Below are 230,686 nucleotides of genomic sequence, written 5' to 3'. Positions count from 1 at the left end.
AACGCCGCCGACCTCAGCCGCATGAACCCTGGCGGCTACGTCGCCGAGTGCTCGCTCGCTGCCGCCCGTGCCGACGACCCCACCGCAGCCGTCGCCGACTACCGCGCCATGGTGAAGGCACTGATGGCCGCCAACCGGCAGCTCGGCGGCATCGGCAACAACCTCAACCAGCTCACCTGGCACCTCAACAAGGACGGCGCCTGGCCCCACCCCGACACCGTCCAACGGCTCCTGGACCGGGTCGAGGCGTCCATCGCCGAGTTGGACACCGCCGTCGCCCGGGTCACAGAGGCACGGTGAGCCGGTGATACCGAAGATCATCCTCGGCACGGGCCCAGACGCCACGCGCCGCACAATCCGCTACCTCTTCGGCAAAGGCCGGGCCAACGAGCACACCGATCCGCACCTGGTGGCCTCCTGGAACGACTTCGCCCCCGACCCCGGCCGCAGCACCCACCGCGACCCGAAGGACGTGGAGGACCAGCTCACCGCACAGCTCAACCAGCCCGTGAAGATGCTGGGCGACAAGGCACCCAAGCACACCGTGTGGCACTGCCCCGTCCGCGCCTCCCCCGAAGACCCAATCCTCACCGACACCCAGTGGGCCGACATCGCCCGCCGGATCGTGGCCGCCGCCGGCATCGCCCCCGAAGGAGACGACGAAGCCTGCCGCTGGGTCGCCGTCCGCCACGCCGACGACCACATCCACATCGCCGCCACCCTCGTACGCCAAGACGGCAAACGCCCCAACCGCGACCACGACCAGCGCGCCGTCCAGCGCGAGGCCCGCCAGATCGAAGTCAACTACGGGCTGAGGCGGTTGAAGCCGGGTGACGGCACCGCTGCCAAGCGCACCACCAGCAAGGAGCACTTCAAGGCCAAGCGCCTGGGCCACGACGCCGCCGCCCGCGACGTCCTGCGCCTGCGGGTGCGCCGCGCGGTGGCCGCCGCGGCCGACGAGGCGGAGTTCTTCGCCCTGCTGGAGGCGACGGACGTGACCGTGCGCCTCAAGCTCGGCCCTTCCGGCGACGCGCTCGGCTGCAACTTCGCCCTGCCCGGCGACACCAATGACAAGGGCGAGCCGGTGTTCTACGCGGGCTCGACTCTCTCCCCCGACCTGTCCTTGCCCCAGATCCGCAAACGCCTCGCCGCCACCAGCCCCGAACCGGTCACTGCCCTGCCGGGCAATCCGTGGCATCAGGCCACCGCCGCCACCGAACGCATCCCCAGCCACCTAGCCGGCAGTGACGACACAGTGGCCCAGGGCCAGCTGGAAGCACTCGGTGGAGCACTGGACCTGCTACCGGTCACCGCACCGGCGGCGGTGAAGGCCGACCTCGAACAGGCCGCCGCTGCCTTCGAGCGCGCCACCCGCTCCCGCATAACCGGCGATCGCGACAGCGCCCGCGTCCTGCGCCGCAGCATGCAGACGATCTGGCGCGACCGGCCCCAGGACAGGGACGGCGCCGGGTTCGCCATGCTCCTGGACACCATGCTCACGGCGGTGGCCGTTGCGGTGCACTGGCACCGCACCCGCCAACACGCCCAGCAGGAAGCCGCAGCCAAGCAGGCCCTCGTCCACCTGCAGTCTGCGTACGAGCAGACCGCCGAGCCGGTCCTGACCGTCCTCGCGCACCGCGCCCCCAGCCTCCCAACGAAACACCGTCTCGCCCACCACCTCCAGCAGGTGGTACCCGAGCACGCCGGGCGCATCCTGAACGACCCCGCCCGGGAGGCACTCGCCACCGTGCTCGCCGAGGCAGAAGCTACTGGGCACAACGCAGCCACCGTCCTCGACCAGGCACTGGGCCAGCGCACGCTGGATGACGCTCGCAACCCCGCCCGTGCACTGACCTGGCGCGTCCGCCGCCTCGGTGAACGCCACGCCCCCAGCCCACGGGCGCAGGCCGCCAAGGCTCGCAGCGTTACGCAAGGCCCCATTGTTCCGGCTCCGGCCCACACCGCGGCGGCAATTCGATCGTCGCAGCCATCCCAAGGACGGCGGCGCTGATCACGATGGGGCAGACACTCGGGGAGTAAGCAATTCCAGCGCCTCTTCCCAACGGAAACGGTCGGCCCCGCCGCCGGCCTTCGGCAGGTGCGGCTCATACGAGCCGATCAGGACGCCCATCCCACGTAGCCGCTCCAGACTCTGCCGGTACGCGGGGTGGGCGTCCAGGACCGAGTTCACGTACGGCAAGACGGCGGTGGGGATGCCGAAGCCGTACGCCTCGCACAGGATGCCCACCGCAAGGGTGTCGGAGATCCCAGCTGCCCACTTGTTGATCGTATTGAAGGTGGCCGGGGCGACCGCGATGGCGTCGGCGGGCGGCAGCGGACGCGGGTCTCCGGCCGAGCGCCATGCCGGACGGATGGGGCAGCCGGTCTGGGCCGCCAAGGCGTCGGCGTCGACGAAGCCGAGGCCCTGCGGGGTGGCGATGACGCCTACGTCCCAGTTCGCCTCCTGGGCAGCCGTGATCAGCTTGCCGACATCGCCAGCGATTCCGGCTGCGCAGACGACGATGTACAGGAAGGGCTTCTTGGTCTGCTGGTCAGGCTGATCGGTCACGCGGGGACTCCAAGCTGTCGGCAGAAGTGATGCGGTTCTGGACTCTGCACGGCTGATGTCCTCTCCCGCTCGTCGCGAAGGAAGACATCAGGCTTTCCCGTGCCGCCCTTCAGGCCGTACGCAGGAGACAGCGTGGGGCGGGGTGGCTAGCTGGCGAGAGCGGCGTCCAGGTATTCCTGCACCGGCCCGAACAGGCCGTACGGGACGTACTCGGGGATCTGGTCATGCGCAACCCAGGCAAGCTCGGCCAGTTCCTCGGTGTCCGCGACGTGCGCGGTTCCGCTGACCACGTCGCAGGCCGTGTAGGACATCAGCCGGCCCGTTGCCGGGTGGACACGCTCGCCCAGCAGCTTGACGGAGGAGACGTCCAGGCCGGTCTCCTCTTTGGCCTCCCGCACAGCGGCGTCCTCGCGGGTTTCGCCGGGCTCGACTTCGCCGGCCGGGAACTGCCAGGAGAGCTTCCCCTCACTGACCCGGCGCCGGACCATCAGAACGCGTCCCTCGTGAACGATGATGGCCGCTGCAATGCCGGGTCGCTCATCGGCTGTCTGCTGCGTCATGTCTGCTCCTCCAGGACGGCAAGCACGGGTGGGAAGATCGTATCGACGGGGATGAAACGGGTCACCGCGTTTCTGGGAACCCACATCACGTCGATGTTCTCGACGGCATCGGAGTTGGTGGCCTGGCCCGCGAGGTACTCGCACAGGAAGTATTCGCACAGGACGCCGGTCACCGGGTGAAGCCGGTTTCCGAGATGCTGCCGGATCGCGCAGTGCACGCCGGTCTCATCCAGCGTTTCCCGCACGGTCGCGGTCTCGGCCTTGGCGCCCGGTTTGATCACGCCTGCCGGGAACTGCCAGCTGAGGCCCGTTGCGTCATCGTCTCGCCGGCAGACCAGCAGCACCTCGCTCTCACGTATGACCACGGCGATCGCAACGCGCAGGGCTTGCGCACCCACTGCGCTCGGCGCGGACGACCCTCGTTCACCGGAGACCAGGAGCGTGAACCGCTGTCGTGCCGTTGCCGGAGCCTTCTCGTGGACGGTATCGAGGAGCTGTTGCATCTCCTTGCGCGGCACTACAGCTGGGTCAGCGTGCCAGGCCGCCACGGTCCGTACCGCGATGCCCAGCCGGGCCGCGAACTGTTCATTGGTGAGGCGCAGAGCCGACTGCAGCAGGCAGGCGTGGCGGCCGCTCCAGACTTCGATCACATCCACAGTCCACCCTCCTCCTTCGCCCCGCTCTCAGTGCAGGAGCTCACGCACTGAAGGTGCACTCCGGCTGCACTGGCGCTTCATGGCCGCCCCGTGGGTGACTCGGAAGAATGATGGTCGCCAGGGCGGAATGAGCCGCAGGAGACCCCCTGAGCGGCCAACCCGCCTGTGCGCAAAAGCGCCGGTCGACCAAAAGGAGAGTCTAGGCGAGGACCCCCAACAAGTAGGCGTGCCATCGCACTTGGCTGAAATAGGCCCTTGTTTTCAGCCCTATCGTGTCGCCTTCCGCTGTCCGCCATCCGAGCGAAGGTCCGAGCGTCCGGACGAGCAAGTAAGCGCCGGTAACCTCAGCTACCTGATGGCTGACCTGCCGTCAATCTCCATGCTGACAAACCGAAAGGGACCCCATGGCTGAGGATCAGGCAAACCCGGTTGAGCGCACGCTCGTCCTGCTCAAGCCCGATGCGCTCGTGCGTGGCCTGGCGGGAAGGATCATCACCCGGTTCGAGGAAGCCGCGCTGAAGATCGTCGGCACCAAGATGAAGTGGATGGACGAGGAGTTCACCCGGCGGCACTACTTCGATCTGGAGGAGCGGCTGGGATCGGACGTCTACCGCGTCACGTCGACGTTCATGCAGCAGGGGCCGGTCATCGCACTGGTGCTGGAAGGGTTCGACGCCATCGCCACGGTGCGGAAGATCGTCGGCAGCACGTACCCGAACCAGGCGCCGGCGGGAACGGTGCGGGGCGACTTCTCGCACTACAGCGCCGCGGGCAGCATCGCCTCGGGCAAGGCCGTGGCCAACCTCGTGCACGCCTCCGGCAACAAGGAGGAAGCGCAGCAGGAGCTTGAGCTGTGGTTCGACAAGGACGAGCTGCACGACTACAAGACCCTCGCGGAGCTCTACACCTACTAGCGGCGGGTTACGGCGTCACCGCGGGGGCGCCGATGCGTTGAGCACCATCAGTGCACGACCGAACTTCTGAGGGGAAACGATGACCATCCAGACCCGCCTGGCCTCCGCCGATGAGCTGGAGTCCGTCTTCCAGCGCGAACTGACGACAGACCGGTGGGCCGCCACCGAGACCGCGTACGTCCTGGCGGTACGCCACCGCGACCTGGGGGACCGGCCCAAGTCCCGTGAGTGGGTGCAGCAGTGCCTGCGACTCCTGGAGGGCTTCCCCAGCGACACCGAGGAGCAGGTGGCCACCAGCCGCACCTCGGTGGGGGGCGTCCAGCTCCCGACCTACCTGCACGAGGGCGTGGTCCGGGAACGCTTCGGCGACCTGGACTGACCAGTGATCCATCCGGCGGGGTGGTGAGCCGGGCCGAGTGACGGCCGCACCGCCCCGCCCCTGACCCACAACCGCAGAAGCAGCAGCCGCCCGAACCGGCTACCCATCCCCCTGGCGCCGGTCCGGATGGCTCCGTCATGCCTGATTCAGGAGGCGATACGCCCATGCCCATCGAGATCGAGATGCGTGCCCGCTTCAGCAGAGAGGCCCGTGACCAGCTCGTCGACCGTCTGAAGAGGGACGGCGAAGACCTGGGGCCCGACGACAAGCACATCTACTTCTACGTGCTGCCGGACCAGTTGCTGAAGGTCACCGACAACACGGCTGCCGGCACCGCCAAGATCACCCTCAAGGGAAGCAAGATCGGGCAGGGCGCCGCATTCGCGGAGACCGAGTTCGCCATCGCCCCGGCCGACGTGGATGCCGCGGTGAAGGTGTTCAACGCTCTCGGGTTCGAGGGAGCGATGCACGAGGCGTCCAATCTTCGGCACAACTTCCGCTTCGGCGGTGTCGAGATCGCGGTCAAGTGGAGCGAGGCATGGGGTTACCACGCCGAATTCGAGGTCCTGCTGGACGACGACGCCCCCGACGCCGCGCGTGCCGAGGCAGCCGCCAAGATCACGGACGTCGCCGACGAGCTGGGTGTCGCCCTGATGACCGAGCAGGAACTGGCTGAGTTCACCGCCGCCTTCGAAGCCGCTGAGAAGGAACGCAAGGAGCGCGAGCGGCAGGCCGCGCCCATCCGATAGGAGCACGTCACCGCGGAGACCACCAGGGGGTGGGCACTGATGAGCACGACCCCAGCGACCGCAAGCCTGATCGACCTTGCTGCCCGCGGGCAGCTGCCGCTCCACCAGTACATGGACTGGGCCACCATCGACTGGATCGCCACCAACCGGCCTGACCTCCAGCCCTCACCGCAACCGGCCCTTCGGCCGCTGTCGCAGTACCTCCTGCGACGGGCCGCACTGCCGCGCGGCTGGCTGGCCGAGCCCCGGCTGTACGACTCGATCCACGGCGTCCGGCACGCCATGCGTACCGCAACACTGGCCGCCGTCCTCGCCGAGGCGCACGGCTTGGACGACGCCGACACCACCACCGTCATCGTGGCCGCTGCCGTCCACGACTGCCAGCGCCATCACGACAAGGACGACCGGGGGCACGGGGAACGCGCGGCGATCTGGCTCGCCGCCAACGCGGACACGGTCTGGGGCCGCTTCGACCTCACGGCCACACCGCGTCGCGTCACACGGGCCGCCACCACCATCCGGCTGCACGACGTGCCGTACAGCGCGTTCAGCCCCGACGACCAGGCCGACTACCTGCGGAGCCAGGTCATCTGCGACGTGGTGAAGGCCGCCGACGCCCTGGACCGCTACCGCCTGCCGAAGACCAGGTGGTGGCCGAACGCCCAGCACATCAAAGAACCCGCCTTCGACACCTTCCACAGCCTCGCCTTCGACCTCGTGAGCATCTCCGAGAAGGCCCACCTGGCCGGCGCGCACAGCCCGGCAGCCGTCCTGTACGCGCTTGCGGAGAAGGAGCTGGCGTAACCATGGACTTCCTCGACGCCTACCATCTCTGGGCCGACGCCCACGCCTTCTACGACACCGCCCTCATCCCCAGCCCCGCCGACACAAACGATCCGCTGGCCCAGCAGTCGGCAATCTGGGACGAGCGACTGGCCGCCACACCGAACGGGCGCCTGCTGCAGCAGAACTCCCTCTTCGACGCCCTCAACGGCAACGGCACACTGCACCTCCTCCACGTCACCCACGCACTGGAGCAGATCAACGAGCAAGGGGTCCTCTACCCGTCCGGGGGCTGCCTCGTCGGCAGCATCTACTGCGCCCCGCTCACGGCTACGGACCGGGGCCTGCGGATGCACAACCTGGCCGCGTATGTCCTGACCAGGGAAGCGCCGGCCTTCCTGGCCAAGCTCGGCGTCACCGACCGCGTACCCACCCCGCTGATCTTCGAGATCAACACCCCGCCGCAGGCGTACCAAGGGCTGGCGGGAGTGGACTATCTGCGCCTCGGCCTCATCCACCTGCGGATCTACTGCCACCTCGAATACCTGCTGAGCAAGAGCGAGCGGCACCGCTTACGCGAGACCGTCGTGGCCAGGGTGAAGAACTCCGCCGCCTTCCTCGCCACCGCAGCGGCCGTGGCTTACCGAGGTACGCGCATCGCCGCCAGGCCCTTCCTCGGCCTGCTCGACGAGACCATCCCCCGCCTGCCGATCCTGGGCTACCTCTACTTCGAGGCACTGGCGGAGTACCTGATGCTCCATTCAGCCTCACAGCACACGCGACGCCTGGCCGACATCGGAGAGCTGAACAACTGGCTGTACAAGGAGATGCTCTTCGCCTCCTACCCGAACATGGCGGGCAAGTTCGACCTCGCGAGGTTCCGCCCCCGGCCCAGCCAGCTGGCCGACCTCATCCACCAGGTCGACCCGACCATCGAGATCAACCACGCGGCCGACTACCTGGTCGAACGCATCAGCCACCTCATCGCAGCCCGGCTCTTCGCTCCTGGAGAGGCCCCGGAAGCCCGGCACCACACACGCTGGGAATTCGACGCCCTCTCCACCCAGCTTGGCCCTCTCCTGGGCCACCTCATCCACCGGGAACTGCGCACCTTCGGCCGCTACCCCGACTTCTACTTCTACTTCGACCAGTACAAGGCCCTGCAAGCCTGGAACTACTGGAACCACATGGACATCGTCGCCCCGTTCAACGGCACGATGCCCAAAGGCGAGATCGGGATCAACCCCGCCTACCCCAACCTCGACTACCGCGTCTGGCGCGCCGAACAGGACGACGCCGGCCACCTCCACCCGGCCGAGCAGCTCTCCCTGACCATCGCCCCGCGGCTGGTGGACATCAAGTACACCCTCATGCGCAACAACCAGTGGACCGCCCCGGCGCCCAGCGCCGCGTAACCACCCCTGCCCTCATCAGCAGCTTCTCTGCTGCCTCTTCTTCCAAGGAGCCTCGCCATGAGTTACTTCGGCATGCCCTCCGTCGACCTCCTCGGGGAGCAGATCGACGCCCTGCTGAGCGCCCCCTCCACCACCCACGGCCTTGCCCGAGCACTCCGCACAGCGGCCTGGGAGATCGGACTCCACCGCTACCATCACGCCAGCCAGCGAGCCTGGCCTGACAGCCGCATCGACCAGAAGCCCTCCAAGGTCCAGATCGGCGGTGGAACCCACCGCATCGAGGGGTTCTTCAACGTCGACGCCGTCCCGCCGGCCGACCTGCTCTGGGATGTCCGCGAAGGCATCCCCCTGCCCGACGACACCGTCGAGCTGATCTTCTCCGAGCACTTCCTGGAGCACATCGACTACCCCCGCTCCGTCAAAAACTACGTCCAGGAAGCCCACCGCGTACTCGCAGCAGGCGGCCGGATCATCACTGGCGTCCCCGACGCCGCCTTCGCCCTCAGCCAGTACCCCGGGCCGCTGGACCCCGCCGACGAGATGGTCGAGCGCTGGTACGCCAAGCGCGACTGCCGCAACGACATCAACACCCGGCTCGACCTCGTCAACCTCGTCTTCCGTGACCAAGACGACGACCCCAAGTACACCCCACATCTCTGGGCCTACGACTACGAGAAGCTCGTCCAGCTCTTCACCGAAGCAGGCTTCGCCACCGTAGAGCCGTGGACCTTCGACCCCAAGATCGCCAATCCGAAGCGTCGCTGGGGCAGCGTCTATGTCATCGCCACGAAGTAGCGATCTCCGCCGACGCCGACTGGCCAGGTAGCGGCCACAAGCGGCTCTCTATGCCCAGGGACTGCCATACAGACATCCAACAGCGCCTGGCACCCACTCATGCTCAGCCATCCCCCTGAGGGAGGCATCCCCCATGAATCAGGCCCACCAAACGATCAGCGATCTCACCCTTGCGGCCACGCCCAACGCCGCCTCCTGGGCCCGGCGACACACCGTCGACGTCCTGCGCCGATGGCAGCTCGGGAGCGACGTTGTCGAGACAGTTCGGCTCCTCGCCTCCGAACTGACGACTAACGCCGTCCGGCACGCTAGCCCGGCGCAAGAAGTCGCTCCCTCAAGCTCGTACGAGGTCAGAACGATCTCTCTCAGGCTCCGCCTGACAGGACCGAGCGTGCTCATCCTGGTCAGCGACTGCGACCCTCGCCCACCATCACGCCGCTCGGCGGACAGCAACGCAACGTGCGGACGGGGACTGCTCCTGACAGAAGCCATGGCCAGCCGCTGGGGCTACTCCCACCCGCCCCGGCACGGCGGAAAAGTAGTCTGGGCTGAGGTATCAACCCAGCATGGCGGACTCGGTGAACGCCCAGCGAGCGCACCACCGCCCGGACGACTACTGGAAAGGCACCCGCTGAGATGACCGCGGCTGCTGGAAACGCGATCTACTCGGTCAGGTGCGGCGTAGACGCTCGACTTCTGCCCGGAGGGTGGCGTTCTCCGCCTCCAGCTCCGCCTTTGTGCGGCGATCAGCGGGAACAGGGCGTGACGCCGTGTTCCGAGGCATGACCTGCGGCGCTGCCGGCGGTTCGGCCACTGGCCCGATCACCTCAAAGGCCACGATCACCGCAGGACTCTTGCCGCACTCGGAGCAACAAACGTCCGTGGCCCTCCCGTCAGGGCGACTCTCGCGGCGCAGTCCCTTGACCTCCTGAATATGGCCGCAGTAGAGACGCACTCGCCACCTCATGTACTCCCATGGAGGTGGCACCGTGCAGCTCTCAAAGAGCTCCTGAACCTGCCGGATCTTCTCCTCAGACCAGCGAGGCGCCTTAGCAAGCTGCTTCTCCACCCATGCGGCTATGTCCTCGGCCTCCTGTTGACGGCGGTGATCAGCTCGCGTCAGTTGATACTCCCCCAGGGGCTGCCCAAGGCTTTCGTACTCGATCGTCATCCCGGCACGCTAGGCATGCTGGGGCGCCCTGGGTGACGCGTCGCCCTGCTATCACTCGGACGAGAACTTGGGGGATCCACCGGGGTCCCGTTCCCTCGGTTGGCCTCCCCATGCTGGTGCAGCGAAACGGAGGTCAGCAAACAACGCCGCTGGCGTTGGTGCGGCAGGTGACCAGCTTCTGGCGACGGGAACGGAGAGAAGGGCGCCGATGACCACGACATCCGCCGTGTTCATGGCCCTATCCTTCCCAGGGAGGGCCCGCCTTGGCGGCCGTTCCGCGGGTTCGATTCCCGTCGCCCGATCCATGTAACAACCCCAGGTCAGCCACCTGGGGTTGTTTTGTGACCCATCTGATTTCGGCCCGTATGAACGCAGCGGCTCGGGGGCCGCTGCCCGTCTCAATGCTCTGTCGCGCCCCCTACATGAGGCAGTGACCACATCGTTCCCATGCGACACGTGCTGCGTTGCCGTGCGTCGCTTGGAGCGGGTTTTCACGGCTGATCCCCTCCCAGACCCCTTCATCTGGCTCCACCACCCATCCCCAGCCCGCCTCTCGGTGGCTCTTGTCGGGATGGTGGTTGCACTTGCCGGGGAGATGCGCCACGCCGTGGGGAGATACCAGGATCATGGCGTACCGCGGCGGTGCCGTTCTAGGGCGAACTCCCAATTCCTTTCCAGTAGTTGCGGCGTTGATAGACCTCGAAGCATCCATGGCACAGATCCTTCCAGCAAGCTCCGACAGTCATGACAGCACTCCTGTACGTCTCGTCAGCTGCCAGGCGGTGAGGATCCGACGAGGCGCCGTCCCTGACCGCTTAAATCCGCCATACTCCGAGAGGAAACGAGCAGACACCGGGGAAGGTCATGTCTCAAGAGGCCAGAAGCAGGAGATGGCTCACTGCCATCACGCGAGGCAGCTTGTCCGTTCCCGCCCGCCAAGCCCTACTCGACCGACAGATCCTTCCCGACGATGCTGTCTTCGACTACGGATGCGGGCGCGGGGAAGATGTTCGCGCACTGCGGCACCTGGGGTGTGACGCCGCCGGCTGGGATCCCTTCTACGAGCCCGATGTGCAACTGAAGCCAGCCACGGTGGTGCTTCTCACCTACGTCCTAAACGTCATCGAAGACCCTGTCGAACGGCGGCGCACCCTCCAGAGCGCCTGGGACCTCGCAGGGAAGGTGTTGATCGCTTCCGCACGCCTGTCCTGGGAAAGATCGAAGGTCAACGGTCAAGAGTTCGGGGACGGTCTGCTGACCCGGCGCAAGACATTCCAACACTTGTATGGGGCCAACGAGCTTCGGATCTACGTTGAAGAGATCACTGGTGTCCGGGCCGTCTCCGCCGGGCCAGGGATCATCTATGCATTCAAGGCCGACAGCGACCGGCTGAGCTATCTCGCACGCCGCATCATCGCCGATGACGAGTGGCTGGCTTCGAGCGACACCGCTACCGCAGTAGCCGCGCTCATCGACCACGTGGAGCGACGCGGGCGCCCTCCGCGCCTGGAAGAAACGCCCCGGCTCACAGCCCAACTACTGGCGCACCTGAGCCAGGCGGAGGTACGCCGCCTTGCACGCGAGTCCGCCGACCCAGCCAAGGTGAGTGAGGGGGCCAAACGCACCACTCTCAACACGCTGCTGTTCCTTGCAGTTGAACTCTTCAACGGGCGCGGCCCGTTCACGAGTCTGCCGCTAACTGTGCAGCTGGACATTCGGGCGTTCTTCTCGTCATACAAGGAGGCGTGCCAACGAGCCGACCGGCTGCTGCTCAAGCTGCGGGACGACGCCTACATCCGCGGAGCTATGAGCGCCTCCACCGTTGGCAAGCTGACCCCGACCGCGCTTTACGTGCACCGCAGAGCGGTGGATCGAATGCCGACCGTACTGCGCTTGTACGAGCACTGTGCATCGATTGCAGCCGGCCGACCGCAGGCGTGGACCGTTGTCAAACTCTGCCACCGGGGCCGTGCGGTTAGCTGGTTGGACTACCCAGAGTTCGACCGTGACCCCCATCCGCGTCTGCTGACGTCCTACCAGGTGGATTTGGGGACCTTCGAGACCTCCCATCATTCGTACGGAGGTCGTAGCAATCGGCCGCTGCTGCACCGCAAGCATGAGTTCCTGCACCCCGACGACCCGGATGCGCCGAAGTACCAGCGCCTGACAGAGGCAGAGGTCAAGGCTGGCTTGTATGCATACCCACACCTGATTGGCACCGAGGCCGGCTGGGAGAGCGAGCTCGCTCGGTGCCAGCGAACCCTCCACGGGCACCGACTCGTCCGAACTCGCGACTAGGCCCTGGCCCACTCAGACCCGCGGCCGGAGCTTCCCGACTCCGTTGGCCAGCTCCGCGACGTCCAGGCCATCTGCTTGTTCGGGATACCAGGAAAACCGCAGCCCGTTCCTCGCCACCGCGTCAGGCAGGTCCATTGCGGTGAGTACGTGGCTCGGCGTGTAGGAGGCGCTAGTGCACGCAGAGCCCGTCGCGACCGCAACCAGCTCCTTGAGCGTGACGAGAAACGCTTCAGAATCCACGTCCTCGAATGAGACGTTAACGATGTGCGGAACAACGTGATCCTGGTCACCATTCAGGTGGAAGCGCTCTGATGCCAACCCTTCGAGGAGCCGCGCGCGCAGTTCCAGTGCGGCAGCCTTCCACTGGGCATGCTCCCTTTCAAAGACCTTCGCGGCCTCGGCCAAGCCCATGATCAAGGGCACGGGCAGGGTGCCGGGCCGCAGGCCGCGCTCCTGGCCGCCGCCGAACATGATCGGCTCCAAGGGAGGCCGCTCGTCGTCCATGCTTTCTCGACGTCGAGTAACCAGAGCCCCTACGCCTTTGGGCGCGCCGATCTTGTGACCACTGATGCTGATCATGTCGATCGGGGCGGTCAGATCGGCAGGGACCTTGCTGTACCCCTGAGCTGCATCCACGTGCAAGTAAGTCGGAGTGGATAGTAGCTCGCGCGCGAGATCGACAACGGGCTGGATGACCCCGGTCTCGTTGTTCACGTGCATCAGTGACACCAGCAGGGTGTCCGGTCGCAACCGCTCCAACACAGCCTCGACCGCGACCCGGCCCGAGGGGCCGGGCTTGAGGAAGTCCACTTCGAAACCCCGGCGGGCTAGGTACTCCAGGGGCTCAAGCACCGCCTTGTGCTCGATAGCGGAAGTGATGATGTGGCGCCGGCCGGTCCGCTCGCCGTAGGCAGCGAGCCCAAGCAGAGCGATGTTGTTGCTCTCCGTAGCGCCACTAGTGAAGATCAACTCATCGGGCTCCGCTCCAACGGTCCCCGCCAGGTAGTCGCGGGCACGTTCAACCGCGCGCTTGGCGCGGAGACCGTACTCGTGGCGGCTACCGGCGTTCCCGAACTCGGCCGTCATCCAGTGCAGGACAACATCGGCCACTCTCTGGTCCACGCGCGTCGTCGCCGCCGCGTCGAGGTACGTCACCATCGAACCCAACCACCTTCGAGCGTGATTCCCACGTGCTGTGTACGTCATTTACCTGACGTACGATAGCGTGTGCAGGTGGGATCTTCTGTCGCTCCTCAACCTGCCGAATCGCCGACGTCTGCCGGTTTTGAGTACGTATTTCCGGCTATCCGCGGTATCCAGGCAGGACGCGAGTTCTACGTGTCCATGTGCCCACTCCGCCTCATCCCCAAGATCTTCCTCTTCGATGAGGACGAGCTGGCCCCTGAGGTACGCGCTCAGCGGACTTTGAACAAGGGGCGACTGCCGGCGCTGACCCGCTACATCATCGACAACCCCACCGACTACGTCTTCAGTGCGCTAACGGCCTCTGTCGATGGCGACATCCGCTTCGGGGGCATTGCAGACAGTGGCGTGGGCATGCGCGCCGGCCAGATCCGCATCTCGATGGCTGCCCGGTTCCTCATCAACGACGGCCAGCACCGACGCGCCGCGATCGAGCAGGCGCTCAAGGAGAACCCCGACCTCGGCGAGGAGACGATAGCCGTGGTGTTCTTTCACGACGCCGGCCTTGCTCGCTGCCAGCAGATGTTCGCCGACTTGAACCGGCATGCCGTGAGACCACCCCGCTCCATCGGTGTGCTGTACGACCACCGTGACGATCTGTCCACCACGGTGCGGCTGCTGGCCATGCGTGCCCCGATGTTCAAGGGGCACGTGGACATGGAGAACAGCACCTTGTCAAAGCGCTCCCGTAAGCTGTTCACTCTGAGCTCCCTCTACTACGCCACGCAGTCTCTGCTGCAGGACCTAAAAATCAGCAAGCAACAGTCCCAGGAGCTGGCCGAGGCGTACTGGAGCGCGATCGACGCACTGATCCCAGAGTGGGACATGGTGCGACGGCGTGAGATGTCGGCATCAGAGATGCGCAGCGACTTCCTGCACAGCCACGGCATCGCCTTGCATGCACTGGGACGCGTCGGCAACACGTTGCTGCGAAAGTCCCTGGCGCCACGGAGCTGGGCTCTAACCCTCAATCGCCTGTCCACTGTGGACTGGACGCGTTCCAACACGGAGTGGGAAGGGCGAGCCCTTGTCGGCGGGCGGGTCTCCAAGAGCCGACAGAACTTGACCTTGACCGTGAACTACGTGCGTAAGCACCTCAAGCTAGAGCTGAGCGCCGAGGAACAGCGCGTGGAAGATGCCTATCTGCGAGGAGAGTCATGAGCACCCCCAACTCGACGAGGACCTTCCAAGACAGGCCCTTGGCAGAGGTCGTCGAAGAGCTGACGGAGGAAATTCGCGAACTCTATGTCGCGGATGAAGTGCCCTGGGTCATCGGGTACAGCGGCGGGAAAGACTCCACTGCAGTGCTCCAACTGGTATGGCTCGCGCTCAAGGGTCTGCCCACCGACCAGCGCACCAAGCCAGTCCACGTGATCAGCACGGACACCCTGGTGGAGAACCCTGTCGTCTCCGCCTGGGTCGGGCAATCCCTGGACACCATGCGTGCCGCCGCGCAGGAACAGCAGCTTCCGGTCGAGTCACACAAGCTGACCCCGGACGTCAAAGACACATTCTGGGTCAGCTTGATCGGCAAGGGCTACCCCGCGCCCCGGCCGAAGTTCCGCTGGTGCACAGAGCGGTTGAAGATTAAGCCGTCTAACGCCTTCATCCGACGAGTTGTGCGACGTCACGGGGAGACCATCCTCGTGCTGGGCATCCGCAAGGCCGAAAGCCAGGCCCGGGCTCGGGCGATGGCCCGGCACGAGAAGCGTCGCGTTCGCGACCGCCTTTCACCCAATGGAAAGCTCCCCAATTCCCTGGTCTACAGCCCGATTGAGGACTGGTCGACCGAGGAGGTGTGGGCGTTCTTGATGCAGTACCCCAACCCGTGGGGTCACGACAACAAAGACCTGCTGACGATGTATCAGGGCGCATCTGATGATTCAGAATGCCCGCTGGTTGTTGACGACACCACACCCTCATGCGGCGACAGCCGGTTCGGCTGCTGGACGTGCACGCTGGTCGAGCAGGACAAGTCGATGACTGCCATGATTCGCAATGACGACGAGAAGGAGTGGATGCGGCCGCTGCTCAGGCTCCGCAACGAGCTCGACGACGTCAATAACGAGAGCCAGACACGCGACTTCCGCCGGATGAACGGCAATGTCCAACTGCTCGGCGACGGCGACCGAACCATTCCTGGACCGTACAAGCAGTCCGCTCGCGAGGACTGGCTGCGCAAGCTGCTCAGCGCGCAGAACAAGGTCCGCAACCACAAGAAAGCCCCGGAGCACGTGCGCGGCATCGAACTGATCTCGATGAAGGAGTTGCACGAGATCCGCCGGATCTGGGTGTTCGACAAGCACGAAGTTGAGGACTCCGTGCCGCGGATCTACGAAGAGGTGACCGGCGAGACGTTCCCCGGCTTGCCCCTGGACGAGCAGCTCGTGCTGGGCGCGGAGGAGATCGGTCTACTCAAGGAAGCATGTGAGGACGATCCGATCCACTTCTCCATGACGCGTGAACTCCTCGCGGTCGAGCGGCAGTACCGGACGATGTCCCGACGCGCCGGCCTGTTCGAGTCGTTGGAGAAAGCAATCAAGAAGGGCTACTACGAGGACGCGGACGACGCGCTGCATTTCGCTAAGAAGCTGAAGGCATTGCGCGAGAGTGACCCGACCCAGCTGTCGCTGAACGAAGAGACCACCACCGATGCACCTGCATAGCCTGACACTCCAAGACTTCGGCGCCTACCAAGGTCGGCAGCACCTCGACCTTCGGGTCAAGCCCAAACGTCCGATCATCTTGATCGGCGGCCTGAACGGCTGCGGCAAGACGACGCTGCTCGACGCGATCCAGCTCGTGCTGTACGGCCCTAGGGCCCGTTGCAGCGGGCGAGGCAATCGCGCGTACGACACATATTTGCGCGAAAGCATCAACCGCGCAGCCGACTCCGCCAAGGGGTCTGCGCTACAACTGGAATTTTCGATCACCGTAGAGGGCCGCAGCCGCACCTACGAGGTCGACCGAACCTGGGCCCTCATCGGTAAGAACGTGAGGGAGAACCTGGCCGTCACCATCGACGGCCGGTATGACGCCACGATCAGCGAGAACTGGGCAGAGCACGTCGAGGAAATCCTGCCCCTAGAGGTTGCCTCGCTCTTCTTCTTCGACGGTGAGAAAGTCGAGCAGCTGGCCGACCCCGAGCGGGCAGCCGGCGTAATCGAAGCCGCCGTCCATTCGCTTCTCGGCGTCAGGGCTGTCGAACAGCTGCGCACCGACCTCCTCGTCCTTCAGCGCCGGCAGAGGCTGTCGTCAGAGGACCGGGGGGCCCTTGAGCAGCTCCACGACCTGAAGGCTCAGAAGCAGGCAGCCTCCCAGGAGGCGTCCGCCCGAGAGACGGAACTGGATCAGGCCAATGAGCGCCACACCGAGGCCGAGGCAGAACTCAAGAAGATAGAGCGACAATTCAAGCGCGCAGGTGGGCATCTGTTCGAGGAGCGCCTCGCGCTCGAGGCGGCCAAGGTAGCTGCTGCGGATCGCCTGGCGCAGACACAGAAGTCCCTGCGCGGTCTGGCTGAAGGCGCGTTCCCTCTGGCACTGCTCCGTGATCAACTCGCCACGCTGATGGAACAGGCCGTACAGGAGCAGGAGGCACACGAAGCGCGACAGGTCGTCGGCATCCTCGAATCACGAGATGCATGGCTGATTGATCAGCTGGCCGACAGCGTGCCCACTGCAGCCCGCACCGCGTTGAAGAAGAAACTGACGGTCGAGAGGAAGAAGCGCACCGCGGCAGCCGACCTCAGCTTGGATCTGGGCCTACCGCACAACCTCATCCGGAAACTGTCTACGCTGGATGAGGTTCTGCGAGCTGACGAGGCTCGCGCTGCCGAACTCCTGGAAGCCGCCGACAAGGGTGCGCACGAGCTGCAGCAGGCTGAACGTCAACTGGCCGCCGTCCCGGACGAACGCAAGATCAAAAACCTTATCGACAAGCGTCAGGCGGCCAGGGATGAAGTGACCATCGCCCGTGCCGCCGTCGAACAGGCCACCCAACTGCTCGCAGAAGCCGAGGCCCGCCAGGCGCGGCTTGAGGCCGACTTCGAGCGCACACGCGAGAAGCAGGCCCTGCCACTAGTCCGCGAGGAGGAGCTCAAGCGAGTCGCCACCTACGCAGAGAAGGCTCGCGCGACCCTGGAACGCTTCGGCTCCGCTCTCCTGCGCAAGCACATCAGCAGCCTGCAGGTAGCTGTCCTGATCAGCTTCCAGACTCTGATGCGCAAGAGCGGGCTGATCAAGAGCCTGCGGATCGATACTGACAAGTTCACCATCGCTCTGACCGACCAGGACAGGGATCCCGTCGACCCCGCCCGGCTCAGCGCCGGAGAGCGTCAGCTCTTGGCCGTCTCCCTCCTATGGGGGCTGGCCAAGGTGGCCGGCAACCGACTCCCCACCGTCATCGACACCCCTCTCGGGCGCCTGGACAGCCTCCACCGCGAACATCTCGTTGATCGGTACTTCCCTTACGCCGGCCGGCAGGTCCTTCTGCTGTCGACAGACGAGGAGATTGACGAGAACCTCTTGAACCGGCTGCGGCCCTCCATCGCCCAGAGCTACGTCCTCGCGCACGACGACACCACGTTCACCACCCGCGTCGGCAAGGGCTACTGGTGGACCGAGGGAGCCCTCCATGTCGTCTGAGATCACTATCCGGCTTTCCCAGGCCGCCAAAGACCAGCTTGCCTGGCTCAAGCGCCACACTGGGCTGACCCAGTGGAACGAACTGTGCCGCTGGGGGCTCGCGCTGTCTCTACGTGACCCGTCGACACCGCTCGTGCGGGACATCACCACCGACTCGAACGTGGAGATCTCCTGGAGGACTTTCGCCGGACCACACGGCGATGTCTACCTGTCGCTCCTCAAGCAGCGGTGCGCGAAGGACGGCGAGGAACCCACGGACGCCGCTATAAGCAAGACCCTGCTGATCCACCTGCACCGCGGTATTGGCTACCTCGCCGGCCGCCAGGATCTGCGCTCCATCCAGGACCTCATCACCATCACCACCGAGTAGCCACGCCCCGTTGAAGCCCGCTTCCCCCAGCACTGGGGAGGCGGGCTTTGCCGTACCCGTGGCACTAGGAGCTGTCGGGCCATCAAAAATGTTTCCTCTTAGGCGCAACAACTCTCCCTGCCACCCGACCTCTATAGGTAGGGGACCAAGGCCCCCTCAACGACGCGGACTTCACTCAAACACTCCCGACCTGTCAGCCCCTGGCAGTACGCTGGACCAACAACCACATAACACCGTTTCACTTTTCGGACGTGTGCCACCGCATGGGGCCCACCACCAGACACCCGGAGCGAAACAGCATGATCAGCTACCCCGTCGCCGGGGCGGTCAACGCGCTGCAGAAGCAGGCGCTGGCCAGCAGTGACACCTACGAGCTCGACCGCATCGACCGTGCGCTCGACGAGCTCCTGCGCAACCCGACGGACGCCTCTACTCCAGCCCCTTACCGCACGAAGTCGGCCATGGGGCATGCTTACGAAGTGCTCGAGCGCCGCCGAGCCATTGCCCAGTTCATCCCGCTCGACCCTGACCGCGTCAACTGCGGGCAGCCCGATTCCAGCCTTCTGGCCGTCGAAATTCTCGCGTGGGTCAACACCGAACCGAACCTCACCCACGCAGAGCGGATACTGCTCAACGACCTCGCGGGCGGCCACGACGCCGTGTCCTTAGCCGACCGACAAGCGGTGCCGCTGCTGCGCATGCGTGAGCGCGTCAGCCGGGCCCGGCGCCGCGCGCGGGCCCTGTGGCAGGCCGCGGAGGCGGTGGCGTGACCCCCATCCCCGTAAGGCTCAGTCCGACCCTCGTGCGTACCCTCATACCGCCGCAGCGGATCGGCACCTACGTCCTGTACGCAGAGGATGGTCGCCCTACCTACGTCGGCCGGAGCGACACGGACATCCGTCGACGGCTCTTACGGCACTGCTCAGACCGCCGTGCCGACTACTTCACCTACGACGTACACCACAGTGCCACCAGCGCATACATGGTCGAGTGCGCGCTGTTCCACCTGCTCGCCCTTGACGCTTCTAATCGAATCCACCCGGCACGGCCAGAGGGTCATCCCATCCCCTGCGCCTTCTGCCTACCCCAGCAGCAGGCCGCCCGCCGAGACCGCATCCATGCCGCCCACGAGCACGTGCGGCCCGCCACGACGAAGGACCGACGATGACTACACCCATGTTCCTAGCCCCACACGACCAGCGCGCCGATCTCATTCAGGTCGACCGCGCACTGGACTCCATGCGGGATGCCGGCTTCGATCTGACCGCGGCCATCGGTGAGCCGCTGGACAACTCCATCGAGGCCGAGGCCACCCTGATGCGCGTGCGGACGGTCTTCGGCCGCGGCAAAAAGACGATCGACAGGATCCTCATTGCCGACAACGGCGTCGGCATCGAGCCCACGAAGATGCACCACGTGCTCTCGATGGGGTACAGCAGCCGCTACGGCGAGCGAAAGGGGCTGGGACGTTTCGGTGTCGGACTCAAACTCGCCGGGCTCAGCCTCGGTGAGCGCATCGACATCTACAGCCGACAGACTGGCAGCACGAAGCTCTACCACAGCTACATCGACCTACAGGAGATCCGCGAGGGGAAGCAGCACTACATCACCACCGACGAGGTTCAGGAGTGGCCCGCCGAGGCGGCCAAGCTGATGACCAGCCGTGACGAGACGCCGTTCGCATCCGGCACACTCGTCGTGTTCGGCAAGATCGACCGTCTTTCCAGCGGCGGGACCTACGGCACCTCCCTGGAGCAGAAGATTGCCGAGCTCCGCAAGTTCATCGCACGCGCCTTCCGGACCTACATCGACACCGGCAGGACCTTCGAGCTGGACGGCAAGCTCACCACGCTGCATGATCCGCTGTTCCTGCGCGACAACCCGAGGATCATCTCGCGCTACAAGCCACTCGACCCTCGCGGTGAACTGGTCGAAGAGACTGATCTGAAGATCGACGGCCACAACGTGCACGTTGCCGTCGCCATCGTGCCCCGCGAATTCCGTCCCTACTCGGGTGCAGGCGGTAGCACGGACCACAAGGGTCACGACATCTCCGAGTTCCAGATCAACGAGGACAACACTGCCAAAATCAGCATCCTGCGCAACGGTCGGGAGATCTACTACGACATCGTTCCACGGCTGCTCGAAGGTGGACGCAGCGACAAGGTCTTGCGCTACGTTGCAATCGAGGTGAGCTTCCCGGCGGAGCTGGACGAGTACTTCCAGGTCCGCAACGTCAAGCGCGGGACTGAGCCGGTCAGCAAGCTCCGCAGCGAGCTTCGCGAATGGCTGAAGGCACCCGTTAAGCAGGCCCTCAAGAAGGTTCGCGCGGACTGGAAGGAGACCGAGAAGCGCAAGCGTCTCGAGGACGGTGAGCACACCGAGACGATGGACACCGCAGCTCGGGTCTTTCCGAAATTCCCGAGAGGCATTGCCGGCCGTGGCGCGACCCCCGAAGACGAAGAGAAGGTTGTCGAGCAGGCTGTGGTCGATCTCGGTCTGGACCACGAAGAGGATGCCGAGAAGATCGAGCGGATCCGCGAGCAGATCCGTACCAAGCCCATCACCCTCATGGGCGGTTCGTGGCCCGGCAAGGAACTACTGGTCATTGACCATCTGAACGGCAAGGCCGCCGTCAAGTTCAACCTCCGACATGCTCTGTTCGAGCAGGTCTATCTGCCCCTTAAAAAGCTCGCCGATGAGGGCACACAGAACCTGGACCCCGAGGAGATCATCGATCTTGCACGGCGGGCGCAGACCGCCGTCGACCACTTGCTCATCGCCTACGCCCACGCAGAGGCCATGTACCCAGACCCCGAGCGGCTCGACGACCTCCGGACCTACTGGGGCATGTTCACCGAGGCGCTTCTGCGGGAGGCGTTCAGGGACCAGTAGGCGAGCCTCAGGCGGGGTGTTCGGCACCCACCCCGCCCAACGGCCCCCGGGGGCCTTCATCTGCGGCACCCAAACGACGTCCCTTGCTCTCAAGCGTCAAGGCATCCAGCTCGTCTTGCGCCGTGCATCACCAGCATCCGCCGCCATGCGGTAGAACCGATTGAGAGGCATCACCAAGAATGTTTGGCTCAGGTTCCAAGCTCACGTTCCGCGACTTCGTCCAGGGAACCTGGGGGAGCTTCGACACTCCGGCTGGGCGAGTCGACTACATCATGACAAAGGCGAGGCTAGGTGGAGAGGCCGACGCGCCGGAGCGGCAGCTCACCAAGAGCCTTGCGCCCGTTCGCGAGGTCATGGACCCCGTGGATCTGGACTTCAACCAGCTGCTGCAGCGCGACCTCGATGACCACCGGGTCGCGGGCAAGCTGATTCCGTATCTGTTCAAGCAGCAGATGACAGGGCCAGCGTTCTTTCCTCCGATCGTTGCCGTGCTGCTGCCCTTCCAGGCCAAGAGGCCGACCACCTTCCCGGCACTTGGGGCACCAATCCCGGTGGACCACGATGATGCGCCCTGGCGGGAGGAACAAGCTGGCAATGCGTTCCGCATCCACCGCCTTCTCGGGGCAGACGGCAACCTGCACCCCGCGAACCTGGGCAAGCTGTGGTGGAACGACTCCGAGTCGAGTCTGGTTGTTCTCGATGGCCAGCATCGTGCTATGGGGTTGCTGGCTGTGGAACGCACTCTGTCCCGCTCGTGGCAGGGCGCCGGAAAGCAGTTCCGGCCCTTCTACGAGCAGCAGGTCGAGCAGCTGCTGCGAGACCACCAGGTCACCGAGGCTGACCTGGCGAAGATCGAAGTCCCCGTCACAGTGTGCTGGTTCCCGGAGGAAACTGGCGAGTCATCACGTCCGCACGAGGCCGCCCGCAAGCTCTTCGTCGACGTCAACAAGGAAGCCCGGCCACCGAGCGAGTCTCGAATCATTCTGCTGTCAGACGGCGAGCTGTCCAACGTACTCACTCGGAGTCTCTTGAGCGCCTTGCGTGGCCGGGCCGAGAGCCTGCTGCCGCTATACGCGGTGGAGTACGACAACCCCGAGATCAACGGCAGTCGCCCGGCACGCTGGTCCGTGATGACGAACATTCACCTGTTCAAGATGGTCGTCAAGCGGTGCATTTTCGGCCCGCCCAAGTACCTGACCAACCTGGCGCAACCGTTCGGTGGTCGGGAGAAACTGGAGGACCGCGACAGCTTCATGCGCGAGCAGCTCGACCTCGTCAGCCTGCTGCCGCCCGAGTTCAGCGACGTCGGACGCCACTACACCGTGGAAGGCATCGGAGAGACGGAATTTCCGTTGGGCCGCGCAGAGGAGCTGGTTGGCCGGTTCATGGACTCGTGGGGGACAGCCTTTTTGACCCTTCTGTCCAAGACGGAACCCTATAGGGCGCATGCCGCCGGCCTCGCCACCTTCAAGGACAGCTGGGATACCACCCATAACCACTCTGCACTCGCGTATGACGCCCTCTTCGGCGGTGTGGGAATCTACTGGACCCTGCGCGACAGCTACGACGAGTACCAACGGCGGCGCGCCGAAGGAACGGGTCACATGCCGGTGAAGACGGATGTCATCCGGGCTTGGGAGGCATTGAAGGAGAAGGAAGCTGACTTCGAGGAGCACCGTGCCCGCGCCTACCTCAACGCAACGACCCCCCTCACCATCAAGCAGTCGAAGGCCGCGTTCGCAGTCTTCAACACTCACGCCTGCCAGCTCGGCATGATCATGACCCTTGCCTCTCTGTGGGAAATGCGCAAGAACCAGCCGGGTGGAGCCGAGCTCAAAGACCTACCCGCCTTCGCAGCGTCCCTCGTTGACGCTTGGAACGCGTTCTTCGAGCTGGACCGCCGGAAGGCTCACGATCGCCGGCACGCCTTCAGCAAGGAGGCAAGCAAGTCGATCAACCAGATTGTTAACATGGACACGCCGAACGCGGTGTACTTCCGGTATTTCTGGCTGCAGGCACTCGCCACCCCGTCGGCGTGGCAACACATCGCCCCGTGGCTGATCGACCGCACGGCGTTCGACAAGGGCTTGGGCCAGTCTCGCCGCCTCTACCTCGACCTGTGCACCAAGCAGCAGTCGAACGCGCTCAAGGTCAGTGAGCCCACGCTTGGGCCGGGTGCAAGGGAGGAAAAGGCAACAGAGCTGGCCACCAGCGCGCTCAAAAAGGCCCTTCGCACCTGGTTCGGGGGCTCAGACGAGGAGTTCGAAGCGTGGCGATCCTCCCATCCTGGCCGGCCCGTTCAATCTGAGCTGGATTTGGATGACGCGTCGAGCGCAGAGCAGGACCCCGATCGCGAGTAACCATCGAGGCAGTCGGCCCAGGCTGGGACGCTCCGATGTGCCGAGGGTGGCAGCACAAGCAGCCCCCAGCCCGGCTGCCACCCGTAATCCTTCGACCAAAATAGCCACGCCAGCCCCAGCAGGACGACTGGATGGAATCCATCCGCCGCCCCAGATTGGGGCTAGGGCCAAGACGCCGCATCTCGAAGCTTGACCAGGCTCCCGGCTCGAACCTCCCACATCTCTTTGAACGGCGCGCAATGAGCTAGCACATCAGCACCGTCACGCTTCAACTCGTGAGACCGAGTCCTACCGAGAAACATGCGGCTGGGACGCGCCACCCGGTCTGCAGGGGGTGATTTTGCATATCGAGCAAACCCCATATGCAATAGAAACGGGCAACCGTTGATCGAGTCCGTAGCGGCGAATCTCGCGCATTCAATATGCATAGGAGGGTCAAGCGTCAAGCGGCTCCGCATGACCACCGGACCGCCGATCACTGCTCGCCAATACCCAAGTAGTTCACCGCACAAGCCGCAGAGCCCGTCACGGATGCACTCCAGACGTGTGGCGCCGTCAACCTCAGTGAAATCTGGCCGCCCGTCAGGGCGGATTACTGTGACATATGTGATTGGGTAACCTCGGTGGTCACGAGGTCGCCCAGCAAGCCTCGACGGCAGCGAGGCATGCAACCTCTGGGAAATTGGGTCATCTGAGCCCACCGCCTGAACTCCAATGCGCTTGATTTGCTTTGTCCCGCTCGATTTCCGGCGAGACCGCTTATACGCCGACAATGTCTGGGGCGAGAGATATTCCCGCACAACGTCTCACATAGAAGATAACCAGGATTTTCGCCGACATATTTAGGTTGCCATGGCGTCCGACGAGATATCCACTCATGCACGTCTGCTGTGAGCGATCGGCCGTCGGTACCCAGCCGTACTCCAACGGCGGAAACTTGAGCGACAGGCCCCTAGGATGAGCCGCGTTTCCATGCCGTTCATTCTCTTTACAGCCCCAGCTGAAACTCCGGCACTGTTCCGGTTGGAGGAGGACGAGGCGGCGTGACCACGCGAAGCAACCATCGCTCGAATGACTGCGGCGGCCTGGGAGCCATTTGGGGAGCTGACGGATGACCGTGCAACCCTCCAGCGCAACGACATGATGGACGGCAAGCGTCAAACGAATGCGCGGGTCGCGATAGTCCATGAACGTGACGAAGTTGTGCGCAGGCGGGCCGCCCGTGACGGAGCGGTTGAGATGTCCGGCACCTACCTCGCCCACACGCCCTCAAGACGCTATGCTCCGGCCAGGCGACCACGCTCGCCGTTACGTCGGACCTGGGTTCCTCCCGCAGCTACCCAGGGTTGAGGGCGCAAAGTGCCGTAGTGCGCGCGTGATTGAAAACTGTCGTTCCTCCTAATGGGGCGCAGTGGGCGGGAGCACTGAGGCACGCCCACCGGGAGCCGGACATGACGCTCGACAGGGACATCGTTAAACTCGCACGCCGCATCCAGCACGAGTCCAGTGAAGTCATCCCCTTCCAGCAGGCACGGTTGACCGCCGCGCGCGAGTTGGGCGGACTGTCTGTCCACACTATGGCGCCCGAGGAGCGGATCCCTCTCCGCGTCCAGTACACCGGGGAAAGCGAAGCCGCCGCCGAATCCGCGATCAGCAGCGACACCCACGGGCTGGGCCTAGACCACTGCTCGGACGACCAGCGCGCCTTCCGGGCCCTACTAGCGCTCGCGCTTTTCAACGGCAACGTGTACACCGGTCCGACGGCGAGGTGGAACTACTCGGTTGTCGCCTCGTACGACCCGGTGATGTCGCCCCGCAGGGACCAGTTGGTGATAGTGGCGGAGCGCGCCCCGGAGAACGTGGCCACCCGGCTGCTAGCCACCCAGGGGGCCGGCTCACGCGGCGTCCCTGGACTACGGCACGAGGTCACATACACGTGCCATGGGCAGCGCTCCGTCTGTCTACGCCATCTGCCCACCGGTGCACTGCTGACCATCACCGGTGACCCAGCCGGATGCCGGCGCGGCAACAGGCGCAGCCTCGTGCCCCGGCACCCCTATGTCACGCTGGACAACGACCTCACCGCGCACGAGCGCCGCGCACTGGCAGCCATCCCCCCGATCTCAGGGGAAGCGACCACTCTGCTGGCAGGTCTCGTTTCTCGCTACAACCTGGTTGACCGGTGTGGCCGCTGGGCGACCAGTCTGTCCTGGGACCCTCTGGAGCGCCCCGGAGTTGAACGCCGGAAGGAGCCGGAAGTGATTCGGCACGGTCCCGTACGTCGGCTCTGGGGCGCCGGCGACTCATGGGAGTGCCGCTGGACCGGCTATCCCGAACCCGGCGACCTGGCTCTGGCACTGACCCACCGGGAGGCCGGGGTCAAGGGCGCGAGATTTACCCGCCGCGATGACACCTACCGGGTGGTGCTGGGCACCGCCTCACTCGACCTGTGCGACGGGAAGGGCTGATCCATGCCGTTCCTCACCGACCACCCGGGGGCCGCGCCCGTGCTGGTGGCTGCCGTTGTCCTCGGAGCCCTCCGCTTCATGTTGCCGAAGGATTCTCGCCATCGCCTGGAGCTGTGGAAGGCAGTCCTCGAACACCGACGTCAGCGTTGGCAGGTGACGGAGCGCCGCCGCAAGATTGGAAGGTCCGGCAAGACGGGCCAAGCGGATCTTCCTGCTGAAGCGGAGCGAGGCGGCGGTCACCGATCAGCTCGGCGAGGGCGAGTACGGGACTGAGGCCCGGGAATGAGGCCGACGCCGCGGGGAGCCATCTGGGAGCCGACCCGCTCTCCAAACCCTCCCGAAACCACCCGAGGCCCACCGAGCCCAACGCCCTGACCTGTGGAAAAGCCAAACAGGCAGGTCTCGATCTTGCCCGACCCTCATTCGGGACGAAGAGGTCGTGGGTTCAAATCCCGCCACCCCGACTGAAGGAACACAGGTCAGAGCCACCTACGGATTTCCGTAGGTGGCTCTCCTGCGTGATGCGTGACCAACTGCGTGGTCGGCGCCGCGGGTTCACCTTGAAGGTGCCGTCCATGGCGACCGCTCCCCGCTGCATCACGGGGCGGGCCTGCTTCCGGCAGACCTCCTCGGCAACCGCCGTCCCGGAGTGCCCGACCGGACGGGAGGCCTCTGCGAAGGGGACGCCGCCGTCCAGCAGCGGCGAGACGAAGCTGTGGCGTAGCTCACGTGGTGTCCGTTCTCAGGCGTTCACCCCCTCGGCTTCGTTGATCGCTCGGCGGAGTTGATCGCTCGGCGGAAGGTCCGCCGCACCGTGCTGAGTGTCTTCGCCTTCTGGGCACGCCACTTGTCCACGTCCCCGCGCTCGGGCCCCGGAGCTTCCGAGCACCGAGCGGCGGGATCACGTGTATCCCGCCGAGGATCGTGCAGTTGTCGGGCGCGCCCTTTGCCCCTGCCGGCCGGCCCGCACCTCGACCCATCCGTCATCGCGCTCTCCACCGTCCGGACGGTTTTCCTACGACATCCGCGTCGCGTCGGCGCGCGGCGCTGGGTTGCCGCCCGCCTGTCGTTCGGCCGTGGTTCGGATCCATCCGGGCCGGCCCCGGGTCCCGAGATCTGGAACCATTGGTTTCGATACTCGCAGTTCCGTATGATGTACCCATGTCTGCGCGCACACAAGCCGGAAACCGGGGCGGCCGCCCCCGGGACAGCCGCGTCGATGACGCCATCGCGTCCGCCGTTCGAGAGCTGCTGGCCGAGGTGGGGTACGCACGGCTCACGACGGCCGCGGTCGCGGCGCGGGCCGGGGTGGGCAAGGCGGCGATCTACCGGCGCCACGCCGGCAAACAAGAAATGATCTTTGACGTACTCGTGCCCGGCCAGTTCCTGGCCGTGGCACCCGACCGCGGATCGCTCCGTGCCGACCTGGCCGCCGTGCTCGCCGAAGTCGCGGACAGCATGGCCGCTCCGCCGCCAGGCACGATTCCCGGCCTGCTGGCCGACGTCCAGGCCGACCCCGCACTACGCAAACGGTTCGACGCGAAATACCTCGCCGCCCAGCGCCGCACCCTCACGGAGGTCCTGGACCGCGCGGCCGCGCGCGGCGAGCTCACGGCCCGCCCCGGCCCGGCCGCCCTCAACGCCCTGCTGGTCGGCCCCGTCTTCGCCTGGCTGTTCCTGCTGTCCGAATCCCCCGACCAACTCCCCGCCCTGACCTCTCTACTTCTCGACGCGGCACTTGCCCTCATCGGAGCCGGAGACCCCGGCGCCCAGGACGGTTCCGGCAGCGAGATCGTGACGTAAGTCAGCGTGATGCCGAGCGAGCGCAGCAAGCTACGTCACCGCAGGCCGGCGACATGGCCAACGCCAAGCGACCGTCATCGGGCGCGGGGGCGAAGGGAACGGCCAACCCGGCGACGGACACCGCAGTAGCCGCCTCGCGCTCGCCGGTGTCGGCCGGTTCGCCCTGTTCGGCCGGTCCGGTGCGTCAGAACTGAGCGTTTCCGATCGTGGCGAACCAGTCGCGGATACGGATCTGATCCGATGTCACCGCGCGCGCCAGCATCAGCAAGATGCGCGCCTTGTTCGGCGCGAGATCGCCGGCGCTGATGACATCCACCTGCTTCGACTGCACGCGCATGGCGCCCGCGCCGTAGCCGTTGGCCGCCACGAATGTGACGTCGCGCTCGGCCGCCCGGGCCGCCGCGAGCTGCCGCGGTGAGGGCACTCCGGCGAACACGATGCCGCTGGCGCCCGCATGCACGCTCGCGGTGATGGCCTCGCCGCCCGCGTCCACGTACGACCCCGCGATCTCTATCCGGGGCAGGCCGTCCCGTGGGATCGCTGCCAGGTCGAACGGCGTTCGCACGCCCGCCTCGGGACGTGCGGGGACACGCTGGAGGCGGATCTCCTTCTCGTCCACGGTACCGAGCGCGCCGTATTCGGAGGTGCTGAAGGTGTGCAGCCGAAGGGTGTCGGTCTTGGTGGCGTCGCGCGCCGGCAGTATCTGGTCGTTCAGCAGGACCGTGGTCCCGAGCCGGCGGGTCCGCCCGCTCGCGGCGAGCCGGACGGCGTTGTAGAGATTGGGCGGGCCGTCGCTCCCCAGCACCGTCCACGGACGCATCGCACCGGTGAGGACCACGGGCTTGCCGCTGCGGACGGTCAGGTCGAGGAAGTACGCGAGTTCGGTGAGGGCGGCGGTTCCACTGCAGATCACCACCGCGTCCGCGTGCCGCAGGGACGCGTCCACGCGCCGGGAGAGGTCGTAGTAGTCGAGGATCGTGTACTCCCCGGAACTCTTGGATCCGAATTCCTCGCTTCCGACGTCCGCGATCTCATCGATCTCCGGCCGTAATGCGTTCACTAATTCGGCGACCGGAATCCGGCCCGGCTCATATGTCTCGAATCCGGTCCGCCCTTCGGAGACCCCGGAAATGGTTCCCCCCATTCCGATGACGACGACATTCATTCTCGCGCTGAACACAGGATGCATCTGGATAACCTCAACGACTCGGCCGATCGGGACACTTTCCTTTGACCCTAGGCCGCCGCAATGGCCGCATGAATGCCGGAAGGGCTCTTTACCACTTCCTGACCTTGATTCGCGGAGGTGGGAGTTGTTCCGTTCGCATTACCCTGCTCATCGCCGGACAGCGGAACTTTCCTTTCTTCGGGAAGCAACCCCGGGTACGCCGGCAACGGCCTCGCACCATGGGCAGGGACGCGCCGCGGTGACCCGCCCAGGAACGCGGGTTCGGCTACGGCAGGACGGCACCGTCCTGCACGCTCGTGCCGGTTCGCGCGATGCTCAGAGAGGGCTGGGGAGTGCTGCCTCGACGAGGTCCGCGGCTTGGCGGGTGCCGCCCTCGTGGGCCAAGTGCTGCTGGAGCCGGGAGACATGGCGTGGGACGTCCGGATCGTTGAGGAGGGAGAGCACCGCCTCCCGCAGGTTTCGCGGTGTGGCCCGGTCCTTGGGCAGGTAGCGGGCGACGCCCAGCGCAGCGAGCATTTCCGCGTTGGCGAATTGATCGACTGCCTGGGGGACGGCCACCATCGGCACACCACAGGCCAGGCCCTCCTGCGCGCTGCTCGCGCCCGCGTGTGTGATGAAGGCGTCGGCCTGTTCCAGGATCGCCAGCTGGGGGACCCAGGTGCGCACCTCGATGTTGTCGGGGACCTCGCCGAGTTCGGTGGGGTCGAGGCCGGCGCCGATCTGCAGTACGACGTGCCATCCCGGCAGGTCACCGAAGGCGGCGGCACATGCGCGGTAGAAGTCGGGGGCCTTGGTGAAGACCGTGCCGAGTGATATCAGGACCACCTTCTCCGCACCGGCCGGGCGCGACCAGTCGCCGCGGCGGCTGCGGTCGGCCCGGCAGGGGCCGGTGAAGGTGTAGACAGCACTGTCGACCCGGTCGGCGTGCGGCTGCAGGACCTTCGAGAGCAGCGCGATACAGCGCTCGGGGCGGCGGGCGATGCGGCCCGGTCCGATCGCGGTGCCGTTGTTGGCGAGCCAGGCGTGTGCCTGCCGGCCCCCGGGTTCCGACGCCGCCACGCCGTGGCCCGGTGGCCCCGACAGCTCGGCTGCCATGTCGTCCTCGTAGCCCTCCCAGGCGACCGCGTGCGGGGAGAGCTGGATGGCCGGGATCCTCCAGCGGTCGGCGAGGGCCCGTGCGGCGTAGGCCATCGGGTCGTACAGGATCAGGTCGGGGCGGTCGTCCTGGTAGGCCTTGAGCAGCTGTGGAAGCGCCCGGCCTGCGTCGGCGAGGAAGAGTCGGAGGTGGTCGATCAGTTCGCCTCCCCAGGCATCCCGGTCCTCGCTCGTGGGCAGCGTGGACGTGATGATTCTGGGTTCGGCGCCGGTGGCGGCGACGGTGTCGGCGAAGGACTCGGCGATGGCATAGGTGACCCGGTGCCCACGGCGGACGAGTTCACGGATCAGTTCGAGGCTCGGATTGACATGACCGTGGGCCGCGACGCTGAACATGGCGATATGGGCGGCGGGCCGGGTCCCGGGGAGCGAAGAGTTCATGGCATGAAGGGGGGAGGGTCGAGGGGCGGATGGGGGGCCTGCCGGCGCGGGGGCCGCATGCTGAATTCAGTGGTGGCGGAGCCGGTTTCGGAGGTCCGTGCAGGTGTCGTAGGAGGGCAGCAGTCCCTGCCGGTGCACCTCGGCGAAGGCGGGGGCCTGGGCGTCCTTCGGAGACAGCAAGGGGGTGATGCCGGTGGGCCAGCCGATGGCGAGGTCCGGGTCCAGTGGGTGAATGCCGTGTTCGCGCTCGGGGGCGTACCCCTCGGAGCACAGGTAGACGACGGTGGCCTCATCGGTGAGGGCGATGAAGGCATGGCCCAGTCCCTCGGAGAGATAGACGGCACGGTTGTTGGTGTCGTCGAGGCGTGCCGTCTCCCACTGCCGGAATGTCGGGGAGCCCGTCCGGACATCGACGACGACATCGAGAATGGCGCCGCGCACACACGTGATGTATTTCGCCTGTCCCGGAGGGGATTCCGCGAAATGGATGCCGCGCAGGGCGCCGTGGCGGGATACGGAGAGATTGGCCTGGGCGAGGGGGAGTTCCTGTCCGGTAGCCGTGCGGAATGCGTCTTTCCTGAACCACTCGTGAAAGCTTCCCCGGTCGTCGGCGAAGACTTCGGGTTCGTGGATCCAGGCGCCTTCTATGGACAGCGGTCGCATGTAATCTCGGCTTCCTCGCGCATGGTCTCGGATGTCTCTGCCGGAGCTGCTGGTCCTCCGGCCGGTCCTGCGGGTTCTTCTGCCGGACGGTGCCGCATCGCGGGAAGTGCCTCGGCCAGTGCCGCGTGCCAGTGCCTGAGTGGTGCCATGCCTGCCGCGTGCCAGCGGCCGTGGCCGAGCACGCTGTAGGCAGGCCGGGGCGCCGGGCGGGCGTAGCGGTCGCTGGTGAGGGGGCGCACCCGCTCGGGATCCGCGCCGAGCAGACGGAAGATCTCCCGGCAGAAGGCGAACCACGTGGTCGCACCGCCGTTGCTGCCGTGGTACACCCCCGCCGGAGCGGTGCCGGCGAGCGCGCCCCGCCCCAACTGGACCAGCTGCGCGGCGAGATCGGCCGTCCAGGTCGGCTGGCCCCACTGGTCGTCGACCACCTCAAGGGTTTCCCGCTCGCGCTCCAGCCCGAGCACGGTGCCCACGAAACTGTTTCCGCCCGCCCCGTAGAGCCAGGACGTTCGCACGACATAGCCGGTGTCCGGCAGCGTGTGCAGCACTGCCTGCTCACCCGCCAGCTTGGTGCGGCCGTATGCGCTGCGGGGGCCGGTCGGGGCGTGCTCCGGGTACGGCTCGCGGGCGCGGCCGTCGAATACGTAGTCCGTCGATGGCTGCAGCAGGACACTCCCCGACGCGCGGCACGCCTCGGCCAGCAGGCGTGCGCCGGTCCCGTTGACCGCGAGAGCCTGGGCCTCGTGGTCCTCAGCGGCGTCGACCGCGGTCCATGCGGCGCAGTTGATCACCACGGCGGGCGGACGGCCGGTGAAGGCCGCCTGCACGGCCTTTCGGTCGGTGATGTCCAGGTCACCGCGACCGGCGGCGACCGCGGTGATGCCGGCACCGGCCAGGTGGCCGAGGAGGGCCCGGGCAAGCAGGCCCTGGGCGCCGGTCACCAGCCAGGGCCGCGCTTCGTGTGCCGTCACAGTGCCGCTCGCGCCTTCAAGGGCTCCCACCAGGCGCGGTTGTCGCGGTACCACTGCACGGTCTCGGCGAGTCCCTTGTCGAAGGGGACACGCGGGGTGTAGCCCAGCTCTTCGCTGATCTTGGTGCAGTCGACGGAGTAGCGGCGGTCATGGCCCTTGCGGTCCGCCACCTGCTGCACAGAGGTGTCCCAGTCCGCGCCCAGTTCCCTGAGCAGCATCTCGGTGAGCTCCCTGTTGGACAGCTCGGTACCGCCACCGATGTTGTAGATCTCCCCGGCCCGGCCCCGGGTGCGCACCAGCTCGATGCCCTGTACGTGATCGTCGATGTGCAGCCAGTCCCGGATGTGGGAGCCGTCGCCGTAGAGCGGGATCCGCTTGCCGTCGAGCAGGTGGGTGATGAAGAGCGGGATGGCCTTTTCGGGGAAGTGGTGGTGCCCGTAGTTGTTCGAACAGCGGGTGACGCGCACGTCCAGGCCATGGGTGTGGTGGTAGGAGAGCGCCACCAGGTCCCCGGCCGCCTTGGCCGAGGAGTACGGCGAGCTGGGGCGCAGCGGGTGGGTCTCGGGCCAGGAACCCTGGTCGATCGAGCCGTACACCTCGTCGGTGGAGATCTGGACGAAGGTGCTGATCCCGGCCGAGTGGGCGGCGTTCACGAGGGTGTGGGTGCCGAGGACGTTCGTGCGGATGAATTCGTCGCCGCCGTCGATCGAGCGGTCCACGTGCGACTCCGCGGCGAAGTGCACCACCTGGTCGTGTTCCGCCATCAGCTCGCGCACGGTGGCGGCGTCGCAGATGTCGCCTTTGCGAAAGGTGAAGTGCGGATGCCCGCGTACCTCGTCGAGGTTGGCGGGGCTGCCCGCGTAGGTGAGCTTGTCGAGCACGGTGACGGACACGTCGCCGGGCCCCTGCGGGCCGAGCAGCGTGCGTACGTAGTGGGAGCCGATGAAGCCGGCTCCCCCTGTCACGAGTATCCGGGTCGCCATGAGGAATTCGCACCTTGCTGTGATCGCCGGCACGGGCCGGTGTGCTGGTGGGCTGGGTTTACGGGGTGGCTGGGGCACGGGGTACGACAATCGCGGCGAGCAGCAGGTGGCGGTTGGCGAGCCAGTTCCCTTGAAGCATCGTCGGGACCTCGCCGTCGGCCCCCTCCGGCACGGCCCGGAGCACGCGCACGCGGAACGTGCCCGCCCCGGTGCCGCCGTCCGGGGCGATGCTGATCGAGGCCTCGTGGAAGCCCAGCCATGCGCGGGTCAGAGGTGACCACACCTTGTAGACGGCCTCCTTGGCGCAGAACAGCAGTCGGTCCCAGCACATGCTGCCGTTCAGCCGCCGCAGCACACGCTGCTGCTCCTGCTCTCCCGGCAGTGCGATGCGGTCCAACATGCCCTCGGGCAGCGCCTGATGGGGCTCGGCGTCGATGCCCACGCCCCGCACCTGGTCGCTACGGGCCAGGGCGGCGGCGCGGTAGCCCCGGCAGTGCGTCATGCTGCCGACGATGCCGTGGGGCCACTGCGGAGCGCCCGCGGGCCCCGGCAGCAAAGGAGCCGGCGGAACGCCGATGCGCAGTGCCGCGCGCCGGGCGCAGTGCCGCACGGTGGTGAACTCGCGGCGGCGGACGTCGGACATGGTGGCCGTCAGCCTGCTCTCCTCGGGGAACAATTCGGCGGCCGGTTCGTCGCCGTAGGACTCCGCCGCCGCGACGCAGTCCGGCAGTATCCGCGCGATCACGCCGTCAGTCCTGACACGGCGCGAGGGCTTCGACCTGCTCGACAGGGTCACCGTCGTCGGTGGGCAGCAAGGCGATCACGGGGGTGTCGAGCCCGTTGGCCGTGTAGGCACGGATCCGTGCGCGGCATTCCTCCGGGCTGCCGTGCACCACCAGTTCGTCGACCACCTCGTCCGGAACGGCCATGCCCGCGCGCCAGCGGTCGCCCGCGTCCCAGGCCCGGTGCATCGCGGCGAGTGGTTCGGTACGGCCGAGCCAGTCCTGGAACGCCCGGTACGCAGGCACGGTGAGGTAGCTGCTGATCATCATCCGGCCCAGACGGCGGGCTTTTCTGGCATCGTCGGTGAGGCACACGAAGACCGGGGCGACGAGTTCGGTCCCGGGGCCGATCTCGGCCCTGACCTTCGGTACATCGGCGGGGGCCAGCCAGTTGGTGATGGCACCGTCCGCCTCGGTGGCGGCGAGCCGCAGCATACGGGGGCGCAGCGCGGCCAGCAGGAGGGGCGGGGGCGAAGCCGGCGGCCGCTCCAGCCGGAAGCCGCGGACCGAGAAGGTCGGGTACTGCGCGTTCACCACCTTCCCCTCGAAGGCGGTGCGCAGGAACCGCAGGGTGTCGCGGGTACGCGCGTAGGGGCGGGTGTGTTCCATGGCGTTCCAGTCCCGTACGACGCCGGGGGAGGAAGCGCCGATGCCCAGCGCGAACCGGCCGGGCGCGCAGTCGGCGGCGGCCGCGGCGGTCATCGCCAGAAGGGCCGGACCGCGGGTGAACACCGGAGCGATGGCGGTGCCCAGCCGCAGGCCGGACGACCACTGCGAGGCCAGCACCAGGGGTGAGAACGCGTCGGTGCCCGAGGTCTCGGCCGTCCACACGTCGGTGTAGCCGAGGCCGGGAAGCCGCTCGACAAGCTCGCGGTGCGCCGGCAGGGGCACGCCGGTCAGCGGGAGGGTGATCCCCCATCGGGTCATCGCGTTGGTCTCCAGTCCTCTGCGGTATCCACAACGAAGCGGGCGCCCTGGGCGGGCCGGGCCGGGGCGCCCGCTGTGTCCGTCAGCCGGCGTCGGCCTGCAGGGCGTGCGCATGGCTGCGGAACAGCTCGGCGGCCGCCCGCACCTCGGCCGCCATCGGCCGGTCGGCCTCCAGCGCCGGGGAGATGTGGGCCAGTTGCGCCCACACGCCGACGGGCTCCGGAGCGTCCTCGGTCATCACCGCCAGCTGGGCCGCGCCCAGGGCGAGCGAACCCACGGCGAGCCAGCCCAGGTCCAGGGCCTCGCCGACGCCGTTCGCGCCGTTGAGCGCCATCGGTACGTGGTCCTGGTTCCACCCGTTGGTCGGCAGCGTCGTCAGCGACGCCGGGGTGACCAGCTGCCGGATCCGCGAGATGAAGGAGGTGGCGCTGATCTGCACCCCGGCCAGTCCGCAGCCGCGGCCGGCCCGGGGCGTGAGCATGATCGGCAGGTCGCCGTTGGTGGTGGGATTGACCACCAGGCCGAGCTGCCGTTCCGCCAGATATGCGGCCATGTGCAGGGCGAGCCCGGTCTGCTCCGAGGCGAAACCGACCGGCATGGCGTGGAAGTTGCCGGCGTGCAGCACCCGGCCCTCGTGGGTGAGGGGGTTGTCGGTGACGCCGTTCGCCTCGCGGAGCAGGATCTCTCCGGCCATGGTGAGCTGGTCCAGCACGGCGCCCAGGACCTGCGGGGCGCAGCGCAGGCTGTAGGGCTCCTGCAGCGGCCGGCGCTCGTCCCGCCGGTGGTCCTCGGACAGGTCCTGCCGGATCCAGCGTGCCACGAGCAGCTGTCCCGCCTGGTTCCGCGCCTGGCCGACCCCTTCGTCGTAGTGCTCGGCGTTGCCGCCGAGCAGCGCCGTCAGCCGGGCGGTGAGCGTCGCGACGGCTCGTACGAGCCGGACGGCGGAGCGCTGGTTGAGGATGGCGACGGCGAGGCTGACGCCGGTTCCGTTGACGAAGGCCAGCGCCTCGCGGACCGGCCATTCCAGCGGTTCGGTGCCCAGATCTGCGAGGGCCTGGGAAGCCGGACGCGGGGACCACTGGCCCTGCGCGTCGCGCACCCACGCCTCGCCGTAGCCCGCACACGCCAGCGCCACATGCGCCAGCGGCTGCAGATCGCCGCTCGCGCTGACCGTGCCGTCCCGCGGGATCACCGGGGTGAAGCCGGCGTTCCACAGATCGGCCAGGCGCTGCCAGAAGCCCGGGGAGACGGCGGAGAAGCCCTTGCGCATGCTGTTGAGCCGGAGCCAGAAGACCAGCCGTGAGGCCTCGGGGCCGAGCGGTCGGCCCTGTGCGGTGCCCAGGTGGGAGATGAGCGAACTTCCCTGCTCCATCTCGGAGGTGGAGGAGTACGTCACCAGCGGCCCGAAGCCCTGCGTCAGCCCGTACACGGGCTTGCCTTCGGCCAGATACGTGTCGACGGTGGCGCCGCTCTCGCGCATGCGGGCCACGTCCGCGTCGGCGAGCGGGCCGAGCTTCGCGGTCCAGGAGGCGGCTTCGACTATGGCATCGAGGCTGGGCATGTCCGTGGTGCCGCCGTCAGCCGTCGTGGGGGTTCGTGTCACGTTGCTATCCCTGAGTCGGTGTGTGAGGTCGAAAGGTGCTGCAACTTGCCCGTCGCGGACCGGCTGAGGCGGGGCACCACGTGCACCCTCCGGGGGCGGACGCCCAGGATTGCGCGCACCGGAGCCAGATCGACGCCGTCCGGCCCGGTCCCGGGCCGGGGCACGACGTAGAGGTCGATGTGCTCGCCGATCATGGGGGCGTCGACGGCCAGGAGTCCCAGGTCCGCGCAGTCGAGCGTGGCGCGCAGCAGGTGCTCCGCCTCGTCGAGGTTGATCCGCCGCCCGTTCACCTTCACGAGGCGGCCGATGCGGCCGAGGAGCCGGAAGGTGCGCTCGTCCAGCGGTTCCACGAGATCTCCCGTACGCCACTGCTGCGGCACCGGCTCGCCGGGGCGGTGGGCCAGGCGCGGACTGCGGATCACCAGCGGTACCGCCGTACCGTCCTCGGCACCGTCACCGTCGGCATCGGCAGCGGCGAGACGGACGTCCGGGAAGAGGGTCCACGCGGGCGGCTCGCCCTCGCGCCAGCGGCGCATGGCGATGCCGCCGGTCTCCGTCGAGCCGAGCAGCTCCACGATGGCCGCGCGCCGGGGACCGGCCGCTTCGAGGAAGGCCCCCGCATCGGCCGGGAGCATCGCGCTGCTGTACAGCACGGTCAGGTGCTCGAAGGAGCGGACCCAGTCCATGTGCCGCAGCAGGAGGGAGAAGATCCACGGCGTGGCGACGACGACGATCCGGCGCTGCCCGGTATCCGGCATCGCGCCGATGTAGTCGGGCCGGTACCAGACCGGGACGCCGAGCCGGGCGGGCAGCAGCAGGGTGGCCAGCGTGCCGTACACGTGGACCGGCGGGGCGAAGGAGACCACCGCCCCCGGCTCGTCCTGCCGGACGAAGTCGGCGAGCATGCCTGCCTCCCGCCAGGCGTTGTCGCGGCTGTGCTGCCAGCGGCGGGCCGGGCCGGTGCTCCCCGAGGTGTCGAAGCCCAGGGCGGGCGGCAGGGCGCCGAGCACCAGCTCGTCGGCACCCGCTGCGGTGTCCCAGCGCACGCACCAGGCGCGGTCGGTGATCTCCGCCGCGCCGACCGCCGGTGACAGCAGCTGCTCCGGGGTCAGCTCTTGGTAACCCACTCAAACTCCCTGCGGGGACATCATCAGGCGGCCAACTGGGCGACCTGTATGAGGTACTGGCCGTATTCCGAGTTCTGCATCCGCGTGCCGAGGCGGTGGCAGCTCTCCGCGTCGATGTACCCCATGCGCAGCGCGATTTCCTCTACGCAGGCCACCCGGACGCCCTGCCGCGTCTCGATGACGTGGACGTACTGGCTGGCCGCCAGCAGCGAATCGTGGGTGCCCGCGTCGAGCCAGGTGAAGCCGCGTCCCAACCGGATGAGCCGGGCCCGGCCCTGCTTCAGATAGGCCAGGTTGACGTCCGTGATCTCCAGTTCGCCGCGCACCGAGGGGGTGAGCTGCCGGGCGATCTCCACCGCGTCCGGGGAGTAGAAGTACAGACCGGTGATGGCGTTGCTGGAACGCGGGTTGACCGGCTTCTCCTCCAGCGAGACCAGGTTTCCCTCGGCATCGGTCTCGCCGATCCCGTAGCGCTCGGGGTCGGAGACCGGATACCCGAAGAGCGCACAGCCGTCCAGACCGTCACGGGCCGCCCGCAGAATCCTGGGGAATCCGGCGCCGTGGAAGACATTGTCACCGAGGATCAGCGCGAAGGGGTCGTTGCCGATGTGCTTCTCGCCGATGATGAGTGCTTCCGCGATGCCCCGGGGGGCCTGCTGCTCGGCATAGGTGATGGTGAGCCCCAGGTGCGAACCGTCCCCCAGCAGCGACTGCAGCGCGGGAATGCTGGACGGCGTCGAGATCACCAATATTTCCCGGATTCCGGCCAGCATCAGGACGGACAGCGGGTGATAGACCAAGGGCTTGTCATAGACCGCGAGCAGCTGCTTGGACGTCGCCAGGGTGGAGGGATACAGCCGAGTTCCGCTGCCACCGGCCAGTACAATTCCCTTCAACACTCTCCCCATTCATCAAGGCCGGTGCCGCCGGAAATGGCGATCACAGGACGTGTACGTCGGGCACGTAGAGAATCCACTTTCCCCCGGCGTCACGGAATTCCTGTTCCTTCTCCATGATTTCCTGCGCGTGATTCCAGGCGAAGAGCAGGGCGTAGTCCGGGTACGCGGTGGAGAACGCCTCCGGCGCCTTGACGGGAATGTGGGTACCCGGGCTGAGCCGGCCCTGCTTGGCGGGGGTGGTGTCGCAGATGAACGGGACGAGGTCGGGCCCGATGCCGCAGAGGTTCGTCACCGTGGCGCTCTTGGCCGTCGCGCCGTAGCCGGCCACCGTCTTGCCCTCGTCGCGCAGCTGCCCGAGCAGCGCCGTCAGGTCCTCGCGGATCTTCTGGACGCTCTCGCCGAATTCCCGCAGGGTGACCAGGTCGGCGAGCTTGCGCCGCTCCTCCTCGGCGACCAGCTCGGCCACCGCCCCGGACGGCTTGCGCTGCCCGGCGGGGGCCAGGGTGTAGCGCACCTCGCCGCCGTGCACGGTGAGCCGTTCGACGTCCACCAGCTCCAGCCCGTTGCGCCGTGCCATCTCCTGCACGGACCGCGCGGTGAAGAAGTAGAAGTGCTCGTCGTAGATCTGGTCGAACGAGGTGCGCTCGACGATGTCGCCGAGGTAGGGGTCCTCGAAGACGAACACGCCGGACGGCTTGAGCAGCGTGCGCACGCCGGTCAGGATCGAGCTCATGTACGGGATGTGGCACAGGGTGTTGGCGGCGTAAATGACATCCGCCCGACCGTCCGCGGCAACGATCTCCTGTGCCGTGGACTCCTCGAAGAACGACTTGCGGACCCGTATGCCCTTGGTCGCGGCGACGTCCGCCACGCCGCCGGACGGCTCGACGCCCAGGTGCCGCACACCGTTGTCGGCGATCGCCTTGAGCATCACGCCGTCGTTGCAGCCCAGTTCGACGACGAACGGGTCGTCCGCGGTGAGCTCGGTGGACAGCAGCCGCTTGGCGAGATTTTCGAAGTGCTCCCGCATATAGGCCGAACCGGAGGAGTGATACGGGTACTCCTCATGGAACATACGGTCCCGCGGGACCTCTTCCACCAGCTGCACCATGGTGCAGGACTCGCACACGCCGACGGCCAGCCGGAAGAAGAACTCCTTGGCGAGATCCGCATCCGGGGCGAGGAATGCGTCCGACAGAGGCTGGCGGCCGAAGTCGAAGAATTCCTGTACCGGAGCGGCACAGATACGGCATTGGAACTTGCTCGACATACATGCTCCTGGAAGGCCGACCGACGGCCAAATACTGGAATACGGACACTTCGGCGTGAGCACCGGGCACCGTTCGAAGCGGTTCTCGGCGAGTCTGCCCCAGAAACCGGCGCCGGCGGAAGAGTTCGGAATGTCCACTGTCTCGCTGGCGGGACAGAAACCGCCGCCGCCCCATGACTTTCCGGCGGCCCCGGACGCGCCCGCACGCCCTTTGCAATTTCCCTCTGTTCCGCCGGATCGGCAGTGATTAGCCTTGCCGCGTCCCAGTACATCTGTGCGGACCGCAAGAGGCGTCCCGCGGAAATCGCGGGCATCCGCCAAGAAATCCTGTGCAAGGCCACCGCCGGCCGCGCCGGCGGCCCCCTCGCGCGGCTTCAGCGATAAGGCATGTGACGATGACAGAGACAAGCTCTCCCCCTGCCCTGACCGACACGGCAGTGGTGCTCACCGACCCGCAGCGCGAAGAGGTTGCCCTCCTGGCCGGGGAACTCGGCCGTGTGGCGTCCGGTGTGGTGGACAGCGCCGAATGGCTCGCAGCGGCCCGTGACGTCTCTGTGCGGTTGCCCCGTCGTCTGCGGTCAGCGGCACGGGAGTTCCGGCACCACGCCGGGCCCGACGGCGTACTGCTGGTCCGCAACCTGCCCGTCCCCGAAGGACTGCCCGCCACCCCCACCAGGCCGGGGTCCGTGCAACGGACCGCGTCCCCGGCCGCGGCGGCGATGGCCGCGGTGATGCTCCAGCTCGGTGAGGTGATCGCTTATCGGAGCGAGAAGTCCGGCGCCCTGGTCCAGGACGTCGTGCCGGTGCCGGGCCGGGAGCGGCAGCAGAGCAACGCCGGCTCGGTGCGCCTGCAGCTGCACACCGAGAACGCCTTCCACCACCACCGCCCCGACTACGTGGGCCTGTTGTGTGTACGCGAGGACCCGACGGGCGACGCCAGGCTGTGCACCGCGTCCATCCGCCGGGCGCTGCCGATGCTGTCGCGGGACGCCAGGCAGGTGTTGTCCGAGCAGCGTTTCATGACCGAGCCGCCGCCGTCGTTCGGCGGTTCCGGGAGCGTTCCCCCTCCGGTCCATTCGATCCTGCGGGGCGCCCCCGAAGACCCTGATGTGCTGGTCGATTTCGCGAGTACCCACCCGCTCGACGACGGGGCCCGGCGGGCCATGGAGGAGCTGCGCACCGCTTTCGGGCGGGCCACCCACGCCCTCGCCCTCTCCGTGGGCGATCTGGCCGTGGTCGACAACCGCCTCACCGTGCACGGACGGACGTCCTTCGCTCCCCGGTACGACGGCACCGATCGCTGGCTGCACCGGGTCTACGCCGTTGCGGACCACCGCCGCTCCCGAGCCGGCCGGCCGGGCGGGGGAAGCGTCCTGGACTGACCGCCCCGCTCCGCCACGGGCCTCGCCGGCGTCAAGGGACCGGCGAGGCCCGTGGGCTGTCGTCGCCGCGCGGCGGAGGGGGGCATCCAGCGCGGCTTCGACGTCCTTGTCATCCCGTACGCCTCCCTGCCCCGAACAGCGCCCGGACCGGGTGGCGGACGGGACCCGGACCCCTCCCCCTCAGGCGCCTTCCGTGGTGGGGAGGGGTTTCGCTGGGGTGTCGAGGGCGGCGGCCAGTTCCGTGATCGTCGGGTGGCGCAGGGCGGTCCCCGGGTCCAGGGCGAGTCCGGCCGCCCGGACGGCGGACAGCACATGCAGGACCAGGAGCGAGTCACCGCCCAGATCGCGGAAGTGGTCGTGGACGCCGACCCGGTCGACGCCGAGCACCTGCTGCCACACCTCGGCGAGTTGGCGTTCGGTGTCGGTACGGGGCGCCACGTACACGGCCCGTACGGCCGTCGCCTCCCGGTGCGTCCCGGCATCGGCGGCAGCGGCCCCGCGGTCGTACTTGCCGTGCGCCGTCAGGGGCAGGGCGTCGACGATCCGGTACGCCGCGGGGATCTGCGGCGCGGGCAGCACCCGCCGGAGTCGTGACCGGAGTGCGGACGGCTGCGGTGCCGCTCCCTCGGCGGGCACGACCCAGGCGGTGAGCCGGTGCCCGCCCGCGGCGTCGGGTACCGCATCGACGAGCACTTCGCGCAGCCGCGGGTCGCCGAGGAGCGCCGCCTCCACCTCCGCCGGGTCGACGCGGTGGCCGCGGACCTTGAGCCGGCGGTCGGCCCGCCCGGCGAACTCCAGCTCTCCGCCGGCCCCGAGCCGGGCGAGGTCTCCGGTGCGGTACAGGCGGGCGCCCGGCGCACCGTACGGGTCGGGCACGAAATGCGCCGCCGTCAGGCCGGGGCGTGCCGTATAGCCCCGGGCAAGCCCCGGCCCGCCGATGTACACCTCGCCGACGATGCCGTCGGGCACCGGCTCCAGGTCGTCGTCCAGCAGCCGCAGCACGGTCCCCGGAAGGGCCTTGCCCAGCGGCACCAGGGGCCGCCCCAGAGGGCCGGTCACACGGTATGCCGCGGCGGCCACGGTCGCCTCGGCCGGCCCGTACTCCGCCGCCAGCCGCATCCGGCCGCCGGCCGCGGCGACCCGGGACGCGATGCGCTCGGCCTGTCCGGCCGGGTAGGCGTCGCCCGCACAGATCAGCAGTTCCGCCAGGCCGGCCAGCTCGTTGTCGCCGAGCTGTTCCTCCAGCAGGGCGAGGTGTCCCGGCGTCATGCCGACGAAGGTGTACGGGGCCCAGCCGGCCAGCAACTTCGCGAACTGATGCGGCTCGAACCCCTGCGGCAGCATGTACACCGTCCGGCCGGTCATCAGGGGGGCGAACAGCGCGGGGACTCCCAGGTCGGTACCGATCGAGGTGAAGAACGGGGCTCCTCGGCCCGCCGCGCCCGTGGTGTAGCTGCCGACCGCCCAGCGCAGGTAGTGGGCGAGGGCCCGGTGGCCGACCGCCACGCCCTTGGGTGCCCCGGTGGAACCCGAGGTGTGCAGGACGTAGGCGAGGCGGTCCGGATCGAGCACGCGGGCGGGCGGGCCGGGCACAGCCGCCTGCCGGGCGCGGCACTCGTCCGGGTCGTCCACGACCAGACGCGGGACGGCCGGGACCCGGGCGGCGTGGGTCTTCTGGGTCACGACGAGGCGGCAGCCGGCTTGGGCGAACAGCGTGCGCAGCCGGGCGTCCGGAGCGGACGGATCGCACGGTACATACGCCGCCCCCGCCTTCCAGATGGCGAGCAGCGTGACGAGGAGATCCGGCCCGCGGTCGAGGAGTACCCCGACGCACGCCTCCGCACCGGCTCCGGTCTCCCGCAGCCGCCAGGCCAGCAGGTTCGCGCGGGTGTCGAGTTCGGCGTAGGTCAGCTCGGTGTCCGTGGTGACGAGGGCGGTGGCCTTCGGGGTGCGGGCGGCCTGTGCCTCGAAGGCGAGGAGGGTGTCCTCGAACGGCGCCGGAGTGCCCTCGGCCCCCGCCTCGCCGTCCGGGTGGGCGGGCAGGCACAGCCCGAGCTCCCCCTCCTCCGGGTACCCGCCCCGCACCTCGCCGTCCGGTCCACCCGCGGCCATGTCCGCGAGCACCGCGAGGTAGAGCCGGGCCAGCCGGTCGGCGCGGTCCCGGCGCAGCGTCCGGGTGTCCGAGGCGATGGTGAGGTGGCCGCGCACCGGGGTTCCGACGACGACGGGGAACTCGTTGGGGCTGTCGTCGCGGGTGGCCGCGGTGTCGACGAGGCCGGTGTCCACCTGGTGGAAGTCGAGGTAGTGGAAGAGCACGTCGATCAGGTGGGGGTCTCCTTCGGGCCGGCGCATCGCCGGCATCGGGAACCGCCGGTGAGGCCAGAGCCCGACTTCGGCGGCGAAGACCTGCTGGGCCAGCTCTCCCCAGGTCCTGGCGCCGCGCTCGTAGGGGAACGGCACGGAGTTCAGGTACATGCCGGAGACCCGCTCCGCGCCGCGCACCTCGGGCCGGGCGTCGGCGACCATGCCGCCGCGGAAGGACCGCTGCCGGGTGAGCAGGCTCAGCACCTTGCTGTGGGCCGCGTGCAGCACGCTCTTGTACGGCACGCCGGTCTGTGACGCCAGCGCCCGCAGTCCGGGCTCCAGGTCGTGCAGCGGCAGGTCGATGCGGTACCGCTCGGCCGGCACCTGACGGCCGCCGGACCAGCCCGCCGGAATCTCGAACTTCTCGTATCCGTCCAGGAGTTCGCGCCAATAGGCCCGGTCTCCCCCGTCGGCGAGCGAGCGCAGCTCGGCCGCGATGAAGTCGGCGTAGCGGACGGCGGGTGCCGGCGGGGCGGGGGCGGGCCGGTGCCCGTCGCGGATGCGCTGATAGGCACGGAGCATCTCCATCAGCTGGGAGTGGTAGCTCCACCCCTCGATGACCGGGTGGCATTCGGTGATCGACAGCCACCAGCTCTCGTCGTCCAGCAGGTGCGTGGCCATCCGCATCAGCGGAGCCCGGGTGATGTCGAAGAGCTGCCCGCGGTCGCGGCGGGCGAAGTCCACCAGGGCCGGCCATCGCTCGTCCCGCGGGCGGTGCCGCAGGTCGTGGTGCACGTACGGCATGGTGCCGTGGGCGTGCACGATCTGCAGCGGCTGTGCGTAGCCGGTGAGCGCGAACGAGGTCCGCATCACCTCGTGCCGGGCCACGATCAGGTCTGCGGCGGCGCGGAAGGCCGCGGGGTCGAAGGGCCGCTCGTCACGGATCCGGAAGGAGGTGATGTTGTGGTAACGGTGGTCGCCGCTGTCCCCGAACATCTCGACGAACATCCCGGCCTGTGTGCGGGACACGGGGTAGGCGTCGACGGCGTCGGCGGGGAGTGCCCCCCGGTCCTCGTCCGCCATGAGGGCGAAGGGGGCGACCGGCTCCGCCCCCTGCTCCGCGGCCACCAGGCCGCTCTGCAGCGCCGCGCAGAGCCGCGCCACGGTGCGGTGTTCGAAGATGTCGCGCACCGCCACCGTCCGCCCGGCCTCCCGCAGCGCGCCCGCCAGCGCGACCGCGCGCAGCGAGTCGCCGCCGAGGTCGAAGAAGTTGTCGTGCACGCCGATCCTCTCCAGGCCCAGGACCTCGGACCAGATGGTGGCCATGGCGTGTTCCGCGTCGTCGCGCGGCGCGACATGCTCCCCGACAGCGGTGGCGGCACGCTCCGGCGCGGGCAGAGCGGTGCGGTCGAGCTTGCCGTTGGCGGTCAGCGGCAGGGCGTCGAGGGTGACGAACGCCGACGGCACCATGTACTCGGGCAGTCGTGTGCCCAGGAGTTCGCGGAGCCGGGCCGGCGCGAGCGCGGGGTCTTCGGTGCCGGGAGCGCGCACGAGGTAGGCGACCAGGCGCTTGTCGCCCGGCGTGTCCTCGCGGACCAGGGCGACGGCCTCGGCCACGGCCGGGTCCTCGGTCAGCACGGCCTCGATCTCGCCCGGCTCGATGCGGTAGCCGCGCAGCTTGACCTGGTGGTCGGCGCGGGAGACGAAGTCGAGGTTGCCGTCGGGCAGCACACGGGCGAGGTCGCCGGTGCGGTACAGGCGGGCCCCGGGCGGGCCGTAGGGGTCGGGAAGGAAGCGCTCCGCGGTCAGGCCGGGGCGGCCCACGTAGCCGCGGGCCAGACCGATGCCGCCGACGCACACCTCGCCGACGCTGCCGACCGGCAACGGCCGCAGGTCCTGGTCCAGGACGCGCATGGTGGTGTTGGGGATGGCGCGGCCGATGGAGACCAGCTCGGTGTCCTGGGGGCCGTCGATGAAGTAGGCGGAGTTGCCCACGGTGATCTCGGTGGGCCCGTACTCGGCGGCGAGCCGGGTACCGCCGGCTGCCGGCTGCCGCAGCCAGCGGTTGGCGAGCCGCCCGGTGAAGGCGTCACCGGCGGCGATCACCAGCCCGGCCAGGCCCGCGCGCTCCTCCTCCGACAGCTGCTGGGTGAGCAGGTCGAGATGGCCCGGCGTCAGCTTCACGAACGCGTAGGGAGCACCCTCGGTCAGCAGCCGGCCCAGCTCCGTGATGTCGAAGTCCTGATCGAGCAGGTGCACCGGCTGTCCGGTCATCAGCGGGGTGAACAGGTCCGGCACACCGAGGTCGAAGGCGACGGAGGAGAACAGCGGGGCCCCGCCCGTCCCGGCACCGGCATACGCATCGACGGTCCAGCCCACGTAGTTGGCGAGCCCGCGGTGGGTGATCTGCACCCCCTTGGGGCGGCCCGTGGAGCCTGAGGTGTAGATGACGTAGGCGAGGTGGTCGAGGTGGTGGCCGCCGGCGGGTGGTGCGAGCGGCGCGGGCGGGCAGCCGTCGAGGAGCCGGCGCTCGGCGTCGTCATCGATCACCACGGTCCGGGCCGCCGTGCCCGCCAGCCGTCCGGCATGACGGCGTTCGGTGACGACGAGCCGGCTCCCGGTGTCGGAGAGCATGAACGCCATCCGCTCGTCGGGGTATCCGGGATCGAGCGGCACATAGGCGGCACCCGCCCGCCAGATGCCCAGGAGGGCGGCCACCATCTCGGGGCCACGGTCCAGCAGCACGCCGACGGTGTCCTCCGGCCCGGCTCCGAGCGCACGCAGCCGGTGGCCCATGCGGTTCGCGAGCGCGTCCAGTTCGCCGTACGACAGGTGGCGCCCGCCGTGGACGACGGCGGTCGCCCCGGGGGTGGCCGCGGCCCGGCGGTCAATGGTCTCCGGTACGGAGCACAGCGCCGAGGCGTCGAGCGGGGTACGGGTGCCCAGGGGCTCGCCGGGGCCGTCCAGCAGCAGGGCTCGCTCCTGCACGTCGAAGATGTCCAGCTCGGACACCGGCGTGGCGGGCGAGGCCGCGGCCGAGCCGAGCAGCCGGCTGTAGTGGCCGGTGATGCGCCGGGCGGTCGCGGCGTCGAAGAGGGCGGTGGCGTACTCCAGCGAACCCTCGATGGAGCCGTCCGGCTGCTCTTCGAGGTGGACGGTGAGGTCGAAACGGGCGGTGTGGCCGGGCACCCGGGCCTCGGTCGTCGTGACGCCCGGCAGGTCGAGGGGTTCGGCGGGGTCCGCCCGTGTCAGGTCGAACATCACCTGGAACACCGGGGTGGCGGACAGGTCACGCTCCGGCTCCAGCATGTCGGCCACCCGGTCGAAGGGCGCGGACCGGTGGTCGAAGGCGGCCAGCACCGTTTCCCGGTTCCGCTCCAGCAGCCGGAGGAAGGGGATGTCACCGTCCCAATGGGCCCTGAGGACCAGGCTGTTGAAGGCGTAGCCGATCATGCCGGCGAGCTCGGGCCGGGTGCGCTCCGATACGGCGGTACCGACGGCGACATCGCGCACGCCGGTGTGGCGGGACAGCAGCACCTGGAATGCGGTGAGCAACACCATGAACGAAGAGGCACCGCACTCGGTGGCGACGGTGCGCAGCCGCCCGGCGACCTCGGCCGGCACGGTGAAGTGCTCCAGGGCGCCCTCCCAGGACCGCACGGCGGGCCGCGGCCGGTCGGTGGGCAGGTCCAGGGAGCCCAGTCCGGACAGCTGGTGTTGCCACCAGTCGAGTGCGCGGCGGACCTCTGGGCTGTCCTGGCGCTCGTTGAGCCAGGCGGCATAGTCGGCGTACTGCACCGGCTCCGTCGCCGGCGCGGGAGCGCGGCCCCGGCTCTGCGCGCGGTAGAGCTCGGACAGCTCCGTGAACAGCAGGGGGCGGGAAGCGGCGTCGCAGGCGATGTGGTGGAGCACGACGACCAGCAGATGGTCGTCGGCGGCGAAGCGGACCAGGCGCACCCGCAGCGGCGCCTGTGTGGCGAGGTCGAAGGGCGCCCGCGCCTCCTCCTCGGTGAACTGCCGGGCCGCCGCGGCGCGTGCGGCCTTGGCGAGTCCGCTGCGGTCGGACTCGGCGAAGTCCACCGGGCCCGGGGCGTCGATGATCTGCCGGGGCTCGGTGCCGACGAGCAGGTAGCGGGTGCGCAGGATCTCGTGGCGCTCCGCGAGCAGGTCGAATGACCGGCGCAGCATGTCCGGGTCCAGCGGCCCGCGCAGCCGGTAGGCCACCGGCAGCAGGTACTCGGGGCTTTCCGGGGCGAGCTGGTGCAGGAACCACAGCTGACGCTGGCCGGCGGAGAGCGCGAGCGGCTCGCCGCGGGGGACGCGCCGGATGCCCCGGCGGGCCCGGGGAGCGGTACCGGAAAGGCGGCGGCGCAGCAGCTCCTCGCGCAGGGCCGCGTCCGAGGCGGCATCCGCACGGGTCTGGGAAGGTTCGGTCATGGGTGGTACTCCCTGTGTGCGGCGGCCAGTTCGGCATCGCTGAGCGACGCGATCTCGGCACGTACCGCCTCCTCGACGGCCTCGGCGAGCGCGGCGACGGTGGGCCGGTCGAAGAGGGTGCGCAGCGGAAGCGTCACGTCGTACTCCTCCTGGATCCGGGCGATGACCCGGGCGGCGCGGATCGAGTCCCCGCCCAGCCGGAAGAAGCCGTGCCGGGCCCCGATGCGCGGGGCGCGCCCGTCGGGCCCGGTCAGCACCGAGCGCCAGATCTCGGCGAGGGCTTCCTCGAGGAGGCCTTCGGGGGCCGTGTACGGCTCGTCGTCGGCCACGGTGGTCAGGTCGGGGGCGGGCAGCGCGGCGAAGTCGATCTTGTGGTGCCGGGTCAGCGGCAGAGCGTCAAGGGGGACGACGAGGGTGGGCAGCATGTAGTCGGGCAGGCGCCGCGCACAGTGCTCCAGCAGCTCGCCCCGGGGCGGGAGCCGGTCGCCGGACGGGACTCCGTACGCGACCAGCCGGGCCTCGTCCCCGGTGCCGTGGACGACGACCACCGCCTCGGCGACGCCGGGGTGCTCGGCCAGCACCGCCCGCACCTCGCCGGTTTCCACCCGCCGGCCGCGGATCTTGACCTGGCCGTCGGCGCGCCCGGCGAAGTCCAGGATGCCGTCGGGGAGCATCCGGGCCAGGTCGCCGGTGCGGTACAGCCGGGCGCCCGGCGGCCCGTAAGGGTCGGGCACGAACCGCTCGGCCGTCAGGCCCGGGCGCCCCGCATATCCCCGGGCCAGCCCCGGCCCGCCGATGCACAGCTCTCCGACCGTGCCCGGGAGCACGGGGCGCAGCAGCGGATCCAGGACGCGTGCGCTGACGTGCGGGTAGGGCCGTCCGAGGGGGACCGCCGTCGCGGTCCGGGGGACCTCCCAACGGGTCGCGGCGATGGTGGTCTCGGTGGGGCCGTACTCGTTCACGAACCGTTTCAGACGACGGGCCAGGGTGCGGGCGAGCTCCGGCGGACAGGGCTCACCGCCGGTCTGCCCGGTCAGCGGCCGCTCGCCGAGCCCGCTGTCCACAAGCAGCTGCCACTGTGGGGGCACCGCCTGGAGGTGGGTGACGCCGGTACGGTCGATCAGCTCCACCAGCGCCTTGTAGTCCTCGCTCTCCTCCTCGCGGGCCAGGACCACCCGGCCCCCCGCGATCAGCGGCATCAGCAGTTCGGTGAGGGAGATGTCGAAGGTGGCCGGGGCGAGCGCGAGCCAGGCGTCATCCGGGCCCCGGCCGAAGTCCAGGTGGTCGCGGGAGGCACGCAGAAGACGCAGCAGCGACCGGTGCTCGACGGCCACGCCCTTGGGGCGGCCGGTGGATCCGGAGGTGTAGATGACGTACGCGAGCCGGGCCGGCGCGAGGCGGGCGGCCGCAGGGCGGTGTGCCGGGGCCGCCGGGTGCCCGGGACCGTCGACGGCGAGCGAGGCGCCCCCGTGGCAGGGGGCCAGGCGGGCACGGCCCGACTCGTCCGAGACCAGGACCAGGGCCCGCGAATCGGCGAGGATGTGGGACAGGCGCTCGTCGGGCAGGGCCCGGTCCAAGGGCACATAGGCGGCTCCGGTCTGCCAGATGCCCAGCAGACAGGCCACGAGGTCGGGGGTGCGCGGCAGCATCACGGCGACCGCGGTCTCCGGGCCGGCCCCCAGGGCGAGCAGCCGGTGCGCGAACCACTCGGCACGGTCCTGCAGCCTGGCGTAGGACCACTGTTCCTCACCGCAGACCACGGCGGTGGCGCCGGGCGTACGGCGCACCGACTCCGCAAACGCGGCGTGGACACAGCCGTCGGGCTCGTCCCCGGACACCGGGCCGGCCGCACCGAGCGCCAGCAGGCGGGCCCGTTCCGCGTCGGGCAGCAGCTCGGCATCACCCAGCGGCATCGAGGGGTCCGCGACGAAAGACTCCAGGAGCCGGATCCAGCAGGCGGCCAGACGGTCCACGGTGGCCGGATTGAACAGCGCCGTCGCGTACTCGACCATGCCCAGCAGGCTTCCGTCGGCCCGCCGGTGCACCACGAAGGTCAGGTCGGTACGGGCGGACCGCCAGGCCGCAGCGAACGCTTCCAGGTCGGCTCCGGAGAGGGCGGTGCCGGTGCGTCCTTCCTCGTGGAAGTCGAACATCACCTGGTACAGCGGGGTACGGGACAGATCGCGCTCCGGCTGCAGTTCACTCACCAGTCGGCCGAAGGGCAGCTCCTGATGGGCGAGGGCGTCCAGTACGGTCTCGCGCACCGAGGCGAGCGCGTCGCGGACGGCGCGGCCGGCGTCCGGGCGGCAGCGCAGGACGAGGGTATTGAGGAAGTAGCCGGCCGTCTGGGCCACTTCGGGCCGGTTCCGTCCGGCGACGGGCATGCCGAGGGTGAAGTCCGCTCGGCCGCTGAGCCGGGCCAGCAAGGCGACGAAGCCGGTCAGCAGCGTCTGGTGGAGGGTGGCGCCCGTGTCCCGGCCCAGCGCGGCGAGGCGGGCGGTCAGGGCGGCGGGCACCACGAAGGTCCGCAGGGCCCCGCGCCCGTCGCGCTCCGCGGGGCGCGGGCGGTCCGCGGGCAGCTCCAGCGGCGTGGCCCCGCTCAACTCCCGCTTCCAGTAGCCGAGTGCGCCGTCGGCTTCCGTGGCGCCGTCCGCCTCGCGGCGGCGCTGCCAGACGGCGTGGTCCGCGTACTGCACGGCGACCTCCGGCAGACCGGCCCGTCCCCCGGTATGCACCCCCTCGCCCAGGGCACACAGATCGCGTTCCAGGAGAACCGAGGACCAGCCGTCGCATGCGATGTGGTGGATGCCGAGCAGCAGCACCTGGCCGCCGTCGGCAGTGCGCACCAACAGCGCCCGCCACACCGGACCGCGCTCCAGGTCGAAGCCGCCGCCCAGTTCCCGCGCGGCGAGGTCGCGCAGGGCGGCGGCGTCCGCGGCCTCGGCGACGCGCAGCTCCACGGCCCGGCCGGGGGGCTCCACGACCTGGACGGGTTCGGTGCCGCGCAGCGCGTAGTGGGTGCGGAGGATTTCGTGGCGCTCCGCCAGCTGCTGCAGTGCGGCCTTGACGGTCCGTTCGCTCCAGTCGCCGGGGAGGCGCATCCACACCAGGTCGGCCCACTCGGGGCTGCCGGGGCGCATCCGCTCCAGCAGCCACAGCCCCTGCTGCCCGCCCGACAGTGGCAGCGCGTCCCCGCGGGGGACCGGGACCACCGCGTCCTGCCCGGTGGCAGCGGACTCCCGGCCCTGCGCTCCGTCCGCGTCGTACGGCCCGTCCGGGTCCCCGAGGAGGGCCGCCTGGGCCGTCACCGTGGAGGCGGAGAACAGGTCGCGCAACGCGATCCGCCGCCCGGATGCGGCGGAGAGCCGGACGGCGAGGCGGCCCAGGTGCAGCGAGGAGCCGCCGGCCCGGAAGAAGTCGTCGTGTGCGCCGATGGTCTCGGCGGGGAGGTCCAGGGTCAGCGCCCACGTCCGGGCGACGACGCGCTCGGCGGGCGTGCGCGGCGGCACATGGGGCAGGTCGCTGCCGACGCCCGGGCCGGGGTCGGGCAGCGCGGCACGGTCGGTCTTACCGCTGGCGGTCCGGGGGAAGGCGGCGACGGGTACGAAGACGGCGGGCACCATGGGGCCCGGCAGCGTGCGGCCGGCGAACTCCCGCAGCTCACCCGGGGACGGTGCGGCGGCGCCGTGTGGCTGCACCCAGGCCACGAGCCGGCGGCCACCGTCGCGATCCGGCACCGCGTCGACGACGACGGCGTCCACGTCCGGGTGGGCGATGAGCACGGACTCGACCTCGCCGGGCTCGATCCGTACGCCGTTGACCTTGACCTGCTGGTCCAGGCGCCCCAGGTACTCCAGTTCGCCCGTGGCGGACCTGCGCACGCGGTCACCGGTGCGGTACAGCCGGGCTCCAGGCGGACCGAAGGGGTCCGGGACGAAGCGCTCCGCGGTCAGACCGGGGCGGCCGAGGTAGCCGGTGGCGACCCCCACGCCGCCGGCATGGAGCTCTCCGGCGCTGCCCGTCAAAACGGGGCGGCCCTGTGGGTCAAGGACCAGCGCGCGCAGGCCCTCGAGGGGCCGCCCGATGGGCACCGGGCCGGACGTCTGGGCGGGGTCGAAGCGGTGCTCGGTGATGTCCACGGAGCATTCGGTGGGCCCGTAGGTGTTCCAGATCTCCACCTGCGGTACCCGCTCCAGCAACTGGTGGCACAGCTCCGCGTGCAGCGGCTCACCGGCGCTGAAGACCAGCCGCAGGGCGGTGCAGCCGTCCCAGCCCGGCGCGTTCACCAGCGCACGCAGCACCGAGGGCACGGCCTGCAGGACCGTGATACGGCCGGTGGCCACCGCATCGAGCATCAGCGCGGGGTCGCGCTCGGCGCCCAGCGGCGCGAGGACGACCGTGCCCCCGCTGACCAGTGGCGCGAACAGCTCCAGCCCGGCCGCGTCGAAGCCGATGGTGGTCTTCTGCAGCACCCGGTCGGCGGGCCCGAATCCGTGCGGGGACGCCAGCCTGCGCACGCGGTTGGCGATCCCGCCGTGCGGCACCACCACCCCTTTGGGACGCCCGGTGGATCCGGAGGTGTAGAGGACATAGGCCGGACGCCGGGCGGCCTCCGCCCTCCCGCCGGGGATCTTCGGCGCGGTCTCCTCGTGGGACCCCGGGGCAGCCGTCCCCTCAACCGCCGTGTCGTCCGCACCGTGCGCGGCGCCCGGTGCCGGACCGGCCGGCTCGTCGAGCACCAGCAGGCGGGTGGCGCCGAGAGGCGGGAGCGCCGCGATGGCGGCCCGCTCGGTCAGGACGAGAGGGGCCCGGGTGTCGGTGAGCGCCCAGGACAGTCGCTCGGCCGGGTGGTCCGGGTCCATCGGCACGTAGGCGGCGCCGGCCTTCCACGTTGCCAGCAGGGCGACGACCAGGTCGGGGCCACGGCGCAGGCACACCCCGACGAGGCTCTGCGGACCGATGCCGAGCGCGACCAGCCGGTGCGCCAGCCGGTTGGCCTGCCGGTCCAGCGCACCGTAGGTGAGGCCGGCCCGGCCGGCGGGCCCGCCGTCGACCGCGAGCGCGTCGGGCGTGGCCGCGGCCTGCGCGGCGATCAGCTCGGGCAACAGCGGGAACGGGCCCGGCGAGTCCGGTGTGCTGCGTTCCGCGAGCGCCCCCTCCGCAGGCGAAAGAGCCGACGGCGTCCGGTCGTTCACAGATGCTCCTTCGACAAAGTCGCCTCGGGGCGGAATGGGGGAGGTGCCGCAAGGGCGGTTCAGTCGGCGGCGGAACGTTCCATCCGGCGGCGCAGGCTCAGCGGGCGCATATCGGTCCACACCGTGTCGATGTAGCTCAGGCACTCCGCACGGCTGCCTTCGGTCCCGTCGGCGTACCAGCCGTCCGGCAGCGGGCGGTCGGCCCACCAGATCGAGTACTGTTCCTCGTCGTTGCGGACCACGCGGTAGGTGCGGTCACTGCTGTGGTCGTCCATGCGGCGTTCCCAGGGTCGGGGGCGGGGACGGTCGGATGACCGCTGCTCAGTCGGAGTTGACGATGCGTCGCACGTTCGCCTCGAACTCGGCGGAGGTGCCGTTGCGGTGCGCGACCTCGGCGATGTGCTCCGCGATCTCGCGGAACGTCCGGCCCTCGAACCCCTCGAGCTCTTCCAGCACCTTCATCCCCAGCTCGTTCTCCAGGTCGAGCAGGACCTGGACCATCGAGAAGGAATCCAGGTCACGCAGCTCTTCCGGCTCGGGGACATCGGGCTGCTCGGCGCAAATGGTAGCGGCCGTCCGCCGGATCACCTCGGTGAATTCATCGATGAGAGACGGGGCGCTTTCCGTGACCGTTCCGTTGTCCACCATAATTCCTCGCTCGCTCGTCCGCCGCTCGCGCACCAATGAATTCCTCCGGCATCGGAGGTCACGTGTCGGGCGGAATGAAATTTCTGTCGATGATCGACCCCGAACGTAGTCCGGGGCTCATCGCAGGGTCAATGACACGGCCTCCGATTCCACGCCGGCCGTCTCGCCGGCGAGACAGTCGCACGGCCCTGGAACCCACCGGGCACCGCCTCTGGTGAGCGCGTTTCCGGCTCACCTCCTTGACCCGCGGTCTCGCCCCTGCCTACCGTCCTGTAATTCCGACACCGTGAGCATCCGGATATACCCGGCCCGCCGCATTGCCTACAGCATTCCCGGCGTTATAGAAATCAAAGGGATTCGCGACGGATAATCGCCCTGCGGGCAGCCACGGCAAGAGAGGCAGGTGGCCGATGCTTTTTCCACACACCGAAACCAGGCGGGTCGCACTGCGTCCGGCCGGTGCCGAGGACGCCGTTACGGCCTACCAGATCCTCTTCCAGCTGGGGAGCGCCGGACTCCCCGTCCTGGACGCCTTCGTCAAGACCTTCGGAGAAGGACTGTCGGCGTGCTTCCTGGTCCACCGGAAAGACACGGACGAGGTCGTCGGGCTGAGTACGATCTCCCCGCTCACCCCGGCAGGCCACGTCCGTATCGAGGTGCACCTCGCCGGGGCGGAAAACCATGAACTCACCGGTGATGTCCACGCGTTGACCGCCAATTTCGCCTTCGCGATGTGGCGCACCCGCAAGGTGTACATCCACCGCACGTCATCGGACATCAGCGCCATCGGCTGGGGCGACGCGCCCGCTGCCGTGATCCGCGCCGAGGCGGTGCTGCCCGACCACACGTATTTCCACGGCAGGTTGTGGGACGTCCACATCTTCGCCATCCACCGTGAGGACTGGAACCCGCACGGTGTGGCTCTTCTCAAGCAGATCGTCTGAAACGGCCGGACGTCGGTCTGCCCCCCACGGCCAACTCTTCAATCCTGACGCCAATCCTGTTGGAGGTGACGTGCCGCGATGACCCAGCATGTGTGGGGTTACTTGCCGGAGTACGAGAAGGAACGCGCGGACATTCTCGACGCGGTGGACACGGTGTTCAGCTCCGGACAGCTGGTGCTGGGGAAGAGCGTCCGCGGCTTCGAGCAGGAGTTCGCCGCGTACCACGAGGTCGCCCACTGCGTCGGCGTGGACAACGGCACCAATGCCATCGTGCTCGGCCTGCGTGCCCTGGGCATCGGCCCCGGGGACGAGGTGATCACGGTCTCGAACACCGCGGCACCCACCGTGGTGGCGATCAACGCCGTCGGCGCCACACCGGTGTTCGTCGACATCCACCCGGACACCTACCTGATGGACGTGGGCCAGGTGGCCGCCGCCATCACCCCGCGCACCCGCTGCCTGCTCCCGGTGCACCTGTATGGCCAGTGTGTCGACATGGCACCGCTGCAGGAACTGGCCGACAAGCACGGCCTGCTCGTCCTGGAGGACTGCGCGCAGGCACACGGCGCCCGCCACCACGGCCGCATCGCCGGATCGATGGGCAACGCCGCGGCGTTCTCCTTCTACCCGACCAAGGTGCTCGGAGCCTACGGTGATGCCGGCGCCACGGTGACCGACGACGCCGCCGTGGACGCCCGCCTGCGGCGGCTGCGCTTCTACGGCATGGAGGACCGCTACTACGTCGTCGAGACACCCGGCTACAACAGCCGGCTCGACGAGGTGCAGGCGGAGATCCTGCGCACCAAGCTTCCCCGCCTCAACGACTACATCGCCCGCCGCAGAGCCATCGCGGACAGGTACGCGGAAGCCTTCAACGGCACCGGTCTCCTCACCCCCCGGACCGCTCCGGGCAACGAGCACGTCTACTACGTCTACGTGGTGCGCCATCCGCAACGCGACCGGATCATCGAAGGCCTCAAGGCCCACGACATCGCGCTGAACATCAGCTACCCCTGGCCGGTGCACACCCAGAAGGGATTCGACCACCTCGGCTACGGCAAGGACGACCTGCCGGTCACCACCCGCCTGGCCGAAGAGATCTTCTCCCTTCCCATGTACCCGTCCCTGTCCGACGCGGAGCAGGAGCGGGTCATCGATGCGGTGTCCGACGTCCTGGGAAGGCTCTGACCGAGGTGAGCCTCATGTCCACCGCCGAGTTCCACGCCTGGTGGGCCGAGCGCCGCCAGGCCGGCGGGTTCTCGGTGGAGCGCATCCCCTTCGACGCCCTGGACTCCTGGGAGTTCGATCCGCTGACCGGCAACCTCGGTCATGCGAGCGGGCGGTTCTTCACGGTCGAAGGGCTACAGGTCCGCGACGGCGGCAACGGCGGTGCGGAGATCTGGTCGCAGCCGGTCATCAACCAGCCGGAGATCGGCATCCTCGGCATCCTCGTCAAGGAGTTCGACGGCGTCCTGCACTGCCTGATGCAGGCCAAGATGGAGCCGGGGAACGCCAATACGATCCAGCTTTCGCCGACGGTACAGGCGACGCGGAGCAACTACATGAAGGTGCACCGCGGCGCCGGCACCCGGTATCTGGAGCACTTCACCGGGCCGCACCGCGGCCAGGTGCTCGTGGACGTACTGCAGTCGGAGCAGGGCGCCTGGTTCTGGCGCAAGCGCAACCGGAACATGGTGGTGCTCGCGACCGGTGACGTGCCGCTGCACGAGAACTTCTGCTGGCTCTCCATGGCCCAGATCCGCGAGCTGACCATGGTGGACAACCTGGTCAACATGGACGCCCGCACCGTGCTGTCGTGTATGCCGTTCATGCTCCCCGACGAGGCCGAGACGCCGAGCGGCGACGCGTTCCACGACGCACTGGTGCGCTCGTACCAGTACCAGGCGGCGAAGGAGAGCCGGTCCGCGCTGGAGACCGCGGGCGGGATCCTGAGCTGGTTCACCGAGGCGAAGACCCGCTGCGACTGGACCGCCCGTCTGGTGCCGCTGACCGACGTCGCCGGCTGGAAGCGCGACGACTGGGAGGTCACCGACGAGGGGGCCGAGAACTTCCGCATCATCGCGGTCCGGGTCGCGGCCGGGACCCGGGAGGTCACCCGCTGGACGCAGCCGCTGCTCTACCCGCGCGGGGAGGGACGCGCCGTGTTCATCGCCCGCCCGGTCGGCGGAGTGCTCCATCTGCTGGTGCGGGCCCGGCCCGAGTACGGGCTGATGGACCAGGTGGAGATGGCGCCGACGGTGCATCTGCACCCGGGACAGGGCCTCGACGGCATACCGGAGCCCTTCCTGCGCGACGCGCTGCTGCCCGGCGGCGCCACGACGCGGTACGACCAGGTGCTCTCGGAGGAGGGCGGGCGGTTCCACCATGCACTGACGCGTTATCAAATCCTTGAGGTGGGCGAGGAGTTCCCGCTCGAAACGCCGCCCCATCTCTGCTGGATGACGGCACGGCAGCTGACCGACCTGCTCCGCCACGGTCACTACCTCAACATCGAGGCCCGCTCCCTGCTCACGTGCCTGCTCAGCCTGTGCTGAGCGGGCACCGGGCGGGCGTCTGTACATGTGCGATTCTCTGAGACTGGTGGGCCATGTTTGATGCGGCACGAGTTACCGAAATGTCAATCAAAGGGGCTTATCGCCTGGTCCCTAACAAGATCCCGGATATCCGCGGCTCCTTCTTCGAGGCCTTCCGGGGCGGGATTCTCACGGAGATCATCGGCTATCCGTTCACCGTCGGGCAGGCGAACTACTCCCTCAGCCGCCGGAACACGATGCGCGGCATCCACAGCACCTCCCTCCCGCCCGGCCAGGCCAAGCTGGTCACCTGTGTGCGCGGCGCGGTGCTGGATGTCGCGGTGGACCTGAGGGTGGGCTCACCCACCTTCGGGATGTACGACATGACGCCACAGGACGAGGAGTCCGGCACCGCCGTGTACATGGCCGACGGGATCGGCCATGCGTTCCTGGCCCTCACCGACGACGCCTGCATGAACTACCTGTGCTCGGAGGCGTACGTCCCCGGAACGATGATCGAGGTCAATCCCCTGGACCCCGACATCGGCATTCCCTGGGGGATCGAGGAACCGCCGATCATGTCGGAGAAGGACGCCGCGGCGCCCACGCTGGCCGAGGCGGTGTCCCAAGGGCTGCTCCCCACCTACGAGGAGTGCCTGGCCCACTACCAGGCGCTGGGAAAGCGCTCGGCCGAGGGCTGACGCCCTCCTGGGTGGCACAGGTGACCGGTCACATTTCTTCTCCTCCCATGCTGAGCGGAGTTCTTCCACATGTTTAAGAGCACGAGTGACAGACTGCGCATCGGGATCATGGGATGTGCGGATATCGCCTGGCGGCGGACCCTCCCGGCCATGGAGGGCAACCGCGCCGTGCAGGTCACGGCCATCGCCAGCCGGGACGAACGGTCCGCGGCGAAGTTCACCGACCGGTTCGGCGGTGTGCCGATCGAAGGCTACGACGTGTTGCTCGGCCGCGATGACGTCGATGCCGTCTACATCCCGCTTCCCGGCCTGCTCCACGCCGAATGGGTCGCCCGGGCCCTCGACGCGGGCAAGCACGTGCTGGTCGAGAAGCCGCTGACGGCCGGCTACGAGGACACCGGCCGGCTGATCGACCAGGCGCGCTCCCGCGGTCTGGTGCTGCTGGAGAACTACATGTTCCTCTATCACTCCCAGCACACCGTGGTGCGCAAGGCCCTGGCCGAGGACGTCATCGGTGAACTGCGCGGTTTCTCCAGCGCGTTCACCATCCCGCCGAAGCCGGTGGGCGACATCCGCTATCAGCGCGATGTCGGCGGCGGGGCCTTCCTGGACTTCGGGGGCTATCCGGTACGGGCGGCACAGTATTTCCTCGGCGGCGACCTGAAGGTCGTCGGCGCGGTGTTCCGGCACCACCGGAGCCGGGGCGTGGTGATGTCGGGCAGTGTGCTGCTGAGCACGCCGGAGGGGGTCCCCGCCCGGCTGACGTTCGGCATGGAGCACTCGTACCGCAACACCTACAGCCTGTCGGGCAGCACCGGTCGCATCATCCTCGACCGGGCCTTCACACCGCCGGAGACGTACCAGCCCGTGATGCGGGTCGAACGCCAGGACCACCATGAGCAGTTCGTCCTGCCGGCCGACCACCAGTTCGCGAACGTCATCGACACCTTTGTGGATGCCGTTCTCGGTGACCGCGGCATACGGGAGCAGCAGGAGGGCTCCCTCCGGCAGGCGGCGCTGATCGAGGAGATCCGGAAGAACGCGCTCCTGGTGGAGGTCTGAAGCGCGCACCGGGACCGGCCCGTTCCCGGCCGTCGTCGCGGCCGTCGTCGCGGGCCGGCCGCCCCGCACCGCACCGGAACGGCAGCCCGGCACGTCAAAGCCCCCGTTCACCAAGACCCGGACGTCCTACGCGGTGGCCGGCCGTTCCCCCTCGGACAAAGGGGTTCCCCGGCCGCCGTGAGGGTGCCCCTGACGGTGGTGCGGCCCGCTTCAGCTCCCGGTGAGCGGGTGCGGCAGGTCGCCGGGTCCGAACAGGTCGGGCCGGGTCCAGCCGTCGAGGTCGTACTCCGACATGCACTGGTCCGCAAACCCCTTCAGGGCTTCGGCCTGGCCCCGTGCCTGATAGCTCAGCAGGGTCTGCACGCGAATTCCTTCGTGGTCGCCACCGTAATTCCGCTCGTACAGCTCGTGGCGGCCGGCGAATTCCGTACCGACCGCGTCCCACAGCAGCTTGAGGAGCTTGACCCGGTCGATGGCCTCGACTCCCCGCGAGCCCCGAAGATAGCGGTCCAGGTAGGGGCGGACGTCCGGGTTCTTCCAGTCGCTCGAATGCGAGTTGAGATAGATCAGGCCGCTGCCAAGGGTCTGCTGGATGATTTCCCGGATCCGCGGATATCCGATGCCCATGAACGTCCGGTAGGCCAGACCGTAGTTGAGGTTCGGCTGCACGGCGCCGCCGCGCCACTCGGTCGGCGACTTCGCCATCGCGTCGGACATGCCCCAGAACATGTCGCGCCAGTTGAGGACCTCACCGATCTGCGCCTGTACGCCGCGGAAGCCCGACGTTCCGGTCACCTCGACGGCCTTCAGCAGACATCCCGCGATGAAGTCGAGCTTGACCGCGAGCCGGGTGCAGCCATGGAACGTGAACCGCTCCAGGAAGCCGGACCTGGACGCGAACGCGTTGGCCGAGGCCGCGTCGTACATGAACACGTTCTCCCACGGCACCAGCACCCGGTCGAGGACCATGATCGAGTCGTTCTCGTCCAGCCGGCTCGACAGCGGGTAGTCGAAGGGACTGCCCAGCACCGCAGCGTGCATCTCGTAGGAGGTGCGGCAGAGCAGCTTGAGACCGGGCGTGCCCATCGGCACCGTGAACATGGCCCCGAAACGCTTGTCCCGCAACGGCAGGCCCATGTGGGCGATGAGGTTGGCGTTCGTGAGGGCGGAAGCGGTCGCCACGACCTTGGCACCCGACACCACCAGCCCCGCGTCGTTCTCCTCCTCGACATGGACGCAGACATCGGCGGTGCGGTCGGCCGGCCGGTCGCGGTCGACGGGCGGATGGACGATCGCGTGGTTGAAATAGAGCACCCGCTCCTGCGCCTCCCGGTACCAGCGCAACGCATTGTCGCGGTACGGCCCGTAGAAGTCCGCGTTCGCCTCGAGAGTGCCGAAGAACGCCGCCTTGTAATCCGGAGTGCGGCCCATCCAGCCGTACACCAGCCGCTGCCAGGCGACGATGGCATCACGTGCGGCCACCAGATCCGCGGAACTCCTGGCGGTCTTGAAGAAGGGGTGGGTGAAGCCCCCGTTCCCGGTGTCCGTCGGCACGCTCAGCACGCCCCGGGACTCCGACTCGTGCAGCGCGTCGTACAACTGTGCGATGGACCGGGCACTGTTACGGAACGCCGGATGCGTGGTGACGTCCTGGACGCGTTCACCGTGGATGTAGACCTCGCGCCCGTCCCGCAGGGACTCCAGATATTCCGCACCGGTCATCGGGCGGACACCGTTGAGCGCATCCGTATTCGTACCTGACGCTGTCGTCAATTCGGTCTTCTCTCGCAGAAACGGGTCACCGGCCGAAAGCAGCTGCATCGGTGGCGTGGAATGGGGAGCGCCCCGGAATCCGTGCGGAGTTCCGGAAAGGTCCGGCCGTCGACAGAACACCTGGCGCGGCGCATCACCGGATACCATCGGCCGGGAACCGGGGCGGAACGGCCTGCCGGACCTGCTCCAGGAAAGGGTGCTCCTGTCCCGCCGGCGAGACCTGGCCAAACGTTTCGGTGCTTTCCCCTGACCCGTCCGAGACGAAAGTCTCCAACAGTCCGACCAAGGTATCGTCCACCGTCCGTCCCGGCCTCGGGAAGAGATCACGCGGGTAAAGTCCCGGACGTGCTCGACACCTTGCCCGCTCCCGCGCCCGCCCGGCGGAGTCCACGCGACTGGACCGTGGACACCGCCCTCTTCCTGCTTGCGGTGGCCTACGGTGTCGCGACCGCGAAGAGCAGGGGGGCGGCGGCCCCCGAGCCGGGGCTGAACTGGATGTACCTGGAGCAGATAGCCGGTGCCCTCGGTTCTGCCCTGCTGTGGCTGCGCCGGCGCAAACCGGTGGAGGTCGCCTCGGTGCTGATCGCCCTCTCCGTGGTGTTCGAGATGGTCGCGGGCGCCATGCTCGTCGCGCTGTTCTCCGTCGCCGTCCGCTGCTTACCGCGGACCACCGCGATCCTCTACGCGGCGAGCCTGCTGCCCGTCATCTCCGATGTCTTCACACGCCCCGACACCGGCCTGTCGGCGTTCCACTTCTTCGTCTTCGGAACCATCGTCCAGGGGGCCGCGGTCGGGTGGGGTCTGTTCATCCACCACCGGCGGCAACTCCTCCGACAAGTGGCGGCCGAGGCCCGGCTGCGGGCCGAACAGGCCCAGATGCGGGCCAGGGAAGAGGTCGCACGGGAGATGCACGATGTGCTCGGCCACCGGCTGTCGCTGCTGAGCCTGCACGCCGGGGCACTGGAGTACCGTCCCGACGCCCCCAGCGAGGACGTCGCCCGGGCGGCGGGGGTGATCCGGCAGAGCGCGCACCAGGCGCTGCAGGACCTGCGCGAGGTCCTGACCGTACTGCGGGCCCCGGCCGGTGAACTGCCCCAGCCCACCCTGGCCGATGTGCACCGGCTCGTGGCGGAGTCGTGTACCGCCGGGATGCAGGTGCGGCTGCTCAAGGACATTCCGGAGGCCGTTCCCGACCTGATAGGCCGGACGGTCTACCGGGTGGTCCAGGAAGCGCTCACCAATGTCCGTAAGCACGCCGCCGGGGCCGCCGTGTCCGTCCAGGTGACCGGGAAGGCGGGCGAGCAACTCACTGTCCAGGTGTCCAATGCCGCCACCGGCGCCCGGCCCGCGCAACCGCCGGGTACACCCCCGGGGCAGGGGCTGGCAGGCCTCGCCGAACGAGTGGCGCTCGCCGGCGGACGGCTGGAGTACGGACCGACCGGGGAAGGGGGCTGGGAGATCGGAGCACGGCTGCCCTGGTCATAGGGCGGCCGGCTCTCCCAGGGCGGGTCCGGACGAGCTTTCCGATGTCAAGAGGTGCCCACACGCGGCGTGGGTCGAACAATGAGTGGAAGTGATCTAGCTGTGCCGAAAGAGATGAATCCGAAGGCGGCCGAGACCACGAAGGTCTCCGAGCCGCTGTGGGGCCAAGTGCTCGTCTGTGTCGTTTTCGGGCTGATCGGCGCCGGACTCTGCTGGCTGCTCAAGCTGCTCGCGAAGTGGCTGGTGACCCTGCCCTGGGCACCCATGCAGGGCCCGGCCAAGCTCCTGACCGCGATCCCCGAACCCGGGCTCACCATCGGGGCGGTGGCCGTCGGTGGCTTCATCGGCCTGGTCGGGGGCGCGCTCATCAAGTTCGGTGAGCTGTCGGTCAGTGTGTCCGACAGCAGGGTGCTGCTCACCCGCAAGGGAGAGTCGCGGGAGATCCCGAGCGCGGACATCTCCCTGGTGTTCCGCGCCGGCAAGCAGCTCGTCCTGCTCGGCCACCACACCGAGGAGCTGGCCCGGGAGGACTGCGACCAGGACCGCCGCCGCCTCGCCGAGGCATTCACCGCGCACGGCTACTCCTGGGCCGACGAGGACCCGCACGAGAAGGAGTTCCAGGTCTGGGTGCCGGAGAGCCCCAAGCTGTCCCCGCAGGTGCACGCGTTGCTCAAGGCCCGCGACCAGTTCCTGAAGAAGCCGGGATCGTCAGACCAACTGCGAGAACTGCGGGATGAGTTGAGGCAGCTGGACGTGGTGGTGCGCGACAAGGACAAGCGGCAGTACTGGCGTACGCTGCAGCGCTGACCGTGGGACCGCCGGTGTTCAGGGGGCCGGACAGCCGGCCCCCTCGGCCCTCCCACCCCGCGGGCCGGCCGCCGGGCCGGTCACAGTGCGCCGGCCGGCACCCGCTCCGTCAGCTCCTGGACCAGGCTGTTGGCATGCGGTACGGCGACCAGCTCCTCGCGCAGGTCGTGCGCACGGCGCCGGAAGGCCTCGTCCTCCAGGAGACGGAGCAGGCTCTCGCGGACGGTGGGCCCGGTGGCCCTCGTCGCATGCGTGGTGAGGCCGGCACCGTGCGCAGCCAGACGCGCCGACAGCAGCGGCTGGTCCACGTCCCAGGGCAGGGCGAGCTGGGGAACTCCGTAGAGCGCCGCGGTGGTGAGGGTTCCCACTCCGGCGTGGTGGATGACCGCCGCGCAGGTCGGCAGCAGCGCCTGCATCGGCACGTACGGCACCAGCCGGGCATTGTCCGGAATCCGCTTCAGTCGCTGCCGGACGGCGTCGCTGACGGTCGCCACCAGCTCGATGTCCAGGTCGCCGACGGCGTCGAGGATGTCCTGGACGTCAACGGGGTAGGCGAGATCGTGATCACTCACGGTCAGGCCCAGGGTCAGGGCCACCCGGGGGCGCCGCGGCGGCTCCCACAGCCAGCGCGGCACGACCGCCGGTCCGCCGTACGGAGTGAAGCGCAGCGGCCGGTAGTCCAGATCCGGGGCGTGCACCTGCAGGGACGGTGGCAGCAGGTCGATGCTGAACTGGCCGGTGACCATGTCCTCGGTGAACTCCCCGCCGTACTTGCGGGCGTAGCCGCCCAGCCACTCGGCGAGCGGGTCGTCGCTTTCCCGGTGCGGCTGACCGGAGTTGAGCCGTAGAAAGTGGTGCCGGGTGATCCCGTAGACATCCGCGCCGATCAGCATGCGGGCGTGGGCGGCGCCGACGGCCTTGGCCGCGATCGCGCCCGCGAAGGTCAGCGGTTCCCAGATGACCAGATCGGGCCGCCAGTGCCGGGCGTACTCGGCGAGCGCACCGGCCAGCGGCGCATTGGTCATCTTGTGCGCGGCCTCGATCCGGACCCGGTACCCCTCGCGCAGGGATTCCAGGCTGATGTCCTCGGGCCTGCGCTCCACGGCGTCGTACGGCTCGGCCAGCCCCGGTCTCAGCCGTGCCCCTGCGCCCTTGAGCCGGCCGAAGACCTGCCACAGGTCGCGGTCACTGCCGACCGGCACCGCGGTGAGTCCCGCCTGGGTGATGGCCTCGGTCATCTTCGGCTGGCAGGCCACCCGCACCTCGTGGCCGGCGGTGCGCAGCGCCCAGGCGAGCGGGGCCATGAGCAGGAAGTGGGTGCGTTCGGGATAGCACGTGAACAGAATGCGCATGGGGTGTCTTTCGATCAGCGGGGGCCGGACGCCGAAAACGGCTGTCAGCGGCGGCGGTGCAACAGGTGGCGGCGGTGCACGGGTGACGGCGGTGTGCGTCAGCCGGTGCGGTGCCGGGCGGTGAGCTCTTCCAGGCGGGGAACGAGCGCGTTGGGGGTGGGCAGAGCCAGCAGCTCGTCACGCAGGTCCCCCGCGCGGGCGCCGAATTCCGGCTCGTCGAGCAGCCGCAGCACCTGTTCCCGGATGGCCTGCCCGGTGGCCTTTCCGTGTGGCAGCTCCAGGCCGGCGCCGTGCTCGGTGAGCTTGCGCGCGAGCAGGGGCTCGTCGAAGCTGAACGGGATCGACAGCTGAGGTACCCCGTGCCGGGCAACGGTCCCGAGCGTGCCGGGGCCCGCGTGGTGGATGACGACCGCGCAGGTGGGCGCCAGTGCGTGCAGGGGCACGAACGGAAGCAGCCGGGCGTTGGCGGGGACGCTTGTCAGCTTGGCCTTCTCGGCGTCGGCGATGGTGGCGACGACCTCGATGTCGAGATCGGCCAGCGCATCGAGGACATCCTGGGTGTGGATGGTGTAGCCGTCGAAGAGATCGGTTGCCGTGAGCCCCATGGTCAGCGCCACGCGGGGCTTCGTGGGCTCGGCCCATAGCCATTTCGCCACACTCGACGGCCCGTTGTGAGCGACGAACTGCATCCGCAGATAGTCCAGGCCGTCAGCTTCGAGCTGGAGGCACCGGGGGAACTGGTCGATGGTGAAGTGCCCGGTGACCATGTCCTCGGTGAACTCCCCGCCGTACTTGCGGGCGTAGCCACCCAGCCAGTTGGCGAGATGGTCGGTGCGGTGCCCTTCCGGACGCTGCGCCCGCAGGCGAAGGAAGTGTGCGCGGGCCACGCCGAAGACATCGGCGCCGAAGAGCAGGCGGGCGTGGGCGGCGCCGGTGGCCTTGGCCGCGATCGGGCCGGCACAGGTGAGCGGGTCCCAGATGACCAGGTCCGGCTGCCAGTGCCGGGCGAACTCCACCAGTCCGGCGACCATCGGGAAGTTCTCCGGCTTGTGGCCCTTCTCGACCGCGTCGTAGTAGCCGTTGAGCAGGTGCTCCCACGTCGCCTTCGAAGGGTCCTCGGCGACATCCCAGGGAGCGTGCAGCCCGGCGCGCGCCGCTGCCAGCTCCTCGGGGTTCATCCGTGCCATGCGGAACACATCGCTGTCGCGGCCGACGGGGACTGCGGTGAGCCCGGCCTGGGTGACGGTGGGCACGAACGAGGGCTGGACGGCGAACCGCACCTCGTGGCCGGCGGTGCGCAGCGCCCAGGCCAGCGGCACCATGCTCAGAAAGATCGTCTTTTCCGGGATGACGGTGAACAGGACTCGCATGGCTGCTGCTTTCCGTGGGGTCAGGCGGTGGTGCCGCGGTGCCGGGCGGTGAGTTCTTCGAGGCGGGGGACGAGCTGGTTGGGGGTGGGCAGCGCAAGGGTCTCGTCGCGCAGGGCGGTGGCACGGCTGCGGAAATGCGGCTCGCCCAGCAGACGCTGCACGGCGGTGCGCACGGCCCCGCCGGTCGCTTCGGTCGTGTGGAGATCGAGACCGGCACCGTGCTCGGTGAGCTTGCGCGCCAGAATCGGCTGATCCCAGTGGTAATGCAGGGACAGATGAGGCACGGGATGACGGGCGACCGTGGCGAGAGTGGCCGCACCCGCGTGATGGATGAACGCACTGCACGTGGGCGCGAGATGGTGGAGGGGAACGTAGGGGACCAGGCGGGCGTTGTCCGGGATGCGCCGCAGCTTGGCCTTCTCGGCGTCGGCGATGGTGGCCACCAGCTCGATATCGAGATCGGCCAGCGAATCCAGCACCTCCTGGGTGGGGATGGTGTAACCGCTGTAGACATCCGTCGCGCTCAGCCCCATGGTGAGCGCCACCCGCGGCTTCTCCGGCTGCTTCCACAGCCACTTCGCCACCGTGGCCGGCCCGCCGTACGGGATGAACTGCATGCGCTCGTAGTGCAGCCCGCACGCCTCGGTCTGCAGACTCCCGGGAAACTGGTCGATGGTGAAATGCCCGGTGACCATGTCCTCGGTGAACTCCCCGCCGTACTTGCGCGCATAGCCCCCCAGCCACTGAGCAAGCGGATCCGACCGCCGCCCCTCCGGCTGCTGCGCCTTGAGACGCAGGAACCGCTCCCGCGGCACGCCGAAGACGTCGACTCCGAAGAGCAGCCGGGCATGCGCCGCGCCGACGGCCTTGGCCGCGATCGGGGCGGCAAGGGTCAGCGGATCCCAGATCACCAGGTCCGGCTTCCAGTGCAGCGCGAACTCCACCAGATCCGCGATCATCGGGAAGTTGTCCTCCCGCAGGGACCCCGAGACCAGGTCATAGCCTTCGAGCATGCTTTCCCAGGTCGCCGTCGACGGGTCCTGCACGACGTTCCAGGGCGTGGGCAGGCCGACACGTGACGCGGCGATCAGCTCAGGGTCGACCAGTTCCAGCAGCCGGAAGGGGTTCTGGCGGCGTCCGACGGGGACGGCGGTGAGCCCGGCCTGGGTGATGGTGGGAGCGAACGAGGGCTGGCCGGCGAAGCGGACCTCGTGCCCCGCGGTACGCAGCGCCCAGGCCAGCGGCACCATGTACTGGAAGATGCTCTTGTGCGGGTTGGCCGCGAACAGCACACGCATGGGTCAGCCTCACTGGGGTCGGGGGGAACGGAACTCGGCGGTGAGCTCCACGAGCCGGGGCACCAGCTCGTTGGGCGTCGGCAAGGCGTGCAACTCGTCGCGCAGGACCGTCGCCCGGTCCCGGAAAACGGGTTCGCCGAGCAGCCGCAGCGCCGCCTCACGCACCGCCGGTACGGTCGCCCGATCGGCCTCGATCGCGATGCTGCCGCCCTGTTCCGCGGCCCGGCGGCCGAGTACGGGCGCATCGAAGTCCCAGGGCAACAACAGTTGCGGCACGGGATGCTGCGCCATCGTCAGCAGGGTCCCGAAGCCGGCGTGGTGAATGGCCAGACTGCAGGTCGGGGCCAGGGCGTGCATCGGCACATACGGCACCAGCCTGGCGTTGGCGGGCACCCGGGCGAGCTTTTGCTGCTCGTCCTCGGCGACGGTCGCGACGATCTCCAGGTCGAGATCGGCCAGCGAGTCCAGGACGCCCTGGACGTCGACCGCGTAACCGGCACCGTGGTCGGTCGAGCTGACGCCCATGGTCAGGGCCACCCGAGGCCGCTCGGGCGCGGTCCACAGCCACGTCGGCAGCACCGCCGGTCCACCGTAGGGGACGAACCGCATGGGCAGAGTGGGCAGTTCGCTCTCCAGCCGGAGGGACGCCGGGAGCTGGTCGATGGTGAAGTGCCCGGTGACCATGTCCTCGGTGAACTCCCCGCCGTACATGCGGGCATAGCCGCCCAGCCATTCACCGAGCGGATCCGTCCGCCCGCCCGGCGGCTGCTCGTCGCGCAGACGCCGGAAGTGCTCGCGGGTGCTGCCGAAGACATCGACGCTCCACAGCAACCGTCCGTGCGCGGCGCCGCACGCCTTCGCGGCGATCGGCGCCGCCATCGCCAGCGGCTCCCACAGGATGAGATCCGGCCGCCACGAACGGGCGAAACGGACCAGGTCGGCGATCATGGGGAAGCTCGCCGGCTTGTGCCACAGGTCCACGATCTCCGCATAGCCCTCGCTGAGACGGCTCCACTCGGCCCGGGACGGGTCGTGTGCCACGTCGTACGGTGTGGGCAGCCCGAACTCCGGCCGGTACGACCAGTCAGGAAGGGTGTGCATCTGGCGGCGCAGCAGCTCCCACAGGTCGTAGTCCCGGCCGACCGGTACGGCGGTGAGCCCCGCCTGTGTGATCACGTCCGCGAACCACGGGGTGCAGGCGACCCGCACCTCGTGCCCCGCGGTGCGCAGTGCCCACGCCAACGGCAGCATGGGCAGCACATGTGCCTTCTCGGGGTTGGCGACGAACAGGACGCGCACGGCTCACGCTCCGATCGGCCCGGCGAGGGCGCCGGCCCGGGCCTTGTTCCCGGCCGCGAACCGCTCCAGCCTGCCCACCAGGTCGTTGGGGGCGGGCATGGCGAGCATGCGGTCGCGCAGCTCGGCTGCGCCCCGCCGGAATCCCGGATCACCGAGCAGTTTCAGCAGACCGGCACGGACGTCCGCGCCGGTGGTCTCCTTCGGGTTCAGCATCAGCCCGGCACCGATCGCGCTGACGCCGGTGGCCAGCGCCGGGCCGTCGTTGTCCCAGGGCAGCGTCAGCTGGGGCAGTCCGCGCAGCGCCGTGGTGGCGAGGGTGCCGAAACCGGCATGGTGGATGACCGCGTCACAGGTGGCGGCGAGCGCGTCCAGCGGCAGGAAGGACGCCACCTTGGTGTTGGCCGGAATCCGCTCCAGCTTGCGCTGCTCGGCTTCCGCGATCGTGGCGACCAGCTCGATGTCCAGGTCGCCGAGCGCGTCGAGCACATCCTGCACGCCGACGGCGTACTCACCGCCGTGGCCGGTGGTGCTCAGTCCCAGGGTGAGCGCCACCCGCGGCTTGTCCGGCGGGTGGCTCAGCCAGGTGGGGACGACCGCGGCGCCGCCATAGGGCACGTACCGGAGCGGCTGGTACTCGACGCCGCCGGCGCGGTGCTGGAGGCATTCCGGGACCAGATCGATGGTGAGCTGCCCGGTGACCATGTCCTCGCCGAACTCGGTGCCGTACCGGCGGGCGTAGCCGCCCAGCCATGCGGCCATGGGGTCGGTGCGCCCGCTCTCCGGCTGCTGTGCCCGCAGGCGCAGGAAGTGTTCGCGGGCCACCCCGTACATGTCGGTGCCGAAGAGCAGGCGGGCGTGCGCGGCGCCGGTGGCCCTGGCCGCGATCGCGCCGGCGTAGGTGAGCGGTTCCCAGATGACCAGGTCCGGCTGCCAGTGCCGGGCGAACTCCACCAGGTCGTTGATCATCGGTACATTGCTGGTCTTGTGCCAGCGCTCGACCTGCGTCGCGTACCCCTGGCTGAGGTATTCCCAGGTGATGTCCTCGTGCGCCCTGCCGGTCACGTCGTACGGCAGCGGCATCCCGCCCTTGTCGGCCTGGCCGAGCCAGCTGGGATCCCTGGAGAGGATCTGCCACAGGTCCCGGTCGCGGCCGACGGGTACGGCGGTGAGCCCGGCCTGGGTGATGACCTCGGTGAACTTCGGCTGACTCGCAAAGCGGACTTCGTGGCCGGCAGTACGCAGCGCCCAGGCCAAAGGAGCCATCAGGAGGAAGTGGGTCCGCTCCGGATAGGCGGTGAACAGGACTCGCATGGCTGCTGCTTTCCGTGGGGTCAGGCGGTGGTGCCGCGGTGCCGGGCGGTGAGTTCTTCGAGGCGGGGGACGAGCTGGTTGGGGGTGGGCAGCGCAAGGGTCTCGTCGCGCAGGGCGGTGGCACGGCTGCGGAAGTGCGGCTCGCCCAGCAGACGCTGCACGGCGGTGCGCACGGCCCCGCCGGTCGCTTCGGTCGTGTGGAGAGCGAGTCCGGCACCGTGCTCGGTGAGCTTGCGCGCCAGAATCGGCTGATCCCAGTGGTAATGCAGGGACAGATGAGGCACGGGATGGCGGGCGACCGTGGCGAGAGTGGCCGCACCCGCGTGATGGATGAACGCACTGCACGTGGGCGCGAGATGGTGGAGGGGAACGTAGGGGACCAGGCGGGCGTTGTCCGGGATGCGCCGCAGCTTGGCCTTCTCGGCGTCGGCGATGGTGGCCACCAGCTCGATATCGAGATCGGCCAGCGAATCCAGCACCTCCTGGGTGGGGATGGTGTAACCGCTGTAGACATCCGTCGCGCTCAGCCCCATGGTGAGCGCCACCCGCGGCTTCTCCGGCTGCTTCCACAGCCACTTCGCCACCGTGGCCGGCCCGCCGTACGGGATGAACTGCATGCGCTCGTAGTGCAGCCCGCACGCCTCGGTCTGCAGACTCCCGGGAAACTGGTCGATGGTGAAATGCCCGGTGACCATGTCCTCGGTGAACTCCCCGCCGTACTTGCGCGCATAGCCCCCCAGCCACTGAGCAAGCGGATCCGACCGCCGCCCCTCCGGCTGCTGCGCCTTGAGACGCAGGAACTGCCGGCGGACACCGCCATGGATGTCGATGCCGAAGAGCAGACGGGCGTGGGCGGCGCCGACGGCCTTGGCCGCGATCGGGGCGGCAAGGGTCAGCGGATCCCAGATCACCAGGTCCGGCTTCCAGTGCAGCGCGAACTCCACCAGATCGGCGATCATCGGGAAGGCCGCCTGGCGGTGCCGGTCGGCGACCGCGTGCGCCATTCCGGTGGCCAGATAGTCCCAGGTGTCCTTCTCCGGTTCGGTGAACGCGTCGTAGGGCTCCTCGATGCCGGCCCGGCCCTGGTCGAACCCGTTCCCGGTCGCGCGTGCCGCCCACAGCTTGGCGTGGTCACGTCCGACGGGGACGGCGGTGAGCCCGGCCTGGGTGATGGTGGGGGCGAACGAGGGCTGGCTGGCGAAGCGGACCTCGTGCCCCGCGGTACGCAGCGCCCAGGCCAGCGGCACCATGTACTGGAAGATGCTCTTGTGCGGGTTGGCCGCGAACAGCACACGCATGGGTCAGCCTCACTGGGGTCGGGGGGAACGGAACTCGGCGGTGAGCTCCACGAGCCGGGGCACCAGCTCGTTGGGCGTCGGCAGGGCCAGGAACTGGGCGTTCAGGTCCGTGGCCGCCTGCCGGAAGGCCGGTTCGCGCAGGATGCGAAGCAGGCTCTCCCGTACCAGCGGGCCGGTGGCCCGGTCGGCGCGGACGGGCAGGACGGCACCCTGCGCGGCCGCGCGCCGGGCCAGTTCCGGTTCATCGAAGTCCCACGGCACGGCGACCTGGGGAAGAGGGTTGAGGGTCGTGGTCAGGAAGGTGCCGGGACCCGCGTGGTTGATCACCGCGCTGCAGGTGGGCAGGAGGGCGTGCAGCGGCACATACGACACGACCCGGACGTTGTCGGGAATCCGCGGCAGCTTGCGCTGCTCGTCCTCGGCGAGGGTGGCGACGACCTCGATGTCGAGATCGGCCAGTGAATCGAGGATGTCCCCGACATCGGCGATGTAGCCCGCGAAGCGACTGGTGGCGGCGATGCCCAGGGTGAGGGCGACCCGGGGCTTCTCCGGCTTCTTCCACAGCCACCCGGGGACGACCGCGGGGCCGCCGTAGGGCACGTACCGCATGGGCACGTACCGCACGTCCGCCGTCATCCGCATCGAGGGCGGGAACTGGTCAATGCTGAAGTGGCCGGTGGCCAGATCCTCGGTGTACTCACCGCCGTACTTGCGGGCATAGGCACCCAGCCAGTCGGCGAGCGGATCGCTCTGCTCCTCCGGCGACTGCTGTGCCTTGAGGTGCAGGAAGCGGCTGCGGGTCAGCCCGAGAACGTCGATGCTCCACAGCAGCCGGGCGTGGGCGGCGCCGGTGGCCTTGGCCGCGATCGCGCCGGCGTAGGTGAGCGGTTCCCAGATGACCAGGTCCGGCTGCCAGTGCCGGGCGAACTCCACCAGGTCGGCGGTCATCGGAAAGTTGTCGGTCCTGTGCCAGTGGCGGACGACGTGTGCGTAACCCGCCTTCATCGTCTGCCAGTCGAGGTCCTGCGGTGCCTGTTCGGCGGCGCTGTACGGGGCGGGCAGGCCCTTGCGCTCCGCCTCCATCCGCTCCGGATTCAGCTGCGGCAGGCGCCAGATGGGGCGGTCGGTGCCCACGGGGACGGCGGTGAGCCCGGACTGCGTGATGACCTCGGCGAACTTCGGCGGGGCGGCGACGCGGACTTCGTGGCCCGCCGTGCGCAGTGCCCACGCCAGTGGCACCATCTGCTGGAAGAGAGACTTGTCCGGGGTGGTGGTGAACAGTATTCGCATCGTGTCCCTATGAGTTGCATTCAGGCGGTGACGGCGCGGTGCCGGCGGGCGACGGCGCCGGCGATCCGGCCCAGCCCCTCGTGAAGAGGCACACGCGGCGCCCAGCCGGTGACGTTCCGGAACTCCGGTGACCGGAGTACGAAGTCGAGTTGGTCCGTGGGCATCGCGTGCTGGGCAGGCGTGCTGTCCACCACGGGTACGGGCGGCCGGCCCGTCTGCCGGGACACCGTCCGGGCGATGGCCGCGAACAGCTCCGCCACACTGGTCTGTTCACCCGTACCGATCTCCCACGCCCGCCCGGCGACCGCGTCCAGCGCGTCGAGGGCCGCGGTGAAGGCGCGGGCCGCGTCGTCGATGCCCAGCAGGTCGCGCTTGGCCGTGCCGCCGTGCCACATCGTGAGCGGCTGCCCCTCGACGGCCCGCCGTGTCATGGTCGCCACCACGCCCCGGTCGAGGTCGACCGGATCCGTGCCCAGGCTGTAGAGGGTGGGCAGGCGCAGGGTGCTGCCGCGGACCAGCCCCTCGGCGGTGGCGTCGGCGATCGCCTGTTCCGCGGCCAGCTTGTGCCGGTCGTAAGCGGTCAGCAGCTCGTGTGGCTGGGTACCGCTCGCGGCCAGGGCGGCCGGCACCCGGGCGGACTGGGAGAGCGAGCCGGCGAAGAGCAGGGCGGGCCGCCGGGCCGGACGCTGGGCGCGGATCGCGTCGATGACCTCGTGCACCAGGCCGAGGTTGACGCGCTCCGCCAGGGTGTCGCCGTCGGAGACCCGCCAGGTGCCCGAGCCGGAGATGTGCGCGACGAGGTGGATCACCACATCGGATCCCGCGACCGCCTCGGCGACCGCCCCGGGCTCGGTGAGGTCCGCACGGCGCTCCTCGATCACCGCGGTGGGTCGCGGCGGGACCGCCACCGGGCGCCGGCCGACGAGCCGGAGACGGACGGGCCGGCTCGCGAGCTCCCTGCTGATGGCCGTGCCCAGCAGGCCCGAGGCACCGAGGACGGTGATGAGTTGTCCGGTTCCCTGACCTGGCACTGGTTCTCCTCAAATCCCGTTGTGGTTCGTGGCGGGCGGGCAGGCCGCGGACGGCAGGTTCGGGTCCGCGCGCCAGCTCAGCCGCGGCCCGAGGACGTCGCCGAGTGCGCCGTCGACATGCCGCTCCCACTCGCTGCGTACGGTCTGGAACGTGTGCAGGTCCCAGTGCCGCCCGCGGAAGTAGAGATAGTCGCGGAGCACTCCGGTGGCCGCGCTTTTCTCGGAATTCAGTCCGACGCTGCCGAATGTGGCCTCGGTGGTCTGGGCAATCACCTTATCGACGTCGAACATGGCGAAGGCATAGTTGATCGTCAAATAGATCGCCTCGGATCCCACACCGAGCCGGGCGCGTTGGGGGTCCAGATAGACGCCGGCGCTGACATGCCCGGCGGGGTCGAGAGCATGCAACGTACTGAATCCCAGCAGTTCTCCGTCGCCGCGCCGGGTGACGAGAAAAGCGGCATCACACTTGGCCAGGTCACGATTCTTCGACCGGGCGGTGGGACTGACGTTTTCTATTCCGGTCCGCAGCATCGTACGGATGAGCTCCGAGTGATGCCGGGTGGATGCCGGACGGAATGCAAGGCGGCGGGACGTGATGTGCGGAAAGAGCACGGTAGTCGTCCAATCGGTCGGTGGATGAGCCTTACGGGGGCAACGTTCAGGCGCCGCCCGCCCTCTCGTCCCCCGGGCCGGCGCTCTCGCGCACGCCCGTCGCTTCCCGTATGTCCGTCCGGCTCGGGTACTCCGCCCGGACGCTGTCCCAGCACATCTCCCCCACCGTCGCCGGCAGGCTCTCCAGCCGGCTCAGGTCGGCGTCCGTGAGCCGCAGTTCCGCCGCGGCCACGTTCTCCTCCAGCCAGCGCAGGTGCCGGGTCCCCGGGATCGGGACGACACCCGGGCCCTGCGCAAGCACCCAGGCGATGGCCACCTGGGACGCCGTGGCGCCGTCATGGCGGGCGGCGACCTCGCGCAGGCCGTCGAGGATGACCCCGTTGGAGCGCATGGCCTCCGCCCGGAATCGCGGGTCGCGGACCCGGGAATCGCCCGTGTGCAGCCGCTCGTGGGACACCTTGCCCGTGAGGAAGCCGCGTCCGATGGGGGCGAAGGCGAGGAAGCCGACACCGTTGCGCCGGCACCACGGCAGGATGTCCCGTTTGCTCTGCGGCGCCCAGACCGACAGCTCGTACTGCACCGTCGTGATCGGGAAGATGGCGTGTATCTGGTCGAGTTCTTCGCAGGTGGCGTGCGAGATCCCCAGGGCCCGGACCTTCCCCTCGGTGACCAGTTCACCGAGGGCGCCCCAGGTCTCCGCGAGCGGGACAGCGGGGTCCACGCGGTGCAGCTGGTACAGGTCGATGGTGTCGGTCCGCAGCCGCCGCAGCGACGCCTCGCAAGCCCGGCGCAGATGCTCCGGGCGGCCGTCACGGACGAATCTGCCGTCCGGCTGCGCGATCAGCCCGCACTTGGTCGCGATGTTCGCCTCGTGTCCGTGGTGTTCGAGCGCGCGGCCGAGCAGTTCCTCATTGGTGAAGGGCCCGTACACATCAGCCGTGTCGAAGAGATTGACGCCGAGGTCCAGGGACCGGTGTATGACCCGGGTGGATTCTTCGTCGTCCCGCTGACCGGACCCGTAGCCATAGGACATTGAACTGCAACCCAGGCCGAGCGCACTCACAGAAAAACCGTCGGCCAGTTTGGTCTCCCACATCTATATGTACTCCAAAATGTCCGGCGCCGACGATTCATGGGCTGCCGGAAAAGGCCACAACGACCTTTCCCGCGGCGCACATCGGAATTTGTCCGGGGGCAGAGCGCCGCTTGAGATCATTCCTCATCGAGTCGGCGGTCCGGGAGCCGTCGCGGCGCACTAATTTCCGCCTTCTCGTCGGGCGCGGACTGCAGAAACTCGGCGATCAGCTCAGGGACGGATTCGCCGGCGAACGTCATGAACTGCTCGACCCTCATATCGGGGGCCTGATAGAAGCGCAGCCCCGCCGCGGTCGGCACGCCCACGCTCACCAGGCCCAGCCATCGCTGCACCAGCGACTGGCGGACCTTCAGGCCCAGAACGGCCTCCCGCTGGAGGGCGGCGGTCTGCCGCCGCGACAGGCCGTGCCGCATGACGAGGTACTGGCCGACGAAGGTGTGTCCCAGCGCGCGAAAGGCGATCAGCGCCAGCCCGGCGGTGACCGGAAACGCCCACAGGGGGATCACCCAGATCCATGCCGGCACCGCCCGGGTGGCTCCCAGCCAGGCCAGCAGCCCCGCGGTCACGGCACAGAACGCCGCCGCCCACAACAGCCGCCGGTAGAGCGCCGCGGACGGGTGGCGGCGCAGCGGTGCCTCCAGCGGCCGGACGTCGCCGGGAAGAACCAGGGCCGCCACCCGCCGGGCCTCGCCGACGGGCCCGCGCGGCAGGATGGAGCTGGCGGGTTCGCTGGAAAGCGACCAGTTGGCGAGCCCGGTGGAGATGACGGTCGTCTCGGTGAGCCGGATCCAACGCCAGAACAACGGCTCGCTGAGGTGGACGCCCCGCAGCCGCCGGTCGTCGCGGTGCACCTCCCGGGTCGACAACAGGCCCTGCCGGGTGACCAGTTCGGTGCCGTCCTCCTTGACCCTCCGGACGAGCCGGAAGTGCCAGTTCTCCTTGATGAAACCGCTCGTCAGGGTGCCGGTCCCGAGAACGGCCGCGATCACGACCCACAGCAGGTAGGTGCCCGGGCCCTCAGGGACCAACCGGCCGATCACCCGGTCCAGCGCGCCGATCAGGTCGACGGTGAACAGATCCAGCAGCGAATCCAGGCTCCACAGCATCAGACCACCGACGAGCACCCCCCAGATGTTGATGGCGTTGTAGAAGATCCAGAACCAGCGCACCTGCGAGATCAGGGTCTCCTGGGCCGCGGCGCCCTGTGCCTCGGCCTCGGCCTCGGCGTCCGCCTTGCCGCGCATCAGCTCGCGGCGCAGCGCCTCGGCCATCTCCTTGGAGACCGCGTCGAGTTTGAGGGCGGGCCGGGTCCTGCCGGAGCTGATGAGGACGACGCGCAGTCCCGCGACCCGGTGCCGCAGCTTCGCCTTGTGGTCGACCGCGCGGATGCGTTCCCGGGGAATCTGGCGGTAGACCCGCATGACACGGCCCGTTTTGATCTCGACCAGGTCCGCGGTGACCCGGTACCGGGTACGCAGCCAGCGCACGACGTCGGAGACGCTGATGAACACGCCGAACCCGGTCGCGACCATCGCCGGCCACAGATCCGGCATACGCCGCCCGGCGCCGAAGATGAGCATCGACAGGCCGGTCGGCAGGAGGGACAGCAGGAGCCGCACCAGATTGACCCAGATCAGCCGCCCGTTCAGGCGCTCCCAGGGCACGTCGTGGTCGGCCGGCTGCTGCCCGCAGGCGTCGTGCTCCACGGCGTCCAGGGAGGTCATGTCGCGTCTCCCGGCGTGGCCTGGGTGATCGCGGTGAGCTCCGCGGCGGTGCGCGCCACGACCTCGGCGTCAAGGCCGACGATCTTGATGTGGCCTTCCATCGAGGCGGTGACCACCCGCAGCGTGGCCAGACCGAGCCACTGCTGCACCGGCCCGCGGGCCACATCGACGCTCTGAATACGAGAGATGGGGACGATCCGCCATTCCCGTACCAGCCAGCCCTTGAGCTCGTAGACCGCGTGGTCGGTGCTCTCCCAGCGGTGGACGTGATACCGCCAACGCGGCATGACTGCCCCGGTCACCACATGGCCGATCGCCATGACGAGGAGGACCGGACCGACCCAGGGCCGGGACTCCGGCCACAGCCCATACGTCATTCCCAGTGCACCGAGAACGATGACCATGGACAGGACGACACGAATCGTCCACCACCAAATGGCCCGTCGTTCGACACGATTGCGGGGCGGGCGGATATGGGGCCGGTCGGTGCCAGTCGCCAGCGCCAAATGCGGCACCTCTTCTCCAGTCATGCCGCTATGTTGCACCGCCCCTCTCCGACACCACGAGGATCCGGACAGGAATACGGCCCGCTCAGCCGCTGGCGGTGGGCACAGAAGTCGCGGCGTCGTCGAGGACCGCCGTTATCCAGGTCAGCAAATCCTCACCCGTGCGGAGGGCGGCGGCCTGCCAGCGTTCCCGCTGGCAGTCGTCGGGCTTCATCTTCAGCTGCGTGGCACGCGCACTTCCGGCTATTCCCTTCCGCGCCCGCATCTGACGTCGCAGTTCATTCCGTGACCAGCGGTTTTCCTGCGCCCGCGCCAGCCATGGGCCGCGCTCCTCCGGAGCGAGCCCGGCGACCTCGGCATGGTGCTGGAAACTCAAGTCGCCGTACCGCTCATGGGGTTCGAACCGGCGGGCGACCCATGCGTAGTTCCGCAGTGTCTGGTAGTCGAGGGAAGTCTCCGTGATGGCGCGCTTATAGCGGTTGGGAAATTCGGACTGACCGTAGAGGAGCCAGTCCCCGAGCCACCAGGAAGAGGAGCTGGAAATCGCCTGGATCTGCTGGCCCAGACTGCACCAGTCCGCAAGGGACAGCCCGCGCGGGATACGGAGATTATTTCTTCTCCGCATTGCCTGACCAGGTGCGGCCGACGGATCGGATTGCGGGCGACCGTCGACCGAGCTCACCGAATGATTCCGGGCACCGTCAACCACTGCCCCACCGCCTTTCGTTGCGTTACAACCCGTACGGCACCGGAGACTTCCACACCTTTCTTGATGGGGCCTAGACAACGTCTAAACGGCCCAATGGCGGCGGTAAGCGGCTACTCGACCTCCCGGGCGGATCCCGCTTCCGTCCCGCCGGCGGGACAGCGGGCCCCGGCCGGGCGAAGGGCATCTCGGCCGTTCTCCACACCACTCATAACGCGCCAGATTCCGCCGCGGTTGCCCAGCCGTGCGGCCGGAGCAAGTTGACGTTCCGCTATGATCATTTTTTGAAGCAAGTACGCGTCGATTAGGGGGAACGATGCTTGCCTCTCCAACCGTTGCACTTCTTGGTCCCGTTCTGGCGTTACGAGATGGCCGTCAATTGGAGCTCGGTTCGCCGACTCAGCGGACGATCTTCGCGGTGCTCGCCGCCCGCGCGAACCGCCCCGTCAGCCGGGACGAACTGGTGGACGCAATCTGGGGCGACGGCGCCCCGGCCACTGCTCTGAACAGTGTGTACACCTATATCGCGCGGTTGCGGAACTCCTTGGAGCCCGACCGTGCCCGCGGCATGCGCTCCGAGGTCCTGGTCTCCGACACCTTCGGCTACATGCTGCGTGTCGCGCCCGACGGGGTGGACGTCCAGCAGTTCGCCACCGCCCTCGCCACCGCACGGCGACTGCGGGCCGAAAACGCCGTGGGGGACGCGGTCAGGGAACTGGAAGCCGGGCTGGCGCTGTGGCGCGGCAGTCCCTACGGCGGCGCGGTCGGCCCGTTCGCGCAGGCGGAACGCGCCCGGCTGTCGGAGGCACGCCTGCTGGCGCTGGAGGACGGCGCCGAGATGACGCTGGAGCTCGGGCGGCCCGCCGCGCTGGCCGGTGAACTGGCCGCGCTCGTCCATGATCATCCCCTGCGCGAGCGGCTGCGCTACGTCCTGATGCGCTGTTACGTCGAACTCGGCCGGCACGCCGACGCCATCAGGGAGTACCACAGCCTGCGGGGCAGACTGATCGAGGAAGAAGGAATCGAGCCGGGCAGCCATCTGCAGCAGTTGTACGAGAAGGTGCTGCGCGGCGAGCGGTCCACCGCACGGCTGCTGCCGCAGAAATCCGCCGTCCCGCCGTCCGGCAGCGGTGAACCGTCTCGAACCGTAGCCCAACTCATGCGCGACGTACCAGGGTTCACCGGCCGCACCGCGGAGCTGGAGCAGTTGCACACCTTCGCGACGGCGGCCGAGGAAGCCGGCGAGCCCGCGCTCCTCTTGATCACCGGCGGTCCCGGAGCGGGAAAGACGGCACTGGCCACACGGTTCGCACACTCGCTTGCCCACAAGTACCCAGACGGTCAGCTGCATGTCGATCTGCACGCCCACTCCGACAGGCCGGTCCACAAGACGATCGATGGTGCGCTCGGTCACCTGGCCGCGACCATGGGCGAACCGGCGCGCTTCGAGCGGGTCGACGCGCAGGCGTCGTACCGGAGCCTGCTCGCGGACCGCCGGCTGCTCATCCTCCTGGACAACGTTGCCTGCGCCGGGCAGGTCAGAGCCCTGCTCCCCGGCACCCCCTCGTGCCTGGTCATCGTCACCAGCCGCAATGGGCTGCCCGGACTGATCGCCCGGGATGGTGCGCGGCGGATCGTGCTGGACGGCATGGGCGAGGAGGCCGCCCTCGAACTGTTCGGCCGGATAGCGGGTGAGACGTTCGTGGCGCGGCACCGCCGCGCGGTGACGAAGCTCGTCGCCGCCTGCGACGGGCTCCCGCTGGCGCTGCGCATCGCCGCGACACGCATCAAGGTCGCGCCGTCCCCGGCCGAGGCCCTCGCGAGCTTCGACGACCGGAACGCGGTCGATTTCCTGCAGCTGTCCGGTGACAGCGAGGCCTCGCTGTACACCGTCATCGACTGGTCGTACGCCGCGCTGCCGCCCAAGGCCGCCCAGATGCTCCTGGCGCTGGGCCGTCAGAACGACCGGATGGTCACACAGCCCAGGGCCGCCGCACTGAGCGGCATGGACACATCGAGCTGCTGGAGGGCGCTGCACGCCCTTGCCGATGCGAGTCTCGTACGGGAGGTGGCACCGGGCCACTTCCGGCTGGACGGGCTAATTCTCGCGTATGCGCAACGGCTGGCCGCGGCGCGGATCCCGGGACAGCGTCAGCCTTCCGACCGCTCCGAGCGATTAGCCACGATCACCAAGATCGAGCCGACCACCGACAGCGACAGGTTGCAGATGACCTCGTAGCCCTGCAGCGGTTCCATGTGCGGTATCACGTAATGATTGACGAAGTTGAGCACCGGACTCAGAAATGGCTGCGTGGCCAGCTGGTCGACGGTACCGCTGATGCCGGCGACCACCAGGAAGAGCCCGAGGAACTGAACAACCTTTGCCATGGCGCCACGCTATGAGGCCGTGGTCGCCGGCCGGATCGGTCACTCGTACTCTTCGCGCCGACCGGAGTCTTGCCGTTCGGTGGCCGGGGAAGACCAAAGTACTGCTGCGCGGCGACTTCGGTGCCGCGCTCCGCGCCGCCGATTCCCTTTGTCCACAGGCCGGTTCAGCATCAGAAGCCGTCAGGCGCCACCGGCTACTCTGGCCGTATGACCACAGCCGAGCCCACCACGATCGACGTGCTGATTGCCGACGACGATCCACTCGTCCGCGCCGGGCTGTCGGTGATGCTGGGCGGGTCCCCCGACCTGCGCGTGGTCGCCGAGGCCGGTGACGGCGCCGAGGCGGTCAGCCTGGCCCGGCAGCACCGCCTCGACGTGGTCCTCATGGACATCCGGATGCCGGTCATGGACGGGCTGGCGGCCACGGAAGCACTGCGGGCCATGAGCAACGCACCAGAAGTCCTCGTCCTGACGACGTTCGACGCCGACGAGTACGTACTGCGCGCACTGCGTGCCGGAGCGGCGGGGTTCGCACTGAAGGACACTCCGCCGCCGGAGATCGTCTCGGCCATTCACCGGGTGGCCCAGGGCCAGCCGGTGCTCTCACCGGCCGTCACCCAGCGGCTGATCGACCGGGTTCTGTCCACGCAGGACCCCACGGGGCGCCGCGGGGAGGCCCGGGACCGGCTGGCACTGCTCAACGAACGGGAGCGCGCGGTCGCTCTCGGCATCGGCCACGGCAAGTCCAACGCGCAGATCGGCGCGGCGCTCTACCTCGGGGTCTCCACGGTCAAGACCCATGTCTCCAGCATCCTGACCAAACTCGGCCTCAACAACCGGGTGCAGGTTGCCCTGTTGGTGCACGACGCCGGGGAGCTGGAGGGCCGGAGTTGAGCCCGCCCTGACCGCCGGGCCGGGCTTCTGGTGGGTGCCGGGTGCCCGTCAGGAGGGGGTGCCAGCCGGGCCGTTGACCGGCGTCGCCCCAGGAGCCGGCGTCCCTCTCGTCAATGGCCGAATAGCGCCCTCCCGGCATTCGCACGCTCGGCAAAGAAGTTAAAGAAAGAGTATAGACAAGGTACACTCTCCCCTGGCTAGAGTTCTTGCATCGTCGTCAACTGACCTACACGACGGAGGCATTAGGCTATGGGGGAAATCAATGCAAGCACGCATGCACGGGAGGTACATCCTGCGCTGCCCAAACTCAGCGAGAAGCTGTCCAAAGCCGTTGATAAGACCATTGCACGACGCACCACCCTTGAATTGACGTCCGGTATATCGCTGGACGACTGGCAGAAAATCGGCAAGCAGCTCTTCGTCGCCGCCGACTCCTCGGCCTGGTGGCTGGGTGACTGGCTCATCTACGGACGGACCATGTATCCGGACCGTTACCAGCGCGCGATCGAGGAGACTCACCTTGATTACCAAACGCTGCGCAATTACGCCTGGGTCGCCCGGCGCTTCGCACCGCCGCGCAGGCGCCCCGCGCTGAGCTTCCAGCACCACGCGGAACTGGCGAGCCTTCCGGAGAACGAGCAGGAGTACTGGCTGGACCGGGCAGAACGGCTCAGCTGGTCGAGGAACTTTCTGCGCAGCCGCGTCAAGGCAGCCCGCCAGGCCGGCGAGCAGACCGAGCAGCACGCCATCAGCATGCGTGTCGAAGTGAACGTCTCCCGGGACCGCCGCCAGCGCTGGATCCAGGCCGCCGACGACGCGGACCAGGATCTGCAGAGCTGGGCCATGTCGATGCTCGACCATGCGGCTGCCGCGGTCCTCATGGGATAGCGCACCACGGACCACGCCGGGCGCCGGCGCTCCGAGGGGTGCGAGGCCACCCCGGTGCCGATGCGCCGGGCCCCACACCCCAAGTCCGCCCTGCACAAAGCCCAGGTCACACTCGTGACCTGGGCTTTTCCCATTCTGTGCCGCGCCGGCGGGCCGGCCCGGACACCGGCTCCAAGACTGCGGGAGCCCGTGAACCGGGCATACCGGCCGGGCCCTTGAGGAGCGGAGATCCCGGTCCGCCGCAGAAACAGCGCCGCGCCATTCGTCACCGGTCCCTCCCCTCGTGGGGACCGGTGCCGAATGGCGCAGGCGGGGGCGGTCCGCACCGGGTGGCGCGGAGCGTGCGTGCCGGGCCCCGGGGGCACCGTGCGAGCGGTCCGCAGGGACCGGCTCCACGGGTTCCCCGGGCTCATGAGCCGAGACCGTCACATGGCTCGTGAGTCCGGCAGCAGGTGGCCGGGAACAGGCATCAAGAAGTGCTTCTCCGGGCTGAGCCGGTGGCTTGCCGGGGTGGGGCACCTCTTGATGCGCCGTCGGGAAGTGATCCTGCCAGGTGAGGTTCCTCCTGAGGAGGTTCCGGTCTCGGGCCGCCGTCTTCGCCGCAGGTCAGGCGGCTAAGGTGAGTTTTCCGGTCCGGACGTCCAGATGCGGGGGAAGGAAAGGGGGAGGCCGTGAGTTCCGATGCGGGAGCACGCGCAGCCTTCGCGGAACGCCTCGCGCTGCTGTACAAGGAGGCCGGCAACCCTCCGCTCAAAAAGGTGGCCGAGGCGGTCGTCCGCCTGCAGCGGGTCGACGAACGAGGGCGGCCCGTGCGGGTGTCCGTGCAGCGGATCAGTGACTGGCGGCGGGCCAAGAACGTGCCCGCGCAGTTCCCCGCGCTCGCCGCGGTGCTGCACATCCTGATACCCCAGGCACGGCGCCAGCGGCCCACTCCGGTGTCCGCGGGCCTGTACGACGCGGCCGAGTGGCAGCGCCTGTGGGAGCGCGCGGTCGGCGACCGCGCCTCGGCGGCCGAGGAAGAGGAGGGGCGCCCCGCGGCCGAGGCCCCGGCCGTACCCGGCGTGTGCCCGTACCGGGGGCTGGCCTCGTACCGTCCCGAAGACGCCCGGTGGTTCTTCGGCCGGGAGCGGTACACGGACGCCCTCGTCGCCCAGCTCCGCGCAGCGGAGAAGACGGGTGGCCTGGTCATGCTCGTGGGCGCCTCGGGGGCCGGAAAGTCCTCCCTGCTGAACGCCGGCCTGGTGCCCGCACTGCGCAACGGCGCGCTGGGCGACGGGAAAAGCCAGGAGGGGGAGACCCAGGGCGGGAAGGCACAGGACGGGAAGGCGCAGGAAAGGAAGGTCCTGCAGCTGGTGCCGGGTGGCGATCCGCTCGGGGAGCTGACCTCCCGGATACCCGAGCTGGCGGCCGTCCTGGCCGCCGCGGGAGAGTCGGCGGCGCAGGAACCCGGCACGGTGCACTTCGCGTGTGCGGTGCGGGAGGCCGTCGGGGCCTGGGCGGGGCGGGAGGCGTCCGCCACCGCGCGTCCGGTCGTCATCGTGGACCAGTTCGAGGAGGCGTTCACCCTCTGCGCCGACGAGGCGGACCGGCGCACCTTCCTCCAGCTCCTCCACGCCGCCTGCACCCACGGCGATCCGGACGCCCCGGCCCCCGTGCGCGTCATCCTCGGCATTCGCGCCGACTTCTACGACCGGTGTCTCGGGTATCCCGAACTGGCCGATGCGCTGCAGCACCGGCACATGGTGCTCGGCCCGCTGACCACTGCGGAGCTGCGCGAAGCGGTGACCGGCCCGGCCAAGGCCGTGGGCCTGGAACTCGAACCGGGGCTGGCGGAGCTGGTCGTCCGGGAGGTGAGCGCCGACGGCCCCGGCGGGACGCATGACGCGGGGGTGCTGCCCCTCCTCTCCCACGCCCTGCTCGCCACCTGGCAGCGGCGGAAGGCGGGAAAGCTGACGCTGGCCGGCTACCGCGCGGCGGGCGGCATCCAGGGAGCGGTGGCGGCGACCGCCGAGCGGGCCTGGTCCGGCCTCGACCCGACGGCACGCACGGCCGCGCGGCTGCTCCTGCTCAGGCTGGTCCGGCTGGGCGAGGACACTCAGGCCACCCGTCGGCGGGGGACCCGGCGTCAGCTGGCGGACGAGTCCGCCGACCCCCACAAGACCGAGGAATCGCTCGAAGCGCTGGTGCACGCCCGGCTGGTGACACTCGACGCGGAGGCCGTGGAGATCACCCATGAAGCGCTGCTCCACGCCTGGCCACGCCTGCGCGACTGGATCGACGAGGACCGGGCCGGCAACCTGCTGCGCCAGCGGCTGGAGGAGGACGGCAGGGCCTGGGAGGACGCTCACCGTGACGCCTCGCTGCTCTACCGGGGTTCGCGGCTGGAACAGGCCCGCACCTGGGCGCAGTCCGCCGGTGACACCTTTCTGACCCGGAGCGCGGTGGAATTCCTGGCCGCTTCGGTCAGGCTGCGCAAGCGCACGGCCTGGATCAGCCGCGGTGCGGTGTCGGCTCTGGCCGTCCTGGCGGTCATGGCCATCGGTTCGGCGTTGGTCGCCTGGCAGCAGCGGGACGACGCCGTGTTCGCGCAGGTGCTCGCCGAAGCCGACCGCGTCCAGTTGACGGATCCGTCGTTGTCCGCGCAGCTCGACCTGGTGGCACACCACCTGCGACCGCACGACGACGGCACGAACAACCGGTTGCTCTCGACGGTGAACGCGCCACTGGCCACGCCGCTCCTCGGCCACACCGGCGCCGTCTACCTCACCACGTTCAGCCCGAACGGGCGGGTCCTGGCCACCGCGAGCTACGACCACACCGTTCGGCTGTGGGACGTGGCGGACCCGACGCACCCCAGGCCCCTGGGCAAGCCCCTCACCGGACACACGAGCTGGGTGAGCACCGCCGTCTTCAGCCCGGACGGACACACCCTGGCCAGCGCTTCGGACGACGGCACGGTCCGGCTCTGGGACGTGCGCGACCCCCGTCACCCGCACCCGATCGGTACGCCCCTGACCGGCCACGACGGCACCCTCTTCCTGCTCGCCTTCAGCCCGGACGGACGCACGCTGGCGGCCGCCGACGAAGAACACACGGTCCGCCTGTGGGCCGTGGACGACGTGCGCCGGCCGAGGCGGCTCGGTGTCCTGACCGGCCACACCGCCGCCGTGCGCTCCGTGGCGTTCAGCCCCGACGGGCGGACGCTGGCGGCCGGTGGCGACGACGACACGATCAGGCTGTGGGACATGGCCGACCGGCGGCGTCCCCGGCCGCTCGGCAGGCCACTGACCGGCCACAAGGGCACGGTGCACTCCCTGGCCTTCAGCCCGGACGGCCGCACTCTCGCCAGCGGCAGCGACGACGACACCATCCGGCTCTGGAACGCGGCCACTCCACGTCACACCACACCGCTCGGCTCGCCGCTCACCGGCCACACCGGCCCCGTGTGGTCCGTGGCCTTCAGCCCCGACGGGACCGTGCTCGTCGCCGGCAGCACGGACAGAACGGCGAGCATGTGGAACGTCAGCAATCCGGCATACCCCTCGCAGATCGGCCAGCCCCTCGCCGGCAGCAGTGACGAGATGTACGCCGTGGGCTTCAGCCCGGACGGCCGAAGCCTCGCCACCGGCAGCGGCGACAACACGGTCCGCCTGTGGTCGATGCCGCCGACGGACATGATCGGCCGCACGGGAGCGTTCCGCCCGGACGGGCAGGTGCTGGCAACGACCGCGGACGACGAACGGGTCCGGCTGTGGAGCGTGCGGGCTCCACACCGGACCGCGTTGCTGGGCAAACCCTTCAAGCCAGGGGAGGGTGACACGCGGTCGATGGAGTTCTCCCCCGACGGCCGCATCCTCGCGGTGCGGACCGGACGCCGCACGCTGCGTCTGTGGAACGTGACCGACCCGAAGCGGCCCGTCCCCTACGGGCCGCCCGTCACGCTGCGGACACGGTACGTGGACTCGCTGACCTTCAGCCCGGACGGGCACACGCTGGCAACTGCCTACGACGACCGCACCATTGCGCTGTGGAACGTCAGCGACCCGTCCCGCCTTCATCCACTCGGCCGCGTGCTCTCCGGCCACAAGGGCTACGTCAACTCCCTCGTCGTCAGCCCGGACGGCCGCACTCTCGCCAGCGGCAGCGCCGACGGCACCATACGGCTCTGGGACATGACCGACCCTCGCCATGCCACCCCGCTCGGCGCACCTCTCAGGGGACACCTGGGCCCCGTCAACAAACTCGCCTACAGCCCGGACGGCCATACCCTGGCCAGCGGCAGCGACGACAGTACGGTCCGGCTCTGGAACGTCTCCGACCCCCGCGAAGCCACCCGGCTCGCCACCCTCACGGGCCACACCGAAGCGATCACGTCGCTGACGTTCAGCCAGGACGGCCGCACCCTGGCGAGCGGCGGGGACGACGACATGGTCCGGCTCTGGAACGTCGCCCGCCCTTCCAGGGCCACTCCCATCGGGGAGTCGATCAGCCCCCACGCCAAGACGGGCAATTTCCTGGCTTTCCGCCCCAAGAGCCACATGCTCGGAGTGTCGAGCGGCGCCGATACGGTCCGGCTGTGGGATCTGGACACCGATGCGGCAGTGCGCCGCATCTGCTCAACCACCCGGGGCGTTCTGACCCCGGAGAGGTGGCAGGAGTACCTGCCCCGTCTCTCGTACGCGCCCCCGTGCAACGAGTAACCGGGCATCACGGCCCCCAGCCCGCCCGCTGCTTCCCTTCCGGGCAGCGGGCGGGAAGCCTCCGGCCCGCCCGGGGCCCCCGTGGGTTCCGCTCCCGCGGCGGACCGGGGAACGTGATCCCGATCACAACCCCGCATTGTGTCAGGGTAGTTTGCTCCACCACGCAAGCAGCCTTGTTAACCTTGGCGACAGTCCGACCGCTGGTGCATCCCCCGTCGCCAGCGGTCGGACATTTTCCTGTCCGGTGTGAGACGCGGACGGCCCCTCCCTCCTTCTTCGTACCTCCCCGACGCCCCTGAGCCGGGTTCGCCGTGGTCGCCGTGGCGGCCCCCGGAAAGAGCCGCCGGCCGCGCGCGGGCCTCGGCCATCTGGACGCTTCCGGCACGTCAACGGCTCGTGATGAGTCATAAAGTGGCGCCGTCGGGACGGCCGGCCCGACCGGGCGCCGAGCGACGGAACGGTGAGCAGGCATGGCAGTGGCGTACGAGCGGATCGCGGGCCAGCTCCGGCAGGCCGTCCGGGCAGGCCGGTGGAAGCCCGGCGACCGGCTGCCCCCGGAGGCGGAGCTCGCCGAGGAGTTCGGGCGGAGCGTGCCGGCGGTCCGGGTCGCTCTCCGGTTCCTGTGCGAGGAAGGCCTCATCGAGAATCAGCACGGGCGCGGCAACGTCGTCCGGCGCCCGCGCATCGTTGCCGCGCGCACGAACCTCAGCCACCAGTGGGAGAAGAGCCGGGCGCGCGAGCCGCTGGAGGAACGGGCCCGGACCGGCGGCACCGAGCGGGACACCGGTCTGCACCCCGATGACCTGGTGTTTCAGGCGTCATACCGCGAGACCGAGGCGGACGAGGACCTGGCGCGGGCCTTCGACCTGCCACAAGGCACTCCGCTCCTCGAACGCCGCTACCGGACGCGGCACGCGGCCGAGAGCGCGCCCTTCAGCCTGATGACCTCGTACCTCGTCCGCGACATGATCGCGAAGAACCCCGACCTGCTGGACGAGACCAAGGAGCCCTGGCCGGGCGGGTCACAGGCCCAGCTCTACACCCTCGGGATCGAGCTGGGCCGCGTCGAGGAACGCGTCACCGCCCGGCCGCCGGCCCCCGAAGAGGCGGCGGAGCTGGAAATGCCGCCCGGGACGTCGGTGCTCGTCCTCCGGAAGACCTCGATCGACGTCAACGACCGGATCGTGGGCGTCTCCGACGTCATCCTGCCCGGTGACCGTACGGAGATGCTGTTCGTCACGCCCCTGGAAAGGTGGTGAGTGCCGGCCGGCCTTCCCGGCGGCGGCCCCGGGCCGGCCAGGACCGCCTTCCCGTCAGTCCCGGTCGAACGCGAGGTCCAGCATCCGGATGGCGTTCCCCCTGAGGATCTTGTACGTCACCTCCGCCGACAGCCCCGCCACGTGCTCGGCGGCCACGTCCTTCGTATGCGGCCAGGTCGAGTCGACGTGCGGGTAGTCGGTCTCGAAGGTCGCGTTGTCGACCCCCACCGTCTCGATCGCCTCGATGCCGTGCCGGTCGCGGAAGAAGCAGCAGAAGACCTGCCGGTAGTAGTACGACGACGGCGGCTCGGGGATCAGGTCCTTGACCCCGCCCCACGCCCGGTGCTCCTCCCAGACGTCGTCGGCGCGCTCCAGGGCGTAGGGGATCCACCCCATCTGGCCCTCGCTGTACGCCAGCTTCAGCCGGGGGAACTTCACGAGGACGCCGCTGAACAGGAAGTCCATCATCGAGGCCATCGCGTTGTTGAAGCTCAGGGAGGCCTGCACGGCGGGCGGTGCGTCCGGTGAGGCGGCCGGCATCTGCGACGACGAGCCGATGTGCATGTTCACGACGGTCCCGGTCTCCTCGCACGCGGCGAAGAACGGATCCCAGTACCCGGAGTGGATGGACGGCAGCCCCAGGTAGGTGGGGATCTCGCTGAAGGTCACCGCCCGCACCCCGCGGGCGGCGTTGCGCCGGATCTCGGCGACGGCCAGCTCGACGTCCCACAGCGGGATCAGGCACAGCGGGATCAGCCGCCCGCCGCTGTCCCCGCACCACTCCTCCACCATCCAGTCGTTGTACGCCCGGACGCAGGCGAGGCCGACCTCCTTGTCACCGGCCTCGGCGAAGGTCTGCCCGCAAAAGCGCGGGAACGTCGGGAAGCAGAGCGACGCCTCGACATGGTTGACGTCCATGTCCGCCAGCCGTGCCTTCGGGTCCCAGCACCCGCGCCGCATCTGCTCCCGGGTGATGCCGTCCAGCGTCATCTCGTCGCGGGAGAATCCCACGGCGGCGATGATGCGCTTGTACGGGAAGATCAGGCCCTCGTACTCCCACCAGTCGGTGAGCTGGCCTTCCGGGTCCGTGGTGAACCGGTACTTCCCGCCGACGTACTCCAGCCCGCCGATGCCGGCGGTGAAGGGCTTCGGCCCCTTGTCCTGGTACTTCTTCGGAAGCCAGGTCTCGAAGAGGTGCGCGGGCTCGATCACGTGATCGTCCACGCTGATGACCCTGGGAAGCTCCGCCGTGCCGCTCTCGTTGCTGCTCACGCTGTACCCCCAACTGCCCGCCGGTGGGTCACGCCGGACCAATACCTGACGACCCATCAGTTTCGAGGTTATGGGCTCCCCCGTACGACGACAAGGCGGGGCCGCAAACTCCACCCCTTGCGCGACGCCACGACATCCGTTGAACTGACACACCGTCAGTTCAGTGGATGAGCAGCGAGGGGACAGCATGCAGACGATCTGGCTCAGCGGTGCCGAGTGGTTCGCCGTCCTCCGTATCGGCCTCGGGCTGTGGTGGCTCGAGAGCTGGCGCCACAAGGACAAGAAGACCTGGTTCACCGGTGGCGGCATCACCTGGGCGGCCGGCATCGCGGCCGAGCACCGGTGGTCCGCGGTCCGTACGGGCTTCGACCGCTGGGTGAAGCCCCGCCCCCGGCCGATGGCGTACCTCGTCGCCTACGCGGAGCTGGCCCTCGGCCTCGGGCTCGTCGCGGGCTTCCTGACGCCGATAGCCCTGGTCTGCGGAGCGGTGCTCAACCTGATCTACCTCGTGCTGATGATCCACGACTGGGCGGAGCAGGGGCAGAACCTGATGATGGCCCTGATCTCCCTCACGGGACTGCTCGCCATGAGCTGGCAGTGCTGGTCGCTCGACGGCGTGCTGGGCCTGTTCCACTAGGGCCTGGCGGCGCGGCGGACCCCGGCGGGAACGGTGGGCCGCGGAGCGGCGCCCGGAGCGCACGGGCCCCCGGTCGTTCAGCTCCCCGGGCGTGGGGTGGCCCGGGAGGCTGATCGGCCGTAGGCCCGTGCGCGGCGGGTCAGCCCTTCTCCCCGACCGTCACCGGCCGGTCGTCGTTCAGCTCGGTGAAGAGTTCCTTCGCCTTCGCCTCGTTCCACTGCACGGCGCTGCCCTTGGGGGTGCGGAGGTTGAGGTTCGACACGGGGACGTTGAGCCGCTTGCCGTCGCCCGCCGTGACGCCCTTCATCGCCTTGAACAGCGAGGTGAGGTTGGTCAGGCCGGTGTCCTCGTCCACGATGAGCGTGCCGAGGCCCGCGCTCATGGTCGGGTAGACCTTGGCCGGGTCGAGCAGGATGTCGGGCTCGGCGGCCTTGCGGGCGAGGGCGGCCAGGAACTTCTGCTGGTTCTGGCTCCGGCCGAGGTCGCCCTGAGCCTCCTGGTGGCGCTGGCGGACGAAGGCCAGTGCCGTACGGCCGTCGAGGGTCTGACAGCCCTTCTTGAGGTTCGCGCCCGACTTCTTGTCCCTGACAGCGCGGTCCAGGCAGATCGGGACGCCGCCGATGGCGTCGACGATGCCCACGAAACCGGCGAACCCGATCTCCGTGTAGTGGTCGATGTGCACGCCCGTGTTGCGCTCGATGGTCTGGACGAGCAGATCGGGGCCGCCGAACGAGAACGCCGCGTTGAGCTTGTTCTTCGCCGCACGGTAGTGCTTGCCGGTGTCGGGGCGGATGTACGGCGGGATGGTCACCCACGAGTCGCGCGGCAGGCTCACCATCGTGGTGCCGTGGGCGCCGGTGTGCAGCAGGATCATCGAGTCGGTGCGGCGGCCCGCGTCGGCCGAACCGCCGGTGTGCAGGTCCTTCTTGGCCCGGTCGGAGAGGCCCACCCGGCTGTCGGAGCCCACGATCAGGTAGTTGGTCCCCTTGCCCTCCGGCATCCGGTCCGCGATCTTGCTCAGATCGACCTCGCGGTTGAGCTGGGTGTCGGCCCAGACGTAGCTGCCCAGGGAGCCGCTGAGCAGGACAGTCACCAACAGGATCGCCGTCCGCCTGATCCGGCGGCGGCGCGGTGAGCGCCGGGCGGCGCGCCGCCCGCGGCCCGCACGCCCGCCTTCGGGGCCCGAGCGCCCTGCGCCGGGGCCCACCCGGCCGGGCCGGACCGCACGCCCGTCGTTCCCGCCGGGTGCGTCGGAGCGCACCGGGGGCGTCGGCGCCGGTACGGGCGCCCGGACGCCGGGCAGCGGACTGTTCATGGGCCTTGCCGGGTCCATCTGGGGCCAGTGCATCTGAGGCGGAGGCCCCGGAGAGGGGTGCGTCTGGGGCGGGAGCTCCTGGGTCGGGTGCGTCTGGGGCAAAGACCCCTGGGGCGGGTGCGTCTGAGGCAAAGGGCCCTGGGGCGGATACATCTGGGGCGGCTGCATCTGGGGCGGGTACATCTGGGGCGGCTGCTCCTCCGGGGGCCACACCTGCCCGGGGCCGGGGTACGTCGTCTCCGTTTCGCCGCCTCGCCAGGTTTCGGGCGGCCTGTCCAGCCAGTCATTCATGCGCGGAAGTCTCCAATGTCATGTCCTCTTCACCAAGGAGGGCGCGGATCTGCACAAGCGAGCGGGAGGGTGCGGGACCGGGCCGGCGGCCGGCCGTGGGCCGGTGCCCGGGGCGTCCGCACGGCACACGGCCGTACGGACGCCCCTCAGGGCCCGTTACGGGGTCATCTCGACGTCAGGCCCTCGTACGCGACCGTTTGGCCGATCTGCTGGGCCGCGGTGCCGGAGCGTTGCATGCGCTGCCACTTCAGGCGGGTGCCGAGCAGGAAGGCCACCACGGACTGGATGACCACCAGATACATCAGCTGCCGGTAGACGAAGAGCTGGAAGGGCATCGCCCACAGCGACTTCACCGGCTCCCGGTCGAGCTTCAACGCATAAGCGCAACAGGCCAGTTGCAGCCCTAGGAAGCCGAACCACACGGTGGCCGCGAGCACCGGGCCGCGGAACAGCGCCGCGTACAGCGCGAAGACGTCGACGACCGGCGCGAGCAGCGGCAGGGCGACCTGGAAGAGCGCGAGGTAGCTCAGCCCGCGCCGTCCGAACCGCCCCGCCGGGCCCACTTCGATGACGGCCCGGCGGTGCTTCCACATCGCCTGGATCGTGCCGTAGCACCAGCGGTAGCGCTGCCGCCACAGCTGCCGCAGCGAGGTGGGCACCTCGGTCCAGGCGATCGCGGACTCCTCGTAGACCACCCGCCAGCCCGCCTGCCACAGGGCCATCGTCAGGTCGGTGTCCTCGGCGAGGGTGTCCTCGCTGACGCCGCCCACGCCCATCAGCGCATCCCGGCGGAAGGCCCCGATGGCTCCGGGGACCGTCGGCATGCACTCCAGCACCTCGAACATCCGCCGGTCGAGGTTGAACCCGAAGACGTACTCCAGGTGCTGCCACTGGCCCAGCAGCCGGCCGCGGTTGCCGACCTTGGTGTTGCCGCTGACCGCCCCCACCGCCGGGTGGGCGAGCGGCTGGATCAGCCGGTAGACGGCATCCGGCTCGAAGACCGTGTCGGCGTCGACCATGACCACGATCTCGTACCGGGCATGCGCCAGGCCGGTGTTGAGGGCTGCCGCCTTGCCCGCGTTGTACTGGCGGATCACCTCCACGCGGGGGTCTCCGATCCGGACGGCGATCTCCGCCGTGTCGTCCGTCGACCCGTCGTCGATCACGATGACCTGCATCTCCACGTAGGTGGAGGCGAGCAGCGAACGGACGGTGGACTCGATGCCCGCCTCTTCGTTGAAGGCGGGCACCAGCACCGTCACCGGACCGGCGACCTCCCGTAGCCAGGGGGAGCCTGGACGGAAGCGGGTCAGCCGCCGGACGTGCGTCCGGGCGAAGACGACGAGGGACGCCAGCCGCAGCACGCCCAGGGTGCCGGCGATGCCCAGCACCCAGGTCATGCCGTGCACGAAGGCGTAGCCGGCGACCTTGACCCAGACCAGGGCCTTGCCCAGCCCCTGTTCGGTGCCGGAGACCGTCTTCTCGGCCGGGGCCAGCTTGGCCCCGGCCGTCACGGTGGTGAACCTGTCGACGTTCCGGTTGGCGAGCAGCCGCTCGGTGTCCTTGTAGGCGGTCTCGTTCTGGCTGAACTGCCGGACGAGGCCCTGCGCCGGCTTGCGGTACCACCGGTCGGCGGCGACCAGTGTGTAGCCCTCCGCGCCGGCCTTCTTGGCGGCCTTCCACTCCGCGCCGCACATGGTGTCCGCCGAGGTGGTCTGCGGCAGCCGCAGCAGCCTGGTGTGGATGCCCACCGTGCCGGCCAGCGCCTTCTGCGTGAGCGAGAGCTCCATCCGGGCACGCAGGGGCGAGGCCTCGCCCATGACCGCGCCGGTGTAGGTGTTCGAGCCGATCTCATGGCCCTCGTCCCTGATCCGCCGTACCAGGTCCGGGTGTTGGGCGGCCTGGGCGCCGTACAGGAAGAAGGTGGCGTGGACATGGTGCTTGCGCAGCAGGTCGAGCAGCCGCGGCGTCCACACCGGGTCGGGTCCGCCGTCGTAGGTGAGCGCCACCGTACGGGCCGGCATCGCGGCGGTCTTCACGGTGCCGCCGCGAAGATCCACCACCGGGCCGCCCTTCTCCACCGCCGGCGGTACGGGCTGGGTGCAGTCGCTGCGGACCTTGGCGGCATCCACCTCATGGGTGGTCCAGCCCTCGAGGAACAGGGCACCGAACACCAGGGGGAGCACAAGGCTCAGCAGCAGCCAATGGCCGCGCGGGTCCCGGGACTGGGCATGCCTGCCCCGGTTGCTCCGGCCCCTCACGTCGCGACCGGAACGGTATCGGGCGCGGCCGGAAGGGTCTTGGGCGCGGCCGGAATGGTCTTGGGCGCGGCCGGGGTGAGGTGTCTTGAGAAGGGGGCGGTGGTGGGGGTGTGGGGGAGTGTGGGGGTGTGGGGGTGTGGGGGACTGTGGGGGGTGGTGCGAAATGTGGGGGTCATGGGGGGTGTGGGGGTGGGGGATGTGGGGGTAGTGCAGGCGCTGCGGGTGCCGGCGGTGCCCGTCGGGGCGACCGCCGTGACGGGAAGGGGAAACGGCGCAAGGCCCTCGGAGGCCGAGGCCTTGGCCGATCTGCCCGTCACGGTCACTCGCCCGGTCGGAACCCGCCCGTCGCCGGCGGCAGACGCCCGCAGGGGAGCGCATCCGTCGGCGGCGGCCGGGTTCCGCACAGCCTTTCCCTGCCAGTCCGAAGCGTCGGCACATGGCTGAGAAACGGGTATATTTTGCCGTTTTGAGTTCCCGCTGGCCTCACACATGGTCGGCGAGTGTACTCACCAGTCACCCTCAGCAGTGGAGAACTTCGCACATCTCTCGCCACCTTGACAGGGCCGCACCCCACCGCCCGCACTCCCGCACCCCGCGCGCATATGACCAGGTCACGGCCGGTCTCGCGCACACCACGCGCGGCCTGGTGCACTGCGCCGCACAGCGTCGAGCCACCCCGTTTTGAGAGTGTTCTAACACCTGACGCCGACTCACCCGGCACACGCACGTAGGTCCGTCCGGCCAACTCCTGGCCGGAATAGCCCTTATCCCACCGTTCCGAAGGATCTAGCGTTGACTCCGTGACCAGATATGAAATCTGGTCACGGAGTCAGAGGGGGACTGACCGTGGACCGGGTGGAGCGTCGTGCACGCATCCTCGACGTGGCCGGGGACCTGCTCCTCGCCTGGGGCTACGACCGGGTGACGATCGATGAGATCGCCCGGCGCGCCAAGGTCGGCAAGGGCACGGTCTACCTCCACTGGAAGACCAAGGACGCGCTGTTCCTGGCAGTCGTCCTGCGAAGCCAGTTCCGCAACCATCACCGGCAGGTGGAACGCATGCGCGCCGATCCGCTGGAGATCCTGCCGAGCCGGATGCTGCGCGGGCTCTTCTGCGACTTCCTGAATGATCCGGTGCTGCGGGCCGTATACACCGACGACGCCGACGTCCTCGGCCGGCTCAACGAGACCGCGAAGAAGGAACTCACCGAGCTGATAGCCGAAGGCGACCGGATGCTGTGCCGCCATCTCGAAGTGCTGCGCGGGTACGGCCTGGTGCACGACGACCTCGAGGTGCACCACCAGCAGTATGCCCTGATGGCCATGGCCACCGGCTTCTTCACGGGCGAGGCCCTGCTTGCCGGCCGGTCCCCGGTCACCCCGGAGGTACGCGCCGACATACTCGCCCGCACGGTCCGCGGCGCGCTGGAGACCCCCGGCGGGCAGAAGGCCGCGGCCGCGGCGGCGCCGGAAATCATCGCGCTCTACGAACAGTTCGGGGAACTCACCCTGCGCGAGATCCGCCGGCAGGTACGCGACTGACCCGGCCGGTCCGGCCGATCCGCCTGCCACGGCGGCGCGGCCGACGCCGGACCGACTCCCCCACCGACCTCCCAGACCGACTCCCGACCCGGAGGAGAACGAAAGATGTCGGCATTACCCACCTCACCGTTCGCTGCACACGTCGGGAAACACCCGGGCGAGCCGAATGTGATGGACCCGGCGCTGCTCACCGACCCGTTCGCCGGCTACGGCGCGCTGCGCGAGCAGGGCCCGGTCGTACGCGGCCGCTTCATGGATGACTCACCCGTCTGGCTGGTGACGCGGTTCGAGGAGGTCCGCCAAGTCCTGCGCGACCAGCGGTTCGTGAACAACCCGGCGGCGCCCGCCCTGGGCCACGCGGCCGAGGACAACCCGCTCACCAGGCTGACGGACATGCTGGGCCTCCCCGAGCACCTCCGCCCCTACCTGCGCGGATCGATCCTCAATTACGACGCCCCCGATCACACCCGGCTGCGCCGCCTGGTGTCACGGGCCTTCACGGCCCGCAAGATCACCGACCTGCGTCCCCGGGTCGAGCAGATCGCCGACGCACTGCTGGCCCGGCTGCCCGAGCACGCCGAGGACGGCGTCGTCGACCTCATCCAGCACTTCGCCTACCCGCTGCCGATCACCGTCATCTGCGAACTGGTCGGCATACCCGAAGCGGACCGCCCGCAGTGGCGGAAATGGGGTGCCGACCTCATCTCGATGGAGCCGGACCGGCTCGGCACCTCGTTCCCGCCGATGATCGAGCACATCCACCAGATGGTCCGGGAGCGGCGCGGCGCGCTCACCGACGATCTGCTCAGCGAGCTGATCCGTACCCATGACGACGACGGCGGCCGGCTCAGCGACGTCGAGATGGTCACCATGATCCTCACGCTCGTCCTCGCCGGTCACGAGACCACCGCTCACCTCATCAGCAACGGCACGGCGGCGCTGCTCACCCACCCCGACCAGCTGCGCCTGCTCCAGGGCGACCCGGCCCTGCTCCCCCGTGCGGTCCACGAGCTGATGCGCTGGTGCGGGCCGGTGCAGATGACCCAGCTGCGCTACGCCGCGACCGACGTCGACCTGGCCGGCACCACGATCCGCCGGGGCGACGCGGTCCAACTCATCCTGGTGTCGGCGAACTTCGACCCCCGCCACTACACCGACCCCGACCGGCTCGACCTGACCCGCCACCCCGCGGGCCATGCAGAGAACCATGTGGGCTTCGGCCATGGGGCGCACTACTGCCTGGGCGCCACACTCGCCAAGCAGGAGGGCGAGGTCGCCTTCGGCAAACTGCTCGCGCACTACCCGAAGATGGCGCTGGGCATCGCACCGGAACGCCTGGAGCGGACACCCCTGCCGGGCAACTGGCGGCTGACCGCGCTGCCGGTGCGGTTGGGGTGAGCACCGCTCTCGCGGCAGGCCGCCCGGACGGTCTGCCGCGGGGGCCCGGGGCTTTCAGCGGATACGGCTCGCCTTCAGCGAGTACATGAGGGGGACGCGGGGCCGGTCGCCGGGGAACCGGTGATAGCCGTCGTCGTCACGTCGCAGTGCGGCGAAGCGCTGGAACATCGTCATGTCGTGTTCGTGCAGGAAGTCGATGCGCAGGCCGGCGCCGGCCAGGGCCGAGACGACCTCGCCGAGCGGGTGCTGCCATTCGACGCTGCGGTGGTGGACCGTCGGTGCGCCGAAATCCGCGTACGTACCGGGGGTCTCGTCCACCCATGCGTCGCGGCTGAAGTAGTCGTGGACGAGGCGCGATCCGGTCTCGTCGTCCAGGGCGTCGCACAGCGGGTGGAATTCGGCGAGGTAGAGGAAGCCGCCGGGAGCGACGAGACAGGCGGCGGTGTCGGCCCAGCGCTCCAGGTCCGGAAGCCAGTTGAGGGCGCCGATGCCGGTGTAGACGATGTCGTACGCGGTGTCGGGGACGGCTTCGGCGGCGTCATAGACGTCGGCGGCGACGAACGCGGCGCGGTCCGGGCCGTAGCCGAGCTCGGCGGCCAGCTCACGGGCGGTGTCGATGGCGGGTTCGGAGAAGTCCAGGCCGACGACCCGAGCCGCACCGCGATGCGCCCAGGAGAGGGTGTCCTGGCCGAAATGGCACTGGAGGTGAAGGAGGGACCGTCCGGTGACGTCCCCGACCTCCGCAACCTCGAAATCACGGAGCACGTCGCGCGCCCTGCGAAATCCTTCCTGGTCGTAAAAATCGCTCACGGTGTGGAGGGCGACGCGCTCGTCCCACATCGCGCGGTTGGCCTCCCACCAGTCGTCGGGACCGGTGTGTCTTCGCATACAGCGAAGTTATCCACAGGCTTGTGGCCCTCGCCAACGGATTTCCTGCGCCGGGCGCAGAATGGGCCCATGACTGACGAGACGACCGCAGACCCAGGCCCCGCCACCGCTCCGAACCCTTCGCACTCTTCACACACGTCAACGGCCGATAGCCACCACACGGCCGTGACGGGACCGGCCTCGGCCGACCCGGCAGCGGTGACGGGCGGTGCGACGAAGAACTCGGGTGGCCCGGCGGATACCCGCGGCGCGGAGGCCGCGATGCCGGACTGGGAGAAGCGCTTCCGCGCGCCGCGGATCGGGCTGCCGGACTGGGCCGAGGACGCCCCGGACCGCTCCCTGTTCGTCTCGAACGCCACCGGCACCTTCGAGCTGTACGCCTGGGACCGGGCGACCGGCAGCCAGCGGCAGGCCACGGACCGGCCGAACGGCACGACGGACGGCACGCTGTCGCCGGACGGCGAGTGGATCTGGTGGTTCTCGGACACCGACGGGGACGAGTTCGGCGTCTGGATGCGGCAGCCGTTCGCCGGCGGCCCGGATGAGCCGGCCACCCCGGGGCTCGCCGCCTCGTATCCGGGAGGGCTGGCGATCGGCCGGGACGGCACGGCGGTCATCGGGTGCTCCACGGACGAGGAGGGTTCGACGGTCCACGTCGTACGGCCGGGTGAGGCGCCGGTGGAGATCTACCGGCACCGCGAGTCGGCGGGCGTCGGCGACCTCTCGCACGACGGCTCGCTGATCGCCCTCGAGCACACCGAGCACGGCGATGCGATGCACTCCGCGATCCGCGTCGTACGGCCCGACGGGTCCACGGTCGCTGAGCTGGACGACACCAAGGGCGGGACCGAGGAGCTGGGCCTGTCGGTGATGGGTTTCGCGCCGGTGGACGGGGACGCCCGGCTGCTGGTGGGGCACCAGCGGCGAGGCCGCTGGGAGCCGATGATCTGGGATCCGCTGACGGGGAAGGAGACGGCCCTGGAGATAGACCTGCCCGGGGACGTGGGTGCCGACTGGTATCCCGACGGGTCGGCGCTGCTGGTGGAGCACGAGTACCAGGCACGGAGCGAGCTGTGGCGCTACGAGCTGGGCCGGCCGGGCGGCACCGGTGCTCCGGCCGGTGCCGCGGACGCGGCTGCCGCGCCCGGTGGTCCTCGGCTGACGCGGGTCGAGACCCCGGCCGGCTCGGTCTCGGGTGCGACGGCGCGGCCGGACGGCACGGTGGAGTTCCTGTGGTCGTCGGCGGCACAGCCCCCGGAGGTGCGGTCGACGAGCGGCAAGGTCGTGCTGGACCCGCCCGGCAGGAAGGCGCCCGGTTCGGTGCCAGTGCGGGACGTATGGGTGGAGGGACCGGGGGGCCGGATCCACGCGCTGGTGCAGCAGCCGGCCGGTGAGGGCCCCTTCCCGACGGTCTTCGACATTCACGGCGGCCCGACCTGGCACGACAGCGACGCCTTCGCCTCGTCCCCCGCTGCCTGGGTGGACCACGGCTTCGCGGTCGTCCGCGTCAATTACCGCGGCTCGACCGGCTACGGCCGCGCCTGGACGGATGCGCTCAAGCATCGCGTCGGGCTGATCGAACTGGAGGACATCGCCGCGGTGCGCGAGTGGGCGGTCTCATCCGGCCTGGCGGATCCGGAGCGGCTGGTCCTGTCGGGCGGCTCCTGGGGCGGCTACCTGACCCTGCTGGGACTCGGCACCCAGCCGGAGGCCTGGGCGGTGGGCCTGGCGGCGGTCCCGGTCGCGGACTACGTCACGGCGTACAACGACGAGATGGAAGCGCTCAAGGCGATGGACCGGACCCTGCTGGGCGGCACCCCCGAGGAGGTCCCGGAACGCTTCGAGGCGTCGTCGCCGCTGACCTATGTGGACGCGGTGCGGGCACCGGTCTACATCTCCGCGGGCGTCAACGACCCGCGCTGCCCGATCCAGCAGGTGGAGAACTACGTCCAGCGGCTGGCGGACCGCGGCCATCCGCACGAGGTCTACCGCTACGACGCCGGCCACGGCTCCCTGGTCGTGGAGGAGCGCATCAAGCAGGTCCGCCTGGAACTCGACTTCGCCCAGCGGTATGTGATCGAGAAGAACTAGAGACGGAAGAGGAGGCGGAGAGGGGCGAGCGGCACCGGGGGCGTCCCGCGGGGGCCGGGCTCCGGGGGTGTTCCCGGGCTCGGGCGGGGCGGGCCCGGTCAGGCAGTGGCGTGATGTGCCAGCGCCGCATGGGGATCGGCGCCCTCGCTGGTGTGATCGGTGTGCACGGTCGCGGCGGTGAGCCGGGGGACGGCGTGGATCAGGGCGTGTTCTGCGGCGACGGCGAGGGCATGCGCCTGCACCACGGTGAGACGGGAGTCCACGACGATGTCGGCCTCGGCCCGCAGGGTATGGCCGATCCAGCGCATCCGGACCTGGCCGATGCCGCGGACGCCGTCCACCGTGCGCAGAGCCGTCTCGGCGGCGTCGACGAGTACGGGGTCGACGCAGTCCATCAGCCGCCGGTAGACCTCCCTGGCGGCGTCGCGCAGCACCATGAGGATGGCGGCGGTGATCAGCAGACCGATGAGCGGGTCGGCCACCCGCCAGCCGAGGGCCGCGCCGCCCGCGCCGAAGAGGACGGCGAGGGAGGTGAAGCCGTCGGTACGGGCGTGCAGGCCGTCGGCCACCAGCGCGGCCGACCCGATCTTGCGCCCGGTACGGATGCGGTAGCGGGCCACCCATTCGTTGCCGATGAACCCGACCACGGCGGCCGCTGCCACCGCCCACAGGTGGGTGATGTCGCGGGGGTTCAGCAGCCGGTCCACGGCCTCGTAGGCGGCCAGCGCCGAGGAGACGGCGATCGTCAGCACGATGGCGATACCCGCAAGGTCCTCGGCCCGGCCGTAGCCGTAGGTGTAGCGGCGGTTCGCGGCCCGGCGCCCGAGGACGAAGGCGATGCCCAGCGGAACGGCGGTCAGGGCGTCGGCAGCGTTGTGGATGGTGTCGCCGAGCAGTGCCACCGACCCCGACAGCACCACGACCACCAGCTGGATCGCGCTGGTCAGGCCCAGGATGCCGAGCGAGAGCCAGAGAGTGCGCAGGCCCTGGCGGGAGGTCTCCATCGCGGTGTCGATCTTGTCCATCGCGTCATGGCTGTGCGGGGTGACGAGGTGGACGACCCGATGCCGGATCCGTGACCAACGGCCGGAACCGTGGTGGTCATGACGATCACGGTGAACGTGGTGGCCATGGTGACCCTGGCGGTCACGGTGCTCCTGGCGTTCATGGTGGCCGGGTTGGCCGTGACCGGAGGGATGGGGGTGGTGGCCCTGGGCCTCATGGGCGTGAGGGGGGTGAGGGGGGCGCTGAGGGTGACGGGCGTGATCATGACCATGCGGGTGGGTGCTCTTGCCTGCCATATGGCCTACCGTGGCACGCCGATCCGATTGCGGCTACTGCCGTGATACAGCCTCTGACCAGGTGCAACACGGTCGCAGTAGCGGGGTCCCGGCGGCCGGCTTCAGGCCCGCGGGGCCGGGGCCGCCGCACCCTCGCCGGCGCCCCGCTCCTCGCCCTGAGCCGCGCCCCCCTCCGGCGCCGGACCTCGCCCTGGGGCTCCCCCCAGCACCGGGTCCTCCTCCGCCACGATTCCCAGCGCCGCATCCCTGGCGGCTTCGGCGTCACGGCGGAAGAGCCGGAACCACATGAAGACGACAAAGCCGGCGAAGACGAACCACTCGCCGGTGTAGCCGAGGTTCTGGAAGGCCTTGAGGTCCAGGCCGCTGCCCTCGGCGGCGGCCGGGGGGACGGCGCGCAGCGGCGCCTGGGTGTCGGTGAGGGTGATCCAGGCGTCGTAGACCTCGTACGGCACGATGTTGACCAGCGATGCCGCGCTGATCATGCCGAGCTGTCCCTGTGGCAGCCCGCCGCCGGCCTGCACACCGTCGGTGCCCTGGTTCTCGGAGGCCTGCAGCGCGCCGGTGACCGTCACCTCGCCCTTGGGCGGCGCGGGCACCTTGGCCGTGTCGGCCTTCGAACCGGCGTCGCCGGGCAGCCAGCCCCGTACGACCGGCAGCGCCTTGCCGCCGTCCGTACGCAGCAGATCGAGGACGTAGAAGCCCTGCTGCCGGCCGTGCTTGTCCTTCAAGGTGCGGTCCGGTACGAGCAGTTGGTGCCCGGTGTCGTAGTGCCCGCGGGCGCTGGCTTGCCGTCCGGAGGTGACCGTGTCGACGGGCAGCAGACCGCCCAGCGGACGGGCCGCCTCGGTCTTGGCCCGGGCGGAGCGGTCCTCCTGCTGCTGATGGGTGTTGACGCGGTCCTCGAAGCGGCTCAGCTGCCAGCTGCCCATGAAAAGGCACAGCGGAATCGCCAGTACGGCGAACACATTGATTCCCCACCACCGCGGGGTCAGCAGGAACCGGTACACACCACCACGGTACGGGGCCCGTGCGACGGGGCCGCACCGCCCCCTCCGGCCTCCTCCGGCCATGCCCCTGCCGCCGCCCCCTACGGCGCGGCCAGCGCCTCGGTGCGGTACACCGTTCCGGCGCAGGCGTCCGTGACCTTGGCGTCGGCCGCGGAGGGTTCGCCGGCCTCCGGCGTATGGGTGAGAACGATTCCACCGGACGCGCTGCCGCCCCCGGATCCCTCGTCGCCGCCCGCCTGGCCGCCACCGCTGCCGCTGCCGCCACCGCTGTCGCCCGCCGCCGTGGCCCCGGCGTCCGGCGACTGCCCCGGGTCCTTGGAGGGCGCGGGGGTGGGCGAGGGGCCGGGATTGACGCATCCGGTGGTGCCGCCGCCGGACTGCGGGATCCAGGCGAACTTGACCTCGTACGCCTGCCCCGGCTTGAGAACCAGCTGGTCAGGGGTGGTGGCCGGGTCGGGAAGGCCGGTGGCCTCATCACCCGAGGTGTGGTCGACGACATGGATGTGGTCAGGGTTGGTGGAGCCGTGTGCGACCAGCCCGACGGTGCCGCCGCCCTCGACGGAGCATGCGGCGCCGGAGGTGTTGACCACCCGGAACGTGCCGTAGATGCGGCCCGTGGAGTCCGCGGGACCGACGGTGCTGCTGCCGTTGCCGAGCTGGTTGCGCCCGCAGGCCGGCGAGGTGACGTCCATGGTCTCGTCCGGGCCGGGGGTGCCGGCACCCGCCCCGGGGCCCGCGCCGTTCTTCCCCCTGGCCTGGCCATCGCCCTGCGGCGCGCCGCCGCCCGGCGTCTCGCCGCCCTGCCGGCTCGGCCGCGGGCCGGCCTGCTCGGTGCCTTCGCCGTGTGCGCCGCCGGTACCGCCCTGGGCGTACTGGTTGCTTGCCGCCTTGGCGGCCCGTTCCTCGGAGCCGTCGGCGAGGTTCACCACGTGGACCATGGCGGGGATGGACGTCCCGCCGAGGAGCAGCGCGGCGGCCGCGCCCAGGACGGCATGGCGACGGCGCTGACGGCGGGCGGGCACCGCGCGGCGCAGCTGTTCCAGCGCGTCGGGCGCGGGTTCGAGGCCGCCGACGCTGGACTGCAGCAGCCGCCTCAGGTCGTCCTCGCCACCGAAGCCGCCGAAGCCGCCGGTGGGGTGGCTGCGGCCGTGGCCGTCGCCCGTGCCGCCGCCGAAGGCGGTGCCGGTGTGCTCCTCGCTGTCGCTGCCATACGTATGACCGTCGGGCCCCTCACCGGCGTCCGCTCGGGCCAGGGCACCGAGCGGGCCCCCTGCCGTGCCCACGGGTGCTCCCCCGGCGCGCGCCGTCGCGTCGTCCGTAGTTGCGGCTACGTCGTCCGCACCGGCAGCTGCCTGCTCCGCGACACCGATGTCATCGCCGTCGCCGGAATTTTGGCCGGATTTCGCGCCTCGCCACGCCGTTTCGCCCCGCCGAAGGCCCGCGCGCAGCTCGTCCCCCGGGCGGCCCGCCCCCGGCTCCTCGCCCGGATGACCGGCTCCCCGTTCGCCTCCGGGATGCCCCTGCGCCTCGCGCGCCGCGTACAGCTCACGTACCGGGCCGAGCGACCGGCCCGACGCAACCGGTCCGAGCGGCCGGCCCGACGCGGCCGGGTACCCCTGGCGGGCCGCGCCGGACGGGCCACACGAGTCGAACGGGTCGTACCGGCCACGCGTCGTGCCACTCATGCGGGAGCCTCCATCGCGACGCGGAGCGCCGCGATGCCCCGCGACCCGTAGGCCTTGACGGAACCGAGCGATATGCCCAGCGTCTGGGCCACCTGCGCCTCGGTCATATCGGCGAAGTAGCGCAGCACCAGCACCTCACGCTGCCGGCGCTGCAGACCGCGCATCGCCTGGATCAGCTGGTCCCGCTCCAGCAGGTCGTAGGCGCCCTCCTCGGCGCTCGCCATGTCGGGCATCGGCTTGGAGAGCAGCTTGAGACCGAGGATGCGGCGGCGCAGCGCGGAGCGCGAGAGGTTGACGACCGTCTGCCGCAGATAGGCGAGGGTCTTCTCGGGCTCGCGCACGCGTCCACGCGCGGAGTGCACGCGGATGAAGGCTTCCTGGACGACGTCCTCGCAGGAGGCGGTGTCGTCGAGGAGCAGCGCGGCGAGACCGAGCAGGGAGCGGTAGTGCGCGCGGTAGGTCTCGGTGAGGTGGTCGACTGTGGTGCCCGCTGCCATCGCGTCGTCAGTGTCCCCACGCTGCGGAGGAATCTGCGCGGGACGCGTGGTGGTGGGCCAGGGAGCGATCACTGGCATGCCCCCGGACGCAAGGGACCGCGGCGGGCGCACTGTCGCGCCCGCAGCCCCCGCCGGGGCGATGGTGAATCCGAGTACCTCTGCCACGCTTGTTGGACACGCTTCCCCCTATAAGGGTTGTACGCGCAAGGCACCGCTTTTGACGATGCATCAAATGCCCTCATGCGCACCAGCTCTTCCTGAATGCCCTCATTGCCCGACGCGAATTCCCCGATACCGCGGCCTCACCCTGCGACCCGCGGACATCCCGGGCCACCCCTGCGGGCGGCCACAAAGACGCTCCCCGCCCAACTGCCGGTTGCAGTCTGGCGGGGAGCGAATGGCCGAACAGGCCGTCAGTCCAGATCAAGAGGTTCGGACCGGTAATCCGCTCACAGAATCTTCACACGCTCCACGAAGTATCCCCCAGGCGGTGGGCACACGACGCCCGATCCCGCCAACTCGGCTCCCCACCACGGCCGGAGCCCGCACCGGTATCCCGCCGCAACCTTAAAGGTCCGGCCCCCTCAAGGGACCGGACCCACCACCGCACCCCCACGGGGGTCCGCCCTACCCCTAAGGGCATCAGGCTCTCCCCTCAGGGGCATCCCGCTCTATCCCCGAAGCTCCCGCGCCACCAGCTCCCCCACCTGCGCCGTGTTCAGGGCAGCTCCCTTGCGCAGATTGTCCCCGCACACGAACAGCTCCAGCGCCCGCGGATCATCCATGGAGCGCCGCACCCGTCCGACCCAGGTCGGATCCGTACCGACGACATCGGCAGGGGTCGGGTACTCGTCCTCGGCCGGGTCGTCGCTGAGGACGACCCCGGGGGCGGCGGCCAGGATCTCGTGCGCACCGCCGACCGAGACCTCGTTCTCGAACCGGGCGTGCACGGTCAGGGAGTGGGTGGTGATCACCGGCACCCGTACACAGGTGGCGGTGACCGGCAGATCCGGCAGCCCCAGGATCTTGCGGGACTCGTTACGGATCTTGAGTTCTTCGGAGGACCAGCCGTCCTCCCGGAGCGTGCCGGCCCAGGGCACGACATTGAGGGCGATCGGCGCCGGGAACGGCCCCAGCGTGTCCCCGACGGCCCGGCGCACATCGCCGGGCGTGGTGCCCAGCTCCGTACCGGTCACCGCGGACAGCTGAGCGCGCAAGGTGTCGACGCCGGCCTTGCCCGTCCCGGAAACGGCCTGGTACGAGGAGACGATCAGCTCGCTCAACCCGTACTCGGCATGCAGCGCCCCCAGCGCGACGATCATCGAGAGCGTCGTGCAGTTCGGGTTGGCGATGATGCCGCGCGGACGCACCCGCGCCGTGTGCGCATTGACCTCGGGCACGACCAGCGGCACGTCCGGGTCCATCCGGAACGCGCCGGAGTTGTCCACGACCACCGCGCCCTTGGACACCGCGACCGGTGCCCACTGCGCGGAGACCTCGTCGGGGACGTCGAACATCGCGACATCGATGCCGTCGAAGGCCTCCTCGCTCAGCGCGACGACCTCGACCTGTTCACCTCGCACGGTCAGCTTGCGGCCGGCCGAGCGGGGAGACGCGATCAGCCGGATCTCGCCCCAGATGTCGGCCCGCTCGGACAGGATGCCGAGCAGGACCGAGCCGACGGCGCCGGTGGCGCCGACGACGGCGAGATGCGGCTTGGCGGCCTTACGGGCGTCCGCCCACGCCGTATCGGCGAGGGACGGACGGCCCGCCTCGGCCGGAATCATCGGCCGGTGCCGCCATAGACCACGGCCTCGTCACTGTCGGTGTCGAGACCGAAGGCGGTGTGCACGGCCCGTACAGCCTCGTTGACGTCATCGGCACGGGTGACAACCGAGATACGGATCTCGGAGGTCGAGATGAGCTCGATGTTCACGCCCGCGTTCGACAGCGCCTCGAAGAACGTCGCCGTGACCCCGGGGTTGGTCTTCATCCCCGCGCCGACCAGCGAGATCTTCGCGATCTGGTCGTCGTAACGCAGCGAGTCGAAGCCCACCGCCGCACGGGTCCGCTCCAGGGCAGCGACGGCCTTGCGGCCCTCGGCCTTGGGCAGCGTGAAGGAGATGTCGGTCAGACCGGTCGACGCGGCGGAGACGTTCTGCACCACCATGTCGATGTTGACCTCGGAGTCCGCGATCGCACGGAAGATGCGCGCGGCCTCGCCCGGCTTGTCCGGGACTCCGACGACCGTGACCTTCGCCTCGGAGGTGTCATGTGCGACGCCCGAGATGATTGCCTGCTCCATCGGCTGGTCCCCTTGCGGTTCGTTGCTGACCCATGTGCCCTTCAGCCCCGAGAACGAGGAGCGGACGTGGATCGGGATGTTGTAACGGCGTGCGTACTCGACGCAGCGGTGCAGCAGCACCTTGGATCCGGAGCTGGCCAGCTCCAGCATGTCCTCGAAGGAGATCCAGTCGATCTTCCGGGCCTTCTTCACGACCCGGGGGTCGGCGGTGAAGACACCGTCCACATCGGTGTAGATCTCACAGACATCGGCGTCCAGGGCGGCCGCCAGCGCGACGGCGGTCGTGTCCGACCCACCGCGCCCCAGCGTCGTGATGTCCTTCTTGTCCTGGGACACACCCTGGAATCCGGCGACGATGGCGATATTGCCCTCGTCGACGGAGGTCTTGATGCGGCCCGGCGTGACGTCGATGATCCGTGCCTTGTTGTGCACGGAATCGGTGATGACGCCTGCCTGGCTACCGGTGAAGGACTGCGCCTCGTGACCGAGGTTTTTGATCGCCATCGCCAGCAGGGCCATGGAGATCCGCTCTCCGGCGGTCAGCAGCATGTCGAACTCGCGCCCCGACGGGATCGGGGACACTTCCTGCGCGAGATCGATCAGCTCGTCCGTCGTGTCGCCCATCGCCGAAACCACCACGACAACCTGGTTGCCGTTCTTCTTGGCTTCGACGACTCGCTTGGCAACGCGCTTGATGCCCTCGGCATCCGCAACGGATGAGCCGCCGTACTTCTGCACGACAAGGCCCACGTGCGCTCCTCGCAACTGTCTCATCGGGAGTTTCCTCCCGGACCCCCGGAAATGGGGGTACTGCGGTCGGCTCAGTCTAACGAGCAAGCGGAATCCGCCCTGCTGATACCACATCGTGAGACATGCGACTCACTGGTTGATCACGGATTTTCACCGTGATCACCTGTCCCGTGAGTTCTCACGTCCCGAGGCGGCTCCACAAGGCGCACCGTCGCGCCCGCTCGGCGAGCACATGCCCGCTTCTGGGCAGTACACACGAAAACGTAACCCAGGTCACAAGCTCCGGCCACGGCGAAGAGACCCACGGGGCGGACGCCCCCGGCTCACATTCCCCGCAGCCCCAGTGGCCCCGCGATCTCCGCCACCATGACCTTTCCGGCCTCCTCGGCGAGCCGTTCCTCGTCGCCGGTGACGCCGCTGTCGGTGTCCAGGCCGTCCAGCTCGACCAGCGGCTGGTCGAGGCGTACGTGGGCGACCAGCGACTGCAGCGCGCGCAGGGCGGCCGAGGCGGTCGGGCCCCAGTTGGACAGGTAGGAGAACTGCCACCACCACAGGGCCTCGCTGACCCGGCCCGCCCGGTAGTGCGCCAGGCCGTGCCGCAGGTCGGTGATGATGTCGGCCAGGTCGTCGGAGATCCGGCTGGCGACCGGCTCGCTACGCGGCACATACGGATCGAAGACCTCGGAGTAGACGTCCACCGGGTCGAGCAGGGCGGCGAAGCGCTCGCGCAGCTCGTCGACGTCCGGCTCCGGGCCGGTGTCCGGCTCGTACCGTTCGTCGGGAACGAAGTCCTCGTGGGCGCCCAGACGGCCGCCGGTGAGCAGCAGCTGGGAGATCTCCAGCAGCAGGAAGGGCACCGCGCTGTCCGGTTCGTCACCCTTGGCGACCTCCGTCACCGCGACGATGAAACTCTCGACCGAGTCGGAGATCGATACGGCGAAGTCGTCCGGGTCCTGTGTCGCGTTGTGCAGCGTGGCATCAGACATCGAGAAGTCTCCTCCCTTCGAAGGCCCGCCCGAGCGTGACCTCGTCCGCGTACTCCAGATCGCCTCCGACCGGCAGACCGCTCGCCAGCCGCGTCACTCTCAGGCCCATGGGTTTGATCATGCGGGCCAGATACGTGGCCGTGGCCTCGCCCTCGAGATTCGGGTCGGTGGCCAGAATCAGCTCGGTGACGGTGCCGTCCGCGAGCCTGGCCAGCAGTTCCCTGATCCGGAGGTCGTCGGGTCCCACGCCCTCGATCGGGCTGATCGCACCCCCGAGGACGTGGTAGCGACCGCGGAACTCACGCGTCCGCTCGATCGCCACGACGTCCTTGGGCTCCTCCACGACGCAGATGACCGCCGGATCACGCCTCGGGTCCAGGCAGACCCGGCACTGCTCCTCCTGCGCCACATTGCCGCAGGTGCCGCAGAACCGGACCTTCGCCTTGACCTCCATCAGCGCATTCGCGAGCCGGCGGACATCGGTGGGCTCGGCCTGAAGAATGTGGAAGGCGATCCGCTGCGCGCTCTTGGGACCGACGCCGGGCAGCCTGCCCAACTCATCGATCAGGTCCTGGACCACGCCTTCGTACACGGAACGTCTTCTTTCTCTTCTGCCGTGATGCGTACGCTAGTTGGCTACTCCTCAGAAGGGGAGACCCGGGATTCCGCCACCGCCCAGACCCTGGGCGAGCGGACCGAGCTTCTGCTGCTGGAGCTGCTGGGCACTGGCGTTGGCATCGCGGACCGCGGCCAGCACGAGGTCGGCGATCGTCTCGGCCGTCTCCTCGGCGGAGTCGGTGTCGACCGCCTTGGGGTCGATGACCAGGCCCGTGAGTTCACCGGAGCCGGTCACCGTGACCTTGACCAGGCCGCCGCCCGCGGAACCCTCGACGGGTGTCTCCGCGAGCTCCTGCTGGGCGGCCGCGAGGTCCTGCTGCATCTTCTGGGCCTGCTGAAGCAGCTGCTGCATATTGGGCTGACCACCGGGGATCACGACGTGACTCCTGCCATACGACAACGTTTGTGCGGTAGCCCGAGCCTACGTGTTTCACGGGCCCCGCGCCCTACGCCGTAGGGAGGAGCACGGGTGTACGCCTGGTGTACGCCCGCTTACCCGTTCTCCGGCCCCGCACCCCGGACTTGCCCGCGCACCGCCGCGCTGCCTACGCGGTGCCGCCGAGCCGGCTACGCACCGTGGAAGCCCCCTCCCGTTGGGCCTTCCCGCTCATCCACTCGCTGCCGCTACACGACCACTCGCTGCTACAAAACCGCTCGTTGTTACGTGACCACTTGCTGCTGCTGCACGCCCACGTGTTGTTGCACTCTTCCCCCACTCGACTACTCGTTGTTGAACTCTTCCACCACGGTCGCGCCGAGTTCGCGGACGATCAGGTCGTGTCCGCTGAGCGCGGAGTCGACGAGGTCGGGATCGTCCTCGGCCGGCATGTCGTACTCGATCGATGTCGGCGGGGGCTCCGGCGGCACGTAGGAGGCCTCCGCCCGGGGCGCCGGCTGCCCGCCGCCCGCGGACGCCGACGGGGAGACGGCCTCCCGCGCCATCCGCGCGCCCTGGCTGCCGCCGGCGCTGCCGCTGCCACCACCGGCCGCGCCGCCGCCCTGCCCGTGCTGCCCGTACTGGCTCCCGGACGACGGGGGCGACGACGGGCCGCCCTGCTGGGGCGGGGACTGCTGTCCGCCCTGCTCGGACGCGGCGGTCGCCCCACCGCCGAAGCCGCCGCCCCCTCCGCCGCCGAAGCCGCCACCGCCACTACGGGGAGCGCCGCCGGCCGGCGGGTTGGCCCCGCCCGACGGGTCGACGATCGCCTCGACCCGCCACTGCACCTGGAACCGCTCGGCCAGTACGTCCTTGAGGACGTCCTCGCTGCCGCCGTTGGCGAAGCTGTCGCGGGCGCCGGCATTGGGGAAGCCGATCTGGAGCGTCGTGCCGTCGAAGCCGGAGACCTGGGCGTTCTGGCTCAGCAGGATCCACGTGAAACGCCGGCGGTCCTTCACCGCCTCCAGGATGTCCGGCCACATCTGCCGCACCTGAGCGGCACCCTGCGCCGCCCCCGGAGCGGCCCCGGTCTGGGGCTGCTGGGATACGGGCGGCGCGGGCGGGCCGGCCACCGGCTCGGGCGAAGGTGAGGGTGCGGGCGCGGGTGAAGGCGCGGGCGCGGGCGACCCGCCCTGCGGCGCCTGGCCCCCCTGCCCCGGCGCCACGGCCGTGGGCCACCCACCGGGCTGCCGCCCGCCACCGGGACCATTGCCGCCCCCACTGGCTCCGCCGCCTCCATTGGCTCCGCCGCCATGGGTTGCGCCGCCGCCAGGGCCCCGGCCCGTGCTCCCGGGCCAGGCTCCGGGGCGCGCTGCCGCGCCGTCACGGCCACCGCCCTGCGCCTCGGCCTGCGGAGCGGACGCCGGGCCGCCCTGCGGGGCCGCCCCGCCACCGCTGTCACCCCACTGCTGCTCTCCGCCGGACACTGCGGGGGCGGCCGGAGCCGGCGCGGACGGAGCCGGAGTAGGGGGAGCCCCCGCAGGGCCCGCCGTACCGCCGTTCGCCGCGCCCCGCACCGCGGCACGCGCGGCGGCCGGCCCGGACGGTGCGGCCGGTCCGGACGGCCCGGTCGCCGGCATCGCCGGATGAGCCTCCGGCCCCGGTACATATCCGGCCGCGGGCCCACCACCGGACGCCACCACGGGCGCCGGCCCGGCCCCGGGGCCTCCCCCGGCGCCCGCACCGCCGCTCATGCCACCGGCCCCGCCGCCGCCCAGCAGCGCCGCACCGGCGCCACGCTCCAGGCGGTCGAGCCGCGCCTGCACCGACCGCTCGTCGTCGTACGCCGCGGGCAGCAGCACCCGCGCACAGATCAATTCCAGCTGCAGCCGCGGCGAGGTCGCCCCGCGCATCTCCGTCAGACCCGTATTGACCAGATCGGCGGCCCGGCTCAGCTCGGCCGCCCCGAAGACGGACGCCTGCGCCGTCATCCGCTCCACCACATCCACGGGGGCGTCGATCAGCCCCTTCTCCCCCGCGTCCGGCACCGCCGCCAGGATCACCAGGTCCCGCAGCCGCTCCAGCAGGTCCGCGACGAAACGCCGCGGGTCGTTGCCGCCCTCGATGACCCGGTCCACGACCTCGAAGGCCGCTGCGCCGTCCCCCGCGGCGAACGCCTCCACGATCGAATCCAGCAGCGAGCCGTCGGTGTACCCCAGCAATGCCGTCGCCATGGCATACGTCACACCGTCCGCACCGGCGCCGGCGAGCAGCTGGTCCATCACGGACATCGAGTCACGCACCGACCCGGCCCCGGCGCGCACCACCAGCGGCAGCACCCCGTCCTCGACCGGGATCTCCTCCCGACCGCACACCTCGCCCAGGTACTCCCGCAGGGTCCCCGGCGGCACCAGCCGGAACGGGTAGTGGTGCGTACGCGAGCGGATCGTCCCGATGACCTTCTCGGGCTCGGTCGTCGCGAAGATGAACTTCAGATGCTCCGGCGGCTCCTCGACGACCTTCAGCAGGGCGTTGAAGCCCGCCGAGGTCACCATGTGCGCCTCATCGATGATGTAGATCTTGTACCGGCTGCTGGCCGGCCCGAAGAACGCCTTCTCCCGCAGCTCACGGGCGTCGTCCACGCCACCGTGCGACGCCGCGTCGATCTCGATCACATCGATCGAGCCCCGGCCGTTCCTGGCCAGGTCCTGACAGGACTGGCACGTCCCGCAGGGCGTGGGAGTGGGACCTTCCTCACAGTTGAGGCAGCGCGCCAGGATCCGCGCACTGGTCGTCTTGCCACAACCTCGCGGCCCACTGAACAAATAAGCGTGATTGACCCGGTTGTTCCGCAGTGCCTGCTGCAGCGGATCGGTCACGTGCTCTTGCCCGATGACCTCGGCGAAGGTCTCGGGGCGGTAGCGGCGGTACAGCGCAAGGGACGACACGCATACGACGATATCGGGCCGCACTGACAACCGACGGGCCCCGTAAACGCAAGCGCCCCCCACGCACCCGCCAGAGCCGACCTACCCTTGCTGCCTTCCGGCCCTGGGGGAGTTCAGTCAGATAGCGCCACGTGAGGGGCTGCGCACCACAGTAGCGGATCCCCCGCCCGGGAAACGAACCCACACCCCACCCCGGACCCGCTCCCCTCCCCCTCCGACCCCCTCCCCACGATCATGGTCGCGAGCACTCCCCAACGTCTTGTATTGTTTGCGGCGGAGGATTCGCCTAGTGGCCTAGGGCGCACGCTTGGAAAGCGTGTTGGGGGCAACCCCTCACGAGTTCGAATCTCGTATCCTCCGCCAGTGCCTCACCGGGCACAACGTCGAAGGGCCCCACCGCTTGCGGTGGGGCCCTTCGCGGTTCTGCGTCTCGGCTCTCCGCCCTGGTCCCTGTCTCCCCGATCGAGAGTCATTCCTGCTCCTGCTCGAAAACGTGAAGCGCGGTAGTCGACGTCCGTGCGCAGCGTGGCCGATCGAATCGAGGAGTACCGGGCCCCTGGGCGGCAGCTCAGCCGGCCGGCGCCGCCATCTGCCGGCTGCGGCCTGCCACTGGATCACGTACGGGATGGCGGAGCCGAGTGCGGCATCGGCGTCGGCTCCGCTTCCAGCCGCGCTCGCCGGCACGCCGTCGGCCAGGGCCGCATTCCGCAATGGTCGTGCCCGGATTTGGTCATGTCCGGATCCGGGTGGGTCCATGGAGTTAAAAGGCATGCCAATTGCGCACTCCGAACTCGTTAAGGTCCTTTTCAGTGACTGCTTCCCGACGTACCACTGAAGCCTTGTGTGTACGCGAACAGGGGGAAGCAGGATGAGCGGGCAGTTCGGTGTCGATCCCACGGTGCTGACGGAACTGGCGGGCACATTCGACCGGGAAGCGAAGGGCCTGGCCGTCCCGATCCATACGTTCACGGCGACGGCGTCGGAGGTCGGAGAGGCATTCGGCATCCTCGGTGCCTGTGACGGCGCCACGGAGAAGTATCAGAAGCTGCTGAGCAGCACCGTCAAGGCGCTGGGGCACCTTCCCGACGTACTCAAGAGCGACGCTGACCGGCTGCGGATCAACGCCTCCCGCTATCAGGACGCGGACCAGGCCGCCATCGGCCACCTGCGGTCCGTGCCCCGGTACCAGGGGGCCTGAGGTGAGCGTCAACAGCTGGATCGACGGCAAGGTCCTTGAGATCCTTCAGGCATTCGGTGTAGATCTTCCCGGAGGCAACGGCGACACGCTCCGTTCGATCGCCCGTGGTTGGGACTCCATGGGCACCGAACTGACCGGGGCCGTACGGGTCCTCGACCGCGCCGTCGCGGGTGTCGACAAGCAGGGCTGGCACGGTGCGGCCCACGATGCCTTCGAGAAGCACTGGCAGGACCAGAAGAAGACCCTCACCGACGCCGCGAAAAATTTCCACCGTGTCGCCGACGGGTTGCGGAACTTCGCCGATGAGATCGACAAAATCAATGAAGAGATCATCGATATCTGCGTCCAGATCGCCGAGATGGAAGTGCTCGGTGCCGCACTGTCCGCCTTCACCGGATTCCTCTCCGACCTCGTCGCCAATACGGCCGTTGCCGCGAAGGTCGCCAAGATCGTGGACCTGGTCAAGCTGTTCACCTCGGCGGCCGAGAAGGTGGCGGCCCTGCTGGAGCGCTTCGCCGGGCTCAGCGCCGAGACCGCGGCGACGCTGGAGAAGATGCTCTCCACGGTGGCCCGGCTCAGCGCCAGGTTCGCCACGAAGACCGGGGAGGGCTTCGCGACGAACTTCGTCGCCGACTCGGCCAGCTCGATGCTGAACCAGGCGGTCACCGGACAGCGGGTGACGGTCGGGGACGACCTCGTAGGCGGCAGCCGAGCCGCGCTCGGGACGGCGCTGTTCGCCGGAGGCAGCGCGACGCTGGCGGACGCCGCGGGCGCGACCGGGGTGGCCGGCCGGATGCTGAGAGGGGACGGCCTGCTCGGCACCACCGTGAACGGCGCGGCCGGCAATGTGGCAGGCGGGCTCACGGCGGACGTCTGGTCCGGCAAGGACGGGTCGACCAGCGCATGGGACGCGGGGACGAATGCCCTCACCGGTGGGCTCGGAAACGCCCAGAATCACGGTGTCCACCACGCTCTGGAGCAGCACGGGAGTCTCGGCGGCGAAAACCTCAGCGACCGGGGCAAGCTCGCCGACAGCACGTTCAGGAACGTGGTGGACACGGGCTTGAACACGGGTGTCTACGGGGCGGGTTCCGGCATCGAGTCGGATGCCCAGAGCCTGGTCGAGGACGAGAAGAAGATGGCCAAGGGCGAATGAGAGCTGTCGGCGACGTGACACTTGCGGCCGTCTGGCACCCGGATCCGCACCACCCCATTACCTGGGCCATGTTCTTCGGGGCGCTCATCGTGGTGGCCGGGAGCGCGATGGTCCTCATCGGTGTGTTCGCGGCGGTCGACACCTGGCGCAAGGCCGGACGGCCGCGTGGCGATTCCCTGCGCGGGGTGCTCCTGGGCGGGGGCTGCTGTCTGGTGGCGGGTCTTGCGGTCGCCGCCTTCGGTGTCTGGCTGTACTGACCGTCTTCGAGAAGTCCGGAGCCGGGAGCCGGGAAGATTACTGTGCCGAGGCGGCGGGTGGGGGGACTGATTCGCCCGCTTCCTCGTGCTGGACGGCGGCGTCCACCGCCTCGGGGGGCATGGCCATGCGTACGGCGGTGTAGAAGATGGCGAGGCTGAAGACGATCACGATGACCAGGTCCCACCAGTCGGGGAGCGCGCGGGTGCCGCCGTAGCGGCCGTAGTGGCCGATGAGGATCATGCCGCCGAGCCAGGGCCACACCCAGGCGGCCGATTGTGCGCGCAGTCCGCTGCGTTCGGCGGCGGGGATGCCGCGGCGGGTGAGCGCCAGGACGATGAAGCCGAGCAGGGCCGCGATACCGAGCTTCCAGTCCGCCTCGTAGCCGGACCAGTAGAAGATCAGGTTGGCGAAGACGAAGCCGGCGGGGGCCAGTACGGGCCCGGCAGGGAGCCGGTAGGGGCGGTTCCGGCCGCCGTCCTGTACGCGGAGGGCGTGCAGGGCCACCGGGGCGAAGGCATACATGATCGCCGCCGCCGAAGTGACCACGCTCACCAGCGCCTGCCAGCTGGGGAACGGCAGGAACGCGATCTCGCCGACCACGAAGGCGAGGAGGATCGAGACGACGGGCACCCGGCTGCGCCCGACCTGGGTGAGGGGCCGGGGCAGGACCCGCTCGCGTCCCATGGCGTAGGACAGCCGCGCGGCGCCGGCCATGTAGACCAGGCCGGTGCCCGCCGGGGAGATGACGGCGTCGACGTAGAGGATGGTCGCCAGCCAGCCGGCCCCGACGACGGTGGCGAGCGTGGCGTAGGGGCCGAAGTTGCCCTTGCCCACGGGGTTGTCCCAGCCGTGGGTCACGGCGTCCGGGTTCAGGGCGGCGATGAAGGCGATCTGCAGCAGGAGGTAGAGCGCGGTACCGACCGCCATGGCCACGATCACCGCGCGGGAGACGTCGCGCTGCGGGTCGCGCGCCTCACCGGCCAGCTGGATGGCCTGTTCGAAGCCCAGCAGCGCGAACACCACACCGGCGGGCAGGGCGGCGAAGACCCCGTGCGCGCCGTGCGGGGCGAAGCCGCCGCCCGCGGTGAAGTTCGAGCCGTGGAAGGACAGGGTCATCAAGACCACTACGGTCAGCAGCGGTACGGCCGTCTTCACCACCGCGGTGACTGAGTTGATCCCGGACAGCAGGCGTACGCCGAGGACGTTGATGAGCGTGAAGATCAGCATGAAGACGCTGGCGATCAGCACGCCGGCCGCGGTGAGGGTGCCGTTGGGGTGCAGGACGTGGACCCGGTCGTGGACCCAGCCGATGCGGTCCAGGTACGAGAGCGTGGCCTCGACCTCGATCGGTGAGATCAGAACCGAGCGCAGCCAGGACATCCAGCCCGCGGTGAAGCCGACCAGGGGGCCGAAGGCGAAGAAGGGGAACCGGGCGGTGCCGCCCGCGATCGGGTAGGTGGCGCCCAGTTCCGCGTGGGCCAGCGCGAGCACGGCGAGCATCGTGGACGCGAGCACCCAGGAGATCAGTGATGCCGGTCCGGCGATGACGGCGGTGGTCAGGGCGCCGAGCAGCCAGCCGGAGCCGATGATCGATCCCAGGGAGATGAACATCAGCCCCCAGAACCCGACCGCCCGGTGGAGGTGATGGGTTCCGGTGGCGCTCTCACTCCCCGCTGCGGATGGCCTGGTCACGCGCGCTCCTGGTTCACGGGACCATCTTGGTCCCGGTAGGCGGACCAGGTGGGTATACGCGTTGCGTGTCGGCGTTCGCACCGAGAGTGAGTGGGTGGGTGCGTGGGTGGCGGTGGCCGTGTCGACGGGCGTGGCCCCGGCCGTGACGCTTCCGGCGGTGCCCAGGCGCCGGTTGCCGCCGGTGGCCGGTGGCTAGTGGCTGCCCGACGGGCGGGCGACGGGGTGTGAGGAGCCGTTGCGGGGTGGTGGGTGGGCGTGGAAGAGGGTGGCGTACAGGCCGTGGTCGGCGAGGAGCTGGGTGTGCTGCCCCGACTCCACCAGGCGTCCCTCGTCCAGGACCAGGATGCGGTCGGCGTCCGTGGCGAGGTCCAGGTCGTGGGTGATCACGAGGGTGGTGCGGCCTTCGGCGAGGCGCCGCAGCGGGCCGAGGATGCGCTGGGTGGCCAGGGCGTCCAGGCCGGTGGTGGGCTCGTCGAGGATGAGCACGGGGGCGTTGCGCAGCATGGCGCGGGCGATCGCGATGCGCTGCAGCTGGCCGCCGGAGAGCCGGGAGGTGCCGGGGGCGATGACGGTGTCGTAGCCGTCGGGGAGGGCGGAGATGAACCCGTCGGCGTCGGCGGCCCGGGCGGCGTCGACGACGTCGTGGTGCGTCACGTCGTCGCGTCCGCAGGCGATGTTCTCTTCCACCGTGTCGTGCAGGACGAGGGTGTCCTGGGGCAGCAGGGTGATGTTCCGGCGGAGCCGGTCGAGCGGCAGCCGGTTCACGGGGATGCCGTCCAGCCGGACGCTGCCGGTGTCCGGGTCGTAGAACCTCAGCAGCAGGGCGGCCAGGGTCGACTTGCCCGCGCCGCTGGGGCCCGTGATCACCACCAGTTCCCCGGGTACCGCGGTGAAGGAGAAGTCGCGGAGTACGTCCTCCTTGCCGCCGGGGTAGCGGAAGCCGACCCGGCACACCTCCACCGCGCCGACGGCGCGCGCCGGTGCCGGCACGACAACCGCGGGGTCGGGGTCGGTGACGGAGGGTGGGGCGTCGAGGATTTCCAGCAGGCGCTCGGCGCCGGCGGTCGCTTCGGTGACCGTCAGACCTAGCTGGCCGATGTCGCGGATCGGCGGGTAGAGGTAGCCGACGAATGCGGCGAACGCCAGGAGCTGCCCCAGCGACATCCGTCCCGCGGATATCTCCCACGCGCCCAGGCCGATGATCGCCAGGACACAGAGCGTTTCCAGGACCTCGACCAGCTGCCCGTACAGCGCGTTGAGCCGGGCGCTGGTCACCGAGGCCCGCAGCCAGCTGCGCGCCTCGCGGCGGAGCCGTTCCTGTTCGTCCCGCTGCCGGTTGTAGGCCTGGGTGAGGACGACGTTGACCAGCCCTTCCTCGACCACCGAGGTGATGGCGCCGTCCGCCGCCCGTTCCCGGCGGGACACCTCCTTGACCCGGCCGGTGAAGCGGGTGGTGGCGAGCCAGAACAGCGGGGCCAGGGCGAAGGTGGCGAGCGCCAGGTCCCAGCGCAGCAAGAGCGCGGCTCCGGCGTAGAAGATGATGCCGAACACGGCGGTGGCCACCTGGACGAGGCCGGAGACCACGAGTTGTTCGATGGCGTCGACATCGCCGGTCAGCCGCTCGACCAGGTCGCCGCGGCGGTTGCGCTGGAAGAAGTGCGGCGGCAGCGTCTGGAGATGGGCGAAGATGCGGGCGCGTAGCCGCATCACGAAGCGTTCCGCCGTCCAGGCCGCGAGTGAGCCGCCGAGGTACCCGACGATCGCGCCGGCGACGGCGACGCCGAGCCACAGCCCGGCAGGTTGCCAGAAGGCGCTGACCGAGCCCTTCTGCAGGGCGTTGTCGGTGAGTTCGGCGAAGAGCAGGATGGCCACGGTCTCCGCGAGCGCGGCGACGATGGCACTCAGGATGACCAGGGCGATCCAGCGCCGGTCGCCCCGGGTCAGCGGCCAGAAGCGCCGTACCGCTTCCTTGAAGCCCACCCGTCTGGTGCGGATGGAGGTGTCCGCGACGAGCGCGCGGAACACCCGGTCCATGGCGGGGTCCGGGTCCGGGTGCGACCGGGCCCGCGCACCGCTGACGGGTTCGCTGGTCTTGGTGGAGGAGGTGGATGGGGTGGATTGGGTGGAGTGGTCGCCGGCATCGTGCGGCAGTGCCGAATTCTCCTCAACGGGCCCTGATTCCGCGCCTCGTCGGGGCGATGCTGCGGGGCGCTCTCCGCGCCGGCGTGAGCTACGCAGGTTCATGATCGCTACGTCATCTCGTCGCTGGTGGGGTAGTTGAGCGGAACCACGAGGCACCGCCCCCTAAAATGACGAGGCAAACTCGCGCCTTACGCGAGCCTGCCTCGAACTCAGAGGTGTGCGTCAGTAGCGGTAGCCGAAGTAACCGCGCCCGCGGCCCCGGCGGAACCGCCTGCGGCGCCTGCGGCGGTCGTGGTCGTGGTCGTGCCAGTCGTCATGGTCGCGACGCCTTCTGGGGAAGACCTTGCGGAAGCTCATACTCGCCTCCTCCTTGGGTTTTCTCGTTGTCGGACCGTTACCGGCTCCGACAACTCCCAAGCTACGACGCGCAACTGTCTCCAACAAGGCGAAATGCGTGAAAATTCAGACATAAGCCGATTTTCTTATTAAACGTGGCTGAGGGTGGCGAGGGATCACTCTCCGGATGCCATGCGTCGGGACGGAAGCGGCGCGCAGACGGCGACACCGGCGGGGTAGTGGCGGGCGGCGGTGGGCGGTGACGGGGCAGCGACAGGCAGCGGCGACGAAGGGATCAGAGGCGGTCCGGGGCGACGGGTGAGAGCCGGTAGGCGTCGCCCTCGGCGATGACGCGGCCTGCCGTGGGCGGCGGGAAGTGGCTGCCCAGGAGCAGGGTGTCGGTACCGGCGAGCGAGGCGAGGAGGCTGCGGCGGGTCCTGGCGGCCTGTGCGGGGTCGACGTCCGCGCAGCTGCAGATGTCCGGGCGCGGCAGCTGGACCGGGTGGTGGATGCAGTCGCCGGTGATCAGGGCCGTCCGCCCGGCGCTGCGCAGCTCCACGGCGAACTGGCCGGGCGTGTGTCCGGGGGTGGGCAGGAGGCGGACGCCGGGAGCGACCGTGGCGCCTTCGCCGGGCACCTCGACCAGGTCGAGCAGCCCGGCATCGCGGACCGGGTGGACGGAGTCCCGGAACATCTGGCGGCGCGCGTCGTCCAGGTCCTGGCCCGACCAGTGGTCCCACTCCGTACGTGCCGTCAGATAGCGGGCGCGGGGGAAGGTGGGGACCCAATCACCCCTGTCGGCACGGGTGTTCCAGCCGACGTGATCGGTGTGCAGATGGGTGAGGAGGACCAGGTCCACCGCATCCGGGGCGAAGCCGGCCGCCGTCAGACGCGGGAGGTAGTCACTGTCCAGATGGTCCCAGGCGGGGTTGGTCCGGGCTTTGCCGTTGCCGATTCCGGTGTCGACGAGCAGGCGCAGCCCCTGCGTCTCTATCGCGAAACTGTGCGTGGCCAGGCGGAGGGTGCCGTCGTGGTCGGTGAAATCCTGCTGCAGCCACGGCGCTTGAGCCACTACGTCCGGGGTGGCGTCGGGCAGCAGCCACCGACCGGTCGGTGCGGGGAGCGCGGTCTCGTCGATGCGGCGGACGGTGATCTCGCCCACCGTCCAGGCGGGGGCCGCGTCACTGACGGCAGGCATGAGGTGTCCTCTCCCGAACCAAAGGCAATTCCTTTGCGTTAAGTCCACGCTATCGCGGCCGCGGCGCTAACGCAAACAGATTGCTTTTATGTGGACCCGTGCGGCTCCGAGCCCTTAAGGTGGAGCCATGAGCCCCAGGCCGATGACCCGCCCCGGGGGACGCAGTGCCCGCGTCCAGGAATCGGTGCACGCAGCCGTGCGCGCCCTCGAAGCCGAAGAGGGCCGTGCGGCGCTGACGGTCCCCCTCGTCGCCGCTCGCGCCGGGGTCACGCCGTCGACGATCTACCGCCGGTGGGGAGACCTCCAGGAGCTGCTGTCCGACGTGGCCGTCGAGCGCCTGCGCCCGGAGGCGCCGCCCGCCGATCACGGAGCGCTGCGCACGGACCTGGAGGCATGGGCCGAACAATTCCTGGAGGAGATGGCCTCGCCCCCGGGACGGGCCTACCTCCGCGACGCGCTCGCCGGCGATCCGGACGGCAGCCATGCGGGCCAGTGCTCGGCCTACGCCGCCGAGCAGGTGGACGTCATCCTCGCCCGCGCCGCCGAGCGCGGCGAGCCGGCCCCGGACACCGAACTCGTGATGGACCACATCGTCGCCCCCATGATGTACCGGCTGGTCTTCCGGCCGGGCCCGACCGACGCGGCGTATGCGCGCGGCCTCGTGGAGGCCACCCTCTCCGGGCTGATGCCACGGCACTGACCCCGTTTCGTCGTGCCCGGGCTCCGGTGAGGCACGGGGCGCCCGCCGTGCCGCACCCGAGGGCACGGCCCATGAGCCCCGCGTGAGGCCTTCGCCCACACGTCACGCTCCGCGGCGCGGAAGGGATCAGCCAGCGCATGCCGCTCGCCGAAGCCCTGTCCCCGGCCATGCTGCTGGTGGTGCTGGTGTGTGCCGTGAGGCGGCCGTTCCGCACCACGAGGTCAACGGGGTGCCACCACGGACGCGGGGGCTCCCCTGCCTAGGCGGCCCGGCTACCGGTGGTTGGGGGCATGGGGCCGGGCCCGGTGGCCCGTAGCCCCTCGATGAGCAGACGCAGTCCGAAGGTGAAGTGGGCAGCGAAGTCTGGGCTGGTGAACACCGGGAGCACGGGGGCGAGATGGGGGTACTGCGCCGACGTCACCGCGGCGCGCAGCCGGTCGGGGTCCGCCGGGCCGTCGCCTGCGATCTGGAGGGCGGCCTGCTCCTCCAGGGTGTGGCCGAGGGTGAAGTGGACGACCGCGAGGGCGGCGCGGGCGGCGTCGTCGGGGGCGAAGTCCGCTTCCCGCAGCACACCGATGAGGGTGTCGGCGAAGCCGAGGGTGTGGCTGCCGGTGGAGTGCGTACCGGCGTAGACGCGGGCCCCGTCCCGGCGGCCGAGGAGCGCCGCGCGCATCCGGTGGGCCAGTTCGCCCAGGCACTCGCTCCAGTCCGCCGACGGGAGCGGCCGTTCGAGGCAGTCGGCCAGCAGCGCTTCGGCCATGGCGGTCAGCAGCTCGTGCTTGGTCGCGAAGTAGCGGTACAGCGCACCGGCCCGTACGTCCATGGCCTCGGCCAGCCGCCGCATGGTGAGTGCGTCGAGCCCGACCTCGTCCAGCAGTGCCAGGGCGACTTCGACGGTGCGCGCCTGGTCGAGTTTCGGGGGGCGGCCCCGGGGCGTGACAGCGGCACGGGCGGCGGGCGAGCTGGGGGTTGACGCGGCACTCATGGGCCTCACTATAGTGAACATCGTTCACGTGAACACTGTTCACTAAATTTGGGCACCTCGACCGGAGGTCAGTCATGCATGCCGCCAGGGATCTCGCCGCCCGTACCCACGCCGACACCGACACCGACACCGACACCGATGTGATCGTGGTGGGTGCGGGGCCGACCGGGCTGCTGCTCGGTGCCGAACTGGCGCTGGGCGGCGTACGGGTGCAGATCCTCGAACGGCGGGCCACGGCACAGCGGGATTCGCGGGCACTGACACTGCATCCGCGCAGTATCGAGCTGATGGACCAACGGGGCCTGGTGGAACGGTTCCTGGCCCATGGGCGCCGGGTGCCGGGGTGGCACTTCGCGGGGCTGGGCACCCGGCTGGACTTCAGCGCGCTGGACACCCGGCACGGCTACACCCTGTTCCTCGCCCAGGCCCGCACCGAACAGCTGCTGGCGGAGCGCGCGAGCGAACTCGACGTGCCGGTCCGGCGCGGGTACGAGGTGGTCGGACTGCGTCGGAGCGGCGGTGGCAACGGTGCGGGCGGCGGCGGCAAGGCTGCAGGCGGTCGCAACGGTGCGAGCGGCGGAGCCCGCGGAGGCGGAGGCGGGGAACCGGACAAGGCCGGCGTGGAGGTGGACGAGAACGGCGTGGAGGTGGACGTCCGCGCCCCCGACGGGGCCCTGGAGACCGTACGCGCACGGTATGTGGTCGGGTGCGACGGCGGGCGGAGCGTGGTGCGGCGGGCCGCCGGGATCGGGTTTCCCGGCACCGACGAGACGCTGAGCGGAGCGCTGGGGGACTTCGCGACCGTCGACCCGGCAGCCCTCGACCGCGCGCGGGCCCATGGCGTACTGGCCGTACCGCTGGAGCCGGAACCCCTGGCCGGGCCCGGCCCCGAGGGCGGGCGGGAGGGAGGCGGCGCCACCCGGATCGTCCTCCTGGATCCCCAGCGGATGCGGACCCCGTCCGCCGCACCCCTGACCCTCGACGAGTTCCGGGCCTCCCTGCGACGGATCTGCGGAACCGACTGCGGGGTGGCGCGGCCCCGCTGGCTGTCGCGGTTCGGCAACGCCACCCGCCTCGCGTCCTCTTACCGTGCCGGGCGCGTCCTGCTGGCCGGCGATGCCGCCCATATCCACTTCCCGGCGGCCGGCCAGGGTCTCAACACCGGGCTCCAGGACGCGATGAACCTGGGCTGGAAGCTCGCGGCCGAGATCAACGGCTGGGCCCCGCCCGGCCTGCTCGACAGCTACCACGCCGAGCGGCACCCGGTCGGACAGGCGGTCACGGAGAACACCGAGGTCCAGACGCTGCTGGCGGAGCTGACGCTGCTCCCGCCGTATCAGCGGCCGGCCGCCTCACTGCGTGGGCTGCTGACCGAACTCCTGGGCATCGAGGAGGTCAACCGCCGCCTGGCCGGACGGATTTCCGCGCTCGACACCGCTTATCCCCCCGCCGGCACGGACGCCGACCCGCTGGCGGGACGACGAATGCCTGACATCGCGCTGACGGCGACCGGCACGGAGGCGCTACACCTCTACGCACTCCTCCCGCACGGCCGGTTCGTCCTGCTCGACCTCGCGGGGGACCCGGAGATACGGCAGTCCGTCGCGACCGCTTGGGGCAAGCGGGTGACCGCACTCAGCGTCACCGAGCACGAATCCCGCACCGACCTGGACGGGGTGCGCGAGATCCTGGTCCGCCCCGACGGCCATATCGCCTGGGCCACCCGCAGCACGGACGTACAGACCCGCCGCACCGACCGCTTCCGCGCGCTGACCAGCTGGGCCGGCCGCCCCGTGGGGAGCTGAGCGGGGTGCCGTCAGCCGGCGAACCCCGGGGAGACGAGGCCGGGGCGGACGAGACCGGACTGGACGAGTCCGGGGTGGATAAGGCCAGGGTGGATACGGCCGGGGTGGACGAAGCCGGGGTACACGGGGCTTCCCGGGTGGAGGGGGCTCCCTTGAATGACGGTGCTGCCCGGGTGGAGGGGGCTCCCCGGGTTGAGGGGGCTCCCCTGACGCAGGGAGTTCCCCGGACGTACGGAGCTTCCCGGATTCCCCGGGCGCGACCGGTGCTCGGTGTTCACCCGGTGTGCAGGGTTCACCCGGTGCGGAGGGCTCACTCGGTGCCCGGCATTCACTGAGTGCCCGGCGTTCACCCGGTGCTTGGCACTCGCCGGGTGCCCCGCGTTCATGCGACGCTTGTCGCTCACCGGGTGCCCGGGGTTCACCCGGTGCTTGGCGCTCATCGGATGCGCGGCATTCACCGGATCCACGGGACGCTCCGTGTCGGCAGGCTGGTCCGCGCTGTCGGAGTTCCCGGGGCCGTCGGAGGTGCCGGAGTCGTCGGCGTTGCCGGGCCCATCCGAGTCCCCTGGGCCATCCGAGTTCCCCGGACCGTCCGAGTTTCCGGGGCCGTCCGAGTTTCCAGGACCGTCCGCATCCTCCGGGCCGCCCGACGACGCCGGGCCGTCCGAGTCGCCCGGGCCATCCGAACGCCCCACTTCATCCGCGCGCCCCGGGTCATCCGAATGCCCCGGGTCATCCGAACGCGCCTGGCCGTCCGAGTCGCCCGGGTCATCCGCACGCGTGGTATCCCGGTCCTCCGGATACCGCGGGCCGTTCGCGCTCAGCCGCAGGCTCCCGAACCGTGCGTTGAGCCAGGATCCGGCGCGCACCGTGGTCACCACGGAGCCGGTGCAGTCGCGACCGTTGTAGAGGACCAGGTCGGTGGGGGTGTCGTTGTCCACCTCGCCGTAGCCTTCGCCCACTCCGTAGCAGTGGTCGTCGCCGGGGTCCTCGATCCGGTACATCCGGTTGCCCTGCCGGATGTGGTACGTGATGACGCCGGAGACGGCCTCGGCATCGGTGGGGCCGAACGCGGCGGACGCCCCCGTGAAGGCCACAGCGCCAAGCAAAGCGATCATGCGTCGCACAGTCGGAACTCCTCGTCAGCCATGGGCAGCGGTCCGGCCCTCGGTCACACCCGTCCGGGATTTCGCCATGTGGGGTTCCCGATGACATATCGGGATATTCACCTCGGACGGGATATTCACCAGCCAGCAGGAGCCCGCGGCGGGCATTGCGGGTCCTTGGGGCCGCTGTTCGAGGGACGGCAACGGACGCCGCCCGGCGTCCGTGACCGGCGTCCGTGGCCGCCGTCCGTGGCCGGTGTCCGTGGGCCGGTGTCCGTGGGCCGGTGTCCGTGCTGTGGCCGACCTCCGGGGGGCCGGTCCGCCCGGACCAGCCGGCCCCGTCCAGACCGCCCGGTCCGCCCGGTCCACCCGGTCCACCCGGCCCCCCGGTCTGCCTACCCCACCCCCGCGACCGACGCCCTGAAGAGCCGGGCCGCCGACATCCCCAGCCCGGTCGGCGCCGCCAGCCTCCCCGGCGATCCCATGGGATGACGCAGCTCGGCCTCGGTGTAGCGCAGGCAGCCCCGGTGCCAGGTGAGGATGCCGGCCAGCCAGTTCTCCAGCTCGTGGACGTAGCCGTCGAGGGCCTTGCGGGCCTCGGGCGAGAGGTCGAAGTCATCGCAGACGACCGGGAGTTCATGGGCCGCGACATGCTGGAACTCGCGCATACGCGAGGTCATGAGGTCATTGATGATGTGCAGCGCGGTCGGGTAGTCGCAGTCGAAGAAGTTCTGGACGACCAGGATGCCGTTGTGGATCTCGCCCTCGTACTCGATCTCCTTCTGGTAGGAGAAGACATCGTTCAGCAGACAGGCGTAGTCGGCCGCGGCGTTCTGCAGGGAGCACAGGGTGCGGGTGCGGTAGATCTCCGGCGGGATCTGCCGGTCGTGGCCGATGCGGCTCAGGCTCATGGTGAGGTCGGAACCGAAGGTCGCACGGCGCATCTCGATGTAGTCGACGGGGTCGGGGATGCGGTGGTGGAGCTGGTTGTCGAGCTCCCAGAGCCAGCTGGCCGTCATCGCGTCGACGGCTGCACGGAACACCCGGCGCGCCTCGGGGGCCATCGGCCCCGCCGTACGTGTCCACAGGTCGGCCAGCCCGCGTTCCATCGCGTTGACCGGCTCGGGCACGGCGGCCGACGCGTCGAGCGGCATCAAGGCCGACAGCCGCTCGGTGCACACCTTGGCCGAGGCGATGTCGCGGGTCCGGCCGAAGACCTGGGGGTAGTAGTCGTCGGCGTAGGTGCCCCAGGCCAGCCAGGCGGCGTCCAGGTCCAGTTGTTCCGGAGTGGCGTCCGGGTGGAGGCCGGCCGCGCACAGCGCCAGGTCGTAGCGGACCATGGCGGGCTCGTCCCAGATGTCGGACAACGGCACCCCGGGCTGCGGGCCGAGGATACCCATCCGGTGCGCCCATGCGACGACGCGGCGGCGGGCGCCCTCCAGATGCGGGCTGAGGGTGGTGGTGAAGGGCATGTAGAGGTCGGGGATGCGCGAGGGGCCGACCTTCTGGTGCGGGACATGGGTGGAGCTGCGCAGACGGCGCGCACCGGCCGCGGCCGACGCCGTCCTCAGGTCCGCCGCCGAGGTGCCGAATCCGCCCGGGGAGAAGGGCGACCAGGGGCGCGAGGTGCCGGCCGCGGAGCCACCTCCGTTCATATAGCGGCTGGAGCGCATATGCCATTCGTGGCCGCCCGACTGCCAGTCCTGGAGCCCCTTGGCGTACGCCAGCACATCCGCGCAGGACCGGGGGTCCAGCCCCTCTTCCAGGAAGAGCGCGGGGAGTTCGGTGACCACGGTGTTCTCGAACTGCTGCAGCCGCGAGGTGATCAGGTCGTTGACGGCGTCCGCGGCCTCCTGGGTGGTGCAGTTCAAGAAGGTCTCCAGCACCAGGACGCCATTGCTCAGCTCGCCCTCCTCCTCCGTCTCCCGCTGGTAGGAGAAGAGGTCGTTGCGCAGATGCACCCCGTCGGAGAAGGAGTCGCGCAGCACCCGCAGCGGACGGGTGCCCGCGACGGCCGCGGGCACCTCGGCGCCGGTCGCATACTCCACCAGGCCCGCCGACCAGGGCGCGCCACCGACCTTGCGGCGCATCTCGATGTATTCGACGGGGTTGGGCACCCGGTGAATGTTGATGTTGGACAGTTCCCACAGCGACTCATTGAGCAGATGCTCGGTGCTCTCGGCGAACCGCTTCCGCCACGCCATGGACATGTGCGGCACCGTGCGCGCCCACAGATCGGCGAGCCCCGCCTCGACGGGGTTGGCCGGTTCGGGAACGGCCGCGGTCAGCTCCATCGGCATGAAGGCGGGCAGCCGGTCGAGGTACTTCTTGCCGCCCTCCCGGTCGAGCGTCCGCTTGAACTTCTCCAGGAAGTGGTCGTCGAAGAAGAAGACCCAGACGTACCAGTCGGTCACCAGTGAGAGCGCGTCCGCGTCGCAGTCCGGGTGGGTGTAGGAACACAGCAGGGCATAGTCGTGGGCGTCGAGATCCTTCTCCTCCCAGATGTTCGAGCCCTCCAGCATCCCCATGTCGCGGGCCCACTTCTTGGAGTGCGTACGCGCCGTCTCCAGATGCGGGTTCAGCCGCGCCGGGTAGGGCGTATAGAAGTCAGGCAGTTCGAATGGCTGTGTCACCGTTGCCGGCCTCTCCCCATACGTACGGAAGGAAGGCGCGGGGAACCACGCCCTCCGGACGGAGCAGCGCTACCCCAGGGGTCAACGCGTTAGGCCTTACGGAGGAAGAGCTTCCGCCACCGGTTCACTTCGGTTCGGTGCCCTCCGAACGGGGGTTACTTCTCGCCGACTTCTGCCACTTTCCTTTCACCGGCGCCGCTTTCACCGGCGCCGCTTTCACCGGCGCTGTTTTCACCGACGCCGCTTTCGTGGGTGCCTGGTGCGTAGGCGCCTCGTTCGTCGGCGCCTCGTTCGTCGGCGTCGGGGCGCCGGCCCCTTGCGGCCGTGCGCAGGGCGAGCTGTGCCAGCGCCTCCGGGGCGCCGGCCTGGCCGCGAATGCCGGGGAAGGCATTGATGTCCACGATGAGGGGCGCGCCACCGCCGGCGTCCAGAACGTCCACCCCGTAGACGTCCAGACCGAAGACCTCGCCGGCCCGGAGCGCGGCGCCGGTCCAGCTCTCGGGCAGCTCACCGACCGGCAGCGGCAACGTCGGCCCACGGCCGTCCGGGGACAGCTCCGACCGGCGCAATCCGGCGAAGAGCTGCCCGTCGACCACCCACAGCTTGTGGTCCCAGCCGCTGTTCGCGGTGAACTCCTGGACCACCACCGGCTCATCGGGCCAGTCGGTCGCCAGCTCCCGCAGTCGTACGGCGCCGTCGGCACGGGCCACGAGGTCATGGCGCCGGCTGAACCGGCTCTTGATCACCAGGGGCCCGTCCGGTTCGCCGGCCGCGACCAGCTCCCCGACCGTGGCCACTGCGGCGGTACCGGCGAACGGCAGCCCGGCCGCGCGAGCCACCGCCGCCATCTCGACCCGGTCCTGGCATCGCGCGGTCGCCGCCGCGGAGTTGAGCACCGGGACACCGTGCTCCTCCAGGAGGGCGGCGAGCGCCAGCGCCCGGGGCGTACGTGCCTTGAGGAGATAGACATCGGCGAGCGACGACAGAGCGGGCGAGGCAGCGAGGACCGGATCCGGGCCCTGCCCCTCGCCGCCCGGATCCAGCCATACGACCTGGTGCTCCGGGGTCAGCAGCTCGGTGACCGCGGCCAGCAGCGGATGTCCGGGATCCCCGGTGACCAGCCCGATCCTCACCGGCCACCACCGATCGAGGCCGCGGGCCGGCTGGGGCGGGGCACGGGCGGAGCGGTGAACGGGGGCGTCGCGGGGGCCGCACCCGGCCTCGCCACGGCACCCGGCTTCACCTCGGCAGGTCCCGGCGTCGCCGGCCCGGCCCCCTGCCCCGCCCTCCCATGACGGGCGAGGTCCAGGATCGCGGCGGACACCCGGGCGACCGCGTCCGGTACCTGACGGAAGCTCGGGAAGTCATTGATGTCCACGACCACCGGGCCGTCCGGCCCGAGCAGAATGTCGACCCCGTACAGATCGAGGCCGAACACCGTGCCGATCTCGGCGGTGATCCGGGCGATGTCGGGGGTGAGCGGTACCTGACGTTCGCGTACGGCATGCGCGGGATGCAGCGGAGAACACCGCTCGGTCGCGTACAGCTCACCCGCGACGCTGTACACCTTCAGATCCGTACCGGAGTTGGGCACATAGGGCTGGGCGATAAGCAGTCCCCCGCCCGGCGCGCCCACGTCCCCGGCGCCGGCCGTCTCCACGGGATCCAGCAGCCGGTCCGGCGTCGCCACCAGCCGCACGGCACGCCCGGAACTGCCGTCAGCGGGCTTCACCACGAGAGGGAACTCCACCTCGGGGATCTCCGCGAACTCCTCCGGGCGGGCCGCCGCATACGTCACCGGGACGGGCAGCCCGCTGCGGCGGGCGATCACCGCGGCCAGCGCCTTGTCCCGTACGCCGCGGATCGCCCGGACATCGTTCACCGTCGTCAGCCCGACGGAGGCGGCGGCTTCCAGCAGCGTCAGCCCCGGACCGCCGGAGACGGTCTTGAGGACCCAGGCGTCATGGCTGCCGGCCTCGATCGCCTCGGATATGGGGATGAGCGAGCGGCCGGGCCACACCACGTCCACCTGGTGTCCCCAGGAGCCGAGTTGGCGGATGACGTCCAACGGCATGCCGTCGTGGCGGTACTGCTCCTCCACCAGGAAGCAGAGTCTCATCGGGGCACCCTCATCATCGCCGCACGTCCGTCCACCGTCCGTCCGGCAGAACCATGACGTACCAGGATCCCATGCGGATTCCGGCAAGGACCGCGGACCCACGCACCCGGCTCCGGCCCGCATTCCGACGAGGCGGCACCACCTCGAACGCCAACCCGGCTCGTACGGCCCCCTCCTGGCCCGCTCCGCCCCGTAGCCCGCCCTCTCATCTCACCCGCCTGTCCGCTCCCCCTCGCCCGCCTGTCCACCCTCCCGCCTCCCCGCCCCGCCCCCCGCTACCGTGAGGCGACCACGACGGAGAGGACCGGCACGGACCGGTTCGGACCAGCGCGGACTGAACGCACCAGCACGATTCGGGAGCCCCAGTGACCACCAAAGCCGCGCCCTTCGACGACCTCGACCGCAAGATTGTTGCGGCGTTGATCGACAACGGCCGGGCGAGCTTTGCGGAGATCGGTGCGGCGATCGGGCTGTCGTCCACCGCGGTGAAGCGGCGGGTGGACCGGATGCGGGAGAACAACGTGATCACGGGGTTCACCGCTACCGTCCGGCCGGCCGCCCTGGGCTGGCTGACCGAGGCGTATGTCGAGGTGTACTGCGACGGCGCGGCGCCGCCCCGGCGGCTTGCGGAGGTGGTGCGCAACCATCCGGAGATCGCCGCGGCGATGACCGTGACCGGTGGCGCCGATGCGCTGCTGCACGTACGGGCCAAGGATGTCGAGCACTTCGAGGGGGTGCTCGAACGGATCAGGGCCGAGCCGTTCATCCGCAAGACGATCAGTTACATGGTGCTGTCCCACCTCCTGCCGGACAGCCCGGAGGCGGGCGCCAGCCAGTCCCCGGGCGGCTCCACGCCCTGACGGGGGGCGGGCGCGGGGCCGGGGCGCGGGGGCAGCGCGGGGCCGGCACGGGGGCGGACGCATACGGAGCAGGTACGCGCGCTAAGCGACGTGCGCATGAATCCGGCTTCCGCCCCCATGACCACGCAGGATTCCTGCGCTGATGAGCAGCATTTGTTTCTTGTGACCCGAATCCGTCGCTCCTTACCGTGGAAGTACTCGGGGTGACCCTCGGTGACGTCCGGTCGCCCCGCATTGCCACGCAGCGCCCCGCAAGCCCCGTAAGAAGCGAAGGGAACGTCCCGTGCCGAAGAGTCGTGTGTCGCGCCCCCGGCGCTATCTGGTCTGCGAGCCCAGACACTTCGATGTGCGTTACGCGATCAATCCGTGGATGAGTGCGGACATCCCGGTGGACACCGCCCTCGCGGGGCGCCAGTGGGAGGCGCTGATGAGCGCCTACCGCGACCACGGGCACACGGTGGAGACCGTGCCCCCGGTGGCCACGCTGCCCGACATGGTGTTCGCGGCGAATTCCGCGCTCGTCGTGGGCGGCCGGGTCTTCGGCTCGTCCTTCCATGCGCCGCAGCGGCGGCCGGAGTCCGTGGAGTACGAGACCTGGTTCAAGGCGGCCGGGTACGACGTCTACCGGCCCGAGTCGCCGTGCGAGGGCGAGGGCGATCTCATCCCGGCCGGACGCTACATCCTGGCGGGTACGGGCTTTCGCACCACGCCGGCCGCGCATCGCGAGGTCCAGGAGTTCTTCGGCGTACCGACCATCGGCCTGCAGCTGGTGGACCCGTACTTCTACCACCTGGACACCGCGCTGTTCGTCCTGGAGGAGACGGCGGAGACGGGCGAGGCGCATGTCGCCTACTACCCCGGGGCGTTCTCGACCGGCAGCCGTGAAGTGCTGCGCCGGCTCTTCCCCGATGCGGTGCTCGCCACCCGGGACGACGCCCTCGCCTTCGGCCTCAACTCCGTCTCCGACGGCCGCCATGTCTTCGTCGCCCCGCAGGCGACCGGCCTGATCGACCAGCTCAGCGCGCACGGTTATGTCCCCGTCCCCGTCGACCTCTCGGAGTTCCACAAGGCCGGCGGCGGCATCAAGTGCTGCACACAGGAGATTCGCTGATGACCGCTCCCACCCGTACCGCCCGCGTGCACGCTCCCCGTTCGTCCGCGGAGCTGATCCAGGCCGAGGGCCCGGTCCTCGCGCACAATTACCACCCGCTGCCCGTGGTGGTCGCGCGCGCCGAAGGGGTCTGGGTCGAGGACGTCGAGGGACGCCGCTACCTCGACATGCTGGCCGGCTACTCGGCGCTCAACTTCGGCCACCGCCACCCGGCCCTGATCGAGGCCGCGCACCGCCAGCTCGACCAACTCACCCTCACCTCCCGCGCGTTCCACAACGACCGGCTCGCCGGTTTCGCCGAAGGCCTCGCCGAGCTGACCGGGCAGGACATGGTCCTGCCGATGAACACCGGCGCCGAGGCGGTGGAGAGCGGCATCAAGGTCGCGCGCAAGTGGGCGTACGACGTCAAGGGCGTCCCGGCGGACCGGGCGACGATCGTGGTGGCCGGCGGCAACTTCCACGGCCGGACGACCACCATCGTCGGCTTCTCCGACGACGACACGGCCCGCGTCGGCTTCGGGCCCTTCGCCCCCGGCTTCCGCACCGTCCCCTACAACGATCTCGCCGCGCTCGAAGCGGCCGTGGACGAGACGACGGCCGCCGTGCTGATCGAGCCCATCCAGGGCGAGGCGGGCGTCGTGATCCCCGACGACGGCTATCTCACCGGCGTACGCGACCTGACCCGGCGGGCCGGGTGCCTGTTCATCGCCGACGAGATCCAGTCCGGGCTGGGCCGCACGGGCACCACGCTGGCCGTCGAGCACGAGTCCGTGGTGCCGGACGTACTGCTGCTCGGCAAGGCGCTGGGCGGCGGCATCGTCCCGGTCTCCGCGGTCGTCGCCCGCCGCGACGTGCTCGGTGTGCTGGGCCCCGGCCAGCACGGTTCGACCTTCGGCGGCAACCCCCTGTCGGCGGCGGTCGGTTCGGCCGTCGTCGAGCTGCTTGCCACCGGAGAGTTCCAGCGCCGCGCCGCCGAACTGGGCGACCGGCTGCGCAGCGGTCTGGCCGCGCTGACCGGCAAGGGCGTGACCGGCTTCCGCGCCCGCGGCCTGTGGGCCGGGGTCGACATCGACCCCGCGCTCGGCACCGGCCGGGAGATCAGCGAACGCCTGCTCAAGGAAGGCGTCCTGGTCAAGGACACCCATGGCTCGACGATCCGGCTGGCCCCGCCGCTGACCATCACCGGTGAGGAACTGGACGCCGCGCTGGGGAGCCTGGAGCGGGCGCTGGCCTGACCCCCGTCGGAAGGCCGACGCGGCCGCAGCTCGGGTGAGCTGCGGCCGCGTCGTGTCCGCGTGGTGCCCCGGAAGGAGCCGTGCCCTCCAGAGGGAGCCGCCGTCTCCTGGAACCGGAGGGAGCCGTCGTCCCCTTAGGCCGTCGTCCCCTTAGAAGGAGCCGTTGCGGTTGATCATCTCCAGGCAGGCCTTGTGCGAGCTGCCCTGGAAACGGACACAGAGCGTGCTGCCGCTCGGCTGCAGCCCCGGGACGGTGTGGCCGACGATCTGGCCACCGGACCGCCTCGCCTTGAAGGAGTAGCTGCTCCCGCCGTCCGTGGTGGTGAGGTAGACGGTCGCGGACTGCCGGCTCTTGGACGGGTTGGTCCAGGAGGCGGTGACAGTGCCGGGGTTGGGCGTCCCGTCCCTGCCGTCGGTCTTGATGCAGATCTGCGGCCCCGACCAGTCGTGGGTGCAGGAGGATGCGGCGGCGTGCGCGGCCGGGGTGGTGGCAACGGCGCTCAGCGCGATCGTTCCGGCGACGGTCAGCCCACGGAGCAGCTTCGAACGGGTCATGTGTGGGGGGAATCCTCTCCTCGATGTACCGGCAGAAGACACAACGGCCCCGCCACGAATGGGGCGTGGCAGGGACCGCGGTCGCATGGTTGATCTTAGTCGGATTCCTCGAACTCACGTGCCGTCAGAGGGGTTACCCACCGCGGCTGTGACGAGATCAGTACGGGTCGCGGCGCCGGGCCGGGCCGCCCTGACCCCGCCCTGACCCCGCCCTGACCCCAACCGGACAGCGCCGGCCGGGGACCGCTACCCCGGGCGGCTTCCGCCGGCTTCCGGTGGTCGCAGCGCCCACCCCACCCCTCCACGCTAACCACTCAACAGCAAGTGACCGGTTGACCCCTCGCGGCCTAACCCCTAAAGTTGATTTGAATGGTTATAGCGACGGGGTCGAAGCCGTCCTCGTCGCCGTCCGCCACCGCACATGCGCCCCGCGCACCTCTCCCAACCTCCCGGAGGCTCACGCCATGACCGCCATCGTTCTCGTCCACGGCCTGTGGGCCGACGGCTCCGCCTGGAGCGAGACCCTCACCGCACTGCGTGCACTGGGTCATGAGCCGGTCGCCGTCCAACTCCCCGTGGAATCAATGGAAGGCGACATCGCCGCCGTACGCCGGGTCCTGTCCACCGTCGACGGGCCGGTACTCCTGGTGGGCTGGTCCTACGGCGGTGCTGTGATCACCAACGCGGCCCTTGGCCAGGACCACGTCAAGGCCCTGGCCTATATCGCCGCTTTCGCCCCCGACCAGGGCGAGTCGGTCAGGGACATCGTGCAGCGCCACCCCGGCAGCGCGCTCCCCGAGCACCTCAGGGTCACCGACGACGGGTACTCGTACATCGACCGGCCGGCATACGGGGAGGTCGTGGCCGCCGACGCCCCCGCCGAACGCACCACGCTCGCCGCGGCCGTACAGAAGTTCCCGCGTCTGGGCATCGACGCCGCCCCGTCCGGCACCCCGGCCTGGCGCGAGAAGCCCTCGCACTACCTGGTCGCCACGCAGGACCGCGCACTGCCCGCCGCCACCCAGCGCGAACTGGCCGACCGCATGGGCGCGCAGACCACCGAATGGGACACCGGCCACGGCCCCATGTACGCCCACCCCCAGGACCTGGCCGACTACCTGCACACCCTCGCCAAGGGCCTGTGACACGCCCCGGCCCGTGACACGCCCCGCCCCGCGACACGCCCCGTCCCGTTCCGTGAAACGGTCAACAGGGAGCCGCGCCCTCCCGCACACACGGCACACCCTCCGGCCCCCGCACGGGACGGCCGGCGGCAGCCCCTCGCCGAACGGCGCTCAGGCCTCGCGCGCCTTCGCGTAGTGACGGGAAGCCTTCGCGCGGTTGCCGCAGGCCGCCATCGAGCACCAGCGGCGGGTACCGTTCCGCGAGGTGTCGAAGAAGTGCAGGATGCATGCCTCGTGCGCGCAGCCGCGGATCCGGTCCGGGGCAGTGCGCAGCAGATCCAGGTAGTCACGGGCCGCCATCCAGGCCGCACCCCAGGAAGGATTCTCGAACTCCGCCACCTCGCCGGGGCCCTCGGGAGTCAGGGTGGCGCGGATCCGGCCATGGTCGAGTACGGCGTTGACACCCTCGATACCGGCCGTGCCGCCGGGGGCGCCGACGGCGGCGGCGAGGGCCTCGCGGGCGGACAGGACATGCTCCAGTGCGGCGGCGTCCGCGGGAAAGCGGCGGTCGAGACCGTTGCTCGCGAGCCAGATGTGCAGCCCTTCGGGGCCGGTGAGCAGATCCTGGCGTACGCCGTCGGCCATCCAGCGGGTGTTCAGCAGATCCAGCGAGACGGGCTCACCGGTCAGGGGACGGGGGTCGAGTGCGGTCATCCCTGCCTCCTTCTGACGTCCGTGTCCCCGTGGGGCTAACCACTCAAGAGTACGTAATAGGTTGCCTGCCACCTCACTAACCATTAACGTTAATTTTACCAGTTAGATCGGCGGATCGATCGATCCGCCGGAGAGGGGTCTGCCATGACGGCGACCAGCACACTCCGGCCCGGCCACGTCGGCCTGAACGTCACCGACCTCAAGCGCTCACTCGCCTTCTACGGGGAGGTGCTCGGATTCGACGTGCTCGGCGAGGGCCACGATGACGGCCGGCGCTTCGCCTTCCTGGGGCAGCACGGACAACTCACGCTCACGCTGTGGCAGCAGGCGGACGGCGCCTACGCCCCGGGCCTGGCCGGGCTGCACCACCTGGCGTGGGAGGCCGGGACGGTCGACGAGGTGAAGGCGTTCGAGGCCCGGCTCCGCGAGCGGGGCCTCGACTTCGCGTACGACGGCTTCGTCGCCCACGGCGAGGGCACCCCCTCCGGCGGGATCTTCTTCCACGATCCGGACGGCACGCGGCTGGAAATCTGCGTACCCTCCGGCGCGGAAGGCGCGCCCACCCCGGTGGCGGCTGCACCGGCCTGCGGATTCTTCTGAGGAGCTGAGGACCGTGGATGATCCGTACCACGAGGGCTCGCGCGCCGTGCAGGACCGGCTCGGCGTACGCGCCGTGGCCGATCACATCGGCCGCTCCATCGGGCCGGGCATCCGCGAGGTGGCCGCGGCCTTCCTCGGACTGCAGCCGATGCTGGTGATCGGTGCGGCGGACGAGGCCGGCCGGATGTGGAGCTCGCTGCTCACCGGCACCCCCGGATTCGTGCGGGCCACGGGCCCCCGATCGATCGCGGTCACGGGCGGCCCCCCGGCGGGCGACCCGCTCACCGCGGCCCTCGCGACCGAGGGAACCGACGTCGGCACGATCGCCCTCGACCCCCGCACCCGCCGGCGTATGCGCCTCAACGGCACGGCCGCGCCGACGGCCCGCGGGTTCGTGGTGGCTGCCGAGCAGGTTTTCGCCAACTGCCCGAAGCACCTGCAGCGGCGGACGCTCCTGGCACCGGTCCCCGCCCAAGCCGGTGCCGTGCGGCGGGGCCGGGAACTCACCCCCGATCAGCAGCGCTTCGTCCGCGCCGCCGACACCTTCTTCATCGCCACCGCGGCCGCCGACGGCACCGACGCCAGCCACCGCGGCGGCAACCCCGGATTCGTCCGGGTGACCTCGCCGAACGAACTCTGCTGGCAGGACTACCCGGGCAACGCGATGTTCCTGACCCTGGGCAATCTCGAAGGCGATCCCCGCGCCGGCCTGCTGTTCGTCGACTGGAGCACCGGCGGCACGCTCCAGCTCACCGGCACCGCGACCACCGTATTCGGCGCGGCCGGCCGCACCCTGCGCTTCACGGTGACCGAAACCGTGGAGACCCCGCACGCCAGCCCGCTGCGCTGGTCCACACCCGAGTACTCGCCCGCCAACCCACCCGTGCGGGACAGCGTATGAACCTCCCGGGTGCCGCCTCACCCCGCGCCCCGGGTTCACCCCCACAGCCAAGAGAAGGAGCCCGCCATGGCGCCACGCCCACCGTTCCCGCCGTTCGACGAGCCGAGCGCGCTGCAGAAGGTCCAGGCGGCCGAGGACGCCTGGAACACCCGCGATCCGGAGCGCGTCGCCCTCGCCTACACCGAGGACTCCATCTGGCGGAACCGGGACACCTTCCTCACCGGCCGCGACGAGATCATCGCGTTCCTGCACCAGAAGTGGGCCCGCGAACTGGACTACGCCCTGCGCAAGGAGCTCTGGTCCTACAGCGGCAACCGCATCGCGGTGCGCTTCCAGTACGAGTCCCATGACGCGGCCGGCCAGTGGTGGCGCAGCTACGGCAACGAGCTGTGGGAGTTCGACGAGGAAGGCCTGATGCGTCGCCGGGAGGCCGGCATCCACGACGTCGCGATCACCGGCGACGAACGCCGCATCTTCGGCCCCCGCCCGGAGGAGGAGAAGGGGCGGCCTCTTCCCTTCCGCTGATCAGCGGGAGACTCCCCGGCCTCACCCGCCCGTCAGCGCCTCCCCCAGGACGGCCACGCCCTCCGTGATCTCGCCCGGTGTACGGGCGGCATAGCCGAGGACCAGGCCCGGAGCGGCGGGGAGCCGGCGGTGCCAGGACAGCGGCTGGACCTTGACGCCCCGGGCGAGGGCCGCCGCAGCCAGGTCCGTATCGGAGCCGCGGCAGACGCCCGGCGCCAAGGTGATCGTCAGATGCAGGCCGGCCGCCGCGCCGTGCACGGTCGCCCCCGGCAGCTGGGTCCGGATCGCCGCGATCATGGCGTCCCGGCGCTGCCGGTGGCGCCGGCGCAGCAGTCGCAACCTGCGTTCCAGCTCGCCCGATTCCATCAGCCGGGCCAGTACCAGCTGCGGCAGTGCCGCATTGCCGAGGTCCGCGAACCGTTTGGCGTCGACCAGCGCGGTGCGGTACCGCGGCGGCGCCAGCACCCAGCCCACCCGCAGGGCGGGCGCGAGCAGCTTGGAGATGCTGCCGGCGTAGCAGACCTGATCGGCGAGGAGTGAGCGCAGCGCGGGGGCCGGCACACGGTCGTAGCGGTGCTCGGCGTCGTAGTCGTCCTCGACGATCAGGCCGCCGTCGGCCGCCCAGCGCATCAGCTCGCGGCGCCGACCGCCGTCGAGCACCACCCCGGTCGGGAACTGGTGCGCCGGCGTGAGCAGGACGGCCCGCGCACCGCTCGCCCGCAGCGCGTCGACCCGTATCCCGAACTCGTCGACCGGCACCGGCGGCGTCGCCTGCCGCCAGTGGCGCAGATGCTGTTGCGCCCCGAGGGACCCGGGGTCCTCCACCGCGATCTCCCGGATTCCGTCACGGTGCAGCACCTGGGCGATCAGGCCGAGGGCCTGCGCGGTACCGGAAACGATCAGCACGTCGTCCGGGTCCGCCCTGATCCCGCGGTTACGGGCCAGCCAGTTGGCGACGGCCACCCGTAGTGCGGGCGTGCCGCGGGGGTCCCCGTAGCCGAGTTCGGCGGACGCAAGACCGGCGAGCACCGCGCGTTCGGCGCGGAGCCAGGACGTGCGGGGGAAGGCGGACAGGTCGGGTACACCGGGCGAGAGATCGATCCGCGCGGGCGCGGAGCGCAGCTCGTCGAAGACCTCCGGGCCGGGCGGAGCGGCGAACGGCGTGACGGCCCGGTCCCGGTGCACGGAGGGTGCCGCTCCCGTGACACGCACCGGGGAGCTCGCCGCGGTCCCCGCCGTGGCCGTCACGGGCGCGGCGACGACCACGGTCCCGCCCCTCCTCCGCCCGGCAAGCTGTCCGTCCTCGGTCAGCCGCTGATACGCCTCGGTGATCACACCCCGCGACACCCGCAGCTCAGCGGCGAGTACCCGGGTGGCGGGCAGTCTGCTCCCGACCGGCAGCCGGCCGTCCGCGATCGCGCGCCGCAACTCCCTGGCGAGCCAGTCCGACCGCCGGCCCGCGGGCGCTTCCGCGATGTTCAGCTGCAGGAAGTCGGAGGAGCCCGAGGACCGCGAGGAGCCCGAGGGGGCCGAAGAAACCGGAGGAGTCGGCGGGCCAGGGGGAGCCGGAGGAGTTATGGACCTGTCAGCGGGCCGTTCTTTGGACCTGTGCACCGGGCCATTGTCCCGGCACGGTGAAGCCATGAACAGGAAAACGGCGTACGTCCACGGCTACTTGCCCCGCGAAGCCCGGCGCCTCTGCGACCAGGCGGACACTCTGGCCCCCTTGCTGCACGCCGGAACGGCGTACCCCGCCGGCAGCCGGGTCCTGGAGGTCGGCTGCGGGGTGGGTGCGCAGACCGTACATCTGGCCAGGAACAGTCCGCGGGCGCGCCTCGTCGCGGTTGACCGTTCCGAGGAGTCGCTGGCCCAGGCCCGCGCCTACCTGAGGGAGCAAGAGCCCGACGCCGACGTGACGTGGCGGGCCGCCGACCTGCTGCATCTCCCCTTCAAAGAGGCCGAGTTCGACCACGTCTTCGCCTGCTTCGTGCTGGAGCACCTGTGGGAGCCCGACAAGGCGCTGGCCGCGCTGCGCCGGCTCCTGCGCCCCGGCGGGACATTCACCGTGATCGAGGGCGACCACGGCTCGGTGGTCTTCCATCCGGACAGCCTGCACGCCCATGAGGTGATCGGCCATCAGGTACGCCTGCAGGCCGCGGCCGGCGGAAACGCACTGCTGGGACGGGAGTTGCAGCCACTGCTCAGCGGCGCCGGATTCGAGAACGTGGTCATCCGTCCGCGTACGGTCTACGCCGACCGGACCCGGCCCGCCCTGGTGGACGGATTCACCCGGAACACCTTCATCGCCATGATCGAAGCGGTCCGGAACGATGCCCTGGGCATCGGCCTGACCACCACCGCCGACTGGGACCGGGGGATCACCGATCTGCGACGGGCCGCCGAAGACGACGGGACCTTCCACTACACCTTTTTCAAGGCCGTGGCCGTCAATCCGATGTCGTAGGGGTCGTAGGGACGGATTCTTCGTGGCACGGACCGGGCGCGATCGTGCGCACCGGCCCCGCACCCACGCGCTCGACCACCGCGCCGAACCGTCCGACATCCTCGCCGCCCTCGGCGCATTGCCCCCGGCGCGCTGAATTCCGCCCTTCCTTTGCAGATGTCTTAACGGGAAATTGACTGCCGTGGCGCGTTGCGCCAACTCGCCGACAACCCCCCATAGGCCACCGCCTGCCGGAGCGCTATGGTCGGCTTTCCAGGAACGTAACGGGGGAGGGCAGCCGCGGATGGCACAGGACGATGCCGTGATCGGCTGTACGGGAGTGCTGCTGATCGGCACGCGCGGGGCTGCCGGTCCCGGTGAGGTCCTGGTACGGATCAGAGGCGGTAGCGAGGCCTTTCTCGCCTGGTCCGCCGAGCCCCTTCCGGTAGGGGCGACCGTGCTCGTGATCGAGTCGCGTGGCAGTCGTCAGGTCGACGTCATGGAGTGGGCCGATCCGTTGGACGCGTTGTCCGGCAATGCCGGCGACGCCGGTTGAGGAGAATGAGGATGTTCGGTTACCGCGTTCCTGCCCCCGATCAAGCCATGCTGATCTCGGGAGGCAGGCGTGGACAGGGGGGCGCGCCATTCCGAGTGGTGACCGGGCACGGAAAGTTCGTGCTGCCGGTTTTCCGCAAGGTCCGCTTTCTGACGCTGGCGATGTGTGAGGCGGAGGTCGCCGAGACCTGTGTGACCCGGCAGGGCATCGCGCTGACGGTACGCGCCGTCATCGCGTTCAAGGTCGGCAACGACACCGAGAGCGTGGTCAACGCCGGTCAGCGGTTCCTGTCCGACCAGGACCAGATGTCGGTACTGACCGGCCGGATCTTCGCCGGCCATCTGCGCTCCATCATCGGTTCGATGACGGTCGAGGAGATCGTCACCGAGCGGCAGAAGCTGGCCACCGAGGTCCTGGAGACGTCCAAGACCGAGATGGCGAAGATCGGTCTGATCGTCGACTCGTTGCAGATCCAGTCGATCGACGACGGCGACACCGGCTATATCGAGGCGATGTCCGCCCCGCACAAGGCGGCCATCCAGCGGCAGGCGCAGATCGCCCAGGCCCAGGCCACCCAGGCTTCGGTCGAGGCGCAGCAGGAGGCCGCGCGTAATCAGGCCGAATACTCCCGGCAGACCGCCGTGGTCCAGGCCGAGTACTCCGCCGAGGTGGACCGCGCCCAGGCCCGCGCCGCGCAGGCCGGTCCGCTCGCGCAGGCCCATGCACAGCAAGAAGTCCTCGCCGCACAGACCGAACTCGCCGAGCGCGCGGCGCAGCTGCGTCAGCAGGAGCTGGTGGCCGAGGTCGTCAAGCCCGCCGAGGCGGAGGCCGAGCGCATCCGGCTGCTGGCCATGGCCGAGGCGGAGCGGATGAAGATCCAGGCCGAGGCCGCCGCGTCGCACGACCGGGTGGCCCTGGACCGGATGCTGATCGACCAGCTCCCGCAGATCGTCAAGGAGGCCTCCGCGGGCCTGGCCAACGCCAATGTCAATGTCCTCAACGGCACCGACGGCCTGGGCGAGATCGCCGCGGGCCTGGTCGGCCAGGGCCTGACCATCCTCGACTCGGTCCGCCGCAACCTCGGCACCCCCGAGGGCCAGGACGGTAAGACCGACAAGAACGGCGGCACCGCCGCACAGCAGGGCCACAACGGCCGGGTCGAAATCGAGTAGAGCCCGGACAGGGAACGCGTAGAGCCCGCGCAGGGAGCGAGTAGCGGCTGCGCGCGAGGTGGGACTCGGGGCCCAGGGGACAACCTCTGGGCCCCGGCCCACTCACCTCCCCGGCCCACTCACCTCCCCGCCCCGCTCACACCCCCGCCCTCGCGGCCGGTCTTCCGCTGCGTGCTTGTGACGGGCGTGGGCCACCAGATGGTTGAGCACGGCGACGGTGGTGGCGATGTCGGCGTCGTCGAAGCCGGCGAGCGCGTCGTGCAGACCGGCCTGGCTGGTGTGCTGGAGGCGGCCCAGGACGGCCTTGCCGTGGGGCGTGATCGCCACCTGCCGGGCGCGGCGGTCAAGGGAGTCCGGGGTCCGTTCGACCAGGTCCTGGGACTCCAACTGGCTGATCTGGCGGGTGACATGAGGCGGCTCGACCATCAGCAGTGCGGCCAGATCGCCGACCCGGCTGACCCCGCCGCTGTCCTCCAGGGCCATCAGCAGCCACAGGTCGGAGCGCGCCGCCGTGACTCCCGCCTCGGCCGCCTGGCGTTCGTGTGCCCGGGAACGGGTGAGCAGGTAGGACAGCGTGGCCAGCACTCTTTGCAGTGCGGCGATGGGGTCCTGGTCTCTTCCGGGGTCCGGCATGCAGGCACTTTAGCTGCCCTTGGGGTGCCCGGATCCGCCCTGTGGCAGGTCGCTCCGGGCGCGCGCGTCCGCTCGGATTGAGCCAACCTCGGGGGCGCCTTGATCACCCCTTCCCTCCCCCGTTCGCGGTGAGTTAACGTGTGAACAACTTACTTGCTTAAGTTAGGTAACTAGAGGTGACCCAGCCCTCGGTGACCGTGATCCCCGCTGGTCACGGTGGCTGCCGAGGTGGTCACCGAGTTTGCAGAGCCCGTCAAGGAAAAGCGCTACCCGCACCGTTCGCCACGGCAGTGCCGTGTCCCGATCGTGGAAGGACCAGCCGCATGACGACTGCAGAACGCACCGAGGCGGAGCACGACACCGGCCCGGGTGCAGGCCTCGCCCCCCTTGCCGTCCCGGCCGCGCGGGCCGAAGGCTGCCCCTTCGATCCCGCGCCCGGCGTCGAACGGGCCCGCCGGGAGGAACCGGTCACCCGGGCCACGCTCTGGGACGGCTCCACCTGTTGGCTGGTGACCCGGCATCAGGACGTACGGGCGGTGCTGGGCGACCCGCGGTTCAGCGCCGACGCGACCCGGCCCGGCTTCCCCTTCCTCACCGCGGGCGGCCGGGAACTCGCCGCCGTCAAACCGACCTTCATCCGCCAGGACGACCCCGAGCACGCACGGCTGCGCCGGATGCTCACCGCCGAGTTCATGGTGAAGAAGGTGGGGGCGATGCGCCCCGAGGTGCAGCGCCTCGCCGATGACCTGCTCGACCGGATGACCGCGGGGCGCAACTCGGCGGATCTGGTGGCCGAATTCGCGCTGCCGCTGCCGTCCCTGGTGATCTGCCTGCTGCTCGGCGTCCCGTATGACGACCACGAGTTCTTCCAGGAACGCAGCCGCCTGCTGCTCAGCCTCCGGTCGACGGCCGAGGAGGTGCGTGCCGCACAGGAGGACCTGCGGCACTATCTGACCCGGCTCGCCGAGTCCAAGCGACGCGAGCCGGACGACGGCATCGTCAGCCGGCTGGTCGCCCGCGGCGAGCTCGACGACGAGGAAGTCTCCTCCATGGGGCGGCTGTTGCTGATCGCGGGCCATGAGACCACCGCCAACATGACCGCACTGTCCACCCTCGCCCTGCTGCGCAACCCCGGCCAGCTGAAGCGGCTGCGCGCGGACCCCTCGCTGATCAAGGGGGCCGTCGAGGAGCTGCTGCGCTATCTGACGATCGTCCACAACGGTCTCCCGCGGGTCGCCACCGAGGACGTCACGCTCGGCGGCCGCACCATCCGGGCCGGCGAGGGCGTGCTGTGCACCCTCAACTCCGCCAACCGTGACGACGACGTCTTCCCGGGGGGCGACGCACTCGACGTCGGACGCGATGCCCGGCGTCATATCGCCTTCGGCTTCGGCGTCCACCAGTGCCTGGGCCAGCCGCTCGCCCGGGTGGAACTGCAGATCGCCGTCGAAACGCTGCTGCGCCGCCTGCCGGACCTGCGGCTCGCCGTCCCCTTCGAGGACATCCGGTTCCGTCACGACATGGGGATCTACGGGGTCCACGCCCTGCCGGTCGCGTGGTGAGCCCGGCCCGCCCCTCTCGTCCGGCCCGCTCCTCTCGTCCGGCCCGTCCATCTCGTTCGTCTCGTCCATCCCGTCCAGCCCGTCCGCCCGCGGCCCTCAGCAGCCCGGCGGCCCATCGTGGGGAGAACCATGCGCGTACACATTGACCAGGAGAAGTGCTGCGGCGCCGGAAGCTGTGTGCTGTCCGCGCCGGAGGTGTTCGACCAGCGCGAGGAGGACGGCATCGTCGTCCTCCTCGATGCCGAACCGCCGGCCGGGCTCCACGACGCCGTCCATGAGGCGGTGGCCATCTGCCCGGCCGCGGCGATCTCGGTCGAGCAGGCGGACCGGGCGGGGCGGGTCTAGACGACAGACCTGCTGCGGGGCCCCCGGACCGGCATCCTGCGCGCCGCCCGGCGGGCCTTCGCCCTGCGTCCGTACGCCGAGGTCACGCTGCGCGGTATCGCGGCCGACGCGGGGGTGAGCGCCTCACTGATCGTCAAGCGGTTCGGCAGCAAGGAGCAGCTCTTCGCCGCCGTGGCCGACTTCGGCCCGGCGGCCGACGCGCTGTTCGGCGCACCGCTCCCGGAACTCGGCCGGCACATGGTGCACACCGTCGTCGGCCAACGCCGCGCCCAGGCACGAGCCGGCCTACGGCTGGGGCACCAAACCGTCCTCGACCAGCCCGGCCAGCACCGCCTCGCCCAGCGCCTGCACCGCGGACTGCGGCCGCACCATCACCGTGAACTCCTTGATCCGGCCCGCCTCGTCGAACTGCAGCAGATCGATGCCGTGGATCTGCTTGCCGTTCACGGTGGCCCGGAAGACCAGGACCGTCGAGTCAGCGGAGCCGCCGTCCGGCCCCGCCGCCGTCTGGGCGCTGCCGTCGAGCTCGCCGACGTAACGGAAGTCCTGGAACGTACGCAGCAGCACCCCGAAGAGCCCGAGCACCATCGGCCGCCCCTCGAAGGGCGTGAACTTCACCGGGCTGTACAGGCGCACGTCCTCGGTGAACAGCTCCTCCACCCCGTCGAGATCCGCTGCCTCCACCGCCGCCTTGAAGCGGTTCGCCGTCGTCCCCATCGCTCGTCCTCCTCGCCCCGGCCGGGCACACGACCCGGCCGCCCCGGTGCCTCATAGTCGCGACTATGATTAGTCATATTCTTGAGTATGGGAAGGGGTAGCGGCCCGACATGGCTCTCAAGCACGCGGTGCTGGCGGCACTGCTGGACGGCGAGTACAGCGGCTACCAACTGGCCAAGGCCTTCGATGCCGGCGTCGCCAACTTCTGGCACGCGCTGCCGCAGCAGCTCTATACGGAGCTGGCCAAGCTGGAGGCGCAGGGCCTGATCGCCGGCCGCCAGGTGGTCCAGGAGACCCGGCCCAACAAACGGCTCTTCCACGTCACCGACGAGGGCCTGGCCGAGCTGGAGCGGTTTGCCGCGGCCGCGTCCAAACCGTCGTTCATCCGTGACGATCTGCTGGTCAAGGTGCAGGCCGTGGACCGGATCGACGCCGCGCCGGTGATCGAGCAGCTGGCGGAGCGGGCCCGGCTCGCCGCCGCCAAGGCCGAGATCTTCGACCAGCTGCTGACCCGGCTGCGCGGTGGCAGGGACGAGGCGGAATTCCTGGCCGGCGGCGACCGGATCGGCCCGTATCTGACCTGCCTGCGCGGCCTGGGCTTCGAACGGGAGACCCACGCGTGGTGCGAGCGGATCGCCGGCGTACTGCGGGAGCGGAGCGAGGCACGGCCGCGCCCGTAGGAAACCGTTCCCCAGAACTCCTTCGTGTGACTACGGACATCAGCCGGCGCGCACCCGGGAAACAGACATTCCACAAGAAAAGGAATGGAAGGACATATCCCTATGCGTCTTCGCCACACCGTCGCCACCGCCGTCGGCGCCCTCGCGCTCGCCCTGGCGCTGCCCACCGCCTCGGCCGGCGCGGCCACCGGCCCCTTCACCTACGTGCACACCGACTCGACCGGCACCCCGCACGTGGGCCTGCTCGCCGACCCGCCCAGCCGGGCGTGCCTCGCCCTCCCCGAGGTGACCGACCCCACCGTCCAGCCCGCCCACACCCCGAAGAACTACACCTCGTCCGTCGCCACGGTCTTCACGGGCTCCGACTGCACCGGCGACCACTTCAGCCTCCGGCCGAACGGCGGTCACGCCTCCGAGCAGCTGAAGGTCCGTTCGGTGGTCTTCTCCTGATCTGACGCCACCGCCTGATCCGGCGCCACCGCCTGATCCGGCACCACCGCCTGATCCGGCACCACCGCCTGATCCGGCGCCACCGCCCGATCTGACGTCACCACCTGATCCGACGCCAGCATCCGGAGCGCTTCGGCCGTCCGCGACCCCGGTTCGGCGTGGTAGGTGATCACCTGCTGGTCGGGGTCGGCGGGCAGGGTCAGGGTCTCGTACGCCAGGGTCAGCCGGCCGGCCCGCGGATGGCACAGGACCTTGCTGCCGAACCCCTTGTCCTGCACGTCGTGGGCGGCCCACAACTGCCGGAATTCCGCGCTCCCGAGCGAGAGCCGGCCGATCAGCGAGGCCATCTCGGGGTCGTCCGGATAACGGCCGGCATCGCGCCGCAGAAAGCCGACCACAGCGGCGGCCTTGGCGTCCCAGTCCTCGTAGAGCTCGCGTGCGGCCGGATCCAGGAACACCTGCCAGGCCAGGTTGCGGCGCTCGGGCGGCAGCGCGGCGAAGTCGCCGAGCAGGGCGCAGGCGAGCCGGTTCCAGCCGATGATGTCCAGCCGCCGGCCGATGACGTAGGCGGGGACGCGCTCCATCGTGTCGATCAGCTGCTGCAGCGCGGGGCGCACCCGTTGCGCACGGGCGGCCGGGCGGATGCGGCGGGAGACCGGGCGGGCGAGATGGGTGAGGTGATCGCGCTCGGCGGCGGTCAGCCGCAGGGCGGTGGCGATGGCGTCCAGTACGGCGGACGAGACATTGCGGCCACGGCCCTGTTCGAGGCGGATGTAGTACGCCACACTCACCCCGGCGAGCTGCGCCAGCTCCTCCCGGCGCAGCCCCGGCACCCGGCGCCGCCCGCCGTACTCCGGCAGCCCGACGTCCTGCGGCCGCAGCCGGGCACGCCGGGAACGCAGGAACTCACCCAATTCCGTTCGCGGGTCCATGACCGCTGTCGGCGGCCGCGGACCGGACCGGAGGGGGGTTCCGTCAGTACTAGGCACGGCATGCATACGTTCAAGAGTGCACTGGTTACGGCAAACGGAACGCCGCATTCTCGGTGGCATGACCCACACCTCCGTCTTCGCGTACGCCGCACCCGCCCCGAAAGCACCGCTGGAGCGGATCACCATTCCGCGCCGCGAGCTGGGTGCCCACGACATCCTGATCGACATCAAGTACGCCGGTATCTGCCACTCCGACATCCACACCGTGCGCGCCGAATGGGGCGACGGCGGAGCCTTCCCGATCGTCCCCGGCCATGAGATCGCCGGTGTGGTCGCCGAGGTCGGCGCCGAGGTCACCCGTTACCAGGCGGGCGACCGGGTCGGCGTCGGCTGCTTCGTCGACTCCTGCCGGGAGTGCGAGAACTGCCGGGCCGGCCTGCAGCAGTACTGCACCGGTGAGCTCGGCAACGTCGGCACGTACAACGCGACCGGCCGGGACGGCGAGACCACCCACGGCGGCTACTCCACCCACCTCGTCGTCGACGAGAACTACGCCCTGCGCATCCCGGAGAGCATCCCGCTGAACGCCGCGGCGCCGCTGCTGTGCGCCGGCATCACCCTCTACTCGCCGCTCGCCCACTGGCAGGCCGGACCCGGCAAGAAGGTCGCCATCGTCGGCCTGGGCGGCCTCGGCCACATGGGCGTGAAGATCGCGCACGCGATGGGCGCCGAGGTCACCGTGCTGAGCCAGTCGCTGCGCAAGAAGGACGACGGCCTGCGGCTGGGCGCCGACCACTACCACGCGACCTCCGACCCGGCCACGTTCGAGGAGCTGGCCGGCACCTTCGACCTCATCGTCAACACCGTCTCCGCCAACCTGGACCTGAACGCCTACCTCGGACTGCTGCGCACCGACGGCACCCTGGTCCAGCTCGGCGCCCCCGAAAACCCGCTGCCCGTCGCGCCGTTCGCCCTGCTCACGCGGCGCCGCTCGATCGCCGGCTCGCTGATCGGCGGCATCCCGGAGACGCAGGAAATGCTCGACTTCTGCGGTGAGCACGGGCTGACTGCAGACATCGAGGTGATCAGCGCCGAGCAGATCAACGAAGCGTACGAGCGGGTCCTGGCAAGCGATGTCCGCTACCGCTTCGTGATAGACACCTCGACGATCTGAGCCATCGGATCCCATCGGATCCCATCGGATCCCATCGGATCCACCTGATCCGCCTGATCCGCCTGATCCACGAGCGCCTTCCGCCCGGTTCCGGGCGGAGGCGCGCACGCCCGGGACGGTCTGCCGAAGGCCGCCCCGGGCGTGCGCATGTGGTGACTCCCCAGCCCGGGGAGTCTGACGAGACGACCCACTCCAAGTCCCGCCGACTCGCGAAGGCGTACCGGCTCGGACTGATCGGCTCGAAGGGCTGAGGGCCACGGAGGCCCAGAGGTGCACGGAAGCGGGCCCCGGCGAAGATTTTCCGCACCGCCCGGCAACCCCCGTCCCCGCCGCACGTCGTCACGGGTGAGGGCGCCCTCAGGCGCCGTCCCGTCGACGAACGTGGAGCAGCCGACCGTGAAGTCCGTGAAGTCCGTGAAGTCCAGCCGTACCTCCCGCACGTCCCGCACGTCCGCCGGTTTCCGGCCGTACGCCGCCCCGCTCCGGCCCCGCTCCCGTCCGCGCGGTGCGGTAGGCGCCGGGCTGGTCGCGGCGCTCACGCTGGCCGCGCTGTCCGTGGCCGGTACCGCACAGGCCGACGACCGGGCACCGCAGCCGCGCCCGCACACCGGCTCCGCGGCCCAGGCACCCACCCCGCGACCGGCCGACGGCAGGACCCGGCCCACACCCGCACCGGCCACCAGCGCCTCTCCGTCGCCCAGCGCCCCGACCGGGGTCCCCGCCACGCCCCGCCCCTCCGCCTCACCCAGCCACCCGGCCCCGCGGCCGAGCAGCGCCGATCCCCGCCCCAGCGCCTCCCCGGCCTCGCCCGGCACCCGCGGCGACGGCCCCGGCTCCTCCGCCCGCCCGGCCCCCGTCCCCGCCAAGGGCTCCGGGAGCGAGAAGGAACTCGCCCGCACCGGAGCCTCCGCCACGACCTCCATGGCGCTCGGCGGCACCGCCGCGGCCCTGATCGCCGTGGGTGGCGGCGCCGTCTACGCGGTCCGCCGCCGGCGCGGCTGAGCCACCGCGAAAAGCCGCCCGCCGCACCCCGAGGAACGATGGAGCACTCCGCCGGCCCGCAGTACGCCCCGGTACGGTTCGCCCTGCCGGGGCCCCGGCCTGCCCTGTGGCGGTGGCTGCTGCGCACCGCCCGCCCGGCGGCCGCCCGCCGCGAAGCACCGCGCCCCGGCCACCCGGCCCGCTCTCCCGCGTACGGCCAACCGGCGGATTTCGAGGCCTGGTTGCCGGACGAGGCCGCCCCCGCACCCCCCGAGCCCCGGCCGACGATCAGCGAGCTCTACCACGCCCACCGGCTGACCATGGTCCGGCTGGCCGTCCTGCTCGTCGACGACCGCGCCACCGCCGAGGACGTCGTCCAGGACGCGTTCGCCGCGCTCTACAAGCGGCACGGCGAACAGCTCGGCGAGGTCGACAACGCGCTCGCCTATCTGCGTACCGCGGTCGTCAACGCCGCCCGCTCGGTGCTGCGGCGCCGACGCACCGCACGCGGCTACACCCCGCCGTACGAGGCGGATGCGCCGTCCGCCGAGGAGCGGATCGTGCTGGACGAGGAGCACCGGGAGGTGTTCGCCGCGCTGAGCGGGCTGACCGCCCGCCGCCGGGAGGTGCTGGTCCTGCGCTACTGGGGCGATCTGACAGAGGCACAGATCGCGGCGACGCTGGGCATCAGCCGCGGCGCGGTGAAGTCGATCGCCAGCCGCGCGCTGAACTCGCTGGAGAAGATCTTGAAGGAGCGGTCATGAACGGCCCCGGCACACGTACCGGTGGCACGGGTGGCGGGCCCGGTGATGCCGCGGGTGGCAACGGCGGCTGGGGCGCCGGCGGTACGGGCCCCGGCTCCGACGGCGCCGCGTCCGGGCGTCCCGTGGAAGACCGGCTGCGCGGGGCCTTCGCCGCGCGCGCCGAGAGCATCGCCCTGAGGGACCTGCGGCCGGCCGCGCCCCCGGGCCCGCACACCCACCGCGGCCGGCTGCCCGGTCCCGTGCGGCCGTGGCTGCGCCGTTTCGGACTGCCGCTGGCCGCGGCCGCCGCGACCGCCGCCGTCGTGATCGGCTTTCTGACCACCGTCCCCGGCGCCCCGGACCAGCCCCTGCCCGCGACCCCGCCGAGCCCCGTCGGCCCGGCACCGTCCCCGTCGGCCCGTACGGGACCGTCCCCCGCCCCGTCCCCGAGCCACCCGTCGCGGGTACCGCCCCGTACGGCCGGCCCCTCCCGCTCGGGAGTGCCCAGCGGGATTCCGGTCCCGCCGCGGCGCCCTTCCCGTTCGGGCACCCCCAGCCCCCGGCCCCCGGCAGAGCCGGGCGGCGGCCCCTCGGGGACCACCGTGGCGCCTTCCACAGCCCCGTCGGCCACCCCCTCCCCACGGGACGGCACCCGCGCAGCCCCCGGCAAAGGCGGCACCTCCTCGGCACCGCCACCCGGTTGAGAGCCCCGCGAACGGGCTTCCACGGGCGGTGATGCGCATGCAGTGGTCCGCGGGCAGCGGGCAACGTCCCGACCGCCCGACACCCCCACAGACAAAGGGGGCCGAAACCCATGGCCTCCGTTAGCCGTGCGTTAGCGGATCGCCAGCACCCGCGCCGAAGGTCGTGTACACGCCACCGTCCCGGGGGAGCTCCCAATGCCGTTCACCGCCACCACCTGCCGGGCCACCACTTGCCGGGCCGCTGCCGCAGGTCTCCTCGTCGCCGCCGCGCTGACCCTGACCGCCGGCTGCCACGGCGCCCCCGGCAAGGGAGGCGAGGGCTCCGTCACGGCCGTCTCGCCGGCCCCGGCCCCGCCCCTCCCGGACGGCGGCAGTCCACCCACGGGCCGGGGCGGCCGGGTCGCCTGCACCCCCGAAATGCTCAGATTCCACGCCGGCGCACTGCCGCGACGGGACCGCCGCATGCTGCTGACGGTCACCAACTTCTCCCGCCGAACCTGCGACTTCGCCGCCCAGCGCTACCCGCTGCTGCGGTTCGGCAACGACCGGCAGCCCGCCCTTCCCGCGATCGGGGCGAGCCGGCCGCGCGCAGCGGTCTCCCTGGCGCCCAACGACACGGCGTACGCCACGATCATCACCTCCGCCGCCGGCGGACCGGGCGGCGCAGGCCACCGTGGCCGGAAAATCGCCCAGTTCGGCGTCGCGCTGGCCGCCCGCACCACCCCCACCCAGGTCGGCCTGGACGGCCGCACGCCCGTCCATGTCGACCCGCGCACCGCCAGGGTCACCTACTGGCAGCCCTGCCTGGAGGCCGCCCGGAAGTGGTGACGGCCCGGGTGAGGACCGCGGCGAACAGGGGAGAGCCCTGCCCCGCCCGGGACACGCCGCGCGGGTAGCCCGTTCGGGTCACATCCAGCCATATCCTCCGACCCACCCCTCCCCAATGATCCAAATTTGCCGCCAATGATCCTTTTGCATTGCTGCGGCATGGCTGCGCCCGGTGCCGCTCGCCCGGTAGGCTTTCCGTGTGATCTTCAAGCGCATCGGAAACGGTCGGCCGTACCCGGACCACGGCCGGGAGAGCACCCGCCAGTGGGCGGACGTCGCCCCGCGCCCGGTACGCCTCGACCAGTTGGTGACGACCAAGCAGCAGCTCGATCTCGAAACGCTGCTCGCCGAGGACTCGACGTTCTACGGCGACCTCTTCGCGCACGTCGTGAAGTGGGAGGGCGACCTCTACCTGGAGGACGGGCTGCACCGCGCGGTACGCGCGGCCCTTCAGCAGCGCCAGGTGCTGCACGCCCGCGTGCTCGAACTGGGCTGACGCACCACCTCCCCCACCGGCCGGCCAACTGACCGGAAAACCCCCTTTACCGCTCGGCACCACCCAACCCACCCTGTCCGAATTGACCCTTTTGGGTTGGCTCTCGCACGACGCGTTGATCATCTAGTAGGCACGGCGTGCCTACCGCACTACGCTGCGCCCATGAGCATGCTGACGCCCCCAGGGATGGGCGGTAAGAAGTACCGCATCACGGGCGACAGGTATCCGCGGATGCGCCGTCCCCGCCACCGTCGCCGGATCGCCCTCACCGTCGTCGCCACGGCCTGCGCCCTCGGTCTGGCCGGCTGGGGGACCCTGCAGCTCATCGACGTCTTCGGGGGCCGCGGCACAGCCCAGGCCTCCCAGGACACAGCGCACTGCCGCGACCACGGCAAGACGGACACCGCGCAGGCCAGGACCGCCGCGCGGAAACTGCCCGCGCCCGGCTCGCTGACCGTCAACGTCTTCAACGCCACCCCGCGCTCCGGCCTCGCCAAGCGCACCGCCGACGAGCTCCACAAGCGCGGCTTCAAAATCGGCGAGGTGGGCAACGCCCCCGCCGCCTACGACAAGAAGGTCAAGGGCCCCGGAATACTGCTCGGCCCCGGGGCGGCCGACGGCCCGCTGAAGGTTCTGGCCACCCAGCTCACCGGAGCTCAGCAGAAGACCGACGGCCGCAAGGGCACCGACCTCGACCTGATCATCGGTGACGCCTTCAAGGACCTGACCACCCGGCAGAACGCCGCGAAGTCCCTGGCCCTGCTGACCCACCCGTCCCCGGCCCCCGCCACCGACGCCAAGTGCTGACCTGCCGCACGCGCACGGGCTCCGCACCAACCCGTGGTGCGGAGCCCGGCCGATGATCAGGCAGGAAGGACGTGGCTCGGTCAGCCGGCCGTGCCGTACATCCGGTCCCCCGCGTCGCCGAGGCCCGGCACGATGTAGCGGTCCTCGTTCAGCCGCTCGTCGACCGCCGCGGTGACCACCGTCACCGGCGCGCCGGCCAGCTCCTTCTCCATGACCGCGACGCCCTCCGGCGCGGCCAGCAGGCAGATCGTGGTGACGTCGTCCGCGCCGCGCTTGATCAGCTCGCGGATCGCCGCGACCAGCGTGCCGCCCGTGGCGAGCATCGGGTCGACGACGTACACCTGACGGCCCGAGAGGTCATCGGGCATCCGCGTGGCGTACGTGTGCGCCTCGTACGTCTCCTCGTTGCGGACCATGCCCATGAAGCCGACCTCGGCGGTGGGCAGCAGCCGCACCATGCCGTCCAGCATGCCCAGACCGGCGCGCAGGATCGGGACGACCAGGGGGCGCGGGTGCGACAGCCGCACACCGGTGGTCGCCGTCACCGGTGTCTCGATGCCGACCTGCTCGGTGCGCACATCACGGGTGGCTTCGTAGGCGAGCAGGGTGACCAGCTCGTCGGCGAGCCGCCGGAAGGTGGGGGAGTCGGTGCGCTTGTCGCGCAGCGTGGTGAGTTTGTGCGCCACCAGCGGGTGGTCGACGACGTGGATCCGCATGACATCGACACTAACCGAGCCGGAAGGCCGCAGCGCCCGCCGTGCAGCACCCGACCGCCGCGCACGGCATCGGAGTGTGGTCGGCATCAAACCACCGAAAGGAGGGAAAGTGGGCACGTACGCCCGATCGGCCGTCCTGCCGTCGGGCGAAGTCCTCGCCCGAGGTGGTGTGCGCGTGCCCGACCACAAGCGGACCGATGACCCGACCGAAAACGCCGTCCTCGGCACCGAGGGCGCGGCCCCGGACGCCGGGGCGGCGGCGGCGCGCCGACGGCGCCGCGCACAATTTCTGTGGGAACTGCACGAGGCCAAGGAGCTGCGGAACCGTGTCCAGCCGCGTCGCGCACGGGCCGAACGGATGCGCCAGGCCCTGCGGATGCGCACATTCCGCTGGTAGCGGAGCCCATTCCGCTGGTAGCGAACCACCTCCTCGCCCCCGCCCGTACTGCGGCACGTGAGCGACATCTCGCACAACCTCCGCACGACGCAGCGTCGAAGACCCCGCGCGAACGCGTTGTTTCTGCCACGATTCCGAAAGGGGCGGGACCAACGGCGTGCAGCGCCGCCCCGCCCGACCCGGCACGCCTATGACCAGTGGGAGAGTCACGGTGTACTTCGCCGCACTGCTCGCGCGCACCGAAGACGGGTGGGAAGCGAGCGACACGGAGCTCGACGATGTGGAGACGCTGACCGATCTGGCCGATCTGGCCCGAGAGGCGGCGGTCGACGACGACACGGTGGTGGCCTTCATCGAGCAGGAGGACGTCTGGTTCGGCGTCGTCCGGGTGGACGGCGAGGACGACCCGCGGGTCTTTCTCTCCAACGCCGCCGCTGCCGCCAGAAGCTCGTACGGCGCGATGCTGGCCGACGAGCTGCTCGGCCGTGAGGAGGAGGATGCGGCCGACGACCTCGACAGCCTCGACCTGGACGGCACGGAGGACGGCGAACCCGAACCGGACAACGACGTGGAGAACGACGACCCCCTGGAGGCGGTGAACGGCACGGACGGCCCGCCGCACGGCCCGCTCGGCGACGCCGGCCTGCTGGCCGACCTGGGCATCGGCGAGAAGGAGCTGCTGGCCCTCGACGGCGACGCACTGGGCACCATCGCCGACGCACTGGGCTGCACGGAGGTCCTTGAAGCCGTGCGCTGAGCCGGCCCCGGCCGGCTCGCACCCCGGGGCCCGGCGGCCCCGCCCCGGTCACGTCCCCGACACTGGGGGCATGACCGTCCCCCCATCCGCCTCTCACTCCTCCCCCGCCCCCGACCCGCTGCGCGATCCGTGGATCGCACCGATGCGGCAGGCGCTGGCCGAGGCCGCCCGCGCCCCCGGGACCGGCGATGTCCCGGTGGGCGCCGTTGTGCTGTCCGCGGACGGCACGGTCCTGGGTACCGGCCACAACGAGCGGGAGGCCACCGGCGATCCGACCGCCCATGCCGAGATCCTGGCGCTGCGGGCAGCGGCCCGGACCCTGCGGGAGCAGGCATCGCGCCCGGGGGCCCTCCGGACGGACCTCGCGCGCGGTGCCGCCGCGGAGGCCGGCGGGCGACGGGCGGGCGAGTGGCGGCTGACGGACTGCACGCTCGTCGTCACCCTGGAACCGTGCACGATGTGCGCCGGCGCGATCGTGCTCTCCCGGGTCGACCGCGTGGTCTACGGCGCCCGCGACGCCAAGGCCGGTGCGGCCGGCTCCCTCTGGGACGTCGTCCGTGACCGGCGTCTCAACCACCGTCCCGAGGTCATCACCGGCGTCCTCGAAGCCGATTGCGCGGCTCTGCTGACCGACTTCTTCCGCGACCGCTGACCGGCGTGCGGCCCCGCGCCGGCCCCTCTCCGTATCCGATTTCGGCGCACGGCCCCTCTTGGGCTAAGCTCTCTCTCGGTAGCGTGTCCGAGCGGCCGAAGGAGCGCGCCTCGAAAGCGCGTGAGGGGGCAACTCCTCCGTGGGTTCAAATCCCACCGCTACCGCTCAGAGGACGAGGGCCCCGATCTTTACGGATCGGGGCCCTCGTCGTGTCCGGGGCCCGGCCCGCGGCGGGCGTGGCGCCCCTCACGACGGTCCGGCCCACGGCGAGGGCGGCGACGCCGGTTACTTCTTCACGGCCAAGGCGACGCCCAGCATGCGGGCGAACACCCCGACCATGGTCACGTCGTCCTGGTGCAGATCCCCCGGCCGCAGACCGTCGACGGCCAGAACTCCGAAGGATTCATCTCCGGCCGTCACCGCACAGGCGATATAGGTCTTGTAGCTGTCGCTGTCGGGCTTTAAGGCATCGGGTAAGAGGTCCACATTTTCCACGAACGTGCTGGTGCCGTCGTCGAGCAGCTTCAAGAGTTCCTTGCCTCGGAGGTCCGTCTCCCGGAATGTCGTCACGGGTGCCACATTCCGGCCCGACCAGAGACTGTTACGGCATTTCACCTCGCGCTGTCCGGCCGGCGTACCGGGAACCTGCTCCAGAAAACAGGCCCGTACATCCTGAGGGCCGATCAGTGAAGCGGTGAGCGAGACGATGGCCTGCTTGGTCTGCTGTTGCAGTGCATTTCGTTCAGCCTTTGTCGGACTCGAAACAATCTGACCGAGGTTGGACGCAAGGGGGACGAGCACATCTTCGAAAGCCCGCCGCTGATTCTTCGTCGCCGCCTTCGCGGCTTCGTTTGCCGTCGTGACCCGACGGCTGGCCAGCCAGACCGTGGCCACCGTGGCCACGCTCCCGACCCCTGTGATCACCCAGAACAGCCACGTGGCCATGTCCAGCCCGATGACCATCTGAGCCACATACGCCAGGACCGCCAGCGCACCGGCGGAAAACGCACCCCACCCCATATGCAACCCCTCCCCTGTCCCCAACCCCAGGCTGCTTGCGCTGTCACGCACGATACACACAGAGTAGTCTCATCGGGCGAAATTCGTTTATCTCAGGGTTGATTCGGGTACTCCTGAGCTAGTGTGTGATGCCGGATAAGGGCGATGTGCTCGACGTACCGTGGGTGCACGTCGGGAGGGGGCCGCTCATGATCGCAAGGCGAGTGGCCAGTGGTAGTGATCCCGCTGTGAAACGGATCGGCAGCTCACGGCGGGCGTTCACCTCGGGGGTTAGGGACGGAACTTATGCCCGACCGCCGCGACAAACGCACACGCGACGCAGAATCCTGGGGGGATTCAGTCATGAGTACGACTGCAGGTGTCTGGAACGGCGTGGCCTTAGAAACAGACCCGCGCATCGGGGAGTTTCAAGCAGATCCCGCTGCGTATATGGAGCAGCGCGCCGGAGCCTGGCGTTCAGGTGACCTGGCGCAGGAACAGGCCCGCATCCTCAAGCAGAAGAACCAGTCCCTTCGGCTGACGTTGAAGACATTTCTGGGTCTTCTCCGCGGCAAGTGACGCAGCCAGGGCTGTAATCGGCAGGCACCGCGGTCCGCCAGAGCCGTAGTCGGTCAGGCTGTGGCCGGCCGGAGCGGAATTCCTGCAGCGCCGGAACGCCGACGGCCCGCGGCACGGCGAACACAGCACAAAGCGGCGCGCCCGCCGGAACGGACGCGCCGCGAGGCCTCGTCGGCCCGTGGGGAGACACCCCCTAGTCGTTGCGCCGGTTGCGCGCCGCGCGGCGGAAGAAGCGCACGATCAGCCAGATCACCAGGATCATGACGACGAGGAAGAGGACGAACAGCACGATCAGGAAGATGCCGAGCTTCTTGAAGAAGCCGCCCTTCTTCTTCGCCTTCGACTTCCACTTCGACGTCTTGGACTTCTTGGACTTGAAGACCGTCTTGAGCGGGGCCGAGTGGTGCGCGCTGTGGTGGCGGTAGACAGCTGCTTGCGCGGGCGCGGCGGCGAGCCGGGAGGCATCGGCACTCCGGCCCGGGGCGCTCGCGGTGGCCACCGCCCGGGTGCCGTCCACCGCGTCGCGGCCCGCCGCCGTGGCCGGTGCGACGGCCGCGGCCAGCAGGCCGGCCAGCAGCGCCAGCACGACGGCCGGCCGCCGCGCCAGGGACGACCGGGGAGCCGGCCGGGCTGTCGCACAGGACGAATCGGGCTCGCGCGGTACGGAGTTCATGGGCATTCTTCGTTTCCCCCTCGGATCGAGCGTTCAGCCATTATGGGCGGTGACGGGCACCCCGGCGGAGGTCTCGACCTCCATAAGAGAGGCGCTGTGCCGCTCCTCGTCGAAGGCCGCGCGCCCGCCGCGCAGCCCGAAGAGCCGCTTGGTGAGCAGGATGTAGAGCACCGCCAGGATGTTGATCACCAGCGTCGCGATCTTGAGCCAGCTGACCTTCTCGGTGAGCTCGTAGATCTCCAGCGGCAGGAAGGCCGCCGTCGCCACCACCGTCAGATACTCCGCCCACCGCTTGGCGCGCCAGAGGCCGACGCCCTCGACGATCTCCACCAGGGCGTACGCCAGCAGCAGCGCGGCCACCAGCATCAAGGTGGAGTGACGGTAGCCGAAGGTCTTCTGGATGGTGCCGACGACCGGCGACTGGTCCAGGTCGTAGTGGAAGTGCCGGGCCACCGGGCGGAGCACGGCGATGTACTCGTCGAAGAACCGGCGGACGGCGTCCTTGCGGTTGCTGAACTGCCATACGCCGATCGCGGCCAGCACGATGAACACACCGCGCACCGCACGCTCGACGGCCAGGAACCGCAGGATGAACAGATCGCGCAGGACCTTGCCCCGCGGGACCAGCGGGGCATCGGCGGCCGGGCCGGAGCCGCGCGGGTCGCCGAGGGCGAAGTCGCCGCAGCGCAGACAGCGCCAGGCCTCGCCGAGCGCGGTATCCGCGCGCAGCTTGTTCCGGAGGCGTTCCTCGTGCGGGAGGTAGGTGACGTGCCCGCGGCGCGCGCAGGTACGCCGGTCCCAGTCGATCTTCATCGTTGGAGCCTGTGTTCCTTTCGTCGTTCCACACGGCCGCACGCCGCGGCTCGCGGCGCACTGCCGCGCTCCGTTGTGTCGCGTACATGATGCATGGCGTATGCCGCGTGCCGACCAGGCGCTCCGAGCCGTATGACGTCCGCGGGGTCCGGGTCGTACGAGGTGGGAGACGCGGGGGCCGCGCACGCGGTTGCAGACGTACGACGGAGCCCCGCCGCCGTGCCGTGTCCTGGGACCCCCCGTGGCATCCAGGGGCGGCTCGGAGGCGGGGCTCCTGTCCGGGTGGCAACGGTGTAAGGGACAACCGCTCCCCCGGTGCGGGCCGGACCCCGAGCCCGCGCCGCCGTCACGGGGACGGTGAGGGCGCGGACCCCGCAGCGAGGTCCCGGTCCCGGGCCCGTGGATTCCTGCCGTATCCACCGGGCCACCTCACTCATGGTGCCGTGGGGGACCTGTCCCAACAGGCAGGCAAAAGCCCTCCCTTGGTAGGCCTTTGGTCCATAAAGTCCGGATCAGTACCGCAGTGCGGGGGTGCGGCCGGCGGGCGGTTACGAAGGACTCGCGGGCTCGACTCCCGCGATCGAACACCTGTGGTTACACTCGCCCGACTGCCGGGAAGTGCAGGTACTGCCGTAGGGGACTGCGTAGGGGAGACGGGACTGATGGCGCAGGCGAAGAAGATCGCGTTGTACATGGTCATCGTCTTCGTGCTGTACACGATCATCACCTCCCCTCAGCGGGCCGCCGAAATGGTGCAGATAGGCTTCGAGGGCATCTCGTCCGCCGCCCAGGGCGTCGGCGAGTTCATGACGCAGCTGATCAAATAGGGGCCGCCCGGACCGGCTGCGCCCCGCCCGCCGTACGGAGGCCCCAGTGATCCGCCACCTGGTCCTGTTCAAGCTCAATGAAGGTGTCTCTCGCGACGAGGAGCGGGTGCAGGCCGGCATCCGCGCCTTCGAGGCGCTGGAGGGCCAGATTCCGGAACTGACGTTCTGGGAGTACGGCTGGAACATCACCGACCGCCCGATCGCCTACGACTTCGCGGTCAACTCCGCCGTGGCCGACACGGACGCCCTCAAGCGCTACCTGGAGCATCCGGCCCACCAGGCGGCCGCCGCGCAGTGGCGCGAATTCGCCACCTGGGTGATCGCCGACTACGAATTCTGAGCCCCGGCACCCCCGCGCCTCACCTCGCCGAGCCCCCCGCCCCCGCCGGGCGGGGGGCTTCGCCGTACCCCCGGGCGCCCACCGCCGCCCACCGGCCTCCCGGCCGCCCCGCGCCCACCCCAACTCTCTGTTCAACACGGCATTATGGGGTGCTTGCACACAGTGCACATGTCTTGTGATGCTATGACCGCTTTTGCCGGATACATGCACTGTGAAGGGTGGCGTGACCGTGACGGCCCGTACTGCGCCCAAGGCTCCATCCCGCGAGAGCCGAAGCGCGGACACGCGGGCGCTCACGCAGGTGCTGTTCGCGGAGTTGACGGACCTCGAGCCCGGCACCCCCGAGCACACCCGGGTCCGGGCCGCACTGATCGAAGCCAACCTGCCGCTGGTCCGCTATGCCGCGGCACGCTTCCGCAGCCGTAATGAGCCGATGGAGGACGTCATCCAGGTCGGCACCATCGGCCTGATCAACGCCATCGACCGATTCGATCCGGACCGGGGCGTCCAGTTCCCCACCTTCGCCATGCCCACCGTTGTCGGCGAGATCAAACGCTACTTTCGAGACAATGTCCGCACGGTCCATGTACCGCGCCGCCTCCACGAGCTCTGGGTGCAGGTCAACGGCGCGACCGAGGATCTGACGGTGCTGCACGGCCGCTCCCCCACCACCGCCGAGATCGCCGAACGGCTCAAGATCGGCGAGGACGAGGTGCTGGCCTGCCTGGAGGCCGGCCGCTCGTATCACGCCACCTCGCTGGAGGCCGCCCAGGAGGGCGACGGCCTGCCCGGCCTGCTGGACCGCCTCGGCTACGAGGATCCGGAGCTGGCCGGCGTCGAGCACCGCGACCTCGTACGGCACCTTCTCGTCCAGCTGCCCGAGCGCGAGCAGCGGATCCTTCTGCTGCGTTACTACAGCAATCTGACGCAGTCACAGATCAGTGCGGAGCTGGGGGTGTCGCAGATGCATGTCTCGCGGCTACTGTCGCGGAGCTTCGCCCGACTGCGATCCGCAAACAGGATCGACGCGTAGCCGGGACGAGCGACCCGATCCTGCACAGATATGTCGACAAGGCGCTACAGCGTGTTGCCGACATGTGACATTCTGCAGGAACCGCGTTTGCCGTAGCGCTGCCTCCGGTATTCAGGTGGAGGTATCACTCCTCGGTCCGCCCCGGCCCGAGGACGCCACAGCGACCCGACCGCGACCTCAAGGGGGTGGCATGTCCGTAGAACTGGGCAGCTCGAAGGTGCTTTCCGCGATTCCCGCGCCCGCACCACACGTGCATGACGACGACGCCATCAATACCCGCACGCTCTCCCGCTCCCTGTTCCTGCGGCTGGCCTCGCTCGACAAGGACTGCGCGGAACGCACCTACGTCCGTGACACGCTCATCGAGCTGAACCTCCCGCTCGTCCGCTATGCGGCCGCTCGATTCCGCAGTCGCAACGAGCCGATGGAGGACATCGTCCAGGTCGGCACCATCGGCCTGATCAAGGCGATCGACCGTTTCGACTGCGAACGCGGCGTGGAATTCCCGACGTTCGCGATGCCGACCGTGGTCGGTGAGATCAAGCGCTTCTTCCGTGACACGTCGTGGTCGGTGCGCGTCCCGCGCCGGCTCCAGGAGCTCCGGCTCGCCCTCACCAAGGCCAGCGACGAGCTCTCCCAGAAGCTGGACCGCTCCCCGACCGTCCCCGAACTGGCGCTGTGCCTGGGGGTGTCGGAGGAGGACGTCGTCGACGGCCTGGCCGTCGGCAATGCGTACACCGCCTCCTCGCTCGACTCCCCCTCTCCCGAGGACGACGGCGGCGAGGGCTCCCTCGCGGACCGCCTCGGCTACGAGGACTCCGCCCTGGAAGGCGTGGAGTACCGCGAATCGCTCAAGCCTCTGCTGGCCAAACTCCCGGCCCGCGAGCGCCAGATCATCATGCTGCGCTTCTTCGCCAACATGACGCAGTCCCAGATCGGCGAGGAGGTCGGCATCTCCCAGATGCACGTCTCCCGGCTGCTCACCCGCACCCTGGCGCAGCTGCGCGAGGGCCTGATCTCCGACTGAGGAACGGTCCGCCGAGGGGCCGCACAGCGCTTGGTGCCGCTCGGCGGACAGTTGCAAAGACGCAGGGAGGAAGAGCGGGGGCGTGGCGCGAGGTGCGCCCGCCCGGCCGCGAGAGAGCCAGGGTCCGGCCGGACAACGGCCGTGCGACCGGCCTCTGTACACCTGACGTACCGTCAGCAACACTGTGCCGATGCGACGGACGACGACTGTGGCCGCCGCCTCGGCGGCCGTGCTGTGTCTGGGTTCCCTGCTCACCGGCTGCGGAAGCGCGGCCGATCAGGGCTATGCCGCGGTGGGTGCGGCAGGCCCCTCCGACGACCGTGCGCCGAGCCGGGCCGTACCGCCTGAGGACGGTGTCGAGCTGACTCCGCTGGACGGCGACGGAGGCCGCGCGGACGGTGACGGCCACGGAGGCGACCGCGGTGGCGGAGACGGCGGCAGTGACAGCGCCAACGGCGGACAGGCTCGTCCCGGGCGGACCGCGCCGGAGTCCCCCGTCGGAGCGGGCGAGGGCGACGAGGCCGGCGGCACAGGAGCCCCGGGCAGCCCTGGCGCATCCGACGACCCTTCCGGCTCTTCCGCATCCCCCTCCGGTGCACACGACAGCCACAGCGGCCACGGCAGTCACAGCGGCGGCGCGACGCCCCCGGCCTCACCGGGCGCACCCAACTCCACCGGCCACCCCGGAGGTTCCACCCCGCCGCACGGCTCCCCGGCCCCCCAGCCCCCTTCCCCCACCATCCCAGCCGGTCCAGGGGCTCCCGCCGGCCTCCTGATCGGCAAGCCCGCGCTCGCCGGCACGGACGTCCGCTGGTGCCAGAAGGTCACCGTGGACTTCCTCAACAACGGCGACCGGCCCGTCACCGCCGGCCGCGTCGTCTTCGGCACCCACGTCATCGGCGCCCTCGGCATCGACTGGGCCACCCTCACCTCCACCCACCCCCTTCCGCTGCCGCTCGCCGTGGGCAGGAGGCAGACCGGTACCTGGCGGGTGTGTGTGGACGGCTGGCGGGTGCCGCTGGGGATGCACCTCGACACCAAGGACGTCACCTTCAGGTGGAAGTGAGGGCGGTCCGGGTGGACGCGGGAGCCGGTTCAGGTGGACGTGCGGGCCGGCTCTCAGGACTGGCCGAAAATCGCCCCTGACGGGCGCCACGGGGAGACCTTCCCGAAGGGCGATGAGTTCCGACCGGTGGGACCGTCTGAAGAGGCACAGACGCAGCCACCGGCAGCGCCCCGTCCCAGGAGAGAAGACATGCCCCAGATCACCCCCAACCTCTGGTTCGACACCCAGGGCAAGGAAGCCGCGGAGTTCTACTGCTCGGTGTTCCCGAACTCGAAGATCAAGAACGTCACCTATTACAACGCGGCAGGTCCGCGCCCTGCGGGGACCGTATTGACGGTCGAGTTCGAGCTCGACGGCCAGCAGTACACCGCGATCAACGGCGGCCCCGAGTTCACCTTCAACGAGGCGGTCTCCCTGATGATCGTCTGCGCCGGCCAGGACGAGATCGACTATTACTGGACCAAGCTCTCCGAAGGCGGCGAGGAGGGCCCCTGCGGCTGGCTGAAGGACAAGTACGGCCTGTCCTGGCAGGTCGCGCCCGGCGGCATGGCGGAGTTGCTGAACGACCCGGACCAGGAGCGCGCGGCCCGCGCCATGAAGGCCATGCTCGGCATGAAGAAGATCGATGTCGCCGCCCTCCAGGCGGCGGCGGATCAGGCGTAGGCCGGGCGCCAGGCGTAGGCCGGGCGCCAGACGTAAGCCGGGCGCGAGGCGCAAGCCGGGCGCGAGGCGCAAGCCGGGCGCGAGGCGCAAGCCGGGCGCGAGGCGCCGGTGAGACGCCATGAGGGCCCCGGGCGGCCCGCGCCTCAGGACCGGCTGCGGTTGCGCCCCGTCCGTAGCGGTCGCGGTACGGGGCGACGGTTCACGCCCACCTCGCGCAGCGCCCGCGCGGCGGTGTGCACGGCGGTGGGCGACGCCTCGGCGAAGACCGCCTCATGGGCGTCGGCGTTGGCGCACACGGCGCGCTCGGCGGTGCGCACCCCGTCCGGTGTCAGCCGGATCATGGTGCTGCGGCCGTCGTCCGGCGAGGGCTCGCGGAGCACGAGTCCGCGGCCGGCGAGGTGGTTGACGACGTTGCTGATGCCGCCGGAGGACAGCAGCAGCGCGCGGACCAGCTCGTTCGGCTTCATGCGGTAGGGCTCACCGGACCTCCGCAGGGCGACCAGGATGTCGAATTCGGCGACGGTCAGGCCGAGGCCGGGGAGCACTTCGCGGGTGGCCGCGTCCAGGGCGCCGGCGAGCTGCACTATCCGCTTCGACAGCTCCGTCGTCGGGCGGAGCGCATCCGGCAGCTCGGTGCGCCAGGCGCTCAGCAGCGCATCGACGGGGTCGGGGGCGGGGCCTGGTCCGGATGCCGCGGTCACCTCGACAGGATAGTTGATCACCATCGTGATAGCTTTCAATAAAGCTTTCTTCCGAACGTGTAGAGGGAGATGTGCCATGGGAATCGAGCGCCACCACGCGCCGCGCCTGCTCCTGCGCGGCGGCCTGGTCATCGACACCGCCCCCCACCCCGTCGTCCGCCCGCACACCGACGTCCTGGTCGAAGAGGGCCGGATCGCCGCCGTCGGTCCCGATCTGCCGCTCGATGACACCGATACCGGCCTGGAGGTGATCGACGCCCGCACGATGGTCGTGCTGCCCGGCTTCGTCGACACCCACCGGCACCTGTGGCAGGGGGTGCTGCGGTCCGCCGCGGTCGACGAGAGCCTCGACCACTACCTCCACCGGATTCTCGGTGACCTCGGCGCCCGTTGCACGCCCGCCGAGGTGTACACCGGCAATCTCCTCGGCGCGCTGGAATGCCTGGACTCCGGGGTCACCACCGTCCAGGACTTCTCCCACGTCCAGCACACGCCGGAGCACACCGCCGCCGCCGTCGAGGCGCTGACGGAAGCGGGTATCCGTGCGGTCTTCGGCTACGGGTATCCCGTCTTCGACGAGGCCGCCCGGCAGGCCGACTGGGTGCGCAAGGCCCGCACCGACCACTTTCCCTCGCACGAGGCGCTGGTCACGATGGCCCTGGCCCCGGTCGGCCCGTCCTTCACTCCCCCGGAGGCCGTGCGGGAGGACTGGCTGCTCGCCCGCGAGCTGGCGCTGCCGCTCGCCGTCCATGTACAGGCCGGCCCGGTGGCCCAGCGGCCGATCGCCGCCCTTCAGGAACAGGGTCTGCTCACCGCCGGCACCCTGTACGTGCACGGCAACTCGCTGCCCGACTCCGAGCTGCGGCTGATCGCCGAGTCCGGCGGGGCGGTGGCGATCACGCCGGCGATCGAGGCCTCGATGCGGTTCGGCGCGCCGATGGCGGGCCGGCTGCGGCGGGCGGGCATCACCACGGGGCTGGGCGCTGACGCGGTCACCTCAGCGCCGGGCGATATGTTCTCGCAGATGCGCGCCGCCTTGATGAGCAGTCACTTCGACGGCGACACCGCTTCCGGAACGTCCACGATCAAGGCGGCCGATGTGCTGCGCATGGCCACCGCGGAAGGGGCCGCGGCCCTCGGCCTGGGCGACGAGGTGGGATCGCTGGAGATCGGCAAGCGCGCCGACCTCATCCTGCTGCGCGCCGATGCGCTCAACCTCGCCCCGGTGACGCACGATCCGATCGGCGCGGTGGTGACCGCCGCGCACCCCGGGAACGTCGACACGGTCCTGGTGGACGGGCGCCCGGTCAAGCGCAACGGGAGGCTGCTGTACGCGGACCTCGGCGGCGTACTGGCCGAGGCCCACCGCGCCGCCGAACGCCTCGGGGCGTCGAGCTCTTAGACCTTGTTAGACCGCAGGGCTCGGCTTCGCCATGCCAACGACCTCGGAGAGTAGGTGCACGTCGACAATGCCGTCGGGAGGCCATCTGCACTCTGTCCCGCGGCAGTTACGAAGCTGGGCCCGAGCAGCGCAGTCCTCCACGGTTGCTCATCGTTCGGCGTCCCCTTGCGGATCACTGTCGCTCTCCTCGGTTCCGTACTCCGCGCGGAGCTGTGCGACCCGCTTGTCCTCCGTTCCGCGCCGCGCCACCAGGCCGGAGATCAGCGCGGCGCACCCACCGACGACGAGTGCTGTTGCCGCTACCAACACGGCGCGGAGTACAGTCGACAGCTGGTAGTGCGCCGACAGCTTCCATGCGATGTACGCGCTGCCGCTCAGAGCGCAAACGCCCCACACGACGGCGACGCAACCATTTGCCTGCCGTTCTGTGTGCTTTTCCGCAACTTCGGGCCCGAAGATGTACTTGCCGGCAGGGGCAGGAGGTTCAGTCATGCTAACTGCTCACCACTCGTACTCGTCGTTCCAGGGCGGTAGTGGCTACCGACCCCACTGCCCGTTGTGCTCAGGGACAGAACGATCGACCTACCCAACTCCTCGGCTCACACACCCACATAGGACAACGCCTTAGCGGCCCGCCTCAGCGCCGGTGGGCCACAGTCGGCGCCGGTCAGTGCCGGTCAGTGCCGGTCAGTGCCAGGAACTACTGTCACGCGCATGGTCGATCACGATGCCCTCAGTGCCACCCGCGAGGCCTACGACGCCGCAGCCCCCACCTATGCCCAGTTGTTCCGCGACTCGCTGCGGGACAGCCCCCTGGACCGTGCGATGCTGGGCGCCTTCGCCGAGGCCGTACGTACGAGTGGGGACGGTCAGGTCGCGGACCTGGGGTGCGGGCCCGGCTATGTCACTGCCTATCTGGACGAGCTGGGACCGACGGCGTTCGGTGTGGATACCTCTCCCGCGATGATCAAGTTGGCTCGCCAGGCCTATCCGGACCTGCGGTTCGACGTGGGCTCGATGGCCGCGTTGCACATCGCTGACGGTGTGCTGGGCGGCGTACTCTCCCGTTGGTCCATCATCCACACCCCGCCGCAAGAACTCCCCGCCGTCCTGGCGGAGTTCCACCGTGTGCTGGCGCCTGGCGGCCACCTCCTGCTCGGCTTTTGGGCGAGCGAGGATCCGTCCCACCCGACGCAGGTCTTCGATCACGCGGTCGCGCCGGCCTACCGGTGGTCGCCCGATCACCTTGCCGCGATGCTGCGCACGTCCGGCCTGGCCGAGGTGGCCAGGATGGTTCGCGAGCCCCAGCCCACCGACCGGCGGCAGTTCCAGGAGGTTCACCTGCTCGCCCGCAAGGTCTAGGTGTTCTGTCCGGGGAGGTTGTGGACGGTGAGGCAGGGGCCGTCCGGCCGTGTGGCGCGTGGGTCATGCGGCCGACGGGCCGGGAGAAGGATCTGCCGACGGGCCAGGAGAAGGACCCCAGAATGACGTGCCGTGGACGGTGCCGAAGGACCGTACGGCACACCCCATGCGGTCGACGGCGGCGAGGACCGCGCGGCGGGCCGCTTCGCTGTCGGCGGGCGGGAACGCGACACGGAGTTGGTGCCCGTAGGCCGTCTCGTACGTCAGTTGCCAGCCGGTGTCGGTGACGACGAAGTGGTCTTGCCGCCTGCCGTCGTACTCGTAGCCGCCCCGGTCCGCGGTAGGAGCGAGCGCGTCGCGCAGGATCCGTAGGCGCTCGGCGTAGGGAAGGCCCCCTCCCCCTTCCTCTGCTTCCTCCGGTTCCTCCAGCCGGACGTAGACGTGATCGCGTTCGATCGCCGCATCGAACCAGGGGGCGGCTTCCCTCTCGTGGTGCAGGAGTTCGGAGCTGAGGCGGCCGCTGATCCACCCGTCGAGGAATGCGGCGGCCCCGCAGTCGAATCGCTCGTAGTCGCTGTCGCGTGACCAGATCACCACCGGCCAGGACTCGGGCGGCCCCTCGGTCAGCCAGCACACTTGTGCCGAGTCATCGGTTATTGCCCAGGTGAGCAGTCCGCCCGGTTCCGGGAAGAAGGGGTACGGATACTCCTCGGGCCAGCTTTCGCGCAGCGGGCCGAAGTCCTCCACCAGGTCCGCTTCGAGCCGGACCGGGTTGTCGTCGCCGAACGGGGTGCACAGACACAGCGCACCCCAGAAGTCACCGCGCCCGTAGGTCTCGACCAGCCTTTTGTAGTCGTCCGGCAGCCGGGTGCCCAGGGCCCGCTCCGCATCGGCCCATTCGCCGCGCCCGTTGACCGCTTCGGCGGGCGGCGGCACCCGCTCGATGATGCGGGCGAGCGGGCTGTGCTCATCGATCATGGACACACCATAGAACCGGCGCCCGGAAAGAACGGCCCATTCGCCGCGCTCTCTCTGCTCGCCGCGTTCACCTCGCTCGGTCTGGTCAATCCGCCCGGTTTCCTCCGGAACCGCCTGCCCGGCACCCCTCCCGCACAGACCCGTACGCCCTCTCCTACGGTGTGCAGGCAGGCGCACTGGTCATGCACAGGACCAATGCGGAGGAAGTGAAAACGGAACGGGGGACCCGTGGGTGACATACGGGTGGACACGGCGAAGGTCCGCAGCACCGGCGACGACATGAAGGCCTAGCGGGTGCGTATGGTCCGCCCGCATCCGGATGGGTACTGATGACTGACACTTCAACCGCTGCCCGGCATTCCCCCCTCCTGGTCACGCTGTTCGCGCTGCTCGGCCTGGGCGGCCTCACTGCCTACGGCAAGGCTGACGACGCACATGTCGCCGCGGAGTGGGCCCACTGCGGGGACCTTCCGCTGACCTGGCAGATCTACCTGAGTGCTTACGGTGCACTGGCCTGCGGGGTACTCACACTCGCGCTGTTCTGGTGGGTCGCCAGGCGCGCCGGGCAACGCGATACCTGGGTGGGCCACAACTGGTCGGGCAAGCTTGCGATTGGTGCCCTCGTCCTCGATGTCCTGCTGGTAACTCTGCAGCTCTTCGTGGTCTGGTCGTTGTACCAGCCGTCACCCAGTGGGCCCATCAGCTGCGTCTAGCGGGGCGTCGCCCAGGAACACGCAGGGCAGGGCGACGGCGGCCCGGCATGCCGCCGGAAGCTGCGAGGGCGCGTCAGGCGCCCGGTTGCCGCTGCGTCACGAACGAGCCCATACCGGGTGTGGTGACGATGAGCCCTTCTTCTCGGAGGGCGGCGGTGACCTTGCGAATGGTCACGCGGGCGACGCCGAACTCCTGCTCCATCCGCACCTCGGAGATGAGGTGGCGTGGTGGGTAAGTGCCGTCCGCGATCCGCGCTCGGATCACGTCGGCAATCTGCTTCCACTTGGGCCACGTCGGGTCGAACTCCACGGCGTCAGGAGCCGTCGGAGGAGCGGGCCGCCGCTTTGAGGATTTCGGCGGCGTTCCGCGAGACGAACGAGCCCATGCCGGATTCGGTGTAGATCAGGCCCTCGGAACGCAGTCCGCGGTGCACCTTCTGGCCCGTGGTCGTGGCGATGCCGAACTCCTCCAGCATCTCGACGACTGACGGGACACGGGTGCCGGGCTGGTAGGTGCCGTCTGCGATGCGCTGGCGGATCACGTCGGCGACCTGCCGCCATCGAGGCCGGTCCGGGGCAAATTCGATCACCTGAACAAGGTAGGCACGCCACACCATGCCAGGCGAGATGTACTAAGGTGTGCCAAGGGGTACCAGGGTGCACTAGGCTTGATGTCGCAGAGCCCCGGCGGGTGCGCCAACACCCCCGAGGCACGGCCAACGCTGTCCAAGGAGCGTCGACATGCAGAACCCTATGCGCCGCCTGCTCGCCCGGTTAGAGAGGCGGCGGGTTCACCCTGCCCCCACCGTCACGTACCGGCCACGGCAGCCACAGCAACCATCGCGCCCGCCCCGCACCCTCCGCCGCCGCCCCGAATCCCCCCTCGACGGCGAGGCCGGCCTCCTCGTACGCCCCTACCTCCTCGCGCATGAGCGCCAAGAGGTGCGGCGTGAGCGGACGTTCCTGTGCGCGATGGCGGTCGCCTCATGAGCGGTGGGATGCGGCTGCTGCCCTGGAGTGGGCCGGACGGGAAGCGCTGTTACCTCTCCAGCGACGAGGGCGGCGGGTATCTGTCAGAGCTCGCCGACGACATGGAGGAGGCTCAACTCGGCACCGGCGAGGAGCTATTGCGGCATACGGCCGAGCTGCTGAGCGGACCGGCTGAGGCGACCGCCGGGGAGCTGCGGTTCTGTGTCCACAGGCTGTGTGAAGCGTTGCGGGATGCGCTGCGGGTCGCCGAGAGCAGGGGCGGGCGGGTGACGTAACCGGGGCGGACGGGCCAAGGAGCGGAAAGATCAAGGGCCCGGCATCGTGATGCCGGGCCCTTACGCGCAAAAGACAGCCGCACGCGCAAGGGCGGCTGCGAAGGGACTCGTCAGGACAGCGCCAGCCACGCCGCGCCCGCGACGACCAGGATCGCGACGATCACGCCGACGATGACGCCCACGCGGGGGCCGGCGGACTGCTGCGGGGCGGGGGCGCGGCGGCTGCCGGTCTGCGGGGTGCCGCCCTCGTCCACGAAGGCCCGGAACATCTGCGTGCTGCCGGCCGGGTCGTAGTTGCCGCCGGCCTGGTTCTGCGGGTTGGTCGCCATGGGGAAGGACCCTAGCGAACCGGGGGCCGGGGGGCACCCCTGGGGCGCATATGAGGCGTCCGGGAAGGCGCCTACGGAGCGGGGTCGGGACGGGTACGGGGCGTGGGCGGGGGTGCGGGCGGGTCGTCTGGGGGTGTCCCGCTACCGACCGGTATCGGCCGGGAGGCCTCGCCCGGCCGCCGACCTGCATCTTTGCGCGTCACGTCACTCGGATTGACCGACGCCCGACGCAGACTTTTCGTTCCCTTTACTTCAACCCTGGACGATTTCGTTTGCCTTCAGCAACCAACTTGATTATGGTTGCCCCAAGCAACAAAAGATCGTGGATGCATGCGATGTGCGAGGGATGGTGGAGGAGCCCGTGGCCGCCCACAGTCAGTACGAGGAACTGGCCAGGCAACTCAGCGCCATCGGTGCCGTCAAGCGCGAAATGGGGCGGATGCTGCCCCAGGAGTGCCCGCCTGCTTCGGCCGGGGTGCTCACCCTTCTCGACCGGCACGGCGAGATGCGGATGAGCCAGCTCGCCGAGCTGCTGGCCATCGATATGTCGGTGACCAGCCGGCATGTCGCCCATGCCGCCGAGCGCGGCTGGATCGAGCGGAAGCCCGATCCGGCGGACAAGCGGTCGCGGCTGCTGCGCCTGACGCCGAGCGGCACCGAGCTCCTGGAGGAGCTCGCCGAGCGCTACACCGCAACGCTCGCCCGGTACCTGGACGACTGGACCGACACCGACGTCGGACACCTCACCGAACTGCTCGCCAGGCTCCGTACGAGCTTCGGCGACTGCCGCCCCAGGGCGCATCACGACTCCACCACCCGTACACCCGCAGGATGAAAAGGAACCACATGGCTACGACCACACCAGCCGGTGTGCGGGGCGGCCACGCCAGGCACGGAGGCGGACACCACGCCTCCGACGGAGCCCCTATGACACACCGTCAGATCATGGAGGCGCTGTCCGGGCTGCTGCTCGGCATGTTCGTCGCCATTCTGTCGTCGACGATCGTCTCCAACGCGCTGCCCGAGATCATTCATGACCTCGACGGCGGACAGAGCGCCTACACCTGGGTCGTCACCGCCTCACTGCTGGCGATGACCGCGACCACCCCGCTGTGGGGCAAGCTCTCCGACCTGTTCAGCAAGAAGCTGCTGGTGCAGTTCGCGCTGGTCATCTACGTCGCGGGCTCGGTCGTCGCGGGTCTGTCGCAGAACACCGGGATGCTGATCGCCTGCCGCGTGGTGCAGGGCATAGGCGTGGGCGGTCTGTCCGCCCTGGCCCAGATCGTGATGGCCGCGATGATCTCGCCGCGCGAGCGCGGCCGGTACAGCGGCTACCTCGGCGCGACCTTCGCCGTCGCCACCGTCGGCGGCCCGCTGCTCGGCGGCGTCATCACCGACACCGACTGGCTCGGCTGGCGCTGGTGCTTCTACGTCGGTGTGCCGTTCGCGGTCATCGCGCTGATCGTGCTGCAGAAGACCCTGAAGCTGCCCGTCGTCAAGCGCGAGGGCGTCAAGGTCGACTGGGCGGGCGCCTTCTTCATCAGCGCGGCGGTCTCGCTGCTGCTGGTGTGGGTGACGCTGGCCGGTGACAAGTACGACTGGATGTCGTGGCAGACCGCCGCGATGGTCGGCGGCGCGGTCGTGCTCGGCGCGGTCTTCGTCTTCGTCGAGACCAAGGCCAAGGAGCCGATCATCCCGTTGCGGCTGTTCCGCAACAAGACGATCACCCTGGCGTCGGTGGCCTCGCTGTTCGTCGGTGTCGCGATGTTCTCCGGCACCGTCTTCTTCAGCCAGTACTTCCAGCTGGCGCGCGACAAGTCGCCGACGATGTCCGGCGTCATGACGATCCCGATGATCGGCGGCCTGTTCATCTCGTCGACCGTCTCGGGCCAGATCATCACCAGGACCGGCCGCTGGAAGGCCTGGCTGGTCGCCGGCGGCGCGCTGGTGACCGCGGGGCTCGGGCTGCTGGGCACCATCCGCTACGACACCGAGTACTGGCACATCGCGATCTTCATGGCCCTGATGGGCCTGGGCATCGGCATGATGATGCAGAACCTGGTGCTCGCCACGCAGAACCAGGTGGACCCCGAAGACCTCGGCTCCGCCTCGTCCGTCGTGACCTTCTTCCGCTCGCTCGGCGGTGCGGTGGGCGTCTCGGCGCTCGGTGCGGTGCTCGCCAACCGCGTCACCCACTACGTCAAGGACGGTCTGGCCGAGCTCGGCCCCAAGGGCGCGAAGGCCGCCGCGCACGCCGCCGGCAACAGCGGCGGCGGCATCCCCGACCTGGACTCCCTCCCGGCGCCGCTGCGCACCGTCATGGAGAGCGCCTACGGTCACGGTGTCGGCGATGTGTTCCTCTACGCGGCGCCCTGCGCGCTGCTCGCCTTCCTCTTCACCCTGTTCATCAAGGAGGTCGCGTTGAAGACGCGTGGCGGACTGTCCCAGAGCGCGGAGAGCGCCCAGGCCGCGGGCACCCCGTCGGCCACTCCGGCGGCCGTCCCGGCGGCGGATGCCGACGTCCCGGACCTCGCCGTCGCCGCCGCGGCGCCCGGCGAGGAGCGGGAACCCGCTTTGGTGGGTGCCCCGTCGGTGGCCCCCGACGACGACCTGCACACGCCCTCCTGGGCGCAGCCGGCCGCGGCCACCGCGGCCCAGCCGCTGGCGGCGTACGCCTCGGCCGGCGGCGGTGACGCCCTCCCGACCGGCTCCGCGGTCCACGGCTTCGTCCGCAACGCGGAGGGCCACCCCGTACCGCGCTCCGCGGTGACGCTGATCTCGCTCAGCGGGCGTCAGCTGGGCCGCGCGGTCGCCCAGGCCAACGGCTCGTATGCGCTCGACGCCCCCGGCGCCGGCTCGTACGTGCTGATCGCCGCGGCCGACGGCCACCAGCCGCAGGCGTCCACCGTCGTCGTCGGCGACCAGCCCTACGGCTACGACATCCTGCTCAGCGGCACCAGCGGCCTCGGCGGCCTGGTCCGCAGCGCGGCCACCGGCCTGCCGGTCGAGGGCGCGATGGTCGTCGTCACCGACGTCCGCGGCGAGGTGCTGGCCACCGGAGCGACCGGCGCCGAGGGCTACTTCGCCTTCGACGAGCTGGCGCCCGGGACCTTCACCGTCGCCGTGAACGCCCCGGGCCACCGCCCGGCCGCGCTGCCGGTCGAGATCGGCGGCCAGGGCACGACCCGGATCGAGATCGAGCTGCTGTCCGGCGCGCGGGTGCAGGGCATCGTGCGGGCCGGCGGTCCGGACGGCTCCCGGCCGCTGCCCGACGCACGGGTCACGCTGGTGGACGCGGCGGGCAATGTCGTGGCCACCTCGACGACCGGGGAGGACGGCGCCTACGCCTTCACCGACCTGGACGCCGGCGACTACACGGTCATCGCGAGCGGCTACCCGCCGGTCGCCACCGGCCTTGCGGTCGGTGCCGGCGGAGTCGACGGCTACGACGTCGAGCTCGCACACCCCGAGGGCTGAAGCACCCCGGGCCCGGGGATTTCCCCGGGAGCAATACCCCGGGCCGGGGCGCGCGTTGAGCGGAGGCGCGTCCCGGACCGGACCCCGGGGCTCCGGCGGCGGCGCTGCGCACAGGCAGGGGACGGCCTGCACGCCGCCGTCCGGAGCCCGACACTCCCCCACGTTCCCGGCGTCGCCGGAGCGGAGGGACCCCGACCAGGCAGGAAACAGGAGAGGCAATGACTTCGACGGGCGCGGGAGCTGCGGGCCTGAGGGCTCAGATCCGCACACGCGACGGCTGGGCGGTCCAGCACGCCGTACTGACCGTCACCGATATGACGGGCGCGCAGGTGCTGCGCGCGGCGGCGGACGACGAGGGCGCCATCCGCAGCGCACAGCCGCTGCCCGCCGGTCCGTACACGGTCATCGTGACGGCCGTCGGCTATGCACCGGTCGCCTCCAGCGCGATCGTGACCGCGAGCGGCCGGATGGACGTCGGCAACGTCGTCCTGGCGCGGCAGGGCGGGGCCGAGCTGCCGCCGCCCGGCGTCTGGACCATCGACCCGATGCACTCGACGGTGGCCGCGGTCGCCCAGCACCTGGGGATCTCCAGCGTGCACGGCCGGTTCACCGAGTTCAGCGGCCAGATCGAGATCGCCGAGGACCTTGCCGCCTCGCGGGTCGAGGCCGCCATCAAGGCCACGTCCATCGACACCGGCAACGGGATGCGCGACGGGCACCTGCGCTCCGAAGACTTCCTGAACGTCGAGGAGTTCCCGGAGATCACCTACCGCAGCTCGGGCCTGGCACCGGCGGGTCCGGACCGCTGGACGGTGCACGGCGAGCTGTCGCTGCACGGTGTCGTCCGCCCGGTGGACCTCGACCTGAGCTACCTCGGCACCGGTCCCGACCCCTGGGGCGGGGTGCGCGCCGCCTTCCGCGCCACCGCGGAGCTGCGTCGCGAGGACTTCAAGATGAACTACAACCAGGTCGTCGCGGCCGGCATCGCGGCGATCGGCACCACCCTGAAGGTCGAACTGGACATCCAGGCGGTGCAGGGGGAGAGCCTGCCGATGGGGTGAGGGCCCGGGGCGTGGCGTGCGGTCCCGGGCGTGGCGTGCGGACCCGGAGCGTGGCGGGCGGACCCGGAGCGTGGCGTGCGGACCCGGGGCGGTCGTAAACCACTTCTCCCGTCGGTCGTGGTGGGCGAGACTCGCCGGGACAGCGGGCAACGACTGCGCCGGCCGGCTCACCCGCCGCACCGGCGCCCACGGGAGGAGAGTCATGGCGAGACCCGAGGTCGGGGCGGCTTTACGCCGCTGTGCGCACTGCAGCGGATATGAGTACAGCGGTGCGCCCGGCTGTACCGCCTGCGGCGAGCTGGTGGACCGCATCGTGGAAGACGAATGGTCCGCCTTTCTGCACCGGTGGGACGCCGGCAAGGACCAGGAGGCCACGCTCGCCGAGATGGTGGCGACGGAACCCGACCGTCACGACTGGCGGGTGGTGGATGCCGCGCTCGACAGACTGGTCTGCTCCGCATGCGGCGACCGGCTCAGCCGCGGCCCCGTCAGCTGCTCCGCCTGCGACCTGGCTCACGGATTCCGCTATGCCGCGATCGAGACGGACCGGCCGGGTGTCCCGGCGGGCAACGAGCACGCCGTCCGGGTCAGTGTCTCGGTCGTGCGCCGGCCGCAGGGCGTTTCCGGCAATGAACTCCTTGTCCGGCGTCTGGGACTACCGGTGCTCCTGGTGGGTGTCCTGCCGACCACCGAAGAGGCTCAGCGGATGAGCGCCCTGGTCAAGAGCTATTCCGGGACGGCGAAGCCCTCCCTCGTGGAGCAGCTTCTCGAGGAAACGCTCTTGCGCCACCGCGGCGGGAGCCGCCCTTCGACCGGCTGATACGTCGTCACGAAGTCGGCGACGGCACGGGGGAGGCCGGCGGTGACGCAGCCCGCCGTGCCCGCCGCCCCGCCCTGTGCCCACGTACCTCACGCGCCAGGCGGAGCCCCCGAAGGCCGGTCCCGCATCGCCTCGATCCCCGCGATCTGGAGATCGAGGGCGAAGGCGAAGTCCCGGTTCAGCATGTCCACGGCGCTGTGGCCCTGGCGGAGGTGGTCGGCCCGGGTGGCGGGCTCCAGCAGCCCGGCGAACTCCGGCCGGTCGGTGAGCGCGGCGACGACCTGCTCGAAGTAGTCGTCGAGGCTCATGCCCACGGCCCGGCAGCGGGCCTCGTGCATGGCCCGGATCGTCGAGAAGCCGTAGACGAAGTGGAAGAGGGACGCCAGCGCGCCGGACATGCGGTCCGCGGACAGGCCGCTGCGGCGCATCACCCGCTGGGTGGCGTGGGCGAAGGCCGTCGCATGCGGGCCGATGTTGAGGAACTCGCCCAGCAGCCGGGCCGCCCAGGGGTGGCCCAGCAGCATGTCGCGGTAGCCGACGGCGAGCGTGCGCAGCTGGTCGCGCCAGTCGGCACCGGAGTCCGACGGGTCGGGCAGGGTCATCTCGCCGACCACCGCGTCGACGGCCAGTTCCAGCAGGTCGTCCTTGGTGTCGACGTACCAGTAGACGGACATCGCGGTGACGCCGAGCTCGGCGGCGAGCCTGCGCATCGAGAACTTCGACAGGCCGTCGGCGTCCAGCAGCCGGACCGTCGCCCCGACGATCTTGTCGAGGTCGAGTGCGGCCGGCTGCTCCGCCTTCCGTTTGAGCGGGGGCCGTTCGGTCAGCCAGACACTGTTCGGCCGCTTTCCGGTGCGGTCGTCCGTCGCTGCCATGGCGCCCCTCCCTGTCCCGAGCGTCTTCGACGTCGTGGTGCCGTCGTCGCGGTCGGCTTCGGTGTCGTCATGCGAGGACGCCATGGGTGACGTCGTCGGCGTGGTCATCGGTGTCGTCGGTGGTGACGGCACGTATGGAGGCATACGTGCCGCCGGTGCGCACTGTTCACGCGCACCTGCCGAGCCGATGCTATTCCGCCGCGGCGGTGGCCGGCCCCGGACCGGGAGCCGTGGCGGCCCGCTCCGCGCCCCCGCCGGTACGCTCCGCCCGGCGCAGCAGGACGGCGGCGAGCAGCCCGCCGAGGAACACCGCGGCCGCGCCGACCAGCTGGCCGGTGCCGATACCGGCCGCGAAGGCGTCGTGCGCGGCGGCCCGTTCGGGCCCCGTACGGGTCCGGGCGAGCGCGGCGGTCAGCGATCCGGCGCCCGCGGCGGCCGCCGGAAGCAGCGCCGCGAAACGGGAGTTGAGGACCGCACCGAGGACGGCGACGCCGAGGCCCTGGCCGAATTCCATCAGGGTGCCGTTGACGCCGGCCCCCACGCCCGCCTTGGCCGGCGGGATCGCGGACATGATGGCGTTGGCCATCGTCGGCATGGCGAACGCGACACCGACCCCCATCACGACCAGGCCGCACAGCATGCCGCCGTAGCCGGCGCCACCGAGCAGGGAGACGGCGGCGAGGCCGGCCGCGAGCAGCGACATGCCCGAAACGATCATTCCGGGGGTGCCGAGACGGGTGATCAGACGGGCACTCAGGCCGGTGAAGTTGACCAGGATGACGGTGACGGCGAGCGGCGCCATCCGCAGTCCGGCATCCAACGGTCCGTAACCGAGGACCAGTTGGAGATGCTGGGTGAGCAGGAACATCGAGCCGCCCATCCCGAAGGCGACGAGGATGCCGCCCGAGACGGCGCCGATGAACCGGCGGTTGCGGAAGAAGTGCAGGTCGAGCATCGGGTGCGGGACGCGCAGCTCCCACAGCGCGAAGAGGGCGAGCCCGGCGGCCCCGATGGCCGCGGAGATCAGCACCCGGCCGGACAGCCAGCCGTACATCGGCCCGGAGATGATCGCGAAGACCACCCCGGCCATGCCGGTCATGGACAGCAGGGCGCCCGGCAGGTCGAGGGGGGTTCGCCCGGCCGAGGGCGCACCGGCCGCGGAGAGAGCGCCGCCGCGGCCGCTCGATTCGGGCACGAGGACGGCGACGGCCGCCAGCACGAGCATCGCGACGGGCAGATTGACCAGGAACAGCGAGCCCCACCAGAAGTGGTCGAGCAGCGAACCGCCGATCAGCGGGCCGGCGGCGAAGCCGAGGGAGTTGACCGAGCTCCAGAATCCACTGGACGTCGGCGGTGGTCGCGCCCAGCTCCTCGGTGAGGGAGGGGATCGCGACGTTCAGGACGGTGTTGTCGAGGACGACCGTCAGCTGGGCGAGGCAGATGACGGCGAGGATCAGCCAGCGGGCGGCGGGCCGGCCCGGTGGCTCAAGAGTGGCGGTGGTGGCGTCCAAGGCCACGGAGGACATACGGGCTCCCTGTACGGCGCGAGCGGAGATTTACACCGCACAGGGAGTGTTATACGCCGTACATTTGATTTTCGGCTGACCGGGGCAGGGTCCGGGGGCCGGTCTCGTGGCCGTGCCCCCCGGGCCCCGCCCCTGCGGGTCACGCCTTCCGTGTCAGGTCGTAGAAGGTGGCGCTGCCCACGGTGACCTTCTTGAAGGTCTTCTCCACCCAAGAAGTGATCTTCGACGAGCCGCCTCGGCCGCCGCCGGGGCCGCCCTTGCCGACGCCGGGGCCGCCCTCGCCGCCACCGAAACCACCGGGACCGCCGCCGGGACCGCCGCGGCCGCCGCGGCCGCCGCGGCCGCCCTCCCCGCCCGCGATGAAGTAGTGGATCTTCCCCGCCGCTACCTCCTTCTTGAACCGGTCAAGGGTCGGCGAGGGGTCGCTCCCGTTGAAGCCGCCGATCGCCATCACCGGCTTCTCGGTGGCGAGTTGATAGCTCGCGGCGTTCTGCGAGCCGATCGCCGCCGCGGCCCAGGTGTAGTGGTCCGCATCCTTCTCCACCAGCGCCTTGGCCTTGGCACTCACCTTGCTGCCGTTGAGCAGACCCCCCATAGCGCCCATACCGCCCGTTCGCCCGGCGCCCCGTTCACCGAAGCCGCCCGGACCGGTGCCCTGAGGGTTGCCCCGGGCTCCGCCCATGCCCTGGGCCTGACCCGTGCCGCGCCACATACCGGGCCGCCCGCCGCCGGGGAAACGGCCACCGGGCCCGCCCATGCCGCCGCGCACCGTGGGCCCCGCGGTGATGATCGACCCGCCCTTGGGGGTGTTGACCGTCTGGAGCGTGTACGCGACCGGACCGGCCAGCGCCGTCGCCACCCCGAGCCCGCCCGCCAGCACCGCGAGGCGTCGGCCCGTCCGCCGCGGGGCGCGTTCCGGCGCTCCGTGACTCGCCGGCCCTCCGTCCTGCGTCTGAGCCGCGTCGCGCGCTTGCGCTGCGTCCCGCGCCGACTCACCGTTCCGCGCCGGCTCTCCGTTCCGCGCCGGCTCACCGTCCTTCGCAGGGGCTCCCGCCCGGACCCGCACCAGCAGCCCCAGCACCGACAGCGCTCCGAGGGCCGGCACCGTCCAGCGCAGCCACGGCAGCCAGTCCGGCGAGCGGTCCAGCAGCACGAACGACCATCCGGCGGTCACCGCGACCGTCCCGGCCAGTACGAGCGCGGCGCTCCGCCCGCCGCGCCGCCACCACAGCGTCGCCCCCATCCCGACCAGCGCCGCGATGTACGGGGCCAGTGCGATGTTGTAGTACTGATGGAAAATCCCGGACATGAAGCTGAAGATCGCGAAGGTCATCAGCAGCGCGCCGCCCCACACCAGGAACTCCGCCCGCTGACCGGCCTGTTCGGCATCGGTCGCGCGCCGGGCCCGCCGCAGCACCCACACGCTCGCGACCAGCAGGATCAGCGCGGCCGGCAGCAGCCACGAGATCTGCCCGCCCATGTCGGACGAGAACAGCCGGGTGATGCCGGTCTGCCCCCAGCGGCCACCGCCATGACCACCGCCGCCGCCCCCGCCGACGCTGCCGGTCTCATTGCCGCTGATCCGCCCGAAGCCGTTGTAGCCGAAGGTCAGCTCCAGGAAGCTGTTGTGCTGCGAGCCGCCGATGTACGGGCGCGAGGACGCCGGCCACAGCTCGACGAGCGCCACCCACCAGCCGCCGGACACCACGATCGCCAGCCCGGCGAGCAGCAGCTGCCCCAGCCGCCGGCGCAGCGCGACCGGCGCACAGCAGGCGTAGACGACGGCGAGGGCCGGCAGGATCAGCCACGCCTGCAGCGTCTTGGTGAGAAACCCCAGACCGAAGCAGACACCGGCCAGCACCAGCCACTTCGTACGGCCGTCCGCAAGCGCCCGCAGGACGGCGGCGATCGCGCAGACCATCAGCAGGCACAGCAGCGCATCGGGGTTGTTGAACCGGAACATCAGTGCCGCGACCGGCGTCACGGCCAGCGCCCCGCCGGCCAGCAGCCCCGCCCCGGCACCGAACCGGCGCCGTACGGCCCCGTAGAGCACCCCGACCGTCGCCACACCCATCAGCGCCTCGGGCACCAGGATCGCCCACGGACTGAGCCCGAAGAGCCGTACGGACAGCGCCATCGGCCACAGCGCGGCCGGCGGCTTGTCGACGGTGATGGAGTTCGCCGCGTCGGAGGAGCCGAAGAAGAACGCCTTCCAGCTCTCGCTGCCGGCCTGTACGGCGGCCGAGTAGAACTGGTTGGCGTAACCGGAGGCGGACAGGCTCCAGAGGTAGAGCACGGCTGTGACCAGCAACAACGCCAGCAGCGCGGGCCGCGCCCAGCGCGGAGAGGCGCCGGGGTCCGGCGCCGCCGGGGAAGCGGCGGCCGGGCCCGGCGGCCCTCCCTGCGGCGTGGACGGGGGCCGGTACGACGGCTGGGCCGGCGTAGCGGGCGGGTGCGGGGTCATCGAGTGCTCCTGGTCAGGTCGTGGTGATCGGACGCATCGCGCGAAGGGTGTGGCTGCGGTCCGTCGGCGTCGTCGCGCCGCTCGCGGTCCGGGAAGACCCAGGCGCGGAAGAGCAGGAACCGCAGGACGGTCGCCGCGAGGTTGGCGGCCACCAGCACCGCGAGTTCGTTGCCGTGCGAGGCGTCGCCGCCGGCGGCGGCGAGGGCGGCCAGGGACCCGCTGGTCAGCGCCAGCCCGATGGCGAAGACCACCAGTCCCTGAGCCTGGTGCCGCACGGCCCGGTCGCGGCCCCGCACCCCGAAGGTCAGCCGCCGGTTGGCGGCCGTATTGGCCAGCGCCGACAGCAACAACGCCACGGCATTGGCCGCTTGGGGCCCCACACCGAGCCGGAAGGCCGAATACAGGCTGAGGTAGAGCAGGGTGCTGAGGCCGCCGACGACACAGAACCCGACCAGCTGACGGGCCAGGCCGCCCGGCACCCCGGACAGCTCACGGTCCCGCGGATCGTCCCCGAACGGCCGGGCGAGCCGGTCCAACGGCAGTACACCGGTCGCCAGCGCCCACCCCACCCGCCATACGCCCCTGAGGTCGTCGGCGGCCGTCCGCACCAGCTGCACGGTGGTGTCCGGGTCGTCGACCCAGTCCACCGGTACCTCGTGGATCCGCAGCCCGGCCCGCTCCGCGAGCAGCAGCATCTCGGTGTCGAAGAACCATCCGGTGTCCTCGACCATCGGCAGCAGCCGCGCCGCGACATCGCCGCGGATGGCCTTGAACCCGCACTGGGCGTCGGAGAAACGAGCGGCGAGCGAGCCGCGCAGGATGAGGTTGTACATCCGCGAGATGAACTCCCGCTTCGGGCCGCGCACCACCCGCGCGCTGCGGCTGAGCCGGGAGCCGATCGCCAGGTCCGAGTGCCCGGAGATCAGCGGCGCGACCAGTGGCAGCAGCGCGTTGAGGTCCGTGGACAGATCGACGTCCATATAGGCCAGCACCGGCGCCTCGGAGAGGGACCACACGGTGCGCAGCGCCCGCCCGCGCCCCTTCTGCTCCAGCCGTACCGCCGTGACCTCGTCGATCGCGTCGTCGAGCAGGGCGGCGACCTCCGGCGTACGGTCCGTGCTCGCGTTGTCGGCGATGGTGATGCGGAAGCCGTACGGGAAGGTGCGGGCGAGGTGATCGTGCAGCCGCCGCACACAGGGCTCCAGGTCGCGCTCCTCGTTGTGGACCGGGATCACCACATCGAGGACGGTCGCGATCTGACCGAGCCGCAGATGCTCGCGCGGCGGGAGGGAACCCAGCGGTGTGCGGGGCGGCTGTGTCGTCGTCATGCCTACGACATTCGCCGCCCGCGCTGTCACGGTGGTGTGCTGAGCCTGTGTCCTGGCTGTGAGGCGGACGGTGTGCCCGGGGCAGCCGGTGCCTACGGGACAGGCGCCATCGTCGGCAGCCGCACCGTGAAGACCGTCCGCCCCGGCACACTGCTCACCCCGACCGTGCCTCCGTGCGCGACAACCACCGCCTGCACGATGGCGAGGCCGAGCCCCGTACTCCCGGCGGCCCGCGACCGCGAGGCATCGCCCCGCGCGAACCGCTCGAAGACATGCGGCAGGAGCGCGGCCGGAATACCGGGCCCGTCGTCCTGCACCTCCAGCTCGACGACGCGAGCGACGAGGTCACGCCGCCCGGCAGGACCACCACCGGCGGCGGAGCGGGCGTCCGCATGAACGGCAACGGAGGCACCGGCGCCGTCACCGGCAGCGGGGAGCGCGGCCATACGACGGGCAGCGCGCACCCTGGCCGTCACCGTCGTGCCCTCGGGCGTATGCGTACGGGCGTTGGCCAGCAGATTCACCAAGATCTGGTGCAGCCGCCCGCCATCGCCGTGGACCAGCGCGGGCTCATCGGGCAGCTCCAGCCGCCACCGGTGACCGGGCCCCGCCACCCGCGCATCGCTGACGGCGTCCACCACCAGCGGCGACAGATCCGTGGTCTCGTAGGACAGCGGGCGCCCGGAATCGAGCCGGGCGAGCAGCAACAGGTCCTCCACCAGCCCCGTCATCCGCTCCGCCTCCGACTCGATCCGTCCCAGGGCGTGCCGGGTCTCCGGTCCCGGCTGCTCCCGCCCGCGCCGGGTCAGCTCGGCATAGCCGCGGATCGACGCCAGCGGCGTACGCAGCTCATGGCTGGCGTCGGCGACGAACTGCCGCACCCGCGTCTCGCTCTCCTGGCGGGCCGAGAGTGCCGAGCCGACATGCCCCAGCATCCGGTTGAGCGCCGCACCGACCTGCCCCACTTCCGTCCGGCCGTCCGATTCGGAGGCCGGCACCCGGACGTGCAGCGCCACCTCGCCCTGGTGAAGGGGGAGTTCGGACACGTGGGTGGCGGTGGCGGCGACCCGGCGCAACGGCCGCAGGGCGATGCCGACCATGGTGGAACCGGCGATACCGGCCGCGATCAGCCCGGCGACCGTCACGCATTCCTCGATGACCACCAGTTGGCTGACCGTGTCCTGCACATTGCCGAGCGGCAGCCCGAGCGCCAGTGAGCCGTCCTTGGTGGACACCACCCGGTAGTGGCCGAGGCCGGGCAGCTCGGCGGTGTGCGGCCTGCCGTCCGGCGGTACGTTCAGCGCCGCCACCTGCGCCCCGGACAACGGCGACAGCCGGTCCTCGGGCAGCCGGTTGGTCGCACTGCTCAGAATGGCACCCTGATTGGCCGTGCCGTCGTGGCCGAACCGCGCCCCCACCGTCTTCAGCGGCTGGCCACCCATCGCCACGAAATCCAGCCCCGGCATACGCCGCGGGTCATGCCGTCGCGGCTGCTGAGCATGGATGGCGAAATCCAGCAGCTGCCGGTCCAACTGCCGTTGCAGGTAGTCGTGCAGCGCAATGGTCGTGACCGTGCCGATGACGGCCCCGACGACAGCGATCAGCGCCACCGCCGACACGACGAGACGGGTCCGGAGTGACCAACGGCGGCGGGGGGTGGTGGCCGGGGTGGTCGGCTTTCGCGGGGTGCCGGGGGTGGCTGAGGTGGTGAGAGTGGCTGATGTGGTGAGAGTGGCTGCGGTGGCGGGGGTGGCCGACGAGTCCGGACCGACCGGGGCATCCGGACCGGCCGAGGGACCCGAACCGGCCAGTTCACCCGGACCAACCGGGTCAGCCGGGTCAGCCGGGTCAGCCGGACCAACCGAGGCACCGGCACCGCCACCGCCACCGCCACCGGCCGACGCATCCGGACCGGTCGGCCTCGCAGCCACCGGGTTTCGCGTGTGCGGCACCGGCCTACCCGCCCGGCTTGATGAGGTAGCCCGCGCCGCGCCGGGTGTGGATCATCGGCGTCCGCCCCGCGTCGATCTTCCGCCGCAGGTAGGAGATGTACAGCTCCACGACGTTGGCCTGGCCGCCGAAGTCGTAGCTCCAGACCCGGTCGAGGATCTGGGTCTTGCTCAGCACCCGCCGCGGGTTGCGCATCAGATAGCGCAGCAACTCGAACTCGGTGGCGGTGAGATGGAGCTCCTGGCCGTCCCGCCACACCTCATGACTGTCCTCGTCGAGCACCAGATCGCCCACCGTCAGCCGCGACTCGCTCCGGGCCGCGGCCGCACCGGCCCGGCGGAGCAACCCCCGCAGCCTGGCCACCACCTCTTCCAGGCTGAACGGCTTGGTGACGTAGTCGTCGCCGCCCGCCGTCAGCCCGGCGATCCGGTCCTCGACCGCGTCCTTGGCGGTCAGGAACAGCACTGGTACGTCCGGCAGTTCCCGCCGCAACCGCCCGAGCACCGTCAGCCCGTTCATGTCCGGCAGCATCACATCGAGCAGCACCGCATCCGGCCGCCAACTACGGGCACAGCGCAGCGCTCCCGCCCCGTCCCCTTCCGAGCGGATGTCCCAGCCCTCATAACGCAGGGCGAGGGACAACAGGTCGGCGAGCGAGGACTCGTCGTCCACGACCAGCACCCGCAGCGGACTGCCGTCGGGCCGCGACAACGCCGGCTGCTTCTCGGGCGCGCCCCTGGAGGACGAGCCCGTAGCCGGGATACGAAACGACGCTTGGGACGACGAAGTCACGGTCATGCCCGTGACCCTGACCCGCCCCCGTGAGAGCTCCCTTGCGCCTTTCTGTGAATCTCCTGAGAATTCCCCGTACTTCGCCGTCCGAGGCCTCTCCCCAGGGTCCCGGACGTTGTCCGGCGCCACTGAGCGAGGCCCTTGACCGAGGCCATCGAGCGAGGCCGCGCGCGGCCCATGACCGACCTGGGCCGCCCCCGCGCGGCCCAGGTCGATCACCACTTCCTCAGCATCGCACCCCCCACTGACAATCGCCCTGACCAGCACATTCGCAGCCCGGCACCAACCCCTATACCGTCACCGCATGAGACTCCTCGCCCTCTCCGGCAGTCTGCGTGCGCGCTCCTCCAACGGCGCGGTGCTGCGCTCCGCGCTCGCCTTCTGGGACGGCCCGACCGCTACCGCGGACATCGGCGCCCTCCCGCACTTCAACCCCGATCTGGACGGCGAGGACGCCACCCCCACCGCACCCGTCGCCGCCCTGCGCGCCCAGGTCGCGACGGCCGACGCCCTGCTCATCGTCAGCCCCGAGTACGCGCACGGCGTCCCCGGCGTCCTCAAGAACGCCCTCGACTGGCTGGTCAGCAGCGGCGAATGCGTCTCGAAGCCGGTCGCGGTGATCACCGCCTCGCCGTCCCCCACCGGCGGCGACCACGCCAACGCCCAGCTCCGCGAGATCCTGCGCATGATGACCGGCGAGGTCATCCAGGCCGCCTGCCGCGAAATCCCCGCCATCAGCCCGAAGATCGACCCCACTACGGAACGCGTGACGGACGAGGCCACCCTCTCCGAACTACGCGCGGCCCTCTCCCATCTGGCGGCAGCCACCGGCACAGCCGCATCCGAACCCGAATCCGGACCCGCAGCCACATCCGAACCCGCAGCCACACCGGCAGCCGCCCCCGCATCCACCACCGCTGCCCCGCGCCCGTCCTAGCTGCCCTGAACGCGCCGCCGAACCCGTCCCGTACACAGCTCAGAAGCCCCTGAGCACCCCGGGAATACAGCGCCGCCAGGAGGGGTCACACCCCGAACAACCGGGCCGCATTCCCGTAACAGACGCCGCGCAGCCACTCCTCACCCAGCTCCAGCCGGTCAAGCGCCTCCAGCGCATGGGCGTAGCCATAGGGGATGTTGGGAAAGTCGCTGCCGAACAGCACCCGGTCGCCGAGGTCGGTGAGCCGGTGGCGTTCGGCCCGCGGGAACGGCGCCCTCCGCTCGGAGAAGTCCGTGAAGACCATCGTCGTATCGAGGTGTACACCCGGATAGCGCTGCGCCAGGTCCAGGAAATCGGCGTACTCCGGCATCCCCATGTGCGCGATGATCAGTCGCAGCCGAGGGTGGCGGGCCAGCAGCCGCCCGATCGGCTCGGGCCCGGTGTGTGTGCGCGGCGCCGGGTCCGACCCGCAGTGGATCACCACCGGCACACCGGCCTCCGCGAGGGCGCCCCACACGGAGTCGAGCAGTGCATCGGTCGGGTCGTAACCGCCCACCTGCACATGCGCCTTGAAGACCCGCGCCCCACCGTCCAGTTCGTCCCGCACATACGCCGCGGCGCCGTCCTCCGGAAAGAAGGTCGCGGTCCGCAGGCAGTCCGGTGTACGGGAGGCGAAGTCGGCCGCCCAGCCGTTCAGCCACTGCGCCATAGCCGGCTTGTGCGGATAGATCATCGACGTGAACGCCCGCACCCCGAAGCCACGCAGCACCGCCAGCCGCTCCTCCTCCTCGAACCGGTACGTGATCGGCCACGCCCGGCCCACCAGCGGCCCGGCCGCGTCGAAGTACGCCCAGACCTTCGCCAGCACCCGCTCGGGCATGAAGTGCGTATGCACATCGATCAGCCCCGGCAGCCCCAACTCCCGCCAGAACGCGCCGACCCGCTCATCACCCTCCGCCACGCCGGGCCCCTCCCCATACGGTTTTGACCGCTACGTTTCCGACCGCCCACTACGGTCCCGACCGCTACCGTTCCGGCCACTACGCCCGCAGGCAGAACGCCGCCCCCGCCGCGAGCCGGCCCCTCCACTACAAGCAGGCACGGCACACCCAGCCGACGCACACACCAACGCCCACGCGACACGCGCCCAGCCGACGCCAACTCACCCATCCGACGACTCACGCTGACCGGCCCAAAGCGCCCAGCCCACACCCCCGGCTACCGCGCCCCGACCTACCTGCACACAGCATCTAAACGCCCCCACCCGGCCCGGAACAACCCCCACCAACCTCTTTGCCGCACGCCCCACAGCCCCCACAGCCCCCGCAAGCCCCGCGAGCCCCCACAAGCCCCCGCAAGCCCAAAGGACGCAACATTCCCGCCGTCCGCCACCCCTGAAGTCCCCGCCTCGGCCTGGGCGGGCCCGCCCGCCCAGCCGCCCAGTCGGACCCCTGCCCCTGCTGCCCCTACCCCTGCCTTCAGAACAACCCCTCCTGACGCCCCTTCTCCTCCCCCTCCCGCTCCCCCGTCCCGGAGCCCACGGCCCGCACCGGCACCGTCGTTACCCGCCCCGCTGCCGCCCCCAGCACCCACCCCGACAACACCCGCGCATCCATCACGGCAACCACCCCACCGGCCGTGCTCGCCCCACCGGCCGTGCTCGCCCCGCCGGTCCCGCTGGCCGCACCACCCCGGCCGGCCACCCCACCGACCACGCCGGACACAGCCCCCCGGCCCACTCCAGCGGCCCCTGCCACCTCACCCCCGCCCTCCTCCTCGTCCCCATCCCCATCCCCCACCAGCCGCAGATACACATCGGGCCCCACCCCGGTCAGCACCTCCCCCACGATCTCCTCCCCGGACGTCATCCCGCCCAGCTCCGCCACCACCCCCGGAATACGGTCGAGCCCGAACAGCTCCGTATGGTCCGCACAGGCGAACTCCAACGGCTGAAGCGTCTCCGGCCAGCCCGGCAACCTCCGTGCCGCCCCGTGCAGTTGAGCCAGCTCGGCGGCCCGTTCCGGCACCGGGGGCAGCGCCCCACGAGCCGCCCGTTTCGCCGCCTTCCCGAACCGGTCGGGCACCCCCAGCGCGCTCCCCAGCAGCGCCTCCGCCCGCCGCGCCGCCATCAGGGGCCCGCGCCCCAGCCAGGCGTACGCCACCGCCCCCTGCTCCACCAGCCGGGCCGGGCCGCGCTCGACGGCCGTGATCCCCACCTTGAGCATTCCGGGACCGAAGTACGCCAGGTAGACGCCGTAGGGGCGCGGATCATCGGCCATGGTGTCCGCGGCCACCGAACGCGACCGGTCCAACTGGGCGCACCGGGCGCACTGGTCCTTGGCACTCGCCCCGTCGAGCACCGCACCGTACGGGCACACGATCCGGCGTGCGCCCCGCCGTACGCCCAGGCAGCGCCGCTCCCCCTGCGCGGCGAACGCCAGCACCTTACCCGCGGGGAGCATGCTCACCCGCTCCTCGCTCCGCTCGGCGCAGTACCAGCCGAGCCGCTGCCCGAACCGCCCCTCCGGCCCCGGCCCCGGCCCGCCACCTGACCAGCGCGGTCCCGTACATCGCCACACACCGCCAGCGTACGACCACCCACTGACAACGCCCCCGCCCCCAGTCACCGACGGGCCTCGGCCCACACCCCGCCGTCGGGCCTCACACCACCACCCCGTCCCCTCCCCCGCTCCGTGCCCGACCCGCCTCAGGCCCCGCCCTCGTCCGCGCCCCCCAGCCCCCGGAACGTCCTCCGATAGGCCCGCGGCGACACCCCCAACGCCGCCTGCAGATGCATCCGCAGCGAGGCCGCCGTCCCGAAGCCCGCCTCCGCCGCGATCCGGTCCACCGTGAGCTCCGTCTCCTCCAGCAACTGCCGTGCGCGCTCGATCCGTTGCTGCGTCAGCCACTGGAGCGGCGACACCCCGACCTCGTCCCGGAACCGCCGGGTGAAGGTCCGTACGCTCATCGACTCGCGCGCCGCCAGCTCCCGCAGGCTCAGCGGCCGGTCCAGATGTTCCAGCGCCCAAGCCCTCGCCACCCCCGTGGAGGCCTCCCGAGGCTCCGGCACCGGCCGCCGGATGTACTGCGCCTGCCCGCCCTCCCGGTGCGGCGGCACGACCGTCCGCCGCGCCACATCGTTGGCCACCGCCGCCCCGTGATCGCACCGGACCATGTGCAGACACAGATCGATCCCGGAGGCGACCCCCGCCGCGGTCAGCACTTCCCCCTCATCCGTGTACAGCACATCCGCATCCAGCTCGACCGCCGGGAACAACTGCCGGAAGTCCTCCACCGACCGCCAGTGCGTGGTCGCCCGCCGCCCGTCCAGCAACCCGGCCGCGGCCAGCACGAACGCCCCCGTACAGATCGACGCGATCCGGGTCCCGGGCCGGATCCGGCCCAGCGCCGCGGCCATCGCCGGACTCAGCCGCCCCGTAGTTCCGCCCTCCCCCCACCCGTAATCCGCCCCGGACGCCGGCACGACCACGGTGTCGGCCGCCGCCAGCGCCTGGGGACCGTGTGCGACATTCACCGTGAAATCCGTGTCCGTACGCACCTCCCCCGGCTCCAAGGCGCAGGTCACCAGCTCGTACAGCCGCTCCCCACCCGCCGACCGGGCCTCCCCGAAGATCCGGTGCACGATCCCGACCTCGATCGGCAGCATCCCGTCCCGCACCAGCACCGCCACCCGATGCCTCCGTCCACCCCCGGGAACGGCCCGCACCTTCCCACCCCCACTACTGCCGCCACCTCCACGGCTGCCACCACCACTGCGCCTACCGCTCTCCATCGCGCCACCCATGGCCCGATCCTTGCACACCATGGCCATCGGGCCACTCGTATGCCGCCCACGCTCCCGGGACAGTGGAGGACATGAAGGTCCTCTGGCTGTTCGCCCACCCCGACCAGCGCTCCTTGAGCTGTGCCCTCCTGGCCGAAGGGCTGCGCACCCTCGACGACCACGGCCACCAGTACCGCGTCTCCGACCTCTACGCCATGAAGTGGAACCCGGTGGTCGACGCCGCCGATTACGGCCATGACCCGGCCGACCGCCTCCTGATCGGCACGGCCTCGGAACGCGCCCACGCCAACGGCCACTTGAGCCCCGACATCGAAGCCGAGCAGCAGAAACTCATCTGGGCGGACACGCTGATCATCCAGTTTCCGCTCTGGTGGTACGGCATGCCGGCCATCCTCAAGGGCTGGTTCGACCGCGTCTTCGTCAAGGGCTTCGCCTTCGGCCTCACCGACCCCGCCACCGGCCGCCCCCAGCGCTACGGCGACGGCAGACTCACCGGCAAGCGCGCCATGGTCCTCACCACCGCCGGCGCCCGCGCCGCCACCCTCGGGCCGCGCGGCGTCAACGGAGACCTCAACGACCTCCTCTTCCCCCTCCAGCACGGCACCCTCTGGTACACCGGGATCTCCGTCGTCCCACCCCTCCTGATCCCCGGCGCGGACCGCACCACCCCCACCGCCTACGCGACCGCCGCCACCCGCCTGCGCAAGCGCCTCCACACCCTCCCCACCACCGAGCCGCTGCCCTTCCGCCACCAGAACAACGGCGACTACGACGACGACCTGCTCCTCCACCCCGCCCTGGCCCACCCCCACGCCGGCCCGGCCGCCCACTACACGACCCCACCCCCACCGGCCCACGACTGACCCGTACTCCCCAGGCCCGCGCCCGAACCCGAACCCGAACCCGAACGCACAAAAGCCGCAGGCCCAGCGGAAGAAAATTCCACTGGGCCTGCGGCTATCAGTAGCGGGGACAGGATTTGAACCTGCGACCTCTGGGTTATGAGCCCAGCGAGCTACCGAGCTGCTCCACCCCGCGTCGGTGAACTGAACATTACGCCACTCCCCCGCCAATGCCTAATCGTTTCCTCCGCCGCCCTCCCGCGCCCATGCCCCCTCCACTCAACTCACCACCGCAACAACCAAGTTGAGGCAGAAAACAGACGCCACCCTCTCCCCCCATGCAAGGCTGCCGCCATGACGAAGCACCTGATAGCAGTCATCGGCAACAGCCCGGGCGTCGGAAAGTCGACCCTCTGCCGCCACCTGGCCGCCTGGCTGAAGGACACCGGAGCGACGGTCGACCACTTCCAAGAGGCCGACATCCTCACCCGCCCCGCCTTCCGCCCCGTGGCCGAAGAGTTCGCTGACGGCAACAACAGCGTCCGCCCCGAGACCTTGATCGAATCCACCCGCGCCCACCTCGCCGAATCCCGCGCCGCCGGCATCGACGTCCTGGTCACCGACGCCCTGCTCCCCTTCATCCCCTCCCTGGTGGCCTGGGGCCACGACGAGCCCTCCATCACGCAGGTCCTGCACGAGCTGACCACCGCCGTGGAACCGACCCAGGTGACCGTGGTCTACCTGCACGACGACCCCTCGACCGCCCTCCACCGAGCCCTCACCCGCGAGGGCCCCGCCTGGGCCAACTGGTACGTCAGCAAACTCGCGGCCTCCCCCGGCACCCGCTCCGTCCACGACCTCACCTCGGCCGCCACCCACCTACGCCACGAAACCGCCCTGACCCGCCGCCTCCTGGCCACCACCCCATGGCACGTCCTCACCGTGGACGCATCCCACCTCAACGCCTCCCAAACCGCCACCCACGTCCGCCACCACCTCACCGACCTCATCGACCTCCCACCCCGCTGAAGCCCCCGGCTCCCCTCCGCCGCCCAACCGACCCGAGCTGCACATGCGCGGAGGTCAGAGCGAGAGGTGGCCCGGCCCCTCAGAAATCCGCCGGGCGCATTCATCAATGACCTGCGGTACGACCCGTTGGGCGCCTTCATCGTCCAGCGCCTCGACCAGGGCTTGCCGAACAGTCGCGAACGACCGGCCGGCATGAGTGGCCTGGATCCGGTCAAGAGCCCGCTCGCTCTTCCCCCCGGATGGGCTGCCGGCAACGGGATCGCCTTGCCGTACTCGCTTGAGTCCGTAGCCACGGGGCCAGCCGATCGAGTTCGAACCGGCGACTTCAAGACCGGCACGACAAAGCCCCCGTCCGGGTGACCCGGCGGGGGCTTTGGTCTGCTGTGCGCTCGGCAGGATTCGAACCTGCAACCTTCTGATCCGTAGTCAGATGCTCTATCCGTTAAGCTACGAGCGCTTGGCTTTCCGGCGGTTTTTCTTGCCGGTCGGCGTTGCGGGAACAACATTACATGACCTGCGCCGTGAGGCGAAATCCATTGCTCGCAGCACCTCTGACCTGCGGAAACGCGCCTCTGGGGAGGTTCGGGGGGTTAATCGGGCCAGGGGGTGCCCTCGATGATCCGGGCGAAGTTCGGGCGGGTGTAGCCCTCTTCGGAGCGGTCCAGGAGATCCGCCTTCACCTTGCCGAAGGTGGCCTGGGGGCGGTGGGCCAGGCCGCGTGGAAGGCGTGGAGGATGCGGCGCTTGAAGTCAGGGCGCGGGTGGGCGGCGGTGACGGCCTCGCGGGTTTCCAGGGGGAAGGTGTCGTAGCCGATGCCGAGGACGTCGAGTTCGACGTCGGCTGTGACGAGCGCCACTTCGTACAGCAGCTCCGGGTCGAAGGCCAGGCCGTGCCGGCGGCCGTGGTGGGCGCCGAAAAGGTAGACGCGGCGGGCGTGGCTGGCGTCGATCCCTCCGGCGGGTGACCCGGGTGCCGCGTGAAGGGGCCGCAGGGGGAGGGAGGAAAGATCACTCCGCTGGCGCGGGGAGTGGAGTGCGTCTGCGGGGGGAAATCGCTTCGCGGGGGGACTGAAGATCGCTTCGGGGCGCGGAAAAGCGTTCAGGCCCCGGTCGGTGGGGACCGGGGCCTGAACGAAGAAGAGCGGAGGCGGAGGGATTTGAACCCTCGATGGGGGGTAAGCCCCAAACCGCATTAGCAGTGCGGCGCCATAGACCGGACTAGGCGACGCCTCCACACACCCCACGCGTGCAGGCACGCTGTGGTGTGTCCAGATGATGGCACAGCCCCCAGGGCTGTCACCAATCGCCCCCTACGGTACTAGGCGCGCGGGCCGGCGGGCAAAGACGTTCCTGCAGCGCAACGTCGGGGGCGGCAGCGCGTTAGAGGTGTCGGGGCCCGTGGCGGCTCGCGTCGTCGTGCGCCCCCGGCGTGTACGTACCGCGTACCGCCTCGCACTCGCCTCCCTGGAGCCCGTGATGCCGCACCGCCGGACGTCCTCCCTCTTCGCCGCGGCCGCCAGCGCCGCCACCACGGCCGTGACCCGCCTGACCGCCACCACGGCCGCCGCGGGCCGCGTCTCCGCCACCGCCGCCGTGTCCGTCGTCTCCGTCAGCGCTGCGCTGGTCCTGGCGGTGCCCGCCGCGTCGGCCGCCCCGATCCCGTTGCGGCACCACTGGTCCGGGGGCGGGATCAAGGGCGTGGGGCACCGTACGGCCGCCGCTCAGCACGGCCGCACCCAGCACGGCAGACCCGTTGATCACGGCAGACCCGTGGAAGACGACGCGCCTCTCGATCACCGCACGCCTGCCGGTCACGACGCGCCCCTCGGTCAGCGCACACCGGCCGGGCACGAGGGACCCGAAGATCACCGCATCCCCGCTCCCGTTCGTCACGGCGCACTTCTCGGCCACGGCACCACCACCGACCACGGCGCCCCCGCTGACCACGGCACCACCGCTGACCATGGCACCACCGCCGGCCACGACACGCTCCTCGGCCACAGCACACCCACCGGCCACAACGCACCCCTCGGCCACGACGCATCCCCCGGCCGCAGCACGTCTCCCGGCCGCAGCACGCCCCCCGGCCACGGCGCACCGGTTTACCGCCGTACCCCCGCCGACCACCTCACCGTCACCGTCCACGACTCCGGTTCGGCGGCCGGCAACGGCACCTTCGAGCTGTACTGCCACCCGGGCGGCGGCAACCACCGTCACATCAAGGGCGCCTGCGCCAAGCTGGACGGGATGACGAAGTGGGGCAAAGACCCGTTCGCACCCGTACCGCAGGGCGTGAACTGCACGATGATGTACGGCGGCCCGGCCACCGCGCATGTCACCGGGACCTGGGCGGGGCGCCCCGTCAACGCGGATTTCCGGCGCACCAATGGGTGTGAGATCAGCCGCTGGGGCCGGTTCGAACCCCTGCTCCCGTCGACCAGTTCCTGACCCGGTTCGTGCCGTAGTAGCGCGCCAGGTCAGGACGAGGGGCACATGTCGGGCGTGCGGTGAGTCGCACAAGCCCGTGGCATTACCTCCTCGTCATCCGCCTCCGCGCCTGGGGCAAGTGCCCGTAGACTCCATTCCAGCGATCCGCCACGGTGGGTCGGCAAGGTGCGGTAACAGGGAGGAAGCGTCGTCGTGAGCAGCAGGCCATCCCGAGGCGCTGCTCGCCTCGCAGCCATACTCGACGCCCTCCCCGACGCGCTGTTGCTCGTCAACTGCAACGGCACGGTCGTCAACGCCAACTCCATCGCGCTGGAGACCTTCGAGGCGCCGGGCACGGCCCTGGTGGGGCGCGGGCTGCTCGATCTGCTGCCCTCCTTCGACTCCAAGCGCATCCCGGGCTCCATGCGGCGCCGGGACGAGGACACCGAGGGCGGCCGGACGAAGCCGACCCGCATGGTCGCGCGGCGGACGGACGGGACCGAGCTGCTGGTCGAGGTGACCAGCGCCAACCTGGAGGACGGGCGCACCCCGTACGAGTCCGCCTTCGAGGCCGCGTACGCCGATCACCGCAATGGCTACACGGGCAATGAGCTGCTGATGCTCGTCGTCCGTGACCTGACCGGGACGCTGGACACCGAGACCGAGCTGGCCCGCCAGCAGCGGCAGACCGAGATGATCCTGCGGGCGGCGGCCGAGGGCGTGATCGGGGTGGACGCCGAGGGCAAGGTCGTCCTGGTCAATCCGTCCGCCGCGCAGATCCTGGGGTTCCGGGCGAGCGAGCTGGGCGGCAAGGAGCTGCACCCGCTGATCCACCACTCGCGGGCGGACGGCTCGGCGCTGCCGTGGGAGGAAACCCCGCTGGCCGACACCCTCAAGTCCGGGCGCAAGCACCGGGTGCGCGGGCAGGCGCTGTGGTCGAAGGACGGGCGGGCGGTGCCCGTCGATCTGACGACGGCGCCGGTGCGGGACGGCGATCAGCTCGTCGGCGCGGTGATGACCTTCACCGACCGCCGTGCGTTCGACTCGCTGGCGGCCCGGCACACCCAGCTGCTGGCGGTGCTCGACCAGGCGCTGCGCGGGCCCCTGGAGGAGCTGAAGGGTGAGCTGGGCACGCTCGCCTCCGACCCGGCCGGCCAGCTCTGGCCCGAGGCGAACCAGATCCTGCACCACCTCGCGGCCGGTCACGCCCGGATGACGACGCTGGTGGACAACGTCCTGAGCTATCAGCGGCTGGACTCCGGCAAGGAAAAGCTCAACCGCACGAAGGTTTCGCTGGACGGTGTGGTCGCGGCGGGCGTGGAAGGCGCGATCGAGCTGATCGGTCCCGGCCGGGCGCAGTTCGCGGTGCATGCGCCGCCGATAGAGGCGACGGTCGACGCGGAGCGGATCGCCCAGGCGCTCTCCCATCTGATCGCGGATGTCGCGGGGGTGGACTCGACGGGCCGGATGCCGGCCGGTGAGGCTGCCGTCGGCGGGCGTTCGGGGCCGATCCCCGGCGATTCGACGATCGTGGTGGCGGCGGCCAAGCGCGGTGATGTCGTACGGATCGAGGTGCGCGGGCCGTTCGGCGGCGGCGACCCGGTCCATGAGCCGATCGTCCGCGGAATCGTGCGGAAGCACGGCGGGCTGATGCAGACGCATGAGGTGCCCGGCGGCGGGCCCGGCGCGGGCGGCAGTGCGTATGTGCTGGAGCTGCCGGTGGTGGCGGACGGCACGACGGTGGACGGCGCGACGGGCGGCGCGGACCGGGCGGACGGGCCGACCGGCAATGAGACGACGGTGATGCCGGTACCGGCTGCCCATGCGCGGGGCACCCGGGGCAATGCGGCGGACACGGGCGACGGCGCGGATGACGGCTCGGGCAACGGCACCGGCACGGGACCGGGCTCGGGCAATGGCGAGCAGGGGCCGGGGGGCGACGGGCACGAGGGCGGCGACGAGGGCCGCCCCGGTGGTGACGGCGGTTCTGGTGGGTCCGGCGGTCCTGGCGGTTCCGGTGGGACCGGTGGTGGGGCCGGTGGGCCGCTCGGTGGCGGTGGCGCGGAGCGCGGCGCCGTGGTGCCGGAGCAGGCACACGGGGCACAGCCGACCGGCCGTCGCCGTGCGCGGCACTCGGGCGCGGAGCAGGGCGCGGAGCACGGCACGCACCCGGGCACGGGGCCGGGGGCCGGTGTGGCGCACGGTGCCATGGACGACGGTGGGACGGGGACGGGCGGCCCGGGTCCCGGGGCGGCCGAGGGCGGCCGTGGGGCCCATCCGCCGCACGGTGACGGCGCGCCGGGTACACAGGGCGGCCGGCCGGCGGACGGTACGGGGCTGCCGCCGGGCATGACGGGTGCCGAGTCCGTGCCGCCGACCGGACGGCGCCGGGGACGGCAGGACGCCACGGAGGGCGGCGGGCTGCCCGCGCTCCCCTCCGGAACGAGTCAGCCATCGGGACCGGGGCAGCAGCCGGGACACGGTCCGGTGGCGGGCGCGCAGGGTGGGCCGGCGGCCGGTCCCCAGGGGCCCGCGGCGACGCCGTCGGCCAACGGGCAGGCCCCGGTCCCCGCGCAGGCCTCGGCCCCGGTCCCCGCGCAGGGGTCGGCTCCGGTTCCTGCCCGACCGCTTCCTGCCCGTCCGCAGATTCCCGGGCAGGCCTCGGCGTCGGGGCAGGTGCCGGCCGCGGGGCAGACCCCGGTTCCGGGTCAGACTCCGGCTCCTGGGCAGCCGCATGTTCCCGGTCAGGCGCCGGCTCCGGGCGGGCCGCAGGGCCTCGGCCCCGTACAGCCGAGCGGGCGGCGGGCGCGCCGGGCACTGGCCGAGGCGCCCGAACGGTCCGCGCAGGGTGACCGGGAGCGGGCATCGGCGGCCGCCACTTCCGGGGCGCAGCAGCAGGCCGGTGCACGTACCGCCTTCGCGCTGCCGCCCGCCGCGGCGGACCGCACCCCGCAGTCGCTGCCCGCGACCGCCGACCAGGTGCCCGCACAGGCCGGTCCGCACGAGGCCGCCGGACCGCAGGAGGCTGCCGGGACGGGACGCCGTCGGGCGCGCCGTCCGGTGGCCAACGGTCCTGAGCAGGCGAGGGCCGGCGGACAGCCGGAATACGCGCTGGAAGCGGGCGTCAACTCCGGTGCGGCGCACGGCGAGTGGGACGGCGAGCCGACCGGCCGGCGACGGGCCAGACGGGCCGCGGCCGAGGAGCGGGCGGCGGCCGCCATGGCCGATTCCGAGTCGTCCGGCACGTTCGTGGCGGGCCCGGAAGGGCTCGTGGCGCAGCACAACGAGCCGGCGGAGGCGACGGGTACGGCCACCGGCACGGCGCCCGGGATCGCCCAGGGCCAGACGCCGGCCCACGCCCAGGCCCAGGCCCCGGAGGCGAGTGCGCCTCAGGTGCCCAACACGCCCCAGCCACCCCACGCACCCCACGGCCCCGCCGCCACCCAAGACCCCCGGAACCCCCAGGCGCCAGGCGCTCCCGCCCCCACCGGCCGTCGGCGTGGCCGCCCCAGCCCCGCCGAGGAGGCCGCGGGGCAGGCACCCGTACCCCCGCAGGGCGGCCCCGCCGCCCCGCACCGTCAGCCGCTGCCGCCCGCCGCCGAGGACGACGCGCACGCCGCGGGACACTCCCACGGGCGGGCGTTCAGCGTGCGCACGCTCGGGCAGGGCGTGCCGTTCACCCAGCAGATCGCCGACCAGCAGCGCGGGCAGGTGCCGCCGGGCAGCACGCCCCCGGGCAGCACGCCGCCCGGCAGCACACCGCCCGGCGGCACGTCCGCGGGTTCGGGCCGCCGCCGTAAGCTCGCCGCGCCGCCGCAGGAGGGCGCGGCCGCCGGATCGATGCCGGCCGAGGCGCGTCCGCACCCCGGTGCACCGCAGCCTCAGCAACAGCAGCCCGGACCGCCGGCTCCGCACCAGGCCCCCGCCCAGCCGCAGTCCCCGCCGCACCCTCATCTGATGGACACCGGCGAGGGGCGGGCCTTTGCCATCTCCGCGCCCGACGAGGGCAGCGAGGGCCCCGAGCCGCTGGACGGCCCGAACGGCGCCATAGAGGTGGTGGACCGTCAGCCCATGCCGATGGACGACGAGTTGCCGCCGGAGCCGCTGGACAACCCGCGCCGGCTGCTGGTCTGGCCGGCGCCGGACGTCGCCACCCAGCAGGCGCTCAGCGACCGCGGCTACCGCCCCGTCATCGTCAACTCCCGCGAAGAGGTGGACGCCCAGATCGCCGCGTACCCGGCGGCGCTCTTCGTCGACCCGCTGACCGGGCCGATCACCCGCACCGCGCTGCAGTCACTGCGCCAGGCGGCGGGGGCGGCCGAGGTCCCGGTGCTGGTGACCGCCGGTCTGGGGCAGGCCACCCGGGAGGCCGCGTACGGCGCGGACCCGGCGGTCCTGCTCAAGGCGCTGGCCCCGCGCGACAGTGAGGTCCACCCGCCGCGGGTGCTGCTGATCGAGGAGAACGACGCCATCGCGGGCGCCCTCACCGCCTCGCTGGAGCGGCGCGGAATGCAGGTCGCACGGGCCGGCGGCGACGCCGACGCGGTCACCCTCGCCACGCAGATGCGGCCGAATCTGGTCGTGATGGACCTGATGCAGGTACGCCGCCGTCGGGCCGGGATCGTCGACTGGCTGCGCGCCAACGGCCTGCTCGACCACACGCCGCTGGTCGTCTACACCTCCGCCGACATGGACCCGGCGCAGCTGCCGCGGCTGGCGGCCGGCGAGACGGTGCTCTTCCTCGCGGAGCGCTCCACGAGCGCCGAGGTGCAGGCCCGGATCGTCGACCTGCTCGCCAAGATCGGCACGAACTGACCCGTACCGAGTGAACTGCCCGCGGCGGGCGGCGGGCGGCGGGCGGCGGCCGGACGCCCCTGCCGCCGCCGTCGCCCGGCCGCCTTCGGCTCACGCCAGCAAGGTCACATCCAACTCGCCGTCCGCGTACTGCCGGCGCAGCACCTTCTTGTCGAACTTCCCCACGCTCGTCTTCGGCACCGCCGGAATCACCGCCCACCGCTCCGGCAGCTGCCAGCGCGCGATCCGCTCACCGAGGAATGCCTTCAGCTCCTCGTACCCGATGGTCGCGCCGTCGTTGAGCACCACGGTCGCCAGCGGCCGCTCGCCCCACTTGTCGTCCGGTACGGCGACCACCGCGGCCTCCGCGACATGCGGATGGGCCATCAGATGGTTCTCCAGCTCGACCGAGGAGATCCATTCGCCGCCGGACTTGATGACGTCCTTGGCGCGGTCGGTCAGCGTCAGATAGCCGTTGGGGGTGATGGTGCCGACGTCGCCGGTGCGCAGCCAGCCGTCGGGGCTGAACTTGTCCTCGGGGCGGAGCGGGCCGCTCTGTGCGCCGCCGTAGTAGGCGCCGGCGATCCACGGGCCGCGGACCTCCAGTTCGCCCGCGGCCTGGCCGTCGCAGGGGAGCTGTTCGCCGCCGGGGCCGATCAGCCGCGCCTCGACGGAGGCGGGGAAGCGGCCCTGGGTGGCGCGGTAGGCCCACTCGTCGTCGCCGCTGACCCCGGCCGGCGGGTGGGCGACACTGCCCAGCGGGGAGGTCTCGGTCATGCCCCAGGCGTGCACGACGCGGATGCCGTGCCGCTCCTCGAAGCCGCGCATCAGGGCGGGCGGGCAGGCGGAGCCACCGATGACGACCGTCCGCAGACAGGCGACATCCCGTTTCCTGGCGTCGAGTTCGGCGAGCAGACCCTGCCAGATGGTGGGAACCGCGGCGCCGATGGTGGGCCGTACGGTCTCGATCATCTCGGCGAGCGGCGCGGGCTGCAGGAAGCGGTCCGGCATCAGCAACGAGGCACCGGCCATGAAGGCGGCGTGCGGCAGGCCCCAGGCGTTGACGTGGAACATCGGCACGACGGGCAGTGTGATGTCGCGCGAGGTGAGCGCGAACGCCTCGGCGGTGTTGACCTGCATCGAGTGCAGATACAGCGAGCGGTGGCTGTAGAGCACGCCCTTGGGGTCGCCGGTGGTCCCCGAGGTGTAACAGAGGGCCGCGGCCTCCCGCTCGTCGATCTCCGGCCAGTCGTAGCTCTCCGGCCGCCCGGCGATCAGCTCTTCGTAGTCGTGCACCCGCGCCGGGCCGCCCGCCACCAGGGAGCGGTCGCCGGGGCCGACGACGACGAGGTGCTCGACGTTCGGCAGCTGCGGCAGCAACGGGGCGAGCAGCGGCAGCAGACTGCCGTTGGCGAGCACGACCCGGTCCTCGGCGTGGTTGACGATCCACACCAGCTGCTCGGCGGGCAGCCGCAGATTGAGCGTGTGCAGCACCGCCCCCATGGAGGGGATCGCGAGATAGGCCTCCAGGTGCTCCGCGTTGTTCCACATGAGGGTGCCGACCCGTTCCTCGTCGGCGACCGACAGCTCCTCGCGCAGCGCATGGGCCAGCTGCGCGGCCCGGCGGCCGACCTCGGCGAAGGTGCGCCGGTGCGGATCTCCCTCGGTCCAGGTGATGACCTGCGACTCACCGTGAACCGTCGCCCCATGGGCCAGGATTCGCGAGACGGTGAGCGGTACGTCCTGCATCGTGCTGAGCACCGGGTGCCTCCGCTTTGTTACGGGCGGGTAGTGGTGCTGCGATTGTCAGCGCATACCAATCGGTATGTCACGCCCTCCGAGGTGTGTTCTTACCCTCTCGTGCAGAAATGCGGCCATGAGCGGGCCACCTCCGGGCGCATGGCGCGGAGCTGCGGGCTCCCTTGTGATGCCGTGCGCCTATGTCCTCTTGACGGCCTGTTTCGGTGTTCACGCAGGCCGGCGGCAGGGGCTGAGACCACGGAGACGGGTGGCCGGGCGCAGGGGGGCGAAGCGGCCGGCCGTCTCCGGCGGCCCGGCTCCCCTCGCGCCCCTGCCCCGTCAACCCCTCCGCTCAGCCGCCGGAGTCACCGCCTGGAGGACCAGGACCGACAGATCGTCCTCGACCGGGCCGGTGCCGAAGTCGTGGGCGGCGCGCCGTACGTGTTCGGCGAGGGCCTTGGCGCCCAGGCCCATGCCGTCGCGCATCACCTCGATCAGGCCGTCGTTGTCGTCCAACTGCCAGTTGCCGCAGCGGCGTTCGGTGACGCCGTCGGTGACGCACAGCAGCGTCTCGCCCGGTGCGAGGGCGAAGGAGCTGGCGTGGAATTCGGTGCCCTCGTCGATGCCGAGCAGCATCTGGGGGTCGGAGGCCGGCTCCACGGTGCCGTCCACGAACATGTGCAGCGGTGGCGGGTGGCCGGCGCTGGCGACCGTGCAGCGGGCCCCGGGGACGCCCGTATCGACTTCCAGCTCCCCGTACAGCAGGCTCAGGAAGCGGGAGGTGGCCTGCTCGCCGCCCAGTTCCACCGCCTCCGCGCTCTCCTCGGCCATGGCCAGATTCAGCCTGCCGAGCACCGACTCGACGCCGTGGCCCTCGCGGGCCAGCAGCCGCACCAGGTGGCGGGCGAGGCCGGTGACGGACATCGCCTCGGGGTCCTTGCCCTGTACGTCCCCGAGCAGGAAGCACCAGCGGCGGTCGCCCATCGGGAAGACGTCGTAGAAGTCGCCGCCGACGGTCTGCCCCTCGCCGTGCGGCTCGTAGACGATCGCGGTGTCGACACCGGGGATGCTGGCGAGCGTGGCGGGCAGCTGCCGGCGCTGGAGCGCCAGGCTGATCGTGGTCTGCCGGGTGTACTGGCGGGCGGTGTACACGGCCTGGGCGACCCGTCGTGCCACGTCCTCGACCATCCGCACCACGGTGTCGGTCATCTGGAGGTGCCCCGCCCGGCCGAGCAGCAGCATGCCCTGATCGGTGTCGCGGGCGACCAGGGGGAAGGCGAGCGCGGAACCGCCGGAAGGGGCCGCACCGGCGCATTCCGGCCAGGGCCAGGGGTTGCCGGCGGTGTGGATGATGTCGGACGGCGGGTCCCGTTCGAGCTCCGCGCGGAGCGGGGTGATCCGCCGCTCGTCGACGTGCCAGACCCGCGACAGCCGCACCCCGCCACCCTCCGTGGTGAGCCAGATGGCGCACCAGTCGGCGAGCCGGGGCACCAGCAGCTGGGCGGCGAGCGCGGTGACCATGTCCTGGTCGAGCTGCCCGGCCAGCAGTTCGCTGGTCTCGGCGAGGAAGGACGGGCCGCCGCGGTCGGCCCATTCGGCGGCGAACCCGTGCGGGCGGCCGCGCGGTGTCACGGGGTGGTCCAGGCGTACGGGAGGCTCGGGGCGGCGCGACTCGCGGCGGGGCGCGGCGGGGGCGGCGCGGGCGCGCAGCGGCTCGCCCTCGGTGGCCTCCAGGCGGAACCAGACGGTCTTCACCGCATGGCGGTAGGTCACGCCCCAGGACTCCGCCAGGGCGCTCACCAGCTGGAGTCCGAATCCCGGCTCTCCGGTGCGGGCGTCGACCCCGCCGCGTACGCCCCGGGCGGGATGGCGGTCGGAAACCTCCACCACGACGCCCGCCTTGGCCGGGCGGCGCTCTCCGTCATTCTCGGCGGCCGCCGGCCCGTCGTGCTCCAGGCGACAGGTCACGTCGATATCGGTACCGGCGTACATCACGGCATTGGTGACCAGCTCGCTGGTGAGCAGGACGGCATCGTGGATGAGTTCGGCGCTGATCGCCGCCGCACCGGGCCCTGCCGTGGCGGGCGGGGCCGTCGCCCGCTCGGTGAGCAGCGCGCGCACGAATTTGCGTGCGCCGGCGGCCGCGAGCTGGTTCGCGGGCAGCCCTTTCCGGGACACGGTTTCCGTCGTGTGCGGGGAGGACAGCGCTACCACTGCGCCCCCTGAATATGCCGGGAAAAACTGATTACAAGCGCTTTATACTATGTCATATCTGCCCAAATGGATCACCCTGCTCGAATGGCTCTCTCCGCAACAATCATTGGGGGGATGGTGTGCCATGGCGCTCGACCCGGCCCGGCCCGAGTCCGCTTCTTCGCCCCCGGAGCCTCCCGAGCCCACTGAGCCCCCGCAGCCCCCCGCCCCCCGGCACGACGGACAGTGGGTCCGCACCAGTGAGCTACGGCCTCTCCTCGCGGCGATGATTGCGCTGCGGGACGGGGATTTCACCGCCCGTGCGGATATCCCGCAGGGCGGCTCCTCCACGGATGGCGTGGTGGCCGATATGACGGGCGTCTTCAACCAGATCGCCGCCCGCAACGCCCACCTCTCCTCCGAGCTGCAACGCGTGCGCAGCGAGATCATCCGGCAGGGCCGGCTGGACGAGCGGATCTCCGCCAGTCCCGGCCAGGGGACCTGGACGACGAATATCGAGGCGGCCAACACCGTGCTCCAGGCGCTGGTGGTCCCACTCGCCAAGGCCACCCGGGTACTGGACGCGGTGGCCGACGGCGACCTGACCCAGCGGGTCGATCTGCACGACGGCAACCGCGCGCTCCGCGGCGATCTGCGCCGGCTGGGCAGCGGGGTGAACCGCATGGTCGACCAGCTGTCGCTGTTCACCGGCGAGGTCACCCGGGTCGCCCGCGAGGTCGGCACCGAGGGCCGGCTCGGCGGCCGGGCCAAGGTCCAGGGGCTCTCCGGCGACTGGCTCCATGTGACCGAGGCGGTCAACACCATGGCGTCGCGGCTGACCGCGCAGGTCAGGGACATCGCCGTGGTCACCACCGCGGTGGCCACCGGCGACCTGACCCAGCAGGTGACCGTCGAGGCCACCGGCGAGCTGCTGGAGCTGAAGCTCACCGTCAACAAGATGGTCGACCAGCTGCGCGCCTTCGCCGACGAGGTCACCCGGGTCGCCCGCGAGGTCGGCACCGAGGGCCAGCTGGGCGGCCGGGCGCAGGTCCGGGGCGTCTCCGGGGTCTGGAAGGACCTCACCGACAACGTCAACTTCATGGCGTCCAACCTGACCTGGCAGGTCCGCAACATCGCCCAGGTCACCACGGCCGTCGCCAACGGCGACCTGAGCCAGAAGATCACCGTGGACGCCCGCGGCGAGATCCTGGAGCTGAAGTCGACGATCAACACGATGGTCGACCAGCTCTCCGCCTTCGCCGACGAGGTCACCCGCGTCGCCCGCGAGGTCGGCACCGAAGGGCGGCTGGGCGGCCGGGCGCAGGTCCGGGGCGTCTCCGGGGTCTGGAAGGACCTCACCGAGAGCGTCAACTTCATGGCGGACAACCTGACCTCCCAGGTCCGCAACATCGCCCTGGTCGCCACCGCCGTCGCGGAGGGCGACCTCGGCAAGACGATCACCGTGGAGGCCAAGGGCGAGATCCTGGAGCTCAAGACCACGATCAACACCATGGTCGACCAGCTCTCCGCCTTCGCCGACGAGGTCACCCGCGTCGCCCGCGAGGTCGGCACCGAAGGAAACCTCGGCGGTCAGGCGCAGGTCAGGGACGTCTCCGGGGTCTGGAAGGACCTCACCGACAACGTCAACTTCATGGCGCTCAACCTGACCTCCCAGGTCCGCAACATCGCCCAGGTCACCACGGCCGTCGCCAACGGCGACCTGTCCAAGAAGATCGACGTCGACGCCCGCGGCGAGATCCTGGAGCTGAAGGACACGGTCAACACGATGGTCCAGCAGCTGCGGGCTTTCGCGGACGAGGTCACCCGCGTCGCCCGCGAAGTCGGCACCGAGGGACGGCTGGGCGGCCGGGCCCAGGTCCACGGCGTCTCCGGCGTGTGGAAGAACCTCACCGACAACGTCAACTTCATGGCCGACAACCTGACCTCCCAGGTCCGCAACATCGCCCAGGTCGCCACCGCCGTGGCCAAGGGCGACCTGTCCAAGAAGATCGACGTCGACGCCCGCGGCGAGATCCTGGAGCTCAAGACGACCATCAACACGATGGTCGACACCCTGTCGTCGTTCTCGTCCGAGGTGACCCGCGTCGCCCGCGAGGTCGGCAGCGAGGGCCAGCTCGGCGGCCAGGCCCGCGTCGAGGGCGTCTACGGCACCTGGAAGCGGCTGACCACCAGCGTCAACGAGCTGGCGCTGAACCTGACCACGCAGGTCCGGGCGATCGCCGAGGTGGCCAGCGCGGTCACCCAGGGCGATATGTCCGGCTCGATCACCGTGGACGCCCAGGGCGAGGTCGCGGCCCTGAAGAACAACGTCAACCTGATGGTCGCCAACCTCCGCGAGACCACCCGCGCCAAGGACTGGCTGGAGTCCAACCTGGCCCGTATCGCCGGCCTGATGCAGGGCCACCGCGACCTGGTCGAGGTCGCCGACCTGATCCTGCGCGAGCTGACCCCGCTGGTGAATGCGCAGTTCGGCGCGTTCTTCCTGGCGGAAGCGGGCGCCGAGCCGGGCGAGGGCCTGGAGCTGATCGCCGGTTACGGCACCGGCCAGCCCGAGGGCCGCCGCTCGCTGCCGAGGCTGCGGCTGGGCACCCCCGGCTGGGGCCTGATCACCCAGGCCGCCATGGAGAAGAAGCGCATCGTCGTCGACGCCGTCCCGCCCGACTACATCACCATCAGCTCCGGGCTCGGCGCCGCGGCCCCGGCCAGCATCGTCATCCTCCCGGTCCTCTTCGAGGACCAGGTGCTCGGCGTCATCGAGCTGGCCTCCTTCAGCCGGTTCAGCGAGGTCCACCTCGCCTTCATCGACCAGTTCGTGAACACCATCGGCGTCTCGATCAACACCATCATCGCCAACTCCCGTACGGAGTCGCTGCTGTCGGAGTCCCAGCGGCTGACCGCCGAGCTCCGCCAGCGCTCCGACGAACTCCAGCTGACGAACGCCGAGTTGGAGGAGAAGGCGGCCCTCCTCGCCACCTCCTCCCAGTACAAGTCGGAGTTCCTGGCGAACATGTCGCACGAGCTGCGCACCCCGCTCAACTCCCTGCTGGTGCTCTCCCGGCTCCTCGCCGACAACCCCGAGGGCCGGCTCTCCGCCCAGGAGGTGGAGTTCGCCGTCACCATCCACCGGGCGGGCTCCGACCTCCTCCAGCTCATCAACGACATCCTCGACCTGTCGAAGATCGAGGCCGGCCGGATGGACGTCCACCCCAAGGCCCTGCCGCTGATCAAACTGCTCGACTACGTCCGCGCCACCTTCCGGCCGCTCACCGTCGACCGCGGCCTCACCTTCGACGTCAAGGTCGGCGAGAGAGTCCCCAAGGAGCTCTTCTCCGACGAACAGCGCCTCCAGCAGATCCTGCGCAACCTCCTGTCCAACGCCGTGAAGTTCACCTCCTCGGGCGGCGTGGAACTCATCGTCGAACGCGTCCCCGGCACGGATTTCGAGGAGGAATCCCTCCGCACCGCCGACGACGTCATCGCCCTCTCCGTCAAGGACACCGGCATCGGCATCTCACCGGAAAAGCTCGACGGCATCTTCGAGGCGTTCCAGCAGTCCGACGGCACCACCAACCGCAAATACGGCGGCACCGGCCTCGGCCTGTCCATCAGCCGCGATATGGCCGCGCTGCTCGGCGGCCGGATCATCGCCGAGAGCGAGCCGGGCGTCGGCTCGACCTTCACCCTGTATGTGCCCGCGCGCTACACGGGCCCCTTCCCCGCCCCGAGCCCCACCGCCGCCACCCGCCCCGCGGACAGCACCGCACAGGCCGGCCCCGCCCGCCCCGTCCTGGCCGAACAGCTCACGGCCACGCCGCCCGGCCCGACCGCAACCACCCCGCGGAGCAGCCCTCCCGGCAGCGTCAGCGATGTCTTCCCCACCCAGACAGAACAGGACCAGGCTCCGCACCCGGACCAGCGCCCGGGTGCCCCCTCCCCCGACGGCGGCGATGTCACCTGGCCCGAGACCACCCGCCTCAGGGACTGGCTCAGCGGACGCCCCGGCGAGGTGCTGGCCAACCGCCGCATCCTCATCGTCGACGACGACATCCGCAATGTCTTCGCGCTCACGCACGTACTGGGCCGGGTCGGGATCAGCGTCAAATACGCCGAGAACGGCCGCGAGGGGCTGGAGGTCCTTGACCGGACACCGGACGTCTCGCTGGTGCTGATGGACATCATGATGCCGGAAATGGATGGTTACGAGATGATCAAGGCGATCCGACAAGCGCCTCGATTCGCCGACCTGCCGGTCATCGCGCTCACCGCGAAGGCCATGCCGGGCGACCGCGAAAGGGCGATCGAGAGCGGGGCCAACGACTACATCCCCAAGCCGGTGGATGTGGACCGCCTGCTGTCCGTGATCTGCGGCCTTCTGGACCCGCAGGAGGGCCATGCGGTTCCGCATCCGGAGGCCGATCCGGTTCCGCGTCCGGAAGCCGAACCGGTCCCGCATCCGGAAGCCGATCCGGTCCCGCGCCCGGAGGCCGTCGGCCCCAAGGGCGTCTACCCGGACAGCGCGGGCCAGGCCACCGAGGGCACGGGGCAGGACGCCGAAAGTACCGGCCAGGACGGGCGGGGAACGGCAGCCGGGGAGCAATCATGACGACCGCACCGGACACCTCATCCAGCATCCTCATCGTCGACGACATGGAGGAAAACCTCGTCGCACTGGAAGCCGTACTGGGCTCGCTCACCCAGAAGGTGGTCCGCGCGCGATCCGGCGAAGAGGCCCTGAAGGCCATGCTCCGCGAGGAATTCGCGGTCGTCCTCATCGATGTGCTGATGCCCGGCATGAACGGCTTCGAGACCGCCGCCAACATCAAGGGCCTGGACCAGACCAAGGACGTCCCGATCATTCTCCTCACCGGCGCCTCGGTCGACCCCAACTACGCCTACCGCGGCTACACGGTCGGCGCCGCCGACTTCCTCATCAAGCCCTTCGACCCCTGGCTGCTGCGCACCAAGGTGAACGTGTTCCTCGACCTCCACCGCAAGAACCGCCAACTTGCCGCCCAGGCCGAACAGTTGAAGCGCCTGCTGACGTCGGACGACCACCCTGCGGACGAGGGCCCACCGCCCGCGACGACCGCGACCACCACGGCCCCGGCGGCGCCGACAGGAACGACCACGCCCATGACCACCAGCGCGGCAGCCTCCGCAGCCGGAACGGAAGCGGCTGCACCTTCGGACGCGACGTCGCCCCCGCCCGCATCCTCGCCCACGGGATCGGGGGTGGCCGAGCACCCTCCCATCCCCCCGGGGGGCCCCGGCGCCCCGACGCCTGCGGAGCCGTACCGGCAGCCCACGCAGCCCACGGCGCCCGGCGCCGGCGACGCATCCCGCCTCGCGGACATCGCCGGCCAGCTCGCCGAGGTGGAACTCCTCCTGCGCGACGCAAAAGGCTCCGACAAGGAGCGCCTTGCCGACCGCATCACCGAACTGGAGGAAGCGGTCGGCAGGTTGCTGGTCAGCCGCGGGACGTGAAACTCATACCCTTGAGCTTTCCCGGCTGCTCTTTCCGCGCGGCCCCGGCACCTTGTCGACGGTGAAGGCGTAAATTCCCGCCAGGGCGAATATCGCCAGATACTGAGCCCAGATGGCGTGCTCCAGCACCCTGTTCACCGCGATGAGCACACCGGCCCAGAGAACAGTAAATGCAATCTTGCCCATCAGGATTTCCTAAGCCTTTAGGCGAGAGCCGAGAGGCAGGCGGCGTCGCTGCCCCCAACGGTCTTCGTCGCGATGTCCGAGGCGAGGTCCGAGGTGACGCCCTTGCTGACGTACCGGCCGGCGACCAGCGCCCCGGCTCCGCCCGCCACCGCACCCGAGGCAAGGCTCTTCATTGAATTTCCCCATTCAACTTTTCACACGGGGCAGTATGGGTCAGATACCGCGCCCGTTCTTGGTCATCCACGAACGTACTAGTCCACCCCTCCCTCGGGAACCCGGATGCGCGGATCTTGAGCTGTCTTGAGTTTGAGGATTCTGTGAAACTCTGACGTGGCAGACCATCGTGGCGTTTGGACCGACTGATAGCTCAATGTCCGGCTATTCGTAGAGGCGAGCGCGGAGAGAAGCGCGCGCAGCACGAGCCTTCCATTGCCAACTCCCTCACAAACAAGAGCAGTTCACCTGCCGGGGCCAAGAGCGCAGCTCACCCGGGAATTTCCGTCGGCTGCGACGTGGGCCCAGGCCGCACAGAGGAGTGACCGAGGGCACTTGACGATCAGAAGGAGCGAACGGACCGGTGGGCCCCCGCGAGCGGCACAGCGCGCCCGGACGATGCGCTGACGTCCCTGTAGAGGTGAGGCTCCCGGAGCTACGCGTAACGCGGGAGGTCCTGCGTCGTGATGGTCCACTCACCGACGGTGACGTCCTCGCCGTAGACGAATTCCTTACGGGTCGCATAGCGGGGGCCGCTCGGGGTCGGATGGATATCGGAGAGCACCGCACCCGAGCCCGTACGCGGATCGAAGATCGCATACACGGGGATACCCAGCAGGGGATAGTCGCGCATCTTGCTCACCCAGTCATTGTCCGGGTTGGAACGGGAAACGACTTCGATGGCGGCGAGGAGCGTACGCGGATCGAAGGCCCCCTCGACCTCCATGTCCGTCTCAGCGATCACCATGACATCGGGGTGACGCATGATGCCCTCGGCCTGGCTCTCCACGTCGGGAGTCCCCGTATGGGCCACCAGTAGTTCCGGCATCACCTTTTCGAGGCGTTTACGGATTCGTAGTGTGGTCAACTCGTGCGGCCCGACAGGCGCCCTCGTGTCATGAACAATCCCTTCCTTCGTGATCTCGAACTTTCCTGGAAGGGTGTCGGCCATCGACTGAACGAACTCCCGCATGGTCTGGTAGAGAAGGGCGTCCCGCTGCGCGTCATCGGGGGCCATCGTCATGGCGCTCGCTCCTCATCTCTGTCGGCATCTCTGCCGGCGTGCCCATCGGAGTCCTCAGCTTCATGCTGGGCGGCTCCTTGCTCTGGGGCTCTGGGTGGCGGCAGTCGCGGCAGAGGCCCGGGGCGGGGGCACGGAAGGCCCGCTCGCAGCCGTCGCAGGTCCGGAGCGGTGGTGGGGCCGGGAGCTTGGGGGCACAGGGCGGTGTGGGTGCCGCCGGGAGGGGTGGGGGCAGGGCTTCCGTGAGCCGGTGGGCGAGCAGGGCCGCCGGGTGGCGGAGTGCGGGCGGGAGGCCCGCGGTCAGGGCGTTGCGTACGGCGTCCGGGGAGGCGCCGCGTTCCAGCCAGGCGGCGACCGGCGGAGTGAGGCGGTTGATGTCCCGTACGGAGAGCAGCAGGCGGGGGTCGTCGCGGCGGAGGTTCGCCAGGAGGGCGGCGGCGGGGGCGTGGTGCGCGCGGGCCACGGGCTCCGGTAGGTGTGATGCGGGGGAAGGCGGTGCGGGGGAAGGCCTCGGCGCGGGGTCCGGCTGCGGGGGCCGCCTTACGGGGGCCGGGTCCGGCGCGGGAGGGGGCGGTTCGACGGCCGTGCGGCGTTTGGCCTGCTCGGCGGCCTCGCGGGCGCGGCGGGCGCGGGTGGCCTGCGGGTTGTTGTACGAGAGCGTGAGCGTGACCATCCGCCCGTCATCGGTGCGCCGCCTGACCCGTTCGAGGTAGCCGTTCGCCTCCAACTCCCGTAAGGCGGCGGCGATCCGGTCCCGTCCCTCCGGGAAGCGCTTGGCCAGCGAACGGATGTCGACCGGCGCTCCCTCGGGCAGCGACTGGATGTGGGCGGCGAGCCCGATCGCCAGGCCGGACAGGGACCGGTGCTGGGTGAGGTGGTTGCCGACGATCGTGTAGCCGGAGTCCTGGTACTCGGTGACCTTGCGGACGCCGGCCGGGGATCGCCGAATCTCGTACTGGGCGCGCGCAGGCGCATTAAGCTTTTGCTCAGCCATAGGGAAGGGTTCGGTCTTCCTCGTTGGTCAGGCCCTCGATCGGGATGCCAGTCCCGGCCGGGGGCCGTCGCATGTGTGCGGGATTTTGGGGTTGTTGCTGCCGAGAGTGCATGGGCGAGGGCAGCGGAGGCGAGCCTTCCGGTCATGGATCACCCAAGCGAGTGACGGCGGGGCGCGCCGGGGTGGGTCGGGCTGGGTTGGGCTGGGTTGGAGAGGTTTCTCTACCTGGGGTGATGGATCTTTTACGGGCCGAACCCCCGGCGCTCGGCACACCGACGCCTGGCTTCCCGGCGTCCGGCTTCCCGGCCTCCGGTTGACGGGCCGCCAGTCGTCTCCCCTCCCTCCCCCGGGTCTCATCGGCCCCACATCGGCAGGTCGAATTCCGCCCAGACCGTCTTGCACGGGAATGGCCCCCGGCAGGTACCCCAGCGGTCGGCAAGCGCTTCGACCAGAACCAGTCCGTGACCCGACTCCCGTAGACCTGACGCCTGGGGGGCCGGAAGCTCGTCACCGCGCGCGTCCGTCACCTCGATACGGAGCGTGTCCGCGTCAGACAGCACGGCAAGGCGGAAATCGCGGCCCGGTACGCACCCGTGCGTGGCGGCGTTCGCGGCCAGCTCGGCGATGACGTGGGCCGGGGATTCGAACGGCAGACCCCAGGACCGGAGTTGTTCGGTGGCAAGGAGCCGTGCGAGGCGCGCGCCCCGGCGGGTGGCGGAGAGCTGGACCTTGAACTGGAGCTTGTACTCGGCGATTTCCTGATTCATGTCACTCAGCGTGGTCGGGCGTGCTTACGCTGAATAGTGATGACGCCAGTACTCATGGTGATGTCCACGGGTTGTCCAGAGGCGTCCCTGCTGTCCAGGAGGTGGAAGCGGATGAATGTTGACGGTGCGGAAGACGGGGGTTGGGAACTCGATCCGGAAGACGACGCACAAGCGGCCGTGGAGACGGTCGGGCGCCAGCTGAAGCTGTGGCGGGAGGCGGCAGGGCTACGCCCAGCCGAGTTCGCGGCGGCCGTCGGGTACGGGGAGAACCTGATCTACAAGATCGAGCGCGGCACCCGCATCCCGCGCCCGGAATACCTCGACAAGGCCGATGAGGTCTTGGGAGCGGGCGGCAAGGTCGCCGCGATGAAGAAGGATGTGGAGCAGGCCCGGTATCCGAAGAAGGTGCGGGACCTGACGAGGTGGGAGGCCGAGGCAGTCGAGCTGGGGGCATACGGCAGCCACAACCTGCACGGGCTCTTACAGACAGAGGAGTACGCGCGGGCGCTGTTCGAGATGCGACGGCCCGCCTGGCCCCAGGACAAGGTGGATCGCGAGGTGGCCGCGCGAGTGACGCGACGGTCGATCTTCGACCGCACGCCCGCCCCTGCCCTCACTTTTGTCCAGGAAGAGGTGACGCTTCGCCGTCCTCTCGGAGGCACAATGGTCTTGCGTCGGCAGCTCGAACGATTGTTGGAAGTGGGCCAGTTGCGGAACGTCGAGATCCAGGTAATGCCGACGGACCGCGAGGACCACGCAGGTATGGGCGGCCGGATCCAGCTGCTCAAGTTCGGTGACGGCTCAGTTGTGGGCCACTCCGACGGGCAGTTCGGCAATCGTCGCGTCTCCCACCCGAAGGAGATCCAGGTCCTTGAGCTGCGCTATGGCATCATCCGGGCCCAGGCTCTCACGCCCCGGGAGTCACTGGCCTTCATCGAGAAAGTGCTGGGAGAGACATGCCTCTGAAGCCCTCCATCGGGACCGGCCGCGAGCTGTCGTGGTTCAAGAGCAGCTACAGCGGCGACAGTGACAGCAACGAGTGCGTCGAGGTCGCGTGGACCAAGAGCAGCTACAGCGGCCAAGGCAACGGCAACGAATGCCTTGAAGTCGCCACCACCCCCGACACCATCCGCATCCGCGACTCCAAGAACCCCCACGGCCCTCAGCTCCGTCTCCGGCCCTCCGCATGGGCCGACTTCGTCGCGTTTGCCGTCGAAGGGGGTTGAGCGCACGGCTGCTGTTTGGTGGCGGTTGCTCAGCAGTGCTGTTTGGGATCTTTCACCCCGGCCCTTCAGGATCTGCACCCCGGCAAAACAGATGCCGCGGACTGCACCGCAGCGTAATGTGTGATCCCGGCTGCTGCCTATTACCTGGCCGTTGAGGCGGCCACAGCTTCGGGAGGGCTTGATGGTTGCGGACATAGTCATGACCTGGGTGGCGGGCTGGGCCTTGTCCCGGCGGACGCCTCCGCCTGTCAAGAAGCCCTGGGGGCTCTACATCGAGGTGGCCGGCAACCCCGACGAAGTGGGACGCCATGTCCTGCCCGAGGCCGAGGAGTCGTTGGTTCGCAGCGCCGCATCCTCGGTGTCCGTGCCGCGGACTTGGATGAAGATGCCCGCGGAGCCCGAGGAGATCGAGTCCTGGCTGCCTCAGGGGTGGGTGATGGAGGAGGCCGGCCATCTGATGGCCGTTGACCTGATGGCCACGGACCCGGTCGCGCCTGCGGGGTACACCGCGACCGTGGAGACCATGGGAGCCGTCACCTACGCTCGGGTGCTGGATGCGGCGGGCGAGCTGGCGTCCCAGGGGCAGATGGCATCCCTCGGGGAAGCTGTGGTCGTGGACCGGATGGTGACCGAGGCGGCCCATCAGCGTCGCGGGCTGGGCAACTTCGTGATGCGCACGCTTGCCGACCGCGCCCTGGAGACGGGCGCGGTCCTCGGCGTTCTGGGCGCGACCGACGCCGGGCGCGCGCTGTACGAGACGCTGGGCTGGAAAAAGCACACGACGCTGGCGGAGTGCAGCTACCGGCCCTGAAGCAGGAGCATGGCCGTACGTGGGGGTGGCCGAATCCGCAGACGCCACCAGCCCCCGGACAGTCGCCTCTCCGGGCTTCACCCCACTGCGGTCAGATCGTCGGCAATGGCTCACTCCACCGCGGAAGAAGGCCGCGGCGGGGTCGCCGACGTGTCAAAGGGCCTCGGGTGCCTTGCTCCTGGGGCCGCCCGCGTCACCCGTGTTGAGCGTGCCGGCCGGTTCGAAGAGAAGGATGGCGGTCTCCTCCTCGGCCACCGGGCAGTGTTCGACGCCTCGGGGAACGACTATCAGCTCGCCGGGGCCGAGGACCACATCACCGTCCCTGAGCTGGATGGTGAGCCGGCCACTGATCACCATGAGCAGTTCGTCGGTGTCTTCGTGCGTGTGCCAGACGAACTCCCCGTGCAGCTTGGCGAGTTTGACCTCGTAGTCGTTCAGGTCGGCGATCTTCTTCTGCGACCACAGGTCGCTGAACTGCGAGAGCTTGTCGGTGAGATGAACGGGAGCGGGAGAGTGGGTCATGCCTTGAGACTGCCGTGCCCGTGCTCCGGCGGTCTTGTACGTTCCTGGCATGACAGGAGGAGGCCCGCCCCGTAAGACGATCAGCGCCTGGCGGCCGCCCGTCCCGGGCATCGCCGAGGTCTTCCACGCGCACTTCACCGAGCACGCGTACCCGTCGCACACCCATGACACCTGGGCCCTGATGATCCTCAATGACGGGGCGGTCGACTTCGCCTGTGACCGCCACCGTCATGGCGTGACCGGCTCCGACACGGTCGTCCTGCTGCCTCCCGGTGTAGCCCATGACGGCAGGACGGTCACCGCGGCGGGCTTCCGCAAGCGTGTGCTCTACCTCGACGCGGCCATGCTCCCCGAGGGCCTGACCGGCCGCGCGGTGGACGGCCCGGTCTTCGGCGATGCGCTGCTGCGCCATCGCATCCACCAGCTGCATACGTCCCTCGGCCACGCGGGCGACGTGCACGCGGGCGACGCCTTCGAAGCCGCATCGCGGCTGGCCTTCATCCGGGAGCGGCTGCACTTCCACCTGGACGCGCTCCAGCCGCCGCGTACGCCTGGCCGCGAGGCGAACCGCCTGGCCGCCGCCTTACGGGAGCTGCTGGATGCCCGTCTGCCGACCGGCCTGTCCCTGCAGGAGGCCGCCGCCGTCCTGCACGCACACCCCACCCATCTGATCCGCTGTTTCCGGCAGACCTACGGCCTGCCGCCGCACACCTACCTGACCGGCAAGCGCATCGAGCGGGCCCGCGGGCTGCTGCTCGACGGCAGGCGTCCGGCGGAGGTCGCGACCGCCCTGGGATTCCATGATCAGTCCCATCTGAACCGGCACTTCACCCGCCATGTGGGCACGACACCGGCGCGCTATGCGGCCGGGTGGGAGAGCCGGCCCGAAACATGACAGTCCCGCTGTCTGCACCGTGGCCGTATCGCGTGACCACCCCTCACGCCCGTCCACCGGTCACATTTCCCTGTCCGGCTCCGTCACCTCTCATGACGAACGCAACGCAACTGAAGTGACGGGAGAACCGGTGACGTCTTTGCTGCACCTGGATTCCAGCGCCCATCGTTCCGGCGAATCGGTCAGCAGGCAGCTGACCGCGTTGTTCGCCCGCACCTGGCGGGCTGTGCACGGCCCGGCCGGATATCGGTACCGGGACCTGGCTGCCGACCCGGTTCCGCCGCTGGACACCGCCTACTGCTCGCTCGGCCGACGAGTGGAGCGACACGGCCTCGTCTCGCCGGCAGGAGTGGACACGCTGATCAAGACTCCGGCCGAGAAACACGCGTGGGCGCTGACCAGCCCGCTGATCGCCGAACTGAGGGAGGCCGACACCCTGCTGATCGGTGCCCCGATGTACAACTACTCGGTACCTGCCTCGCTCAAGGCGTGGATTGACCGGGTGGGCTTCCCCGGGGCGTTCACTGACCCGGACACCGGGGACAGCCTGCTGCAGGGGACGAAGGTGGTGGTGATCAGTACGCGGGGCGGTGCCTACGGACCGGGAACTCCCCGGGAGGCATGGGATTTTCAGACCCCGTACCTGCGGGCGTACTTCGGCAAGCAAGGGGTGGCACAGGAGGACATACGTTTCGTCAGCGCTGAGATGACCATGGCCGGCCTCGTTCCGCACCTGGCACGCTTCCGGTCGTCAGCGGCGAGCTCGCTGGCCGCGGCGCGAGCCGAGGTCACCGCGCTGGCATCGACCCGGCCGGAGACCGAGGCGACCCCGTAGGCGGCGAGGGCCACACCACCGCTTCAGGCGATCATCGCCAGTTCCGGGTCTTCCCGGAGTTTGGCCAGGGCGCGGGAGACGGCGCTCTTGACCGTGCCGACCGAGACCTCCATGACCTCGGCGGTCTGGGCCTCGCTCAGGTCCTCGTAGTACCTGAGGACGACCATGGCCCGCTGGCGGGCGGGCAGTCGCATCACCGCGCGCCACATCGCGTCGCGCAGGCCCTGGAGCTCGGCCGGGTCGGGGGCGGGCAGCGGGTCCGGCTCCGGCATCTCGTCGACGGCGAATTCCTCGACCTTGCGCTTGCGCCACTGGGAGGTGCGGGTGTTGATCAGCGCGCGGCGGACGTAGCCGTCCAGGGCGCGGTGGTCCTCTATCCGGTCCCAGGCCACGAAGGTCTTGGTCAGGGCGGTCTGGAGGAGGTCTTCGGCGTCGTTCGGGTTGGTGGACAGCGACCGCGCGGTGCGCAGCAGGACCGGCCCCCGGGCCCGTACATAGGACGAGAACGTCGGGAACACAGCGGCGGTCGAAGCGCTGGTGCACACTGGCGTGGTCATGTGGACCACGCTAGAAGCGACGGCGGGTCGGGCGGATCGCCCCCAGGTGCCGAAGCGGCATCCCTCTCAAGTTGTAGGGGTGGAGCCGGCTCTACCTACTCTGGGGGGACGGGGGCCGGAGGTCCCCTAGGGTCCGGGGTCGTGGCGCGCGCCGCCCGTTCAGCGGTCCGCGCCCAGAATCAGCCCCGACGTCGGGACTCCGGTTCCGGCCGTGACCAGGACATGGGCGGGGCTGCCGGCCTGGTTGACGGAGGTGCCGCGGAGCTGGCGGACGGCCTCGGCGATGCCGTTCATGCCGTGCAGATAGGCCTCGCCGAGCTGGCCGCCGTGGGTGTTCAGGGGGAGGGTGTCCGCGGCGACGAAGTCCGAGGCCTCACCGGGGGCGCAGAAGCCGAACTCCTCCAGCTGCATCAGCACGAAGGGGGTGAAGTGGTCGTAGAGGATCGCGACGTCGATGTCGGCGGGGGTCAGGGCGGCGGTGCGCCAGAGCTGGCGGGCGACCACGTTCATCTCGGGGAGGCCGGTCAGGTCGTCGCGGTAGAAGCTGGTCATCTGCTCCTGGGCGCGGCCCGCGCCCTGCGCCGCGGCCGTGATCAGCGCCGGCGGGTGGGGCAGCGCGCGGGCCCGCTCGGGCGAGGTCACCACGATCGCCTGGGCGCCGTCCGTCTCCTGGCAGCAGTCCAGCAGCCGCAGCGGCTCCACGATCCAGCGGGAGGCGGCGTGGTCGGCGAGGGTGATGGGCTTGCGGTAGAAGTACGCGGCCGGGTTACGGGCGGCGTGACGGCGGTCGGTGACCGCGACCGGGCCGAAGGCGTCCGGGGTCAGCCCGTAGGTGTGGAGGTAGCGCTGGGCGGCCATGGCGACCCAGGAGGCGGGGGTGAGCAGGCCGAAGGGGAGGTTCCAGCCGAGCGCCGCGCCCTCCGCGGTGGGCTCGCGCTGCTGTACGCCGGAGCCGAAGCGGCGGCCCGAGCGCTCGTTGAACGCGCGGTAGCAGACGACGACTTCGGCGAGGCCGGTGGCGACCGCCAGGGCCGCCTGCTGAACGGTGGCACAGGCCGCGCCGCCCCCGTAGTGGACCCGGGAGAAGAAGGACAGCTCACCGATACCCGCCGCCTGCGCGACGGTGATCTCGGGGTTGGTGTCCATGGTGAAGGTGACCAGGCCGTCGACGTCCGCGGGGGTCAGGCCGGCGTCGTCGAGGGCCGCGCGTACGGCTTCGACGGCGAGCTTCAGTTCGCTGCGGCCGGAGTCCTTGGAGAACTCGGTCGCGCCGATCCCGGCGATGGCGGCCCGGCCGCCGAGGGAGTCGGGGCGGTGGACGCTCATGCCGTGCCCTCCGGGAGGCTGACGGTCACCGTGCCGGTGACGTGGTGGCCGATGCCGTTCGCGCCGACGATCCGCACCACCGCCGTACCGTCCGTCACCTCGGTGATGGTGCCGCTCAACACCATGGTGTCTCCGGGGTAGTTGGGGGCGCCGAGGCGGATGGCGACCTTGCGCAGGGTGCAGCGCGGCCCGAAGTGGTCGGTGATGTAGCGGCCGACGAGTCCGTTGGTGGTCAGGATGTTCATGAAGATCTCCGGGGAGCCCTTCTCCCGGGCCGCCTCGGGGTCGTGATGCACGTCCTGGTAGTCGCGGGAGGCGATCGCCCCGGCGACGATCAGGGTGCGGGTGAGGGGGATGGTGAGCGTCGGCAGTTCGTCACCGGCCTTCATCCGGCCTCCTCCCGGTCTCCTTCTCCTTTGGGTCTGCTTCTCCTATGGGTCGTCTTCTCGCCCAGGGCTCTTTCCGGTCTGCTTCTTCTTCGGGTCGTCTTCTCGCTCGGGGCTCTTTCCGGTCTTCCACGCCCCTAGGTGGTGACATCAGCAAGTCCCCCAATTCGTCCAGGATTTCCGCCCCGGGACCCAGGTACCCGGCCAGCTGTCTCCCCCACAGGAAATGCCGGTGGACGGGGTGGTCGACGTCGGCGCCGATGCCGCCGTGCAGATGCTGACCGGTGTGCACCACGCGGGTACCTGCCTCGGCCGCCCACCAGGCGGCGGTCAGCGCATGCGGCCCGGCGTCCAGGCCCGCGTCCCTGCGCCAGGCCGCCTCGTAGGCGGTGACGCGGATGGCCTCGGTGTCCATGCAGGCGTCGGCGGCGCGGAGCTGCACCCCCTGGTTCGTGGCGAGCGGGCGGCCGAACTGCTCGCGGGTGGTGGTGTGGGACACCGCCCGGGCCAGGGAGCCGGCGCAGACCCCCGCCTGGAGGCCGGCGAAGGCGGTGCGGGCCAGGGCGAGGACGTCGGCGTAGGGGGTGGGGTCGGGGGTGGCATCAGGGTCGGCCTCCGGGTCGGCCCCGGCATGAGGGGTGGCCTCCGGGTCGGCCCCGGCATGAGGGGTGGCCTCCGGGTCGGCCCCGGCATGAGGGGTGGCATCGGGGTCGGCCCCGGCGTGGGTGCCGGCGAGAGTGGCCTGCGGCCGGTGAACGGCGCCTCGCCGTGGGGAGACGGCTCGCCCGTTCAGGCTTTCGGCGGGCGCGTCGTCCAGAACGAGCCGGCCCGCCGACCACGGGGCGGTGGTCTCGACCGGGTCCCGCCGTACCCCGGCGTCGTCGGTGCGTACGAGCCACAGCGTCCGCGCCGTCCCGTCCGGCACCAGTACATGGGTGGCCTCGCGCAGCCACGGCACCACGGGGACGGTGCCGGTCAGCCGCCCCGTACCGTCCTCCGTACGCTCGGCCCGTACACCGCCGCGCCGCGCCGGAAACGCCCCGGTGGCGATCGCGTCGCCGTCCCGCAGCGCGGGCAGCAGCCGCGCCCGCTGTTCCGGGCCACCGTGCGCGCCGATCGCCAGCAGCCCGTACACACAGGTCGCCGCGAACGGCACCTGCGCCGTCGTACGCCCCTGCTCCTCCAGCATCAGCACGAGCCCGAGCAGGCCGGTCTCCTCCACCGCGCCCGGCAGACCGGCCGCGCACAGGGCCTTCCACAGCGCGGCGTCCGTGCCACCGCCACAGACGGCAAGGCGCTCCGGCGTGGACAGGTCACCGAATATCCGCGCCGCCAGCTCGCGGGCCGCCGCCTGCTCCGGCGTGGGAGTGAAGTCCATGTCACCCCTCACCGCCCTCTTCCGCGCGGAAGACCGGAAGCTCCAACTCCTCGTCGACGCGCAGGAACACGAGCCGTACCGGCATCCCGATCCGCACCTTGTCGGCGGGGACGCCCACGACATTGCTGACGATCCGCACCCCCTCCGCGAGCTCGATCAGCCCGACCGCGTAGGGGCCGGGCGCTTCCCCTAAGTGCTCGGGCGCCGCAAAGGCCGGGAAAGACGGGTGATGCATCACGACGTAGGAGAAGACCGTCCCGGCGCCGTTCGCCTCGACGGTGTCCCACTCCGCCGACCCGCAGCCATTGCACCCCGGCAACCAGGGGAAACGCAGCGTCCGGCACTCCGCGCAGCGCTGGATCAGCAGCCGGTGCCCGGCAACGCCTTCCCAGAAGCCGGCGTTGTCACGGTTGACGACGGGGCGGGGCCGCCGGGCTCGGGGCTGCTGCGCTGCTTGCGGCTTCTGGTCGGCAACATCCGACTGCTGAGGTGCCTGTGTCCGCGTCCGCCCGGCCGTCTTGGGGTCCCGCACCTCCGGGGCGTACTTGAGGACCCGGAAGCGATGGGTGCCGGCCGGCTCGCCGTTCGCGCGGATGTCCATCCGCGTGGTGATGAAGTGCCCGGTTCCCAGCTTCGTGGTCTTGCGCTCCGACACCGACTCGATCACCGCGTCGAAGGTGACCCGGTCACCGGGGCGCAGCGGCCGCAGATACTCCTGCTCGCAGTCGGTGGCGACGATGGAGGTGTACCCGGCGCCGTCCAGCAGCGCGGACAGTTCGCCGTACGCCCCCGAGCGGTCGGTGTGGCCGGAGAGGCCACCCATCGTCCAGACCTGCAGCATGGCCGGCGGAGCGATGGCGTCCGGCCCCCGGTAGGCGGGGTTGGCGTCGCCCACGGCCTCGCACCAGTGCCGGATCATCGGCTCGTTGACCAGGTCCTTTCCCACGCCGGCGGTCCCGGTCGGCCGGCCCTCGTAGGCCTTGAGCTGCTCGTGGGTGAGCTGCACCTGGCTCATCACCGCCCTCTCCGCTTTCCCAGCCGCATCCCCAGCCGCATGGACGCGACGATCTCCCGCTGGACTTCGCTCACGCCGCCCCCGAAGGTGTTGATCTGCGCCGCGCGGTTCATCCGCTCCAGCTCGCCGTCCCCGAAGGCACCCGGCGAACCGGCCCGCACCAGGGCGGCGTCGCCCACCACCTCCTGGCACATCCGGTAGACCTCGACGGCGCTCTCCGTCCCGGCGAACTTGACGCCGGCGGCGTCGCCGGGCCCGAGCGTCCCGGCGCCCACGTCGCCGACCAACCGCCAGTTCAGCAGCCGGGTGGCGGCCAGCCGGGCGTGCGCCTCGGCGAGCCGGGACCGCACCCATGGACGGTCGGCGGGCCGCTCACCGGTCACCGCATCCGGCGTACGGGCATGAGCCAGCGCCGCCTCGAAGGCGTCCTCGGCCTGCATACCGATCGCCGCCAATGCCACGCGCTCATGGTTGAGCTGGTGCGTGATCAGTCGCCAGCCGGCGTTCTCCTCCCCTACGAGGTTCCCCGCCGGGACGCGGATGTCGTCGTAGTGGGTGGCAGTGGTCGTCAGCCCGCCGACCGTCTCGATCGGCGTCCAGGAGAAACCGGGGGCGTCGGTGGGCACGAGGATGATCGAGATGCCCTGGTGCCGGGGGGCGTCGGGGTCGGTGCGGCAGGCGAGCCAGATCCAGTCGGCACGGTGGGCGTTGCTGGTGAAGCTCTTGGCGCCGTTGATCAGCCAGTGGTCGTCGCCATCGCCCGTCGCTCTTGCCGTCCCTCTCGCCGTGTCTCTGGTCGCGCCGCCCGTCGCCCCGCCCGTCGCCCCTCCTGCCGCCCTTCCTGCCGCCCCTCCCGTCACGACTCTGGTCGCGCGGGTGCGGAGCGCGGCGAGGTCAGTGCCGGCCTCGGGTTCCGTATAGCCGATCGCGAAAACGAGCTCACCACTGAGGATGCGCGGCAGGAAGTAGTCCTTCTGGCGCCGGGTGCCGTATTTCATCAGGGTCGGGCCGACGGTGTTGAGGGTGACCATCGAGACGGGGGCGCCCGCGCGATACGCCTCGTCGAAGAAGACGAACTGCTCGTCGGCGCCGCGGCCCTGCCCGCCGTACTCGGTCGGCCACCCCAGTCCCAGCATGCCGTCGGCGCCGATCCGGCGGAGCACCGCCCGCTGCTGGACGGGGTCCTCGACCGGCCCGTCCGGCAGCACCTCGCGGAAGTACGAACGGAGTTCGGTGCGCAGCTGCTCCTGGCGCGCGGTGGGGGCGAGGTGCACGTCGGCGGCTCCCCTTCTGGTGGCCGTACGTCCGGTGCACAGGGCCCCGGCGGACGAACGCAGGGTCCCGGCGCACGAACGAGCGAGCGGGTTTCTGACTGTCCGTCAGAAACCCGCTCGCTGTCAAGGTCGGCGCAGTGAACCCCGGAGAAGCCCCATTCTCTCCGTGCCGCCCCTGACGTATCACCCCTCGGTCAGCCGCCGCCTCCCCTTACGGCGGGCCAGGTCACCAGAGGTTGGTGAAGTTGACGGTGGCGTTGGTCTGGTCGATACGCGTGGGGCCGGAGCCGTTCACGCTCGCGGTGTTGTTCTGATTGGAGGCGCCGGCGCCATTGGCGACCTGCTGACCGGTGGTGGCGTTACCGGAGTTGCTGCCCCCGACACCGGTTCCCGTCTGACTCGTCGCCGCCGAGCTCGACCCACCCGTCGCGAAGCCGCCGTTGTCGGCCTGCGCCACGCCCGTGAAGAGTGCGGCCGCGAAAGGCAGTGCGGCAGCAACGGCGATGACGCGGGCGGTGCGGGTACGTGCCATGTCTCTTCCTCCTACGGAACACGACTACTGGATCACTCGGGCCGCTGGGATCGCTTGGATCGGTCGGGTTACCTGGATCGTTCGGACCACTCGGATCGCTTGAGTCGCTTGAGTCGCTTGGGCTGCTTGTGGATCGTCTGGCTGCTTGGATCGTTTGTACTGCTCGGGCTGCTCGGGCTGCTCGGGCTGCTCGGGCTGCTCGGCCTGCTCCCGCCGCTCGGGCTGCTCGGGCTGCTTCCACTGCTCCGGGCTGCTCCGGCTGCTTGGATCGATGGAACTCCGCTTGTTCACCGGACAGTTGGCCAACTGCCACGACGTTCGCTTCGACGTCGCGCACTCAGGCTTGCCCATCAATCCCCGGCGAACCCGCCACGAAGAGCCGATTCCCCCGCAAGCATGAGGAAGCCCGGGTAAACCCCGGCCGGCGCACGAACCTCCCCGTCGGCGGCCCGTCGGCGCCACAGCACCCCCACCACGTCCCGCCCGCCACGCGTCCGCACGCCCTACACGCCCGGCCACCACAACCGGCGCGCGAACCGGTTCACGCACGCCCCCCTTCCCATCGTCGAACATTCGTACGAAAATAGATCCATGGCCTTGCACCGCCGCCATGGACGCCCCACCGGCACACCGACCGGCACACCGACCGGAACACCAGCCGGCAGACCGACCGCCCCGCCGGCCACCGGAACACCGGTCTGCACACCGAACACCGGCAGACCGGCCGGCCCGCCGAACGCCGACGCACCGGCCCGCACACCAAAGGCCGGCCAACCCGTAGGCCCACCGGACACCGGGACGTCGGCCGGCCCACCGACGGAGGTCCGATCCGAGCCGCTGAGCGAGGACCGGCCCGACGCACCGCCGGAGGACCGTCCCGAGCCGCCTCCCCTCGCCCTCCACCCCACCGGCGGCGCCGGGCGCACCGGACTCACCAGGCCCCATGACCCCACGGGGCCCGCGGATGCGCACGCCACAGACGCGCACGCCGCGGCCCTCGCCCACGCCCTCCTTGCCGCCGAACGCGGCTATCCCGTCTTCCCACTGACCCGCAACAAACTTCCGGCCCTCCGGTCCCCGCACCGCGGGCACCCCGAGGTCCCGACCTGCCGCGGCGAGTGCGGCCGGCTCGGGCACGGCGTACACGACGCGAGTACGGACCCGCTCACCATCCGCCGCATGTTCGCCGCCGCCCCTTGGGCCACCGGTTACGGCCTCGCCTGCGGACGGCCCCCGCACCACCTCATCGGCATCGACCTCGACACCAAGCACGGCGCCGACGGCCTGACCGCCCTCCGCTTCCTCGCCGAACAGCACGGCTTCCCGATCCCGCCCACGATCACGGTCCTCACCCCCAGCGGCGGCCGCCACCTCTGGCTCACCGGCCCGCCGTCCCCCGTCATTGCGAATTCGGCCGGCCGGCTCGCGCCCGGCATCGACGTCCGCGGCGCAGGCGGCTATCTCGTGGGCCCCGGCTCACTCACCGTCCGCGGGCACTACACCCTGGCGCCGGACGCACCCCGGCGTCCCGCCCCCGTACCGAACACCCTGCTCGCGCTCCTCACGGCCCCGCCCCCGTCCGCCCGCCGCGAGCCCCCGCCCGGCGTCCCGCCCCAGTCCGCAGCGGCGCTCGTACGCTTCGTCCGTACCTCCCCGGCCGGCCAGCGCAATGCCCGCCTCTTCTGGGCCGCCTGCCGCGCCGACGAGTCCGGCCTCGGCCAGGAACTCGCCGCCCGGCTGACGGAGGCCGCCCGCCACACCGGCCTGTCAGCACAGGAGGCACGCGCCACGATCGCCTCAGCAGCCCGCCACCGGCAGGGGGGCGGCAAGCGCGGGAGCCCGTAGGGGAAGAAGCGGGGCCCGGGAACCCGTAGGGGAGCTGGGGCGCAGGAACCCGTAGGGGAAGGAGCGCGGCCCGGCCCCGTAGAGGAAGGCGGCGGAGGGGCCATAGGAACAGAGCAGGGACGGGCCGGGGACGGGGTAGGGACGGGGTGGGGACGGGATCAGGGACAGGGACAGGGACAGCAGAAGGACGGCACGAGCGGTCAGCTCTGACGCGCCGCCTCGATCAAGAACCGGGTCGTATGCGCCACAAACGCACCCTCCGTCCGGATCACCTCATCCAACTCCCGCAAGCGCTCCCGGTATTGCGTCACGGTGAACCCGGGAACCATCCACACCACCTTGCGCAAGAAGTAGATGACCGCCCCGATGTCGAAGAACTCGGTCCGCAGCGACTCCGCACGCAGATCGACCACCTCCAGGCCGGCCGCCTCCGCCGCCCGGCGCGCATCCTCGGGGTGACGTGCCCGCCGCACGTGCTCCGGCTGCGGCCCCAGAAAGTACTCGACCAGCTCGAACACGCTCGCCGGTCCGACCTGCTGGGAGAAGTACGTGCCCCCGGGCCGCAGCACCCGGGCGACCTCCTCCCACCACACGGTCACCGGATGACGACTCGTCACCAGGTCGAACGCCGCATCGCCGAACGGCAGCGGCGGCTCATCCGCGTCGGCCACCACGACCGCGCCGAGCGGATGCAGCAGCTCCGTGGCCTTGGCGACATTCGGCGGCCAGGACTCTGTCGCCACCATCACCGGCGGTAGCTTCGCTGCCCCGGCGAGCACTTCACCGCCACCCGTCTGGATGTCCAGCGCCGCCGACGCCCGCGCCAACCGCTCACTCATCGCCCGCTGATAGCCCCACGAGGGCCGCTCTTCCGTAGCCCGCCCCGCCAGCCACGAGAAGTCCCACCCCTCGACCGACACGGCATCGGCCTCGGCCACCAACTCCTCAAAAGATCGCGTCATCCCCCCACACTCACCGCCGAGGGCCCGCCTGGCCACCGATTTACTCCGGACCGCGCCCCGGTGCGCACCCCCGGCCTTCTCCCCCTCTGCCCCTCTCCCTCTCTCCCCCTTCTCCCGCCCCTCCCTCCTCTCCCTCTAATCGCCCACCACAAATTCGAGCTCCGGCCGGTCCCACCTCACCGCCGGCGGATCCGCGGGCACCGTTCCGACCAACCTGGCGCCCACACTGCGGTAAAAGCCCTCGGCAGGCGGATGCGAAACCACCCGCACCTTGTCGATCCCGGCGCTCCGCGCCTCCCCCAACATGTGCTCTACCAGCCGACGTCCGATGCCGCAGCCCTGCGCCTGGTCCGACACAAACATCAAGTCCAGCTCGGCCGGCTCCACCACCAGCGAATAGAACCCCACCACCCGCTCGCCACCGCCCTCCTCACCGGGGAACGCCTCCACGGCGACAAAAACCCGATGCGCCACGATGTAATCCGGCCCCACCCGATACCCCTCAACCATCGAGGAATAGCGCCCTTCATAAGCCCGGGATCTCCGCACCAGCCGCGTAAGCCGCCCCGCGTCCCGCTCCTCGGCCCGCCGTATCACCACATTCCCCCGCAGCGCCCCACGCACCATCCCAGCCCTACGCGCGCCCACGGCGACCTCTCCCCTTTCCCGAATCCCGACGAAATTCACAATTCCATTCCCGTCACCACTCTACCGCACAAGAAAAACCCCATCGCCAAACTGCCCAGAATCCTCCCGACCCTGACAGACGAGAAAGACTTCCCCCCCTCTCCGGAAGGCGCCAGGAGCTAACCGCTAAGAATGTGCCAGAAATGAGTCAGGCAATGATTCAAGAATTACCGCCAGGACTCTCCTCCCCCGAAGGCCCCGCGCCCGAGGATCCCCCACCCGCCACCTCGCGTTCGATCCAACGGCAGATCACGCCCACCACATACGCACGCTCCGCACGGTTCAGCTCCCGCCCCTTGGGGATCTGGTGCCAGCGCTGGAGGCAACCGCGGCAGCACGTCGCGGTCGCGTGCTGAGCGACGAAGACCGGGTGGCCGCGGTAGGGGGTCTGCTTGCCGTCCTTGTACGGCTCGGCCGGTGCCAGCCGCTTGGCAACGATGTCGTAAGCGTGCCACCGCATCGTGGCCGGCCCGCTCAACTCGGCGGTGGCCCGCTCACGACCACGCAGATGAAACTTCGCACGAAACGGATGCCGCGCAAGGGCATCCAACCGTTGATCAAGCGAACGAGGCAGCGGATCAGACATCAATGGGTTCCCAGGAAAGACGGCGCTTCCCTACCACCCTATGACCGAGGCCGCTCGAACCGACAAGCCACGATAAGCAACCCGAGTCGACGTCCGTCAAGTGGACCCACGACTCACATTTCCCGACTCACAATTCACGGCTCACGAGTGAGACTGAAGAGCAGCCCTAACCTTCTCTCTGACCCCTCTCTCCCCTACAACAATGGACACAGAACCCTCCGCGCTCGTCGCCTTGACGACATCAAGCGAACCCCGACATTTCGAAGCCTTGGAGAGATTCGGAGAGAAGAACTTCACCACCATCGCATCCTTCCCACAGGAAAGAGAAGCCCAGGTGCCACCCGCTCCATTGGCCGAAGTATCCGAGTAGGGCCCATAGGGAACGCCTTCAGCACCTTGAGCACCATCTTTCGGCCAAGCACTGAGCACGTGAATGGAAAGATTCCTCTGGTCGCCGTCACGAGTCGTCGCCAGACCGCATTTCCGCCCCGCGACGTAAACGATGATCCGGTCGTCCCCATTGCGGACTTCCCCGACCACCCTCCGCTTCTCCGGTTCCAGCGAGATGTCCTGCTCGGACAGCGGATCGTCCGGCAGGCCGACCGCTGGAAGCCGATACAGCCGCGAAGGCCTAGCGGAATCCGACGCGGGGAGGGCAGAACGATTACCTTCACCCTCCCCTGACGCACATGCCACGCATGCCAGCAACAGAGCAGACCCGACGACGGCATGCTGAGCCAGGCGCCTCACCGGCTAATCCCCATAGCGCTAGACGTCAGATCAGCTTGTCCACTGGCTGAAGCATATTCCGAAGCGCTCCACCACAAATACACTGTTCCCCCTGACCAACCCTGCAAATTTCGCAACTGAGAGACACGCCCCGATAGGCCTCAATTGACCTCAGCAAACTTCCTATCTCCTTTGCGGCACGCTGGCGAGCCCCACCCGCTTCGTCAGCCCCGTGGTCCGCGCTGCTGCAGGTAGAACTGGGCAGTTCCCTCCACTCCCATGTACGGGAGGTGCATGATCCTCCCGTCCTCCTTGTCGATGACAGCGCATCCCACCGCGGGCGCCGGCTGAGAGGGCGAGGCGGCAGGCGGGAACTGGTCCGGCAGGATGATGTACCCGTGGCTGAATTCCCGGGCGATCAGCCCGCCGGCACTGCCGTCGGGCCGACGCCAGCCGTAGTGGGGGCGAGCCATCTCCACGGCCTCCTCCGGGGTCTTGGGGCCCACAGGTGAGGGGGTGTTCATATTGCTCATCGAAGCTCCTTCAGGGGGAAGATGCGCCTCCTCCAGCCGCCCGCCGCGCGGAGTCGTCACGCAAACGATCTTCACCGTACGGCGATCCGCCGGGCAACCGGAGTGCAGGGCGTGAGGGCCCAGCGGGTTGCGGAGGACCGTGGACGTACGCCGCCGTTGATGTCAGGTGTAGCTGCCAGGTGCAGATACCAGGCGTAGATGTCAGGCAAGCCGAGGCACGATGGCCAGCGCGCGGTAGTCGTACCCGCCCTGCTTGAAGCCGGGGGCTTCCCAGGTGAGGTCGACTTGCTGTCCGGGCGCCAGCGTGCGGAAGCCGGTCATCTGAATGTCGGAGAAGTGCCCAAAGCAGCCACCGGGCGTCTCAGGCGAGTCGAGCACACCCCGGCCTTCCTCATCACGCCTCAGCAGGCCAAAGGCTGCGAGGGCGGTGAGCATGCGCATGTTGGTGAACAACTCCCAGCGCCCCAGGATCTCTGCGTGCTCGGCCGGGGCTGAGGTAACTGCCCATCGCTTGATCTGCCCGTTGATCGGCACATTGCCGAACCGGGTTATCAGAGGGTCAGCAGGCTTGCCATACCCGAGATCCGACGGGCGCGGCCACCTGTCAGAGCGGTGAGGGTCAGGACGCCTACTTCAGCAGGTCCAGGCGACAGAGGATGAGGTGGGTGAAATCGACTGGGACATCTCGGTGGACTCCACTATCGTGCGCGCACATCAGCACGCGGCGGGCGCTCGTACTGATCCACCGCCGTGGCCCGCCTCAAAAAGGGGCCGAAACGCCGGAACGTCAGAACGAGGCGCCGTGGCCGGCCCTGTACGCCTGCCTGGCGCAGGTGGTGCGGGAGGTGAGGGCCTGGGTCGCTCACGCGGCGGGTTCACCACCAAGCTCCAACTGAGCGCGCACGGCCGCTGCCGCCCGCTGTCCCTGTTGGTTACGCCAGGTCAGCGAGCGGACTGCACCCAGTTCAAGCGGAAATCTGGTAATCAAGGCATGGATCAAGCGGGCCGCATTGCAGGATCTCTTCCACCGCTGTCCAGACGTCGAAAGGCACGTGGTAGCAGTCGGTCATCCAGGGATCGTCGACATCCGGGGTGATCACCTCGCGAAGCTTGATGATCTGCTCCCGGCTGATGGCGCGCTGCGTACTCAAGAACTCGTCCTGCTTACTGAAACCGTCCAACGACCAAACGCCGTACGGTTCTTCCCTGACCATGGCCTCAGCGCATGCGCTGCCGCGTAAAGTCGTTTCTCGAAAAACAGGTCGGCAAGAGCGACGCGCACTCGGCGCTCTTGCCGACCTCGACGACAACGACCGGTGGAGATGGACAGTGTGCACCGTCTCCCGGCTCCGTGAGGTGTGAGCCGCTCTCTGGCCCCAACCGGCTCCCGGTTACTTACGGCTCTGGCCCCGCACAACGTCCATGAGGTCCGTGGGCGCCAACCGGACGCCGTACAGGAGCGCAACCAAGACCAGCGCAGAAACCCCCGTCACCTGGGCCGTCACCTGGTCGGGGAGATCCAGGAACGCACCGCCCACAGCCACCCCGCATACACCGGCGCCCAGGATCACCAGCCGTACCCATTCCCGGTTCACGGCCGCCGTGACGCCCTCCAGGTCGTCCGGGTCCAACAGAGCCAGTGTGCGGCCCTGGGCGTACCGCTCGGCAATCTTGGCCAACAGCCGCGCCATCTCATCGAACACCGCCTTGGTGTCCGCATCGGAGTCCTGCCGCGCTTCCACGGCCCGCAGGGCACCCACCACATCGGCCGCGTGCCGCTTGAACCGGGCCGCCTGAACACCCCGCACGGCCGTATGCCGCGTACGCCAGGCCGACCACACCACCCGCTCGGCTTCTGCCAGGTGCACCCGCGGGGCGGCCAAGGGCTCACGGATCTCGGCCATCCGGAGATAGTGCCGGCGCGCGTATCCCACCCGGGCGAGGCATCGCACCAGGTCCACCACGGGCCGGTTCCTCCTGGCCTCACCCACCCGCAGGCTCAGCAGTTTCCGTGCTGCCGCGAACCGCGGGGTGGGGTCCAGGTGCGCCGTCTTCTTCGCCTGCTGGTACCGGGTGGGAGGTGCCAGGAACCCAACCGCGACCAGGACCGCCCGCACCGCCATGAAGGCCGCCACCGTCAGGACCAGCGCCACCACGGCCGTTGCGGCGTCTCTGGGCCGGCCCAGTGGATCAGCAAGCGCCGGCAGATACGGCGTGGCCGTATCTGCGATGGCCTCGACCATCCTTCGCAACGTCGCCACGATCGATGCGAGCGGATCAATGCCCCCGCCCCCGACCCCTTTGACGACGTCGGGCGGCGTGTCCACGCGAGTGATGATGGCACCGTGCGCCTCGGCCGCCTCCGCCGCTTGACCGCTCCTCTCCCACAGGTCAACCGTTCCCCGCGTCAGGCCTGTCACCAGCGCACCGGCGTTCAGGGTTACCTGGAGCAAGACGTACGCCTTGACGACGTACAAGAGCAGGGCCCCCGGGATGGATTCGTACCACCGCGCCACCGCCGTGCGCACCGCGTACGACCGCGGGAACAGCCGATCCGCAGCTGGGCCGAACCCTCGGCGGGCCCACGCCAGGTATCGCCCGGTTGACCGCGCGCGGACCCGTACGGCCTCATGTACGACTCTCACCCACCCCCGGATCACCAGGGCCACCACGCGGGCGCGAAAGAACATGACCATCGCGCGGACGCGCCACCGGTCGCCAGGGTCGAGTAACCGCAAGATCACAAACGCCGGCAAACCGACGACTCCCGTGACCAACCCCCAGAACGCCAGCACCACCAGCGCCCTGAACACCACTGCTATCAGATCGAGCATCCGGGCAGTCTCACCCAACGCCCCGAGCGTCGGGGCCGGACGCGGGAATGAGAGAAGGCCACGCGTCCGGGCGTGGATGCGTGGCCCTGCGGCGTACGGGCCGGCCGCCGCATACGCGGCGAACTGGATCGGCGGTCAGCAGTTCGCCACCGACGCCCACTCCTACGGGATCGGTGGCAAACCGGGCTCCGCCGGCGGCACCGACACCAGCAGCTTTCCGGCTGACCAGCACCTACGACGGCCTCTGCCGCCCACCACCACGGAGCGGCCGCACACGGCCAAAGCCGTCAGCCGCGGATCAACGGCATGGGGAAACAAGCGGCCCCTGACCGGGAAATACCTGGTCAGGGGCCCATTCGCTGTGCTTCACAGCGGAGGCTGTGGGATTTGAACCCACGGTGACGTTGCCGCCACGACAGTTTTCAAGACTGTTCCCTTAGGCCGCTCGGGCAAGCCTCCCCGCGGCACCGCGGCGCGCGGGGCGCTTGGGTGTCGCGGGATCAGACTAGCGCGTCACTTGTCGCCCGTGCGCTGGCCCAGGGTGACCTGGGTGGTGTGCTCCTTGCCGCCGCGCTTGTAGGTCAGGGTGACCTGGTCGCCGGGCTTGTGCTGCCAGATCTCGCTGATGAGGGTGGGGCCGCTGTCGACGACCGTGTCGTCGAGCTTGGTGATGGTGTCGCCGGGCTTGAGGCCCGCCTTGTCGGCCGGGCCGTTCGGGGTGACGGAATCGGAGCCGTTGTTGCCGGTGCGGGCGATGGTCGCGCCGTTGCCGGTGTCCCGCATGCCGACCTGGACGCCGATCTGGGGGTAGACCGGCTTGCCGGTCTTGATCAGGTCCTGTGCCACCCGTCGCGCCTGGTCGATGGGGATGGCGAAGCCCAGGCCGATGCTGCCGGACTGCTGGGACTCGCCGCCCAGTCCGCCGCCGTTGCCGGCCGACTGGATGGCGGAGTTGATGCCGATGACATTGCCGGCGGCGTCCATCAGGGGGCCGCCGGAGTTACCGGGGTTTATCGAGGCGTCCGTCTGCAGGGCGCTCATGTACGAAGCGCTGGAGCCGCCGCCGTCGCTGGAGGCCACCGGGCGGTCCTTGGCG

General features: G+C 70.2%; 203 protein-coding genes, 6 tRNA genes, 1 other RNA gene and 3 pseudogenes (2 of these 213 running past the window's edge). 101 read left to right on the top strand and 112 right to left on the bottom strand.

Annotated features, from left to right (window positions below; all coding sequences use genetic code 11):
* Positions 1-300, top strand: the 3' portion of a protein-coding gene (gene mobC / locus CFW40_RS19415; protein WP_256331764.1) for a plasmid mobilization relaxosome protein MobC. It extends 102 nt beyond the left edge of the window; only the last 300 of its 402 coding nucleotides appear in the window; its start codon lies off the left edge, out of view; its stop codon occupies positions 298-300.
* Between the two features lie 4 nt (positions 301-304).
* Positions 305-2,011, top strand: coding sequence for a relaxase/mobilization nuclease domain-containing protein (locus CFW40_RS19410; RefSeq protein ID WP_088799094.1), 1,707 nt, complete (start codon positions 305-307; stop codon positions 2,009-2,011).
* On the opposite strand, the gene CFW40_RS19405 is transcribed toward CFW40_RS19410, so the two are convergent.
* The 3 genes from CFW40_RS19405 to CFW40_RS19395 form a co-directional block, all read right to left on the bottom strand.
* A complete protein-coding gene (locus tag CFW40_RS19405; protein WP_088799093.1) occupies positions 2,012-2,569 on the bottom strand; it encodes a flavoprotein in 558 nt (185 codons plus the stop codon). It abuts the gene before it with no gap.
* A 146-nt stretch (positions 2,570-2,715) separates the two neighbouring features.
* Positions 2,716-3,129, bottom strand: coding sequence for an NUDIX hydrolase (locus tag CFW40_RS19400; protein WP_088799092.1), 414 nt, complete (start codon positions 3,127-3,129; stop codon positions 2,716-2,718).
* Positions 3,126-3,785: an NUDIX hydrolase gene (locus CFW40_RS19395; RefSeq protein ID WP_088799091.1), complete on the bottom strand. Its 660-nt coding sequence runs from the start codon at positions 3,783-3,785 to the stop codon at positions 3,126-3,128. The genes CFW40_RS19400 and CFW40_RS19395 overlap by 4 nt, the downstream gene beginning before the upstream one ends.
* A 404-nt stretch (positions 3,786-4,189) precedes the next feature.
* Between CFW40_RS19395 and CFW40_RS19390 the strand changes: the two genes are divergently transcribed.
* From CFW40_RS19390 to CFW40_RS38965, 7 genes are all read left to right on the top strand, one after another.
* Positions 4,190-4,699: a nucleoside-diphosphate kinase gene (locus tag CFW40_RS19390; RefSeq protein ID WP_088799090.1), complete on the top strand. Its 510-nt coding sequence runs from the start codon at positions 4,190-4,192 to the stop codon at positions 4,697-4,699.
* Between the two features lie 79 nt (positions 4,700-4,778).
* Complete coding sequence (locus tag CFW40_RS19385) at positions 4,779-5,078, top strand: hypothetical protein (protein WP_088799089.1); 300 nt, start codon at positions 4,779-4,781, stop codon at positions 5,076-5,078.
* A 164-nt stretch (positions 5,079-5,242) separates the two neighbouring features.
* Positions 5,243-5,827: a hypothetical protein gene (locus tag CFW40_RS19380; RefSeq protein ID WP_088799088.1), complete on the top strand. Its 585-nt coding sequence runs from the start codon at positions 5,243-5,245 to the stop codon at positions 5,825-5,827.
* Positions 5,828-5,866: 39 nt separating this feature from the next.
* Positions 5,867-6,631, top strand: a complete 765-nt coding sequence (locus tag CFW40_RS19375; protein WP_256331383.1) for an HD domain-containing protein — start codon at positions 5,867-5,869, stop codon at positions 6,629-6,631.
* 2 nt (positions 6,632-6,633) lie between these two features.
* Entirely contained in the window at positions 6,634-8,025 is a 1,392-nt protein-coding gene (locus tag CFW40_RS19370; RefSeq protein WP_088799087.1) for a hypothetical protein, read from the top strand.
* A 57-nt stretch (positions 8,026-8,082) separates the two neighbouring features.
* Positions 8,083-8,820 (top strand): methyltransferase domain-containing protein, encoded by a 738-nt coding sequence (locus CFW40_RS19365; protein WP_088799086.1) that lies wholly within the window; start codon positions 8,083-8,085, stop codon positions 8,818-8,820.
* 133 nt (positions 8,821-8,953) lie between these two features.
* Complete coding sequence (locus tag CFW40_RS38965) at positions 8,954-9,460, top strand: ATP-binding protein (protein ID WP_088799085.1); 507 nt, start codon at positions 8,954-8,956, stop codon at positions 9,458-9,460.
* Positions 9,461-9,490: 30 nt separating this feature from the next.
* On the opposite strand, the gene CFW40_RS36710 is transcribed toward CFW40_RS38965, so the two are convergent.
* Entirely contained in the window at positions 9,491-9,991 is a 501-nt protein-coding gene (locus CFW40_RS36710; RefSeq protein WP_119203697.1) for a hypothetical protein, read from the bottom strand.
* Positions 9,992-10,855: 864 nt separating this feature from the next.
* On the opposite strand from CFW40_RS36710, the gene CFW40_RS19355 reads away from it, so the two are divergent.
* Positions 10,856-12,289 (top strand): DNA phosphorothioation-associated putative methyltransferase, encoded by a 1,434-nt coding sequence (locus CFW40_RS19355; RefSeq protein WP_088799084.1) that lies wholly within the window; start codon positions 10,856-10,858, stop codon positions 12,287-12,289.
* Positions 12,290-12,301: 12 nt separating this feature from the next.
* On the opposite strand, the gene dndA is transcribed toward CFW40_RS19355, so the two are convergent.
* The gene (gene dndA / locus CFW40_RS19350) at positions 12,302-13,447 is read right to left on the bottom strand and encodes a cysteine desulfurase DndA (protein WP_088799083.1); all 1,146 of its coding nucleotides are present in this window, start codon (positions 13,445-13,447) and stop codon (positions 12,302-12,304) included.
* A gap of 75 nt (positions 13,448-13,522) precedes the next feature.
* Here dndA and dndB point away from each other — a divergent pair, with 75 nt between their 5' ends.
* The 10 genes from dndB (at position 13,523) to CFW40_RS19295 (ending at position 28,032) form a co-directional block, all read left to right on the top strand.
* Entirely contained in the window at positions 13,523-14,653 is a 1,131-nt protein-coding gene (dndB, locus tag CFW40_RS19345) for a DNA sulfur modification protein DndB (RefSeq protein WP_088802218.1), read from the top strand.
* Positions 14,650-16,158 (top strand): DNA phosphorothioation system sulfurtransferase DndC, encoded by a 1,509-nt coding sequence (gene dndC / locus CFW40_RS19340; RefSeq protein ID WP_088799082.1) that lies wholly within the window; start codon positions 14,650-14,652, stop codon positions 16,156-16,158. The genes dndB and dndC overlap by 4 nt, the downstream gene beginning before the upstream one ends.
* Positions 16,145-18,136, top strand: coding sequence for a DNA sulfur modification protein DndD (dndD, locus tag CFW40_RS19335; RefSeq protein WP_088799081.1), 1,992 nt, complete (start codon positions 16,145-16,147; stop codon positions 18,134-18,136). Before dndC ends, dndD begins: the two co-directional genes overlap by 14 nt.
* A complete protein-coding gene (gene dndE / locus CFW40_RS19330; RefSeq protein WP_088799080.1) occupies positions 18,126-18,506 on the top strand; it encodes a DNA sulfur modification protein DndE in 381 nt (126 codons plus the stop codon). The genes dndD and dndE overlap by 11 nt, the downstream gene beginning before the upstream one ends.
* Before the next feature lie 299 nt (positions 18,507-18,805).
* Positions 18,806-19,276 carry a hypothetical protein gene (locus tag CFW40_RS19325; protein ID WP_088799079.1) on the top strand — a complete coding sequence of 157 codons (471 nt, stop codon included), beginning with the start codon at positions 18,806-18,808 and terminating at the stop codon, positions 19,274-19,276.
* The gene (locus CFW40_RS19320) at positions 19,249-19,674 is read left to right on the top strand and encodes a GIY-YIG nuclease family protein (protein ID WP_306427438.1); all 426 of its coding nucleotides are present in this window, start codon (positions 19,249-19,251) and stop codon (positions 19,672-19,674) included. The genes CFW40_RS19325 and CFW40_RS19320 overlap by 28 nt, the downstream gene beginning before the upstream one ends.
* Entirely contained in the window at positions 19,671-21,401 is a 1,731-nt protein-coding gene (locus tag CFW40_RS19315; protein WP_088799077.1) for an ATP-binding protein, read from the top strand. The genes CFW40_RS19320 and CFW40_RS19315 overlap by 4 nt, the downstream gene beginning before the upstream one ends.
* Before the next feature lie 353 nt (positions 21,402-21,754).
* On the top strand, positions 21,755-23,761 hold the full coding sequence (locus CFW40_RS19310; RefSeq protein WP_256331766.1) for a DNA sulfur modification protein DndB: 2,007 nt from the start codon (positions 21,755-21,757) through the stop codon (positions 23,759-23,761).
* 1,451 nt (positions 23,762-25,212) lie between these two features.
* A complete protein-coding gene (locus CFW40_RS19305) occupies positions 25,213-26,229 on the top strand; it encodes a hypothetical protein (protein ID WP_088799075.1) in 1,017 nt (338 codons plus the stop codon).
* A 1,161-nt stretch (positions 26,230-27,390) separates the two neighbouring features.
* The gene (locus CFW40_RS19295; RefSeq protein ID WP_088799074.1) at positions 27,391-28,032 is read left to right on the top strand and encodes a TetR-like C-terminal domain-containing protein; all 642 of its coding nucleotides are present in this window, start codon (positions 27,391-27,393) and stop codon (positions 28,030-28,032) included.
* Between the two features lie 184 nt (positions 28,033-28,216).
* On the opposite strand, the gene CFW40_RS19290 is transcribed toward CFW40_RS19295, so the two are convergent.
* The 11 genes from CFW40_RS19290 to CFW40_RS19240 form a co-directional block, all read right to left on the bottom strand.
* Positions 28,217-29,221, bottom strand: coding sequence for an asparaginase (locus CFW40_RS19290; RefSeq protein ID WP_088799073.1), 1,005 nt, complete (start codon positions 29,219-29,221; stop codon positions 28,217-28,219).
* A gap of 315 nt (positions 29,222-29,536) precedes the next feature.
* Positions 29,537-30,757 (bottom strand): macrolide family glycosyltransferase, encoded by a 1,221-nt coding sequence (locus CFW40_RS19285; protein WP_256331387.1) that lies wholly within the window; start codon positions 30,755-30,757, stop codon positions 29,537-29,539.
* 66 nt (positions 30,758-30,823) lie between these two features.
* Positions 30,824-31,420 carry a dTDP-4-dehydrorhamnose 3,5-epimerase gene (gene rfbC, locus CFW40_RS19280; protein ID WP_088799071.1) on the bottom strand — a complete coding sequence of 199 codons (597 nt, stop codon included), beginning with the start codon at positions 31,418-31,420 and terminating at the stop codon, positions 30,824-30,826.
* Positions 31,402-32,391 (bottom strand): dTDP-4-dehydrorhamnose reductase, encoded by a 990-nt coding sequence (gene rfbD / locus CFW40_RS19275; protein ID WP_088799070.1) that lies wholly within the window; start codon positions 32,389-32,391, stop codon positions 31,402-31,404. Before rfbD ends, rfbC begins: the two co-directional genes overlap by 19 nt.
* Entirely contained in the window at positions 32,388-33,374 is a 987-nt protein-coding gene (gene rfbB / locus CFW40_RS19270) for a dTDP-glucose 4,6-dehydratase (RefSeq protein WP_088799069.1), read from the bottom strand. Before rfbB ends, rfbD begins: the two co-directional genes overlap by 4 nt.
* 58 nt (positions 33,375-33,432) lie before the next feature.
* Positions 33,433-34,119 (bottom strand): 4'-phosphopantetheinyl transferase, encoded by a 687-nt coding sequence (locus CFW40_RS19265; protein WP_088799068.1) that lies wholly within the window; start codon positions 34,117-34,119, stop codon positions 33,433-33,435.
* 4 nt (positions 34,120-34,123) lie between these two features.
* Positions 34,124-35,083, bottom strand: coding sequence for an LLM class F420-dependent oxidoreductase (locus tag CFW40_RS19260; protein WP_088799067.1), 960 nt, complete (start codon positions 35,081-35,083; stop codon positions 34,124-34,126).
* Between the two features lie 82 nt (positions 35,084-35,165).
* Positions 35,166-36,686, bottom strand: coding sequence for a histidine ammonia-lyase (hutH, locus tag CFW40_RS19255; RefSeq protein ID WP_218136792.1), 1,521 nt, complete (start codon positions 36,684-36,686; stop codon positions 35,166-35,168).
* Positions 36,683-37,813 (bottom strand): class I adenylate-forming enzyme family protein, encoded by a 1,131-nt coding sequence (locus CFW40_RS19250; protein ID WP_088799066.1) that lies wholly within the window; start codon positions 37,811-37,813, stop codon positions 36,683-36,685. The genes hutH and CFW40_RS19250 overlap by 4 nt, the downstream gene beginning before the upstream one ends.
* A gap of 23 nt (positions 37,814-37,836) precedes the next feature.
* Positions 37,837-38,709, bottom strand: a complete 873-nt coding sequence (rfbA, locus tag CFW40_RS19245; RefSeq protein WP_088799065.1) for a glucose-1-phosphate thymidylyltransferase RfbA — start codon at positions 38,707-38,709, stop codon at positions 37,837-37,839.
* Between the two features lie 43 nt (positions 38,710-38,752).
* Entirely contained in the window at positions 38,753-39,982 is a 1,230-nt protein-coding gene (locus CFW40_RS19240; RefSeq protein WP_088799064.1) for a class I SAM-dependent methyltransferase, read from the bottom strand.
* A 395-nt stretch (positions 39,983-40,377) separates the two neighbouring features.
* Between CFW40_RS19240 and CFW40_RS19235 the strand changes: the two genes are divergently transcribed.
* Entirely contained in the window at positions 40,378-41,364 is a 987-nt protein-coding gene (locus tag CFW40_RS19235; RefSeq protein ID WP_088799063.1) for a TauD/TfdA family dioxygenase, read from the top strand.
* Positions 41,365-41,544: 180 nt separating this feature from the next.
* Here CFW40_RS19235 and CFW40_RS19230 read toward each other — a convergent pair whose 3' ends face one another.
* From CFW40_RS19230 to CFW40_RS19215, 4 genes are read right to left on the bottom strand one after another with little or no spacing between them, the layout of a single operon-like run.
* Positions 41,545-48,105, bottom strand: a complete 6,561-nt coding sequence (locus CFW40_RS19230) for a non-ribosomal peptide synthetase (RefSeq protein ID WP_088799062.1) — start codon at positions 48,103-48,105, stop codon at positions 41,545-41,547.
* On the bottom strand, positions 48,102-53,300 hold the full coding sequence (locus tag CFW40_RS19225; protein WP_256331388.1) for a non-ribosomal peptide synthetase: 5,199 nt from the start codon (positions 53,298-53,300) through the stop codon (positions 48,102-48,104). The genes CFW40_RS19230 and CFW40_RS19225 overlap by 4 nt, the downstream gene beginning before the upstream one ends.
* Positions 53,301-53,359: 59 nt before the next feature.
* On the bottom strand, positions 53,360-53,575 hold the full coding sequence (locus CFW40_RS19220; RefSeq protein ID WP_088799061.1) for an MbtH family NRPS accessory protein: 216 nt from the start codon (positions 53,573-53,575) through the stop codon (positions 53,360-53,362).
* Between the two features lie 46 nt (positions 53,576-53,621).
* Complete coding sequence (locus CFW40_RS19215) at positions 53,622-53,948, bottom strand: acyl carrier protein (protein WP_088799060.1); 327 nt, start codon at positions 53,946-53,948, stop codon at positions 53,622-53,624.
* A 410-nt stretch (positions 53,949-54,358) separates the two neighbouring features.
* Here CFW40_RS19215 and CFW40_RS19210 point away from each other — a divergent pair, with 410 nt between their 5' ends.
* From CFW40_RS19210 to CFW40_RS19190, 5 genes are all read left to right on the top strand, one after another.
* Positions 54,359-54,892 (top strand): GNAT family N-acetyltransferase, encoded by a 534-nt coding sequence (locus CFW40_RS19210; protein WP_088799059.1) that lies wholly within the window; start codon positions 54,359-54,361, stop codon positions 54,890-54,892.
* Positions 54,893-54,970: 78 nt separating this feature from the next.
* Positions 54,971-56,080: a DegT/DnrJ/EryC1/StrS aminotransferase family protein gene (locus tag CFW40_RS19205; RefSeq protein ID WP_088799058.1), complete on the top strand. Its 1,110-nt coding sequence runs from the start codon at positions 54,971-54,973 to the stop codon at positions 56,078-56,080.
* A gap of 14 nt (positions 56,081-56,094) precedes the next feature.
* Positions 56,095-57,447 (top strand): NDP-hexose 2,3-dehydratase family protein, encoded by a 1,353-nt coding sequence (locus CFW40_RS19200; RefSeq protein WP_088799057.1) that lies wholly within the window; start codon positions 56,095-56,097, stop codon positions 57,445-57,447.
* An 80-nt stretch (positions 57,448-57,527) separates the two neighbouring features.
* Positions 57,528-58,127, top strand: a complete 600-nt coding sequence (locus tag CFW40_RS19195) for a dTDP-4-dehydrorhamnose 3,5-epimerase family protein (protein WP_088799056.1) — start codon at positions 57,528-57,530, stop codon at positions 58,125-58,127.
* 69 nt (positions 58,128-58,196) lie between these two features.
* Positions 58,197-59,189 (top strand): Gfo/Idh/MocA family protein, encoded by a 993-nt coding sequence (locus CFW40_RS19190; RefSeq protein ID WP_088799055.1) that lies wholly within the window; start codon positions 58,197-58,199, stop codon positions 59,187-59,189.
* A gap of 210 nt (positions 59,190-59,399) precedes the next feature.
* Here CFW40_RS19190 and CFW40_RS19185 read toward each other — a convergent pair whose 3' ends face one another.
* A complete protein-coding gene (locus tag CFW40_RS19185) occupies positions 59,400-60,911 on the bottom strand; it encodes a 4-hydroxyphenylacetate 3-hydroxylase family protein (protein ID WP_256331389.1) in 1,512 nt (503 codons plus the stop codon).
* 396 nt (positions 60,912-61,307) lie between these two features.
* Between CFW40_RS19185 and CFW40_RS19180 the strand changes: the two genes are divergently transcribed.
* Together CFW40_RS19180 and CFW40_RS19175 are read left to right on the top strand one after the other, a co-directional pair.
* Complete coding sequence (locus tag CFW40_RS19180) at positions 61,308-62,447, top strand: sensor histidine kinase (RefSeq protein ID WP_256331390.1); 1,140 nt, start codon at positions 61,308-61,310, stop codon at positions 62,445-62,447.
* A gap of 111 nt (positions 62,448-62,558) precedes the next feature.
* Entirely contained in the window at positions 62,559-63,251 is a 693-nt protein-coding gene (locus CFW40_RS19175) for a hypothetical protein (protein WP_176956452.1), read from the top strand.
* 80 nt (positions 63,252-63,331) lie between these two features.
* On the opposite strand, the gene CFW40_RS19170 is transcribed toward CFW40_RS19175, so the two are convergent.
* The 13 genes from CFW40_RS19170 to CFW40_RS19110 all read right to left on the bottom strand — a co-directional run bounded on the left by CFW40_RS19170 (position 63,332) and on the right by CFW40_RS19110 (position 78,123).
* Entirely contained in the window at positions 63,332-64,603 is a 1,272-nt protein-coding gene (locus CFW40_RS19170; protein WP_088799051.1) for an activator-dependent family glycosyltransferase, read from the bottom strand.
* A 98-nt stretch (positions 64,604-64,701) separates the two neighbouring features.
* A complete protein-coding gene (locus tag CFW40_RS19165; protein ID WP_088799050.1) occupies positions 64,702-65,973 on the bottom strand; it encodes an activator-dependent family glycosyltransferase in 1,272 nt (423 codons plus the stop codon).
* Between the two features lie 20 nt (positions 65,974-65,993).
* The gene (locus tag CFW40_RS19160; RefSeq protein WP_088799049.1) at positions 65,994-67,271 is read right to left on the bottom strand and encodes an activator-dependent family glycosyltransferase; all 1,278 of its coding nucleotides are present in this window, start codon (positions 67,269-67,271) and stop codon (positions 65,994-65,996) included.
* 9 nt (positions 67,272-67,280) lie between these two features.
* Entirely contained in the window at positions 67,281-68,570 is a 1,290-nt protein-coding gene (locus tag CFW40_RS19155; protein WP_088799048.1) for an activator-dependent family glycosyltransferase, read from the bottom strand.
* A 3-nt stretch (positions 68,571-68,573) separates the two neighbouring features.
* On the bottom strand, positions 68,574-69,881 hold the full coding sequence (locus CFW40_RS19150) for an activator-dependent family glycosyltransferase (RefSeq protein WP_088799047.1): 1,308 nt from the start codon (positions 69,879-69,881) through the stop codon (positions 68,574-68,576).
* A 20-nt stretch (positions 69,882-69,901) separates the two neighbouring features.
* Positions 69,902-71,179 carry an activator-dependent family glycosyltransferase gene (locus CFW40_RS19145; RefSeq protein WP_088799046.1) on the bottom strand — a complete coding sequence of 426 codons (1,278 nt, stop codon included), beginning with the start codon at positions 71,177-71,179 and terminating at the stop codon, positions 69,902-69,904.
* A 9-nt stretch (positions 71,180-71,188) separates the two neighbouring features.
* Entirely contained in the window at positions 71,189-72,469 is a 1,281-nt protein-coding gene (locus CFW40_RS19140) for an activator-dependent family glycosyltransferase (protein ID WP_088799045.1), read from the bottom strand.
* Between the two features lie 20 nt (positions 72,470-72,489).
* Positions 72,490-73,500 carry an NAD(P)-dependent oxidoreductase gene (locus tag CFW40_RS19135; protein ID WP_218136793.1) on the bottom strand — a complete coding sequence of 337 codons (1,011 nt, stop codon included), beginning with the start codon at positions 73,498-73,500 and terminating at the stop codon, positions 72,490-72,492.
* 9 nt (positions 73,501-73,509) lie between these two features.
* Complete coding sequence (locus tag CFW40_RS19130; protein ID WP_088799044.1) at positions 73,510-74,034, bottom strand: GNAT family N-acetyltransferase; 525 nt, start codon at positions 74,032-74,034, stop codon at positions 73,510-73,512.
* A 127-nt stretch (positions 74,035-74,161) separates the two neighbouring features.
* Positions 74,162-75,211 (bottom strand): aldo/keto reductase, encoded by a 1,050-nt coding sequence (locus CFW40_RS19125; protein WP_088799043.1) that lies wholly within the window; start codon positions 75,209-75,211, stop codon positions 74,162-74,164.
* A 116-nt stretch (positions 75,212-75,327) separates the two neighbouring features.
* The gene (locus CFW40_RS19120) at positions 75,328-76,935 is read right to left on the bottom strand and encodes a PH domain-containing protein (protein WP_088799042.1); all 1,608 of its coding nucleotides are present in this window, start codon (positions 76,933-76,935) and stop codon (positions 75,328-75,330) included.
* On the bottom strand, positions 76,932-77,465 hold the full coding sequence (locus CFW40_RS19115) for a PH domain-containing protein (protein WP_088799041.1): 534 nt from the start codon (positions 77,463-77,465) through the stop codon (positions 76,932-76,934). The genes CFW40_RS19120 and CFW40_RS19115 overlap by 4 nt, the downstream gene beginning before the upstream one ends.
* A gap of 61 nt (positions 77,466-77,526) precedes the next feature.
* On the bottom strand, positions 77,527-78,123 hold the full coding sequence (locus tag CFW40_RS19110) for an LmbU family transcriptional regulator (RefSeq protein ID WP_256331392.1): 597 nt from the start codon (positions 78,121-78,123) through the stop codon (positions 77,527-77,529).
* A 403-nt stretch (positions 78,124-78,526) separates the two neighbouring features.
* Between CFW40_RS19110 and CFW40_RS19105 the strand changes: the two genes are divergently transcribed.
* Entirely contained in the window at positions 78,527-80,386 is a 1,860-nt protein-coding gene (locus CFW40_RS19105; protein WP_176956453.1) for an AfsR/SARP family transcriptional regulator, read from the top strand.
* Here the strand turns inward: CFW40_RS19105 and CFW40_RS19100 are convergent.
* Positions 80,299-80,535 carry a hypothetical protein gene (locus tag CFW40_RS19100; RefSeq protein WP_088799038.1) on the bottom strand — a complete coding sequence of 79 codons (237 nt, stop codon included), beginning with the start codon at positions 80,533-80,535 and terminating at the stop codon, positions 80,299-80,301. The genes CFW40_RS19105 and CFW40_RS19100 overlap by 88 nt on opposite strands.
* A 207-nt stretch (positions 80,536-80,742) precedes the next feature.
* Here CFW40_RS19100 and CFW40_RS19095 point away from each other — a divergent pair, with 207 nt between their 5' ends.
* The 4 genes from CFW40_RS19095 (at position 80,743) to CFW40_RS19080 (ending at position 88,276) form a co-directional block, all read left to right on the top strand.
* Positions 80,743-81,429, top strand: a complete 687-nt coding sequence (locus CFW40_RS19095) for a response regulator transcription factor (RefSeq protein ID WP_088799037.1) — start codon at positions 80,743-80,745, stop codon at positions 81,427-81,429.
* Positions 81,430-81,678: 249 nt separating this feature from the next.
* Positions 81,679-82,317 (top strand): LmbU family transcriptional regulator, encoded by a 639-nt coding sequence (locus tag CFW40_RS19090; protein WP_176956454.1) that lies wholly within the window; start codon positions 81,679-81,681, stop codon positions 82,315-82,317.
* A 671-nt stretch (positions 82,318-82,988) separates the two neighbouring features.
* Positions 82,989-87,017, top strand: a complete 4,029-nt coding sequence (locus CFW40_RS19085; protein WP_088799036.1) for an AAA family ATPase — start codon at positions 82,989-82,991, stop codon at positions 87,015-87,017.
* 470 nt (positions 87,018-87,487) lie between these two features.
* Positions 87,488-88,276, top strand: a complete 789-nt coding sequence (locus CFW40_RS19080; protein ID WP_088799035.1) for a GntR family transcriptional regulator — start codon at positions 87,488-87,490, stop codon at positions 88,274-88,276.
* A gap of 54 nt (positions 88,277-88,330) precedes the next feature.
* On the opposite strand, the gene CFW40_RS19075 is transcribed toward CFW40_RS19080, so the two are convergent.
* Positions 88,331-89,548 (bottom strand): amidohydrolase family protein, encoded by a 1,218-nt coding sequence (locus tag CFW40_RS19075; protein WP_088799034.1) that lies wholly within the window; start codon positions 89,546-89,548, stop codon positions 88,331-88,333.
* A 187-nt stretch (positions 89,549-89,735) separates the two neighbouring features.
* Between CFW40_RS19075 and CFW40_RS19070 the strand changes: the two genes are divergently transcribed.
* Complete coding sequence (locus CFW40_RS19070; RefSeq protein ID WP_088799033.1) at positions 89,736-90,185, top strand: DoxX family membrane protein; 450 nt, start codon at positions 89,736-89,738, stop codon at positions 90,183-90,185.
* Positions 90,186-90,324: 139 nt separating this feature from the next.
* Here the strand turns inward: CFW40_RS19070 and CFW40_RS19065 are convergent, their stop codons facing one another.
* Positions 90,325-91,278 carry an LCP family protein gene (locus CFW40_RS19065; protein WP_371127284.1) on the bottom strand — a complete coding sequence of 318 codons (954 nt, stop codon included), beginning with the start codon at positions 91,276-91,278 and terminating at the stop codon, positions 90,325-90,327.
* A gap of 677 nt (positions 91,279-91,955) precedes the next feature.
* Positions 91,956-94,052 carry a bifunctional polysaccharide deacetylase/glycosyltransferase family 2 protein gene (locus tag CFW40_RS19060; RefSeq protein WP_088799031.1) on the bottom strand — a complete coding sequence of 699 codons (2,097 nt, stop codon included), beginning with the start codon at positions 94,050-94,052 and terminating at the stop codon, positions 91,956-91,958.
* Positions 94,053-94,907: 855 nt separating this feature from the next.
* Here CFW40_RS19060 and CFW40_RS19055 point away from each other — a divergent pair.
* Both CFW40_RS19055 and CFW40_RS19050 read left to right on the top strand, forming a co-directional pair.
* The gene (locus CFW40_RS19055) at positions 94,908-95,594 is read left to right on the top strand and encodes a TetR/AcrR family transcriptional regulator (RefSeq protein ID WP_256331393.1); all 687 of its coding nucleotides are present in this window, start codon (positions 94,908-94,910) and stop codon (positions 95,592-95,594) included.
* Between the two features lie 105 nt (positions 95,595-95,699).
* Positions 95,700-96,992, top strand: coding sequence for a cytochrome P450 (locus CFW40_RS19050; protein ID WP_088799029.1), 1,293 nt, complete (start codon positions 95,700-95,702; stop codon positions 96,990-96,992).
* Between the two features lie 54 nt (positions 96,993-97,046).
* Here CFW40_RS19050 and CFW40_RS19045 read toward each other — a convergent pair whose 3' ends face one another.
* The gene (locus CFW40_RS19045) at positions 97,047-97,880 is read right to left on the bottom strand and encodes a bifunctional 2-polyprenyl-6-hydroxyphenol methylase/3-demethylubiquinol 3-O-methyltransferase UbiG (RefSeq protein WP_088799028.1); all 834 of its coding nucleotides are present in this window, start codon (positions 97,878-97,880) and stop codon (positions 97,047-97,049) included.
* 261 nt (positions 97,881-98,141) lie between these two features.
* Between CFW40_RS19045 and CFW40_RS19040 the strand changes: the two genes are divergently transcribed.
* Entirely contained in the window at positions 98,142-99,971 is a 1,830-nt protein-coding gene (locus tag CFW40_RS19040) for a prolyl oligopeptidase family serine peptidase (protein WP_088799027.1), read from the top strand.
* 98 nt (positions 99,972-100,069) lie between these two features.
* On the opposite strand, the gene CFW40_RS19035 is transcribed toward CFW40_RS19040, so the two are convergent.
* Entirely contained in the window at positions 100,070-101,044 is a 975-nt protein-coding gene (locus CFW40_RS19035; RefSeq protein WP_088802213.1) for a cation diffusion facilitator family transporter, read from the bottom strand.
* Positions 101,045-101,074: 30 nt separating this feature from the next.
* Here CFW40_RS19035 and CFW40_RS38960 point away from each other — a divergent pair, with 30 nt between their 5' ends.
* Positions 101,075-101,317: a hypothetical protein gene (locus CFW40_RS38960; RefSeq protein WP_176956265.1), complete on the top strand. Its 243-nt coding sequence runs from the start codon at positions 101,075-101,077 to the stop codon at positions 101,315-101,317.
* 56 nt (positions 101,318-101,373) lie between these two features.
* Here CFW40_RS38960 and CFW40_RS19030 read toward each other — a convergent pair whose 3' ends face one another.
* The 10 genes from CFW40_RS19030 to ffs all read right to left on the bottom strand — a co-directional run bounded on the left by CFW40_RS19030 (position 101,374) and on the right by ffs (position 112,588).
* Positions 101,374-102,279, bottom strand: a complete 906-nt coding sequence (locus tag CFW40_RS19030; RefSeq protein ID WP_088799026.1) for an SURF1 family protein — start codon at positions 102,277-102,279, stop codon at positions 101,374-101,376.
* Positions 102,280-102,359: 80 nt separating this feature from the next.
* Positions 102,360-103,964, bottom strand: a complete 1,605-nt coding sequence (locus tag CFW40_RS19025) for a hypothetical protein (protein WP_088799025.1) — start codon at positions 103,962-103,964, stop codon at positions 102,360-102,362.
* Positions 103,961-104,539, bottom strand: coding sequence for a SigE family RNA polymerase sigma factor (locus CFW40_RS19020; protein ID WP_256331395.1), 579 nt, complete (start codon positions 104,537-104,539; stop codon positions 103,961-103,963). The genes CFW40_RS19025 and CFW40_RS19020 overlap by 4 nt, the downstream gene beginning before the upstream one ends.
* 593 nt (positions 104,540-105,132) lie before the next feature.
* The gene (locus CFW40_RS19015; protein ID WP_088799023.1) at positions 105,133-106,248 is read right to left on the bottom strand and encodes an aspartate-semialdehyde dehydrogenase; all 1,116 of its coding nucleotides are present in this window, start codon (positions 106,246-106,248) and stop codon (positions 105,133-105,135) included.
* Positions 106,245-107,516 carry an aspartate kinase gene (locus CFW40_RS19010; protein WP_088799022.1) on the bottom strand — a complete coding sequence of 424 codons (1,272 nt, stop codon included), beginning with the start codon at positions 107,514-107,516 and terminating at the stop codon, positions 106,245-106,247. The genes CFW40_RS19015 and CFW40_RS19010 overlap by 4 nt, the downstream gene beginning before the upstream one ends.
* A 323-nt stretch (positions 107,517-107,839) precedes the next feature.
* Entirely contained in the window at positions 107,840-108,502 is a 663-nt protein-coding gene (locus CFW40_RS19005) for a DUF5063 domain-containing protein (RefSeq protein ID WP_088799021.1), read from the bottom strand.
* On the bottom strand, positions 108,495-109,094 hold the full coding sequence (gene recR / locus CFW40_RS19000) for a recombination mediator RecR (RefSeq protein ID WP_018089931.1): 600 nt from the start codon (positions 109,092-109,094) through the stop codon (positions 108,495-108,497). Before recR ends, CFW40_RS19005 begins: the two co-directional genes overlap by 8 nt.
* Before the next feature lie 51 nt (positions 109,095-109,145).
* Positions 109,146-109,496 carry a YbaB/EbfC family nucleoid-associated protein gene (locus CFW40_RS18995; protein WP_088799020.1) on the bottom strand — a complete coding sequence of 117 codons (351 nt, stop codon included), beginning with the start codon at positions 109,494-109,496 and terminating at the stop codon, positions 109,146-109,148.
* 344 nt (positions 109,497-109,840) lie between these two features.
* Entirely contained in the window at positions 109,841-112,444 is a 2,604-nt protein-coding gene (locus CFW40_RS18990; protein ID WP_088799019.1) for a DNA polymerase III subunit gamma and tau, read from the bottom strand.
* Between the two features lie 45 nt (positions 112,445-112,489).
* Positions 112,490-112,588: signal recognition particle sRNA small type (gene ffs, locus CFW40_RS18985), an RNA gene on the bottom strand.
* A 131-nt stretch (positions 112,589-112,719) separates the two neighbouring features.
* On the opposite strand from ffs, the gene CFW40_RS18980 reads away from it, so the two are divergent.
* From CFW40_RS18980 to CFW40_RS18965, 4 genes are all read left to right on the top strand, one after another.
* Positions 112,720-112,807, top strand: a tRNA-Ser gene (locus tag CFW40_RS18980).
* A gap of 505 nt (positions 112,808-113,312) precedes the next feature.
* The gene (locus CFW40_RS18975) at positions 113,313-113,642 is read left to right on the top strand and encodes a type VII secretion target (protein ID WP_088799018.1); all 330 of its coding nucleotides are present in this window, start codon (positions 113,313-113,315) and stop codon (positions 113,640-113,642) included.
* Between the two features lies 1 nt (position 113,643).
* Positions 113,644-114,798, top strand: coding sequence for a WXG100 family type VII secretion target (locus CFW40_RS18970; protein ID WP_088799017.1), 1,155 nt, complete (start codon positions 113,644-113,646; stop codon positions 114,796-114,798).
* The gene (locus CFW40_RS18965; RefSeq protein ID WP_088799016.1) at positions 114,795-115,055 is read left to right on the top strand and encodes a hypothetical protein; all 261 of its coding nucleotides are present in this window, start codon (positions 114,795-114,797) and stop codon (positions 115,053-115,055) included. Before CFW40_RS18970 ends, CFW40_RS18965 begins: the two co-directional genes overlap by 4 nt.
* Before the next feature lie 37 nt (positions 115,056-115,092).
* On the opposite strand, the gene CFW40_RS18960 is transcribed toward CFW40_RS18965, so the two are convergent.
* The 4 genes from CFW40_RS18960 to CFW40_RS18950 form a co-directional block, all read right to left on the bottom strand.
* Positions 115,093-116,748, bottom strand: coding sequence for an APC family permease (locus CFW40_RS18960; protein WP_088799015.1), 1,656 nt, complete (start codon positions 116,746-116,748; stop codon positions 115,093-115,095).
* A gap of 192 nt (positions 116,749-116,940) precedes the next feature.
* A complete protein-coding gene (locus tag CFW40_RS18955; protein ID WP_088799014.1) occupies positions 116,941-118,782 on the bottom strand; it encodes an ABC transporter ATP-binding protein in 1,842 nt (613 codons plus the stop codon).
* Positions 118,783-119,112: 330 nt separating this feature from the next.
* Positions 119,113-119,247, bottom strand: a complete 135-nt coding sequence (locus tag CFW40_RS38145; RefSeq protein WP_256331396.1) for a hypothetical protein — start codon at positions 119,245-119,247, stop codon at positions 119,113-119,115.
* 274 nt (positions 119,248-119,521) lie between these two features.
* Positions 119,522-120,424, bottom strand: a complete 903-nt coding sequence (locus CFW40_RS18950) for an MBL fold metallo-hydrolase (protein ID WP_088799013.1) — start codon at positions 120,422-120,424, stop codon at positions 119,522-119,524.
* A gap of 127 nt (positions 120,425-120,551) precedes the next feature.
* Here CFW40_RS18950 and CFW40_RS18945 point away from each other — a divergent pair, with 127 nt between their 5' ends.
* On the top strand, positions 120,552-121,124 hold the full coding sequence (locus CFW40_RS18945) for a TetR/AcrR family transcriptional regulator (RefSeq protein WP_088799012.1): 573 nt from the start codon (positions 120,552-120,554) through the stop codon (positions 121,122-121,124).
* A 259-nt stretch (positions 121,125-121,383) separates the two neighbouring features.
* On the opposite strand, the gene CFW40_RS18940 is transcribed toward CFW40_RS18945, so the two are convergent.
* Positions 121,384-122,109 (bottom strand): TetR/AcrR family transcriptional regulator, encoded by a 726-nt coding sequence (locus tag CFW40_RS18940; protein WP_088799011.1) that lies wholly within the window; start codon positions 122,107-122,109, stop codon positions 121,384-121,386.
* 74 nt (positions 122,110-122,183) lie between these two features.
* On the opposite strand from CFW40_RS18940, the gene CFW40_RS18930 reads away from it, so the two are divergent.
* Positions 122,184-123,914 (top strand): FAD-dependent monooxygenase, encoded by a 1,731-nt coding sequence (locus CFW40_RS18930; RefSeq protein WP_256331397.1) that lies wholly within the window; start codon positions 122,184-122,186, stop codon positions 123,912-123,914.
* A gap of 11 nt (positions 123,915-123,925) precedes the next feature.
* Here CFW40_RS18930 and CFW40_RS37155 read toward each other — a convergent pair whose 3' ends face one another.
* Both CFW40_RS37155 and CFW40_RS18920 read right to left on the bottom strand, forming a co-directional pair.
* Entirely contained in the window at positions 123,926-125,032 is a 1,107-nt protein-coding gene (locus CFW40_RS37155; protein WP_176956456.1) for a hypothetical protein, read from the bottom strand.
* A 383-nt stretch (positions 125,033-125,415) separates the two neighbouring features.
* A complete protein-coding gene (locus CFW40_RS18920; RefSeq protein ID WP_088799009.1) occupies positions 125,416-127,653 on the bottom strand; it encodes a family 2 encapsulin nanocompartment cargo protein terpene cyclase in 2,238 nt (745 codons plus the stop codon).
* Here CFW40_RS18920 and CFW40_RS38955 point away from each other — a divergent pair.
* A pseudogene (locus CFW40_RS38955) lies at positions 127,641-127,895 on the top strand (hypothetical protein); the annotation flags it as partial. The gene CFW40_RS18920 and the pseudogene CFW40_RS38955 sit on opposite strands and share 13 nt — an antisense overlap.
* On the opposite strand, the gene CFW40_RS18915 reads toward CFW40_RS38955, so the two are convergent.
* Positions 127,809-128,786, bottom strand: coding sequence for a RimK family alpha-L-glutamate ligase (locus CFW40_RS18915; RefSeq protein WP_256331398.1), 978 nt, complete (start codon positions 128,784-128,786; stop codon positions 127,809-127,811). The pseudogene CFW40_RS38955 and the gene CFW40_RS18915 overlap by 87 nt on opposite strands.
* Complete coding sequence (locus tag CFW40_RS18910; protein ID WP_088799008.1) at positions 128,783-129,772, bottom strand: RimK family alpha-L-glutamate ligase; 990 nt, start codon at positions 129,770-129,772, stop codon at positions 128,783-128,785. Before CFW40_RS18910 ends, CFW40_RS18915 begins: the two co-directional genes overlap by 4 nt.
* A 365-nt stretch (positions 129,773-130,137) precedes the next feature.
* Between CFW40_RS18910 and CFW40_RS18905 the strand changes: the two genes are divergently transcribed.
* The 3 genes from CFW40_RS18905 to rocD all read left to right on the top strand — a co-directional run bounded on the left by CFW40_RS18905 (position 130,138) and on the right by rocD (position 132,978).
* On the top strand, positions 130,138-130,632 hold the full coding sequence (locus tag CFW40_RS18905) for an Lrp/AsnC family transcriptional regulator (protein WP_088799007.1): 495 nt from the start codon (positions 130,138-130,140) through the stop codon (positions 130,630-130,632).
* A gap of 283 nt (positions 130,633-130,915) precedes the next feature.
* Positions 130,916-131,743, top strand: a complete 828-nt coding sequence (gene ddaH, locus CFW40_RS18900; RefSeq protein WP_088799006.1) for a dimethylargininase — start codon at positions 130,916-130,918, stop codon at positions 131,741-131,743.
* Complete coding sequence (rocD, locus tag CFW40_RS18895; protein WP_088799005.1) at positions 131,743-132,978, top strand: ornithine--oxo-acid transaminase; 1,236 nt, start codon at positions 131,743-131,745, stop codon at positions 132,976-132,978. The genes ddaH and rocD overlap by 1 nt, the downstream gene beginning before the upstream one ends.
* Positions 132,979-133,128: 150 nt before the next feature.
* Here rocD and CFW40_RS18890 read toward each other — a convergent pair whose 3' ends face one another.
* Positions 133,129-133,533 carry a hypothetical protein gene (locus tag CFW40_RS18890; RefSeq protein WP_088799004.1) on the bottom strand — a complete coding sequence of 135 codons (405 nt, stop codon included), beginning with the start codon at positions 133,531-133,533 and terminating at the stop codon, positions 133,129-133,131.
* Positions 133,534-133,997: 464 nt separating this feature from the next.
* Between CFW40_RS18890 and CFW40_RS18885 the strand changes: the two genes are divergently transcribed.
* Positions 133,998-134,678, top strand: coding sequence for an alpha/beta fold hydrolase (locus CFW40_RS18885; RefSeq protein ID WP_088799003.1), 681 nt, complete (start codon positions 133,998-134,000; stop codon positions 134,676-134,678).
* Positions 134,679-134,828: 150 nt separating this feature from the next.
* Here the strand turns inward: CFW40_RS18885 and CFW40_RS18880 are convergent, their stop codons facing one another.
* On the bottom strand, positions 134,829-135,371 hold the full coding sequence (locus tag CFW40_RS18880; protein WP_088799002.1) for a CGNR zinc finger domain-containing protein: 543 nt from the start codon (positions 135,369-135,371) through the stop codon (positions 134,829-134,831).
* A gap of 144 nt (positions 135,372-135,515) precedes the next feature.
* Between CFW40_RS18880 and CFW40_RS18875 the strand changes: the two genes are divergently transcribed.
* The 3 genes from CFW40_RS18875 (at position 135,516) to CFW40_RS18865 (ending at position 137,397) form a co-directional block, all read left to right on the top strand.
* Positions 135,516-135,971 (top strand): VOC family protein, encoded by a 456-nt coding sequence (locus CFW40_RS18875; protein WP_088799001.1) that lies wholly within the window; start codon positions 135,516-135,518, stop codon positions 135,969-135,971.
* Between the two features lie 4 nt (positions 135,972-135,975).
* Positions 135,976-136,872: a pyridoxamine 5'-phosphate oxidase family protein gene (locus tag CFW40_RS18870; protein WP_371127325.1), complete on the top strand. Its 897-nt coding sequence runs from the start codon at positions 135,976-135,978 to the stop codon at positions 136,870-136,872.
* A gap of 66 nt (positions 136,873-136,938) precedes the next feature.
* The gene (locus tag CFW40_RS18865) at positions 136,939-137,397 is read left to right on the top strand and encodes a nuclear transport factor 2 family protein (protein ID WP_088798999.1); all 459 of its coding nucleotides are present in this window, start codon (positions 136,939-136,941) and stop codon (positions 137,395-137,397) included.
* Between the two features lie 21 nt (positions 137,398-137,418).
* On the opposite strand, the gene CFW40_RS18860 is transcribed toward CFW40_RS18865, so the two are convergent.
* The gene (locus CFW40_RS18860; protein WP_088798998.1) at positions 137,419-139,041 is read right to left on the bottom strand and encodes a PLP-dependent aminotransferase family protein; all 1,623 of its coding nucleotides are present in this window, start codon (positions 139,039-139,041) and stop codon (positions 137,419-137,421) included.
* On the opposite strand from CFW40_RS18860, the gene CFW40_RS18855 reads away from it, so the two are divergent.
* From CFW40_RS18855 to CFW40_RS18845, 3 genes are all read left to right on the top strand, one after another.
* Positions 139,040-139,861: a methyltransferase domain-containing protein gene (locus CFW40_RS18855; RefSeq protein ID WP_088798997.1), complete on the top strand. Its 822-nt coding sequence runs from the start codon at positions 139,040-139,042 to the stop codon at positions 139,859-139,861. The genes CFW40_RS18860 and CFW40_RS18855 overlap by 2 nt on opposite strands.
* 283 nt (positions 139,862-140,144) lie before the next feature.
* Entirely contained in the window at positions 140,145-140,396 is a 252-nt protein-coding gene (locus CFW40_RS18850; RefSeq protein WP_086716653.1) for a hypothetical protein, read from the top strand.
* An 11-nt stretch (positions 140,397-140,407) separates the two neighbouring features.
* Positions 140,408-141,568, top strand: a complete 1,161-nt coding sequence (locus CFW40_RS18845; RefSeq protein WP_088798996.1) for a flotillin family protein — start codon at positions 140,408-140,410, stop codon at positions 141,566-141,568.
* A gap of 102 nt (positions 141,569-141,670) precedes the next feature.
* Here the strand turns inward: CFW40_RS18845 and CFW40_RS18840 are convergent, their stop codons facing one another.
* Positions 141,671-142,201: a MarR family winged helix-turn-helix transcriptional regulator gene (locus tag CFW40_RS18840; RefSeq protein ID WP_088798995.1), complete on the bottom strand. Its 531-nt coding sequence runs from the start codon at positions 142,199-142,201 to the stop codon at positions 141,671-141,673.
* Between the two features lie 323 nt (positions 142,202-142,524).
* On the opposite strand from CFW40_RS18840, the gene CFW40_RS18835 reads away from it, so the two are divergent.
* From CFW40_RS18835 to CFW40_RS38710, 3 genes and pseudogenes are all read left to right on the top strand, one after another.
* A complete protein-coding gene (locus CFW40_RS18835) occupies positions 142,525-143,763 on the top strand; it encodes a cytochrome P450 (RefSeq protein ID WP_088798994.1) in 1,239 nt (412 codons plus the stop codon).
* 129 nt (positions 143,764-143,892) lie between these two features.
* The gene (locus CFW40_RS18830; protein WP_088798993.1) at positions 143,893-144,108 is read left to right on the top strand and encodes a ferredoxin; all 216 of its coding nucleotides are present in this window, start codon (positions 143,893-143,895) and stop codon (positions 144,106-144,108) included.
* A gap of 9 nt (positions 144,109-144,117) precedes the next feature.
* Positions 144,118-144,222, top strand: a pseudogene (locus tag CFW40_RS38710) (TetR family transcriptional regulator); the annotation flags it as partial.
* A 9-nt stretch (positions 144,223-144,231) separates the two neighbouring features.
* Here CFW40_RS38710 and CFW40_RS38140 read toward each other — a convergent pair.
* Together CFW40_RS38140 and CFW40_RS37560 are read right to left on the bottom strand one after the other, a co-directional pair.
* The gene (locus tag CFW40_RS38140) at positions 144,232-144,369 is read right to left on the bottom strand and encodes a hypothetical protein (protein WP_256331399.1); all 138 of its coding nucleotides are present in this window, start codon (positions 144,367-144,369) and stop codon (positions 144,232-144,234) included.
* A gap of 24 nt (positions 144,370-144,393) precedes the next feature.
* Entirely contained in the window at positions 144,394-144,825 is a 432-nt protein-coding gene (locus CFW40_RS37560; RefSeq protein WP_218136794.1) for a nuclear transport factor 2 family protein, read from the bottom strand.
* Between the two features lie 110 nt (positions 144,826-144,935).
* Here CFW40_RS37560 and CFW40_RS18820 point away from each other — a divergent pair, with 110 nt between their 5' ends.
* Both CFW40_RS18820 and CFW40_RS18815 read left to right on the top strand, forming a co-directional pair.
* Positions 144,936-145,505, top strand: a complete 570-nt coding sequence (locus tag CFW40_RS18820) for a PadR family transcriptional regulator (protein WP_088798991.1) — start codon at positions 144,936-144,938, stop codon at positions 145,503-145,505.
* A gap of 102 nt (positions 145,506-145,607) precedes the next feature.
* Positions 145,608-145,955 (top strand): hypothetical protein, encoded by a 348-nt coding sequence (locus CFW40_RS18815; RefSeq protein ID WP_088798990.1) that lies wholly within the window; start codon positions 145,608-145,610, stop codon positions 145,953-145,955.
* Here CFW40_RS18815 and CFW40_RS18810 read toward each other — a convergent pair.
* Positions 145,910-146,887, bottom strand: coding sequence for a helix-turn-helix domain-containing protein (locus CFW40_RS18810; RefSeq protein WP_088798989.1), 978 nt, complete (start codon positions 146,885-146,887; stop codon positions 145,910-145,912). The genes CFW40_RS18815 and CFW40_RS18810 overlap by 46 nt on opposite strands.
* Positions 146,888-147,005: 118 nt before the next feature.
* Here CFW40_RS18810 and CFW40_RS18805 point away from each other — a divergent pair, with 118 nt between their 5' ends.
* From CFW40_RS18805 to CFW40_RS18775, 7 genes are all read left to right on the top strand, one after another.
* On the top strand, positions 147,006-148,061 hold the full coding sequence (locus CFW40_RS18805; RefSeq protein WP_088798988.1) for an NAD(P)-dependent alcohol dehydrogenase: 1,056 nt from the start codon (positions 147,006-147,008) through the stop codon (positions 148,059-148,061).
* 381 nt (positions 148,062-148,442) lie between these two features.
* A complete protein-coding gene (locus tag CFW40_RS18800) occupies positions 148,443-149,063 on the top strand; it encodes an LPXTG cell wall anchor domain-containing protein (RefSeq protein WP_088798987.1) in 621 nt (206 codons plus the stop codon).
* Positions 149,064-149,101: 38 nt separating this feature from the next.
* Positions 149,102-149,806 carry an RNA polymerase sigma factor gene (locus tag CFW40_RS18795; RefSeq protein ID WP_176956457.1) on the top strand — a complete coding sequence of 235 codons (705 nt, stop codon included), beginning with the start codon at positions 149,102-149,104 and terminating at the stop codon, positions 149,804-149,806.
* Entirely contained in the window at positions 149,803-150,489 is a 687-nt protein-coding gene (locus tag CFW40_RS18790; RefSeq protein WP_088798986.1) for a hypothetical protein, read from the top strand. Before CFW40_RS18795 ends, CFW40_RS18790 begins: the two co-directional genes overlap by 4 nt.
* 195 nt (positions 150,490-150,684) lie before the next feature.
* Positions 150,685-151,317, top strand: coding sequence for a DUF4232 domain-containing protein (locus CFW40_RS18785; protein ID WP_088798985.1), 633 nt, complete (start codon positions 150,685-150,687; stop codon positions 151,315-151,317).
* 199 nt (positions 151,318-151,516) lie between these two features.
* A complete protein-coding gene (locus tag CFW40_RS18780) occupies positions 151,517-151,813 on the top strand; it encodes a type II toxin-antitoxin system VapB family antitoxin (RefSeq protein WP_030084955.1) in 297 nt (98 codons plus the stop codon).
* Positions 151,814-151,975: 162 nt separating this feature from the next.
* Complete coding sequence (locus CFW40_RS18775) at positions 151,976-152,620, top strand: LytR C-terminal domain-containing protein (RefSeq protein ID WP_088798984.1); 645 nt, start codon at positions 151,976-151,978, stop codon at positions 152,618-152,620.
* 80 nt (positions 152,621-152,700) lie between these two features.
* On the opposite strand, the gene upp is transcribed toward CFW40_RS18775, so the two are convergent.
* Positions 152,701-153,336, bottom strand: coding sequence for a uracil phosphoribosyltransferase (upp, locus tag CFW40_RS18770; protein ID WP_088798983.1), 636 nt, complete (start codon positions 153,334-153,336; stop codon positions 152,701-152,703).
* A 175-nt stretch (positions 153,337-153,511) separates the two neighbouring features.
* On the opposite strand from upp, the gene CFW40_RS18765 reads away from it, so the two are divergent.
* The 4 genes from CFW40_RS18765 (at position 153,512) to CFW40_RS18750 (ending at position 155,306) form a co-directional block, all read left to right on the top strand.
* Positions 153,512-153,733, top strand: a complete 222-nt coding sequence (locus tag CFW40_RS18765) for a hypothetical protein (RefSeq protein ID WP_088802211.1) — start codon at positions 153,512-153,514, stop codon at positions 153,731-153,733.
* A gap of 190 nt (positions 153,734-153,923) precedes the next feature.
* Positions 153,924-154,490, top strand: coding sequence for a hypothetical protein (locus tag CFW40_RS18760; protein ID WP_256331400.1), 567 nt, complete (start codon positions 153,924-153,926; stop codon positions 154,488-154,490).
* A gap of 70 nt (positions 154,491-154,560) precedes the next feature.
* Positions 154,561-155,142: a nucleoside deaminase gene (locus CFW40_RS18755; protein WP_088798981.1), complete on the top strand. Its 582-nt coding sequence runs from the start codon at positions 154,561-154,563 to the stop codon at positions 155,140-155,142.
* A 77-nt stretch (positions 155,143-155,219) separates the two neighbouring features.
* Positions 155,220-155,306: transfer RNA gene (locus CFW40_RS18750), tRNA-Ser, on the top strand.
* Positions 155,307-155,427: 121 nt separating this feature from the next.
* Here CFW40_RS18750 and CFW40_RS18745 read toward each other — a convergent pair.
* Positions 155,428-156,213 (bottom strand): hypothetical protein, encoded by a 786-nt coding sequence (locus CFW40_RS18745; protein WP_241720962.1) that lies wholly within the window; start codon positions 156,211-156,213, stop codon positions 155,428-155,430.
* Positions 156,214-156,504: 291 nt separating this feature from the next.
* On the opposite strand from CFW40_RS18745, the gene CFW40_RS36705 reads away from it, so the two are divergent.
* On the top strand, positions 156,505-156,720 hold the full coding sequence (locus tag CFW40_RS36705) for a hypothetical protein (protein WP_143034551.1): 216 nt from the start codon (positions 156,505-156,507) through the stop codon (positions 156,718-156,720).
* Between the two features lie 193 nt (positions 156,721-156,913).
* Here CFW40_RS36705 and CFW40_RS18740 read toward each other — a convergent pair whose 3' ends face one another.
* On the bottom strand, positions 156,914-157,393 hold the full coding sequence (locus tag CFW40_RS18740) for a hypothetical protein (RefSeq protein ID WP_256331401.1): 480 nt from the start codon (positions 157,391-157,393) through the stop codon (positions 156,914-156,916).
* A gap of 33 nt (positions 157,394-157,426) precedes the next feature.
* Complete coding sequence (locus tag CFW40_RS18735; RefSeq protein WP_088798979.1) at positions 157,427-158,206, bottom strand: DUF2127 domain-containing protein; 780 nt, start codon at positions 158,204-158,206, stop codon at positions 157,427-157,429.
* A gap of 662 nt (positions 158,207-158,868) precedes the next feature.
* On the opposite strand from CFW40_RS18735, the gene CFW40_RS37150 reads away from it, so the two are divergent.
* From CFW40_RS37150 to CFW40_RS18710, 6 genes are all read left to right on the top strand, one after another.
* Positions 158,869-159,033, top strand: a complete 165-nt coding sequence (locus tag CFW40_RS37150; protein WP_164993001.1) for a hypothetical protein — start codon at positions 158,869-158,871, stop codon at positions 159,031-159,033.
* 46 nt (positions 159,034-159,079) lie between these two features.
* On the top strand, positions 159,080-159,373 hold the full coding sequence (locus tag CFW40_RS18730) for a Dabb family protein (RefSeq protein ID WP_088798978.1): 294 nt from the start codon (positions 159,080-159,082) through the stop codon (positions 159,371-159,373).
* A 223-nt stretch (positions 159,374-159,596) separates the two neighbouring features.
* On the top strand, positions 159,597-160,406 hold the full coding sequence (locus tag CFW40_RS18725; RefSeq protein WP_026169670.1) for an RNA polymerase sigma factor SigF: 810 nt from the start codon (positions 159,597-159,599) through the stop codon (positions 160,404-160,406).
* A gap of 190 nt (positions 160,407-160,596) precedes the next feature.
* Positions 160,597-161,433, top strand: a complete 837-nt coding sequence (locus CFW40_RS18720) for an RNA polymerase sigma factor SigF (RefSeq protein ID WP_006604265.1) — start codon at positions 160,597-160,599, stop codon at positions 161,431-161,433.
* A gap of 190 nt (positions 161,434-161,623) precedes the next feature.
* Positions 161,624-162,499 (top strand): hypothetical protein, encoded by an 876-nt coding sequence (locus CFW40_RS18715; RefSeq protein ID WP_256331402.1) that lies wholly within the window; start codon positions 161,624-161,626, stop codon positions 162,497-162,499.
* A 189-nt stretch (positions 162,500-162,688) separates the two neighbouring features.
* Positions 162,689-163,162 carry a VOC family protein gene (locus CFW40_RS18710; protein ID WP_088798977.1) on the top strand — a complete coding sequence of 158 codons (474 nt, stop codon included), beginning with the start codon at positions 162,689-162,691 and terminating at the stop codon, positions 163,160-163,162.
* A gap of 143 nt (positions 163,163-163,305) precedes the next feature.
* Here CFW40_RS18710 and CFW40_RS18705 read toward each other — a convergent pair whose 3' ends face one another.
* Positions 163,306-163,887, bottom strand: a complete 582-nt coding sequence (locus CFW40_RS18705) for a MarR family winged helix-turn-helix transcriptional regulator (RefSeq protein WP_088798976.1) — start codon at positions 163,885-163,887, stop codon at positions 163,306-163,308.
* Between the two features lie 52 nt (positions 163,888-163,939).
* Here CFW40_RS18705 and CFW40_RS18700 point away from each other — a divergent pair, with 52 nt between their 5' ends.
* On the top strand, positions 163,940-165,265 hold the full coding sequence (locus CFW40_RS18700; RefSeq protein WP_088798975.1) for an amidohydrolase family protein: 1,326 nt from the start codon (positions 163,940-163,942) through the stop codon (positions 165,263-165,265).
* 147 nt (positions 165,266-165,412) lie between these two features.
* Here the strand turns inward: CFW40_RS18700 and CFW40_RS18695 are convergent, their stop codons facing one another.
* Complete coding sequence (locus tag CFW40_RS18695; RefSeq protein ID WP_143034552.1) at positions 165,413-165,757, bottom strand: hypothetical protein; 345 nt, start codon at positions 165,755-165,757, stop codon at positions 165,413-165,415.
* 222 nt (positions 165,758-165,979) lie between these two features.
* On the opposite strand from CFW40_RS18695, the gene CFW40_RS18690 reads away from it, so the two are divergent.
* Positions 165,980-166,627, top strand: coding sequence for a class I SAM-dependent methyltransferase (locus CFW40_RS18690; protein ID WP_088798973.1), 648 nt, complete (start codon positions 165,980-165,982; stop codon positions 166,625-166,627).
* Positions 166,628-166,690: 63 nt separating this feature from the next.
* Here the strand turns inward: CFW40_RS18690 and CFW40_RS18685 are convergent, their stop codons facing one another.
* On the bottom strand, positions 166,691-167,605 hold the full coding sequence (locus tag CFW40_RS18685; protein WP_088798972.1) for an SMI1/KNR4 family protein: 915 nt from the start codon (positions 167,603-167,605) through the stop codon (positions 166,691-166,693).
* Between the two features lie 329 nt (positions 167,606-167,934).
* On the opposite strand from CFW40_RS18685, the gene CFW40_RS18680 reads away from it, so the two are divergent.
* The gene (locus CFW40_RS18680; protein ID WP_088798971.1) at positions 167,935-168,318 is read left to right on the top strand and encodes a hypothetical protein; all 384 of its coding nucleotides are present in this window, start codon (positions 167,935-167,937) and stop codon (positions 168,316-168,318) included.
* Positions 168,319-168,391: 73 nt separating this feature from the next.
* Here the strand turns inward: CFW40_RS18680 and CFW40_RS18675 are convergent, their stop codons facing one another.
* Positions 168,392-168,628, bottom strand: coding sequence for a GntR family transcriptional regulator (locus CFW40_RS18675; protein ID WP_088798970.1), 237 nt, complete (start codon positions 168,626-168,628; stop codon positions 168,392-168,394).
* Between the two features lie 4 nt (positions 168,629-168,632).
* Positions 168,633-168,908: a GntR family transcriptional regulator gene (locus CFW40_RS18670; protein ID WP_256331403.1), complete on the bottom strand. Its 276-nt coding sequence runs from the start codon at positions 168,906-168,908 to the stop codon at positions 168,633-168,635.
* 151 nt (positions 168,909-169,059) lie between these two features.
* Here CFW40_RS18670 and CFW40_RS37145 point away from each other — a divergent pair, with 151 nt between their 5' ends.
* On the top strand, positions 169,060-169,308 hold the full coding sequence (locus tag CFW40_RS37145) for a hypothetical protein (RefSeq protein ID WP_143034553.1): 249 nt from the start codon (positions 169,060-169,062) through the stop codon (positions 169,306-169,308).
* Positions 169,305-169,583 carry a hypothetical protein gene (locus tag CFW40_RS18665; RefSeq protein ID WP_088802207.1) on the top strand — a complete coding sequence of 93 codons (279 nt, stop codon included), beginning with the start codon at positions 169,305-169,307 and terminating at the stop codon, positions 169,581-169,583. Before CFW40_RS37145 ends, CFW40_RS18665 begins: the two co-directional genes overlap by 4 nt.
* A 110-nt stretch (positions 169,584-169,693) precedes the next feature.
* Here the strand turns inward: CFW40_RS18665 and CFW40_RS18660 are convergent, their stop codons facing one another.
* Positions 169,694-169,912 (bottom strand): hypothetical protein, encoded by a 219-nt coding sequence (locus CFW40_RS18660; RefSeq protein ID WP_088798969.1) that lies wholly within the window; start codon positions 169,910-169,912, stop codon positions 169,694-169,696.
* Between the two features lie 361 nt (positions 169,913-170,273).
* On the opposite strand from CFW40_RS18660, the gene CFW40_RS18655 reads away from it, so the two are divergent.
* From CFW40_RS18655 to CFW40_RS18640, 4 genes are all read left to right on the top strand, one after another.
* Positions 170,274-170,747, top strand: a complete 474-nt coding sequence (locus CFW40_RS18655) for a MarR family winged helix-turn-helix transcriptional regulator (RefSeq protein ID WP_088802206.1) — start codon at positions 170,274-170,276, stop codon at positions 170,745-170,747.
* Between the two features lie 11 nt (positions 170,748-170,758).
* Entirely contained in the window at positions 170,759-173,389 is a 2,631-nt protein-coding gene (locus CFW40_RS18650) for an MFS transporter (RefSeq protein ID WP_088798968.1), read from the top strand.
* A 218-nt stretch (positions 173,390-173,607) separates the two neighbouring features.
* Positions 173,608-174,450, top strand: a complete 843-nt coding sequence (locus CFW40_RS18645) for a YceI family protein (RefSeq protein WP_088798967.1) — start codon at positions 173,608-173,610, stop codon at positions 174,448-174,450.
* 202 nt (positions 174,451-174,652) lie between these two features.
* Entirely contained in the window at positions 174,653-175,270 is a 618-nt protein-coding gene (locus CFW40_RS18640) for a hypothetical protein (protein ID WP_088798966.1), read from the top strand.
* Between the two features lie 89 nt (positions 175,271-175,359).
* Here the strand turns inward: CFW40_RS18640 and CFW40_RS18635 are convergent, their stop codons facing one another.
* The 6 genes and pseudogenes from CFW40_RS18635 to CFW40_RS18610 form a co-directional block, all read right to left on the bottom strand.
* Complete coding sequence (locus tag CFW40_RS18635) at positions 175,360-176,145, bottom strand: TetR/AcrR family transcriptional regulator (RefSeq protein ID WP_088798965.1); 786 nt, start codon at positions 176,143-176,145, stop codon at positions 175,360-175,362.
* 190 nt (positions 176,146-176,335) lie between these two features.
* Positions 176,336-177,671 (bottom strand): annotated as a pseudogene (locus CFW40_RS18630) (MFS transporter).
* Positions 177,672-177,810: 139 nt separating this feature from the next.
* On the bottom strand, positions 177,811-180,135 hold the full coding sequence (locus CFW40_RS18625; RefSeq protein ID WP_088798964.1) for a glycosyltransferase family 39 protein: 2,325 nt from the start codon (positions 180,133-180,135) through the stop codon (positions 177,811-177,813).
* The gene (locus CFW40_RS18620) at positions 180,132-181,463 is read right to left on the bottom strand and encodes a dolichyl-phosphate beta-glucosyltransferase (RefSeq protein WP_088798963.1); all 1,332 of its coding nucleotides are present in this window, start codon (positions 181,461-181,463) and stop codon (positions 180,132-180,134) included. The genes CFW40_RS18625 and CFW40_RS18620 overlap by 4 nt, the downstream gene beginning before the upstream one ends.
* 92 nt (positions 181,464-181,555) lie before the next feature.
* Complete coding sequence (locus tag CFW40_RS18615; RefSeq protein WP_088798962.1) at positions 181,556-183,082, bottom strand: cell wall metabolism sensor histidine kinase WalK; 1,527 nt, start codon at positions 183,080-183,082, stop codon at positions 181,556-181,558.
* 337 nt (positions 183,083-183,419) lie between these two features.
* Complete coding sequence (locus CFW40_RS18610; RefSeq protein ID WP_305532198.1) at positions 183,420-184,211, bottom strand: response regulator transcription factor; 792 nt, start codon at positions 184,209-184,211, stop codon at positions 183,420-183,422.
* 298 nt (positions 184,212-184,509) lie between these two features.
* Between CFW40_RS18610 and CFW40_RS18605 the strand changes: the two genes are divergently transcribed.
* Positions 184,510-185,142 carry an NADPH-dependent FMN reductase gene (locus CFW40_RS18605; protein ID WP_256331405.1) on the top strand — a complete coding sequence of 211 codons (633 nt, stop codon included), beginning with the start codon at positions 184,510-184,512 and terminating at the stop codon, positions 185,140-185,142.
* Between the two features lie 85 nt (positions 185,143-185,227).
* On the opposite strand, the gene CFW40_RS18595 is transcribed toward CFW40_RS18605, so the two are convergent.
* The 3 genes from CFW40_RS18595 to CFW40_RS18585 form a co-directional block, all read right to left on the bottom strand.
* Positions 185,228-186,103, bottom strand: coding sequence for an amidohydrolase family protein (locus CFW40_RS18595; RefSeq protein WP_088798959.1), 876 nt, complete (start codon positions 186,101-186,103; stop codon positions 185,228-185,230).
* 517 nt (positions 186,104-186,620) lie between these two features.
* Positions 186,621-187,721 (bottom strand): DUF2797 domain-containing protein, encoded by a 1,101-nt coding sequence (locus tag CFW40_RS18590; protein ID WP_256331406.1) that lies wholly within the window; start codon positions 187,719-187,721, stop codon positions 186,621-186,623.
* Positions 187,722-187,849: 128 nt separating this feature from the next.
* Positions 187,850-188,974, bottom strand: coding sequence for a GlxA family transcriptional regulator (locus CFW40_RS18585; RefSeq protein ID WP_371127285.1), 1,125 nt, complete (start codon positions 188,972-188,974; stop codon positions 187,850-187,852).
* Positions 188,975-189,018: 44 nt separating this feature from the next.
* Here CFW40_RS18585 and CFW40_RS18580 point away from each other — a divergent pair, with 44 nt between their 5' ends.
* A complete protein-coding gene (locus CFW40_RS18580) occupies positions 189,019-189,810 on the top strand; it encodes an NAD(P)H-dependent oxidoreductase (protein ID WP_088798956.1) in 792 nt (263 codons plus the stop codon).
* A 101-nt stretch (positions 189,811-189,911) separates the two neighbouring features.
* On the opposite strand, the gene CFW40_RS18575 is transcribed toward CFW40_RS18580, so the two are convergent.
* Positions 189,912-189,985 (bottom strand) — tRNA-Met (locus CFW40_RS18575).
* Positions 189,986-190,143: 158 nt separating this feature from the next.
* On the opposite strand from CFW40_RS18575, the gene CFW40_RS18570 reads away from it, so the two are divergent.
* A complete protein-coding gene (locus tag CFW40_RS18570; protein WP_088798955.1) occupies positions 190,144-190,818 on the top strand; it encodes a hypothetical protein in 675 nt (224 codons plus the stop codon).
* A 384-nt stretch (positions 190,819-191,202) separates the two neighbouring features.
* Here the strand turns inward: CFW40_RS18570 and CFW40_RS18565 are convergent.
* Positions 191,203-191,275, bottom strand: a tRNA-Arg gene (locus CFW40_RS18565).
* A 261-nt stretch (positions 191,276-191,536) separates the two neighbouring features.
* Here CFW40_RS18565 and CFW40_RS38950 point away from each other — a divergent pair.
* Complete coding sequence (locus tag CFW40_RS38950) at positions 191,537-191,782, top strand: hypothetical protein (protein WP_371127286.1); 246 nt, start codon at positions 191,537-191,539, stop codon at positions 191,780-191,782.
* A 177-nt stretch (positions 191,783-191,959) separates the two neighbouring features.
* Here the strand turns inward: CFW40_RS38950 and CFW40_RS18555 are convergent.
* Positions 191,960-192,050, bottom strand: a tRNA-Ser gene (locus tag CFW40_RS18555).
* 165 nt (positions 192,051-192,215) lie between these two features.
* Between CFW40_RS18555 and CFW40_RS38705 the strand changes: the two genes are divergently transcribed.
* Together CFW40_RS38705 and CFW40_RS18545 are read left to right on the top strand one after the other, a co-directional pair.
* On the top strand, positions 192,216-193,265 hold the full coding sequence (locus CFW40_RS38705) for an SSI family serine proteinase inhibitor (RefSeq protein WP_306427436.1): 1,050 nt from the start codon (positions 192,216-192,218) through the stop codon (positions 193,263-193,265).
* Between the two features lie 192 nt (positions 193,266-193,457).
* A complete protein-coding gene (locus CFW40_RS18545; RefSeq protein ID WP_088798954.1) occupies positions 193,458-198,059 on the top strand; it encodes a PAS domain-containing protein in 4,602 nt (1,533 codons plus the stop codon).
* 90 nt (positions 198,060-198,149) lie between these two features.
* On the opposite strand, the gene CFW40_RS18540 is transcribed toward CFW40_RS18545, so the two are convergent.
* Both CFW40_RS18540 and CFW40_RS18535 read right to left on the bottom strand, forming a co-directional pair.
* Positions 198,150-199,799 (bottom strand): long-chain fatty acid--CoA ligase, encoded by a 1,650-nt coding sequence (locus CFW40_RS18540; RefSeq protein ID WP_088798953.1) that lies wholly within the window; start codon positions 199,797-199,799, stop codon positions 198,150-198,152.
* A 318-nt stretch (positions 199,800-200,117) separates the two neighbouring features.
* Positions 200,118-201,956 (bottom strand): SpoIIE family protein phosphatase, encoded by a 1,839-nt coding sequence (locus CFW40_RS18535; protein ID WP_256331407.1) that lies wholly within the window; start codon positions 201,954-201,956, stop codon positions 200,118-200,120.
* 160 nt (positions 201,957-202,116) lie between these two features.
* Between CFW40_RS18535 and CFW40_RS18530 the strand changes: the two genes are divergently transcribed.
* Complete coding sequence (locus tag CFW40_RS18530) at positions 202,117-206,595, top strand: HAMP domain-containing protein (protein ID WP_088798951.1); 4,479 nt, start codon at positions 202,117-202,119, stop codon at positions 206,593-206,595.
* Complete coding sequence (locus CFW40_RS38945; protein WP_088798950.1) at positions 206,592-207,476, top strand: two-component system response regulator; 885 nt, start codon at positions 206,592-206,594, stop codon at positions 207,474-207,476. Before CFW40_RS18530 ends, CFW40_RS38945 begins: the two co-directional genes overlap by 4 nt.
* Positions 207,477-207,479: 3 nt before the next feature.
* Here the strand turns inward: CFW40_RS38945 and CFW40_RS18520 are convergent, their stop codons facing one another.
* The 5 genes from CFW40_RS18520 to CFW40_RS18505 all read right to left on the bottom strand — a co-directional run bounded on the left by CFW40_RS18520 (position 207,480) and on the right by CFW40_RS18505 (position 210,657).
* Positions 207,480-207,662 carry a hypothetical protein gene (locus tag CFW40_RS18520; RefSeq protein WP_088798949.1) on the bottom strand — a complete coding sequence of 61 codons (183 nt, stop codon included), beginning with the start codon at positions 207,660-207,662 and terminating at the stop codon, positions 207,480-207,482.
* Positions 207,663-207,679: 17 nt separating this feature from the next.
* Positions 207,680-207,835 carry a hypothetical protein gene (locus CFW40_RS37140; protein WP_176956460.1) on the bottom strand — a complete coding sequence of 52 codons (156 nt, stop codon included), beginning with the start codon at positions 207,833-207,835 and terminating at the stop codon, positions 207,680-207,682.
* Between the two features lie 476 nt (positions 207,836-208,311).
* Complete coding sequence (locus CFW40_RS18515; RefSeq protein ID WP_088798948.1) at positions 208,312-208,899, bottom strand: Uma2 family endonuclease; 588 nt, start codon at positions 208,897-208,899, stop codon at positions 208,312-208,314.
* Entirely contained in the window at positions 208,880-209,890 is a 1,011-nt protein-coding gene (locus CFW40_RS18510) for a helix-turn-helix domain-containing protein (RefSeq protein ID WP_256331408.1), read from the bottom strand. The genes CFW40_RS18515 and CFW40_RS18510 overlap by 20 nt, the downstream gene beginning before the upstream one ends.
* 353 nt (positions 209,891-210,243) lie before the next feature.
* Entirely contained in the window at positions 210,244-210,657 is a 414-nt protein-coding gene (locus tag CFW40_RS18505) for an ATP-binding protein (RefSeq protein WP_088798947.1), read from the bottom strand.
* Between the two features lie 111 nt (positions 210,658-210,768).
* On the opposite strand from CFW40_RS18505, the gene CFW40_RS18500 reads away from it, so the two are divergent.
* From CFW40_RS18500 to CFW40_RS18490, 3 genes are all read left to right on the top strand, one after another.
* The gene (locus CFW40_RS18500) at positions 210,769-211,623 is read left to right on the top strand and encodes a helix-turn-helix transcriptional regulator (protein ID WP_088798946.1); all 855 of its coding nucleotides are present in this window, start codon (positions 210,769-210,771) and stop codon (positions 211,621-211,623) included.
* Positions 211,614-211,883: a DUF397 domain-containing protein gene (locus tag CFW40_RS18495; RefSeq protein WP_088798945.1), complete on the top strand. Its 270-nt coding sequence runs from the start codon at positions 211,614-211,616 to the stop codon at positions 211,881-211,883. The genes CFW40_RS18500 and CFW40_RS18495 overlap by 10 nt, the downstream gene beginning before the upstream one ends.
* Positions 211,884-212,064: 181 nt before the next feature.
* Positions 212,065-212,694 (top strand): GNAT family N-acetyltransferase, encoded by a 630-nt coding sequence (locus CFW40_RS18490; protein WP_088798944.1) that lies wholly within the window; start codon positions 212,065-212,067, stop codon positions 212,692-212,694.
* Positions 212,695-212,847: 153 nt separating this feature from the next.
* On the opposite strand, the gene CFW40_RS18485 is transcribed toward CFW40_RS18490, so the two are convergent.
* Positions 212,848-213,216, bottom strand: a complete 369-nt coding sequence (locus CFW40_RS18485; RefSeq protein ID WP_088798943.1) for a cupin domain-containing protein — start codon at positions 213,214-213,216, stop codon at positions 212,848-212,850.
* 49 nt (positions 213,217-213,265) lie between these two features.
* Here CFW40_RS18485 and CFW40_RS18480 point away from each other — a divergent pair, with 49 nt between their 5' ends.
* Complete coding sequence (locus CFW40_RS18480) at positions 213,266-214,111, top strand: AraC family transcriptional regulator (RefSeq protein WP_088798942.1); 846 nt, start codon at positions 213,266-213,268, stop codon at positions 214,109-214,111.
* Between the two features lie 130 nt (positions 214,112-214,241).
* Positions 214,242-214,946, top strand: coding sequence for an FMN-dependent NADH-azoreductase (locus CFW40_RS18475; RefSeq protein WP_088798941.1), 705 nt, complete (start codon positions 214,242-214,244; stop codon positions 214,944-214,946).
* A gap of 23 nt (positions 214,947-214,969) precedes the next feature.
* On the opposite strand, the gene CFW40_RS18470 is transcribed toward CFW40_RS18475, so the two are convergent.
* The 7 genes from CFW40_RS18470 to CFW40_RS18440 form a co-directional block, all read right to left on the bottom strand.
* A complete protein-coding gene (locus tag CFW40_RS18470; RefSeq protein WP_088798940.1) occupies positions 214,970-215,503 on the bottom strand; it encodes a SigE family RNA polymerase sigma factor in 534 nt (177 codons plus the stop codon).
* 159 nt (positions 215,504-215,662) lie between these two features.
* Positions 215,663-216,829 (bottom strand): lipid-transfer protein, encoded by a 1,167-nt coding sequence (locus CFW40_RS18465; protein ID WP_088798939.1) that lies wholly within the window; start codon positions 216,827-216,829, stop codon positions 215,663-215,665.
* Entirely contained in the window at positions 216,826-217,218 is a 393-nt protein-coding gene (locus CFW40_RS18460) for a MaoC family dehydratase (RefSeq protein ID WP_088798938.1), read from the bottom strand. The genes CFW40_RS18465 and CFW40_RS18460 overlap by 4 nt, the downstream gene beginning before the upstream one ends.
* Positions 217,205-218,593: an acyl-CoA dehydrogenase family protein gene (locus CFW40_RS18455; RefSeq protein WP_088798937.1), complete on the bottom strand. Its 1,389-nt coding sequence runs from the start codon at positions 218,591-218,593 to the stop codon at positions 217,205-217,207. Before CFW40_RS18455 ends, CFW40_RS18460 begins: the two co-directional genes overlap by 14 nt.
* A 1-nt stretch (position 218,594) precedes the next feature.
* Positions 218,595-219,608 carry a bifunctional MaoC family dehydratase N-terminal/OB-fold nucleic acid binding domain-containing protein gene (locus CFW40_RS18450; protein ID WP_088798936.1) on the bottom strand — a complete coding sequence of 338 codons (1,014 nt, stop codon included), beginning with the start codon at positions 219,606-219,608 and terminating at the stop codon, positions 218,595-218,597.
* Complete coding sequence (locus CFW40_RS18445; protein WP_088798935.1) at positions 219,608-220,882, bottom strand: acyl-CoA dehydrogenase family protein; 1,275 nt, start codon at positions 220,880-220,882, stop codon at positions 219,608-219,610. The genes CFW40_RS18450 and CFW40_RS18445 overlap by 1 nt, the downstream gene beginning before the upstream one ends.
* 226 nt (positions 220,883-221,108) lie before the next feature.
* A complete protein-coding gene (locus tag CFW40_RS18440) occupies positions 221,109-221,414 on the bottom strand; it encodes a hypothetical protein (protein ID WP_088798934.1) in 306 nt (101 codons plus the stop codon).
* Between the two features lie 837 nt (positions 221,415-222,251).
* On the opposite strand from CFW40_RS18440, the gene CFW40_RS18430 reads away from it, so the two are divergent.
* The gene (locus tag CFW40_RS18430; RefSeq protein WP_088802204.1) at positions 222,252-223,259 is read left to right on the top strand and encodes a bifunctional DNA primase/polymerase; all 1,008 of its coding nucleotides are present in this window, start codon (positions 222,252-222,254) and stop codon (positions 223,257-223,259) included.
* A 200-nt stretch (positions 223,260-223,459) separates the two neighbouring features.
* Here the strand turns inward: CFW40_RS18430 and CFW40_RS18425 are convergent, their stop codons facing one another.
* The 9 genes from CFW40_RS18425 to CFW40_RS18385 all read right to left on the bottom strand — a co-directional run.
* Entirely contained in the window at positions 223,460-224,221 is a 762-nt protein-coding gene (locus CFW40_RS18425; protein WP_088802203.1) for a class I SAM-dependent methyltransferase, read from the bottom strand.
* Between the two features lie 135 nt (positions 224,222-224,356).
* Complete coding sequence (locus CFW40_RS18420) at positions 224,357-224,848, bottom strand: GNAT family N-acetyltransferase (RefSeq protein WP_088798932.1); 492 nt, start codon at positions 224,846-224,848, stop codon at positions 224,357-224,359.
* Between the two features lie 220 nt (positions 224,849-225,068).
* A complete protein-coding gene (locus tag CFW40_RS18415; RefSeq protein ID WP_088798931.1) occupies positions 225,069-225,494 on the bottom strand; it encodes a DUF4186 domain-containing protein in 426 nt (141 codons plus the stop codon).
* Positions 225,495-226,447: 953 nt separating this feature from the next.
* Positions 226,448-226,756: a hypothetical protein gene (locus tag CFW40_RS18410; protein ID WP_143034554.1), complete on the bottom strand. Its 309-nt coding sequence runs from the start codon at positions 226,754-226,756 to the stop codon at positions 226,448-226,450.
* A gap of 201 nt (positions 226,757-226,957) precedes the next feature.
* Positions 226,958-227,191, bottom strand: coding sequence for a cold-shock protein (locus CFW40_RS18405; RefSeq protein WP_088802202.1), 234 nt, complete (start codon positions 227,189-227,191; stop codon positions 226,958-226,960).
* Between the two features lie 530 nt (positions 227,192-227,721).
* Positions 227,722-227,970: a hypothetical protein gene (locus CFW40_RS18400; protein WP_088798929.1), complete on the bottom strand. Its 249-nt coding sequence runs from the start codon at positions 227,968-227,970 to the stop codon at positions 227,722-227,724.
* A gap of 177 nt (positions 227,971-228,147) precedes the next feature.
* Positions 228,148-229,590 (bottom strand): hypothetical protein, encoded by a 1,443-nt coding sequence (locus CFW40_RS36700; RefSeq protein ID WP_088798928.1) that lies wholly within the window; start codon positions 229,588-229,590, stop codon positions 228,148-228,150.
* A gap of 372 nt (positions 229,591-229,962) precedes the next feature.
* Positions 229,963-230,049 (bottom strand) — tRNA-Ser (locus CFW40_RS18390).
* Positions 230,050-230,103: 54 nt separating this feature from the next.
* Positions 230,104-230,686: the final stretch of a S1C family serine protease gene (locus CFW40_RS18385; protein WP_088798927.1), read on the bottom strand. The gene runs 929 nt beyond the window's last position; only the last 583 of its 1,512 coding nucleotides appear in the window; its start codon lies off the right edge, out of view; the stop codon is at positions 230,104-230,106.

Origin of the sequence: Streptomyces sp. 2114.4, assembly GCF_900187385.1 — a bacterium.
Classification (GTDB): domain Bacteria; phylum Actinomycetota; class Actinomycetes; order Streptomycetales; family Streptomycetaceae; genus Streptomyces; species Streptomyces mooreae.
This window is presented reverse-complemented; position numbering and strand designations above follow the sequence as displayed.

Bases quoted from the DNA above. Each gene is read 5' to 3' on its own strand.
- CFW40_RS19400 (WP_088799092.1), bottom strand. From the start codon at position 3,129: ATGACGCAGCAGACAGCCGATGAGCGACCCGGCATTGCAGCGGCCATC.
- CFW40_RS19390 (WP_088799090.1), top strand. From the start codon at position 4,190: ATGGCTGAGGATCAGGCAAACCCGGTTGAGCGCACGCTCGTCCTGCTC.
- CFW40_RS19385 (WP_088799089.1), top strand. From the start codon at position 4,779: ATGACCATCCAGACCCGCCTGGCCTCCGCCGATGAGCTGGAGTCCGTC.
- CFW40_RS19380 (WP_088799088.1), top strand. From the start codon at position 5,243: ATGCCCATCGAGATCGAGATGCGTGCCCGCTTCAGCAGAGAGGCCCGT.
- CFW40_RS19375 (WP_256331383.1), top strand. From the start codon at position 5,867: ATGAGCACGACCCCAGCGACCGCAAGCCTGATCGACCTTGCTGCCCGC.
- CFW40_RS19370 (WP_088799087.1), top strand. From the start codon at position 6,634: ATGGACTTCCTCGACGCCTACCATCTCTGGGCCGACGCCCACGCCTTC.
- CFW40_RS19365 (WP_088799086.1), top strand. From the start codon at position 8,083: ATGAGTTACTTCGGCATGCCCTCCGTCGACCTCCTCGGGGAGCAGATC.
- CFW40_RS38965 (WP_088799085.1), top strand. From the start codon at position 8,954: ATGAATCAGGCCCACCAAACGATCAGCGATCTCACCCTTGCGGCCACG.
- CFW40_RS36710 (WP_119203697.1), bottom strand. From the start codon at position 9,991: ATGACGATCGAGTACGAAAGCCTTGGGCAGCCCCTGGGGGAGTATCAA.
- CFW40_RS19355 (WP_088799084.1), top strand. From the start codon at position 10,856: ATGTCTCAAGAGGCCAGAAGCAGGAGATGGCTCACTGCCATCACGCGA.
- dndA (WP_088799083.1), bottom strand. From the start codon at position 13,447: ATGGTGACGTACCTCGACGCGGCGGCGACGACGCGCGTGGACCAGAGA.
- dndC (WP_088799082.1), top strand. From the start codon at position 14,650: ATGAGCACCCCCAACTCGACGAGGACCTTCCAAGACAGGCCCTTGGCA.
- dndD (WP_088799081.1), top strand. From the start codon at position 16,145: ATGCACCTGCATAGCCTGACACTCCAAGACTTCGGCGCCTACCAAGGT.
- dndE (WP_088799080.1), top strand. From the start codon at position 18,126: ATGTCGTCTGAGATCACTATCCGGCTTTCCCAGGCCGCCAAAGACCAG.
- CFW40_RS19325 (WP_088799079.1), top strand. From the start codon at position 18,806: ATGATCAGCTACCCCGTCGCCGGGGCGGTCAACGCGCTGCAGAAGCAG.
- CFW40_RS19315 (WP_088799077.1), top strand. From the start codon at position 19,671: ATGACTACACCCATGTTCCTAGCCCCACACGACCAGCGCGCCGATCTC.
- CFW40_RS19310 (WP_256331766.1), top strand. From the start codon at position 21,755: ATGGACCCCGTGGATCTGGACTTCAACCAGCTGCTGCAGCGCGACCTC.
- CFW40_RS19305 (WP_088799075.1), top strand. From the start codon at position 25,213: ATGACGCTCGACAGGGACATCGTTAAACTCGCACGCCGCATCCAGCAC.
- CFW40_RS19295 (WP_088799074.1), top strand. From the start codon at position 27,391: ATGTCTGCGCGCACACAAGCCGGAAACCGGGGCGGCCGCCCCCGGGAC.
- CFW40_RS19290 (WP_088799073.1), bottom strand. From the start codon at position 29,221: ATGCATCCTGTGTTCAGCGCGAGAATGAATGTCGTCGTCATCGGAATG.
- CFW40_RS19285 (WP_256331387.1), bottom strand. From the start codon at position 30,757: ATGAACTCTTCGCTCCCCGGGACCCGGCCCGCCGCCCATATCGCCATG.
- rfbC (WP_088799071.1), bottom strand. From the start codon at position 31,420: ATGCGACCGCTGTCCATAGAAGGCGCCTGGATCCACGAACCCGAAGTC.
- rfbB (WP_088799069.1), bottom strand. From the start codon at position 33,374: ATGGCGACCCGGATACTCGTGACAGGGGGAGCCGGCTTCATCGGCTCC.
- CFW40_RS19260 (WP_088799067.1), bottom strand. From the start codon at position 35,083: ATGACCCGATGGGGGATCACCCTCCCGCTGACCGGCGTGCCCCTGCCG.
- CFW40_RS19240 (WP_088799064.1), bottom strand. From the start codon at position 39,982: ATGTCGAGCAAGTTCCAATGCCGTATCTGTGCCGCTCCGGTACAGGAA.
- CFW40_RS19235 (WP_088799063.1), top strand. From the start codon at position 40,378: ATGACAGAGACAAGCTCTCCCCCTGCCCTGACCGACACGGCAGTGGTG.
- CFW40_RS19230 (WP_088799062.1), bottom strand. From the start codon at position 48,105: ATGACCGAACCTTCCCAGACCCGTGCGGATGCCGCCTCGGACGCGGCC.
- CFW40_RS19220 (WP_088799061.1), bottom strand. From the start codon at position 53,575: ATGGACGACCACAGCAGTGACCGCACCTACCGCGTGGTCCGCAACGAC.
- CFW40_RS19215 (WP_088799060.1), bottom strand. From the start codon at position 53,948: ATGGTGGACAACGGAACGGTCACGGAAAGCGCCCCGTCTCTCATCGAT.
- CFW40_RS19210 (WP_088799059.1), top strand. From the start codon at position 54,359: ATGCTTTTTCCACACACCGAAACCAGGCGGGTCGCACTGCGTCCGGCC.
- CFW40_RS19205 (WP_088799058.1), top strand. From the start codon at position 54,971: ATGACCCAGCATGTGTGGGGTTACTTGCCGGAGTACGAGAAGGAACGC.
- CFW40_RS19200 (WP_088799057.1), top strand. From the start codon at position 56,095: ATGTCCACCGCCGAGTTCCACGCCTGGTGGGCCGAGCGCCGCCAGGCC.
- CFW40_RS19195 (WP_088799056.1), top strand. From the start codon at position 57,528: ATGTCAATCAAAGGGGCTTATCGCCTGGTCCCTAACAAGATCCCGGAT.
- CFW40_RS19190 (WP_088799055.1), top strand. From the start codon at position 58,197: ATGTTTAAGAGCACGAGTGACAGACTGCGCATCGGGATCATGGGATGT.
- CFW40_RS19185 (WP_256331389.1), bottom strand. From the start codon at position 60,911: ATGACCGGTGCGGAATATCTGGAGTCCCTGCGGGACGGGCGCGAGGTC.
- CFW40_RS19175 (WP_176956452.1), top strand. From the start codon at position 62,559: ATGAATCCGAAGGCGGCCGAGACCACGAAGGTCTCCGAGCCGCTGTGG.
- CFW40_RS19170 (WP_088799051.1), bottom strand. From the start codon at position 64,603: ATGCGCATTCTGTTCACGTGCTATCCCGAACGCACCCACTTCCTGCTC.
- CFW40_RS19165 (WP_088799050.1), bottom strand. From the start codon at position 65,973: ATGCGAGTCCTGTTCACCGTCATCCCGGAAAAGACGATCTTTCTGAGC.
- CFW40_RS19160 (WP_088799049.1), bottom strand. From the start codon at position 67,271: ATGCGTGTGCTGTTCGCGGCCAACCCGCACAAGAGCATCTTCCAGTAC.
- CFW40_RS19150 (WP_088799047.1), bottom strand. From the start codon at position 69,881: ATGCGAGTCCTGTTCACCGCCTATCCGGAGCGGACCCACTTCCTCCTG.
- CFW40_RS19145 (WP_088799046.1), bottom strand. From the start codon at position 71,179: ATGCGTGTGCTGTTCGCGGCCAACCCGCACAAGAGCATCTTCCAGTAC.
- CFW40_RS19140 (WP_088799045.1), bottom strand. From the start codon at position 72,469: ATGCGAATACTGTTCACCACCACCCCGGACAAGTCTCTCTTCCAGCAG.
- CFW40_RS19130 (WP_088799044.1), bottom strand. From the start codon at position 74,034: ATGCTGCGGACCGGAATAGAAAACGTCAGTCCCACCGCCCGGTCGAAG.
- CFW40_RS19125 (WP_088799043.1), bottom strand. From the start codon at position 75,211: ATGTGGGAGACCAAACTGGCCGACGGTTTTTCTGTGAGTGCGCTCGGC.
- CFW40_RS19120 (WP_088799042.1), bottom strand. From the start codon at position 76,935: ATGACCTCCCTGGACGCCGTGGAGCACGACGCCTGCGGGCAGCAGCCG.
- CFW40_RS19115 (WP_088799041.1), bottom strand. From the start codon at position 77,465: ATGACTGGAGAAGAGGTGCCGCATTTGGCGCTGGCGACTGGCACCGAC.
- CFW40_RS19100 (WP_088799038.1), bottom strand. From the start codon at position 80,535: ATGGCAAAGGTTGTTCAGTTCCTCGGGCTCTTCCTGGTGGTCGCCGGC.
- CFW40_RS19095 (WP_088799037.1), top strand. From the start codon at position 80,743: ATGACCACAGCCGAGCCCACCACGATCGACGTGCTGATTGCCGACGAC.
- CFW40_RS19090 (WP_176956454.1), top strand. From the start codon at position 81,679: ATGGGGGAAATCAATGCAAGCACGCATGCACGGGAGGTACATCCTGCG.
- CFW40_RS19080 (WP_088799035.1), top strand. From the start codon at position 87,488: ATGGCAGTGGCGTACGAGCGGATCGCGGGCCAGCTCCGGCAGGCCGTC.
- CFW40_RS19070 (WP_088799033.1), top strand. From the start codon at position 89,736: ATGCAGACGATCTGGCTCAGCGGTGCCGAGTGGTTCGCCGTCCTCCGT.
- CFW40_RS19050 (WP_088799029.1), top strand. From the start codon at position 95,700: ATGTCGGCATTACCCACCTCACCGTTCGCTGCACACGTCGGGAAACAC.
- CFW40_RS19045 (WP_088799028.1), bottom strand. From the start codon at position 97,880: ATGCGAAGACACACCGGTCCCGACGACTGGTGGGAGGCCAACCGCGCG.
- CFW40_RS19040 (WP_088799027.1), top strand. From the start codon at position 98,142: ATGCCGGACTGGGAGAAGCGCTTCCGCGCGCCGCGGATCGGGCTGCCG.
- CFW40_RS38960 (WP_176956265.1), top strand. From the start codon at position 101,075: ATGACGATCACGGTGAACGTGGTGGCCATGGTGACCCTGGCGGTCACG.
- CFW40_RS19025 (WP_088799025.1), bottom strand. From the start codon at position 103,964: ATGAGTGGCACGACGCGTGGCCGGTACGACCCGTTCGACTCGTGTGGC.
- CFW40_RS19020 (WP_256331395.1), bottom strand. From the start codon at position 104,539: ATGCCAGTGATCGCTCCCTGGCCCACCACCACGCGTCCCGCGCAGATT.
- CFW40_RS19015 (WP_088799023.1), bottom strand. From the start codon at position 106,248: ATGATTCCGGCCGAGGCGGGCCGTCCGTCCCTCGCCGATACGGCGTGG.
- CFW40_RS19005 (WP_088799021.1), bottom strand. From the start codon at position 108,502: ATGTCTGATGCCACGCTGCACAACGCGACACAGGACCCGGACGACTTC.
- CFW40_RS18975 (WP_088799018.1), top strand. From the start codon at position 113,313: ATGAGCGGGCAGTTCGGTGTCGATCCCACGGTGCTGACGGAACTGGCG.
- CFW40_RS18965 (WP_088799016.1), top strand. From the start codon at position 114,795: ATGAGAGCTGTCGGCGACGTGACACTTGCGGCCGTCTGGCACCCGGAT.
- CFW40_RS18955 (WP_088799014.1), bottom strand. From the start codon at position 118,782: ATGGACCGGGTGTTCCGCGCGCTCGTCGCGGACACCTCCATCCGCACC.
- CFW40_RS38145 (WP_256331396.1), bottom strand. From the start codon at position 119,247: ATGAGCTTCCGCAAGGTCTTCCCCAGAAGGCGTCGCGACCATGACGAC.
- CFW40_RS18950 (WP_088799013.1), bottom strand. From the start codon at position 120,424: ATGCCTGCCGTCAGTGACGCGGCCCCCGCCTGGACGGTGGGCGAGATC.
- CFW40_RS18945 (WP_088799012.1), top strand. From the start codon at position 120,552: ATGAGCCCCAGGCCGATGACCCGCCCCGGGGGACGCAGTGCCCGCGTC.
- CFW40_RS18940 (WP_088799011.1), bottom strand. From the start codon at position 122,109: ATGAGTGCCGCGTCAACCCCCAGCTCGCCCGCCGCCCGTGCCGCTGTC.
- CFW40_RS18930 (WP_256331397.1), top strand. From the start codon at position 122,184: ATGCATGCCGCCAGGGATCTCGCCGCCCGTACCCACGCCGACACCGAC.
- CFW40_RS37155 (WP_176956456.1), bottom strand. From the start codon at position 125,032: ATGATCGCTTTGCTTGGCGCTGTGGCCTTCACGGGGGCGTCCGCCGCG.
- CFW40_RS18910 (WP_088799008.1), bottom strand. From the start codon at position 129,772: ATGAGACTCTGCTTCCTGGTGGAGGAGCAGTACCGCCACGACGGCATG.
- rocD (WP_088799005.1), top strand. From the start codon at position 131,743: ATGACCGCTCCCACCCGTACCGCCCGCGTGCACGCTCCCCGTTCGTCC.
- CFW40_RS18890 (WP_088799004.1), bottom strand. From the start codon at position 133,533: ATGACCCGTTCGAAGCTGCTCCGTGGGCTGACCGTCGCCGGAACGATC.
- CFW40_RS18885 (WP_088799003.1), top strand. From the start codon at position 133,998: ATGACCGCCATCGTTCTCGTCCACGGCCTGTGGGCCGACGGCTCCGCC.
- CFW40_RS18880 (WP_088799002.1), bottom strand. From the start codon at position 135,371: ATGACCGCACTCGACCCCCGTCCCCTGACCGGTGAGCCCGTCTCGCTG.
- CFW40_RS18875 (WP_088799001.1), top strand. From the start codon at position 135,516: ATGACGGCGACCAGCACACTCCGGCCCGGCCACGTCGGCCTGAACGTC.
- CFW40_RS18865 (WP_088798999.1), top strand. From the start codon at position 136,939: ATGGCGCCACGCCCACCGTTCCCGCCGTTCGACGAGCCGAGCGCGCTG.
- CFW40_RS18855 (WP_088798997.1), top strand. From the start codon at position 139,040: ATGAACAGGAAAACGGCGTACGTCCACGGCTACTTGCCCCGCGAAGCC.
- CFW40_RS18860 (WP_088798998.1), bottom strand. From the start codon at position 139,041: ATGGCTTCACCGTGCCGGGACAATGGCCCGGTGCACAGGTCCAAAGAA.
- CFW40_RS18850 (WP_086716653.1), top strand. From the start codon at position 140,145: ATGGCACAGGACGATGCCGTGATCGGCTGTACGGGAGTGCTGCTGATC.
- CFW40_RS18845 (WP_088798996.1), top strand. From the start codon at position 140,408: ATGTTCGGTTACCGCGTTCCTGCCCCCGATCAAGCCATGCTGATCTCG.
- CFW40_RS18840 (WP_088798995.1), bottom strand. From the start codon at position 142,201: ATGCCGGACCCCGGAAGAGACCAGGACCCCATCGCCGCACTGCAAAGA.
- CFW40_RS18835 (WP_088798994.1), top strand. From the start codon at position 142,525: ATGACGACTGCAGAACGCACCGAGGCGGAGCACGACACCGGCCCGGGT.
- CFW40_RS18830 (WP_088798993.1), top strand. From the start codon at position 143,893: ATGCGCGTACACATTGACCAGGAGAAGTGCTGCGGCGCCGGAAGCTGT.
- CFW40_RS37560 (WP_218136794.1), bottom strand. From the start codon at position 144,825: ATGGGGACGACGGCGAACCGCTTCAAGGCGGCGGTGGAGGCAGCGGAT.
- CFW40_RS18820 (WP_088798991.1), top strand. From the start codon at position 144,936: ATGGCTCTCAAGCACGCGGTGCTGGCGGCACTGCTGGACGGCGAGTAC.
- CFW40_RS18815 (WP_088798990.1), top strand. From the start codon at position 145,608: ATGCGTCTTCGCCACACCGTCGCCACCGCCGTCGGCGCCCTCGCGCTC.
- CFW40_RS18810 (WP_088798989.1), bottom strand. From the start codon at position 146,887: ATGGACCCGCGAACGGAATTGGGTGAGTTCCTGCGTTCCCGGCGTGCC.
- CFW40_RS18805 (WP_088798988.1), top strand. From the start codon at position 147,006: ATGACCCACACCTCCGTCTTCGCGTACGCCGCACCCGCCCCGAAAGCA.
- CFW40_RS18795 (WP_176956457.1), top strand. From the start codon at position 149,102: ATGGAGCACTCCGCCGGCCCGCAGTACGCCCCGGTACGGTTCGCCCTG.
- CFW40_RS18790 (WP_088798986.1), top strand. From the start codon at position 149,803: ATGAACGGCCCCGGCACACGTACCGGTGGCACGGGTGGCGGGCCCGGT.
- CFW40_RS18785 (WP_088798985.1), top strand. From the start codon at position 150,685: ATGCCGTTCACCGCCACCACCTGCCGGGCCACCACTTGCCGGGCCGCT.
- CFW40_RS18775 (WP_088798984.1), top strand. From the start codon at position 151,976: ATGAGCATGCTGACGCCCCCAGGGATGGGCGGTAAGAAGTACCGCATC.
- upp (WP_088798983.1), bottom strand. From the start codon at position 153,336: ATGCGGATCCACGTCGTCGACCACCCGCTGGTGGCGCACAAACTCACC.
- CFW40_RS18760 (WP_256331400.1), top strand. From the start codon at position 153,924: ATGACCAGTGGGAGAGTCACGGTGTACTTCGCCGCACTGCTCGCGCGC.
- CFW40_RS18755 (WP_088798981.1), top strand. From the start codon at position 154,561: ATGACCGTCCCCCCATCCGCCTCTCACTCCTCCCCCGCCCCCGACCCG.
- CFW40_RS36705 (WP_143034551.1), top strand. From the start codon at position 156,505: ATGAGTACGACTGCAGGTGTCTGGAACGGCGTGGCCTTAGAAACAGAC.
- CFW40_RS18740 (WP_256331401.1), bottom strand. From the start codon at position 157,393: ATGAACTCCGTACCGCGCGAGCCCGATTCGTCCTGTGCGACAGCCCGG.
- CFW40_RS18735 (WP_088798979.1), bottom strand. From the start codon at position 158,206: ATGAAGATCGACTGGGACCGGCGTACCTGCGCGCGCCGCGGGCACGTC.
- CFW40_RS37150 (WP_164993001.1), top strand. From the start codon at position 158,869: ATGGCGCAGGCGAAGAAGATCGCGTTGTACATGGTCATCGTCTTCGTG.
- CFW40_RS18720 (WP_006604265.1), top strand. From the start codon at position 160,597: ATGTCCGTAGAACTGGGCAGCTCGAAGGTGCTTTCCGCGATTCCCGCG.
- CFW40_RS18715 (WP_256331402.1), top strand. From the start codon at position 161,624: ATGCGACGGACGACGACTGTGGCCGCCGCCTCGGCGGCCGTGCTGTGT.
- CFW40_RS18710 (WP_088798977.1), top strand. From the start codon at position 162,689: ATGCCCCAGATCACCCCCAACCTCTGGTTCGACACCCAGGGCAAGGAA.
- CFW40_RS18705 (WP_088798976.1), bottom strand. From the start codon at position 163,887: ATGGTGATCAACTATCCTGTCGAGGTGACCGCGGCATCCGGACCAGGC.
- CFW40_RS18700 (WP_088798975.1), top strand. From the start codon at position 163,940: ATGGGAATCGAGCGCCACCACGCGCCGCGCCTGCTCCTGCGCGGCGGC.
- CFW40_RS18695 (WP_143034552.1), bottom strand. From the start codon at position 165,757: ATGACTGAACCTCCTGCCCCTGCCGGCAAGTACATCTTCGGGCCCGAA.
- CFW40_RS18690 (WP_088798973.1), top strand. From the start codon at position 165,980: ATGGTCGATCACGATGCCCTCAGTGCCACCCGCGAGGCCTACGACGCC.
- CFW40_RS18685 (WP_088798972.1), bottom strand. From the start codon at position 167,605: ATGATCGATGAGCACAGCCCGCTCGCCCGCATCATCGAGCGGGTGCCG.
- CFW40_RS18680 (WP_088798971.1), top strand. From the start codon at position 167,935: ATGACTGACACTTCAACCGCTGCCCGGCATTCCCCCCTCCTGGTCACG.
- CFW40_RS37145 (WP_143034553.1), top strand. From the start codon at position 169,060: ATGCAGAACCCTATGCGCCGCCTGCTCGCCCGGTTAGAGAGGCGGCGG.
- CFW40_RS18665 (WP_088802207.1), top strand. From the start codon at position 169,305: ATGAGCGGTGGGATGCGGCTGCTGCCCTGGAGTGGGCCGGACGGGAAG.
- CFW40_RS18660 (WP_088798969.1), bottom strand. From the start codon at position 169,912: ATGGCGACCAACCCGCAGAACCAGGCCGGCGGCAACTACGACCCGGCC.
- CFW40_RS18650 (WP_088798968.1), top strand. From the start codon at position 170,759: ATGGCTACGACCACACCAGCCGGTGTGCGGGGCGGCCACGCCAGGCAC.
- CFW40_RS18645 (WP_088798967.1), top strand. From the start codon at position 173,608: ATGACTTCGACGGGCGCGGGAGCTGCGGGCCTGAGGGCTCAGATCCGC.
- CFW40_RS18640 (WP_088798966.1), top strand. From the start codon at position 174,653: ATGGCGAGACCCGAGGTCGGGGCGGCTTTACGCCGCTGTGCGCACTGC.
- CFW40_RS18635 (WP_088798965.1), bottom strand. From the start codon at position 176,145: ATGGCAGCGACGGACGACCGCACCGGAAAGCGGCCGAACAGTGTCTGG.
- CFW40_RS18625 (WP_088798964.1), bottom strand. From the start codon at position 180,135: ATGACCCCGCACCCGCCCGCTACGCCGGCCCAGCCGTCGTACCGGCCC.
- CFW40_RS18620 (WP_088798963.1), bottom strand. From the start codon at position 181,463: ATGACGACGACACAGCCGCCCCGCACACCGCTGGGTTCCCTCCCGCCG.
- CFW40_RS18610 (WP_305532198.1), bottom strand. From the start codon at position 184,211: ATGACCGTGACTTCGTCGTCCCAAGCGTCGTTTCGTATCCCGGCTACG.
- CFW40_RS18605 (WP_256331405.1), top strand. From the start codon at position 184,510: ATGAGACTCCTCGCCCTCTCCGGCAGTCTGCGTGCGCGCTCCTCCAAC.
- CFW40_RS18585 (WP_371127285.1), bottom strand. From the start codon at position 188,974: ATGGCCATGGTGTGCAAGGATCGGGCCATGGGTGGCGCGATGGAGAGC.
- CFW40_RS18580 (WP_088798956.1), top strand. From the start codon at position 189,019: ATGAAGGTCCTCTGGCTGTTCGCCCACCCCGACCAGCGCTCCTTGAGC.
- CFW40_RS18570 (WP_088798955.1), top strand. From the start codon at position 190,144: ATGACGAAGCACCTGATAGCAGTCATCGGCAACAGCCCGGGCGTCGGA.
- CFW40_RS18530 (WP_088798951.1), top strand. From the start codon at position 202,117: ATGGCGCTCGACCCGGCCCGGCCCGAGTCCGCTTCTTCGCCCCCGGAG.
- CFW40_RS38945 (WP_088798950.1), top strand. From the start codon at position 206,592: ATGACGACCGCACCGGACACCTCATCCAGCATCCTCATCGTCGACGAC.
- CFW40_RS18520 (WP_088798949.1), bottom strand. From the start codon at position 207,662: ATGGGCAAGATTGCATTTACTGTTCTCTGGGCCGGTGTGCTCATCGCG.
- CFW40_RS37140 (WP_176956460.1), bottom strand. From the start codon at position 207,835: ATGAAGAGCCTTGCCTCGGGTGCGGTGGCGGGCGGAGCCGGGGCGCTG.
- CFW40_RS18515 (WP_088798948.1), bottom strand. From the start codon at position 208,899: ATGACGATGGCCCCCGATGACGCGCAGCGGGACGCCCTTCTCTACCAG.
- CFW40_RS18510 (WP_256331408.1), bottom strand. From the start codon at position 209,890: ATGGCTGAGCAAAAGCTTAATGCGCCTGCGCGCGCCCAGTACGAGATT.
- CFW40_RS18505 (WP_088798947.1), bottom strand. From the start codon at position 210,657: ATGAATCAGGAAATCGCCGAGTACAAGCTCCAGTTCAAGGTCCAGCTC.
- CFW40_RS18500 (WP_088798946.1), top strand. From the start codon at position 210,769: ATGAATGTTGACGGTGCGGAAGACGGGGGTTGGGAACTCGATCCGGAA.
- CFW40_RS18495 (WP_088798945.1), top strand. From the start codon at position 211,614: ATGCCTCTGAAGCCCTCCATCGGGACCGGCCGCGAGCTGTCGTGGTTC.
- CFW40_RS18490 (WP_088798944.1), top strand. From the start codon at position 212,065: ATGGTTGCGGACATAGTCATGACCTGGGTGGCGGGCTGGGCCTTGTCC.
- CFW40_RS18485 (WP_088798943.1), bottom strand. From the start codon at position 213,216: ATGACCCACTCTCCCGCTCCCGTTCATCTCACCGACAAGCTCTCGCAG.
- CFW40_RS18480 (WP_088798942.1), top strand. From the start codon at position 213,266: ATGACAGGAGGAGGCCCGCCCCGTAAGACGATCAGCGCCTGGCGGCCG.
- CFW40_RS18470 (WP_088798940.1), bottom strand. From the start codon at position 215,503: ATGACCACGCCAGTGTGCACCAGCGCTTCGACCGCCGCTGTGTTCCCG.
- CFW40_RS18465 (WP_088798939.1), bottom strand. From the start codon at position 216,829: ATGAGCGTCCACCGCCCCGACTCCCTCGGCGGCCGGGCCGCCATCGCC.
- CFW40_RS18460 (WP_088798938.1), bottom strand. From the start codon at position 217,218: ATGAAGGCCGGTGACGAACTGCCGACGCTCACCATCCCCCTCACCCGC.
- CFW40_RS18455 (WP_088798937.1), bottom strand. From the start codon at position 218,593: ATGGACTTCACTCCCACGCCGGAGCAGGCGGCGGCCCGCGAGCTGGCG.
- CFW40_RS18450 (WP_088798936.1), bottom strand. From the start codon at position 219,608: ATGAGCCAGGTGCAGCTCACCCACGAGCAGCTCAAGGCCTACGAGGGC.
- CFW40_RS18440 (WP_088798934.1), bottom strand. From the start codon at position 221,414: ATGGCACGTACCCGCACCGCCCGCGTCATCGCCGTTGCTGCCGCACTG.
- CFW40_RS18425 (WP_088802203.1), bottom strand. From the start codon at position 224,221: ATGACGCGATCTTTTGAGGAGTTGGTGGCCGAGGCCGATGCCGTGTCG.
- CFW40_RS18420 (WP_088798932.1), bottom strand. From the start codon at position 224,848: ATGGTGCGTGGGGCGCTGCGGGGGAATGTGGTGATACGGCGGGCCGAG.
- CFW40_RS18415 (WP_088798931.1), bottom strand. From the start codon at position 225,494: ATGTCTGATCCGCTGCCTCGTTCGCTTGATCAACGGTTGGATGCCCTT.
- CFW40_RS18410 (WP_143034554.1), bottom strand. From the start codon at position 226,756: ATGAGCAATATGAACACCCCCTCACCTGTGGGCCCCAAGACCCCGGAG.
- CFW40_RS18405 (WP_088802202.1), bottom strand. From the start codon at position 227,191: ATGCTCACCGCCCTCGCAGCCTTTGGCCTGCTGAGGCGTGATGAGGAA.
- CFW40_RS18400 (WP_088798929.1), bottom strand. From the start codon at position 227,970: ATGGTCAGGGAAGAACCGTACGGCGTTTGGTCGTTGGACGGTTTCAGT.
- CFW40_RS36700 (WP_088798928.1), bottom strand. From the start codon at position 229,590: ATGCTCGATCTGATAGCAGTGGTGTTCAGGGCGCTGGTGGTGCTGGCG.